Here is a 227,437-nt window from a genome sequence, read left to right as displayed (position 1 = left end):
CTGCGCTTGCATTTTCTCCCCAAGGTGCAACGCCGTGCAGACAATGGCGGTGCAGCAAATAGGCCTCGCCCGGCTTGGCCGGAAGTTCGATCCGAGGGCAGGTATCAAAAACCTCACGTCGCGCCGATTGATAGATTTCAGTTACGTCTGTGCATCCCAACTGCGCAGCGGGCACTCCGGCGACAGCACGTCTGAACGCCGCCCCCATGATCTTATGGCTCCCTTCCCACAGTACCATGGGAGAGGCATCAGCACTGGCCTCACTTAACGGGATACCCAATACCCAGGCGTGCGGCTCATCCACCTGACGTCGCCTGTTTGGCCCCATGGGTTTTAGTCCATCGACATGGGCCGCATCCCGATTGGCACGATAGCGCGCAGCAGCTTCACCCTCTCCTCGTCTCGGTCGCGGATAACCCGGATAGATGATCGAGACCTGCCCTTTGTGCAGATCAAGTCGTCCATAGTGACTCTCCACAAACTCGATCGCACTCCCGGACAAAGCAGCAGAGCCCGCCACCCTGCCCCGAGCGTCATTGTCCAATGCATCGACCCCGATGAACCAAGTACCCTCGCAATCATGCCACTCAGCATGTGCAGGATCAGACACCGATGTTTTTGCCGAAGGCAGAACCTGCTCTACCCAGTTTGATAGTACCGGGTCATGGGGGAATTTGATCCAACCCTTTTTGAGAAACTCGCTCACCAGCCCAGCGCCTTTCGCAACATGTTCAAAGCCACCAGCGTCAGGAACACCGCAAAAACCCGCTTGAGCGGTTTGGGGTCCATCGCATGTGCCAACTTAACACCCCACGGGGCGGTTATCATTGTCATCGCTACCACGATGCCAAACGCGATCAGGTTCACGGCTCCGATTGTCAACGGTGGACGATGTTCAGGAGCGATGTCCAGAAACAGAAAACCCAAAACCGAAGGGACCGCGATGATCACGCCAAAACCAGCGGCCGTGGCGACCGCGCGGTGGATCGGGGTGTTATACAGACTCATCAACGGCACACCGAAGCTGCCTCCGCCGATCCCCATCAGAACAGAGAGAAAACCAACCGAAGGGGACAGCGCAGCGCGCCGAAGACCTTTGGGCATAGCATCACCCAATCGCCATTCTGAGCGACCAAGCCCCAGATAAGCCCCGATCACCATTCCCAATATGCCAAACAAGGCCTGAAGCATTTCGGTATGCAGCGCTGATGCAACCAGAACCCCAAAAATCGCCCCGATCACAATTCCCGGACCCCAACTGCGCAGGATATCCCAGTCGACCGCACCCTTTTTGTTGTGGCTCATAACCGATCGGACCGACGTCACGATGATTGTCGCCAGCGAAGTCGCCAGACACATCTGCATCAACTGCGGCCCGCCATATCCTAGCGTCTGGAAGGCATAAAAAAAGGCGGGAACCAGAACAATACCACCTCCAACGCCAAGCAGTCCGGCCAGAACACCGGCCAAAGCCCCGATTGCAAGCAAAAGGCCCAGCATCTGGGCCAGCAACATCGTCTCGGGCATCATCCCCCCAATACCGGCTCAGGGCCGTATTAAACTGCTCTTTGCACCTGTTCCTGCGACATCACGCGATCAAGCGCCTGCAACAAAACCTCTGGTCCTGCATGATCCCGAACCGCACCCTCAGACAACATTCTGCGCCACGCACGTGCGCCGGGACGGCCCGCAAACAGGCCCAACATATGCCGGGTGATCTGGTGCAACCGACCACCGTCGGCAAGGTGTTGTTCGATATAGGGCACCATTTTTCCGACAACTTCAATCGGATCAGCAGCCTTCCCAGTCTGGAAAATCAACGGATCAGCCTTAGAGAGGATATTGGTCGGTTGATGATAAGCCGCACGGCCAATCATGACACCGTCTAGTCCCGCTTCCAAATGTTCGCGCGCCTGTTGCAATGAGGTGATGCCCCCATTGATCGAAACATGAAGATCAGGAAACGCAGACTTCATCCGATGTACCAGATCGTAGTCGAGTGGTGGAATGTCTCGATTTTCTTTTGGGCTTAGTCCCTGTAGCCAAGCTTTGCGTGCATGAATCGTCACCCTTTGGCACCCAGCCACCTGAATTCGTTCGAGGAATTCAGGCAAGACCTCTTCCGGCTCCTGCTCATCCACCCCGATCCGGCATTTGACCGTGACTTCGACATCGACTGCTTCGCGCATAGCCTCGACACACTCTGCCACTCGCCCAGAATCTTTCATGAGCACGGCACCAAAAGTCCCGGATTGCACCCGGTCCGAAGGACAACCGCAGTTCAGGTTTATCTCATCATACCCCGCATCAGCCCCCATCCTGGCCGCGTGCGCCAGTTCCTGCGGGTCCGAGCCCCCCAGTTGCAGCGCAACCGGATGCTCCTGAGGATGATACTCTAGCAAATGCAGCGCCCCACCCCGGACCAACGCCGGCGCGGTGACCATCTCAGTATAGAGCAACGTTTCCGAACTGAGCAGCCTGTGCAGATAGCGACAATGTCTATCCGTCCAGTCCATCATTGGAGCAACGCTCAATCGCGCACTCCGCCAAAGATTTGTTTTTACGTCAGGATTTGTCATCTTCAACTCTGGCGCGCTATTCGCAGGATGGTGTGGTTTTTCACTTTACTGTCGTCCCGAAGTACTCGTTGCACTGCAGGAAGCAAGTCGCTGATTACCAGCGAAACAACAGTACGATTGTCTCTCTCGCATATATGCCCATCAAAAGGGAAGTGGAACGGAGCAGCGCCGTGTGATCAATCAATAACAGCTCTGTTTGGTATCAGTCGCCTCCAAACCAATTGCGATGGTCCGAAGCCCTTCAAAGTCTGGGATTTGAGCCGGCAACTAATCCGTGGTCACACTTCTGGATCAGTTGGTGCGGTCGAGAAGACTCGAACTTCCACGGGAGTTACCCCACAGCGACCTCAACGCTGCGCGTCTACCAATTCCGCCACGACCGCACTGTTTGTGACTTGGTAGAGCGGCGTATAGACGTTGAACGCAGGGATGTGAAGAGGCAAAAACACACAGGTTTGAAATCCCCGACACAACCCATATCTCTAGCCTCAATAGACTGCCACACCTACCCCTTCAGGAGTTCCAGATGACATCGCCCGATTCCCGTCCCGTAGTTCAGATCGACATCGTCTCGGACGTCGTGTGCCCGTGGTGTATCGTTGGATTTCGCCAGTTGGATCAGGCGTTACAGCAGCAAAATGTACTGGCTCAACTCAGATGGCACCCATTCGAGCTCAACCCCACCATGGGATCCGAAGGCCAGAACCTACGCGAACATATAATGGAGAAGTACGGTTCGACCGAAGAACAGAGCCAGCAAGCGCGCGATCGCCTGACCTCGCTCGGCTCGGAACTCGGATTCGATTTCAATTTCACGGACGAAAGCCGCATGGTGAATACCTTTGCTGCCCACCAATTGTTAGACTGGGCGGAAACGCAGGGACGACAGCATCCGTTGAAACTGGCCTTGTTCAAAGCGTATTTCAGCGACCAAAAGGATGTGTCGGACGTGGACGTACTGGCAAACGTTGTTGCCTCCGTTGGTTTGGACGAGGCCGCCGCCAAAGCAGTGCTTGAGTCGCAGGCCCATGCAGCCTCGGTCAGAGAGAAGCAACAGTTTTGGACCAGTCGCGGTATATCGGGCGTACCTTCAATGGTTTTTGGCGGAAAGTATCTGCTAACAGGTGCTCAGGGCACCGAGACCTACGCCCAAGTTCTGCAGCGATGCCTTGCCGAGGCCGCTTGACCCCTTTCGCAACCATCGCATGCGCGATATGAGCCGCCTATGGAATGGAAGATCTCTGACGGGCTGACCGATTATCAAGAGGCCGTTGCCTTCATGGAGGCGCGGGTGGCTGCGATTTCTGCGGGTGAGGCTGACGAATGCATCTGGCTGCTTGAACATCCCCCGCTGTACACCGCGGGCACTTCGGCGCGCCGAGAAGACTTAACCGATCCGGATCGCTTCCCCGTGTATGAAAGCAAGCGCGGTGGTGAATATACCTATCACGGCCCGGGCCAGCGCGTCGTCTATGTCATGCTCGACGTCGGCAAACGGGGGCACGACGTGCGCCGGTTCGTGAAGCAACTGGAAACCTGGGTGATCTCAGCTCTGGCGGAATTCAATGTCCAAGGTGAAATACGCGAAGGGCGCGTTGGCGTTTGGGTTCAGCGCAAAGACAAACCACTGACGGTTACCGGCCAACCCGCGGAAGACAAGATAGCCGCAATTGGTATCCGCCTGCGCAAGTGGGTCAGCTTTCATGGTATCTCAATTAACGTTGAACCCGATCTTGATCATTTCACAGGTATCGTGCCGTGTGGCATTCGGGAGTACGGTGTCACATCACTCGTCGATCTTGGGCTGCCATTGACCATGCCGGATCTGGACGTGGCATTGAGAAAGACGTTTTCAGAGATTTTCGACCCGGCAACGGCCTGAGAGTCTGACGTCAACGAATCGAATTTTGACGCTAGGTAAGCAACAGTGCCAAATCTGACGAGGCTCTGTTTCCCAAAATGCCCGAAGTTTTCCGAAAATTTACACGATTTAGTGTAAAATTTAGAGAAACTTCATCTGCCCTCAATACATCTGTCTCTGTTACGAGTAACATGAACCTACCGTTCTAGAGTGAGTGGTGTGTTAAACCGGTGATCCCGGGCTTGCCCGCGAAATCCGATAAGTGTTTGGTTACGAGTCTGCCGTTCCGACCCCATAATCGGAACGGCAATTCCTTTTTAAGACCCCTTAATCTTCCTGATGCCCGAACCGTAGCGAGCCAACACAGGCGCTTTCTGAACGTTCGACTTCGAGTGTGACATGTCCAATGGCGAAATCTTCACTCAGTGAGCGTTTTACTTCGCTACGGATTGCCTCTGCCCGATGCCAGGCCTCATCAGCGATAACCAGATGTGCAGTCAGCGCGGGCTGCCGTTCCTGCATGCTCCACAGGTGCACATGATGCACTTCGCTTACCCCATCTGTTTCTTCGATTGAGGTTGCGACCGTTTCGGGCTCCAGCTCAGGCGGTGCACCCAACATCAGCACGCGGACAGTTTCACCAATTTCAGATTTGACGTGCCAGAGGATGTAGACCGAAATCATGATGGTCACCGCGGGATCAACCCAGATCCAGTTGAACAGAATGACAGCTGTGCCCGCGATGATGACCGCAACCGAGCCCAAAGCATCAGCCACATTATGCAGGAAAGCAGCGCGTATGTTCATGCTCTCCTTGGCCATCGTGTAGGTCAGAACAGCGGTAATCACATCGACGATGAGCGCTATGGCGGCGATCCAGACAACGATCCAGCCATTGACGGGCTCGGGTTCAAAGAACCGCATTACCCCTTCGTACATCAGATAGACCGACAGAACGACAAGCGTTGTGTAGTTGACCAATGCCGCAACCACTTCGGCACGGCCATAGCCGAAACTCATTCGCGGGTCAGCAGGGCGACGGGCAATTTTGCGAGCAAAGAACGCAATGACCAGCGCGATCGCATCGGAAAGGTTGTGCAACGCATCTGCAATCAGCGCCAATGAGCCGGACAGGACCCCTCCAATAATCTGGGCAAGGGTCAGAAACATGTTCACAGCAATGGCCCATGCAACGCGCGCATCCCCTGCCGACGGATCGATGTGATTGTGCGAATGATGGCCATGCCCGGAATGCGAGTGTTGATGAGCCATGTTTTGTGCGTCCCTTGTTCTGGTTCGACACACAATGTAATTCCTCTAGTCACTAGAGGTTCAAGGGGACTTGGAAAAAAATGTTCTCAATTGGTGACTTGTCGCGCAAGACCGGAGTGAAAGTGCCAACGATCCGGTTCTATGAAGACAAGGGTTTGCTACAACGACCCGAGAGAACTGCGGGCAATCAAAGGCGCTATGACGAAACTGCCCTGAAGCGGTTGCAGTTCATCAAACACACACGTGATCTGGGCCTGCCGCTGACAGATATCGAAGCGCTGCTGTCGCTCGAAGGTGCAAAGGGCGCAGATCTGAACCGCGCCCATGACATTGCCGAAAGGCAACTGGCTGATCTGCGTGATCGGATCGCTCGTCTCAGCCGACTTGAAACTGAGTTGGCCCGTATCACCGCCGCCTGTGATGGCAGACACGATCATGTCTGCGAGGTAATGCATGCGTTCGGCGACCACGAAACCTGCTCGGGGTCGCACTGAACTGCTGCTCTGATCAACCCAGCGCTGCTTTGATCTTATCGGCTTGTGCGGCGATGACCTCGAAATCGCCCATGTTTCCGGGCGGGCGCATAGATACACCTTCGTAGCGCGGCAGAACGTGGAAATGCAGGTGAAACACTTCCTGCCCTCCGGCGGCCTCGTTGAACTGCTGGATAGTGACGCCATCAGCTTCAAAGGCCTTCATTGCCGCCTGCGACAGCTTTTGAACCGTCTTCATTACCGACGCCAGTTGCTCGGGCGATGCATCCAGGACATTGCGACACGGGGTTTTGGGGATCACCAGCAAATGTCCATCAGAACGTGGCATGATATCCATGAAGGCCAGCGTCTCGTCATCCTCGTAAACACGGGTCGACGGAATTTCCCCACGCAGGATTTTTGCAAAGATGTTTTCGGGATCATAGCTCATGTCGCACCTTCTTCGTTGCCGCTGTTCATGTTCTTGCGACCCATGCGGCAGAGGTCAAGCAAACATGTTCAACCGATTGATTTCTGACAACTGAAATTCAGATTCGACAAGACTTACCGTGCGCTGGCTGGCAATCTAGCCTGCAATGGAGGCCAACTGGATCATAATTTCCGACCTCATACTTCGTGGTATGGCAATCGGCGCAATGGTCGCGACCGCATTGGTCCTGATTTCGCGCTCGCGTTCGCGCGGCACATCTTCGGTGGCAGCGTTGGGATTGTGCACCGTTTGCTATCTGTTGATTTCAGCTCCCACGATCATGCCAAACGCTTTGCAACCCTTACTGGTCGCAGGCGCTACGCTTTTGCCGCTGGCGCTGACCTGGATGGCGACGATCCAGCTGACAGACGACGCATCTCAGCGCAGGCCCGTGTTAGTTCTGGCCCTGCTGACTGTCGTCACAGCCGCACTCATCCCATTTTGGCCTGCGATGACACTCATCCGCGGAATTTTGGCTATCGCCTTGTATCTGGGCCTCATCATCTTGGCCTTGGCAACTGACAGTGACGATCTGGTCATCGATCGCAGACGGTTCCGGCGCGGCTTTCTAGCAGCAATGGGCGCACTGGGGCTGATCGTCTCGGTGGTCGAAGCCAGCGGATTGGACGCCAACCTGCCCAATTGGATCTACCCACTGCAAGCCTCGGCCATCCTTGTACTGGCCCTGCTATTCGCGATTTGGGCGCTTGAGCCAGTTGCAGATGAACCCATCAAACGAACAGGGCTCAAATCAAGGGCCGACCTCACCGAGCGAGTTGAACAGGCCATGCGCCGCGGTATCTGGCAGCGCGAAGGACTGACCATTGGTGCTTTCGCTGAAGAACTTGGTGTTCCCGAGCATCAATTGCGTGCCACGATCAACGGCGAAATGGGACATCGCAATTTCTCGACCTTCATAAACGTTGCTCGGATAAAAGCTGCGAAGGCCCTTATGGACGATCCCTCTCGGGGTCGAACAACGATTCTTGAGATTGCTCACGAAGTGGGCTTTGCCTCGCTCGGTCCCTTCAACAAAGCGTTTCGCGCGCAGACAGGCTCCAGCCCCCGCGAGTATCGCAACCGCGACTGATCGTTTCTGAAAAAACAGGTTCATTTCGAAAATCTCTCACCGATTTCGCAATCGATGAGACCCTTGGCAATCCTGACCGCACCATTTTCAGCATCCTGACAACCAAGGAGAGCGAAAATGGCCGAGTTCCACCTGACCGACCTGATCATCGGCACCCTAACCCATGACACATTGCGTTACGCTTTTGGTGCCGGAGGGACATATCTGATCATCAACATGTGGTTGGCACGCAGGTTACGAAATCGAAAAATTCGCGAGCAAATCCCCAGATGGCCTCAAATCAGACGAGAGCTTCTGATCAGCGCCCGAACAATTCTGATCTTTGCCACGACCGGCATTCTCATCGGATTAGCCCACGCAACAGGTTTTGCACCCATTTACGATCAAATCGACGACTATGGTGTGGCCTATCTTATAGGTTCATTGCTCCTGATCATTATCGCCCATGACGCATGGTTCTATTGGACGCATCGCCTGCTTCATCACCGGCGCCTGTTCAGGCTTATGCATCGCACGCATCACCGATCACATAATCCCACGCCATTCACCTCTTATTCTTTCGACACCTCGGAAGCTGTCATCAATGCAGTCTTTCTGCCGATCTTTGTCGTGCTGATCCCAATGCATCCGCTGGCTTTGCTCGCCTTTGTCTTTCACATGATGCTACGCAATGCGCTGGGTCATTGCGGATACGAGGTCTTTCCGGCGCGTTCTGACGGGAAGCCCCTGTTCGACTGGCTGACCAGTGTGACCCATCACGATCTGCATCATGCCAACGGGCGCTACAACATGGGACTGTATTTCACATGGTGGGATCGGTTGATGGGTACCGAACACCCTCGCTACCATCAGGAGTTCGCAAGAGTCGCCCCTCGCCCCAGCGTACGACCCGGTGATATTATGCCAATCCTTCTGTTGTCTTGCATGTTCGTCCTGGCAAGCGCCTCGGCCAAGGCAGCCGAGTTGCGAGGAACGTATTCAGCTCCTTACCTCGGAGCTGTTGTCCGCTTCGAATCCTGCCCAAATGACTCCACACTAACTTGTGGTCGGCTGCTCTGGGGATGGGATGTGACCATCTGGCGACATATCCAACCCGGTGATCTGATGATTACGGGCCTCAAACCAGACACAGCCGGATGGTCCCAAGGGCGCTTGCAGCATCCTGAAACGGGATTGACCTTTCGCGGCGATATCCATCAGATGGCCGATGGTCGGCTGCGCCTCAGAGGATGCGCCGGACCGATCTGCGCAAGCCAGATCTGGGTCCCGCTCCGACAGCTCAAGAACACCCTCGCAGACCTTCAATAACACGGGATTCAGCCCGTCCCCTTCAAGAGGGTGCGGCTATTTATCTTGATCCAGATCAAACTCGGCCATTGAAGGTCACCCCTTCGCATTCTAAAACCAGCAGGAATCCCGCGCGCTGGAGAGGTCTGGCTGCGCGGTGCAGTTGCAACAGGAGGCACCTAAATGGCAGACGCAGCCATTCATGGTCACGAGCATGAAGACAATCGCGGTTTCTTTACCCGCTGGTTCATGTCGACCAACCACAAGGACATCGGGATTCTCTACCTGATCTTTTCGGCACTGGCCGGTCTGATCTCGGTTCTGATGACCGTCTACATGCGGCTCGAGCTGATGCACCCGGGCGTTCAGTACATGTGTCTGGAAGGCTTCATGGCCGACCCATGTACCCCTAACGGACACCTGTGGAACGTTATGATCACCTACCATGGTGTTCTGATGATGTTCTTCGTTGTCATCCCAGCCCTGTTCGGCGGATTTGGCAACTATTTCATGCCGTTGCAGATCGGCGCGCCGGATATGGCGTTCCCGCGGATGAACAACCTGTCCTTCTGGCTGTACGTCGCCGGTACCTCGCTGGGCGTGGCTTCGCTGCTGAGCCCCGGTGGTAACGACCAGCTTGGTTCGGGCGTGGGCTGGGTTCTGTACCCGCCGCTGTCGACGACCGAAGGCGGCATGTCCATGGACCTTGCGATCTTCGCCGTGCACGTATCGGGCGCCTCCTCGATCCTCGGCGCGATCAACATGATCACCACCTTCCTGAACATGCGTGCCCCGGGCATGACCCTGTTCAAGGTGCCGCTGTTCAGCTGGTCGATCTTCGTCACCTCGTGGCTGATTCTTCTGTCTCTGCCGGTTCTGGCAGGCGCGATCACCATGTTGCTGATGGATCGCAACTTTGGCTTCACCTTCTTTGATCCTGCCGGTGGCGGTGACCCGATCCTGTATCAGCACATCCTGTGGTTCTTCGGCCACCCGGAAGTGTACATCGTGATCCTGCCCGGCTTCGGCATCATCAGCCACGTAATCGCGACCTTCGCACGTAAGCCGATCTTCGGTTACCTTCCGATGGTTTGGGCGATCATCGCGATTGGTGTTCTGGGCTTCGTCGTTTGGGCGCACCACATGTACACCGTTGGCATGTCGCTGCGTCAGCAGGCCTACTTCATGCTGGCCACGATGGTCATTGCGGTTCCGACAGGCGTTAAGGTCTTCTCGTGGATCGCGACCATGTGGGGCGGATCGATCGAATTCAAGACACCGATGCTATTTGCCTTCGGATTCCTCTTCCTGTTCACCGTTGGCGGTGTAACCGGTGTGGTTCTCTCGCAGGCGGGTATCGACCGTGCCTATCACGACACCTACTACGTGGTTGCTCACTTCCACTACGTGATGTCACTGGGTGCCGTATTTGCGATCTTCGCGGGTATCTACTTCTACTTCGGCAAGATGACGGGTCGTCAATATTCGGAGTTCTGGGGCAAGGTTCACTTCTGGCTGTTCTTCATCGGCGCCAACCTGACCTTCTTCCCGCAACACTTCCTGGGTCGTCAGGGCATGCCCCGCCGCTATATCGACTACCCCGAAGCGTTCGCTCAGTGGAACTTTGTGTCGTCGATCGGTGCATTCGTCTCTTTCGCTTCGTTCCTGCTGTTCTTTGGTATCGTGATCTACGCCCTGCTGCGTGGCGCGCGGATCACCCAGAACAACTACTGGAATGAGTACGCGGATACGCTGGAATGGACCCTGCCCTCGCCGCCGCCCGAACACACGTTCGAGCAGCTGCCAAAGCAGGAAGACTGGGACAAAGGCCACGCGCACTGATCCGGTCAGAAGAAATCAGAAAGCCCCGCCCAGTGCGGGGCTTTTTTTTTGCGCAACGAAAGGGCAATCGGGGAATTTCCGTGACAACAAAACAGTGCTCGACTAATTTTCCTCAGTAAATCAATTACCTTTCGATTGTCAGGCGACTGGTGAATATCCAGACCTTGTCTGACACGTCCCGAGCCATTTAAGCAGAGGATAGTGCGCAATGCTTTTGCACGACGGCATCAAGTTTCAGCAAATGGTCAAGGGATCCATTGGCTTTATCTGCCTCGTTTTGGTCTGGATATTTCTCGTCGTGCTGGTTGACGAACTGACCCCCATCGAAGTCATCAACAACCCAAGTCCGCCGGTCACCATGCTGGGCCTCGCGGTCGCCTTCTTTCTGGGTTTCAAAAACACATCTGCCTACGCCCGCTGGATCGAAGCCCGAAGCGTCTGGGGCGACATCGTAAACGGAAGTCGCGATTGGGGGTACACCATAGGCAATCTTGTCCAGTCTGACGGCACTCCTCTCGATGCAAACATCCGACAAGATCTGATTGATCGGCATATCGCATGGCTGAACATGCTCGCATACCAGCTTCGGCAATCATCACCCAGCGGCCGGACACGTCGTCCCTGGCTGTTCGGCCATAAACCCATCTCAGACCGTGCTGACCTACATCAGAATCGGGACAGCTGGCGCGATTATCAAATCGCAACCGACCTGCCGCTGCTTGAAGGAAAGAACAACAAAGCTGCTTATCTCTTGTTCTTACAAAGCCAACAACTGGCAGCGTTGGCGAGCGAGAAGAAAATCGACTCCTACTGGCACATCGCGCTGCTCGAACGGATCGCACATTTTTCCACGTCGCAGGGCCGCAGTGAGCGCATCAAGAATACACCATTCCCCAGACAGGTTGCCGAGGTTGGCCGCATCTTCAGCTGGATATTCATTTTCCTGCTCCCTCTGGCGTTCAACGACGAACGTTCGTTTTTTGCCAGTGCGGATGCCCCCCTTCTTCAAACGGTGATTTCTGACTGGTTGACTTTCGCCCCGGTCGGAGCGTTGGTGTGCTGGATTTTCTTTGTAACCGAGCGGGTAAGTGCCTCGATGGAGGACCCGTTTGAAGGCGATGTAACAGATGTTCCGATTTCGACAATCTGCCGGAATATCGAGATCGACCTGCGCCAGATGATGGCCACGGACGAGGCGCCAGCCCCGCTCAAGCCAATAGACAAAGTACTGTTCTGATTCAGGTTTTACTGCTCAAAACAAAGGGATGATCGAAAAATCAGTCGATTTAGGGTATCCTGTGTCATGAAACTCTGAATCCGGAGCGTTCTGATGCCTGAAATCGACTTTTGGTTTTCCATTGGCAGTACTTACAGTTTCCTGACCGTGATGCGTCTGGATGAGTGGTGCCGCGAACACGAGACTACCGTCAACTGGCGTCCATTCAATGTGCGTACGGTGATGGCCGATCAGCAAAACACCCCTTTTGCGGGAAAGCCTATTAAATCAGCTTATATGTGGCGCGACATCGAACGCAGAGCAGCCAAGTATCACATCCATGCAAATCTACCGGCCCCCTACCCGATCTCAGATCTGGCGCTGTCCAATCAGGTCGCGCTGCTTGGCATGCGTGAAGGCTGGGGTAAGGACTTTACCCAAACGCTCTATCGCATCTGGTTCGAAGAAGGGATCGAAGCTGGCGGTGAGAACGCTGTGTCCGAGGCCCTGTTCCGATGCCAACAGGATCCCCGTCTGATGTTGTCGCGCGCGCGCAGCCCCGAGATCGAGGAAGCACTGGAATCTGAAACGGCGAAAGCAACAGATCTGGGCGTATTTGGTGCGCCCAGTTTCGTTGTGCGTGGTGAGGTGTTCTGGGGTGACGACCGCCTCGACGACGCATTCTCGTGGTCGCGTGTGGGCCATGTTGTTTAGCGAATCCCCATCGACTCCGGCTTTCATTGCGTTATTTCTTACCCATGCCCTACCGATGGAACCAAACCTCTGACACCGAACAGGAACTGCGCCTATGGCCGCATAATTCGCTGCCCCCGCGTGGTGCCATGATCGTTGTTCTGGCAGTATTTCTGTTCGGGCTCATCCCGTTGTTGGCGGTTCTGGGTTCCGTCCTGCTTTGGGGTCTGCTTCCGTTTCTGCTTCTGACGGTTTTGGGGCTGTGGCTGGCCTTCGAAATGAATTACCGGGCGCGAAGTATGTTCGAGGTGCTGACCTTGACCGGCACAAAGGCCCGGCTTGTGCATCACAGCCCGCGCTCAGGTCAGAAGGAATGGAGCTGTAACAGGTATTGGGCACGTCCCGAGATACACAAAAAAGGTGGGCCGGTACCAAACTATGTCACGCTGGTCGGCGACGGGCGAGAAGTAGAAATCGGCGCCTTCCTGTCAGAGGAAGAGCGTATCGCGCTATATGATGATCTGTTGAATCGATTGAAGGGACCTGCCGCAGCTTAGCCACGGCAGGTTCTGAAACCTAGCAGTTTCCGTTGGCAGAAGCGCAAAGATGGTCTTTGACCATCGGGCCAACTTTGCCGAAATCCATCTGGCCGGTGTAGCGCGATTTAAGCTCGCCCATTACCTTACCCATGTCACGGATCGACCCCGCACCAGTGGCAGTGATTGCTGTTTGGATGGCCTGCGCGACCTCATCATCGTCCAGCTGTTTGGGCAGGAATTCTTCGATGACCTCAACCTCGCGCAATTCACGTTCGGCCAAATCCAGGCGCCCGCCTTCTTCGTAGGTGCGTGCGCTTTCTTTTCTCTGCTTGATCATTTTTCCAAGAATTTCAAGAACATCCGAGTCCCCGCACCCCTTGGCTTCTTCGTTGTCCGACCCGCGCGTAGCGATGTCGCGGTCCTTGATTGCCGCATTGATCAACCGCAGCGTCGACAGACGCTCGGCTGCTTTGTCTTTCATTGCTTGCTTCAGGGCGGTGTTCACCCGTGATCGCATATCCATATGGTTTGTCCATCCCCATGGCAAAGGAACCCTGAACATATCTAAACAAAAAGCGTGATACAACAGCAGAGCAATATGGCTAAGTTATTGAAAAGTAACAATAGCCCAAAAATTGATCAGACTTGACCCAGCGGCCTAACCCCCTTAGGAATGCGCCGATTTACCCAGCAGGAGAGTCGCGCCATGGCACATACCGCCACGCCCAAGCCCACCGCATGTCTGGCACTGGCCGACGGAACCCTGTTTTATGGCATCGGTTTTGGGGCAACCGGCCAGACGGTGGCTGAACTCTGCTTCAACACCGCGATGACCGGGTATCAGGAAATCATGACTGATCCGTCTTACGCCGGGCAGATCGTGACCTTTACTTTCCCGCACATTGGCAACGTTGGTGTGAACCCCGAAGATGACGAGACCGGTGACCCTGTAGCAGCCGGGATGGTCGTCAAATGGGATCCAACCGAACCATCGAACTGGCGCTCTGCCGAAGAACTCAAAGGATGGTTGGCGCGGCGTGGTCGCATCGCAATCGGCGGCGTTGACACCCGCCGCCTGACACGGGCCATTCGTCAGCAGGGTGCTCCGCACGTTGCACTGGCCCACGATCCTGAAGGCAACTTCGATATTGAAGCCCTGGTTGCGGCTGCGCGCGGCTTTGCCGGTCTTGAAGGAATGGACTTGGCCAAGGATGTTACCTGCGCCCAAAGCTACCGCTGGGATGAAATGCGTTGGGCATGGCCTGATGGATACCAGCGTCAGGAAGCACCGGTGCACAAAGTTGTCGCGCTGGACTTCGGGGCCAAGCGCAATATCCTGCGCTGTCTCGCCTCAGCCGGATGTGATGTGACTGTGTTGCCCGCCTCGGCAACCGCGGCCGAAGTTCTGGCTCATGAGCCTGACGGGGTTTTCCTCTCCAACGGCCCTGGCGATCCAGCAGCCACAGGTGAATATGCAGTGCCAATGATCAAAGAGGTTCTGGATTCGACAGACCTTCCGGTCTTCGGCATTTGTCTGGGCCACCAGATGCTGGCCCTCGCCCTTGGTGGTCAGACCATCAAGATGAACCACGGACACCACGGTGCGAACCACCCGGTCAAAGACCTGGACACCGGCAAGGTTGAGATCACCTCGATGAACCACGGCTTTGCAGTTGACGCCGAGTCCCTGCCCGAAGGTGTGATCGAAACTCACCGCTCGCTTTTTGATGGCTCAAACTGTGGTATCCGCATGACCGACCGCCCTGTGTATTCGGTCCAGTATCACCCCGAAGCGTCGCCCGGCCCTCAGGACAGTTTCTATCTGTTCGAGCGTTTTGCAGCAGCCATGGCAGATCGCAAGGCACAAGCCTGATTGCTTCTGGTTGCCAGCGGGCGACCGTTAACTGCAAATTAACCGTGATTTAGCAACCCTGACGCCACTATTGGCGACGGGGTTTGAAATGGTTGAACTGAATCTTCAGGGTCTTGCACCCGCAACACCCGTCCCCGGCACGAGACAGCGTAAACCGCTTGGCGCATGTTTGGTCGGCCGTGGCGTTATCAATCAAACGCAGTTACAGTGGGCCCTGAACCAGCAAACAAACCAGAACGCGCGTCTGGGCGAAATATTGTTGAGCGAGGGCTGGATAGACCGCCAGAACGTACTGCAAGCTCTGTCCGATCAAAATGGGTTGCAGATTGCAGATCTCAAAGCTTCACCGCCATCTGCCGATCTGTTCGCCATCCGGCCTGCAGAATTCTGGGTGTCTCACGGCGTTGCACCGTGGATGCGGATCGGACCAATCCTTCAGATCGCGACTGCCCGTCCTGATCAATTCGAACAAGTCGCAAATGAACTTAGCGATTGCGGACACACCGTGGTTCCGGTTCTGGCGTCCGCTGAGCAAATCAATGCTGCTATCGCTGCACAATTCTCTTCGACACTCGCCGAGGCAGCAGAGAACCGCGTCGATGCCGTGCACAGCTGCCGCAATTGGACTGCCCGTTCACGAGTCGGGCCCGTTGCACTGCTGCTGGCTACATTCGCCGTGTTTCTCGCCTATCCGCCAATTGGACTGACCTTTTTCTTTTGGGCGGCTGTTTCAACGCTGATCTTGTTTCTGACAATCAGGATATTCGGATTGAGTGCCTATCTGCTCAACCTCAAAACCCTTTCCACTTCTCAAAAAGCGACACAGACCCGAATGCCGGTCGTATCGATGATGGTACCTTTATACAAAGAGCGGGAAATCGCGGATGCACTGATTGTCCGACTTGGGCGCCTGACTTATCCCAAAGCTCTTCTGGACGTCATTCTGGTGCTCGAAGAACATGATGATGTTACCCGAACAGCTTTGAAAAACGTAGATCTGCCTTCGTGGATTCGTGTCCTAGAAGTACCCGAGTTGGGGAATCTAACTACGAAACCCCGCGCAATGAACTATGCCTTGGATTTCTGCCGAGGCGACATTATCGGGGTTTGGGACGCCGAGGATGCGCCACAACCCGATCAAATTGAAACTGTCGTTCGACATTTTGAGCAGGCAGCAGATGACGTGGTCTGTCTGCAAGGTGTTCTGGACTACTATAACCCCCGAACAAACTGGCGATCCCGTTGTTTTACAATTGAATACAGTGGCTGGTTTCGCGTTATCCTGCCGGGAATTGCGAAACTGGGTTTGGTCGTCCCATTGGGCGGAACAACATTCTTTTTCCGTCGCGACAAACTGCTGGAGCTGGGCGGTTGGGACGCCCACAATGTAACGGAAGACGCCGATCTGGGCGTTCGCCTGAGCCGTGCGGGTTACAGAACCGAAATCGTCGAGACCACGACCTATGAAGAGGCTAACTTTCGCGCCTGGCCCTGGGTTAAACAGCGCTCACGCTGGCTGAAAGGGTTCATGGTCACCTATCTTGTGCACATGCGCGCACCGTTACGTTTCCTGAACGAGCTTGGGCCGCTGAGATTCATGGGCGTACAAGCATTCTTTCTGGGCACTGTCGGACAATTTCTACTTGCACCGGTTTTATGGATGTTTTGGCTGACATCGATGGGTCTGCCTCATCCCTTTCTCAACGTTGTATCGCCAGAAATTTTAAAGGCCTGCGTCTATCTCTTTCTGGCGGCCGAAGCCACCAACATCATAGTTGGTGCATTAGGCGTCAACGCAGGTGGCAGGCGCTTTCTGATCCCGTGGGTTCCGACGTTGATTCTCTATTATCCGCTCGGAGTTCTGGCTGCCTACAAGGCCCTGTGGGAACTCGCGGCCAAGCCTTTTTTCTGGGACAAGACCCAACATGGTCAGGCCCACGAAGAGGCGGCCATGACCTGACGCAGACTATTTCTCGCGACGCACTGCATCCTGCTTCAGGCGGGTCATGAAAGCGATCGAGATATGGTCTTTCAACGCCCGTTCCGCTGCGTCTTCATCCCGCGCCACAATGGCCTCAACGATGCCTTTATGCTCACTTTGTGCGATCTCACCACGACCCTGTACTGCCAATGATGTAGTGGCCATCAACGCCATCGTTCGATGCACCAGATCAAGTTGCTGGACCAGATAACGGTTGTGCGATGCCAGATGAATCTGCTCGTGGAACCGGCGATTGGCCCGGGACAGCGCGGTGGGATCATCTACCAGGGCATCATCCGCAGCGACCATGTCCTGCAGGACCTTGACCTCTTCTTCGGTCGCATGTCGGGCAGCAAGGCGGGCAGCCAAACCCTCCAGCTCACGCCGAACCACATACAGTTCTGCCATCTGATTATGATCCAGCGAAGCCACAATCAGAGAGCGTCCGTCCCGCTCAAGCAAAGATTGCGTCTCCAACCGCTGCAACGCCTCACGGATCGGGGTACGCGACACACCAAAACGTTCAGCAAGCTCGCTTTCCACAAGCCGATCACCCGGTTTGTAGACGCCAACGTCGATGGCCTCCAGAATCAGGCTGTACGCATCTGTATGAGATTGTCGGGACTGGCTCATTTGATTTGTTTCTCCTCGTTCGGACATGTCTATCCGTCTGATGGCCTCGCAATCAAGTGCGCCATTGAAAACTGCGCCACCACGCCCTAAACCCAAGCCATGGTCAAACCTGCCTTTTCTCATGTCACGCAATGGGTGTTCGACCTCGACAACACCCTCTACCCGCCACATATGCGCCTGTTCGATCAGATCGAGGTGCTCATGACCGATTATGTCGTTCAGGCCATCGGTGTTGATCGGGCAGAGGCCGACAGATTGCGGTCTCACTATTGGCGGCAATATGGAACAACATTGGCCGGCTTGATGGCCGAGCACGATCTGGATCCGGACCCGTATCTTCATGCCGTTCATCAGGTCGACATGAGCCATATGGACCCCGACCATGAGCTTGCTGCGCATATCCGATCCCTCCCGGGTCGCCGCATTGTCTATACCAATGGCAGCGCGCCATATGCCGAACGGGTGCTCGCCGCGCGCGGGCTGACCGGATTGTTCGATGCGATCTACGGGGTTGAACATGCCGGATACAGGCCAAAGCCCGAGCAAGCGGCGTTTGAAACGATCTTTGCAAAAGATGGGATCAAGGCCGAAAATGCAGCCATGTTCGAGGATGATCCACGCAATCTGGCGGCACCTCATGCTATGGGAATGCGCACCGTTCATGTCGCGCCTGACCCGCACGAGGCTGAGCATATTCATCACCACACGGACGACCTGACAGGGTTCCTCGCGCGTCTTGTCTGAGCTTCGCAAACTGCGACGATCTGCTCATTACGCAGGTGCAGCATCGCACCTATATGCGCGGCAGATGTGAACAGAACGGAGACCCCGATGAGCGCGATCGAAATGCCCCGCCGCCTGCCCGTCTGGCAGCGCCTGCTTTATGCAATTCCTCTGTTTGGCTGGATGGCGCGTGATGTCGCCGACGGAGAACCCGAAGACCTGGGCTATACCGCTGCAGCGATCTTCAGCATGTGGGGCTGCTCTGCGCTTCTGTTTGGCCTGCCTGGCCTCTACCTTCCGGCGCTCGCGATGGTCCCGGTCATGTTCCTGATCCTCATCCTGATTTCACGCGGCTGATAAACGGGACAGGATGTCACTTGGCCTCTGGCACAGATCAGCACTAGGTTCTGCTCAGAACGGAGTAATGTGCCATGACTGACAGCTGTGACATCCTGATTTCTGGTGGCGGAATCGCCGGTTTGACCGCAGCGGCGGCCTTTGGCGCAGCAGGTTTTGACGTAATCTGTGTTGATCCGGCTCCTCCGATTACCGAACGCGACGTCGACGGTTCGGACCTGCGAACAACGGCTTTTCTACAACCCGCTCATGGCTTGCTGGAACAGTGCGGATTGTGGAGCCGGTTGGATGAATATGCGGCCCCTCTGCAAATCATGCGTATCGTCGATGCGGGCGGTGACGAGCCGGAACCGCGTGTCGTAAGGGATTTCAACGCAGCAGACATCTCGGACCAGCCATTCGGCTGGAACCTCCCCAATTGGCTACTAAGACGCGAAATGGTGGCGCGGCTGGCAGAGCTGCCCAATGTCGATTTCCGCCCGGGCACCGGTACAACCAGCTTGTTTACCCGCACCGCGGAAGCGCGCGTAGGCCTGAGCGATGGCAGTCGTGTTCGTTGCAAGCTGGTGATTGCTGCGGATGGTCGAACCTCTCCGATGCGTGAGGCTGCCGGTATCAATGTCTATACCACGCGATATGGCCAAAAGGCGCTGGCCTTTGCGGTCACCCATCCAATCGCGCACGAGAATGTCTCGACCGAGATCCATCGGTCCGGCGGGCCTTTCACGCTGGTTCCCCTGCCCGATTGGCAGGGTCAGCCTTCTTCGGCGATTGTCTGGATGGAGCGGGGACCGCGCGCGGTAGAATTGCTGAATCTGGACACCGACGCATTCGAGGCGGCAATGACAGAACGATCCTGCGGTTTGTTCGGGCCACTCAAGCTCGCGTCACGCCGCACAATCTGGCCGATCATCAGCCAATCGGCTGAACGTCTGTCCGGAGAACGTATCGCACTGATGGCCGAAGCGGCTCATGTCGTGCCCCCGATCGGCGCGCAGGGATTGAACATGTCGCTGGGCGATCTGCGCTGCTTGCTGGACCTTGCTCAAAGCAGACCTGATGGGTTGGGCGACGTGCAGATGCTAGAGGCTTACCACAAGGCGCGCCACACCGAGATCGAATTGCGTGTGAAAGGTATCGACCTGCTGAACCGGGCGTCCATGATGGAAACGCGCGCCCTGCGGGACGCGCGTGCGATGGGTCTGAATGCGCTTTACTCTCTTGCGCCGGTTCGCAAGACGCTGATGCAAATGGGTCTTGGCGTTCGCTAAGGCCCAATTTCAGTTTAAAGAACCTGATCCAGCACCCGTCTCAGGCGAGCAATTGTGGCATCAACATCATAGAGTTTATCAAGTCCGAACAGCCCGAGCCGGAAGGTACTGAACCCTTCGGGCTCATCACACTGAAGCGGCACGCCAGCTGCGATCTGCATCCCCAGTGCGGCAAACTTCTTACCGTTCTGAATTTCAGGATCTGATGTGTAGCTGACAACCACACCGGGTGCGCCAAATCCATCTGCTGCGACTGACATGATGCCCTTGTCCCGCAGCATTTGCCGCACACCATTGCCCAAGGCCCACTGCGCTTCACGCAGTTTCTCAAATCCGTACTCGCGGGTTTCGGCCATGGTGTCTCGGAACGCACGCAGTGCATCCGTGGGCATCGTCGCATGGTAGGCGTGGCCACCATTCTCATAAGCCTGCATGATCTGCCGCCATTTTTTCAGATCAATGGCAAAGCTGTCGGACGTGGTTTCATCCAGCCGTGCCTCGGCACGCTCGGACAGCATCACTAGCCCAGCGCAAGGCGAAGCGCTCCAGCCTTTCTGGGGTGCCGAGATCAGAACATCGACGCCCGTGGCTTTCATATCGATCCAGGCACAACCTGACGCAATGCAATCCAGTACCATCAGTGCGCCAACCTCATGCGCGGCTTCGGCCATGGCCGTCACATATTCGTCCGGTAGGATCACACCGGCTGCGGTCTCGACATGCGGGGCAAAAACGATATCCGGGCGCTGATCGCGGATAGTGGCAACTACCTCCTCGATCGGCGCGGGCGCAAAGGGAGAAGGGCTTGCATTACCGGTCTCGCGAGCCTTGAGGACTGTGGTGGAGGCGGTCAATGAACCCGACTCGATAATCTGACTCCATCGATATGAAAACCAGCCATTACGAACCACCAGAACATTCGCCCCGCGGGCAAACTGACGGGCCACTGCTTCCATACCGTAGGTGCCACCCCCGGGAATCACCGCGATACCATCTGCGTTGTAAACATCCTTCAGCATCGAGGAGATATCACGCATCACCTGCTGAAAAGCTGAAGACATGTGATTGAGCGAGCGATCCGTGAAAACGACCGAAAACTCCTCGAGACCATCAGGGTCAACAGTACTCAAAAGTGCGGGCATTGTGCGTCCTTTCCTAAGCTTTGTGCAATTTCTGGACGCTTGAGTCGCTTTGGTAAAGCACCAATGCGACCTCTTGTGCTGACGTGACGGAAACCGTGCAAAGATTGACGATCCTGTTCACCATCAATGGGGAAATCTGAAGAAATGACGCCAATTAGTGTCACCCTCTCTTTACACCATGGCGCGATTCTGAACAGATACGCACACTTTGAACAAGAAAGGACGTGCTCGCCCGTGCCTGCACAAAAACGGATTAGTTTCCAGGTCGTTCGCGACGAAGTAAAACGGCGGATTGAAACCCGGATCTGGCCTCAGGGCTCTTTGTTGCCCACCGAAACTCAACTGGCAGAAGAGTTCAATTGCGCCCGCGCGACTGTCAATCGCGCCCTGCGGGAACTGGCCGAACAAGGATTCGTCGAACGTAAGCGCAAAAGCGGAACGCGCGTTAAAAAAGCCCCCAGCAAGCAGGCAAAGCTCGAGATTTCTCTGACCCGCCAAACGGTAGAGAATCAGAACGCTACATATCGCTATTCGCTGGTCGAGCGGAACGTGGTTCCGAGCCCTGGTTGGCTGAGTTCACAGCTCAGCGTTTCCCCCGATTCGCGCGTACTGCACGTCATCTGTATGCATTATGCCGACAATCGTCCCTTTCAGCTTGAAGAGCGTTGGATCAACATCGACGCCGTTCCGGATGTGGAACATGCAGACCTGCAGGAAACCGGACCGCATGAATGGCTGTTGGATGCGGCACCGTTTACCGAAGCGGAAATTGCCTTCTGTGCAATCTCGGCGGATAGCCGACTGGCTGAATACATGGGCACGACCGCTGGTACGTCCATGATTCAGCTTGAGCGGACGACATGGAAAGATGGTCAGCCGATGACGTTTGCGCGCATGACGCACCACCCTGGCTTTTGCATCCGTACAAAGTACTGATCCAGTCAACCGATCGGTCCCGGCAAACGCTCTTCACTTAACAGAACGTTTGCCTCGACGTCACCCGCACCCGGCAGGGTCATGATGCGCCGACGTAATACACGTTCGAAATCTGACAGATCACGCGCAACGACCCGCAATCTATAGTCATACAAACCCAAGACATGCTCGACTGTTTGTACCTCGGGGATCGCGCTTACGGCGCGTTCAAAATCCTCAAGGCTAACCTGCCCTTTCCGAGCGAGTTTAACCCCCAGAAAAACAGTGACACCAAATCCCAGCGCTTCAGCATTCAGCCGCAGCCTGCGCCCCTTGATCACACCCGCATCCTGCAGGCGCTTGATACGTCGCCAGGTTGCTGGTTGTGACATTCCCAGCTTGCGCCCCAAAGCACCTGCGCTAAGCGTTGCATCCTGTACCAATGCACGCAAAAGCTCGCGGTCGGTTTCATCCAGTTCGATCATACCGGCAAAACCTCATCCCTTTTGACCCGCGCGATGTGCATCAACGCCTCGATATCCGCGATATGTGGCAGGGTCAGAATACGATCCCGGTAAACCTGCTGATAATGAGACATATCTCGGGCCAGAACCGACAGCCGAACATCCACGCGCCCCAGAAACGTCTGTATCTCGATCACTTCAGATACTTCTCGGGCGGCTACAGTAAACTCGTCAAAGGCACGAGGCTGAGTTTTGTCCAGCGTAACCCGCAGTGAAACCTCTACTGCGTAACCCAATGCCGACCAGTCGATCACAGCCTCCTGCCCCTCGATCACACCACTTGCCTGCATTTTTTCGATACGGCGCCAGCATACCCCTGGACTGATCCGGCATCGCTCAGCCAGTTCAGCCGTCGACAGGCTTGGATCAGCCTGAAAATGGCGCAGGATCCGACGATCGACATCATCAAGCATGATTTTTGTGACTTTTTCCCGTTTCAAGAATGATGATTTTGATTTTACATGCATAGCCACCTTCGTGGCTATCGCCAATACCAAATTGGCTGGTTAAAAGCACAGCAATCGAAACAGAAAGGACCAGCGAAATGCGCGTCTATTACGATCGCGATTGCGACATCAACCTGATCAAAGACAAAAAAGTTGCCATTCTGGGCTATGGTTCGCAAGGCCATGCGCATGCGCTGAACCTGCGCGACTCGGGCGCCAAGAACCTTGTCATCGCTCTGCGTGAAGGTTCCCCTTCGGCCAAGAAAGCCGAAGCCGAAGGTCTGCAAGTTATGGGTATCGCCGAAGCCGCAGCATGGTGTGACGTGATCATGTTCACCATGCCCGACGAACTTCAGGCCGAAACCTACAAAAAGTACGTCCACGACAACATCAAGCCCGGTGCCGCAATTGCATTCGCCCACGGCCTGAACGTCCACTTCGGCCTGATCGAGCCGAAAGAAGGCGTCGATGTCATCATGATGGCACCCAAGGGCCCCGGCCACACCGTGCGCGGCGAATACACCAAAGGCGGCGGCGTGCCCTGCCTGGTAGCCGTCGACAACGATGCAACCGGCAAAGCGCTGGAAATCGGCCTGTCCTATTGCTCGGCCATCGGTGGCGGTCGCTCGGGCATCATTGAAACCAACTTCCGTGAAGAGTGTGAAACCGACCTGTTCGGTGAGCAGGCCGTTCTGTGTGGTGGTCTGGTCGAACTGATCCGCTGCGGCTTTGAGACTCTGGTCGAAGCAGGCTACGCGCCTGAAATGGCCTATTTCGAGTGCCTGCACGAAGTGAAGCTGATCGTTGACCTGATCTATGAAGGCGGCATTGCCAACATGGATTACTCGATCTCGAACACCGCCGAGTACGGCCAGTACGTCACCGGCCCGCGCATCCTGAAATACGACGAAACCAAAGCGCGTATGAAAGAAGTACTGAACGACATCCAGCAGGGTAAATTCGTTCGCGACTTCATGCTGGAAAACGCTGTTGGCCAGCCGACCATCAAAGCGTCGCGCCGCGCCAATGACGAGCACATGATCGAAGAAACCGGTGCGAAACTGCGTGGCATGATGCCCTGGATCTCGGCCGGTAAAATGGTCGACAAAGAAAAGAACTAAGTCTGATATTTCTCAGCATCGGGCGGCCTATCTGGCCGCCCTTTTTGTCAGGTTCAGCCAGGTGAGCTACGAACCGCAACACATTACAAACATGCCTTTATCGGTAAATTGGCCGCATCACAGCGCAAGTATAGCAAACCTTTGAGCAACCACGTGATCAACGCAGGCCGATTGAGCAGAGGAACGAATGGTAAAGCAGCCGGATTCTCGTGACTGGAGTGGCGTCGCAGCCCTTGGCCTCATCTGGGGTGGAACCTTCATGGTCGTTGCGATTGCTTTGGAAGGTTATGGGCCAATTACGGTGGCAACTGCGCGGACCACTTTGGGGGCGTTGACGCTGCTTGTGCTGATGATGCTCACGGGCCGCAAGCTCCCAACCCCCAGCCCCGCCTTATGGGGTGCCATCGTGGTGATTGGCATATTGTCTACCGCCCTGCCCTTTGTGCTGCTGAGCTGGGGTCAACAATATGTACCATCGGCCTTTGCTGGCCTGTCGATGGCCGCTATTCCGCTTATGGTTCTGCCGCTTGCACATTTCTTTTCAGACGAACCCCTGAATGCCCGCAGGCTCTTTGGTGTGACACTTGGGTTTTCCGGCGCCCTTGTCCTGATCGGTCCCGGCCTTGCACAACTTGGCGATGGTGCCGAGCCGTTGGCGCAACTTGCCTGTATCAGCGCTGCTTTCTGCTACTCGTTGGCCTCCATCTTCACACGGCGCTGTCCACCGGTTGACCCAATCGTTCTGGCAGCACTTACGCTGGTCGTCGGAGCGCTCATTCTGCTGCCCATCATGCTAGTGACCGAAGGCATTCCGGATTGGCAGGGAACGCGTTCCGGTCTTGCGATCATCGTACTCGGGCTAGTGCCGACAGCATTTGCCACACTTCTGCGCGTATCCATCATCCGCAGTGCCGGTTCGGTATTTCTGACGCTCGTGAACTATCAGGTGCCAATCTGGTCAATGGTGTTTGGAGCATGGATTCTGTCCGAGGCCCTGCCTTTGCGCTTTTACATCGCGCTTGCTCTGATCCTGACCGGAATGGCGATCAGCCAATGGTTTAGCCTCAGAAAAATGCTGATCGGGCGTTAGCCTGCGACCGCTTCGACCTCGGAAACGATTCCGTCGACAACCTGCTGCAACAGCGTATCGTCTTCGCACTCTGCCATCACACGGATTAACGGTTCTGTACCCGATTTCCGGATCAGCAACCGGCCCTGTCCGTTCAACCTCTTCTCGGCATCGGCAATTGCAGCCTTAACGCTGGCATCCTCCAGTGGGGTTTGCCCTTCGCCATAGCGCACGTTCTTCAGAAGCTGTGGAACAGTCTCGAATTGTTGCGACAATTCAGATGCTTTGCGCCCGGAATGCACCATTTCGGCAAGAAAATGCAGACCCGCCATCAACCCGTCACCTGTCGTTGCGTAGTCCGACATGACGATATGCCCGGATTGCTCACCACCCAGATTAAAGCCACCTTCACGCATCCGCTCGACAACATATCTGTCGCCAACAGCAGTGCGTTCCAGGCGCAGGCCCTGCGCTTCCAGATGTCGTTCCAGACCAAGGTTCGACATGACCGTTGCAACCAAAGCACCACCTTTCAGCGCGCCTTCCTTTGACCAGGCCGAGGCAAGCAGCGCCATCAACTGATCGCCATCGGCGACCTGCCCGGTTTCATCGACCACAACAACACGGTCAGCATCGCCATCCAGGCAGATGCCAACGTCTGCGCCATGCGCGACAACCGTTTCTGCAGCAATACGTGGTTGGGTCGAACCACAGCCAAGATTGATGTTTTTACCGTCGGGTGACGTGCCAATCGGTATTACATCGGCACCTAGTTCCCACAGCACTTCGGGGGCTGTTCGGTGCGCTGCACCATTGGCGCAGTCGATTACCACTTTCAGCCCATCCAGCCGCAGATTACGGGGAAGCGAGGATTTGACCCGCTCACCATAACGGAACCGGGCATCATCAACCCGACGCGCGCGGCCAATGTTCTGCGCCTGAGCAGGGCTGACCCCCTCCTCAATCAGTTTCTCAATCTCAAGCTCCGCCTGATCAGAGAGCTTGAACCCGTCAGGCCCAAAGAACTTTATACCGTTATCTTCGGCGGGATTGTGACTGGCTGAGATCATCACCCCAAGATCTGCCCGCATCGAGCGGGTCATCAATCCAACGGCCGGGGTGGGAACAGGACCAAGAAGCAGCACGTTCATCCCTGTCGACGTCAGTCCTGCAGTCAGAGCGTTTTCAAGCATATAGCCGGATAGTCGCGTATCCTTTCCGATCACGACCCGGTGCACGCCGCGTGAATCCCGGCGAAAATACCGCCCGACCGCGGCCCCGATGCGCAACGCCATTTCTGCCGTCATCGGATAGGTGTTGGCGGTGCCTCGCACCCCGTCAGTTCCGAACAGCTTGCGCATACCTGTACTCCAAATATTCCTGCCTGCGACCGGATTACCGGACGGCGGCCCACAGGCGCAAGGCCTGAGAGGTTTCGGCCACGTCATGGACCCGAATGATCTGCACACCTTGCGACAATCCAGCCAATGCTATGGCGATTGATCCCGGAGCGCGCGCATCCTTGCGCGGTTCCTGCCCGATGTTGCCAATGAACCCTTTGCGCGAGACGCCTAACAGTATTGGGCAACCCAGCCCATGAAACAGGCTCAGGTTTCGTAGCAATGTCAGGTTGTGCTCTTCTGTCTTGCCAAAACCGATACCAGGATCGGCCACGATCAGTTCGCGGCTGAGGCCGAGATTTTCCAGATGAGCGATTTGACCTTCAAGGAAATCATACACATCCAACAAGACGTTATCGTATTGTGGATCATCCTGCATCGTAGCCGGATCACCCTGCATGTGCATGACACAAACAGGAGCACCGATACGCGCGCAGAGAGGTGCAAGCTCTGCATCGAAAGTGAATCCCGATACATCATTGACCAGCCCGGCACCTGCTTGCCAAGCGGCCTCGGCAACTTTGGATTTACGGGTATCAATGGAAATCAGTGCGTCGGTTTCCGCCTTTATCGCCTGAATAAGTGGGCGCGTACGCTCGATTTCTTCATCCTCGGGGATAAAATCCGCCCCCGGCCGCGTCGATTCACCGCCAATGTCGAGGATCGTCGCCCCATGTGACACCATCTTCACGGCGGCCGAGCGTGCAGCGTCCACGGAGTTATGCACCCCGCCGTCTGAGAAACTGTCAGGCGTCGCATTCAGGATGCCCATGATCTGCGACTGCGCCATATCCAGCCCCGCTATGGCTGGACGAGATCGGGTGAGACGCTCCAGGATATCTGCAGGGACATCTGCAGCCTCGACGATCTCGGCGGGTCCACCGCGCGCCAGCTTTTCGGCGTGGGTAAACCAAAGCGCTTGTCCGGCAAGGTGCTTTGCTCCGACAGGCTTTGTCGGACCGTGTTGAACCAGAGGTCGAAAGTACTCGGTCACAGTTGCTTCTGCTCGATTGAAACAGATCGAAGCGGAGTTTTTGGTGCTTCGGGCAATTCACCACCGATTACAAGCATTTCACTGGCTTCAAACGTTGCTGCGAACCATGCAGCAAGCGCAACTGCATCAGATGGCGCGGCCGACGGACCGTCAACAGCATCCAGAACGATCTTGGAAGGCGCCCAGACACAAATCTGTCCATTCTTCATCGCCCAATCCAGTTCGGTCCGGGTGGAAACCACCACACAGCGATGGTCCCGTGCCGCCAGAACCCAAGCGTTCTGTTCGATTGCCAGCAGATCAATCCGCCGCTGGGTCATGGCATGTCCAGTTTGAGGCACAGCCAGATCAGCAGCTCCGACGCACAGGATCAACGGGCGTTGGCGGTTCTCAAGCTGATCGATCCAGCCGGTCAGATTGTCCGATGTAATCGCTTCGTTCGACAGGAATGCAAGTCGTGGATGGGGACGTTCTTCTTCCACAACGTCGTGATGAACAGCGTCTTTGCCACGTACTATTTCTACTCCCAGCGCACCGGGGCCACGATCGAGTTTTTCAATGCGTACAAAAGCTCTTACAGCCTGAGGCTCAAGCAGAATGCGCTCAGCCACGCGGTCAGCCAAAGTTTCCAGCAGATTGAGACGCTCCGCCGACAACTCATAGGCAATCGCTTCGGTCACGCGGTCGTAGGACAGGATGCGATCCACATCATCGTCAATCGGATCGGTTATTGGCCGTACTTCAACCACGATATTAAAGCAGATGCGCTGCGTTGTTCCGCGCTCGGCCTGAAAAGCGCCGATCTCAACCTCAACGATATGATCACGCAGCGAGATGCGATCCAGCGGACCGCGCGGCGCGGTCGCTTCGGACCGTTCAGACGGGTGCGCAAAGGCTAGGCGGATTTCAGAACTCATGGTGCGCGCCTTTTCGGGCTCAGTGGACAAGTTTGCCCAAATTATACGATGCGCGCGCCTATAGCACCCAAACAAACGCCATTCCAGCCGTCGAATGCGGCGTCAGCTCACCTTGTACCAGCTCATCATACCAGATGCAGCGTGCCCCAGCATATGGCAATGCAGCAGCCAATCGCCCGGATTATCCGCAACCAGCGCGATTTGTCGGGTTTGCCCTCGGTCGACCAGCACTGTGTCGCGCCACGGCCCCAATGATCCGTCCCCCAAGACCAGCCGGAAGTGATGACCGTGCAGGTGCATTGCATGCGGAAACACCGTTTCATTGACGAATTCAATTCTGTGGACGCTGCCCAGCCGCGCATCAAGAAACGGGTCAGAGGGACGTTCTGCATATCCGTTCAGCGCCCAGAACCGCCCGAGTTGCGCCAGTTCCCGCCCGGACAGCTCTGCATCTCCGATCCTGGCACTCTCCAGCCATCGCATCGCCCCACCCTGCAGCACCATTCGATGCACTGGTGCCTGATCTATGTCCTTCAACTCAGGCAGCGGGTTCAGAGGGAGCGGGTCGATCCGCGGTCTGATCTGATCTCTGTTTTGTTCTCCAATGGTGAACCGAGCCAGACCAAACGCACCGTCCCGCTCAAAGCTGACCAAACTTGCTGTGCCCTGAGGTTCCGCGACGACATCAACAATCAGGTCTGCACGCTGCGCCGGAGCCAGCGGAAACGCCTCGGTTACAGGTAGTGGCGCCTCAAGAGGCATTCCGTCCAAAGCTACGATCCAGCCGGACAAACCCTCTAGCCCGACATCGAAAATCCGCGCGTTAGAGCTGTTGATCAGACGCAACCTCAGGCGTTCATGGCGCTTCACCTCAAACATCGGGTCAAACTGTCCGTTGACCGACACAAGATTGCCGAGACGCCCGGCGTGGCTAAGATCATGACCGTTGTCAAAATCATCGACAATCAAGGCCGTCTCAGGATCCAGACGCCAGTCGTCCAGCATCAGCGTCAGGTCCTGATCCACATCGGGCTTGTCTGCCTCGTCTACGATCAACGGACCACTAAGGCCGCGGGCAACTTGCTCCATTGATTGGTTATGCGCGTGATACCAATAGGTTCCGGCATCCGGCACAACGAAGTCATAGTCAAACGAACCACCCGTCGGAACAACGTCCTGCGTCAGGCCCGGCACCCCATCCATTGCGTTATCGATACGGATGCCATGCCAATGAACCGACGTTGGCTGCGGTAGCTGATTTAGCAATCTGCGCCGTACCCGCGAACCCTGTGGGACCCGGATCGGGGCACCGGGAACTGTACCACCGAAACTCCAGACCTGAGTCTCAGGGAAGCCTTGAGGGGCGATACGCTGTATTGCTTCGCGCGCCTCCAGAACCTGTGGAGTGGCGCGGGCGGCAATGGGCATTAGCGAAAGAGCCGCCGCCGATTGCAGGATTTGTCTGCGGGTAAATTTCATTACGGGCCTCCTGGCCCGCAATATAGGACTTAGATTACCCCGCGCCATCAAGGTTCCAGCGCGGGTGCGTCAATCAGTTGCTCGCTGTCCGGTAGTTGTGGCGATAGAAGATGTGAACGCCGATCCGAGCAGTTTCCTTGTAGACACGCGACCATGAAGGGCGCACTGCCTTGGTATGGTAGTGCGTCGCCCCTTCGGTCAGCTCTTTGGCAACACCGTCGATGGCAGCGCGGGCAACCTTGGCTACGCGTTCATACGCCTGCTTTTCGTGAATCACTTCCTTGTGCCCATCACAGGTATAGGTGAACTGGCACTGGTATTTCTTGCCGGTTCCCTGACGGATGACACCGCAGAGTGAATTCGGAAAGCGACCGCTTTCAACCCGGTTCAGGATTACTTCGGCCACGGCAAACTGACCACGAACGCTCTCGCCGCGCGCTTCGAAGTACAGGGCCTCGGCCAGGCATTTCCAGTTTTCATCACCGGTTGCCTTAGGCTGTTTGTCCAGCCAGTCGTTGGAATACGATATCTGAACGGGCTCAACCACCTTTCGTGGCTTGAACAAGTTCAGGTAGTCACGGAAGCTCTGTCCCGGCAATTCGCTTCGGGCAACCAGTTCTCGCTTCGCACTATTCGTTGCTTCCCTCTCAGCGAAGGACGCACTCGGCAGCACGGTTGCTGCCGATACGGCAACAGCCATTATGTAACGTAGCATCAGATAACCTCGCACAGGCACTTCACGCGCCATACCCTCCCCCGGCGGGCGCGACGAGGCTAATACCCCAGACAGGGGCAAACGTCTAGTTCTGATGAAAAAGCAAGAAAAATCTTGCCCGCGGGGCCAAATAAATTTGACCACAGGTCCATCCCAAACCCACTAATCCTTGGGCTTTAGGCCTCTGTCAACCCCCAAGTTTGGACGAAATCGCCAGTTGAGCGGCAGCCAGCCGAGCGACGGGCACACGGAACGGAGAACACGACACATAGTCAAACCCCAGATCCCGGCAAATGGCGATTGATTCGGGGTTACCGCCATGTTCACCACAGACTGAAAGTGTAACATCCGGCTGTGCCGCACGTCCGCGCTCGGACCCTAATTTCAATAATTCGCCGACCCCATCAGGGTCCAGAACGTGGAACGGATCCTCTGTGAATACACCCTGCTGCACATAAGCTGACATGAAACGGCCCGCATCATCACGGGACAGCCCATAGGTCATCTGGGTCAGGTCATTGGTCCCAAAGCTTAAAAACGCTGTATTGGGTGAAATTTCTTCAGCGCGCAAACACGCACGCGGTGTCTCGACCATCACGCCCAGCCGGTACTCGAACTCCTGCCCCTGCTCGGCGGCCACCGCGGCGGCTACGGAATCGATGCGGGATTTGACCAGTTCAACCTCACGTTTGGCAGATACCAGCGGGATCATGACTTCGGGCACCACAGGGGCGCCATTTTTGCTGGCTTCTAGCGTTGCCTCGAAGATCGCGCGCGCCTGCATGTCATAAATTTCAGGCACGGTGACCCCAAGCCGGACGCCGCGCAAGCCAAGCATCGGGTTGTACTCGGTCATCGCCGCAACTCGTCGCTCAACATCCGAGACCGGCAGATCAAGTGCTTCGGCCAGTTCACGCTGGCCGCCGCGTGTGGTGGGCAGGAATTCGTGAAGGGGTGGGTCGAACAGACGGATGCAGACAGGCTGCCCTTCCATGATCCGAAACAGCTGAACAAAGTCATCACGCTGCATCGGCAACAAACGCTCCAACACAGCTGCACGTCCTGACGAAGTCTGCGCAAAGATCATCTCGCGCATCACGATCAGGCGACCGGGATCAAAGAACATATGCTCGGTCCGACACAGCCCGATCCCTTGGGCCTGGAAATTTCGCGCGGTTTGCGCATCGGCAGGCGTATCTGCATTTGCGCGGATTGCAATGTCACGCTCGGCATCCGCCCAAGCCATCAGGGTCTGAAAACAATCATCCAGAGCGGCTTCCAGCATTGCTGGTTGTCCAGCCAGCACCTGCCCCGAGCTTCCGTCGATTGTCAGGATGTCACCGGTCTTGAATACGCGCCCATCCGGCGCGGTCAGCAACTTTTTCTTGGTCTGGAACCGCATGTCCGAGGCACCGACTATGCATGGCAACCCCAAGCCGCGCCCGATCACGGCCGCATGGCTGGTCATGCCACCCTTTTCCGTCAGAACAGCTACGGCCGCATGCATGCCACGCACATCTTCCGGCGACGTCTCGCGACGCACAAGTACACAAGGCTCCCCACGCGATGCACTGGCCTGAGCTTCGGCGGCGGTGAAAACGATACGCCCTGTCGCAGCCCCTGGGCTAGCGGCAATCCCGGTGGTCAACACGTCCCGGGTTGTTTCGGGATGGACCTGTCGGTGCAGTAGTTCATTCAGCGAATGTGGGTCGATGCGCATAACCGCTTCTTGCGGCGGGATGATGCCGTCTTCGGCCAGACGCACGGCGATCCGCATGGCAGCCCGTGCACTACGCTGCACGCGTACACCATCCAGAATGTGGATGTCGCCATTGTCGATGACAAATTCGACCTGCATTTCCTCGCGCAGCTTCTCGCGCATCAATGCCGCATGGACCTTCAGGTGCGCAAAACCTTCGGGCGCAACCTCTTCCAGCGACCGTCCACGCGGGTCTTTCTCAAGATAGAGCGCGGCGACCCCCTCGCCCAAGGCATCACGGCCCTGGCTTTGGCTCAAATAGCGACCGGTGATCTGCTGGGTGCCGGTCGTCGAATCCACCAGTTGCAGAACGCCCGATCCGCACTCGCCCTGTCCGACGCCCGGGATCATTTCCTGAATGACCAATCCCAGCCCCGCATCAGCAGGTGCGCCCTTGGCTTGACGCAACAAGCGGGCCGAGGTTCCGTCCCATGCGCGCGCCATCGACCGCAGGACGCCGATCAGCTGCTCGCCGCGGTCCTGCGGAAAGGCTTCGTCTGTCTCATCCTCATAAGCGCGCAGCGACTGGCGCAATCCTTCGCGACCGTCTGCTTCGATATCATCGAACACATCCGCATCCAGCCGCGCCACATGAATTGCATAGCTCTGAACAAACCGCAGATAGAGCGCCGCCGCAGCCTCGGCCCCCATCTTGTCAGACAGATCGACATAGCGGGCGTCGTTCATACCGATGTTAAGAACGGCTCCGGGGCCGCCCCAATCCGGATCTTCCGAGCTAGGCCGGACACATAGCAGCGCCGCGGCATCGAACTGCTCAAGGACCGCATCAATGTCGGGCATGTCCCCCTCGGCCAGCCGATGCACCGCATCGAAGGACAACGCCACGGTTCGTGGCACCGGCAAATCCAGCCGAACCAGGCGTTGCAGGCATTTCGCCCGGCCACCATGGGTGTTGGCGGCGACGGGCGCGTCGGGAGTGATAAGCGTGGTATGCGGATTATTCTGCACTGCGGCACCTTTTGGTTTCACCGCAGCATAAGCGCCTTTGCCCCTCGCGCAAGGGCGTTATGGGCGCGCTATCATGCGCGCCCACATGTTTAACCTTCGATCTTGGTCAGATCGGCCACGCTGGAACAGACCTGACGGATCTGGCTCAGCAGGTTCAGGCGGTTACGGCGCAGGATGTCATTGTCGGTGTTGACCTGAACATCCTCAAAGAACGCATCCACCGGGCCGCGCAAGCTTGCCATTGCGGACATTGCAGTCGGGAAATCTTCGGCCTTCAGGGCCGGATCGATCTTGGCCTGCGCCGCATCCAGCGCTGCGAACAGAGCCTTCTCGCTATCGGTTTCCGCAAACTTGATATCCGCACCATACGAGTACTCGACCCCGTCCTTTTCCTCGGCTTGGGTGAGGATATTGTTGGCGCGCTTGAAGCCCTGCACGAGGTTCTCGCCATCTTCAGTCGCGATCACTGCATTCAGGGCGCGGGCGCGTTTGACCAGCAGGTTGAGGTCGTCATTGCCCTCCATCGCGATACAGGCGTCGATGATGTCGTGCCGGATGCCCTCATCGCGCAGGAAGACCTTGAGGCGGTCGTGGAAGAAGGAGAGCAATTCCGAAGGCAAGCCAAATGGATCTTCAACCAAAATTGCATCAGCTTGGTCATCGCTGGCAATTCTCGCGCCGTTCCCCAATTCCTCAGAAAGCTCTGCTATTGGTTCGCTGGAAATTGGGCCATCCAAAACCATGTGGAAATGAAGGGCGCCCGCGATGTGAACAATGAGTTTGACGGACAGCTCATTCTCTAGAACCAAACGAATGATGCCCAGAGCAGCGCGTCGCAAAGCATATGGATCTTTCGACCCGGTTGGCTTCTCATCAATCGCCCAGAACCCGGTCAGCGTGTCCAGCTTGTCCGCTAGCGCCACAGTCACCGAGAGAGGTGCAGTCGGAACGTCATCAGACGGGCCCAACGGCGAGTAGTGCTCTTGCGCTACGGTGGCCACTGCGGCGTCTTCGCCTGCGGCCTCAACATAGTAGCGGCCCATAAGCCCCTGAAGTTCGGGGAATTCATAGACCATCTCGGAGCTCAGGTCGGCCTTGGCTAGACGGGCGGCTTTCTCTGCGACAACCGGTTCGGCACCCGCAATCGGAGCCAGTTCGCGTGCTAGTGCTGCAATACGTTCAATCCGCTCGGCTTGAGTACCCAGCTTGTTGTGAAAGGTCACATTCTCCAGCGCGCGGGTCCATTGGGCGATGTCCGTTTTGGCGACACGCAGGTCGTTCTCCCAAAAGAATTTGGCATCCGCCAGACGGGCCGAAAGCACCTTCTGGTTCCCCGCCAGAATGGTCGCGCCATTGTCGGTGGTTTCGCGGTTGGCGACGGTGACGAAACGCTCGATCCGGCCGGTTTTCGGATTCCGGATCGAAAAGAACTTCTGATGCTCTTTCATCGAGGTTTGCAGAACCTCGGGCGGTAGTTCAAGGAATTCGTCGTCGATCTGCCCCATCAGGACCACCGGCCATTCGACCAGCCCGGCAACCTCGGCCAGCAACCCTTTGTCCTCGACCACTTCCAGACCGGCAGCAAAGGCCATGTTCTGGGCATCGTTCCAGATATGTTCGGCCCGCTCTTCGGGTGACAAAACAACAAAGGCGCGTTTCAGCTTGGCGGAATAATCCTCAAACGAGGTCACAGAAAACCGGCCCGGAGCCATAAAGCGATGGCCCTCGGTCGTATCGCCCGATTTGATCCCTTCGACCTCCATCGGCACCACCTGGGCGCCGGCCTCATCGGACAGAATACATAGGATCGAGTGCAACGGGCGCACCCAGCGCATCCCGCCACTGCCCCAACGCATGGATTTAGGCCACGGAAAGTTCCGGATCGTGGCCTCAAGCACCTCGGCCACGATATCTGCCGCCGGACGGCCGGGCTTTTCAATGGTGGCGAAATAGACAGCGCCTTTGGGCGTGTCGCGTTCTTCCAGCTGGTCGCGGGTCAGACCTGCGCCGCGCAGGAACCCTTCGATGGCCTTATCCGGCGCGCCAACCTTGGGGCCTTTTCGCTCTTCTCGGATTGTCGGGCTTTCCGCCAGCAACCCTTCGACCGCCAGCGTCAGACGGCGCGGTGTGGTCAGTGCTGCAGCCCCAGCATAGGTCAGACCGGCCTCGACCAGACCATCGGTTATCCGCTTTTTCAGATCCTCACCCGCACGGCTTTGCATGCGCGCGGGGATTTCCTCGGAAAACAGTTCGATCAGCAGGTCGGGCATTTTCGGTCCTTAGAAATTTACAATCGTCTGAATGACGATGGCATTGGCGATATCCACAAAGAATGCGGATACAAGGGGGAGCACGATAAAGGCAATAGGCGACGGACCATATCGCTTGGTTACAGCGGTCATATTGGCAATTGCCGTGGGTGTGGCGCCCAGCGCAAAGCCCCCGAATCCGGCAGCCAGCACCGCGGCACGGTAATTTCCGCCCATCAGCGGGAACAGAACCCAGATTACAAAGGCAACCGCAAATAGCGTCTGCGCGGCCATGATGACCGCGATCGCCATGCCAAGCTCGGCAATCGTCCACAACTGCAGGCTCATCAGCGACATCGCGAGAAAAGCGCCCAGCGCAAATTCAGAGATCAGCGCCAAAGACGGGGTGCGCGACACCGGAGGGGCCGAAGGTGCAATCGCGCTCCGCAGGTTCGAGATCACGATCCCCATGATCAAGCAAGGGACAAACAATGGCAGTTTCAGGCCCGCCGCCTGAATTGCCTCACCCAAAACAAAGCCCGATATGATCGCAAGGTTCAGATACAGCAGAACCCGCATGATCGTCAGATGATCAATATCGTTGGGTTGTTCAGTGGTTTCCTTTGGCAAACCGACGGTATGTTCCTCATCCGGGCGTTCCGGGCTCAGGTCACGACCCTCGATCAGCAAGCGACCAATCGGACCACCAACCAAAGCGGCCAGCACGAGGCCTAACGTGGCGACCGCCACACCAAGCTCGGTTGCGCCATCAAGACCAGTGGCTTGTGCAACATCGGGGGCCCAGGCAATCGCCGTACCGTGCCCCCCAATCAGTGCAGCCGAGCCGAACAGAACGCCAGACTGGGCCGGGTATCCAAAGAACAATGCCCCCGCCGCACCAATCAGGTTCTGGAATACAATCGTGACCAAAGTCAGAAGCAGGAGGATCAGCAAAGGCTTACCACCCGCGATCAGGTCTGACAGCCGGGCGTTGAGACCGATCCCGGCAAAGAACAGCACCAGCAGGAAATCCCGGGTATCCAATTCAAATGAAAGTTCTACGCCAAACAGAAGATACAGCAACAGCACCACAAGCGATGCCAACAGCCCGCCAGTGACAGGCTCGGGGATATTGAAGCTGCGCAGGGTCGCGACGCGGGCATTGATCTCGGCGCCCAGAAGATAGACGGCGAAGCCCAGCGTTGCGGTCAGAAAGTCTGGGATCTCAAGCGTGTATCCCATGTTGCTCCCTCAATTCTGCGGTCTGGGCGGACATTCCTCGCCAACGACAGTGCCATCATAGGCTTTCTCGCCGCAATTGTTCAGTGAATGCCAGATGTAACCTTTGCCATCCTCTGTCACTGCTACGATCCGATCAACACCGTAGTGGATGTTCTTGGTGCCGATAAAGGCGCTCGCCTTTCCGGATTTCAGTGCATCCGCAAGGGAAACGGCATCGTAACAATCAAACCAACCCGGCGCAGTCAGTGGTTCCGGCTTCTCTGCGGGCATGAATGCTTCGGCCAACTGATCCGGTCTCAGATCGGTTTCGAAACATGCACGGAACCGGATCGGAGAGCTGTCGGCATCAATCGCCTGAAACTGGCTGTATTCGATGGGTTCGGCCTGCTCGGTCGTCGCAGACAGCAACACCACGTCCTCACCAGGCTTGGGTTCGACCTCATAGTAAAACCCATAAACCTGCAGGTAATACATGCCAACACCAGCGGTGACGGCGCACACCACAAGAATGATTGCCAACAGTTTTCCTGTCATCAGTCTGCTCTCCTGCTCATGCCGCCTCTTTCAAGATCGTTGAAAATAGGACAGGTTTAAAGCCAATACAGTTGGTTACGAGGCTCTTTGAATGGATACGACCCTTGCCGTGGGATTTTTTGGCGCGCTGTTCGCGATCATGAACCCGATTACAAATCTGCCGGTGTTTCTGAGCGTGACAGATGGTCTTTCGGTTTCGGACCAAAGAAAGGTCGCTGTAAAAACATCGCTTTACTGCCTGATCCTCGGCAGTGCCTTTGCGGCCATCGGCAGTCAGGCTCTTGGCCTGTTTGGTATCAGCGTTGACGATCTGCGTGTTGCGGGCGGCCTGGTGGTTCTCATGATCGGGTTGAACATGCTGAACGGTGGCGAAAGCAGCTCGCATCACGGCACCGAAAGCGAAAAGCAATCCTACCCTGCCCCCGAAACCGTCGCCTTCTACCCGCTGGCCTTTCCGATCCTCGTGGGTCCGGGCACGATCACAACTCTGATCCTTTATGCCCATCATATATCCGGGCCGGCTGATGCGATTGCCTTTGCCGTCGTCTTTCTGGGTGTAGTGTTCTTGTTGCTGGCAACCTTCTGGAACGCCTCCACGATTGCGCAACGCTTGTCCGAGAACGCACGTGTGATCATGAGCCGCTTCATGGGCATGATCCTGTCGGCCATCGCAATCAGCATGATCGCGGACGGCCTCAAGGCATTGCTTCCGGGGCTTGCCTGAATGGCCCATCAGGCCACGTGCCCAGCGGCCTCTGTCTGAACAAACGCATCCGCGCATTGCTTGGCCAGTGCGCGGACGCGCCCGATATAAGCCTGCCGCTCGGTCACCGAGATCACTCCGCGCGCGTCCAGCAGGTTGAAGATATGGCTCGCCTTGATGCACTGGTCATAGGCGGGATGCGCCATGATGATGCGTTTGCCGGTCTTGGGATCGTCATGCTCCTGCGCCAGGATGGCCGCACACTCGGCTTCAGCTTCTTCGAAGTGACGCAACAGAACCTCGGTGTTGGCCACGTCAAAGTTCCAGCGGGCGTATTCCTCTTCGGTCTGCTTGAAGATGTCGCCATAGGTCAGCGGGCTGGGCGATTGCGGATCATTGAATGGCATGTCCATTACATGATCGATACCCAGCACATACATCGCCAGACGCTCGAGACCATAGGTCAGTTCACCAGAGACAGGTGCACAATCATGGCCACCAACCTGCTGGAAATATGTAAACTGGCTGACTTCCATCCCGTCACACCAAACCTCCCAGCCCAGACCCCAGGCACCCAATGTCGGGCTTTCCCAGTCATCCTCGACAAAGCGGATATCGTGCAGTTCCATATCGATGCCGATGGCCTGCAATGAACCCAGATACAACTCCTGAAGATCCGGCGGACTGGGTTTGATCAGCACCTGATACTGGTAGTAGTGTTGCAACCGGTTCGGGTTTTCGCCATAACGCCCATCCGTCGGACGGCGTGAGGGCTGAACATAGGCTGCTGCCCATGCTTTTGACCCCAAAGCACGCAGTGTCGTCGCCGGGTGGAACGTACCAGCACCAACTTCCATGTCATAAGGCTGAAGGATCGCGCAACCCTTCGACGCCCAATAGGTCTGAAGCCGCAGGATAATCTCCTGAAATGAACGTGGTGCGCTGGACGTATCGGTCATGACATTCCCTTTGGACGCGTCAGCGCCCGGTTCCGGTCGGTTTTGCCCTTCCTATGCAAGGGGCCAAGGGGCGTCAACGGGCCAATGGCACGATGCTGTCACTGCGCGGCCACACCAGAAATTCCCCGTATTCCAACCATGGCGTTCAGCACATTAAATCGCGTAATCTGCGCCAAAGATAAAACACTGCATAACACGGGCAGAAAATGACACGCGCATTAACGGCAATTCTATTCCTTTTTCTCTTCGGCCTTCGGGCTGCTTTCGCGCAACAGGATCAGGGCGTCTGGCTCCAGGTCGAGGCGCAACCCTCGCTGCGCGAGGCGCAGGATCGCGCACAAGCGTATTCCAGCACCCTGCCCGACGTGAACGGCTTTCGCCTGAACAGTGGCTGGTATGCGATTGTAATCGGGCCCTATCTGCGTGACGACGCCGAACAGGTTTTGCGCGTTTACCGGGCCGAAGGTCAGATCCCTGCTGACAGCTTCATCGCATTTTCCAATTCGCTGGGACAGCAGTTCTGGCCGATCGGTGCCAACATCCTGGACCGAGGGGCGATAACGCCACCCGTTCAACCTGAAACTCAGCCTGAGCAACCTCAGGCCGCACTGTCACAGGAATCAGACGAAACCCGTTCTGAGGCTCTGCAGGGTGAGCGGCTGCTGACTGCGCAAGAACGCAAGGATCTTCAGACCGCCCTGCAGGCTGCAGGCTTCTACAACTCCACAATCGACGGTGCATTTGGACAGGGAACGCGCCGCTCCATGGGGGATTGGCAGCGCTTCAACGGTTATGAGCCGACTGGCGTTCTGACGACACTGCAGCGCAAGACGCTGATGGACGATTACAACGCTCCGTTGATCAGCGCTGGTATGGAGCGCCACTCTGATACTCAAGCAGGCATCGAACTGGATCTGCCATTGGGCTTGGTTGCCTTTGATCGGTATGAGGCACCTTTTGTTCACTTCAAACCAACCACCGATTTCAACGCCCAGGCACTGTTGATCAGCCAGGAAGGCAGCAAATCGACATTGCGCGCGCTTTATGAGGTTATGCAGTCCCTGAAAATCGTCCCGCTGGATGGTCCTCGCGAGCTGCGTGGTGACAGCTTCACCCTGGAAGGGCGCGGAAACGGTATTGTCTCGTATACTCAGGCCGCACTGAAGGATGGTAAGATCAAAGGCTTTACGCTGGTTTGGCCCGAAGGAGACGAAGCCCGCCGTGCACGCGTTCTGGCAGCCATGAGGTCCAGTCTAAGCACCACCGATGCCGTGTTGGATGCCAGCGCCGGAGCGGATGCCGAGCAGCGCATCGATCTTGTTTCAGGCTTGCAAATTCGCAAGCCCCGCCTGTCCCGCTCGGGCTTTTTTGCTGACGCGAATGGTGCGGTTCTGACCGTTGCCGAAGCTGCCAACAGCTGCACCCGTGTAACACTGGACGGCGATCAGGAGCTGCAGGTGGCCTGGACAGATGCCGATCTTGGCATTTCGGTTCTGCGCCCCATTCGGACGCTCGCTCCGATGAGTGTCGCAGAATTCAGTGCCAGCCAGCCTCGCATTCAGTCCGAGGTCGCTGTTTCGGGGTATTCGTACGAAGGTGCGCTGGGCGCTCCGACGCTGACATACGGACAGGTTGCCGATATCCGGGGCCTGAATGGTGAGGAAGGCGTGAAACGCCTGTCTCTGGTTGCTCAGCCCGGCGATGCTGGCGGGCCAGTGTTTGACGGCAGCGGCAATGTTGTCGGCATGCTGCTGCCCACCGCTTCGGAAGGTCGTACCCTGCCCGACACGGTCAGTCTGGCGGCCGGAGCAGATCGTCTGAACGAGGTTCTGACCAAGGCAGGTGTCTCGGGTCAGTCGGGACAGGAAACAGCACAGATTTCGCCGAACGAACTGAGCCGTCGCGCCACTCGTATGACCGTACTGGTTCACTGCTGGGATTAAGCAGTTAGCGACTCCCAACAAAAAACGGCGCCGCAAGTGATTGCGGCGCCGTTTCTTTTTCGGAGAAGTTCAAAGCACGTCTGGCGTCACCCGAATAAGGGTGGGTACTGGCGCATCGAAAGCCGCGCGGACAGCTGCTTGCATTTCTTCAAGACTATTAGGATTGGCAGATCGCGCGCCATATGCCTCGGCCAGTCGGCAAAAGTCAGGATTGCGCGCGACGACCGCATTCGGGGCGATCTGACCCCGCACCATGCTGTCTTCGATCTCTTTCAGCTTGCCATTGTCCCAAAGGATGATGGGCAAAGATAAGCCCAACTCAACTGCGGCACCCAGCTCCTGCATCGTGTACTGGAAACCATAGTCACCCGCGATTACGGCTGTCGGTTTGCCACGGCGGGCCACCGCTCCTCCAATACCAGCGGGCAGCGCATAGCCCAGTGTCCCAAACCCGGTTGGGTGATGCCAGTGATAGGGAAGTGATACATCCCAAATCTCTTTGGCGACATAGGCAAACTGGGTCATGTCCGAATAGATCATGGTCTCGGCAGGCATCGCCTCGCGCAGCGCATCTGCGACCGGCACAATGCCGGGTCGTTCGGCATCAACCTCTGACCGCCACCGCGCGCGGGCTACAGCCACTTCCTCATGGGTCCAGCCTGTGGCAGGTTTCGCGTTTTCGGTAGCTGCCCACAATGCGTGAGCAAAGCTTTCACCATCGACCTGCAATTTGACAGATGCACGGTGATGATCCGACAACACCTCGGGATCCAGATCTACACGTACCAGATTAGCAGTGTGGCCAAGGTCACGACGCCACAAGTCGACCTCGCCCAGTTCCGCTCCAACAGCGATTACAAGATCTGCCGACGCAATCACGTCAGCGCTCCCCGGGCGCGGCAACATTGCACCAAAATCCAACGCATAGCCGGTGCCCACCAGACCCCGCCCGGCATAGGTGGTGAAACATGCAGCGCCAAGCTGGTTCAAGATCTGACGCCATAGGTTGGAACGACAGCCGCCGCCCAGAATAAACAATGGACGCTTTGCGATGTTCAGCAGCGACATGACAGACGAAATGTCCGGTGGTGACGCCTTGGTGCGCAGCGCGGGTTGGTTCGGGAATGGGGCAGGATCAGCGCTTGCTTCCAACTGCACAATAGGCACCTGAATGTGTTTGGGCCGAGGGCGACAAAGTTCGAATTCTTCAAAGGCGCGTTCGATCAGACCATAGGCGGATTGAGCATCGTTCGCCTGAACGGACCAGTCAGTTACGGTTTCCGCAGCCGCGCGCTGATCCTTCATCTGGTGCAACTGCCCGCGCTGCGCCTGTGTTTCGTCAAGACATGAAGACAGGACCAACACAGGAACCGAGTCAGTATAGGCCTGTCCCATCGGTGTCATCGTGTTGCACAATCCGGGTCCGGTGATCACATAAGCGACGCCGGGCTTGCCTGTCGCTCGGGCATATCCATCTGCCATGAACCCCGCACCCTGTTCGTGCCGCGCAAGAACATGCGTAATCCCAGCCTCCTCGATACCGCGATACATTTCCTGATTGTGCACACCGGGAATGCCAAAGATCACATCAACGCCGCGATCCTTCAGCATGTGCGAGATTTGCGCACCAAGGGGTCTTTTCATCAGCCTCTCCAGAATTGAACGGTAAAGATTGCATAAACGGCCAGCAGCTCAAGACGGCCTACCAGCATTCCGATTGTCAGCAGCCACTTTGCAGTGTCATTGAGATTGGCAAAGTTGCCTGCCGGACCAATCTGATCACCCAGACCCGGCCCCACATTGGCCAAAGCGGTCGCGGCACCAGATACCGATGTAATGAAATCCAGTCCCGTCAGCGCCAATGCCCAGGACAGGATGCCCATCGATAGCGCGAAGAACATAAAGAAGCTCATGACTGAGGTCAGAACGTCAGGCCCGATTGTACGACCATCATACTGGGGCAGAAAAACACCATGTGGCGAACGGATTCTGCGGATCTGCGTTTTGATCGAGGCAAACAGCAACTGATACCGGAAGACCTTGATGGAACAGGCAGTCGATCCCGCACATCCACCGATCAATCCGATCAAAAAGAACAACATAATCGGAAAGCTGCCCCATCCCATATAGTCGACACTGGCATATCCGGTGCCAGAGATGATCGAGGTAATGTTGAACAAGGATTCTCGGAAAGCCTGTTCCCAATGGTGCGGGAAAACCGATGTCAGGAACACTGACATGATCACGACCAGTACGACAATCGTCGCCAGAAAGGCGCGTATCTGGCTGTCCTGCCAGAGGGAGTTGGTGTTGCCATTAGCGAACTGCACATAGCGAACAAAAGGCAATGCAGCCAGGATCATAAAGATCGAAGCAGCGTATTCAGCGGGGCCAGAAAAAGTCCCGAACGAGGCATCGTAGTTGGAAAACCCACCCGTCGAAACGGTTGTAAACGCGTGCACCAGTGCATCGAAAAAGCTCATCCCCAGCCCGGCATAAACCAGCACGCAAACAAAGGTGAGAAAAACGTAGATCATCGATATCTGACCAGCGATCTCCTGCGCACGTGGCAGGATTTTCCCCATGGTTTCAAATCCTTCCGAGCGGAAGATCTGCATCCCCCCCACCCGAAGCTCGGGCAGAAAAACCATGGCGACAACGATGATCCCGATACCGCCCAACCACTGCAGGATACCTCGCCACAACAACAATCCGCGCGGTAGGCTATCCAGCCCGGAAATGACGGTTGAGCCGGTTGTGGTCAGACCCGACATCGCTTCAAAATAGGCGTCGACGAACCTCAGCTCAGTTTCGCCGAATATGAAAGGGATCGATCCGAACACAGGCAATGCCACCCAAACGCCCGAGGTCAGCAAAAAGGTCTGACGGATCGTCAGACCTTCGCCCACGCCGTTGGAACAGCTGATGGCAAGCACCGTACCTGTCAGCAGGGTAATCACCGCACTTTCAAAGAATACATGCCATTCGCCACGGCCCTCGATCAGGTCCGCGAGCATAGGTAGCAGCATGGTCGCCCCAAGAATGGCGACCAGCAGGCCAATCACATATCCAACCGGGCGAAGGTCCATCATGACGGGCAGCGTTGGCCCGCCTTCCCGATCATGTCAAGCAGATGATCGGGGATTACTCTTCGCTTTTGTCAGATGTCCCCGGCATCACCGGTGGTTTTGAAGGCGCACGGGTTCTGCGGGCGGCTGGCTTGACCGTAGACGTTGTCGCCACGGCAGGCGCTTTTGCGGCCTGTTTGGGCGTGGAAGTTGCGGTTTTGCGAGCACGAGCGACGGGTTTGGCGACTTTTGGTTTCGGCTCGACCGCAGGTGTTTCTGTGACAGGCTTTGGCGTGACCTCGGGTTTCGGAGCGCTCGTTGCCTGAACCACCGCAGGTTTCGGCGCGTTGGCAGCGGGTTTCTCTTGGACCGAAGCAGCTTTGGGTGCTGTGTTTGCTCTGGCAGCGGGCCTTGCTGCAGCACGTCCGCCCGTGGCGCGTGGTTTTGCTGGTGGCTTGGTCTGCACGCGCGGTTTAGGTTTCGGTGTCGCGATCGTTTCTGCCTCCGTACCAGTGACCTCAGCAGCTTTCGCCTTGGGTGCGACTGGTTTCGCGGGCTTGGCAGTGGCGGCCGGTTGTACAGCCTTTTTAGCTGCTGGCTTGGCACGCTTTGGCGCAGGCGTCGGTGCCGACGCGGCCTCGTGCAGGGCATTAATCGGAGCCATCGGGATTTCAAAGGCCGAGTGAGCCATGATCTGCATGATTTTCATCTGGTTGGCCATTGCATAGCCGGCCAACCGAAAAGCTGCGGCTTGAAACTCAAGCTGCTGGGTAATCGGGTTCATTACTTATTTCTCCTGTGAATGCCATGCAGCCAGGAAAAGAGTGTGAAGCGCCCTGCCCGCTCCGATTTCTCGGGCGGCGACTTTGGTATTGCAGTCCAAGGCGTCGCACGTCTCGGCTTCCTTTCGGGGCAGCACACCATATCAGGCGCTGGCATGCCGCAGCTGCATTCAGCAGCAGCCTAACCCGAAGCACATCGCAATTGCAGCATTATTCGCTGCAATGCGGCAATAAAGCGCCGATTTGGAGATATGGTGCCCAATTGATCCGCTAGTACGCGCAATCACCCAACATGGAACAGGGTGGTGAACAGCCTTGGGTCCAGACTTGCAGAGGCAAAAGTTGGACCTTCTGTCAGGATCGAAACAGCATCGTGGCTATGCAGACTTTCCTGATGGCTTGCGATAACTCGGAAATCCCCGACATGATGATCGGCCAGCAGTTCGGCACAGAAAAGGCGCGCGGCATCTTCTACAAAGATCGGATTGGCGGCGTTCAGTTCGGCAAAGGCCTGCTCGTCCTCACGCTTGACCATGACCTGAGTTTCGGTCGGTACGGCACGACGGCACAATGCGATCAGATCTTCAAACCATAGACAATCAGCGTCGCAGTCTACCACAACCGATATACGAGCAACCGACCGCTGCGAGTGCGGCGTCGCCAATTGGCCGCGCATCGAACGTGCATGCTCGCTGAGTTCCAACGAACATGGGCAGGTTGACGAATAAACATAGTCCAGATGCATGATCTTCTGGCGCACACCGTTCTGTTCAACCAGTTCCAGCGCGATATCGTAATACTGATAGCCTTCCAGCCCGGATCGCAGGCTTTTCACCCGGTCAGGATAGGAAAAGCGCATCTGAATCCGAGCATCAAAACTGTCCAGATCAGTCATGTAGTCGCTCAGCGCCGCTTCCATAACCTCAAAGCTGAAAGTGCGTTCGGCATGTTTGTAGAATGAACGCATGATCCGGGACATGTTGATGCCCTTCTTTTCAGCCTCCAGACTCACAGTGCCGGTAATCGAGGTCTCAAGCGTCAGATCTTCACCATGCTTACGGTGAAAACGGATCGGCAGTCGGAAGTTGGAAATACCGACATGCTGAATCTGCTGCTTGGCCCCGCGGATCAAGCTGGACGGACCATTCTGCAGATCCGGCAGTGTATCCCGATAAGCTTCGGAGATTTCAAAACCCTCGGGATATTCACGCGACAGCGAAGGATAGTTCACCGGCGCCAAGCCAGGCACCAGACGCGACACGGCCGGATCAAGCTGACTAATCTCAGCAGCAGATGCAGACTCCGCCCAATGGCGCAGCACCTTAAGTGCAGCGGCTGCTTCGTCGCGATCAGGTGTCTCGTCAATGTCGCGCGAGTGAATATTCATAGGCTGCGGTTCCTCGGTTGGTCGCCGGAATATATACGACTGCAGTTGTTTTTCCAGTCTAGCCTTGTACGTGCGAGTTAGCAGGCCGGATCAATAAAGAGTAGAGCAAAATCGTCACTTTCCGAGCGAATGCGCCACGTAACTAACAGTCAAGGACAGGATCGGTGGATACCCAAAGTCTGGCAATTAAACCTTGTCGCAAACGGAACAGTATCGAACGCGCTCAGATTCTAGCATTTCTGAAAACACAAGCATCGCTGTCAACAAGGGGATAACTATGCGCGATATTCTCGACCTCGACCGATTTCCCATCGACCGCCCAGGTAGTGCTGAGTGGAACAATCTTGTCGAAAACTGCCGCAATGACCTTGAGCAAGATGGTATGTTCAATCTTGACGGCTTGATGCGCGGCCAGATCGCGGCGCAAGCCGTTTCCGATATGGCACCCCGGTTCGAGAGCGAAGCGTTTCTGCATGAGCGTCGTCATAATATCTATTTCAAAAAGATCGCCGATCTTCCCGAAGGCCATCCTGACCTGCAGGAATTTCAAACTTCCAACCGGACGCTTTGCGCCGATCAGATCGATGGTTCCGCCTTGTTGCGTCTGTATGAATGGCCCGAATTTGCGCAGTTTCTGGCCGCGACGATGGGGAAACCCGCCCTGCATGTGATGGACGACCCGCTGGCGCGTGTGAACGTCATGTCATATCAGGAAGGGCAAGCACTGAACTGGCATTTCGACCGATCAGAGTTCACCACGACGATGTTGCTGCAGGCCCCGGATCAGGGAGGAGGCTTTGAGTACCGCACAGATCTGCGCAGTGATACTGACCCCAACTATGACGGTGTTGCACAACTGCTGAGCGGTGGTGACGATCAGAGCAAGATCATAACGCTTAGCCCGGGCACGCTAAACGTGTTCAAGGGAAAGAACACCGCCCACCGGGTAACCCCGGTTGGTGGCGACAAAGCCCGCGTAATCGCTGTCTTTTCTTATTACGAAAACCCCGGCGTCACCTTTACCGAAGCCGAGCGGATCGGTTTTTACGGACGCGCCTGAGGCAAATTCCCCCTGCAGCGAGTAAGCGCTGCAGGGTTGTCATTTAGTTCTGCGAAGCTTCCAGCGCTTGTTGGATGTCAGCCAGAAGATCCCCGGCATCTTCCAGACCAATCGAAAGACGGATCAGACCGGGTGTAATCCCCAGTTCGTCTTTCTGCTCATCACTCAGCCGCTGATGCGTAGTCGTGGCAGGATGAGTCGCGATAGATTTGGCATCCCCCAGGTTGTTCGAAATCACCGGAATGTTCATCGCATTCAGGAACGCAAAGGCCGCAGATTTTCCGCCCTTGATATCCAGCGACAAAACCGTGCCGCCCTTACCGCCCAACTGCGACTGGACCAGAGCATTTTGCGCATGCGTCTTGAGCCCCGGATACAGGGTACGCTCCAGCGCAGGATGGCCTTCCAATGCTTCGGCGATCTGCTGCGCAGTCTCAGCCTGGGCGTTGACGCGCAATGCGATGGTTTCCAGCCCCTTGAGCATGATCCATGCATTAAACGGGCTCAGCGCGCCACCTGTATGCTTCAGATACGGCTCAACAGTTCCGCGGATAAACTCCTTAGTTCCGATAATGACACCGCCCAGCGCACGTCCCTGACCGTCAATATGCTTGGTTGCGGAATAGACCACCACGTCTGCGCCCTGCTCAATCGCGCGGGAGAATACGGGCGTCGAGAATACATTGTCCACAACAACAGTCGCACCAACCGCATGCGCCAGCTTGGATACGGCAGCGATATCAATCACTTCCAGAGTGGGGTTCGACATCGACTCGAAGAAGACAGCTTTGGTATCCGGACGAATGGCCGCCTGCCACTGCTCAAGATCAGTGCCATCAACAAAGGTGACCTCAACCCCATAGCGGGCCAGGATGTTTTCGAGAATATAAAGACAGGAACCGAACAATGCCTTGGCCGAAACAACGTGATCGCCCGCCTTCAGCATGGAAGTCAGTGCACCATTGACCGCCGCCATACCCGATGCCGTGGCAAACGCATCCTCTCCGCCTTCCAGCGCAGCAATGCGCTGTTCGAACATCGAAACAGTGGGGTTGCCGTAACGGGCATAGATGAACTCGTCCGGGCCACATTCCAGAAAACGTGCCTCGGCCTGTTCAGCGTTGTCGTAGACAAAACCCTGCGTCAGGAAAATCGCCTCGCTCACCTCGTTGTACTGGCTGCGGCGAACGCCTCCATGGACGGCTTGGGTGCGTTTGTTCCAGTTCTCGCTCATCTCATTCCTTTCAGCCTCCGGCAGAGGCAAACAAAAAACCCCAGACGCGGCCAAGCGAAAGGGGTCTTTCATCCTGACCTTTTAGCGGTGTTGTTTAGCGTGGCCCGCAATCCGGTAACAAATCGCCACGAAGCTTCTGCGACGCAAATACGCCGGGCGTCCTTAGCAGTCAAGCCCGGCCGCAACCCTGTCACGCTTTCGTAACTCCCCCTTGCCGATTGCAGAGAAAACCGCATGATCCTTTCAATCTGAGGAGGCACTATGATCGATCTGTATTTCTGGCCCACGCCGAATGGCTGGAAAGTATCCATCGCATTGGAAGAGATGGAGCTTGCCTACACCACGCATCTGATCAACATCGGCAAGGGCGATCAGTTCGACCCCGACTTTCTTAAAATCGCACCAAACAACCGAATGCCCGCCATTGTTGATCCGGATGGCCCTGACGGGGCACCGATTTCGGTGTTCGAAAGCGGCGCAATTCTGATGTATCTCGCCCGCAAGACAGGGCGTTTTTACGGCAAGACCGAACGCGACCGCATCGCGGTCGAGGAATGGCTGATGTGGCAGATGGGCGGCGTCGGCCCGATGGCCGGTCAGGCACATCATTTTCTGAAATACGCACCTCAGCTGGATCCGCCACAGGACCTGCCCTACCCCAAAGACCGCTACCGTTCCGAGGTTGCCCGACTCTATGGGGTGCTGGATCGCCGACTGGCCGAAAACGAATATGTCGCCGGAGATTTCTATTCGATTGCCGACATGTCGATCTGGGGCTGGGCCAGCCTTTGGGAGGGCCAGCAACAGGTGCTAGAGGACAAACCGCATTTCACCCGCTGGCTGGAAACAGTAAGCGCCCGCCCCGGAGTGCAGGCCGGCCGTGCACTCCACGCCGATCTGCGCGGCGATCATCGGGACAAACAGGCGCAAGGGGTTTTGTTCAAGCGATAGATCATCTCGTACGTTACGACCTCTCAGCAGGCCCGCATCAGGGGACTGTATGGGTTGCCGGAACACGGCGATGTCTCACCAATGTTGCCTGATCTTTGCTGATCTGCGTTAAAATGTGCCTGACCTCAGCGCTTTACCGTCAGGAGCACCAGATGACCGGCCCTATTGAACCCAGAATCGACAGCGTCTCGGTTCCGCTCCCAAAAGACGCGGACCTTCCTTCGGAAGTGCTGCAGCGGCTGGAAAAACTGCCACCGCTGAACAATCTGAGAATGTTCGCGAATGTTCCCCAGTGTTTCGAACATATCACCGATCTGATTAACGCGCTTTTCAATCAGGGAACCATCGACCCAACGCTGCGCGAATACATGTATCTGCGTATCGCCATCAAATACGGCCTTTATTACGAATACCGCCATAACCTCGGCTTTGCGAGGCAGCTTGGAATGAGCAAGGTTGAAATCGACGCCCTGCATGTGGACGGGAAGGTCGATGGGCTTGATGAGATAGGCAACCTCGTATGCGCTGCGGCCGAGGAAATCACCGAAAACCTGAGAACCAGGGATGAAACGCTGCGCGCGCTGCTCGCGCATTTCGGCCGTGAGCAAACCAGCGAGATCATCTTGCTGGTGTCATGGTTCAACCTGCTGATCCGATACGTAGAGGCCACGCGGGTTCCCTGCGAGCAGGACATGGAAAATCTGACGTCGGGCGGGGGACCGTTGCGACTGGATTAGTTGCTACAGATCGGTGTTCGCGCCACACCCCTTTGTACCAGAAGGTCCAGCCTGTCTGAGATATTCCCAATCTCTTCCGCGACCACATGGGGTACTAACTGCGCCTGTTGCATCTGACCCGTAGTATTCATAGGCCATTCAAAGATCTCTGTGCGACGGCGTTACGCGTACTTCAAATAGAAACAAACTGGTTGGTCAGCAGATCCGCACGGCCCGATATGTCATGCGTTATACCGCGTGAAACCAGCGATCAGCATAAGAACAAAGGCAAATATACATCAATAAAGTCCACTCGCGGCATGCCGAGTCGCAAATGAGGCTGGAAAGACCTAAATGCCTTCACTAAGGAAGAATGCGACAAGCGAAAGAGGAAGACGCACGCAATGGCAAAGATCACCTATGTCGAGCATGGCGGTACCGAACATACAGTCGACGTCGCCAACGGCCTGACCGTTATGGAAGGTGCCCGTGACAATAACATCCCCGGCATCGAGGCCGACTGCGGCGGCGCCTGCGCGTGCTCGACCTGCCATGTTTACATCCACCCGGACTGGGTCGAGAAAATCCCGGCCAAGGATGACATGGAAGAGGACATGCTCGACTTTGCCTATGAGCCCGACCCGGCCCGCTCGCGCCTGACCTGCCAGATCAAGGTCACTGACGCGCTGGACGGCCTCGTCGTACAGATGCCTGAAAAGCAGATCTGATGCATTCCAAAGTGCCGCGCCTGCCCGTACACCTGAGGCTACGGCAGGTCCGCGGCGCTTTATTGGTGTTTTATCTGTGTCTGGCGGGGGCGAGCTTCGCCACCGCCGCTGACACCATAACCTCAGCCCGTTTTATGGAGCCAACTACACGCTATGCGCACGCGGTTCTAGGCGACGACATCGAGTATGGCGCGCTTGAAATCACGGTGACAAATTCAGCACCACAAGGGCTCTTGATCCAGCCAGTCTACAAACGCTCGGTTATAACCATAAAATTGCCGCTTGATCGCGTCTTCGAAGACCTCGAACCGCGCATCGCTGATGTGAACTTTGATGGCTTAGCTGAGGTTATCGTCGTCGAATCCAGCGTCCACACTGGCGCACAACTTGCAGTCTATGACTCATACGGGAATAAGATCGCCGCCACCCCCCATATCGGCACCCGGTTCCGCTGGCTTGCTCCGATCGGGGCCGCCGACTTGGACGGGGATGGTCATGTTGAGATTGCCTATATAGACCGCCCGCACCTGGCCAAAACCCTTCGTATCTGGCGCTACGCTAACGGTGATCTCCATGAGGTCACTTCCCTGACAGGTCTCACCAATCACCGCATTGGCGAAAACTTCATCACCGGTGGTTTGCGAAACTGTGATGCGGGGCCAGAGCTTGTCGTTGTCGATTCCGACTGGCGCAACATCATCGGAGTTCGTTTCGACAAGGATTGGGTGCAGAGAACCCTCGCGCCATTTTCATCCTCGGCCATGAAGCAGGTCCTGAACTGTTCGTCAGGGCGCTGAAGCAACCCGCAATTGCGGGTTGCTAAGCCCAAGGCCTTTGATCTTGCATCTTTGATGCAGGGTCAGGGCGCGGGAGCGCTCGGATCAGAGAGCTCGCCACCCGATATCGCGACGGAAGAACCCTTGTGGCCAGTCGATCCCATCGACCATCGCATAAGCCCGATCCCGCGCTTCCTGCAGGGTGTCTCCACGCGCTGTAACGTTCAGAACGCGCCCGCCAGAGGCCAGAATCTGGCCCTCGGCAGATTTCGTTCCGGCGTGGAACACCATGTTGCTGCTGTCTTCAGGCATTGCATCCAGACCGTTGATAACGGTCCCTTTTTCGTATGAGCCCGGGTATCCCTTTGCCGCCACCACGATCGTCATGGCATGGTCGTCTGCCCAATTCACCTGTGTCTCACTCAGACGACCTTCCGCAGCAGCCTGCATCAGGTCCATTACTTGCGCCCCCAGACGCATCATCAGGACCTGGCATTCCGGATCCCCAAAGCGGACGTTGTATTCTACCAGTTTCGGCTGTCCGTCTTTGATCATCAGCCCTGCGTAAAGGACGCCTTGAAACGGCGTTCCACGACGTTTCATTTCTGCGATGGTCGGACGCACGATCTGATCCATGGCTTTGGCTTCGATCTCAGCGCTCAGAACAGGCGCAGGGGAATAGGCCCCCATTCCACCAGTGTTCAAACCGGTGTCGCCTTCTCCAACGCGCTTATGGTCCTGTGCGGTGCCGATGGACAGAATATCCTCGCCGTCGCACAAAACGAACAGTGAGGCCTCTTCACCCTCCATGAATTCTTCGATGACAACCTCGGCTCCCGCGCCGCCAAAGGCACCGCCAAACATGTCATCAATGGCGTCCAGCGCGGTTTGTTCATCCATCGCGACGATCACGCCTTTGCCGGCGGCAAGGCCATCCGCCTTGACCACAATCGGCGCGCCCTGCTCGCGAATATAGGCCTTTGCGGGCTCCGCTTCGGTGAAGCGCGCATAAGCCGCAGTCGGGGCACCTGATGCATCACAAATTTCCTTGGTGAAACTTTTCGAGGCCTCCAGCCGTGCCGCTTCGGCCGAGGGGCCAAAAACCAGCACACCCGCTTCGCGCAACCGGTCGGCGACACCTGCTGCCAGCGGGGCCTCGGGGCCGACGATCACGAAATCAATCGCATTTTCTTCGGCAAAGCTGACGACCGCTCCGCCGTTTTCGATATCCAGTGCCGCGCAATCTGCGATCTGAGCTATTCCGGCATTTCCCGGCGCCACGATCAGACGGTCACATTTGGGGTTCTGCATCACCGCCCAAGCTAGACTGTGCTCGCGTCCACCGCTGCCGAGAATGAGGATATTCATTGGGGTCGTCTCCGATCTGCTTGGCCTCGCCTGCGCGGCGTTCTAAGCTGGGTGGGCTGACGAAACAAGGCGCTGAAATGTCCGACCTGCTTGATGACCCCGTTCCGGGTCAAAACACCCCTGAATATACCGTCTCGGAAATCTCGGGCGAAGTGAAAAAGACCCTCGAAGGATCGTTTGGGCGAATCCGTGTACGCGGCGAGGTCGGTCGCGTGTTCAAAGCCCGGTCCGGGCATCTGTACTACGACGTCAAAGATGACCGCAGCGTTCTGGCCTGCACCACATGGAAAGGCCAGATTGCCGGACTGTCAGTTGTTCCCGAAGAGGGGCTTGAGGTTGTCGTCACCGGTCGCCTCACCGCCTTTGGCGCACAGTCGAAATACAACCTCAACGTCGACGAGGTTGCCGTCGCCGGACAGGGCGCGCTGATGGCTCTGCTGGAAAAACGCAAGAAACAGCTGGAGGCCGAAGGCCTGTTCGCGCCCGAGCGTAAGAAACAACTGCCATATCTGCCTCAGATCATCGGTGTGGTAACTTCACCCTCGGGCGCGGTGATCCGCGACATCCTGCATCGCCTGCGGGACCGGTTTCCGCGCAAAGTTCTGATCTGGCCGGTCGCTGTTCAAGGTGCGAACTGTGCCCCCGAAGTTGCGCGAGCCATCGAGGGGTTCAACAAACTCACACCCGGGGGCGCCCTGCCCCGTCCTGATCTGATCATCGTTGCCCGTGGCGGCGGTTCAATCGAAGACCTATGGGGTTTCAACGAAGAAGTCGTGGCCCGGGCGACAGCCGCCTCAGAAATCCCGCTCATTTCGGCTGTGGGGCATGAGACGGATACGACGCTGATCGACTTTGTCTCCGACCGCCGCGCGCCTACCCCAACCGCAGCGGCGGAACTGGCGGTTCCTGTCCGCATGGAATTGCTGGCGTGGACCGGTGAACAGGGCGCGCGCCTGTCCCGCGCGGCAACCGATGCCGTTCAGCGCCGGTCACAGCGCCTGCGGGACTTGTCGCGCGCACTGCCAAGGGCAGAAACGCTGCTGGATACGCCCCGGCAACGGCTTGATCAGGTTTCGGAGCGTTTACCGAATGCCTTGATACGCGGAGTACAGAACCGCCGCGTCAAACTACTGGATACATCAGCACACCTGCGCCCTTCGACCCTACGCGGATTGGTCGAAACGCGCCGCGACCGCTGGCATAACCTGTCTTCCCGTCTCTCATTGCGCCCGATCCAGCGAGAGCTTGAGACCCGGCGAGACTCTCTGAACCGGCTGACAGAGAGCTTGAATACGGCACAGGCAACGCGGCTGGATCGGTTGCGCCAGCAACTCGACGCGACAGACCGCCTGCGGGAAACGCTCAGCTACAAGGCAACGCTGGACCGAGGATATGCGGTCGTACGGGCCGAGGGTGATGTCGTCACGACCAAGTCTCAGGCATCGAAACATGCGGTACTAGAAATCGAGTTTGCCGATGGTCGTCTCAAAACTGGCGGGGCAACAAAATCCCCTATCAAGAAGGCCAAACCAGACGCTCCTGATCAGGGTTCCTTATTTTGATGTTTGCCGACGATCCGGGCCAGATACACCTTTCATGGCCCTGATCTGTCACATACCACCCGATGTTATCGCTCAGACGCCGACGTCGGGCCCATAGCAGATCATCTCTTCGCCTATGTCATCGGCTTCGTACAGCTCTGTCGCATTCGGATCGCCTTCGAACTGGGCAATCAGGCCGCCTCTCGACTTGGTAAACACCCAGCATTGCGGGTCCAGCCGGTCTTCATAAACAAAGCAAATCTGTTCCTCGCGCTCGTACCAGACCCCTTCCTTGCAGTCGCCGTCCAGAAATGACCAGATCACCCTGCGGTTTGGCAAATAACGCTCCACCCCATAGGTCACGCCATCGAACCCATAAAACAGGGTTTTTCCCTGCGTATAGGCATCGAACTCGGCCCCGGACAGTGGCGCTTGCGCAGAGACTGCCTGCGCGGAAAAAGTCAGAAGAATCACGAAACGCTTAAGCATGTCCGCATACTGTCAGAAGCGATCCGCATGTGCCATTCACCCTTTACCGATCTTCAGGTTTATCAAGGTAACTCCACGTCACTATTGAGTAATTTTTGTCTTCGGGGCGACACTGAGAGATAAACCCAAGAAAGACACGTTCCGGGGGCAAGACATGACAATGATCCTGATATTGGTCGCGGCTCTATGCGCACTGGCCTACCTGCCGATGACCGTGCAACCTGCCAGCAGTTTGCGAACCTTGCTAAAAACCGCATCTGTTGCGGTGCTCGCGCTTCTTGCCCTGCTGTACGCGGCCCCATGGTTGCTAATCCTTGCGTTGGCGCTTTGTGCGATTGGTGACGCCCTGCTGTCGCGAGAAACCGATGATACGTTCATGGCAGGTATCGGAGCGTTTGCAGCAGGCCATCTGGCCTATATCGCCCTGTTTTTGACCCACCCGGCCAGCAATGCAGAGTTGATTTTCGACCACCCTGCGATTTTCTGGTCGCTGATCATCCTTGGCATCATCATGGCCACCTTGCTGACACCGCGTGCCGGGGATCTGAAAATCCCGGTTCTGGCCTATATCCCGATCATACTGGGGATGGGCGTGACAGTACTGGCTCTGCCTGAATCCGGTGCTTTGCGATGGGCACTGCCCGCCGCCCTGGCCTTCATCGCCTCAGATCTGATCCTCGCGACCGAGAAATTTCTACTGCCCAAAGATCACCCGGCCCTGAAGCTGACACCCTATCTGGTGTGGCCGCTCTATTGGGGGGCGCAAGCAGGCTTTTACTTTGCCTTCTCGTGACCCTTTGCAACTGGCGTAAATCCGCATTAGGTGAGGGTAACACCTGCGGAGACCCAGAATGGCGTTTTTTTCCAAGCTCAAGGACCGGCTTTTTAAATCTTCATCCCGCCTCGAACAGGGGCTGGAGGCCATTGTGGAAGATGGCGGCGAGGAATCCCCAACGCCCGATCCAATAATTCCGGAGCCCGAGCCGGAACCACAACCCGTTCCGGAAGTACCCGAACCAGCCCCCGCGCCGCAACCGGTCGAGACGCCCTCGCCTCAGCCGGTTGACCCGACACCTGCTCCTCCTCCCCCGGAAGTACCCGAGGCAACCCAGTCCAAAGGTATTTTAGGCCGCCTGTTCAACCGCGATGATCGTCCCGTGGTCCGTCGTACGCTGGACGATGACATGCTGGAACAGCTTGAGGAGTTGCTGATTGCATCGGACATGGGCGTGGACACAGCCTTGCGCGTCACCGCCAACATGGCCGAGGGGCGTTATGGCCGTAAACTCTCGACCGAAGAGATCAAACAGCTGCTGGCTCAGGAAGTGGCCCGCGTGATGGATCCGGTGGCAAAGCCATTGCCCATCTATCCCAAGCGCCCACAGGTTGTTTTGGTCGTCGGCGTCAACGGGTCTGGTAAGACCACAACCATCGGCAAACTCGCCAGCCAGTTCAAATCGGCTGGCAAGAAGGTCGTAATCGCGGCTGGCGATACCTTCCGTGCCGCGGCTGTCGAACAATTGCAGGTCTGGGGCGATCGCGCCGGTGTTCCCGTTCTGACGGCACCAGAAGGGTCTGACCCAGCGTCGCTGGCCTTTGATGCGCTGACCAAAGCGCAGGAAGAAGGGGCTGACCTGCTGATGATCGACACTGCAGGCCGCCTGCAAAACCGGGCCGATCTGATGGAGGAACTGGCCAAGATCGTCCGCGTCATCCGCAAAAAGGATGAAACTGCGCCTCACAACACGTTGCTGGTTCTGGACGCGACAACTGGTCAGAACGCGCTGAGTCAGGTCGAAACCTTCCGCAATCTCGCCGATGTGTCGGGACTGGTGATGACCAAACTGGACGGAACGGCCAAAGGTGGTGTTCTTGTCGCGCTGGCGGATAAATTCGGCCTGCCGATCCATGCTATTGGCGTTGGTGAACAGATCGATGATCTTGCCCCGTTTGATCCCGAAGAATTCGCCGCTGCGCTGACAGGTCTCGAAACACGCTAAATTCTCAGCATCATTGATATTTCGAAGGGTGCAGAGGCACATCGCCTCGCTCTCTCTTTCCTGCGAAAGGCCATATTGTGAGCGAATGGCTCATTTCACTTGAGGGGACTGAGGCAGGCCACAGACTGGCCCTTGGCCTTGCCCTTATGGCTGCCTTTCTGCACGCGGTGTTCGGTGCGCTGCAAAAGGGGCGGCACGATCCGTGGCTTTCGCGTGGTGCAATCGACGCATCATATTGTTTGATGGCCGCACCCTTCGCCTTTTTTGTGGTCCCATGGCCCGAGCCCTACATGTGGCCTATTTTTGCGACCGTCTGGCTGATCCACATCTTCTACAAAACCCTTCAGGCTATGGCCTACACCAAGGGTTCATACACTGTGGTCTACCCCGTCGTTCGCGGCACTGGCCCCTTGTTTACCGTCATCGGAGCCTATTTGCTGTTTGGAGAGATCTTCTCGGGCATTCAATGGCTCGGGGTGGCGGTCCTGCTGTCAGGAATCTTCGGACTGGCAGCCTATAACTTCCGTTTTCTCGAAACCAATCGCGAAACACTTGGGATTGCGCTCGCGCTGGCCCTCGCAACCGGTCTGTTTGTGGCGCTTTACACCACCTATGACGCATACGGAATCCGCGCCACTGCCGATCCGTTCACCTTTCTGGCATGGTTCTTCATGATCGACGGGGCAACAATGCCGATCTATGCCTTCCTCAGATGGCGCGCCATGATCAATCGCCCTGCTATCGGTCCTTTGATGTTGCGGGGGCTTGTAGGCGGGATCATCGCCCCCATGTCATTCGGAGCGATTATGCTGGCGACACGGCTCGACAAGGTGGGTGAAGCGGCGGTGTTACGTGAGACATCCACTGTGTTTGCGGCCTTGATTGGTTGGCTTGCACTCAAGGAAACAGTGGGACCACGGCGCATCGCGCTCATGGCATTGATTGCATTGGGCGCCGTAATAGTTGAAATGGGCGGATAAACAGCAGGACGGAATCATGACTGGCAAGAAAGAGATCAACCCGTTTCTCAAACAGGTACTGGAGCTGGGGCCACCGCTGGCCTTCTTCTTCATCTACCTGCGCCTGCGGGATGACAGCTTTCTGATCGGCGGTACCGAGTATTCCGGCTTTATCGTCGCGACCATCATATTCGTTCCTCTGATGCTGGCGGCGATGGGAATACTTTGGTTCCTGACCGGCAAGCTCAGCCGGATGCAGATTTTCACCGCGTTCATGGTCATCTTCTTCGGAGGTCTGACCGCGTGGTTCAATGACGAGCGTTTCTTCAAAATGAAGACCACGCTGGTTTATGGCTTCTTCTCCCTCATCATGGGCATTGGGCTATTGCAGGGGAAATCCTACCTTGCCTATGTGTTGGATGAGGTGCTGCCCATGCGCGATGAGGGCTGGATGATCCTGACCCGTCGCCTGTGCGCCTGTTTCGCCGTACTGGCCGTTGCAAATGAAGTGGTCTGGCGCACACTTTCGACAGATCTCTGGGTTAAAATCGAAACCTTCGGCTTTCCAATCGCATTAATGGTTTTCCTGATGCTCCAGATCAGCATGTTGCAGAGCTACATGGAAGAAGCCGATCGCCCGCAGAAAAAATGACTGCAGCCTCTCAATAAGAAACTTTCTGTGAAAAACTTAGTATTTACGGGATCGAAACGTCAAAAAGCCGAATAAACTCCTTGGCTTGGCGCGAAAGCTGTGTGAGGCTGGTGCCCACCCACCACTCACAACCAGAGAACCGTGCCACCAATGACGGCCTTTCCGAATAGCGGATTTCTTTCTGAAGCTTCCGATGGTCTGCGCGAAATGCTCGCAGCCCAAGCCTCCGATATCACCCTGGATCAGGGACAACTGCTTTTTGAGCAAGGGGATGAAGGCGATGCACTTTACGCCCTGATCGAAGGCATGCTCGAAGTTTCATTTTTGGCCATGAGCGGCCGTAAACTCGCGCTTAGTCTGATGCGACCGGGTGAGGTGTTTGGTGAGATCGCCTTATTCGACAATGGCCCTCGCACAGCGACTATTACAGCGGCCGTTCCATCGCGTGTCCTGAGGGTCAGACGCGATGATGTTATGAACCAAATTCGCAAACAGCCCGATCTGGCTGTCGATATGATCCGGCTGGCCGGTCTGCGTATGCGGTGGATGGGTGCACAGCTGAACGAGCAAGTGTTCCTGCCGATGCCGATCCGTCTGGCCCGCAAACTGCTGCATCTGGCCAGTCAGCAGGATTCTCCAAGCGAACGCATTACCCTGTCGCAAAGCGAACTGGCCGAGTTCGTCGGGGCCACACGCGAAGCCGTGTCCAAGACGATCTCGAACTGGAGACGCAGCAATGTGGTCGAGGCATCGCGCGGCGGCCTGGTCATTCAGGACTTCGACGCGCTACGGCAACTGGCTGAATCTGACCTCATCTAACCATATCTGAATCGGTGTGATCCGCTTCACATACAGTGCCTCCAGCTTAGACTAGTTTGACAATGGTTACCGTAGGGGGCCAGCGTATCATCCCCGATATCTGTCCACTGGCCTCTCCCTGTACCAGAGCCATATGCCTCCCCGGCATATGGCTCTTTTATTTTCGGCAGCGCAGAATCAAAAAAAGGCCGGGGCGATGCCCCGGCCTTGGTATTTCTCAGGCAACCCAGCCTATTCCTGTTGAAGGCTCAGCGCGACAAAGCGCGGGTCACCACCGCGACGCACAAGCAGCAGCAATGACTTGCGCCCCGCCTCACGCGCCTCTTCCATACGCGCATCAAGGTCGTCGATCGAAGTCACCTTTTGCTGACCCGCTTCGGTGATCAGGTCACCGGCACGCAGGCCTTTGGCATATGCCTCAGACGCTTCATCCACATCGGTGACAACCAGGCCCTCTGCCTCGGCATCCAGGCTCAGATCCTCGCGCAATGTATCTGTCAGAGGCGAAATCGTCAGACCAAGCACATCCGTGTTTTCTTCTGCCGGTGCATCAGATTCTTCCTCGTCCTCACCATTCTCAGCCCGTTCCGCATCTTCGCGGCGGCCGAGCGTCACTAGAACGGTCTGCGTACCACCATCACGGTGCACGACGACACGTACAGACTTGCCAACGGTGGTCTCACCAACCTGCCGTACAAGGCCACGTGTATCCTTCACCTCGACGCCGTCAAAGCTGAGAATAACATCACCCGCCAGCAGTCCGGCTTCTTTGGCAGGGCCTTCCGGTACATCGCTGATCAGTGCGCCACCGGGTTCATCCAGCCCCATCGCCTCGGCCATGTCTTCTGTCACATCCTGAATACGAACACCCAGCCAACCGCGACGGGTTTCGCCAAATTCGCGCAGTTGGTCCACCACTTTGACAACTACGTTGGACGCCATCGAGAATCCGATCCCGATCGAGCCACCGTTAGGAGACAGAATCGCCGTGTTCACACCGATAACTTCACCATCCATATTGAACAGCGGGCCACCCGAGTTACCTCGGTTGATCGCAGCGTCAGTCTGGATGTAGTCGTCATACGACCCGCTCAGGGCACGATTACGTGCCGAGACAATCCCCGCAGAGACTGAGAACCCCTGCCCCAATGGGTTGCCCATCGCAATAACCCAGTCACCCACACGTGCGGTGTCACTGTTGCCGAACTGAACGTATTTCAGCGGACTTGATGCTTCGACCTTCAGCAACGCAATATCGGTCTTTTCATCTGTCCCGATCACTTTGGCAGGCAGTTCCTTTACGGGCTGACCATCGCCGGGGAAAAACTCGACCAGGATTTCATCCGCTTCGGCAATGACGTGGTTGTTCGTAACGATGTATCCATCTTCGGAGATCACGAAACCTGAACCAAGGGCATTGCTACGACGCGGACGATTCTCATCTTCTCCGTTGCGGTCTTGAAACTCGCGAAAAAAATCTTCGAACGGAGAGCCTTCGGGCACGATCCCCTGTGGTCCCGTCTGACCTTCGATCAGCGTCGAGGTCGTAATGTTGACCACCGCCGGGCTGATCTTTTCCGCCAATGGCGCAAGGCTCTCACCCCGCGCCTGTGCCGCCGCAGTCTGCGCCAGTACCAGAAGCATTCCGGCAAACAACAGCCACATCAGCCGCATCTTAATAAAAACCTCATCCCGCCGGAGGGAAATACTGCGTGCTTTTGCCTGCACCTGGGGTCTCCTTGTCGATATGCATTATCCAGCCACCCCGCAGGGGCAACCGCACTTGATATCCAATGTAGTCAGTTTGTTCTCGCCCGCAACTCGGGATCGGGGGGAATTCACCGGCAAGTGAAATCAATCGATCAAAACCCCAGCTGATAAGCACCCCAAAGCAGAATGAACCCACTCACGACACATAGCAGGCCTGCAAGTCGTCGCGCGGATTCCGGCAGCGTGCGTAAAACTTCCAACATACGCTCAATAAGCGAAGGGGCCAGCGCATAGGCCAGCCCCTCGACAATCAACACCAGCCCTAAGGCCAGCAGAACCATACCCATTACTGGGTCGCCTGCCCGGTAGGCGATTTCAGGTAGTTAAAGAATTCCGAATCCGGGCTCAGAATCATCGAGCTGTTGCCACCCTGCAGCGCGTTTTCATAGGCGCTTAGCGAACGGTAGAATTCAAAGAACTCAGGATCCGCACCATAGGCTTCGGCAAAGATCGCGTTGCGTTCAGCATCAGCCTCACCGCGAATGATCTCGGCTTCGCGGTTGGCATCCGAGACCAGTTCAACCACGGTCCGGTCGGCCTGCGCGCGGATGCGCTGCGCGGCTTCCTTACCACGGGCGCGTTCGTCAGTTGCTTCGCGTTCCCGCTCGGCCTTCATCCTGTCGAAGGTTGCCTCGAGGTTGGCCTGCGGCAGATCGGTTGCCTTCAGGCGCACGTCGATCACGTTGACACCCAGCGCGCGCGCTTCGGCAATCGCGCTGTTGCGGATCCGCAGCATCAGGGCCGCACGGTCCGAACTGAGGATGTCACGCGACGAGACCGAACCCAGAACTTCACGAGTTTCAGCGCGCAGGATACGATCAAGACGGTCCTCAGCCACAGGAATGCCACCGACACCAACCGCCTGACGGAACTGATTCAGGTCCGAGATGCGGTAGCGGGCAAAAGCATCGACCACCAGACGACGATCATCCAGAGGCGTAACCTCCAGCGGCTGAACGTCGATGGACAGGATACGGTCGTCATAGCGCACGACTTCTTGAATCAAAGGAATCTTGAACGCCAGACCGGGCTCTTCTTTGACCGCAACGACACGACCAAATTGCAGCACCAGCGCGCGTTCACGTTCGTCTACGATAAAGATCGAGGACAGGCCAACAACGCCAAGGATCACGACCAGAATGAGAATAATAGGTGACTTACGCATCAGTTGCTCTCCCCGGCCTGATTGCGGCGCAATTCGTTCAGTGGCAGATACGGCACGACGCCCTGCCCCGAACCGGTCGAGTTTTCGTCCAGAATGATCTTGTCGACATCACCCAGAACCTGCTCCATCCGCTCCAGATACAGACGTTTGCGGGTCACGTCGGGGGCCTTGGAGTATTCTTCCAAAACCGCGCTGAAGCGGCTGGCTTCACCTTGTGCGCTATTGATCTGCTGGGCGCGGTACGCCTCGGCCTCTTCCAATACCTGCGCAGCTTCACCACGTGCCTGCGCAAGCGCCTGGTTGGCATAGGCATCCGCGATATTCTGTTCGCGGTCACGCTCCTGCGCGGCGGCCTGAACGTCGCGGAACGCAGCAATCACGTCCTGAGGCGGGTCGGCTTTGTCAAAGTTGACGCGGACGATGTTGATGCCGGAATCATAGCTGTCCATCGTAGACTGGATCAGTTCCTGCAGCCGGTCCGCAATCACACCGCGATCCCGGTTCAGGATCGGTGCCAGTTCGCTTTGCGCAATGATCTCACGCATGGCCGATTCAGAAACCGCGCGGATTGTTTGGCGTGGGTCACGTAGGTTGAACAGGAACTTGGCCGGATCGTTGATGTTCCAGACAACCTGATAATCAATATCGACAACATTTTCGTCGCCAGTCAGCATAAGGCCATCATCGCTACCGCGCGTGCCACCCATATCTTCGGTCTGTTCGCGTGTTACCGGGATGACTTCTGCAGTGACAACAGGCCAAGGGGCAAAGTTCAGACCAGGATTACCGACTGAAGAAAACTCGCCCAGAAACAGCTCGACCGACTGTTCTTCGGGTTTCACGGTATAGAAGCTTGCTGCGGCCCAAAGACCAGCCGCTACCAGCAGGCCAATTGCGACCGTGCCTTTGGTAAACGCAGGCCCGCCGCCGCCAGAGCCCTGGCCACCGCCCTGGCCCGAGCCTCCGCGACCGCCCATAAGGACGCGCAGTTGCTCCTGACCCTTTTTCATCAGTTCATCGATTTCGGGAATCTGCGGGCCATCGCCTTCGGGTGGGCGACGCCCATCTCCGTTGTTACCCCTGTTTCCTCCGCCGCCGGAAGAGCCTCCGCCCCCCCAGGGGCCACCGCTGTTGCCCGCCATGTGTTTCAATTCCTTCGTTTTGGCCCGTGTGATCACGGTTTCCCTTGTAACCTGTGTACGCGCGCTTGCAAATCAAGCGGTGCGTACAGGTTGCCGCATTGTAACCAGTTCTTCGGCCATCACGGGATGAACCGCAACCGTACGGTCGAAATCTTCTTTGGTTGCACCCATTTTTACTGCGATTCCGGCCAACTGGATCATTTCTCCCGCACCCGGTGCCACAATATGGCATCCCAATACCTTCCTTGTAGCCTGGCTGATGATCAGTTTCATCAACACGCGCTGCGTGCCACCGGCAAACGATTTCTGCATCGGCTTGAACGAAGTCGCATAGACTTCGATCGGTTCCTGCTCGGCCGCTTCTTCCTCGCTCAGGCCCACGGTGCCCATTTCGGGCTGCGTGAAAATCGCTGTCGGGATCAGTTCATGGTCCACCGGTGTCGGATTGCCTTTGAAAACAGTTTCGACAAACGCCATCCCTTCGCGGATCGCCACCGGCGTCAGGTTTACACGGTCGGTGACGTCGCCAATCGCATAGATCGAAGGCACAGCAGTCTGACTGTATTCGTCCACCACGATTTCGCCCTTCCGTCCGCGCTCGACACCAAGCCCTTCGAGTCCAAGGTCGTCAGCATTGGGTGCACGGCCTGTGGCATACATCACCACATCAAACAGCTGTTCTGAGCCATTCGTGGCTTTTACCCAGATTTTGTCGCCCTGTTTCTTCATCTCAAGCACATTAGTGCCCAGATGAACATCAACGCCATTCTGACACATCTCTTCGCAGATAAGGCCCCGCGCCTCGTCGTCGAAACCGCGCAGGATTTGCGCACCACGATAGAACTGGGTCGTCTTGACGCCCATGCCATTCATGATCCCGGCAAACTCGCAAGCGATATAGCCGCCACCGACGATCAGCATCGTCTCTGGCAGTTTGTCCAGATGGAAGATCTCGTTCGAAGTAATGGCCAGTTCAGATCCCGGGAACTCAGGCACAACCGGTCGTCCACCCGTCGCGACCAGGATATGTTTCGCGCTCTTGCGCGTCCCGTCAGCCAGTTCCACCGTATGCGGATCCACGAGTCGCGCGCGCTGGTCGAATGTCTCAACACCGTTGTTCTTGAGGATATTGCGATAGATCCCCTCCAGCCGGTCCAGCTCAGCATAAAGCTTGCCGCGGAAGATATCCCAATTGAACGCGCCGGGTTTGATATCCCAGCCATAGGCCTGCGCATCCTCGACCATGTCTGCGTATTCGCTGGCGAAAACCATCAGCTTTTTCGGAACGCAGCCCCGGATAACGCAGGTCCCGCCATAACGATCCTCTTCGGCGAGCGCCACTTTGGCGCCGTTTTCACCGGCAGCCACACGCGCCGCCCGGACCCCGCCCGAGCCTCCGCCGATGACGAACAGATCATAGTCAAAGCTCATGTTGAGTTCCTTTATTCAGCCTGACCGAAATTTCCTGACTATCTGGGCCTGAAACAGAAATCTTCCAACCCTATAAACTCGGAAAAAACGAATACTTTATCGACACCTGCACAGAATTTGCGACTTTCATCTGAAACCAATGCTGCTCTTGTCTATACCGTCGCATCGGGCATGTGTCGCCCGACGCCGCTTCTGTCGCATGGCAGCCAGATCACCCAGCCTCAATCCGCAAGATCTGAAAACAGGTTCTCGCCGTCATCGCCCAGTTCGTCGACCTCAACGGTGCCTTCATTGATGTCGCGCAGCTCGACCCGGCCATCGCCATGACCGATCACAACTTTGTCACAGATGTCGATGAACAGTCCATTTTCGACCACTCCCGGCACCTGATTCAAAACCAGCGCCAACTGTCTTGGGTTGCCGATGCGCTGCAGATGCAGATCCAGAATGTGGTTCCCCTCATCTGTGATCTTGGGGGCCTCTCCATTCATCCGCAACGTGACAGAGGTACCCAGAACATCCATCGTGTCCAGCGCTTCTTCGATGAGTGTGCGGGTGGTCTGCCAGCCAAACGGGATCACCTCGACCGGCAACGGGAATGCGCCCAGTGCCTCGACCTCCTTGCCCGCGTCGGCGATCACAACCATCTGGTCACTGGCAGTGGCAACGATTTTTTCCTGCAGCAGCGCCGCACCACCACCTTTGATCAGGCTCAGCTCACCGTCGAACTCGTCTGCCCCGTCAATTGTCAGATCCAGCCAGCCCGCCTGATCCAGCGAGACGACCTCGATGCCAACCTCGCGCGCCAGTTGCGCGGTGGCAGTCGAGGTCGGAACACCTTTTATCTTCAGGCCCTCGTCGCGAACGCGTTCGCCCAGACGACGCACCAGCCATGCGGCGGTCGATCCGGTTCCCAAACCGACGCGCATTCCGTCCTGAACCATTTCAGCTGCGCGACGCGCAGCGACATACTTGGCATTGTCGATGGGTGACAGTTTTCCGGTCATTGCAGCTTCCCCTCAAGTCTTAGCCGGACTTATACGGAAAGCCCTGCTCAACTGCGAGACCCAATTCGCATCACGCCCCCGCAAAACATGTCGCTGAAATACGCGTTTCCTATTGGAAACGTCGCAATCGAGTCTTCCCGCACCGCGGCTCTGCTATAATTAGGCATGATGGAAAAGCCGTACCTGCTCCACTACGCCCCCGACAACGCTTCGCTGGTGATCCGGCTGGTGTTGGAAGAGATGGGTCTGCCTTATGAAACCGCGCTGGTTAACCGCCGCCGGAACGAACAGGATGGAGCAGTTTACAGGGCCCTCAACCCCAATGGTCTGATACCGGTACTCGAAACGCCTCAGGGCCCAATTTTCGAAACTGCGGCCATATTGCTGTGGCTCTCCGACCAACATGGCCAGATGGCACCTGACCCGAATGATCCCGACCGGGCTGCCTTTCTCAAATGGTTGTTTTTTGCATCAAACACGCTGCATGCCGATTTGCGCATCCTATTCTATGCGGAAAAGTACATCGATCCGGCAGAGGCCGGCACTTTGCGCGCAGGCATCCAGCCCAGGCTGCGACAACATCTGAAACTGCTGGATGCTGAGGCGCAAAATGCCCCCGACTGGCTGCGCGGTGATCAACCCTCTGTTCTGAGCTACTATCTGGCCTGCATGATGCGCTGGATGGCGCTTTACCCTGCCAAGATCGACCGCAGCTGGTATCAACTGGCTGACACACCTTATCTGCAAAAAATCCTGATGCAGATGGAAACCCGACCTGCAACCCGCGCGGCTATTGCCGCCGAAGGACTGGGCGTCACGCCCTTTACGTCTCCGACTTACGCCAACCCTCCAGAAGGCTCAGCTACCTGACATGTTCCTCTCTGTCTTCGATATGTTCAAAGTGGGCATCGGCCCCTCCTCTTCGCACACCATGGGACCAATGGTTGCAGCCGCGCGTTTTCTTGATCTGATGCGCGCCTCTCCGTTTGACTTCGCAGGACTGCGGGGATCGCTGCATGGGTCTTTGGCCTTTACCGGTGTCGGGCACGCCACCGACCGGGCCACCATTCTGGGATTGGCCGGCTTTGTCCCGGACAACTACGACAATGACAAGGCCGAGGCTGCGCTGGCGGAAATCGCGGCGACGCACACGGTCACACCCGATGGATTGCCGACACTGAAATTCGATCCGAAAACAGATCTGATCTTTGACTATGACCAAAACCTGCCCGGCCACGCCAACGGCATGATCCTGATGGCAACCGACGCGCAAGGCGATGTGATCCTGCGGCAGGTCTATTACTCCGTCGGCGGCGGATTTGTATTGACCGAAGAAGAACTGGCCGAAGGCAAAGATACCAACGACGGCCCAGTTGTACCCTACCCGTTTCACTCGGCTGCCGAGATGCTGGAAATGGCGCACTCAAGCGGCAAGAGCATCGCCGCGATGAAGCGCGAGAACGAGATTGCGCGCGGCTGTGCCGATAGCTTCGCCAAAGGGTCGGCGCGACTTTGGGAAGTCATGAACAATTGTATCGAGCGCGGCCTGACCACCGACGGCATCCTGCCCGGTGGCCTGAATGTACGCCGCCGCGCCAAGGGTATCTATGACGCGCTGCAAGCCGAGCGCGGCATGAACCTGAACGCGCCGCACACCATCAATGACTGGATGAGCGTCTACGCGATGGCCGTGAACGAAGAAAACGCTGCAGGCGGTCAGGTGGTCACCGCGCCCACCAATGGCGCTGCAGGGACTTTGCCTGCGGTACTTCGGTACTATCTGGATCACGTACCCGGTGCCTCGGAAAGCCATATCGAGGATTTTCTGCTGACTGCCGCCGCGATTGGCGGACTGGTCAAGTACAACGCCTCAATCTCCGGCGCCGAAGCCGGGTGTCAGGCCGAGGTTGGCAGCGCCTCGGCAATGGCCGCAGCAGGCCTGTGCGCAGTGATGGGTGGCACGCCCGAGCAAGTTGAGAACGCAGCCGAGATTGCGCTGGAACATCATTTGGGCATGACCTGCGATCCTGTTGCAGGTCTGGTTCAGGTTCCCTGTATCGAGCGCAACGGGCTTGCCGCAATCAAGGCAGTTTCTGCAGCCTCGCTTGCGCTGCGTGGGGATGGCAAACACTTCGTGCCGCTGGATGCGGTGATCGAAACCATGCGCCAGACCGGACATGACATGCATGAAAAGTACAAAGAGACTTCTCTGGGTGGCCTTGCCGTAAACGTGCCCAATTGCTGACCTGACAGTTTGCCCTTTCACACGGGCACGGCTTGACCTAGCGTGCCCGTCATGACCCAGGATCGTCCCGTCTTTGGCATCTTTCTGATGCTTGGTTTTTGTGTACTTGCACCGCTTGGTGATGCAATGGCCAAACTGCTGGGCGAAACAACCCCACTGGGTCTGCTGGTTCTGGTCCGCTTTGCTGTTCAGGCGATCATCCTGATCCCGCTGGTCGCTGTGACGGGTCGTCCCTGGCGAATGAGTGGACGTATACTGAGGTTAACACTGATCCGCACGATCCTGCACATCGCGGGGATTGCCGCCATGTTCAGTGCGCTGCAATATCTGCCATTGGCCGATGCGGTCGCGATCGCCTTCGTCATGCCTTTCATCATGCTGCTGCTGGGCAGCTATGTGTTGGGTGAGGAAGTCGGTGCCCGGCGTCTGATCGCCTGCATCGTTGGTTTCATTGGCACCCTGCTGGTTATCCAACCCAGCTTTGCCGAAGTCGGTGCACCCGCTTTGCTGCCGCTCGTGGTCGCGGTGGTGTTTTCGTTTTTCATGCTGGTCACACGGAAGATCGCGAAAGAAACCGATCCGATCGCACTCCAGGCGGTTTCGGGCTCTTTCGCGACAGTGATGCTTCTTCCGCTTCTCCTGATCGGGACAGGGGCCGACATATGGGAGCTTTCTTTGATCGTACCCGCAGGCGAAACCCACTGGCTGCTAATCGCGATCGGCGTGTTGGGAACGGTCGCTCATCTGCTTATGACATGGTCGCTACGCTATGCGCCTTCCGCCACGCTCGCACCGATGCAATATCTCGAGATTCCCGTGGCAACGCTGATCGGATGGATGATCTTTCACGATCTGCCTGATGGCCTTGCGGCGATCGGGATTCTGATCACCATCTGCGCCGGGCTCTATGTCATCCTGCGTGAGCGCGCCAACGCCCGGTCCGCTCCGACTGAAACGCCAGCATGACCTGATCCAAAGCCGTTCGCGGCACCATGACCAGCAGGCCCGGACCATCCACCTCAAGCTCAACATCCGACATGGCCCGGTTCGAGGTCCCAACACGCCCATCCGGTTCCAGAACCAGCCCATCGATAGGCCATTCCAAACCTTTACTTCGCCCCGTTACACGCTGAAACGGAAACAATGAAACTGTCTGCCCCGGCTCAATGGACATCGTGATATGTGGGGGTGCATGAAACGCGACCTCATGCTCGCCTAGCAAGATACAGCGGTGATCGGGAAGCCGGACCAACGCATTAAGTACGGCAAGCTGATGATCCAGACGCCCCCCCAGAAACCCGACACCTAAAACAAGAGGCGCTTCAATGCTGCGCAGTGCTTTGTCAAAGTCGGTGCTATCTTGTTCACGTATCGGAAACAAACGCTCTTCAGGGATCTGCTCGCGATACTTCCTCTCCAGCGAATCGAAGTCTCCGATTACCGCGTCCGGCATCCGACCCGATTCGATAACGGCGGCGGCTCCACCATCCGCTGCGACCACCTGATTGACGCGGCTTAGCACCAAATTCAGGTCATCAGGACCGATTTGTCCCCCTCCGATCAGTGCTATTGGCCTCTGAGAACATACAATCGGGCTATTTTTTACAAGATTGACCATTTTTCCCGGTTTTGGACACATTGAGACCACAAAATGATAGGTTCATCTAGACAGTTCCGAGCCGACTCTGCGCCCAGCGTCGCGCGGATTGGCTCTGTAGTTTGTAAAGGACGTGCGTCTGATGGTACAGAATAACAAGGTATTGACCGTTTCCTACGGAACCTTCTCGTGCACTTTGGAAGGTTTTGATGATTCATTTGAAACGATGAAAGCGATTGCAGAGTATTTTCGCGATCTCGCAGCGGATGATCGCTACTTTGGATCGGAACCCCCGCAGCCAGACGCAGAAATGCTGACCCGCATCGCCCAGCGCGACGCTTCGCGCCGTGTCGAGGCCAGCCAGAATGAAACCGGCTTGCTATTGCGCGCAACCGAAGAAGCGCCCGCCGCCGAACCACAGCCGGTCGCGCCGGTAATCGCAGCCGAACAACCACAACCCCAGCCACAGCAGACGCCTGACAGCACCCCCGATCTGACTGTTGTGGACACGGCGCCCTCCACAAGCGCTGACACATTCTTTGCCGAGGCCGAACCCGTAGAACCCGTTCAGCCCGCTGCCGCCGACAGCATCGCTGCCAAGCTGCAGCGCATCCGCGCGGTTGTTTCGCATGCGGACGAAGGCTCGACAGCGTATTCCGAGGATGAAGACAACGGATACCTGACCCCAGCCCAGCCAAAGGTTGACGCAATTTCGGCGGCATTCGAGTCGGGCGCCCTGAGCCCCGAGGATCTGGACGACACTACAACGGGCGAAGCCCCGCAAGCTGCTCCTGAAGCGCCTGAACCGGTCATTGAACCCGAAGCGACCCTCGAAATCGAGGAAACCATTGCCGAAGCAGAGGTTCAGGAAGAACTGGCCGAGGCTGATCAACCCACTGACGTTCTGTTCTCGGATCTCGACGAAGCGCCCGAGGCCGAAGAAGAACAGGATGAAATCGTCAACATTCTCGATGTCGATGAATCTGATGAAGACGATGTAACTGAAAGCGACGAGAACAGCACTCTGCAGTTGGAGCAGTCCGACATCGTGTTCGAAACGCATGATGGTATCCTGACCGCAGAGGACGAACACAATCTGCTGAACGAGATTTCGGAAGTCGAAGCAGAGATGGATGCCCGTACCGGCCATAAACTGTCCGAAGAATCCGGCATTGATCAGGATGTTTCAAGACTGATGGACAAGGCCGACGCACGGATGGACGACCCTGCGACCAACGATCAGCGAGAAACCTATTCGCACCTGCGGACAGCAGTTGCTGCCACCGAAGCAGAGCGCGACGAGGCGGGTGAAGATGCTGCCGCTGCCGGCGACGCCGACTATCGCGGCGATCTGGCGTCAGTCGTCAGCCCCCGTCGCCCTGCCGAGATAGAAGTCACAAGCCTGCGCCCTGAAACCGATAATGCGGCGCCCCTCAAACTGGTGGCTGAGCAACGCATCGATACGCAGGACACGGATGCAGGGCCAATTACGCCGCGCCGTGTCACAGCCGCTCAAGAGGACGAAGAGACATCAGAAGAAGGCGGCTTTGCCTCGTTTGCACAGGAACAAGGCGCTCAATCCCTTCCCGATCTGCTCGAAGCGGCTGCGGCCTATCTGTCCTTCATCGAAGGTCAGGAACAATTCTCGCGCCCGCAACTGATGAACAAGGTCCGCTCGTTGAAGCAGGATGAGTTCAATCGTGAAGAGAGCCTACGCTCCTTCGGTCAGTTGCTGCGTGACGGCAAGATCGAAAAGGCTGGTGGCGGTCGTTTCGCGGCCTCGAACCAGATTGGTTTCCGTCCGAACGACAAACGCGCGGCCGGGTAAGGCACAAACAGAAAATGGTAACGGCCGAAGAGTTTCTCCGGCCGTTCTTTTTTTACCTATTACCACTAAAGTCAGAAGTTGAATGCCAGTGCGACGTAAGGACCGGTCAACGTCAGATCGATAACATTTTGTCCGCCTTCGAAATCAACGCTCAGGTGGCGGTATCCGCCAACAACATGGGTCGTGTCAGTCCATTGCCAGCCTGCCTGGATCAATGCCTCCCACTGAAATTTTGACCCAACGCCAAACCCGCCAACATTCCCCATCGCGGAAAAGTTCCACCGATCATTGATCGCTCGGTGGTATCGCGCGCCGATCAGCGGATCGGTCCAGCTCTGATCCGTGCTGGCTGTAAATCGAGCAACAGTCGTTGAAAGATCAAGGTCCCAATGGCGCAATGCTGCCATCGCCTCGACGCGTGATTGGCTGTCCTGAAACACCGTATAGCTGGCGCCCAGAGACATCATGATGCCATCGAGTTCCCAATTCGCCAGATCGTTGAATGGGCCAATCGGAACGTTATCTCCGAGATTGAGATAGTTGAACTCTCCACCAATCGCCCATCGTCCCTTTCGCGCCTCACCGGCAATAAGGAACGCGCTGTTCAGAATATCAAAGATAGACTTACTGCCATCGACCGGGGGATTGGGTCCAATGTCCAGAGACGTTCTGAATTCCGGCCCCCAAAGATAGGGTGCTACCACAAAATCCCAATCGTTGGCCTGCACAGGCTCTGGGGCAATCCCCGATATGGCAATCGCAAATGCCCCCGCAACCGCTTGTTTCATGTTTCACCTGCAAGCCAAAATATCACCAAAACACATTCGATTCAGTGAGTTTGTCATGCAGGTGATTTTCGATCAACAGCCGGGGCTAGTTTGAATCCTGATCTGGGTCTTCTTTGCCGACACCACGAAAGACGAACTTGAACGGCAGTGCCCACAAGACGCCAAGTACGATGTAGACCAGAAGTTCGACCCAGATTGGTGGACGGTCGAGCCAGTTCACCACCGTCACCACCGCCACAATGTAAAGCGGCAGCCCAATCACAAGGATCACCAGCGACCAGCGCCGGCGAGCCTTGTAGCTTAGACCAGATTTCTGTTCACCACTCATCAATCTGCAAACGGATCAGTCACCAGAATGGTGTCATCCCGCTCCGGGCTGGTGGACAGAAGTGCAACCGGGCATTCGATGAGCTCTTCGACCCGACGTACATACTTGATCGCATTGGCAGGCAGTTCGGCCCAGCTGCGTGCACCCTCGGTGGATTCGCTCCAGCCTGGCATTTCCTCGTAGATCGGCGTACAGCGCGCCTGCTGATCAGCTGCGGTTGGCAGATAATCCAAACGTTCGCCGTCCAGATCATAGCCCACGCAGATCTTCAGGGTTTCAAACCCGTCCAGAACGTCCAGCTTCGTCAGCGAGATGCCGTTAACACCGCTGGTCGCGCAGGTCTGGCGCACCAGGCAGGCATCGAACCAGCCACAGCGGCGCTTACGGCCAGTCACGGTTCCAAACTCATGTCCACGAGTACCCAGACGCATGCCGTCGTCGTCATCCAGCTCGGTCGGGAACGGCCCCTCACCGACGCGGGTGGTATATGCTTTGACGATCCCCAGAACGAAATCGACCGAGCCCGGGCCGATGCCAACACCAGTCGCAGCTTGTCCAGCAATCACGTTGGATGAGGTCACGAACGGATAGGTACCGAAATCGATGTCCAACAATGCACCCTGCGCGCCTTCGAACAGGATTCGCTTGCCAGCTTTGCGTTTTTCGTTGAGCACTTTCCAGACAGGCGCAGCGAACGGCAAAATCTGCGGGGCGATCTCTTTCAACTGAGCAATCAGTGCATCGCGATCAACCGGCTCGATCCCCAAACCCTTGCGCAGTGGGTCATGGTGCTGCAACGCGCGATCAACACGTGCTTCCAGCGTTGCATGGTCAGCAAGATCGGCAACACGCACCGAACGGCGGCCTACCTTGTCTTCGTATGCCGGGCCAATACCGCGACCTGTGGTGCCGATTTTGGTGCCTTTGCTGGCGGCCTCTTCACGAGCGCGATCGAGTTCACCGTGGATCGGCAGAATCAACGGGGTGTTTTCCGCAATCATCAGTGTTTCGGGCGTGATCTCGACACCCTGTTCGCGGATCGATGCGATTTCGCCAACCAGATGCCACGGGTCCAGAACAACACCGTTGCCAATCACACTCAGCTTGCCGCCGCGCACAACGCCGGATGGAAGCGCGTTCAGCTTGTAAACCTCGCCGTCAATGACCAGCGTATGCCCTGCATTATGTCCGCCCTGAAAACGCGCGATCACATCCGCCCGCTCGCTGAGCCAGTCGACGATCTTGCCTTTTCCTTCGTCACCCCACTGGGCGCCGACAACAACCACATTGGCCATATCCGGTCCTTTTGCGCTGAGTTATCAAACTCGGCTCGTATAGCGGGGGGAAAGCGGCAGGGAAACCGGTAATTCGACGCAGTTGAACCTATCGGAGGCTCAGACAGGTGCCAATCGCACCGGCTGGCCGTGCGGGGTCGTCAGATAGGCATCTTCCCAAGCATTTTTCATCGTATCCACATCCGCGGGTGCCGCCTCGCCCTGCTCGGCCAGCAGTGATTCCAATGTTTCCAGCCAGGCATGGAAGTAGTCATCACCACCATCCAGTTCGCGATCCAGGCCATGACGCTTAAGAGTCTGCGAAAACCGTGCCGCCCAATCCGACCAGTCAAACCGACCGGCTTCGTTCAATGCCACAGTCACGGCAAATACCTGCGCATGCCATGGCTCGACAAAGACAGGTTCAGGGGCGGAATGCGTCAGACAGTCACTCATGCGGGTTCCAGATAGCTTTGCCACAGATCCAGCACGACCTCATCCTGTGGATGTTCCGGGTTCGCCCACAGTTCTGAGGCGGGAAATGCCACGGCATAAAGGGGTTCAGGTGCCTCACCCAACCGGTGCGCGCTCGAGTCGGGCAGTACATGTGTTCCATGTACCATCAGAATGCGGCCCCTCGCTCCGGCTGCATAAATGGGTAACCGCGTGTGTCCACCGTCAACAAGACGGTTCGCAGCCGGGCGCGCAGTGACGACCTCCTGCCCGATTTCGAATTCCACAGGCACGTTCGAAGGCCGATCAGCGGGACCGCCACTGGCCAATACACCTGCTACCGCTTCCGCCTTCAATGCCCGATTGGCCAGAACATGCTCGCCAGTATCAGACTCACTTCGCAAGTCCTCTTCGGTCAACACACCGCTTTCAACCAACAGGTCGGCGAGAGCTGAAATCCACTTCTCGTAGTAGGAAAACCGCGTGTAGTCCTTGGGTGACAACCTCTCGCGGGCATGGCGTGAGATATCAATGTTCCACTGCCCCAGCGATCCGGCGGCAAGCGTTACTGCCAGAGCCCGCGCGTGCCAGTCTTCGGCAAACACCGGGGCATCCTCGGATTCGGGATTAACCGGACCGTCACCGAACCGACCGCCCATATCATGTACGCGCGTCATGATGGCACCTTGGGCAGACCGGTTCCGATCATGCTGTCCCGCGTGACAAGGGCAGCAAGCTCTTCCTCACTCAACCCTTCGCTCCCTTTCGGCTGCATCGGCAGAACAAGGTACCGCACCTCTGCTGTCGAATCCCAAACGCGCACCGATGTATCAGCGGGCAACGTGACCCCGAATTCGGCCAGCACCTTGCGCGGCTCACGCACAGCGCGGGCGCGGTAGGCATCGGATTTGTACCAGCCCGGTGGAATTCCCAGCAGTGGCCATGGGTAACAACTGCACAGGGTACAAACGACCATATTGTGCTGCCCAGGCGTATTCTCGACCACAACCATGTGCTCACCCTGACGACCGTAGTATCCCAATTCAGCCACCACCGATGTTGCATCATTGAGCAAAGAAGCTTTGAATTCAGGATCTGCCCAAGCCTTGGCGACGACTCGCGCGCCGTTCTGGGGACCAATCTTGTTTTGATAGGTATCGATGATCTCATCCAGCGCCACGGGATCGATCAATCCCTTGCGAGTCAGAATCGTCTCAAGCGCTTTGACGCGGAGCGCGGGTTCAGGTGGCAAAAGGGCGTGCGGGTGGTCGTGATCATCATGTGGCATGGCCGCAGCCTGCGCGAGGCAAAGCCCTGCTGTCCAGTCCCTTTGCCGTGATCTGAAACATCACCGATCTTGATGCCAACTCCTCCCTTGCCCCCGCTGGCAAACTTGCATAGATACCACGCGATACACGTCACGCCGCACAGGAAGACCATGGAAAACGTCGTTCTCATCATCCACCTCCTCTTGGCCCTTGGCCTGATTGCCGTTGTTCTGATGCAGCGGTCCGAAGGCGGTGGCCTTGGCATGGGCGGCGGTGGCGGCGGTGCCATGACCGGTCGCGCAGCTGCAACCGCGCTGGGTAAACTGACCTGGATTTTGGCTGCGTGCTTTATCGTGACCTCGATCACGCTGACCATTCTGGCCGCTCAGAAGTCTTCGGGCAGCTCGGTCATCGATCGTCTGGGCGTTCCGGCACCTGCGGCGACCGAAGAAAGCACACCGGCGGTTCCGTCGGCGGATGATCTGCTGCCTCCGACGCAGGGCGACAACGCGCCGCTGATTCCGCAGGCCGACTGATCCACTAGACCTAGAAACCTGAAAGAGAACTGCAACAGCATCTTGCGGTTCTCTTGCGCTATTGGCGCGAATCCTTTATATGTGAAGTCCCGTGATGCAGCGGTTTTTCGGAACCGTCGGGCAGCTGATTTTGACGTCTCACGGGAGCAGCCGAAAACATGGCGCGTTTTATTTTCATCACTGGTGGTGTGGTTTCGTCCTTGGGCAAAGGACTGGCTTCGGCGGCTTTGGGCTCGCTGCTGCAGGCCCGGGGATATTCGGTGCGTCTGCGCAAGCTCGACCCGTATCTGAACGTCGATCCGGGCACTATGTCGCCGTTCGAACATGGCGAAGTGTTCGTCACCGATGATGGCGCGGAAACCGATCTGGATCTTGGTCACTATGAGCGTTTCACAGGCGTTGCAGCGCGCAAAACCGACTCGGTCAGTTCAGGCCGGATCTATTCCAACGTACTCGAGAAAGAACGCCGTGGTGATTACCTTGGCAAAACCATTCAGGTGATCCCGCACGTCACCAACGAGATCAAGGATTTCATCTCCATTGGCGAAGATGAGGTTGATTTCATGCTGTGCGAAATCGGTGGCACCGTTGGCGACATCGAAGGACTGCCGTTTTTCGAAGCAATCCGTCAGTTCAGCCAGGATAAACCGCGTGGTCAGTGTATCTTTATGCACCTCACACTGCTGCCCTACATCAAGGCCTCTGGCGAGCTGAAAACCAAGCCGACCCAGCACTCGGTGAAAGAGCTGCGTTCGATTGGTCTGGCCCCCGATATTCTTGTTTGCCGCTCCGAAGGGCCTATCCCGACCAAAGAGCGTGAAAAACTGGCCCTGTTCTGCAACGTCCGCCCTGACAGCGTTATTGCCGCGCAGGACCTGAGCACAATCTACGACGCTCCGCTGGCGTATCACCGCGAAGGTCTGGATCAGGCGGTTCTGGATGCGTTCCAGATCAGCCCGGCACCGAAACCCGATCTGGCGAAGTGGGAAGATGTCAGCGATCGCATCCACAACGCTGAAGGCGAAGTGAAGGTTGCTATCGTCGGTAAATACACCCAGCTGGAAGACGCCTATAAGTCGATCGCCGAAGCCCTGACCCATGGTGGCATGGCCAACCGCGTTAAGGTCAAGGTCGAATGGGTCGATGCCGAGATTTTCGACAAGGAAGATGCGGCCCCGCATCTGGAGGGTTATCACGCAATCCTCGTCCCCGGCGGATTCGGAGAGCGCGGCACTGAAGGCAAGATCAAAGCTGCGCAATACGCGCGCGAGCACAAGGTGCCTTATCTGGGCATTTGTCTTGGCATGCAGATGGCCGTCATCGAAGCTGCCCGCAATGTTGCGGGCATCAAAGAGGCCGGTTCCGAAGAATTCGATCACGAAGCAGGCAAAAAGCGTTTTGAGCCAGTGGTTTATCACCTCAAAGAATGGGTGCAGGGGAACCACAAGGTCGAACGCAAAGTTGGCGACGACAAGGGCGGTACCATGCGCCTGGGCGCTTATGATGCTGTTCTGGGCGAAGGCTCGAAGGTTGCTGAAGTCTATGGCAGCACCAATATCGAAGAGCGCCACCGTCACCGCTATGAGGTGGACATCAAATACCGCGAGAAACTCGAAGAGGCTGGTCTGAAGTTCTCGGGCATGTCTCCGGATGGTCGCCTGCCCGAGATAGTCGAATGGTCGGATCACCCATGGTTCATCGGGGTGCAATACCATCCCGAACTGAAATCCAAGCCCTTTGATCCTCATCCTCTGTTCCGCGAGTTCGTGCGCGCAGCCAAGGAAACCTCGCGTCTGGTCTGACGCTTCTGCACACCTCTTTTGGTTGCCTTGCTCTTCGTTCCGGGTCAGTTTGGCCCGGAGCAAATTACGGAGCCGAGCCTGTGACCAAAGGATATTGGGTTGCCCATGTCGACGTGGACGACATGGATACGTACAAAAAGTACATCACCGCCAATGCTGAACCCTTCGCTGAGTACGGCGCGCGCTTTCTTGTGCGCGGTGGCGATCGCGTCGTCAAAGAGGGCGCATCAAGGTCACGGACGGTGGTGATCGAATTTCCCAGCTACGAACAGGCATTAGCCTGCTATGAAAGCGATGCCTATCAGAAGGCAAAAGCCCTGCGGGACCCTGTGTCGATGGGCGATCTTGTGATCATTCAGGGCTATGACGGGTAGTCTCTGCTTGGCGGACCACAAAATATGGAATAACCTGTGCCCATGCTGAAGAAGTTCTTTCAGGCGTTTCGCCCGCCGCAACAAACCACCCTACCAGATCCGGATGCCGAGCTTGCCCTGGGTGCTCTTTTGGTGCGCGTTGCGCAGGCCGATCGGGATTACAAGGTCGAGGAAATCAGCCTGATCGACCGGATTCTCGCCCGGCTTTATCAGCACAACGCGATTGAAGCCGCCAAAGTCCGCGCAACCTGCGAAAAGTTGCATGCTGCGGCGCCGGAAACCGATACATTTGGCAAACTGATCCGCGAAACCACTGATCTGCAGGAACGCCTGGCAGCGCTTGAGGCGTTGTGGGAGGTTGTTCTGGCCGATGGCAACTCGGACGAAGGTGAGATCAAGATCGTCGAAGAAGCCCGCGCTGCCATGGGACTCAGCTTTAACGACAGTCGCGATGCACGCGAACGGGTGCAAAGTCGCTTGGAAGCCAGCTAACCTGCGTCTATATCTTTCTGCATGTTCAGTGATTTCCTGTCCCGGCTCACACAGCCGCAGCCCGACCCGCTTGCCGATGATGATGCTCGCCTGGCCTTGACGGCCCTGCTGGTACGCATTGCGCGATCCGACAATGACTATGCCGATACCGAGATGGCCCGGATCGACCGCATATCGGCCGAACGTTATGGCCTGTCGCCGTTCGAGGCTGCAGGTTTGCGCGCCCGCGCCGAAGATCTGGAGGCCCAGGCCCCCGACACTGTCCGCTTCACCCGCGCAATTAAAGAGGCTGTCCCTTATGACCATCGCCTTGGCGTGGTCGAGGCGCTCTGGTCCGTGGCGCTGGCCGATGGCGAACGCTCGGAAGACGAAGATTCGCTGATCCGATTAGCTGTCAGTCTGCTGGGCATCAGTGACGTGGATTCGGCACTCGCCCGTCAGAAGGCTGCAAAATCGTGACCGCAATGCTGGGCATGTATGACATGCCAGCACTTCAGCCAGCCAATGACCGATTCTGGACTTTGATTCGTGCCCATCTGGGCGAAGGCCCGGAGCACCTGACCAGAGATCGCGATTTCTGGGACATCTGGAAAGATCCGAAACTGGTTTTTGCACAAACCTGCGGCATGCCCTACAGGACACGGCTGCACGGTGAGGTTCAACTGGTGGGGACACCGGATTACGGCTTGCCCGGTTGCCCACCCGGCCACTACTGCTCGGTTTTTGTTGCACGGGTCGATGATGACCGCGATCTTGAAGGACTCGTCGCCGGGACCTTTGCGTATAACGAAGCGCTGTCGCAATCAGGCTGGGCCGCACCGGTTGTTCATTTGGCAGACCTTGGGCTGACACCCAATTCCCTTCTGGAAACGGGCGGCCACGCTCTGTCGGCGCAGGCGGTGGCTGAAGGTCGCGCTGATCTTGCCTCGCTGGATGCACTGACCTGGACACTGCTCACCGAACATACGGATCTGGGCGACAAGCTGCGTCAGGTCACAACAACCAAACCGACACCCGTGCTACCCTATATCACCTCAAACGGACAGGATGCAGGCCGCATTGGACAAGCAGTTCAGGCAGCGATCGACAGCCTGACACCAGAAGACCGGCAAGTGCTTCACATCCATGGGTTGATCGATATCGCAGCCGAGGACTATCTCGCCGTTCCCAATCCGCCAACGCCGCAGGCAATTCGCACACAAACCTGACCATTTTGACCAAAACCTCTGGTCATTTCGGCGGTTTCGGGTCTTGAACTTGTCATTTGCGCATTGCATTGGTCAGTTTTTTAAGCCCTAGTACCGCACCAACGACGCCAACAACATCTGGACTACCCGTGACAGAATCCGCTCCCGTCATCGAGATCAAAAACCTTCACAAAAGCTTCGGTCATCTCGAAGTGTTGAAAGGAGTGGACATTACCGCGCATCGGGGCGACGTCGTCTCTCTGATCGGCTCATCCGGGTCCGGAAAATCCACTCTGCTGCGCTGCTGCAACCTGTTGGAAGACAGCCAGCAAGGCGAAATCCTGTTCAAGGGTGAACCTGTCCGCTGGTCTGGTGATCACCACCACCGCCGCCCGGCCGACCCAAAACAGGTACTGCGCATCCGTACAAACCTGTCGATGGTGTTCCAGCAGTTCAATCTGTGGGCGCATATGACCATCCTTCAAAACGTGATGGAGGCACCCGTCACCGTTCTTGGCCGCGACAAGGCCGAGGTTGAGGACAGCGCTCGCAAGTATCTTGAAAAGGTTGGCATCGGTGACAAATGCGATGTTTACCCGGCTCAGCTGTCGGGTGGCCAGCAACAGCGCGCGGCAATCGCCCGCGGTCTTTGCATGGAGCCAGAAGCACTTCTGTTTGACGAGCCAACCTCGGCGCTCGACCCTGAACTGGAGCAGGAAGTGATCAAGGTGATCAAGGATCTGGCCGCTGAAGGCCGAACCATGATCATCGTGACACATGACATGAAAATGGCGGCTGATATCTCAAGCCACGTCGTGTTCCTGCATCAGGGCCTGATCGAAGAAGAAGGCACACCCGAGGATATCTTTACAGCCCCTGAATCCGCACGGCTTCAGGGTTTTCTCTCCGCCACCAAGGCGGCATAACTTCAGAACAGAACCAAACTGGGGAGTAACCAATGAAAAACCTGATTCTGACCACAGCAGCACTGGCGCTGACCGCCGGTATCGCAATGGCCGACACTGTCCGCATGGGTACCGAAGGCGCTTACCCTCCGTACAACTTCATCAACGATGCGGGTGAGATCGATGGCTTCGAGCGTGAAGTTGGTGACGAGCTGTGCAAGCGCGCCGGTCTGGAATGCGAGTGGGTCAAGAACGACTGGGATTCGATCATTCCGAACCTGGTTTCGGGCAACTACGACACCATCATCGCCGGCATGTCGATAACTGACGAGCGTGATGAAGTCATCGACTTTACCCAGAACTACTTCCCGCCAGCAGCTTCGGCATATGCAGCAGCTTCGGACGGTGTCGATCTGAGCGGTGGCATTGTCGCAGCACAGACAGCGACCATTCAGGCAGGCCACATTGCGCAAAGCGGCGCAACACTGGTTGAATTCGCAACTCCGGAAGAAACCATCGCGGCTGTCCGTAACGGCGAAGCCGATGCGGTATTCGCAGACAAAGACTTCCTGGTTCCGATCGTTGAAGAATCGAGTGGCGAGCTGGTTTTCGTAGGTGATGATGTACCACTGGGCGGTGGCATTGGCCTGGGCCTGCGTGAATCGGATGGCGAACTGCGCGGCAAGTTCGACGAAGCGATCACCTCGATGAAAGCTGACGGCACACTGAACGAGCTGATCGTTAAGTGGTTTGGCGAAGGTGTTCCCACCTACAACGCTGACGGCTCGGTCGTTACCAACTAAGCCCTCCGTCTAAATGATCCGGCGCCGACTGGGCGCCGGATCACCCTGACCATCCGTCAGGCCTGACGTTCGAAAGACGCTTCATGTTTTCCTATTGCGCTGACCCCGACACGCTCGGCACGTTCCGCTGGTTCTCCTGCTATCTGACCAACGGCGTGCACTGGTCGTTCTACCTGTCGTTCGTCAAGGTTCTGGCTTTGCTGGCTGTAACCGCGCCCGTTGCGCTCAGCTTTGGGTTTGCCGGTGCGATGGCCGCCCGCTCGCATTTCCTGCCGCTCAGCTGGCTCGGCAAAGGTTACATCGCAATCGTCCGGGGCGTTCCTGACATTGCCTTCTTTCTGTTCTTCGTCATCGCATTGGATCAGGCGTTCGAATGGACGCGGCACAAGATTCTATGCCCCGAATGGACCGATCCCATTCGTCAGGGCAACGATTTCCTTGTCTGTCAGGCCGCAAAACTACCGCTGGGCACTGCTCCGGAATGGGTTCACGAAACCTATGGCTTTTTCCTCGCGGTCATCACTTTCTCTATCGTGTTCGGCGCTTTTGCAGCGAACGTCTTGTTTGGAGGCATGCGCGCTGTTCCGCACGCGCAGCTGGAGACAGCCGAAGCTTATGGAATGACGCGTCGCCAAACGTTCTGGCGCATCCTGGTTCCACAAATGTGGGTCTATGCCCTGCCCGGCCTGTCCAATCTGTGGATGGTTCTGATCAAGGCAACACCGTTGCTGTTCCTGCTGGGTATCGAAGATATCGTCTATTGGGCCCGCGAATTGGGTGGCACCAAGACATCCAAGTTTACCGCCTACCCGCATGGTGACTGGCGCATGTGGTACTTCCTGTTCCTGCTGATCTTCTACCTTGGAATGACCCGCGTCTCGGAAATCGGGCTCGAGCGTCTGATGCGCAAGCTGTCCCACGGCCAGGCCACATCCGGTGGCGAGCTACTGCGCAAGGAGACCACCCAATGAGCTGCTTGCAAACCATTCAGGACTACGGCCTGCGTTCAATCGGACTTGGCGAACGCCTGTTGCCCCGCAGCGACTTTACCCTGTGCGAGCAGTTCACACTGATCGGCTCCGGCATGATCTGGAACGTCTATTTCGGGATCATGGCACTGGCGACCGGATTCTTTTTCGCCACAGCACTGGCGGTCGGCAAGGCATCGCCCAACAAGTGGCTGCGCAAACCGGCCGAGTGGTTCATCTTCATTTTCAGGGGCTCACCGCTCTTTATCCAATTTTTCTTCGCTTATTTCTTCTTCCTGTCGTTGAAGAAATCCTATCCGATGTTCGATGCGTTTACATCGGCATGGCTGGGTGCGCTGATCGTGCTGTTCCTGAACACGGCCGCCTATTCGGGCGAAATTTTCTATGGCGCCCTGCGCTCAATCCCCAAAGGCGATATCGAAGCTGCGGATGCCTACGGCATGTCCGGCTGGTCGCGGTTCCGCCGGATTGTCTGGCCGACCATGCTGCGGCTGGCTTGGCCTGCCTACACCAACGAGGCCATTTTCCTGTTCCACGCCACTACACTGGTATTCTTCTCGGCATTCCCGGCCTGGCAACAGCGCGGTGATGCGCTCTACTATGCCAGCTATTTTGCGGACAAAACGTTCAACCCGTTCATCCCCTACCCGATCCTCGCCTTCTATTTCATCCTGCTGACGCTGGTGATCGTCGGAGGTTTCGGTCTGGTCAACAAACGACTGAACCGACACCTACCCGCCGCCAGGAAAACCAAGATGCGCTTCCGTCTGAATCTGGCGCGCTAAGCGCCGGGTTCTGACATCTGGTCCGGCTGGATCATCTCACGCAAAAAAACCTTCAGCGCGGCCGCAATCAAACTTCGGCTAACAGGATGCGGGTCAGTTCTTCGGGCATATCGATCATGACATAGTGCCCGCATTCTACCGAAACAGCCCGCCATTCGGTCTCCTGACTGGCTTTTTCAAAATATGGGCGGCCAATCCCCGGGGTCCAGCCGATTGCATAAACATAGATGCGCCTGGCCACTTTCTCCCAGTTGCCCACCAGTCGAATGGGCTGCTCAAAGCTCCGGAAGGGATGGGCAACGTTGCGCCTGTCGACCCACGCACGGTCATCAGCATTTACGGAAAATGCCTCAGCCGGTCCCGGCGCTGCGCGACCATCCATTGAACCATCCCGCAAGCCGGATGCCGCTTCGGCAGGCAGACAGTCCAACGTGTTCTGACCATCGTCAGGCACCAACGCATCAAGATAGACCAAAGAGCGGATTTTTTCAGGCGCATGGTCAGCAACTCCGGTGACAACCATTCCACCATAACTGTGACCACACAGAATGATATCGGATAATTCTTCCCACTCAATCACCGCAAGGACATCCGTGATGTGTGTATCAAGATCGATGTCTTTGCTGAACAGATGCGACCGCTCTCCAAGACCCGTTAGTGTTGGCGTGAACACATCATGTCCGGCCTCGCGCAAGAGCTTTGCGACGCGCCTCCAACACCAACCGCCCTGCCAGGCGCCGTGAACCAGAACAAATGTTGCCATACCCTAAACTGCTGCCTCGAACTGATGGATCCAAGTCTACTGTAGGTGAAGCGTCGGCAATTGGTCCAAAGGAATGTGGGCAGGCAAGATTGATCTACAGCCGTTGCCCTATCTACGCAGCGGTCCCCGACCAAGCAGTGTTTCAGCTATACCCACGCAACAGGATCCAACCTGAACAGCTTTGACAATTGCTCATAAACTTCCGGGTTTTCATGCTTGAGGGCTTGCGGCCGCTCGAAAAACACTTCGACCGAAACGGCAAAGAATTCTTCATGACCCTCGGCGCCGTACGGATCGATCACCGTTCTACGCCCGCTCTCAACCGCATGAACATGGGCCTCAAAGGCCGTCAGAAAGACGCGCTCCCACTCGGCAAAGGTCTGACCTTCAGCCAGCAATGGAACACCATTCGTACCCCCAGACAGATCGTCGATCTGGTGGGCGAACTCATGAAACACGACATTGTGCCCGTCATGGTCATCTCTGGCACCCTGCTTACTGTGGGCCCATGACAGGATTACCGGTCCGCGATCCCAGCTTTCACCAGTGCGCACAATCTCCTGCTCAGTCACCACGTAACCGCTGTGCCTGCGTTGCTGGGATTTGAAAGCGTTCGGATAAATCAGGATTGTTGTGAGGTTGTCATACCACATGTCACTGTTAACGACGAGGATGCAGGCCTGCGCAGCAATGGACAACTGCATTTCTTCGGTCACTTCCAGATCATCGCAGCCAATGAAATCGACCTGATCCAAAAACAGGTTCACCTTACCTTGCAGCCTGTCACGCAAATCCGGAGGTAGCCGTCTTACAATCGGCACCATTGCCTCGATGACCGCACGCTGATGTTCCGACAGAGGCGTTGCAAGAAGTGTGGCACGCGCCTGTTTCCGGGACCAGAAATAGTAGCCCATCCCCCCTGCAACCAGCAGCAGAATTGCAAAGAAAATCAACATGGCACAACATCCCAAAATTTTGTCAGCGTATGACACCCGAATGTCATCCGGAACTCAACATAGGTGTTCTTGGTTCTGAACGACACCATTCCGGTAGCTGAAAATTCACAGCGGCTTGCCGAATTAGCCCTGAGACGTTCAGCCATTTGTCGGGAAAGTTCATCCTGATGCGCCTGGCTGTTAGGGCAGATCTCTGCTTATAGTTTGGCAAGTGAATGCACCAAGAGCGTTTGGTACAAATCAAACACTCCCCCGGCGATTCTACGTGCGAAACCAATCAATCCTGTTTTTCAGACGTCAGCTCAAAACGGCATGCAGTAATTTGATCAAATTCCGTGACATCGTATTTCTCCTCGGCTACACCTTGCGAGAGCAAGACCAATGGAGTTCCCAATGGACCTGAGTACGCTGCACACCTTTCGCGTCGCCGCTTGTGACCTCAACGGTCAGATGCGAGGCAAGCGTGTACCCTCTTCTTATGCTGCAAAACTCGACAAGGGTGCAGTCCGGATGCCGTTCTCAGCACTCAATGTGGATCTCTGGGGCGCTGATATAGATGGCAGTCCGCTGGTATTTGAATCTGGCGATGCCGATGGTGTTTTGCTTCCGACAGAGCGCGGTCCGGTACCGATGCCTTGGCTTGATACACCAACGGCGCTGGTTCCGATGTGTCTTTACGACGACGATGGTAAGCCGTTTGCCGGTGACCCGCGCCACGCATTGGCAACGGTTTTGACCGAATACTCAGAGCGAGGCTGGTCTGTTATCGCAGCTACCGAGCTTGAATTTACATTGTTGGATGCGTCCGGTTCATCACCAATGCCACCAATCAACCCGCTGACGGGCCGTCGCCTTTCAGACGAGGCTGTATTGTCCATGGCCGAACTGGACGCGTTCGATGCGTTTTTCAACGACCTTTACGATGGCTGTGCGGACATGGGAATTCCGGCCCAGACCGCCATCTCGGAAAGTGGGATTGGCCAGTTCGAGATCAACCTGAATCATCAGGACGCGATGCGCTGCGCAGATGATACGTGGCTTTTCAAGGCTTTGACCCGCGGGCTTGCGCGCAAACATGGGTTCTCGGCAACCTTCATGGCCAAACCCTATTCCGAAGATGCAGGCAACGGGATGCATGTGCATTTTTCGGTTGTGGATGAGAAAGGCCTCAATGTTTTCGATAATGGCGGTTCGGAGGGTACCGAGGTTTTGCGCTCAGCCGTTGCCGGTTGTCTTGCGGCAATGCCCGGCAGCACCTTGATCTTTGCGCCCCATGGCAACTCTTACACCCGCCTCATCCCGGGTGCACACGCCCCGACCGGTGCCAGCTGGGCCTATGAAAACCGAACGGCCGCCATCCGGATTCCCGGTGGCGCGCCAGCGGCACGCCGGATCGAACATCGCGTCGCGGGCGGGGATATCAATCCCTATCTCATGTTGGCCGCTGTACTGGGGGCCGCCCTCAATGGCATCAAAGATGGGTTACAGGCGCCCGAGTCAATCTCGGGCAATGCCTATGAGATCGACGGCCTTCCCCAACTGGCCGGAGATTGGCAATCGGCCATTGCGGGTTTTGAAACCGATCCGCAAGTCGCGCGCATCTTCCATGCCGATCTAATCCGCTTTATGGCGATGACCAAGCGGCAGGAAATCACCCGCTTTGCAGACCGCCCGGCCGAGGAGCACTGGCTCAGTTATCTCGAGGCCGTATGACCCTCTTGCCCGTTGTCTGAGACTCGGCTAGATTAAATTTGATCAAATTTGGTGACCCATGAAAATCGGCATCCTTCAAACCGGCCACTCACCTGACGAGTTGACCGATAAGTTCGGCGAATATGACGAAATGTTCCGTACGCTTCTGGACGGTAACGGCTTTGAATACGAAACGTTTTCGGTTGTAGATCAGAAGTTTCCGCAAAGTGTTGATGATGCGGACGGCTGGATCATCACCGGCTCTCGTCACGGTGCATACGAAGACCATCCCTGGATACCCCCACTCGAGAATCTGATCCGCGACATTCAGAAAAGCGGTAAACCTCTGATCGGCGTGTGTTTTGGCCATCAGATCATCGCCCAAGCCCTTGGCGGGACGGTTGAGAAATTCAAGGGTGGCTGGGCAGTCGGTCGAACTGAATATGATTTCGACGGTCACAAGGTATCCCTGAACGCATGGCATCAGGATCAGGTCGTCGAACTGCCCGATGGCGCGCAGGTGCTGGGTACCAACGATTTTTGCAAGAACGCGATACTCTCCTACGGTGATACGATCTGGACCGTGCAGGCGCACCCGGAATTTTCGAATGGTTTTGTCGAGGGATTGATGCAGACGCGCGGCAAAGGCGTCGTACCCGATGACCTGATGCAGGATGCCGCAAGCCGACAAGATGCCTCGAACAGCAACCCGGAAATCGCACGATACATGGCGGATTTCTTAAAGAAAGCGAGGGCCTGATGGCCGATTGGACGGATAACCTGCCGCAGGCGGCACAGGACTATATCGATGGTCATCGCCTTGATGAGGTCGAGTGCATTATTTCGGACCTGCCCGGCATCGCACGAGGCAAGGCAGTTCCCGCATCAAAATTCGCACGGCAGTCTTATTTCCACCTGCCCGACAGCATCTTTTACCAGACCATAACCGGAGGTTGGGGAGAAGCGGCAGGCGAGGACGGGTTCATCGAACGCGACATGATCCTGAAGCCGGATTTCTCAACCGTGTCAGCCGCCCCCTGGACAGGCGACTGGACATTGCAGGTGATCCACGATGCTTACGACCGCGAGGGGGAGCCGATCCCCTACAGCCCGCGCAACGTGCTGAAGCGGGTTGTGCAACTGTATCGAGACAAGGGCTGGAACCCTATCGTCGCGCCGGAAATGGAGTTCTTTCTGGTTGCCCGCAATGTCGACCCTGCGCAGGGCATCGAGCCCATGATGGGCCGCTCCGGTCGTCCGGCAGCAGCACGTCAGGCCTATTCGATGACGGCCGTGGATGAGTTCGGGCCGGTGATCGATGACATCTACGATTTTGCCGAACATCAGGGTTTTGAGATCGATGGCATCACGCAGGAAGGCGGTGCCGGACAGCTTGAGATCAATCTACGCCATGGTGATCCGGTGAAGCTGGCCGATGAGGTTTTCTACTTCAAACGGCTGATCCGAGAAGCTGCGCTTCGCCACAATTGCTTCGCCACCTTCATGGCAAAACCGATCGAAGATGAGCCGGGATCGGCGATGCATATTCATCACTCGATCACGGATACTGAATCCGGGCAGAACATCTTCTCGGGTCCTCAGGGTGGTGAGACTGACGCGTTCTATCATTTCATCGCTGGTCTGCAGACCCATCTGCCCGCAGGTCTTGCTGTGATGGCGCCCTATGTGAACTCCTATCGTCGTTATGTGAAAGACCATGCCGCGCCAATCAATCTGGAATGGGCGCGCGACAATCGCACTACCGGTATTCGCGTTCCCTTGTCGGGGCCTGAAAGCCGCCGGATTGAAAACCGCATCGCCGGTATGGATTGCAACCCGTATCTGGGAATCGCGGTTTCACTTGCTTGCGGCTATCTGGGACTGACACATCAGGAACGTCCGCGCCGACAGTTTTATGGCGACGCCTATGAGGGCGACGGTGACATTCCGCAAGTCATGGGCGAAGCGCTGGATCTGTTTGATGGAGCCGAAGCCCTGCACGAGGTTCTCGGACCGGAGTTTGCGCGTGTTTATGGCATAGTCAAACGGGCAGAATACGAGGAGTTTTTGCAGGTAATTTCCCCGTGGGAGCGTGAGCACCTGCTTCTGAACGTCTGACGAGGGCGCTGAATGAACCTGCTTTACAGCAATGATACGCGCGGCGCTTATCCACCCAGTTGGTACGCCGCTACCGCACATGGTGCCGAAGAAACCGCTCCACTGAATGGGCAGGTAAAAGCCGACGTTTGTATTGTTGGTGGCGGATATACCGGATTGTCGGCTGCTCTGCATTTGGCCGAGGCAGGATACGATGTGGTGCTTCTTGAGGCTCATCGTGTGGGCTTTGGCGCTTCGGGAAGAAATGGCGGACAACTGGGCAGTGCCCAGCGCATGGAACAGGAAGACCTGGAGCGGCTTGTCGGAGACGCAGATGCAGCCAAGCTCTGGGATTTGGCCGAGGATGCCAAGACACTGGTCAAAGAGCTGATCGGGAAACACCAGATCGAGTGCGATCTGAAGCCCGGCATCGCGACTTTGGGTTTCACCGATACCGAGCGAGACGAATTACACGAGCATGCTGCGCACTTGTCGGGCAAGTATGGCTATGACCAAATACAGCAACTGGATAAGGCGGCCGGGCATGATTTGTGCCCCTCTCCGGCTTATTCTGGTGGCTTTCTGGATATGGGTGCCGCGCATCTGCACCCGTTGAATTACGCGCTCGGGTTGGCACGGGCTGCTATCAAAGCCGGAGCACGTCTTCATGAAGGGACGGAGGTTCTGGCGGTTGACGAGGGGCAGCAGGTCACTATCCGAACAGAAAATGGTCAGGTGACTGCGGAACATGCGATACTCGCCTGTAACGGATATCTGGGTGATCTGAACCGGCAGGTTGCTGCACGCGTTATGCCGATAAACAATTTCATTGCTGCAACAGAGCCCTTGGGGGCTGATGTTCAACAGGTTCTGACCAAGGATGTAGCAGTCGCCGATACCAAGTTTGTCGTGAACTATTTCCGGCTGAGCGCCGATGGACGTCTGCTATTTGGGGGCGGTGAAAGCTATGGCTATCGGTTCCCGGCTGATATCGCAGCCAAGGTCCGCAAACCCATGGTCGAGATTTTCCCGCACCTGCGCGATGTGAAAATTGACTATGCTTGGGGTGGAACGCTGGCGATCACTATGCGGCGCATGCCGTATCTGACGCGGCTCGCCCCCAACATCCTGTCCGCTTCGGGCTATTCCGGTCACGGGGTTGGCACCGCCACCCATGCCGGTCAACTGATGGCAATGGCTATTCAAGGCCAATCCGAAGGGTTCGACACGATGAGCAAAGTCCCGTCGCTGCCTTTCCCGGGCGGCCCTGCTCTGCGTAGCCCCCTATTGGTGTTGGCAATGACCTGGTACGCAATGCGCGACCGGTTGGGACTGTGACTTTCTAAACGCAACAATTTGGTGAAATTTCGCCGACAGAGCGAATGAGAGCTTGGCTTGCCCGCATCCTGACTTTATCTTTACAAAAGATAGAATTCGGGAATTCCAAATATGACGCTTCCACCCAACGTTCATGACGCCGAACCCATCCCAGCAGCAGCACGAGAAGCCATCGATGCATTGATGCAGTCGGGGGACTTGTTCCGCTACACCGCACCGCAGGATGCACCTGTCGCCCTGCTCGAGGCTGAGTTTGCGGAATTGCTGGGCTCCAAGTACGCGCTGGCTGTTTCCTCATGCTCAGCCGCGCTATTCCTGTCGCTCAAAGCTCTGGACCTGCCACGGGATGCGCGGGTTTTGATCCCCGGCTTTACCTTTGCCGCTGTACCATCATCGGTGGTTCACGCAGACTGCATTCCGGTTCTTTGTGAGGTTGGTGAGAACTATCGCATCGACATGGCAGACTTTGCAGTCAAACTTGATGACGTGCAGGCTGTAATCATCAGCCACATGCGCGGCCACACGTCCGACATGGACGCCATTATGGACCTGTGCAATGCGCGGGGCATTCCGGTTATTGAAGACGCCGCACATTCGCTGGGCACAACCTGGCATGGTCGCAATATCGGTACGATTGGCAAGGTGGGATGCTTCTCGTTCCAGTCCTACAAGATGATCAATGCAGGCGAAGGTGGCATCCTGATAACTGATGATGCCGATCTGGTCGCTCGTGCCGTCATCATGTCGGGCGCATATGAACACAACTGGAAAAAACACAAAGGTCCGCGGGGTGATAACTCACCGGAATTGGAACAGGCCTTTGCCCGCTGGCAGAACCAACTTCCCCTGTATAACCTGCGCTTGAGCAACCTGAGCGCGGCCGTCATCCGCCCGCAAATCCCCGAGCTTGCGCGCCGTGTACGCGATGGCCTGGCGAACCACGATTATGTGGCCGAACGCCTCAACACGTCACCCTACATCAATGTCCCTGCCCCACTGAAACCCGAGCGTCGCGCGCCGGATTCGATTCAGTTCAATCTGGTCGGGTTGGATGAGGCTGAAACACGCGCCTTTGCTGCCGCGGCAGATGCGCGTGGTGTCAAGGTTCAGGTATTTGGCCTGAGTGAAGACAACGCCCGTGCCTTCTGGAACTGGCAGTTTTTGCCTGAAAAGTTCGACCTGCCCCAGACACGCGATATGTTGATGAAAGCATGCGACGTGCGTCTGCCTGTACGTCTGACGCGGGAAGAGCTGGATGTCATCGCCGATATCCTGCTGGCTTCGGTCGCAGAGGTAGCTGACGCGGTCCCGGCCTACGGCACCTGACGTTTAGTCGTCGCCTAACTGAAACAAGTCAGGTGACAAGAACAGCGCATCAATCCCCTCAGGGGTTGGTGCAATGCGAGACAGGATGCCGACCACCTGTAGTCCCGTCTCTGTCTGCGCCAGTAGCGGCGCGCCAGAATCTCCCATCATCACTGGACAATTCGCTAGCATTAACCCGCCCCTATATAGGCGCGGATTGCAATTGTTTGTCCGGCTTAGCACATGCGGACGAAGACCCGGATAGCCAGCGACAAAGGCAGCGCCCTGCCCAGCCATTGCGACGCCCATGAATCCGACCTTTTGACCAATAGGCTCATTCAGTTCCAGAACAGCCCAATCCAATTCAGCACGGCTTATGAAACTGCCGTCCACTCCCTGCTCAGGGGCCAAACGAAATTTTGTGACCGACGACACGGCAGCTGCCTTGCCACGCTGATACCCGGCGGCGAAACGAATGCTCGACGGGGGTAACCAACGCTTGCGGGCGCTGTTGTAAAGGCAATGCGCTGCAGTCAGGACCAATCGTTCAGATACAAGGACGCCAGTACAATGTGAACGCTGATTTCTACCCGCAAAGTTGACGCGCCCGATCGCCCGCCAAGGGTCTTGAGACGCATCTAAAACTTCCCGGGCACGGATATCACTGCAGCCCAGAGCCGTATCTTGGCCCAATGTGCAAATTGGCTCCCAGGTTTCTGAAAACTGCCCCTGCGCGAACACTCCTCCTGCCCAGAGCAATGCACCAAGCAGGATGAGCCATCGCATCCATATCTCCGATCAGCTCAGCTTTGAGAGCTTCTGCTGCAACTCGGCCAGTTGTTTCTTGATGTCGTCGAGGTCTTCCTTTGCCTCTGGCTTGGCCTCTTCTTCGCTATCAGGTCCAGACCAGTTGCCGGACAACCCACCGGTCATCGCTTTCAAAAACGCTTTTTGCTGCGCCTGCATCGCATCAAAGCCCGGAATGCCACTCATGGGATTCATGGCATTCATGTTTTCCATCATCTTGGTCTGGCTTTCGCGCAACATCTCGAACGAGCTTTGCAGGAATTGAGGCATCATGCCACCGCCAGGGATCATGTAGCTGCGTACCAGATCGTTCAGGACGTTGACCGGCAGAACGTTTTCGCCTCGGCTTTCGTGTTCAGCAATGATCTGAAGCAAATACTGACGTGTCAGATCATCACCGGTCTTCAGGTCTATGATCTGCACTTCGCGCCCGTCGCGAATGAACCCGGCAATATCCTCAAGCGTAACGTAATCGCTGGTCTCTGTATTATACAGCCGACGACTGGCGTAACGCTTTATCAATAGCGGTTTTTCTTGTTCTGACACCGGTTACCCTCCCCAAGGATGATGCGTTGCAGCAGAGGTTATGCGACTGCAGAACAAAAAGAAAGGGCAGGTCAAGCGACCTGCCCTCTTGCGATTACACCGATTGGGAGGAATGGGTGCTTGTCGCGGACTTACCTTACTTGGCAGCCGATGCTTTTTTCGCAGCAGCGGTTACGTCGTTGGTAGCTTTCTTGACAGCTGCAGTTGCGTCTTCTGCAGCTTCTTTGCCGGCAGCCATCAGCAGTTCGATGGATTCGGACTGAACTTTCTTTGCGATTTCTGCGAATGCAGCCATGTTCTCGGCAGCAACTTCGGCAGACGCGCTGGCGAAATCAGTTGCGGCTTTGGCATAGTCGGCAGGCTCGGCTTTTGCTTTCGACATCTCGGTCAGCTTGGCCAGGGTTTCCTTGGTCCATTTGTTCGAGATTTCTGCCGACTTCTCAGCTGCTTCCAGAGCAACACCCGACAGTTTCTCGTTCAGAGAAGCAGTCGATTTGAATGCATCTTCCAGAGCAGATGTGTCTACCGGGAATGCGCCCATCATGTCTTTCATGATCGCGGTAAAGTCTTGGGTCTTTGCCATTGTCATAATCCTTTTTGCCGAACCGAGCCCACCCCGGTTTTCATCAGCTTGAAGGCAATATGATTGCCGCATTGCAGCATTTCAAGTTTTTTCTTGCTGCAGCGCAGAATATTTTTAGTTTCAGTGTAAAATCAGGCGCTTGCTTTGACCACAACATAGGTACCTGGAGCAGGCCCCAATGACGGGTGGCTCGAATCGCCAGGTTCGCGAGCTGGCACTTGCTTGCCTGAACGCTTCTTCAGCCAAGCCTCCCACATCGGCCACCACGACCCTTCATTGAAGGTCGCATCTTTTAACCATGTGTCAGCGTCTGCCTTCAGATCCGCGTTTGTATAGTGCCCATACTTCTTCTTGCTTGGGGGATTGACGATCCCCGCAATGTGACCAGATTCCGACACGACAAATGTCTTGGAACGCGACCCCATTTTCTGCACACCGCTATAACAGTCTTTCCAGGCCGCGATATGGTCAGTCTGGCATGTGATGGCCATCAGCGGCACATCAACCTCGGACACTTTCAATGTGTGCCCCATCAACTCGAACCCGTCGGTGGCGAATTCATTGCGCTGACAAAGTCCCCGCAGATACTGCACGGCCATTTTAGCCGGCAGGTTGGCACCATCTCCGTTCCAATACAGCAGATCAAAAGCCGGAGGTGTTTCGCCCATCATGTAGCTGCGGATCGCGGGGCCATATATCAGGTCTCGTGATCTCAGGAATGAGAAGGTGCGCGCCATGATCCAAGATCTCAGCAGGCCCTCCTTGTTCACTTCCTCTTCGATCCCGTCGATGAAATCATTCTGCAGGAAAGGTGTGAACTCTCCCTGATCCGAGAAGTCCGTCAGCGCCGTAAAAAAGGTTGCCGACTTAACGGATTTGTCTCCCCGTTGTTTGAGCAGTGACAGTGTGAGGCTGAGAGTGGTGCCCGCGATACAATACCCGACAGCGTTAACCTGCTTGACCTTGCAGATCTTCTTGACCTCATCAATCGCTGTCAGAAAACCGTCCTGAATGTAGTCCTCCATCCCGGTATCGGCATAGGATTCATCAGGGTTGACCCAACTAACGACAAACAGAGTGTACCCTTGCTCGGTCACCCATTTGATCAGACTGTTCTGCGCCTTGAGATCCAGAATGTAGAATTTGTTGATCCACGGCGGGAACAACACGATCGGGGTCTCATGCACCGTATCGGTTGCTGGCTTGTACTGTATCAGCTCCATCATTCGGTTGCGGTAAACCACATCGCCCGGAGTGGTCGCGATATTACCGCCAATCTGGAATGCGCTTTCATCCGCCAGCTTGACCACAAGCTCTCCATCATTGGCTTCGAGATCGGAAACCAGGTTTTCCAACCCCTGGATCAGCGACTGCCCTTCGGTTTCAACCGCTTTTTCCAGTGCATCCGGATTTGTCGCCAGAAAATTGGTCGGCGACATCATATCAACGATCTGCTGCGAAAAGTACTTCAGCCGCTGCCTGTCCTTGGCATCCAGATCTTCAACCGAGGCAACAGCGTGTGCGATAGCCTCGGCATTGGTCTGGTACTGCTGCCTGACCAGCCGGAAATAGGGGTTTGTCTCCCACAGTGGGTTCGAGAAGCGCTTATCACGGGGTAATTCCGCGTGCTCTTCAACCTCGGCACCGGTTAAAGCTTGCTGCGCCTCAGCAAAGTTCAGAACCGATTTGCCCCAGTATTCTATCTGCTGTTCCAATAACTTGGCAGGATTTTGCCAAGCCTCGGCCCAGTAAGCTGTTGCTGCTCGTGCAAAAAGCTCTTGATTCGGACCATCCAGCGCGGGGGTGTGTGGCTTTTTTGTCGCCATGACTTCGATCAGGCGCTTCGACAGCTGCTCGACCTTTTCCATATTTTCCTTAATACGTTCAATATGTTCGTCGGTCATTTCGGGTGCTTGGCCTTCACTTGTTGTCATTTTAACAATTCCCCCCTAACCTCGCTGCTATGCAGAATAACGTCGTGGGTGCTGGGGGGCAAAGCGGCGAATGGTCCGAACTCTCAGGCTGACACTCAGGAGGCCCCGTTTCATGCGCTATATGATGACCTACGACCTCATGGAAACCATGCGCAACACCAATCAGTGGCTGGGTGCTACGGCCAGTGCGATGGCGTCGTATCCGTTGTTTTCCATGGTCCCCAATCCCGCGTTCAGCTGGATGGCTGCATGGGGTGAGGTCACCGAGCGTACATTCCAGCGCATGATCGTGAAGCCCGACTGGGGCATTCGTACGTTTACATGCGAAGATGGCAAGGATCATCTTGTTGATGTCACCACAGTTATTGAGCGTCCCTTTGGAGACTTGATCCACTTTCGCGTGAATGGGCGCGAAGAGCAACCACGCAAAGTTCTTGTGGTTGCACCGATGTCGGGCCACTATGCGACGCTGCTTCGGTCGACGGTCAAAAGCCTGCTGGTCAATTGCGAGGTATATGTCACCGACTGGCATAATGCGCGCGATATCCCGGTTTCCGAAGGCAAGTTCGATGTCGAGGACTACACGCTCTACCTTGTCGATTTTATGAAGGAACTCGGCCCGGACACGCATGTTGTTGCGGTTTGCCAGCCTGTTCCCCTGACCTTGGCCGCAACCGCGTATCTGGCTGAAGTCGATCCAAAAGCACAACCCAGCACGCTGACCCTGATTGGCGGGCCGGTCGATCCGGACGCAACCCCTACCGAGGTCACCGACTTTGGCCGTCGGGTTACCATGGGCCAGCTGGAAGAAACCATGATCCAGCGGGTCGGCTTCAAATACAAAGGTGTGGGCCGGATGGTATATCCGGGTCTGCTGCAACTGGCCTCTTTCATGTCAATGAATGCCGAACGTCACAGCAAAGCGTTCTCGGACCAGATCCAACGCGTGGTTCGTGACGAGGCCACCGAGCATGACGCTCATAACCGTTTCTACGACGAATACCTTGCTGTGATGGACATGACGGCCGAGTTCTATCTGTCGACCGTCGAGCGTATCTTCAAAAACCGCGAGATTGCGCGGAACGAGTTTGTCGTGGCAGGTCACAAAGTGGATATCGGGAAAATCACCGACGTCGCCGTCAAAACGGTTGAAGGTGCGAATGACGATATTTCGGCCCCGGGACAGTGCATTGCCGCATTGGAACTTTGCACCGGTTTGCCTGACAGCAAAAAGGCGAGCCATGTTGAGCCCGGCGCTGGCCACTATGGCATTTTCGCTGGCCGCAGCTGGCGCGACAATATCCGCCCTCTGGTCATCGACTTCATGAATGACAATCAGCGCAAGCCCAAATCCAAGCGGCGCGCTGCCAATAAGAACAGCGCAGCCTAAGCCATGGCGCATAGCACCGAACCGCCGCTTTCGTTTTCATGTGATTGCGGTGGTTTGCGTGGCCAGATTACCGGCCCCGGTGTAACAGCGGGAACCCATTGCGCCTGTTTCTGTCATGATTGCCGCGCAGCACAGCTTTACTTCAATCAACCAGATCCCGTACCGGGACCAGTGGATGTTTTCCAGATGAGCCCTGAGGAGGTTCAATTCACTGAAGGCGCAGAAAACCTAGCGCTTATGCAGCTTAGCCCCAACGGTATGTTTCGTTGGTACGCAAAATGCTGCAATGCACCGCTGGCGACGACGCCAGGAACTCCAAAATTTCCGTTCGCCAGCTTTATCGTGAAACGGATTGCAGACACTGACCGTCTGGGGCCTGTCACCACTCGCGGATTTGTGCCGCGACCAAATGGAAAGCAAAAACACGAAAAGCTGCAATATGCGGCATTCGGATTGTCCAAACGGTTACTGAAGTCCTGGCTCACAGGCAGCTGGCGACAAACCCCGTTCTTCAACCTCACAACTGGCGAGCCTGCCGTAGCCCCTCATGTTATTACGCTCGAAGAACGCGCAGGTCTTTACGACTAGAACATCTTGAGTGGCGATTGCAGCCAACGTGCAAGCGCTTCGTTCACGGTTTCGGGCGTTTCCAAAGTTGGCAGATGTCCGGCATCGTCGATGACTTGCAGCTCTGCACCTGGGATCAAATCAGCCATAAACGCATGTTTTCGAACCGGAGTCAGTGTGTCATGCGCCCCGCACAATACAAGTGTCGGGGCTTTGATCTTGCGCAGTGTTCCTTGCTGATCAGGGCGGCGTTGCAGCGCCCGCATCTGACGTACGAACAATTCGGGCCCCAGTTCCATGGCCGTTTTCAACAAATCATTCAGGATGGGAATTCGTTGTGGACCGGGGGCCAGCGTGTCAGAGCCTACAACCTTGCGCATAACCTCTTCCAGTCGTCCTGCCTGTGCACCCACAATCAGGTCTTCGCGTGCCGCAGCGATTTGTGGTGTATCCGACTGAGCATCTGTTGCCATCAAACACAGCCGGGTTATGCGGTCTGGCGCTCGACGGATCAATTCCAGCGCAACGACACCGCCCATGCTAAGGCCGGCCAAGGCAAACCTGTGAGGAAGTTGGTCCAATAATCCCGAAGCGATTTCTTCGATCCGGTCACCCGCAGAAACAGGCGCAACAGTGACTGCCCTGTCACGCGAAAGCGCTTCTGTCTGGGCACGAAACAGCCGAGCATCACACATTAAACCAGGCAACAAAACCAGCGGCTCGATCACGCGGGGCCTCCATCTTCTCGGAGCTCCGAGGGTTCTCAATTTCTATCAGGATGGGAGTTTCCCCTCCGGCAATCAAGCAAAAGTTCAGGGGTATTGAATGCCCCGGAACTGAGGAAAATCCGCATAGCGCGACTGTCGGGAGGTCAGGCTTTCCTCTGGCTCTTCCCCAACGCGCAACAGGCTACCACGCGGGGCTATATAGCTGTCGATCCGACGTAGGGGCCTGGGTCTCCACACCAGATTGAATGCGCACAGTTTTGGGAAAAACCAGATCTCTGAGTAATCCAGATGGTCGTGCATCCACCACGCCAGGTCGCGCCAATCCCGGCCATCGGCGTATTGATCCGCAAACCAAGGAACGACGATGGATGCACCGGCAATACGGGCGTCGCCTTCACCCAGATCCCAGATATGACACTCAAGCGGATTATCGTTGCGAGCGCAATTCAGCTTATTTTCGTTTCCGAACTGATTGAGCGATGGCGAACGATAACCTGATCTCACTGCAATCCGGCCAAAGGTCTCTTCCAAAGGATCCAGCAACGTCTCGCAAAAGGCGCGACCAGTCTCGATCGCAAGATCGGGATTTTCAGGGAGATTCTGCTTCTGATGAAAATTTGCTATTTCAGAGTACAGAAAGTCCCGCATGAAAAAATGCCGGGACAAGCGTATGCGGCCAAGGTTCTCGAGGCTCCACATACTGCCCGGCTTACGCATCTTCAGTACCCGTTCCAGCGAAAGGCGCCATCTGGCCCGAGCTTCGAAAACGGATTGAACGCGATTTCCCAGATCGTTCCATCAGGTGCACGGAAGTACCCATGATGCCCACCCCAGAAAACATCTGAGGCCTGTTTGAGTACCTCTGCCCCAGAGGTTTCGGCCTTACTCAGCACTTGCGCGACGTCTTCTTTTGTCCGGCAATTATAACTGAGAGTTAGCGCGCCCTGCCCTAGAGTGCCAACATCGATCCCGATTTCATCGGCCAATGCCGATAACGGGTATAGGCCCAATGTCTGACCGATCAGATCAAATGCAATCACACCATCCGGGCTATCAACTCTCTGCCAGCCCAGTTGTTCATAAAACCCGGCTGCAGTTTCGGGATCATCGACACCAACGGTAATCAGGCTGACACGTTGCTCCATCACTCGACTCCCTGCTCTTTCAACCAGGCCAGTATGCCTGCAACAGCGGCGTCGGTTTGCCTCGGGGACATAAGGCGCCCGGCGATCACATGTGAAGACGGATCATCCTCTGGCCCCATTGTGACCAACTCCACGGCGACAGGCGCGCCCCATGCCGCGGCCACATTGTGGGTCAGATCGGGTCGTACAACCTGATCATCGTCCGAAAACCAAAACAGCGCCGGAACCTGCGCATCAGAGAAATCGAGCGCATAAACTGTTTCGACCAAGGCGGTCATGGGAACCACTGCCTCCCACGGATAAACCGACGACCAATACTTGTTCTTTTCCGGATCAGGGCCGGAAACATCACGGACTTCGCCCATCAAAAGGGGCAGCCAGTCTCTCGCCCAGGGCAATCCCGGTATCCATGCCCCCGGCGCGTTGACGCCAAAGTTCGGGGAAACAAAGACCATTCCGGCGATATTCTCGCTAAGCTCTGGGTTCAGAGCGGCAGCTGCGACCAAAGTTCCACCTGTCGATGTCGAGATAACGACGACTTTTTCACCTACTGCTCGCGCTGCGGCCAATCCTTCTGCCAAATCCTGCATCCAGCCCGACGCGGTTCCTTCGGCCATAGCCTCGCCAACCCGGCCATGCCCTTGCAACCGGGTATAGACGAGATTTGCACCCAAAGCGTCCGCCACCAGATCAGGAACGGGGCGGATTTCCTCGGAAGTGGCCGAGAAACCGTGTACATAGAGGACGGAAACCGGTGTGCGTTGCTCTTTGAACCCATCCTGCCAGATGACCCGTTTTTCGACGCCGGGTGTGATGTCGTCGAACCCGGATTCGACGCTTTCAAAGTAAACCTGAACCCCTTCCCCAAATTTTCGAGGATCGAAAGTTGGGTTCAAATTCACCTCTTCCCGAGGTCCGAACCAATAGATCAGTCCACCAACGACGATCAGCGCCAGCAACAGGCGTCCAAGGAATTGACCGAAACGCCGCATTATTGTTCTCCCATCACTTCAAGAACGGCGTTTTCGATCAGCCTCAGGCATGGGCCGTCAGAAAACCGGTGATCGGCATCTTTGACAAGCAGCAGCCGCATATCCGCGCCGTTAGCATGTTCCAGCAAACGCATTGCGGTTTCAGTCGATACGGCCGTATCTGCGGTTCCCTGAAGAAACCGGACAGGAAATGGTAATTCCAGTGCGTTCCGCAGAACCAGGTTCCGACGTCCGTCTTCGATCATGCGTTTTGTGATGATGTAGGGTTCCATGTAATCCGACGGCAGTTCGACATGACCCACAGTATCCAGAGCAGCCTTCTGTTCATCTGAGAATGAAGCCCAATAACCATCTTCTGTGAAATCCGGCGCAGCGGCGATTGTCACCATTCCCGCGATGCGTTCAGGCATGGCTCGTGCCAACAGAAGGGCCTGCCATCCCCCCATTGAAGACCCCACAACGATAAGCGGTCCGTCAGTCAATGAAGCAACCGCTGCCAGCGTATCCTCATGCCAGTCACCGATGCAGCCATCTGTAAACGCATTCGAACTTTCGCCATGACCCGAGTAGTCAAAGCGCAGATAGCCTTGTCCGCGCGTCTGCGCCCATGCCTCAAGATGCACCGCCTTGGTGCCCTCCATATCCGACTTGAGCCCGCCCAGAAAAACAATGGTCGGTCCTGCGCCCTCGGTCTTATGATACGCCAGTCGCCGACCCTGCGCTGTTTCCAGAAAATCCGTCGCTGCCATGAAATCCTCTTTCTCTTTGAGGAACATCATGCACGGCAGCCCGATGGTCGCAATTCCCGATTTCCACCATCCCGCGGCGTCAGTTCAGATAGCGTTCGACACTTGACAGGTTTTGCTGCACCTGCCACATGAGCCAAACACACATAACCCGCAACCGGGCGTTCAGTGGGCGCCAAACCGACGAGGAGAGCCGATATGGCCCTGGACTCACAGTCAGTCTCCCTTACTTTTCCCGATGGCAATTCCCGATCCTATGACGCAGGTGTTACGCCCGCGCAGGTCGCTGCCGACATCTCGACCTCACTGGCCAAAAAGGCCATTTCGGCCACGGTGAATGGCAAGCACTGGGACTTGCAATGGCCCATTGAATCGGACGCGCAGATCGCCATCCACACCATGAAGGATGAGGAACAGGCGAATGAACTGATCCGCCACGATCTGGCGCACGTGATGGCGCGTGCGGTTCAGGAAATCTGGCCCGCAACCAAGGTCACCATCGGCCCTGTTATCGAAAATGGCTGGTATTACGACTTTGATCGGGAAGAGCCGTTTACGCCCGAAGATCTCGGCCTCATCGAAAAAAAGATGAAAGAGATCATCAACAAGCGTGATCCTGTCACAACCGAGATCTGGGACCGCCAGCGCGCGATCGAATTCTATAAGGCCAATAATGAGCCCTACAAAGTCGAGCTGATCGAAGCAATTCCGGGTGATGAGCCGCTTCGGATGTACTGGCACGGTCACTGGCAGGACCTTTGCCGCGGTCCGCACCTGCAGCATACCGGGCAACTGCCGGGCGACGCCTTCAAGCTGATGAGCATTGCTGGCGCCTATTGGCGTGGCGACAGCTCGCGCCCGATGTTGCAGCGTATCTACGGCGTGGCCTTTACCGGCAAGGAAAAGCTGAAAGCCCACCTTCATATGCTGGAAGAGGCCGCCAAGCGCGATCATCGCAAGCTGGGCCGCGAGATGGACCTGTTCCACATGCAGGAAGAGGCCCCCGGTCAGATTTTCTGGCATCCGAATGGGTGGAAAATCTACACCACCCTGCAGGACTACATGCGCCGGATGCAGGAGCGCGACGGCTATGTCGAGGTGAACACCCCTCAGGTCGTCGACCGCAAATTGTGGGAAGCCTCGGGTCACTGGGACAAGTATCAAGAGAACATGTTCATCGTCGAAGTGGACGAGGAGCATGCGCGCGAGAAAGCGATCAACGCGCTGAAGCCGATGAACTGCCCCTGCCACGTGCAGGTGTTCAATCAGGGCCTGAAGTCTTATCGCGACCTGCCCCTGCGCATGGCGGAATTCGGTTCTTGTAACCGCTATGAACCCTCGGGTGCCCTGCACGGGATCATGCGGGTACGCGGCTTTACCCAGGATGATGGCCACATCTTCTGTGCAGAGGAACAGATCGAATCCGAAACCGCCAAGTTCATCGCCTTTTTGTCCAAGGTCTACGCAGATCTGGGTTTCCACAACTGGACCATCAAGCTTTCCACCCGTCCAGAGAAACGCATCGGGTCGGACGAAAGCTGGGATCTGGTCGAAAAAGCTCTGGGAGATGCCTGTAAAGCCGCTGGATATGACTATGAGACTCTCGAAGGTGAAGGCGCATTCTATGGTCCAAAGCTGGAGTTTACCCTGACCGACGCAATCGGCCGGGACTGGCAGTGCGGCACCCTGCAGGTTGACCCCAACCTGCCCGAGCGTCTGGACGCCAGCTTTATCGGCGCCGATGGCGCCAAACACCGTCCGTTCATGCTGCACCGGGCAACGCTTGGCTCGTTCGAACGTTTCATCGGCATCCTGATCGAAGAACATGCTGGCAAGTTGCCTTTCTGGCTGGCTCCGCGTCAGGTTGTGGTCGCCTCGATCACGTCAGACGCCGATGAATATGTGATGGAAGTGGTTGAAACTCTCAAAGCTGCAGGCGTTCGCGCCGAGGCGGATATCCGCAACGAGAAGATCAACTACAAAGTCCGCGAGCATTCGGTCGGAAAGGTGCCGGTCATTCTGGCGGTCGGCCATCGCGAAGTTGAAGAACGCACCGTAAGTGTGCGTCGTCTCGGAGAAAAACAGACACAGGTTCAGGCACTTGATGCTGTAACAAATGAGCTGAGCACGGCAGCAACTCCGCCGGACCTTCTGTAACATTCGGCGACAAATCGCCCGAAATCCGGCCCCAAAAACGGGGCCGGATTGAAACAAATTACATTTTTCAATTCAAAAACAATTTGTTAAGCTTCAAGAGGGCATTACGCTCTTTGACGGGGTTGTGAGACACGGGCTCGTGAATTCACCTACCCCGATTAAGCTACTACCTTTGTCATTGTCACAAGCAGACATACGCAGTCATTAAAAGGATTACCGAGATGTCGAACACCGCAAAAACCCTGGTTATCGCAACTGCCGTTGCAGCAGCCGTATCGGGCGCAGCTACAACCGCAAGCGCACAAGCCAAAGAGAAATGCTATGGCGTGTCAAAAGCCGGTCAGAACGACTGCGCCGCTGGCCCCGGCACCACATGCGCCGGCACCTCGACGGTAGATTATCAGGGCAATGCATGGACTCTTGTTGATGCAGGCACCTGCGCAGATATTGAACTGCCTGCCGAAGCAAATGGCACACCGCGCAAAGGTTCATTGGAGCCGCTAGAACGCGACCTGCCGGCATAAGAGCCAGGATATGAACGAGAGGGCGGGCTATCAGATATCGCCCGCCCTCTTTGTTGCAATCGGGAAACTCGCAAATGTTGGATGATGCACTCAGGTCAAACCGTCTGCCCGCAGCACCGGGTGTTGGCTATAAACCGCAGCACTTCACGCAGATTCTTGAACATGCCAAACCGGTTGCATGGCTGGAAATTCATGCCGAAAACTACATGGGTGATGGCGGGCGTCCGCTGGCCCAGTTACGCCACCTGTCAGAACAGTTCCCGATCTCAGTTCACGGTGTAGGTTTGTCGATCGGCGGCGAAGGTTCGCTGGACTCCGATCACCTCACCCGCCTTAAACATCTCGTGGAATGGCTCAACCCAGCCAGTTTTTCCGAGCATCTGGCATGGTCCACCCATGACGCGCATTTTCTGAACGACCTGCTGCCCCTGCCCTATACGGATATGACGCTCGCCCGTGTTTGCGAACACATCGATCAGGTTCAAAACACAATCGGGCGGCAGATGCTGCTGGAGAATCCCTCCAGCTATCTGGCATTCGAAGAAAGTACCTGGTCCGAGCCTGATTTCCTGCGAGAGATCTCGCAGCGCACCGGGTGCGGTTTGTTGCTGGACGTCAACAACGTGTTTGTTTCTGCCACGAATCTGGACTACTCACCGCAGGAATACATCAACGAGTATCCGCTTGAAAAAGTCGGTGAGATTCATCTCGGCGGGCACGATGAAGACGAAGATGATCATGGGCATCCGTTGCTGATCGACAGTCACGGTCGCGAAGTGGTCGATCCGGTCTGGGTGTTGCTGGATTACGTGTTGGACCGGTCTGGCCCAAAGCCTGTTTTGATCGAATGGGATACGGATGTGCCTGACTGGCCCGTGCTGCGCGACGAAGCCGTTCGCGCACAGGCAGCGCTGGATCGGGTGCCGGCATGAGCGTTTCGCAGACGGAGTTTCGAGCGGCCCTTCTGGATGCAGCGAAACCCGTTCCTGACGGTCTGCTGGATGCGTCAGCGCAACCTGCGGGTCGTCGATTCAGCGTTTATCGCAACAACGTGGCCGTTTCCCTGACCGAAGCGATGCATCAGGCCTTTCCGGTCATCACCAAGCTGCTGGGGCCGCAGAACATGGATGGGCTGGCGGGCCTGTTCCTGCGTCAACACCCACCGTCATCGCCACTGATGATGTTCTATGGTGAGGAGTTTCCGGAGTTTCTATCGGGGATGGAACAGCTCTCGCATCTGGGATACCTGCCCGACGTTGCACGGCTTGAGTTGGCTATACGTGAATCCTATCACGCCGCGGATAGTCAACCGATTGACGCCGACGCACTTGCAGTATCACCTGAAGATCTGATGCAGGCGAAATTGGGATTTGCCCCATCGATGCGCGTGCTGAAATCGGCTTGGCCAGTGCATGCAATCTGGCGCTTCAACAACGATCCTGATGCCCCACAGCCCGAGCCTGGCGCACAGGACGTGTTGGTCACTCGCCCGGAATACGACCCAACACCACAGCTTTTACCCCCCGGTGGCGCAGATTGGATTTCCGGAATTCAGTCAGGACAAACCATTGGCGAAGCTTTTGAAATCACCACTGCCGAGATCCCCGACTTTGACCTCGGAACCACTCTGGCCCTGCTGTTGCAGGGTGCCGCAATAACTTCTGTGACTATCGAAAGGCTGGACACATGACTGCCCTGATCTCTTTTCACAACAGCGCACTCGGAAAGTTGGATCATGCTTCCAACTGGCTGACGCCGACACTGGCGCGGCTGGTGTTTGTCGCGGTCTTGTTGGTCTACTACTGGAATTCCGCCACTCTTAAGATCGACGGCTCGATCTTTTCGCCTTCGGCTGGCGCATTTGGTCAGATCTTTCCAAAAGCAGCAGAGGCGGTTCTGTACGACGTGTCTCAGATGACCTTGTATCAGCGTATTGTCATTTTCCTCGGCACAGTGGCCGAGTTTGTTTTGCCTGCACTACTGCTGGTCGGTTTGCTGACACGACTGGCAGCTGTAGGCATGATTGGCTTTGTCTGGGTTCAGACGCTGGTCGATGTCAATGGACATGGCATCAAGCTGGGTAGCCTGTTCGACAACGCAATCACTCTGATGGATCAGCGTGTCATGTGGACCTTCCTGTTCCTCGTGATCGCGATCAATGGCGCAGGTCCAATCTCGCTGGACCGGCTTCTGCGCCTCAAATGATCTAGAAATGTGCCTTGGGTTCGTCAGGTTTTCCTGCGGCGATCCCAAGGACCCCGGCCACGCCGGCAAATGCGATCGGGAACATGGTAAACACACCAAATCCGAACGCGTAGTACATCCCTGCAGCCGACACCAATAACAAAATGCCCGCGATCAATGCGCGGGCGTGCGCCATTGCGCCCCCGGCGATGGCAAGCAGCGGGGCGATTATTGATGCCGCCTGAATCAGCTCGGGATCCTTGACCTGCTCGGCCACGCCTTCAATCTCACCAAAGTGCTTAATGGCTTCGACATAACCATATCCGAAAAAGCCAACGATCATGCCGACTAGGCCGGCGATGACGCCCAAAATCATGGTCGCATTACGCATTCAGTGTCTCCGCTGCTAAGACCAACCAGATAAGCACTCTGCTACGCGACACCAAGTCCCGCACGTGTCTCAGGGGTCCAGCCAAGAAACAACTCTCCGTCCCGGTCGATCAATGGGCGTTTCATCAGAGCCGGGTGATCTTTCACAAGTTCAAGCACGGGGCGAGAGCGCTCTTCTTCGGCCAAACCACGCCAGGTTGTCGAGCGTGTGTTGAGCAAAGCTTCGCCGAAGCGCTCATAAGCTTGCGACAGCACAGAATCAGGAACTCCCTGCGTCCTGACGTCGATCAATTCCACATCTTGAAGTGATTTCAATGCCTTACGGCATGTATCGCAGTTTTTGAGCCCGTAAAGGTCCATATTCTCATTTCTCTCGCTTGTGCAATAAAATCGGGCAAAACTATGAGCTTACCCCAGTTATTCTTGATTTTTTACTTCACCGTGCAATGTTGAAAAAGGCGAAACACGCAATTCTGACTGTATCGCGTTAGCGAAACCGTCATGCGTTGCGATTACGTCAGCCTCTGCCCCGGCAATTATTTTGGGGCGACTTGAAAGTAGAAGGAGACACGGGAAATGCCAACCGGCACCGTGAAGTGGTTTAATACGACCAAAGGCTATGGTTTTATTGCTCCTGATGAAGGGGGCAAAGATGTGTTTGTTCATATCTCGGCCGTAGAACGATCCGGTCTGACCGGACTCGCTGACAATCAGAAAGTCTCGTACGAGTTGCAGGACGGACGTGACGGCCGCCAGATGGCGGCAGATTTGAAGCCGCTTTAATGCGATCCCGCTTCGGTGGGTAAATCAAAGAAGGTTAACGGCCAATTATCGGCCGTTAACCACACATCAGGCAACTGCGCTACCCTCGTGCCGGATCCGTTTTGGCATGAGTGGTCCAGTTTTCGCCCATTGCAACGATGCAGGATGTTCCAGTGGCGTAGGTCATGACCAGCGTCCAGTCGCCTCGTTCGCTGGTCCAGACTTCCATAATCTGTTCAGGCCCGCGGATACCGGATGCCATTTGCTGTGACCCAAACTGGCGGGAGAGCTTTTCGTGCATTCGGCCCGTCGGCTCGCAAATCACTTCGGCGATGGGGGATTTTGCATGAACAGGCGCTACAAGAAGCATGCTCAGGCAAAATGCTCGGCTGAAAACAGAACTGGTCATGGAACCAATGTAACAGTTCCACGACAAATGTATAGACAATCGATATGCGTTTTGCCTGATTAGCCTTCGCGGATGACGGCTTCGAACTCACGCCATTCGCGTGCCGTCATACCCGAGTTTTCCTGCGTGACAGCTTCACCTTTCAGCATACGACGCAGCGCCTCGACCATTTGCGCCGACAGATTGACCGCGCCAAGGCGATAATCTTCAAACGCTTTGTAAGCAAATGGTACCCAGTCAGCCACGATCCGGCACATGGTCTCAGCATAAATCCGGATTTCGTACTGCGCGTGCGGATCAGCCCGCAAACGCAAGAAGTGAAACAGGTTGTGCAGATCAACCTTCCAATACCACTGCGTATATACATTGGCGGGCAGGTTCATGCGTGCCAGTTCACGGGCAAGGCCCTGCTGGCCGTCCTGGCTGATCATGGCCTCATAGTTGTCGTAGCAACGAGTGCTGTCAGCTTTGAGGATTTCCAGAACGCGCGCGGCTTCTTCACCCTCAAGGGCTGATCCCCTGCCCTGATTGTTCACCTCAGACTGTGCGGCGACGTGTTCGGGTGCCGGGATATAGAATTCACGGTCAAGGATCGAATACCGCGCGGAGTATTCGTTCACATTGGCAGTACGGTGCCGGATCCACTGGCGCGCGACAAATACCGGAAGTTTGACGTGCAGCTTGACCTCGCACATCTCAAACGGCGTCGAATGCCAATGGCGCATGAGGTAGCGGATCAGCCCTTCGTCGTTCTGAACCGACTTGGTGCCCTTACCGTAGGAAACACGCGCGGCTTGGCAGATAGCGGCATCATCTCCCATGTAGTCGATTACACGAACGAAACCGTGATCCAGTACCTGGTGCGCCGTATACAGGTGCTCTTCCATGCCCGAGGCCACCACGCGGCGTGTTGATTGCGATTGCGCGCGTTGCGCCTCGATCTCGGCCAGTTGGTCGGAAGACAGCGGCATGAAAACATCCTCTCCTGTAATGAGTCGCCCACCACTATATCTCGGCCTCACCACCACCGGAACCGCGATATCAAGGGGTTTGGGTTCATTTTCACACAAATATGTGGATAAGCAATTCTTCGTGTCCCCCTCGACACGCCAAGTCAGCGCGCTAATCTGCGCTCAAACACGAATAACGAAAGGAAAGCCGCGATGGGCCTGACCTATCTTCACACCATGGTCCGCGTGAAGGATCTGGAGAAATCCATAGCGTTTTATGAGTTGCTGGGGCTGAAAGAAACGCGTCGTTATGAAAGTGAGGCCGCTCGGTTTACACTGGTTTTTCTCGCACCTCCCGGGCAAGAGGACGCGCCGATTGAATTGACCTACAACTGGGATGGCGACGATGCGCTGCCCAGTGACAGCCGACATTTCGGGCATCTGGCCTATGGCGTCGATAACATCTACGAGGTCTGTCAGCACCTTCAGGACAACGGTATCGTGATCAACCGACCACCGCGTGATGGGCGCATGGCCTTTGTCCGCTCACCTGACAATATCTCGGTCGAACTGCTGCAGAATGGTGAGGCGCTTGAACCTGCCGAACCCTGGGCAAGCATGGAAAGCACTGGTCACTGGTAATCCGCTGGCTGATATCACTGGGGCTGGCCTGTCTGGGCAGCCCTGTCTGGGCGGCCCAGTGCCGCCTCGCTTTGGCGCTTGCGATGGACATCTCGACCTCTGTCGATGCGACCGAAGATACTCTGCAACGTCAGGGGCTGGCGGCTGCGCTACTCGCACCCGAGGTTCAGGAAGCCTTCTTCTCTTCTCCAATGCCAGTTGCGCTTGCGGTGTATGAATGGAGCGGCCGAACGACTCAAAGAGTAATCCTGAGCTGGAAACTCATTGAGCGGCCCCCCGACCTGCTCGCCGCTTCGACACAAATCGCAAATTCAGTGCGTTCAGACAGCGGTTCCGCTACTGCGATGGGATACGCAATGGCGTTTGGTGCATCGCTGATGGAAGAGGCACCAAACTGCTTGTTCCAAACCATCGATGTATCTGGTGACGGCTCGAACAATGATGGTTACGGTCCCCGGATAGCCTACAAGCACTTTCCGTTTGAGAACATCATCGTCAACGGGCTTGTTATCAATGCAGCCGATTTTGAAGGTGAGCTGTATCTGATCCCGTTTTACGAAAACAACGTCCTGCACGGCCCCGGCGCATTTTTGGAGATCGCCTCCGGGTTTGAGGATTTCGAAAGAGCAATGCGGCGCAAGCTCGAACGCGAACTTCGACCACGGCTCGAGATCGGAGCACTGCATACGGGCGTTCTCGAGTGAACCGTTTACTGCCCATCCTGCTATGCTTGCTTGCCAGCCCGCTGACGGCCCAGTGCAGGCAAGCGTTGGCATTGGGACTAGACGTTTCGGGTTCGGTTGATAGCAGGGAATACCGGTTGCAGCTTGACGGGCTGGCCGCAGCGCTCCGCCAATCCGAGGTTGAGCAACTCATATTGTCTAATCCTGCCGCGCCTGTTCGTCTGTTCATCTACGAATGGAGTGAAACAGTGCATCAAAGGGTATTGGTGGATTGGACGGAAATTCGCGCAGCCTCAGACTTACAGAGGATAAGTCAACGTCTGGCAAACACCGACCGATCCTCGGCCCCGCAGGGCACCGCGGTTGGATCGGCGATGCTTTTTGGGGCTCAGCAACTGAACAATCAGTCAGCCTGCTGGAAACGAACCCTAGATTTGTCCGGAGACGGCAAACACAATCTCGGCCCGCATCCACGCGAAGTCAAAGGCATGCTGAGCAGCTCGGGCATCACCATCAACGGCTTGGTCATCGGTGCCGACGACCCCAGCAGTGGCGACAAACGCTATGTTCAGATCGGAGAGCTGTCCGCATACTATAACGCCTGGGTCATTCTTGGGCCGGACGCTTTCGTCGAGGTCGCGTTAGGCTTTGAAGCTTACGAAGACGCTATGGCCCGCAAATTGATCCGTGAATTGGAAGGGCTGACCTTATCCATGGCAACACCGCCCAATTCGCCTTGACTAATAGATGTAGCGGATCTGATCCGTCCAATAGCGTTCGACACGGCGAAGCGAACTCGTGATATCCTCGATGCCTTCGACGCCAATGACACCGCGACTTTGCAGGCCCTCTGCATGTCGGGCAAACAACTCTGAAACGATATCCCGGATCTCTCGTCCACGCGGCGTGAGCCGGACCCGGACCGAGCGGCGGTCAATTTCACACCGCTGATGGTGCATGTAGCCCATTTCGACCAGCTTCTTCAGATTGTAGCTCACGTTACTGCCCTGATAGTAGCCACGGCTTTTCAGTTCGCCGGCAGTAACCTCGTGGTCCCCGATATTGAATAACAAGAGTGCCTGCACTGCATTGATTTCCAACACACCAACGCGCTCAAATTCATCCTTGATGACGTCCAGCAGCAATCGATGCAGGCGCTCGACCAGCGCCAACGCTTCAAGATAGCTGGTCATGAACACTTTGGCCCCCGGCGCGGAGACCTGCACTTCCATACTCATCCGATCCTCCGATTCACTCGCGCTGTTCGGGGTAGGATGGCGCCAATTTCCGAAAAATCGGTTAAGCTAGTTTTTCTTTATTTTTGAAAGGTCTGGGCGATATCTGCGATCAATACAGAAAATGCTTCTGGCGGCTCAACTTGGCCCGTAACCCACTGGTACAGATCCTGATCGTTCTCATGCAGCAATGCGTCATAGTTATCCAGACCCGCCTGATCCATTGAGGGCAGATTGCGGTCAGCATAGGCGGATAGGATCAGATCCATTTCCTTGATCCCGCGCCGCATCGAGCGCATCTTCATGCGCTTTATTCTTACATCGCGAGGCTCGGTCACTGACCTTGCTCCAACATCAGACGAACCTTCTTCTCCAGTCGAGCAGCGCGTTCTGCACTGGCCCGCATTTCCCCGCGAATAGCGCGCAGTTCAGCAACGATACCGGACAATTCCAGATTTCCCTGATCGGGTTCACCGGGGGCATCCATTCCCTCGCCCTCGCCAGTCAAAAGCCACATGATCGAGACATTCACCATACCCGCCATCATCGACAGCCGGTTTGCTCGTGGCTCGGACAGATCGTTTTCCCACGCTGCAATCGTGGTCTTTTTAACCCCGATACGACGCGCCAGATCGGCTTGTGTCATACCCGCCGCCTCGCGTGCGCCTGCCAGTCGATCCCCGAAGGTTGCAGCGTCCGGTCCGAACCAGTCGTTTTCATCACTCATCGGGGTCTCCAATTCTCTTTTTCATATCGCTTGATCGTCATTCGGGCGCACCCTATGACAGACGGGTTGAACATACAAACCGAGGCCGCCCATGAGTTTCCTGTCTGCGACACTGTCGCGCGTCAAACCCTCGCCCACCATCGCAATGACAGCAAAAGCAGCTGAGTTAAAGGCAGCTGGCCGCGACGTCATTGGCCTGAGCGCAGGTGAGCCGGATTTTGATACGCCTCAGAACATTAAGGATGCAGCGGTCGCGGCGATCGCGGCGGGAAAAACCAAATACACCGCACCGGACGGAATTCCTGAGCTGAAGCAGGCTGCTTGCGCCAAGATGAAGCGCGACCACGGCCTGGATTACACTCCCGCACAGATTTCGGTCGGTACAGGCGGCAAGCAGACACTCTACAATGCGTTGATGGCGACGATGAATGAAGGGGATGAGGTAGTCATCCCTGCGCCCTACTGGGTCAGCTATCCGGACATGGTTCTGCTTGCAGGTGGCACGCCCGTGATCGCCGAGACCTCTTTGCAGACCAATTTCAAACTGACCGCTGATCAGCTTGAAGCAGCGATCACGCCCAAAACGAAGTGGTTTATCTTCAATTCACCGTCGAACCCGACCGGTGCGGGCTACAGCCGGGAGGAATTGAAGGAACTGACCGACGTTCTGATGCGCCACCCTCATGTCTGGATCATGTCCGACGACATGTATGAACACCTCGCCTATGACGGATTCGAGTTCTGCACCCCTGCCGAAATTGAACCGGCTTTGTATGACCGCACACTCACCTGCAATGGCGTATCGAAAGCCTATGCCATGACCGGCTGGCGGATCGGCTACGCGGCAGGTCCAGTAGAGATCATCGCGGCTATGCGCAAAATACAGTCGCAGTCCACGTCGAACCCCTGTTCGGTCAGCCAGTGGGCAGCGGTTGAAGCGCTGAATGGCACTCAGGAATTTCTGGCGCCGAACAACGAAATGTTCAAACGGCGCCGCGATCTTGTCGTGAGTATGCTGAATGAAATTGACGGCATATCCTGCCCTACTCCTGAAGGTGCATTCTATGTTTATCCGTCTATTGCCGGGCTGATTGGCAAGACGACACCCGCAGGTACAGTTATCGAGAATGACGAGGTCTTTGCTACAGCCCTGCTGGAGGAGGCAGATGTCGCCGTTGTCTTCGGTGCAGCTTTCGGCCTGTCGCCGAATTTCCGGGTTAGCTACGCGACCTCGGACGAAGCACTCAAAGAAGCCTGCACGCGCATCCAACGTTTCTGTGCTGCACTGACCTGATCGGAGGCGAACCCATGTCGACAGAGCTGCCTGAATACTATTTTCGAGTACGCGAAAACGGCGCAGTGGTTTTTCGTATCGACACCGAAAACCGCCAGCGCCGCATCGAGATGGATCAGATCGCAGTCATCAACATCCGCAATGGCGAAGTCAAACCGCACGGACAGCGTACACTGTCCGAGGCGGACAAAGCCGAGATCGCAAGATGGATGGAAAACCGCAAAGCCCTGCTGGAGCAGCGGGAAATCGATGATATCCACAGGGCGGTGGATTACCTGAACCTGACCACCCAATGGGCACAGTCAAAGGCGACCGAAGAACAATTGGAAGACGTTACCGACCGTCTATTGATGGCAATGCACGATCTGCGGTCGGTTTTAGTACGGAAAAAGGCAGACCGGCTTAGCAAGGACTAAGCCGGTCTTCATTATTCAGCTGGCACGCCCACTTCCCGAACAGAGCGCAGCCAGAAACGCGCCATCAAAAGTACAGCGGCACAGGCAAGGCCCAGCACGAGGCCCAGCCAAACGCCGATCCCATCCATACCCTGCATGAAGCCAAAATAGTACGAGGCCGGGATACCAACCACCCAGTAGCTGAGCGCCGCGATGACCATGGGAATCTTTGCGTCCTGCAAACCGCGCAGCAGACCCAGCGCGATGACCTGCGCCCCATCGACAAGCTGGAACAAAGCCGCCATCGCCAACAGCCCGGTGCCGATTGCCAGTATCTGAGGCCTTTGCGGATCATCCGCCTCCATGAACAGCGAAATTAACTGTTCGGCACAGGTGAGGAACAAAAGGATTGTGATCGCTGACATCACAAGGGACATGCCTGTCACCGCAATTGCACCTTTCTCGAGATGCGCCCGGTCGCGGCGGCCCAATGCGTTACCCGCACGGATGGTAGCCACATTTGATAGCCCCAGATGAACCATGAATGTGGCAGAAGCCAGATTGAGTGCGATACCATGCGCCGCAAGTGGTACCTGACCCAGCCAGCCCATCATGACCGCGGAAGTCGCAAACAAGGTCACCTCGGCAAGAGTGGTCAGACCGATCGGAACGCCCAGCTTAAGCACGCTCCAGAACATTTCCCAATCCGGGCGCCAGAAACGTTGGAAAAGGCTGTGCTCGGGCAGCACGCGAACGGCATATATCACAACCGCGATCAGTGAGACGAGCTGCGTCACGACTGAGGCAATCGCTGCACCGATCACACCCATCTCAGGCGCGCCCCAGTTGCCGAAAATCAGCGCATAGTTCGTGACGCCGTTCACTACCGCGGCAACCACGGTAATCCACAGAACGATCTGCGTCCGCTCCAGCGCAGCCAGGTAGGATTTCAGTACCATCACAATCAACGCCGGAAACAAGCCCCAGCCAGCAACGCGTAAATATTGTGAAGCTGTTTCAGCCACCTGCGGCTCCTGCTTCAGGGCAATCAAGATTGGGTACGACCACCACAACATCGGCATCATGAGCGTCGCATAAATCAGAGATAGCCACAGACCCATGCGGGTCGAGCGACGGATGCTGGTCTCATCCTCTTCCGCAGCCGCAGTGGCCACCATCGGCATCACTGCCCAGCCGAAGCCGGCGCCAAAGAGGAACAGAACAAAGTAGTAGCTGCTTGCCAGAGTGACTGAAGCCAGCGCCTCGACCCCGTACCAGCCGAGCATGACCGTATCGGTTAGGCCGATAGCAAACTGCGCCAGGTGCCCGCCTATCAGCGGCAAGCCGAGGATCGCGATAGCCTTGAAGTGGTCGGGATATGTCATCACTTTGCTCATCCCGCCAGCCTTATGCCCGGCCCGGTTTTGGGGCAAGAGCGGATTAAAGAAATTTCAAAGTGAGACACCGGTGATAGACTGGAACGAGTTGCAGGAGCCATCCATGTCCGAACCGTTTGCCAACCTTGTTTCAGACACCCGCGTCTTTCTCAGTGAACTGTCCGCAAACAATAACCGGGATTGGTTTGTCGATCACAAATCCCGCTATGAAGCTGATCTGAAAGGCCCTGCGCTGGGTTTGCTGGATGCGTTCTCACAACAGATCAGTGGATGCACCGGCACAAAATTGTTCCGCCCCCAAAGAGATGTGCGGTTTTCCAAGGATAAAACGCCGTACCACACGCATCTGCACATGGCTTGGTGGCTCCCAGTTAAATCGTCACTGCAAGTCGGTTTCTTTTTCGGGATTTCACCCAGCTACACACGAATCGGCGGCGGTGCGATGGAGTTTGATAAATCTGGTCTCACAGCTTGGCGAGATGCAGTCGGCGGCACAACCGGCGACACGCTGGCAACTGTGCTAACCGACCTTGCCAATCAAGGATTTGAACAGTCTGAGCCGGAACTTAAACGCGTTCCGGCCCCGTTTGAGAAGGATCATCCACATGGTGATTTGTTGCGGTGCAAATCAGTCACCCTTTGGCGAGACCTGCCCGAGGGTGACATTACGAAACCGATCACCGCATTGACGAACACCTATCAGTCCCTCGAAGGGTTTCTGGAGATGTTGCAGACGGATATCTGACGGCTCAGTTGCCTTGTGCTTCAGGATGAAGCGTTGTGCCCAGAATGTGCTCGGAACGCTGAATCACATGGTGCGCTTGCCCGACAATCAATGGATCCGGTTCTCCTACAATCCTGTGATCCTTATCAGGGTAGTCCAATGTAGAAAGGAAGTGGCGCATACAATTCAGGCGCGCGCGTTTCTTGTCATTCGATTTCACGATGGTCCAGGGCGCATCGGCCGTGTCAGTATAGAAGAACATCGCCTCTTTCGCCTCGGTGTAATCGTCCCATTTGTTCAGGCTGGCTTTGTCGATCGGTGAAAGCTTCCACTGTTTCAGCGGATCAGTCTCGCGGCTCTTAAAGCGTCGCTGCTGCTCAGTTTGTGTGACCGAGAACCAATATTTGTAAAGCTGAATGCCTGACCGAACGAGCATCCGCTCCAACTCGGGCGTCTGACGCATGAACTCAAGATACTCGTTGGGCGAACAGAACCCCATCACCCGCTCGACACCGGCGCGATTGTACCAGGAGCGGTCGTAGAACACCATTTCCCCAACTGTGGGCAGTTCCTGAATGTACCGCTGATAGTACCATTGACCTTTTTCTTCCCAGGTTGGCTTGTTCAGCGCTACAACTCTCGCCTGACGTGGGTTCAAGTGCTCCATGAAACGTTTGATCGTTCCACCCTTGCCTGCAGCATCGCGCCCCTCAAACAACAGAACGAACCGCTGACCCGTCTCCTGCGCCCATAGCTGAACTTTTAGAAGCTCTGCCTGCAGCTGCGCCTTCTGTTCTTCATAGACCGAGCGCGCCATTTTCTTACCATAAGGGTACTTACCGCTCTCAAACGCCTGACGGATTTTCTCCGGGCTGGGTACGGCAACATCGGTTTGAGAGCTCGATACAACTTTGATCGGGGTTGGTTCTTGGTTGGTCTGGGCCACTGCTTCCATTCACTTGTCTCCTCGGTTTCATTGTTCTGAGCAAGGGGCTAGCAGTTTCGATCCAATCGCGCTTTGATTGGGGTCAAATAGATGACTTTAAGTGTAACCAATGCCTCTGATATCTCACCTGAAAGGGCGTCAGGATGAAATCCAGCGCAATAAAACTGAACGATCAGCCTTTTTACATCAGAAGCTGGGGACAGACGGGCAACCCTGCCCTGCTCATGCTCCACGGTTTCCCCGAGTTTGGCGGTGCCTGGGGTGATCTTGCCCCACATCTGGCTTCGCATTTTCACTGCATAGCACCGGATCAGCGCGGCTATGGGCAAAGCTGGGCACCCAAAGGCGTCGAAAACTATACCCTTTCACGGCTTGTGTCAGACATGGTCGCTCTGATCGAGACTATCGATGCTCCAGTCATGGTGATGGGACACGACTGGGGCGCTTCAGTCGCTTACGGGCTGGCGATGTTCCGGCCAGATTTGGTAAGCCAACTGATCATTGCGAATGGCGTCCATCCTGTGCCGTTCCAGCGCGCGATGGCAGCAGGAGGCGCACAGTCCAGTGCATCGCAATACATCAACCAACTCAGGGCACCCGATGCCGCGGAACATTTATCGGCCGACAACTTCGCCAAACTGGAACGATTCTTTCGTTATGGGATGGGCCTTGATTGGCTATCCGAAGAACGAATGGAGGAGTATCGGGTTGAATGGGCACGCCCCGGACGTCTGGAGGCGATGCTGAACTGGTATCGCGCCTCACCCCTTCTGGTGGCAGAGCCGGGAAACCCGCTCACGGATTTGCCCGAACTACCGGTTGATCGGCTCAAGGTCGCCTGCCCTCATCTGCTGATCTGGGGTGAAGACGACAAGGCACTGCTGCCAGAGTCGACCGAAGGGCTCGAAGAATTTGCGGCCGATCTGACACGTGTTTCAGTTCCGAATACGGATCATTGGCTTCTCCACCAAAAACCCGAGATTGTCGCAAAAACCATATTGGATTGGCTTAACGCACGCTGATTGCAGAAGATCAGCTATGCCCCCAGTCATCTGGATTCCCTGAATTGTTTGGTGACAAGCCCAGCACGTCTCCTTCGGTTGAACAGCCCAGACCCAGAACCGTTCGGTTTGCATAAGAAAAATAGGCGCAGACCTGATTAATCTCCAGAATTTCACCGTCATCCCAGCCCGCATCCCGAAGCGCTACAATGTCATTCTCGACAATTCCGGCGGGTGTTTCCGTTAGCTTCTGTGCATAGCGCATCGCCGCAATCTGCGCCCCATCCAACGGAGCAGAGCCCGGGTTCCGCGCCTCAATCGCCGCACGGATTGCATTGCCCTTGGCTTCATCGCCCAACAACCGCTGCAACCCCTGAAAATGATGTTCTACGCAGTAAGCGCAGCTATTCAGCGAACTGACCCAGACCCCAAGCGTTTCCAGAAACCACTTGGGAACCTTGTTACCTGAATGATGAAGCACGTTCTTATACAATGCCATGTGACCTTCCATCGAATGCGGTCGCAGCGAGTGCGCCATCATGATGTTGTCCACATTGTTGTCAGGGCCGGTCACCCGTTCGTACAGTTTCTTCAGTTTACCGGTCGCCTCTTCGAACGGTACAGTCCTGATCCAGCTCATTTTTCCTGTCCCTCCCTCTCCGGCGGTCAGATGAGCGCAACCCGAGGCAATATGCAACCCGAGCTGTCAGGATAGTTTTTCCACAACACCTCGCGTCCCCCTTCCCCCGACACACATCACCTGCCATAATGGGGGAAACCTAAAAACAAGAGCAGCACCCATGCCCGACGACCTGTTGACGCCCAGCGCCACCGCTACATATGACGCCTCTTCAATCGAGGTGCTTGAAGGTCTGGAACCGGTCCGCAAACGCCCCGGTATGTATATCGGCGGCACAGACGAGCGTGCGCTGCATCACATGGTCGCCGAGATCCTCGATAACTCAATGGACGAAGCGGTCGCCGGCCATGCCAACCGGATCGAGGTTGAGCTGCATGCCGACTACGCCCTGACGGTGCGCGACAACGGGCGCGGCATTCCAATCGATCCACACCCAAAGTTCCCGGACAAATCGGCGCTTGAGGTGATCCTTTGTACCCTACACGCAGGGGGCAAATTCTCAGGCAAAGCGTATCAGACCTCGGGCGGTCTGCACGGCGTGGGTGCGTCCGTTGTCAACGCCCTGTCAGATTCGATGGTCGTTCAGGTGGCTCGCGACAAGCAACTGTTCGAACAACGGTTCTCGCGCGGTATCCCTCTGGGTCCTGTCGAAAAGGTGGGCGCTGCCCCCAACCGGCGCGGCACCATGGTGACTTTCCACGCGGATGAGGAAATCTTTGGCCATCACCGGTTCAAACCTGCGCGGCTGTTCAAATCCATCCGTTCTAAGGCCTACCTGTTCTCAGGCGTCGAAATCCGCTGGAAATCCCACATCGACGACGGCGAAACCCCGACCGAGGCGACATTCCACTTCCCCGGCGGCCTGTCGGATTACCTGAAGGAGACGATGAACGGCTCCTCCACCTATGCCGAGCAGCCTTTTGCCGGAACCGTGGATTTTCAGGAAAAGTTCAACACTCCCGGCAAGGTCGAATGGGCGATCAACTGGACGCCCTCGCGCGACGGGTTCATTCAATCCTACTGTAACACCGTCCCCACCCCAGAAGGCGGCACCCACGTCGCGGGCTTCTGGGCTGCGGTTCTCAAAGGGATCAAAGCCTATGGCGAGTTGATCAACAACAAGAAGGCCGCGCAGATCACCCGTGATGACCTGATGACCGGCGGCTGTGCTCTGGTCTCGTGTTTCATCAGTGAACCGGAATTTGTGGGCCAGACCAAAGACCGTCTGGCCACGGTCGAGGCACAGCGGCTGGTCGAGAATTCGGTCCGCGACCACTTCGATAACTGGCTGGCCGCGGACACGAAATCCGCCGGCGCCATTCTGGACTTCCTCATCCTGCGGGCTGAGGAACGCCTGCGCCGACGGGCCGAGAAGGAAACACAACGCAAGTCCGCCACTAAAAAACTTCGTCTCCCCGGCAAGCTGGTGGACTGTTCTAGTTCAACACGCGACGGCACGGAATTATTCATCGTCGAGGGCGACTCGGCGGGTGGTTCCGCCAAAATGGGTCGGGACCGCAAGACACAGGCCCTGCTGCCCCTGCGTGGCAAGATCCTGAACGTACTGGGCGCGGCCAGTTCGAAACTGGGCACCAATGCCGAGATCAACGACCTGACCCAAGCGCTGGGCGTGGGGCTTGGCACCAAGTTCAACGTCGACGATCTGCGCTATGACAAGATCATCATCATGACCGACGCGGATGTGGACGGGGCGCATATCGCTTCTCTGCTGATGACGTTCTTCTTCACCCAGATGCGCCCGATGATCGACGCGGGCCACCTGTATCTGGCCTGCCCGCCCCTCTACCGCCTGACCCAAGGCGCCAAGCGAGTCTACTGCCTGGATGAGGCCGAGCGGGACGAGTGGCTTGAGAAAGGTCTGGGCGGCAAGGGCAAGATTGACGTTTCCCGCTTCAAGGGTCTGGGCGAAATGGACGCCAAGGACCTGAAAGAGACCACTATGGACCCCAAATCCCGGAAATTGATCCGGGTCACTATCGACGAGGACGAACCCGGCGAAACCGGGGATCTGGTCGAGCGCCTAATGGGCAAGAAACCCGAACTGCGATTCCAGTACATTCAGGAGAACGCGCGGTTTGTGGAGGAGTTGGATGTTTGAAAAGGGTCACCTTTGAATCCAAACAAACCCAAAGCAATTTGGAACGACAAGAGTATCAACATACGGTTGTTTGGATTCTGCACCGTGTTGGAATTGATCTAGTAGCGTTTTCTTTGTCGCCAAAGTGCACGAAAGCTGAGCTACAGCAAATCAAGGTCGCAACGGCATTGATTATTTCTGCCTGTTCGACGGCCGAGGCAGCAGCGAAGTTCAATGAAGAACTCTCTATCCTTACAAAGCACTCACTTCTTTTAGCACGGACTTTCTACGAAACATGCTTGAACGCTGCTTATACATTGTCGGACGCAGGCCAGATAGCTGAAAGAGCTGAATTGTATTCAGCATATCGTTTGTTCAAAGACCAAACCCAAGTTCTAAAGACTGAATCCAAAACAGAGGTGCTCCACTTTTCACCGCGAATTGGAAGGGATGATGCATTCGTAAAACGTGCAATCGAGTACTTTGAAAAAGGTGATGGCAAAAAGAGCAAGAAGTGCTTCCAAGATGATAGAAGCGGCATGATTGCTAAGGTTGGCGACGTTTCTAAGTCGGCTCAAATTCTGTTTCATGGAGCAGAAACAGCCGGTTATCAATTTGCTTCCGAAATATCGCACGGTTCTCTCTACGCACATCAAAAGTCAAACGAAAGTCATGACTACGGTTGGGATCCGGAGCAAATATCATTTCTTACCACGAACTTGATAATTCATAGCAGCGAAGCTCTCGCTAGAGTTATTGCCGAAAAGTTCCCCAATATTGGAAATGCGACACACCTAATTTCTGCAGCTGGCCTATATTATCAGGCCGAGGCACAAGAGCTGTCATCAGAACTTTCGGATTTCTACGCGAAATAAGTGATCAACGAGCGTAAGATTGGTGCTCGCACCCATCAAGTTCCGCGCGTCCAGATGGGCGTAAACAACCATCCTCCCTGATCATAAGACTCGCGCTCGCCTATGTGGACGGGTCCGGCGCGTGCATGATGCCTCGCAGCATGTCTTGGATGTATGGCATGAGCCATCTACCCACCCTTAGGCCGGGCTTCAGCCCGGCACACCGCAACCCTCTTGCCTAACCCGTTGATCTCGTTCACACTTACCCTCAACCCGTCATCCAAGAACGATTTATGAGGCGTGAGCGTCAAAACCATTTGAACGACTTCAGATTTCCAACGGGAGGACAGAAATGAAGAAACTTTGGTTCGGTCTGGCTCTATCAGCCCTGGCATCGCCGGTGCTGGCACAACAGACACTCAGCACAGCATCCCCTATTCCGGACGGTGCCGAGACCCGGTTCTGCTATTACGAGGGCATGGCCTATTCACTGGACTCCTTCATCCTCGTGACCGGTGACAATACCGTCACATCGACCATCACCACACGCGAGGAACGCCTGCTGCGCTGTGTACGCGGTGATGATGGCGGCATGCACTGGAAGCCTCAGAGCACCTTTCAGGTCAGCAAGTAACGCGGCGCGTAGGTGGGCGGTCTAGCCCACCTTTTCCTCCAGCCAATCCACGATCTGCGCGGCGGGGTTTTCCCAACCGGGCTCCATGAACAGGAAATGCGCGTGATCTTCGACGGGCATGAAGGTCGCGCGGTCGCCGTACAGCTTCGCCAAAGCCCGGCAGGTATCAGGGTTCACGGCCCGGTCCTCGGTGCCTGAGACGATCAGCACCGGGCAGTCGACCTTATCGATATCCACCTTCATCGCGTGGTGATCATCGAACATCCAGAAGAACATCTCAAACATCACCCGACCGCTTTCGGCCCCCAACTGGTCAAACACCGCATGCTGCTGCGCCTCTGGCATCTTGTTCAGCGCGAAGGGGGCCATCAGGTCGAAATCGACTCGCATCGGCTGTTTCCAGAACGCCCCACCCTCCATCAACGCACGCGGGATGGCACGTTCGTCGTCGGTTTCCGGTAATGTGCCCCACGGCGCGTTGGGGTTGATCAGAACAATTGCACTAGCCAACCCGCGTGAGGCGACCTGCTGCGCCACAACGCCTGCAATGGCGTGGCCCAGGATGACCGGCTTGCTGTCCAGACCCTGCACAAAATCAGCAATGTCATTGGCATAATCCATCACGCTGGTATCGGTGAGGCCCGGATCAGGTTCGGCCTGGGGATCCCCGCCGTGGTAACGCAAAGCGGGCGTATGCACCGTCCAGCCCCGATCGCGGAAAAAGGCCGCATAATCCCTCATACACCAGGGTCCTGCGAAGGCGCCGTGGATCAGTACAATCTCTTTCGTCATCAAAATCTCCCTCTCCTTGATGCAGTATGAACATCCCGTAAGACGTTACAACTGCGCGTGATCGCTGTTGCGTGATGGTTGGGACCACTTAAACTCAGGCCCATGAGTTTTGTGACCGACAACCAACTGCCGCTGCTGATCCTGTTCTTTCTGTTGGGGCTGATCGGAACCGCGTTCCTGTTTCGCAAGCCAGCGGGTCACAGGGCGTGGAAGCTGGCCGATCTGGTCTGGGTCGTGCTGGGCGGCATTGGTGCGCTGGTGGCGGTTCTGGCGGGGCTTTATACCTCTGACAGCTCGCGTCTGGACCGGCAGATCGACGTGGCCTATGCGGCGACGCTGGCGTTTGATCGCGATGCAGCGCGGTTCAGGTTGCGGTTTTGCGATCCCGCCTTTGATCCCGATACGGCGGTGCTGTGTGAAAAGGTCGAATTCCTGTCAGCCTCAACCGCAAGCAATGCTGATTTACCTTTGTTCATCGCCGTGACGAATGAAGTCGCACCGCTGCAGGGGCTGCATTTCCTGTTCGGACGTCAGGCCAAAGATGAAATGGACGACATGCGGGACATGGCCGCCACAGCGGATGCGTTCGATATCGAACAATTTCTGGTTTTTACATCGTTGGATGAAGCTACTCAGGCAGCCATCGACAACATGCGACGCAAGGTGCCCGCGATTGCCGGGGACTACCTTATTCTCGCACAAAGCTATGATGATCTAGTCGAGCAGGTCGGCAAGCTGAAGGATGAATGGGAGTATCTGCAGGATAACGCGCACATTCTGGTATTGCAGATCGTGGCGCTATGTCTTGTCAGCTTTGCTGCGCCATTCCGTCTTGGGAAATCGGTTGTCGAGCTGCGCGCGAGCCTTATCGCCGATACGCCTGAGCCAACAGTTCAGGATCCGCCCCCAGAAAATACCGGGTCAATGTCCACAGATTCCGAGCCCCTCGCCGAACCCAGCCCTGACGAATATAGCGTTCCGCGCTCGTGAAGGCGCGCGAGGATAGAAGCGTGACACGAGGTAGTGCGCGTATCAGTGCGACATCCTCCATCAATGGCTGATCCGGAAACCCACCCGCTGAGATATATGTCTGGCGTGGGACCAGAAGCCCCTGATCGCCATAAGGCAGCCCGAACAGGCGCGTGCGGATATTGGCCCATCCGGCCACCCAGCGTGCGCCAAGTCCTTTTGCACGAAACAACAACCGAAAGGTAGCTGGTCGCCTTGTTTGCAACTGAGTTTCAACCTCGGTGCTCCACCCGGTTTCCAATACCGTGTCTGCGTGCAGAACCAGCAGCCAGTCGCCCTTCGCCTGCTCACACCCACGGCGTAACTGCGCGCCACGAGAAGGTGCGCCCGAGACAATTCTGGCGCCCGCCTCCTCAGCGATTTGCAGCGTCTGGTCTGTCGACCCACCATCCGTGACAACCAGCTCACGGATCAGGCCGGCATGCAGCCCTTCCATTAAAGCCTCTAACGTGGGCACAAGAGTCTCTCCGGCGTTCAGAGTTGGAATTACGATACTGATCGGAGCGGACACGGCTTGTAACCTCTGGTCATGGCGGTGTGATCTCCTATATCACGGGGCTGATGGAATTGACGAGGACCAGCCCATGCCCACCCGCCGCATTTTGCGCCTGACCGGCAAGGATGTTGACAGCTTTCTGCAAGGGCTGGTCACCAACAACATCGACCAGCTACAGAACGGGCTGGTCTATGCCGCGATACTGACGCCTCAGGGCAAGTATCTTGCTGACTTCTTTCTGAAGCGTGACGGCAGTTCGGTGCTTCTGGATGTTGCTGACGATCTGGCTGATGGCCTAGCCAAACGGTTGACTATGTACAAGCTACGCGCAGATGTTGCGATCGAAAACACAGACCTCCAAGTTCAACGCGGAACCGGGACAGCACCGGATGGCGCCCTGCCCGACCCACGCCACCCGGATCTTGGCTGGCGGAATTACACAACACAGACCGAGGGCGACGACGGTACGGACTGGAATTCGATCCGGGTGGCGCACTGTATTCCTGAGACAGGTGTGGAGCTGACAGCAGACACATATATCCTTGAAGCTGGATTTGAGGCACTCAATGGTGTCGACTTTAAAAAGGGCTGTTACGTCGGACAGGAGGTGACTGCCCGAATGAAGCACAAGACCGAGCTGCGCAAAGGCCTGTGTGTGGTTTCCATCGAAGGTAGCGCCCCGGTTGGTACTGAAATTCTATCCGATGGAAAAGCAGCCGGCGTTCTGTACACACAATCCGGTGGCAAAGCGATTGCCTATCTCAGGTTCGGACGCGCCAGTGGCGACATGCGAGCCGGAGACGCGGTCGTCAGACTAAACGATTGACGTTTAAGTCCTGTTGCAGCTGCGGCACGTCTTTGTCGCGCTAATCGATTGTGCAATTGCCCATCCTTGCCAGCAGGTTAACACTGCTATCAGGTGTATGACCGGGCAAATGCATGTTGCAGCTATATTCGGCCATCTGGCGCGTTAGCGCGGGGCGGCAAATTGTACTGATAGTTCTATCACTCGCGGTTGCGGCGCTCGCTGCTGCTCCGCTCGAGTTTCAGCGCGACATCGTCAATCACCTGACCGCCAAAGATCCCAAACCTGACTACCTGCTTTTGCTTGGTGCCGGGATGATGGCGGTCATTATGCTAAGCCTCGCCCTGAAATGGGTGCTGGGCTATCGCGCAGGTACACTGGGCGAGGACATCATACGCCTTATCCGGCAACGGTTGCTGGCTCGAACAGTTGATGTCGACAAAGCCGGTGAGAACCTGCGCAAAGGCACCATGACAACTGCAATCTCGGCTGAGGCGGAAGAGCTTGGGAAATTTGCTGGCGGAGCTTTCGCGGATCCTGTGGTTCAGGTCGGAACGCTGATCAGCGTGATAGGCTACATATCATCCACACAACCCGGGCTTGGGCTGATTGCCCTGTCGATGATCGTGCCTCAGATTATCATCGTTCTGGTTTCACAACGCAAAGTGAACATCTTTGTGGCTGAGCGGGTCCGCATTCTTCGCAGCGCCACAGATCATCTGACAACAGAACAGATCAACGCGATCACCAATGAAGTCTACGCCCAGTTTGATAAGATATTTGAAACACGGCGACGAATGTTCATCTGGAAGCTGTCAGCAAAGTTCCTTCTTAGCGTGATTAACGGCGCCGGAACCGTAGGCGTCCTGATGCTGGGCGGTTGGCTGGTGTTGAAGGGCGAAACAGATGTGGGCACCGTTGTAGCGGCAACCAGCGGCTTAACACGCATTCAGGGTCCGACCTCTTTCCTGATTGCATTTTACAGGCAAGTCAGCGCCAACCGCATAAAATATGAGTTGTTGCTGGAGTTATTCGGGCCTGACCGAGAACGGTATCGCCACGCAAATCCGAACCGATAAGAAAAAGGCCGTTCAGCAACTGCTGATACGGCCAATTCCTCAATAGTATTTAACGCGACGTTACGCGCGCTCAGAATATTCCATGGTTTCGGTGTTCACGATGATCATCTCGTCCTGACCAATGAACGGAGGAACCATAACCTTTACGCCATTGTCCAACAGAGCGGGTTTGAACGAGTTCGCAGCAGTCTGGCCTTTCACGACTGGTTCAGTCTCGACGATCTTGCAGGTCACCTTCTGTGGCAGGGTCGCGTTCAGCGCTTCGCTTTCATAAAACTCAACGACAATGGTCATGCCATCCTGCAGGAACGGGCGACGCTCGCCCAGCAAATCTGCTGGCAATTCAATCTGTTCGTAGGTTTCGGCATCCATAAAGACCAGCATACCGTCGTTTTCATAAAGGAACTGCTGATCCTTCTGCTCAAGGCGCACACGCTCGACTTTGTCGGCAGAGCGGAAGCGTTCGTTCAGTTTCGAGCCATTGCGCAGGTTGCGCAGCTCGACCTGAGCAAAGGCCCCACCCTTGCCAGGTTTCACATGATCGACCTTGACCGCAGCCCATAGCCCATCGTTATGCTCAAGCACATTGCCGGGGCGAATTTCGTTCCCATTGATCTTGGGCATTACATAATTCCTTCACAAACGGTTGATGCGTCAGTTGACGTCCCTATATCTGGCGGGACCACACCTGACAAGACGACGACACCTAGTGCTGCACGTGCAGCAAGCCATGCAAATGACGCAACGCAACTATGCATTTTAAGTGTATCCGAATCGCATCTAATAGGTCATAAGAACCGTCACGCCGAAAATGCAAGAGCAAGAACAACAAGGAAAACGAGATGAGAGATTTCGTTGACGGCACCGCCTTTAACAATGAACAAGGCAACCGTGCCCGGAAACTTTTTGCGGCTGTCGTACTGGCCGCGCTCGACGACGCCATCGCCGACGACAAGAAGTATGGCAATGGACCTGAACAAATTGCTCGCTGGGCTCGCTCGCGCGATGGCCGCGAGGTACTGACCTGTGCCGGCATCGACCCCAACGAACGTGTTGTAGGTGGTCTGATGGAATTCGTAGGTCGCGGTGTTCGTACTTCGGTTGCCCTGTCGCGCGAAGAAAGCGAACGGCGCAACGCCGCTCAGCAGGCAGAAGCAGCCTAAAGCCTGTTTCTGTTTTTCAAAAAGGCGCGCCCGCTGTTGCGGCGCGCTTTTTTGATGCCCGGATGATTGCAGCATTGTCGGTTTTGGAATGCCTGCGTGCCATTCCGGACTTTTCTCCATCACTGATTTCAGGTCATGTGCTGCCATCCACAGGAGGCACCCAATGGTACGCGCAATCATGATTCAGGGCACCGGCAGCAATGTCGGGAAATCGGTTCTGGTGGCCGGGCTAGCCCGTGCTTTTTCGCGTCGCGGCCTGCGCGTTGCCCCCTTCAAACCGCAGAACATGTCCAACAATGCAGCGGTTACAGAAAACGGCGGCGAGATTGGACGGGCGCAAGCGCTACAGGCCCGCGCTGCCAACCGCCCTACGCACACCGATATGAATCCGATCCTGTTGAAGCCCGAGACGGACACAGGTGCCCAGATCATTGTACAAGGGCAACGTGCCGGTACGATGAAGGCCGGAGACTATCGGAAAGACAAATCCAAACTACTTGGCGCTGCACTGCAGAGCTTTGACAGGCTTTGTAGTGACGCAGACCTTGTTCTGATCGAAGGGGCCGGCAGTCCTGCAGAGACCAATCTGCGCAACGGGGACATCGCCAATATGGGGTTCGCTTGCGCGGCCGGAGTACCTGTCGTTCTGGTTGGAGATATCCATCGAGGCGGCGTCATCGCCCAGATCGTGGGTACTCAGGCAGTTCTGGACCAGAATGACCTTTCGATGATCCGCGGCTTTGCCGTCAATCGGTTCAAAGGTGATGTAAGCCTTTTTGACGAAGGTCGGGATGATATCGCGACACGAACTGGTTGGGCGTGCCTGGGCGTTGTTCCGTGGTTCCATGACGCCTGGAAACTGCCCGCAGAAGACATGATGGACATCCGTTCTCACACAGGCGGAAAATGCAAGGTAGTCGTTCCTCAACTGGAGCGCATGGCCAATTTTGATGATCTTGATCCTCTGTCAGCCGAGCCAGACATTAGTGTTGAAATTGTGCCCGCAGGCCGTGCACTGCCCGGTGACGCCAATCTGGTGCTGCTACCCGGCAGTAAATCCACGATTGGGGATTTGGCTTACTTCCGAAAACAGGGTTGGGACATCGACCTGTATGCGCATGTGCGTCGTGGTGGCCACGTGTTGGGCCTGTGCGGAGGTTACCAGATACTGGGGAAGACGATCTCGGACCCGGATGGCGTGGATGGGCGCCCAGGTACTGTCGACGGTCTTGGTTTATTGGATGTCAGCACCGTCATGGCTGGGCAGAAACGCGTAACATTAACCAAGGCCAAAGCACTGGAAGGCGGAGCGCCGGTAAGTGGCTACGAAATTCATATGGGCCGGACCGAAGGCCCAGACTGCACACGCTCATGGTTGGAGATTGATGGCAGGCCCGAAGGTGCAGCCAGCGCGAATGGGCGCATTCGCGGCAGCTACCTGCACGGGATATTCTCCTCGGATTCTTTCCGTGCCAGTTATCTGAAGCAACTGGGAGTGAGTTCAAACAACGCCTATGAAGACGGGGTTGATCAAACGCTTGATGACCTTGCTGACCATCTCGAGACGCATATGGATCTGGATCTGTTGCTTTCTTTGGCCGAGACACCTCAGCGTAGCTAGCAGTTACTCCAGATCCTGCTCGGCCAGAGCACGGTTGATTTCGCGCCTTACCATTTTGCGAACGTTACGCGTGATACGTTCACCCAATGCGCCCTGCAATTCCTGCCGGACGACTTGCGCGACTAAATCCTGCAGAGCTGCCTCGTCTATAAGCCGAGCATCAATCTCTGAAACTTCATCCATTTCTTCTGCAACCGACTGAGCATTCAAGCTTGGATCTCGGATAAATGTGACCGGTACATCAACTTCTTCCGTCACAAACTCTGGGTCTTCAGCTGCGTCCAGCTCTTCGGCGGCATCATCTTCGTCTTCAAATGCCTCGGAAGATTCGACCTCTTCGCTCCAATTCATGGATGTCGTACGTGTTCCTGAATAGGCGTCGTCGCTTTCGCCATCCGGCTCCCACTGATCTTCGGTGCGGGCAATCGCAGCTTCCAGCGCTTCGATCTTAGCACTCAGGCTGTCTGCAAGATCAGCAGATTCTCCATTAGCTTCGGTCGATTGATCCGAAGCAGGATGAGCATTCTCAAGGTTCTCGGAAACTTCAGCGCCCTCGCCCGGCTGAACGATGTCACAGGGCCGTAGTCTCATCGGTTGTGAAAGATCATTGGCAGGTTGAAGCTTAGCCTCATCCGTTTGCATTATCGCATCGGCCGAATATTCAGCCTCAAGCTTCAGCGGAGCCTCTGCGCTTGCAACCTTTGGATGATCGCCAACTCGCAGGGCATCGGTCAAAACCAAACGCCCGGGTTTGCGTGGAGCCGAAGCCTTAACCAGATCGGGAACCTTTCGGCCCTCTTCGCTGACCAGACGTTTGACCGAGGACAGGACGTCCTCGACCCCTGCTTTTATCGTGTTATCTGACATTGTTCTCTACCGCTCTAGCCCTTGGACCAAGTGTAGCTAAACAATTCTGACCTCACAACAGGTAGTAACGCCGCTTATTCGCGACGCAACGCTTTGAGGACACGATCCAGATCACGGCTTTGCTTGCTGACCTGAGCTGGAGCTTTCTTGACCAGATTATAGTAGAGGGTCGGATCATAGATTTGAACAGCGAGCCCCAGACGCTCTGCAGTCAGAAGCCCCTGCGCCTGCAACAGCTGATAAGCAGCCAGCGAACGCTCGGTACGGGACGCAACCTGCGCGAGCTGAGCGTCCAGCAAATCCTGCTGCGCAGTCAGTACGTCCAGCGTGGTCCGTGCACCCAAGGTTGCTTCTTCCCGAATTCCGTCAAAAGCGACCTGCGAGGCGCGCACTCGTTCGTTCGAAGCAGTCAGGCTTGCGGTCGCCGTTTCAAAGCGCACATAGGCATCCGTCACGCCCTGTGTGATGTTTTTCTGAACATTCAACAGATTGGCCCGTGATGCATCACGCGTAGCCATGGCACGCCGAACAGCAGCAGCCAAACGACCACCAGCATAGATAGGCTGGTTGAAGGTCAGCGAGACAGTTGCGTCATTGATGTAGTCATCACTGTCATAGGTTTCAGTAATACCCGCATCAGCGTTCAGGCTGACATTTGGCCCCAACCCTGCGCGCTGTTGCTGAACGATCAAATCCAGCGCGCGAACCTGATGCTGGGCGGACAGAATGGAAGGATGGTTGCGCTGCGCGAGGTTTTGAGCCTCTGCCGCCGAGCGAGGCAGGTTTGGCAGGCTGGGCTGACCAGCCGTGCGGCCAGGAAGTTTGCCAACCGCGTTCACATACTCTGCCTGTGCGGTGCTGAGCGCACCCTTGGCATCGGCCAGATCGGCACGCGAACTGGCCAGCTGCGATTCTGACAGCGCAACGTCAGTCCGCGTAACCTCACCAACCTCAAAACGATCCTGAGTGGCGCGCAATTCTTCGCTGGACAGATCGACGTTGTTTTGACGGATCTGGACAGTTTCTTCTTCAAGCAAAACCCGCAAGTAAGCGGTCGCAGCGCGGAAAAGAACCTGCTGCTCGATATCGATCAGAGACTGGCGGGTCGACAGAACCGTTTCCTGTGCCGACTGTTTGCCCAAAACGGATGCGCCGCCATCATAGATCAGCTGGCTAAGCGTCAATCCGGAAAAGAAGTTTGATGGCTCAGTCGTGGTTACCACGGTACCAACACGACGTTTCGTGTAATCCCGGCTGACACGAACCGTCCAGTTGATGATTGGACGCAATGCCGACAATGCAATTGCGACATCTTCATCCGCTGCACGCAGCAAAGCACGGTTTTGCTCCAGCAGGCCACTAGTGTTGTAAGCCCCAATAAACGCATCTGTCAGATTGTCGGCCCAAACCGATCGCACCGGCATTGCGCTCAGAGCAAGACCAGCTGTCAATGCGAGAGCCTTGACCAGCTTACCTCTAGCCATTCCACGCATACCCAATTCCTCTCAAATCAAAATAACCCTGCCTCGCAGGTAGTTTGCGCCTTTGTTTTCAACTAATCAAGGCAGCAGAAAAATCTGCTGAATGACTATAGCGAAAATGCACTCTCGGCGGAAAATGCCGGTAGTACCGGCGCACTTGCATTGAAGGCGTCTCGCCAGGTTACCCGGTCAGCTGTCTTCCGACCAATCCTCACGGTACCTAACCGGCCTTCCATGAACACGCATGCGATGCGGCCATTATCCTTCAGCTGATCAAGCAGCGCATCTGGCAAGCGCTCGACACCGCCCTGAATGATAATGACATCATATGGCCCGTGTTCTGCAGCTCCCTGCTCGAGCGGACCGGTATGAATAATCGCATTGTCAGCTTCAGCTTCCATCAGGTTGCTTTGCGCTTCCGTGGCGCGGGTCTCATCCTCTTCGACACCAACAACCAGTTGAGCCATCCGGGCCGCGACGGCAGTTGAATATCCAAGCGCAGGGGCGATATCCAACACCACCTCATCGTTGGAAATGTTCAGCGCGTCCAGCATTTTGGCCAGGGTACGCGGTTCCAGCAGACAACTCCCATCGCCCAGTTCAATCAAATCGCCGACATAAGCCGCTTCCCGATGTGAGCCCGGAACGAACTTCTCACGCTCAACAGCCAGCATCGCATCGATAATGGGAAACTTTGTAACATCCGAAGGTCGAATCTGTGTATCAACCATTGTAAGACGTCGGGCTGCGAAATCTGTCATGTGATCGCTCATTCTTTTTCCCTGATTGATCGGCTTGTGCCACATTCGTCACCCTCCGGCAACGTCTCAAGTACTGAAATTTCAAAAGCAACTTTCAGCGGTCGACGCTGTTCTCGGCCCCGAATCTGCCAAACGTCCGTCTATTTTGCGCCGACCCACTGGACGTCTGTATCGAAAGCTGTTAGAACGCCTGTCACACCACGGCAAGTATTTGATTTTACTTGAAAAGGCGAGTTGGCGGAGTGGTGACGCAGCGGATTGCAAATCCGTGTACACCGGTTCGATTCCGGTACTCGCCTCCATGAAAATACTGTAAATAATTGTATTTATTTCCTTTTTTCAAAGGATGTTCAAAATTATTGCCCAAATACCCGCCCAAATTTTGAAGCTTTTTAGCTTATTGGCAATCTTTTAGCCTGAACGTTTAGGTTTAAGTTGATTTGACTAATTCGACATTTTTTTTGACGTCCAGACAGCTAAGAATGCCGCTGCGGCTTAGCGCGCTCCGACGGAATTGGAGAGCGTTACAAAGCCGTTGATTGTCGGATTGCTTAATTGTCGCCTACTTTTGATACAATGCATCGGCGTCTACCTAGACCAATGTCTATCGCCCGTATTCGACTTCTATGACTTAAAATTCGGGGTGATTGAGCGAAGCCAGTGCTCATTCTCTCTAGCTAAGTTCAAAATCGCGCGCCATAATCTTTGCAAAACAATGCGCTAGCATTTCAACTCAGTTTATTTGTTCGGCTTATCGGCGTACATGTGCTGTCGGCTCTGCTCCCAATCAATCAACCGCGTAGATCCGCGGCGAAAAAGCGAATTATGGACAAAAAGACACAGAAGATCCTCAATTACTGGCGTGTTTCGTTAGCTGACAGTGCTTTAGGGGACGGTAAGTTCACCCAACGGGACCGAAAACGGTTCATCGAGGTACCCGGGGAGACGGTCCGTTCGGGAACACTGCCGGATGCGATCCTGGACAGGGTCTTTGGGAGCCAAAAGTCGGCCAAGAACGTTGCCGTGAGATTTTGGCCGCTCGTTATGGCTCGAAAGTCCTCGCACGGGGCAGCGCGTGTCGACGGCTTACCGGAGATCGTTGCACCAGTTGTGACGGAGGCAACAGTGGACCGTGATGGCCAGATCACCCCATTGCGCAACGCGCTGGCGCGAGATGTCCTTTCACCACTTCCATCCGGAGAATTTTCAATCGGTAGTGTTGACGACCTCGATGATTTTCTGACCGAGACACCCTTGCCTGACATGATCGACGAAAACGCGTGGCAAGAATACCTCGGGCACTGTCGTCAAATGGTGGACGCTGTGGCAGAGGGCTGGCCGAATGGCGACGAAGACTACCAGTCTATGGGCTTCGGTTTTCTCGAGTTGGCAGAAGATGCCAGTGCCACAATCCGCAACATCGTAGATCTTTACGACAAGTTGCTTAGTGAGAAGCCAGATGCGCCTCTATTGAGGCAGGTCGCTGCACCGAGCAAATCGAAATCTCCTCCGGACCCTAAGGTTGAGAGTGAATTCAGTCGCCGCTTAGGCCACTCTAATCCACGTTTTCCTCTTTCTGAGCATCAGCGTCAGGTATTGGCCTACCTTGACGCCATGTCTCCTGCGGAAGTTATCGCCGTGAATGGACCGCCAGGCACGGGCAAGACGACAATGCTGCTTTCGGCGGTGGCTAGTCTCTGGATCAAAGCTGCCCTCAAAGGTAAGGAACCACCGATCATCGTTGCTGCGTCCACCAACAATCAGGCGGTGACAAACATCATTGATGCCTTTGGAAAAGACTTCGCCAAGGGAGAAGGTCCATTTGCCGGACGATGGCTACCAGATATCTGGAGTTTCGGAATATTCCTTCCATCGCACTCTCGTAAGTTGGAAGCAGCAAAGAAGTACCAAACAGAAGATTTTCAAACAGCCTGCGAAAGTGTCGAGTATTTCTCACGAGCCAAGGAAGGGTATCTTCAAAAAGCAAAGCTCGCATTTTCCGATCTGTCAGAAGTTAACGTAGAGCTCGTTGTCGAAACCATTCAGAATGAAATGGCAAAAGAGGCTCAAGAGCTTTCAGAACTGGACGAGGCTGCCAAGACGCTCAAAGAGGCAAAGCAAGCGGTAGAAGCGGTTCTCGGTGAGAACCCTGAAGAAGCAGAAGAGAGGCTAACTGAGGCGGTAGCAGAGGCGCAACACAACGAGGAACGGATCAAAGCCGCAAAAAATGCCTTGGAAAAGCATCTAACAACTGAGTCTACAGTAACGGCGATCTTAGGTTTTCTGCCAGCCATCAAAAGAAAACGGGTGTTATCGGCTCAACAGGCGATCCGCGAGTTCATGCCGGACTCCAATGGGTTCAATCGTGTTGCGGACATTGAAGCCCATGTCACTGAAAACCTTCGTTCCGTCGAACAATTGGCAAAACAGGCCGAGCAGGACCTAGAAAATGCTCGTCGTCTTCGTTTCGCATACGCGAATGCTCAGAACCGCTGGCATCGCGCAAAATGCTCTGTTGGCGACGCCGAGGATGACCTGGACTTAGAACGCGCCGCAGATTTGAGCATTCGCTTTAGACTCTTTCTGCTCGCGACCCACTATTGGGAAGGGCGTTGGTTGCTGTCTATGGAAGAAGACCTCGCGGGCATCGCAGGCTCCTCAAACAAGAGAGGGAAGACGACGCTCGTTCCTCGCTGGCATAGACGCATGATGCTAACACCTTGTGCTGTTGCCACATTTGCCAGTTTGCCGGGAAAACTAACTTACAGTCGCAAAACCGGAGGTAAATGGGCGAAAGACTATTTGTATAACTTTATTGACTTGTTGATTGTGGATGAGGCTGGGCAAGTCTTGCCGGAAGTCTCCGGGGCGAGCTTTTCCCTGGCTAAACGTGCTCTTGTGATTGGAGACACCCAGCAGATTGAACCCATCTCATCCGTGCCGAAGCCGGTAGATGTCGGGAACCTACGAGAAGTTGGGTTGCTCCAAAACGAAGAAGATTGGAGTGAGTTATCGGCGAGAGGTTTATGCACCACGTCCGGCAGCGCCATGAGGATTGCGCAGGAAGCTTGCAAGGTTTCACCATATGCCGAACTTGAGAAGGGCCTTTACCTCTTTGAACATCGGCGCTGCTATGACGAGATCATAGGCTACAGCAACGCACTTTGCTACAAAGGCAAACTGCGTCCTCTTCGAGGTCCAGTTCCCAATGACGCCAAGTTGCCTGGTTTGGGATATTTGCACGTAGATGGACGAGCAATTCGACTGGGAAGTAGTCGCGCAAACTTGCTTGAGGCTCGGACGATAGCTGCATGGCTGGATGCCAATAGATCGGAATTGGAAAGCCGCTACCAAGCACGTCTTGAGCAAATTGTTGGCGTCGTGACGCCATTTGGCCGACAAGTGCGTGAAATTCGGACAGCCTGTGCGAACAGAGGCATCTCCGTCGATTTGCGCGATGGCATGACAATCGGTACGGTTCATTCACTACAGGGCGCAGAGCGACCTGTGGTTATCTTCTCCCCTGTCTACTCGAAACATGCAGACGGCAATTTCATCGACGCCTCGGCCAGCATGCTCAATGTTACGGTGTCCCGCGCCAAAGACAGTTGTCTTGTCTTCGGAGACATGGACGTTCTGGCAACTGCTTCTCCGGGATCACCTCGTTCGATGCTTGGTGATTTCCTGTTCAGCTCAACGGAGAATGCACTTGAGTTTGAAACGGAGCCCAGGAGCGATCTGCAGAATGATAGTGGCGAGCTCCAGATGCTTCGCGATGCTACTGAGCACGACGCGTTCTTGATTGATGCCCTCGCTGGGAATGGGCGCCGATACTCAATCGTCAGTCCATGGATCATTACACGTACCATGGAGAACGTCGGCTTCCTAACTGCTTTCGCGAAGGCGATTAGTCGGGGTGCCAAGGTGGATGTATTCTCAGATCCCCTTCTAAACTCCAATACGACAAATGAAGGTCAAACCCAGATGTCATTGGCCAAGGAAACTCTTTCCAAGATTGGCGTTCGACTTCACGAAGTGCCTAGGTTGCATAGTAAGATCGTAGCAGTTGACAGCGATTTGCTTGCAATCGGGTCTTACAACTGGCTTAGCGCCGATCGACACGGAAAGTACGCGCGACATGAGACTTCATTTGTCTACAGAGGCCAACATTTGGAGACGGAGATTAACACGATTTTTCGGAGCCTAGGCACCCGAGAGAAATGATTGCGCACAACCGATAGGGTCCATTATGTTAACCGAGCAAGGTATATCGACGAACCTTTGAGTCTCCACAAAGAGCCGATAGCGTATAGCCACAGCCGAAACGATTGGCTGACCAAGTCGGAATTTGTGCTCAAAAAGTAGGAAGTATGACTTTTAGACTAGAACGCATTGAGGCAACTCAAAGAAAACGCACCGCCGATTCCGATCAACGAGAGGGACGGCTAGCTGGTCGGCCAGCTAGTGATCCCATAACCTTCGAACTAGCTCCCCCGGAAGCGGCAAAATTTGACGGTAACTGGTTTTCTGTCGTCATTGGAAAGAACGGTGTGGGGAAGAGCCGAATACTTGCCTCGATAGCCGAGGCCTTTTCAGTCGAGGCCGGCGAATTTTCAAGGTCCCGAAACGACAGCATGGACTTGGATATTTCGTATTTTACCAACGGTGAGCACTACAGGCTGAACTCGAACCAGAAAGGTACAAACCGGAACGGAAAAGGCTATCCTGAAAGCCTTTTCTCACCTTCGGGGCCCTCCAGAGTGATCTGCAGTACTATGACACCTTTCGACAAGTTTAGGTTGTCCAAAGATGTTATTAGAGACCGGATGCCTTCAGTAAGCGAGAAAGAGCAGCTCAGCGGCGAGACTTACTATTGCTACACTGGATTTCGGGATAGCAATGGAAGAACCAACTTTAGGTCCTCAGTTTTCCGATCTTTGAAGGGCATATTCTTGCGTAGCGATCAGTCGCTAGATCGGCTTCAAAAGTTGCAGGACGTATTTTTCTTCTTAGGGTACGATCCAGAGATCGAGCTACACTTCAATCTAAACTCACAATCGAGGTATTTCTCGCTCATTGAGGAAATAAGGTCCGGAAACGTTTCTGATGAAACTCTAAAGCAGTTTGCGTTTGGTTCCCGACCCTCAAAAATCCAACTTCTTTTCGAACGGGAGCCCAATGCTACTGAACTGATACAGGATGCTCTGTTTCATGTACTGAATTATTGGGAAGGGCCACGGGGAGGATCGTTTCGCGTATCAGTCAATGCTAGTGCTGAGGAAAGAGCACTTCTGTCGAGTGCGTTTCTGTTAAGAGACCTTCGTCTCATTACGTTCCGTGACGTGATGCTGAATCGCACGAACGACCAAAGCGTGATCAACATTTTGGACGCAAGCTCAGGCGAAATATCGATAGTTGCTGGTATGCTAGGGGTTGCTTCCAACATCGAAGACAATTCTCTAATTTTGATAGATGAACCAGAGATTAGCCTGCATCCTGAATGGCAAGAACAGTACATTGAGCTCCTTAGGAGCACGTTCTCTCCTTTTTCGGGTTGCCACTTCGTGATCGCCACTCACTCGCCGATTATACTCTCCGACATCGGTAGCGAAGGAAGCCATGTGGTCAGCCTTTCTGACAACGAAATTTCGAAACAGGATGCTGAGCTCTACGCCGGTGCATCGGTTGATCAGTTGTTGGTCACCGCGTTCGGCGTGGCGAGTAGTGAAAATCTTTTCCTTAAACAAGAAACGATCAAAACACTGAACCACTTAGTGCGGGGTTCTACTTCAGATGAGACTTTGTTTGATAGGCTAAGGTTTCTTAGGAGCGCTAGGGCGACAATTGGTGACGGAACTGAGCTAGCAAAGCTAATTGATGACTTGTTAGAGACTGCCTCAGATCTCGGTAAATTCGAATGAAGAAATCGGATGTATATTCTGGTGATACCTTAGCGCTCGTCGATAGTTTCGATGCAAAGGCAAGCGCTGATCAATTGCCCAACTACTGGGAAGATGAACTAGTAAAGCCCGTACGTCGAAAAGCCAAAGCATACTTTATAAGAAAGCAAAAGAGATGCTGTTGTTACTGCCAACAAAAGATTTCCTCGGAGAACTTCAAAGTTTGGGATGTTGAGCACGTGCTCCCTAGAAGCTCAAATCCTGCCTTTATGTTTGAACCGGAAAACCTGGCTGTGTCTTGTCCGGATTGTAATACGGCAAAAAGTAACAAAAAAGTATCCAAATCAGAGGTCTACAAGAGATTTCCGAGATCTCCCAATTCATATAACATCGTGCACCCACACTTTGATAATTATGAAGACAACATCCACGTCGTTGGATTCATCTACTCCCCAAAGACTCCCAAGGGGAAAGAGACTATCATTACGTGTGATCTACTTCGGTTTGCGGAGCGCTATATCGATTGGGAGAATCCCGCACAGGTGTCTGAATTAGATGCCGATCTTTCCAAGATAGCGGCAGACAAAGAGAAGCTGAAAAAGCTTCTGATAATTGCGGCAGCGCTTTGAGCTCTTTGTCTCGTTTTGGTGCGGCGATGGGACAAACTGCACCAAGTGTGTCCACTACCAGCGTAGCGAGCGGAGATCGGATAAGCGCCCTTATTTTAATTTGTGCTGGTTAGCGCTTTGCATTGGCCATCGGCGCTACGGCTAGGCTCGGTTTTGCTGTTGTAAATTAGCGAAGTGAGGCAACGACTCATTCTAGGGGCTTGCCCATCCAGCCTCGTATCGCGACCAGTTCCTCAATCTCTCCTTTCTCTTGGGCCAGCTTTTCTAGTTCTTCAACAGCGGCCTGCAATGTTCGCCCTGATTGGACATCTTCTCGACCTTGTCGCCGATTCTCCAGCCAGGCCTGCAATTGCGACCGACGCGAGTCAGTGAGCACGCCTGGCGCATTCAGGAAGACTAACCGCCGCGCCAGTTCGCGGTATCTGTTGTCCTCAAGGGCTTCGGCGATCTTCGCTCGTTCGGGCCAATCCGCTTTGTGGAACGCCTGCATTCGGTTTTCGTCAGCTCGGCTTGGGAAGCCCTGATACATTCTGCCCTCGACGACCTGGGTGGACTCGAAGGGTGGGTAGCGCTGCTCCAATGCCTTGCCCACCCGCGCAGCAAACTGACCGTCAGCGGACACCACAGCGGCCCGGCGGATGATCTCATCCATCGGTAGGCTAATAGCGGCTGGCAGGTCTGGCGCTAGGGTTATGTCAACCAATGCTGGCATTTTGTTTGAATAGATGGTGCGGAGCGCTCGGTTGGGTCCCTTCGTCTCTTCAAATAATTCATCATCGCTCATGTCCACGACTTCCGCCGGGTCTCGACGCAGATCAAACACAGCCTGCATGGTTGGATTCTTCGGGTGGTGCCCGCAGCCGACAACGGCACGAATAGTAGGAACCCCCATATGATACTCAACGAAGCACTTTGGCTCACCAGTGCCCAGACGGGCCCTCACTTCGCCCTTGTCCACCAGGGGTAACAATGAATTCCAAACGTCCGGCGCGCGGTCGCGGATCAACTGCGCGATGTAAATGGTGGCTTCCACATCTGCTAAAGCGTCATGGGCGTTTTGATGGGCAAAACCGTTGGCCGGTGCCAGTGTGTCGAGACGCAGGGTTGGCTTGCCGTTTGCGCTAATGGGTACGGCCATAGCATTGGGTGCCAATGCTGCCGTGGCCTGGGCCAGGCGCAGCACATCCGCCCGTTGGTTACCGTTGGTATTGGTCAGGTAAACCGGCTTTAGAGTTTGGTAGAAGGCCTGGCGAAGCAAGGGCTCGTCGAAAGCGAGGGTGTTGTACCCGGTGAAGATCGCAGGAGACCATGCGCGCAGCTTCTCTGCGATCTGCAGCATCATTTCGTAGTGCGATGGCAGGTTGGGATCAGTCAGCATTGACGGTGTGACACGTGTGGCGAGCAAAGCTCCCGGCGCAGGGATAACATGAGGCAGGATTCGGCAACGGATTTCGAAACGATCGAGTTCGTTCAGGTCGCCATCCGTACGGATAGCTGCAAACTGCAGAATTTGGTCGAAGGTAGTATCCGTTCCAGTAGTTTCGGTATCGTAGAAGACAAAGCTCATGCAAACACTCTAGCTGGTCGAAGCCAAACAAACATATCCAAAGCTATTTGACTAACTTCAAGAAAGGAATGCGGACGTTATCTGCTCGTGCGAGGGATTCCCGGCAGTCTGCAGGACTGGAAATTCAGCCAAGGTTCCAGTGGAGCTTGCCAGCCCTGCACTCAGGGCAGGTTTTCCACGTTTTCGAGATCCGATTTCTTCATGGACAATCTATCGAAGCAGACAATCAAGAGGCACAGTATAGATGAAACATACTTTCTTGCTGGTTGAGTAGGTACTCGAGTAGCTTCGGCTCCATGTATTGGAAAGAAATAACACAGGCCTTGAATAATCTGACGATTGAACATGTCGGAACTTTCCTAGGTTTAAAGCTTCCGGCGAAAGGGATGACAAGATGCCCTCTCCCCGATCATGACGACAAAACACCTTCCTTTGAAGTACGACACCAAGGTCGACGTTGGGTCTGTTATGCCTGTGACCAATCTGGTGGAACAATTGACCTTGTCATGGCGTGCCTGCAGATGGAGTTTTTGGAAGCAAAACAGTGGCTAACAGACAAAAGCGGAATACTTAGGGACAGGGGGTCGTCGCCAGAACTTAGGAAAAATAGTAACCGACGCCATACGTCCTACCATGGAAATGGTACAGCTACCGAAGAAAGCACTCCAGATTTCGAGGTTTACAGGGCTTTACTGGCACGTGCGCCGTTGCATACATCTGGGCTAGAGTATTTGAAGGGGCGCAAAATATCGGAAAAGCTAATTGAACAGTTTTCGATAGGTCAAATGCCTACTACAAGTTTAGCTCAAGATCTGGTTGAGGAGTTTGGATTTGAACGAATAAGAGCTAGTGGGCTCTTGACCAAAAAATCCACACGGGAGAAATTTTGGGCAATCTTTCCTCCAACTGCTATTCTGTTTCCATTTTTTGAGAGTGAAGAAATTACATATTTTCAAACCCGGAGTATTGTCGATGCTGACAAAACTAACCGTTGGCGCAACCTGAATCACCGACGTAGGCGTATCTACAATTTCGATGCCCTGAGGAACCAGAATGTCAGACGGGTAGCAATCTGCGAAGGAGTTCTCGACACCCTTTCTTCTATTCAAATGGGTTGCGAGGCGATCGGTTTAATCGGTGTTTCGGCCTCTCTTTCTAAAGACGACGTAATATCCTTGCGTGGAAAGCAAGTAGATCTGTTCTTAGACTGGGATGCGGCTGGTGAAGCGCGAGCGTCTAAGCTTAGAAAAGAACTTGCAAGGTTTGGTGTGGCCGGGACACGCAGGTCCGCTCCTAGAAGTGGTGCGACAGATGTGAATGCACTTCTGTGTGAAGGAAAGACAAAGATATGAGTGTCCTAGAACGGCTGCTGCAACCAGAAAACCTGAACTATGCATGGACCAAAACAAAAGCACTAATTCGGGCGGCTGATGGCTTTGTTGACAGTGCAGAAGTAGCCGCATTCGAAATCGACTTGGAGCAAAGTTTACTAAAGATACACCGCCAGTTTGAACGCGGATCGTACAAGCTAAAAAAGTTACGTCCGTTACCTCGCCCCAAAAAGATCTCTGAAGAAAGGCCTGACGACCGCCAATATTATCACATTGCGATTGAAGACCAAGTCGCGTGGATTGCCGTTGTAAACGCATTAGGACCGGAATTAGACCGGATGATGGAACCTTGGAGTTATGGCAACAGGCTGTATCGACCGGCTTGGTACGAGCCAGACGAAGCTGGGCAGTCAAAGCTAGAAATTGGACCGTATAGACACGCAAGCGGTCACCTTTACCGGAGGTTTCAACATAGTTGGCCGCTGTTCCGTCGACACGTCACGCTGACCGCGAGGATGATGGTTCGGAAATCAAAGCTCAATCGGGATGAAATGGACATAGCGGACCAATTGGCGGAGGCGACAGCAGAACGCGAAAATTTAGTCTACTTTAGGAAAAACTGGTGGAGTAATGACCCCGCTTCAAGTGAAAAGAGCGAGCTCTTTCATGCCTCAATTGACCTTGAGAAATTCTACCCGAACTTGAAGATGGATGCCGTTCTAAAGGGCTTGAACTTGGCTGGGGCGCTCAATGATCCGACGTTGAGCAACCTACTCAATTCGATGCTGAACTTTAAGCTCGACATGTCTGGAATGACGAGCCAATCACTCAAAAATGTAAAACCGGAATTCAACGTAAGGCGTTTTCACGGCCTCCCTACTGGACTGTTTGTATCGGGATTTCTTGCAAATGCCGCCATGCTACCAATTGACAGTGCCGTCGCCGACAGACTCCGTCAATGCAAAGACGTTGCTCACTTTCGCTTTGTGGATGATCACACAATCATCGCGTTTGATTTCAACACGCTATGCGATTGGATTGATTGGTATGAAGAACTGCTCAGCAGTGCTGGCATCGGAGCGACAGTTAATGTGGAGAAGTATGATCCACCTGAGCTAGCCGCGTGGATGGGGAAGCGAAGAAAGGGAAAAACCGCAGAGCAATCGGCCGAAGAGTACAAAAAGGCAATACAGGAAACTCGCTTGGATGGAAAAAACCCGACGAAATTGATGACCAAGACGCTGGCGCAAGTCTCCGCCATTGCCACGACTGACATTCACATTCTGGACGACGATGATCTAGATGAGCGCCTCACAATGCTTGAGTGGCTCCTGCTCGCCGATATCCCAGAGCGTGAGATTCGCCCTGATACAAGAGCTTCGTTTGCAGCGGGGCAGATTGCATCTTTAGTGCCCGTACTTGTTCAAGAGGTTGACGGCGTTGTTGGCGTGGCTAGGCAGCTAGCCGAGCATCAAAGTCGCAAGCCGGACCCGAAAAGGTCAACAGAAGAGGACCTTGAACAATACAATTCGAAATTGGGCAAGTTGAAGGACCAATTCGCAAGTTTGACGACAGGACAGGAGGTCTGGGAAAATAAGTTGCTCAAGCGGTGTTTCCTGCTGCTGCTCCAGTCGCTGCGAGAGCATCCTGGAAAAGCTCGCCTCTTTTTTCGTATCCATCAGTATTGCCAATCCACGGGTTACAGGGGCATCAACGAGATTTCAGACTGGCTAAAGGAGACGCGTGCTGAGCAACGAGAGACCTGGGCAGATTACTACACGGCATTGTCTTTGCAGATAATGGGCAAAGCAGTGTTAGCGTCTGCTGCCCGGCTTTTAGCCTGCGATAGTTTGAGATCTGAAACAAAGGCAGCCGAAAGTTACCTCGAAGACATTGCAAGCCTCGACATTGGTGTGTTTGTTCTGCCTGTAGACCGCGAGACATGGTTCCATGCTGTTGGTCGGCGCGAGTTCGGAGTCGCTCTCTTACAGGTTGCTGAACTGCTAACTCAGAATGGGTACCAGGACCTTGCCAGGGATTTAGGATCTCTTTCGCAGAAGTTTGTGCCAGTACGTCCTGCTAGTCCTGCCAAGACTTGGCTTGAGGCAACGGGTTGGTCTGCAGGCGTGTGGGCTCACCTTGCTGAGAACATTGTCGGCACCCATTCGCATCCTTCGTCCGCGTGGCTCGCTGTTTCTAGAAGTTTTGACTTCAGTGAGAAACTAGATCTCAGTTCTGCCCGCCGCTTTCCTGAAGCATTTCCTGACGACGCTTGGAAAGAACTGCTTTCTTCTTCTGAGGCGTTGCCACAGGATGACTCAGGTTGGTTACGTCAGGTCATTGAAGGAAATGCAGAGAGATATCTAGAGGCAAAGCAAAGTTCAAAGAATGCGTTTTCTCGCACAATACGATCCATGGATGCGGCAAAAACGCAATATATATCTCTCACAGAATGGACAGGAAAACTCAAGGAATTAAGTCCCTTCGACCCGAGACGAAGCGAATGGACCGCCCTCGAGATTGTCAGACGGTTGCTTGATGATGCCAAGGAAGCTGGTCACGACCTCAGTAAACTCGATCGCTTGCACCCCGCTAACGTTTTAATACCGCACCAATGGTTCGTTGTGCGGAACGAGAAAAATGGGAGTTCGAAGTTAGGTTGGGAAGAATGGCGGAACTTTATAGGTGACGTAAAGAACGGTAAGATAGTAGTGCAGCCACTCAAAGCCAGCCTACTGGATTACCGGTTCGCCAACGATTTTCGATCAGGCATTCCGTCTACGCAGCTCGAACGGTGGTTCACGGCTGTAGGACGTATTCTTCTCGGTCTATTGCGAGAAGACCACAGCGCACCACGAATGTGGAATCTTCGAGGCAACGAGCGAGTTTACCCACTTCCAAGATCTCGGATTTACAGTGAACTCGCAGTTTCTTCAGCGACCACACAGTTGCTAGATGCCTGCCTTGCTGCGCGGCCCGCAGAGACTAGAAACATCGCACTGCGGCCCGATTTGTTCGCCTTGGATGATGGAGAACCCGTTAGAGATGTAGCCTTTGATCCTGACCAAATAAATGATTTGGATGACCTGATGGAGAGTGTGAAATTCGCTCAAGGCGTTCTCCAAGAAAATCAGCTTTCGGTCTCCTCAAACCGACCGAGACAACTTATCCCTTTCAAACTGCAAGACTTCGCCGCGGGAACAGAAAATGCCGAGGCTAATGACCCAATGGGAGGCGAGAATGTTGAGTGAGCATCTTCATGTCGGTGTAATCCAGACGTCGCTAAAGGCCGAAGCTGCTTGGGTCGATAATTCTGACGGAAACTGGCAGAACTGTCTAAAAATGGCTCACTATGAGGAGCTGCGTGCCAAGAGGGAAATCAGACATTTTCTCGCCTCTTTGAGCGCCCAAGGGGCACTTCGGGAGAGGGTTAAAGATAGCTCATCTCAAGAAACCCAAAACTGTGATTCTTCTCCTGATATCATACTCTTGCCTGAATTGGCTGTACCGCTAGGTTTTGAGAAACAACTTAGGAGGGCAGCGGAACAGCTTGAGGCGATCATTATTGCTGGTATGGACTATAGGATTGTTGACGGTGCGACTGAACCGATGGTGCTGAACGAAGCCTTGGTGATTGTTCCGCGTCGTATGAATGGGAGGCAAGTTTCCCGACAAACCAGCGTTCGCAGAGTTGGCAAAACGTATCCCGCACCCGCTGAAGACAAAAAACTAAAGAGGATTGTGGGTGGGCCAGTTTCCTTTAAATCTCACCCAACTGTTTGGATATTTGAGAGTAACGACCTTGGAAAATTTGGTGTCGCAATTTGCTACGATTTCATGGATTTGGACAGAGTAGTTATGTACCGCAACAAAATCCAAACGCTATTCATCTTGGCTTACAATCGTGACACCACCTCATTTGATCATATGGCCGAAGCGCTTTCCAGAACTCTGTTTTGCAATGTTGTTGTCTGCAATTGTGGGCAATTTGGTGGATCACTTGCGGTAAGTCCATTTCGAGAGCCCTATCGACGGCTAATATACCGTCATAGTGGTCAGGAGCTGTCAAACGCGCAGATAGTGAGACTGCCATTATGGGCCCTAAGCGACGGTCAGAAGGGTAATGTCCAACCAGAACTTAAAAGCCTTCCACCTGGTTTCGAAGAACACAAAGAGGTTACGCCAAAAAGTGTGACCATATGACGTGATGTTACTTGCGCGGTCGTGGCCCGATTTTCACGAATTGAAGGGCGGCGCTGTTGTCCTGGTACATTCTAGCACATTTCTGGCCGCGTCGGCTGGTATCAACCACAAAGATTTACATCCCCAAGGTAAGATTAATGGTGTTAATTGAGAATGTCATAGAGAACCCAATTTTCACTCACATGGTGTCGTTTTCCCTCGGCGCTCTAGGTTCATACGTTGTTTGGTGGATCTTGAATCATAAGTGGCTTCCAAGCGTGAGGTTTGGTGAAGAAATTTGTCGTTATAGTGTTGGAAGCGACAAAGCGTTGTACGTCTGCGCTTTCGAAAATTCCGGGCGGCGTGACATGATTGATGTTGAAGTCGTCACAAGACTTGGCGTTAAGAAATTTAATGATTCAGAAAGTTGGATCTATTTCAGCCTCAAGTCGAATGCTTCTCAGATTCCTGTCATTGAGCCTGGTCGCCGTTCTTTGGTGAGGATTTTCGATCAACGTCAACCTCTAGTTTACATAGATGAACCCCCTCCATCTCTTCGCGACAAAATTGAAACTTGCAAAAATCTTGAGGAATTGCTGTCACTTAGTCCAATTTCGGAAGTCCGCCTTCATGTTTTTGGCTACGATAGTTTCAGCGGGGTGCGTCACCACTTTGCGTCGCCAACGTATTCAAAGAACGATTTGCGTTCAGGCCGATTTAAGGGTCTTGTTGTGGTCAAAGCTTAATGTCGAGTGGCTTAGGTCACTGTATTTCGCGCGAACGGGCAATGCATCTCTCAAAACACATGGCGCTGATCTATGGAAGTTGAAAGCGAAGAATGGTGCCTCAAGAGGGCCTCGAACCCCCAACCTTGTCCTTACGAAGGACCTGCTCTACCAGCTGAGCTATTGAAGCTTTCAGGCCCTACTATGATCCTACTAGCTCTATGTATCTGACGATAACCCTTTGTTTTCAATGATAGTTATCGCGGGGACCAGCTAATTTCGAATGACGTGCTTTACGAGCTGAGCTACAACGGCGTTCCGGACCTTACTATGGCCCACCAGCTCTTCTCCTTTGCCGCGAACCCGTTGGCTTCGCATGTCATTCTCGCGAGGACGAACCTCCGGTTCTGCTCCATCGGGTCTTCCTCGCCGGATAGAGTCCTCAAGCGTCTGTAGCACCAAGTTTCTCAAAACAAGTATTGGGAAATTCAAAACTAGGCTTTTTGCCAAAGTATGAGCCGGGTCGAGTCGGGATAATGCCAGGAAGGATAGTCCGGCACTGTTACCCGTAGACCAAAATTCGCGCAGGCCTGCTCTATTTCTTTCTCATCTATATGGTTGGCAATACTACCCCACACAGCGGGCTTGCCGTCCATATTCCAAAGCGAAGTCTTGTGGTCTGCGGGTAAGTTAAGTGGGAACTTAACGCTCGCTCCCTTTTGATATTCAGGATGGGTACGTCCAAGAAGGCGGCCCCACCAGCTGGTTCCGCCAGCCTGTTTCAATCCAAGCGGCCGCGCCCAGATTTCACGCATTTGCTCTCCGATTTGAAGTGCCGATTCAGGGTCAGTTTCATTGAGCCGTGCAGCAAGATCCATGTAATTCTTCGGCATTGAGCCTTGATCTAGTTTGCTCATTTTTCACCTCTGATTTTTTCTGATTTTCTGGCAGACATCGCGTGTCAAAACCGAACCTATCGCCAACAACAAGAACTCAATCCTCTGAAAAATATATATTCTTTTCCAACATGGGGAGCGAACTACCCGCATGAATCCAGACACCGGGAAGGACCCGCGCATATCTTCGTCATGCTACGAACCTGCCTCTCCTTTCCGGGCCAGAAATTCTGCCAAATTTCGAGGCAGGCCCCCATCATATTCCATTATAGCAGCACGTTCCTCGAAAAGGTCTTCCGGCAGCGGGAGTGGTTTGCATGCGGGAGGAACTCTTTGCGGCATCTGCGGCATCTGCGGCAAATTCCTTGTCGACTTCTTAGAGTTCGATTTCCTGTCGTTTCTCGGATCTCCCGCGGGGAAGATCTCCTCCATGTTTTCAAAACAAGCCCTGACGAGATCATATCTTGCATCGCTCATGTCTCACTACCGAAACGCACAATGCGCCAGTAAGTTCTGCTGTTTGCCCCGTCGATAACCTGCTTACCCTTTACGCGAACAAGCCAACCATGCGCCTCAAGCCTTTGGATGCACCGTGACAACGTGTTACCATCGCGGAGATGGCCAGGCCCCTTTTTCATAAGCGTCCGCTTGTCGACAAACTCCCCACCCCAGTTGTTGTGAAGCCAACGGCGTATCGTTTCAGCATCGCACAGATCCTGCTCAGGTCGACCTGTGTCGGTGATCCGCTGCATCTCCGATAGGTACCACTCCATCATTGCAACACCATTCACCATAGCTTGCGCAGCGACCTCGTCGGCTCCCTCGTTTGAAAAAATACTTTGGATGCCAGCGATGCGGGCCGCCATTTCGGGCGCTTTGGCCGCAAAGCCAGACATGTATTCGAATGCCCCGCCCTCTCCCGAGGCGCCTTCAACCCGGTTGTAAAAGACCTCCAGCAAATTGCGGGCCTCATCTGAAAGTTTAAGGCGTCGTGGATTTAGTTCAGCGCGTGTATCAGGGTGCAACGGAAGTTCGAGACCCAACAGCTGGGTCACCCGCGCATCAAAATTCGCCAACAGCAACTTCGCCAACTCCAGAAGCTCTTCGTGTGCAACGCCTTTTCGGATCATTCGAGATCCAATCTTGCTGCTTGGCCACGCGACGAGAACACGAGAGAGGAGGCCTTGATCTTTCATCGTCGGGTCGCCAACCACGCTCTGCGCCACTCCAGGCTGGATCATCAAATGAAGCGACACGCGTTTCCCGCAAAGCCAGACGGGTTCTGCCGACGCCCTGCTTTTGCTTAGGGGTGCCCCGTCCCAAAGTTTAGAGAAACCAGCGGCAGTCTTAAGGGCGTTCTCGCGTTTCATGCTGTGGCCACCAAAAAACTGCCCACCCTCGTCTGTCATTACAGCTACCGAAGGATGGCCGTTCTCCAACTGTCGGAAAAGTCCTTCAATCGTTGGATCGCTAATCCTGATCGCGGGAAACAGCGGAGGTTCCGGCGGGAGGTCCAGGTCTTCACCATCGAGATCAGACTCAATTACCTCAGAGTCTTTCGAGGAAGAGCGTCTACGACTTTTTTGATACTCGAGCTTTTCAGCTTCGTATTTCCTCTTTTCTCGGGTGTAGATGCGCACGCGTTCCTGATCAATCCGACCGATTGCGGCCGTAGCCAATGAATCGCAGGCGGACTTGCGTTCTCCTGACTGAGCTACCGTCAGTGCGAAGCAGCTGATAGGGACATATCCTTGAAGAGTTTCCACATCCGCAAACGCTTGCGTGGCAACGCTGGCAACCGTCAAAACACTTTGCATTGCAATAGCGTCTGGCGCTTGAGTAAGCATTGCTATGGCCTTGGCAGGGTCTGCCAGAGGACCAAGCGCCTGCCAAGGAACAGGTTCCGCGTCTCTCAACTCCCCAAACAGAGGCGTTGGGTCCATTTCTTGCGCGGGGGCATAGCTTTCCCGTTTGCTGAACTTTGCAGTTAGCATTCCTAATCTCCAATTTTTCGATAACAGAGCTTCTTCGCTCAGATTTTCTTAATAGGGGTCGGCGCCAAAGCTAGTGGCAGAGCCAGCGCGAATTGAGAGTCAAAGTCTAGCACTTAGCAACTCATACCCTGCCCATTGCCTACCATTAGGCGGCTTCTGCAAGGCTGGTCTCCCAGGTCTCAATTGAGGAGAGCTTCCAACGCGTGCACCCGGGCGACAAGCTGACAGCGCGCGGAAAGCCTGGGTTTGATCTGTGCCAGCGCCACACTGTCTGCCGGGTGACATTGAAGCGAACGGCTAGATCAGTGTCAGAAAGAAACGTTTCGTTCATTGGTTTCACCTTTTGTTACTGCTGAAACCAACATGTCTACGAAGTGCGGTACCCGCAAAGTAAATGAATTGACGGCCAGTTTTTTTACCGAAGCCTCAGGCGAGCTCGATACAAGTTCTCAAAGCGTTTTGCTCTGCTGTCCTGGTGAGCAAAGCCTTCTTTGAAAGCCATCTGACGCGCGGCCTCTGGGATACTGATTCCCCGAACCACCATGACACGCATTTCATCTAGAACTCCAGCGTCCTTGCGCCATTTCGGCCGGATTTCTACTTTTCTGCCCAATTTTTTCTTTACCTCAGCCGGCTCCAGCACTGCTAGTAGATCAGAGATCTCCGGCAGAGGTTTCGACATAATATCCGCTGTTTCAAAAAACTTCTGGAAGCGCCGTTGCTGATCCAGGTCGGGGCTTTCCATGCCGGCACGTAAGTTACTCCATCGCTCGGCAAACTCGAGAAATTTGACAGGAATTTTGATGCCGTCGGAGTTCAGAAGCCCCGACAGCGGCCCTTCTTCCAGCTCTTTACGCAAGCGTGTTCTCTTGTCCTGATACTCGCCTTTGGCCTTCAGGCGATCGATCTCTCGTAATGCCGCGCGCTTTGCTTCAATTTCCAGGCTTTCGGTCTTTTTGTCTGTTGTTACCGGACCGAGCGTCTCTTCTATATCCAATTCGTCCATCGTGGCAATGTAGTATTCCTCAGTCTCGAGGAGCTCGTTGAGACCCAAGTACTTCAAATGTTCTGCCCGCGTCATTGCCTTGCCTCTTTAGTGTTTTCCCAGCAAAAAAAGCCCCCATGCCTCCATCATAGCCCGACGTTTTTCCAACTGATCGGAGCGATCATAGGCTTGTTGGACCTTGTTCCCCACTTTGTGTGCGAGCGCGATTTCTGCCATATCTCCATCGAACTGGGTGCGTTCTGCCACCCATGTGCGAAACGTCGACCGCAACCCATGTGGAACAGCGGGCTTGTCGCTGCGCGCATCGATAAAGCCCCTGTCGCCTTCTCGTTCATCAGCGGCATGGATTTTCCGCATCACCGCCGCAAGAGACGCATCGGAGAAAGCCCCGCCGCGCGGGGCCCAGAACACCAGCGGGTTATCTGCAGCGCGTGGCAAAGCCTGCAAGATCTTTAGCGTTTGAGGTGTCAGAGGCACGCGATGCGGTCGGCCGGACGGGGGGATCTTGGAGGACTGCCGACCGGGCTGGATGATCCACAGCCCGCGATCTAAGTCAACTTCATCCCAAGTCGCAAAACGAACGGCGCCAGTACGCGCAGCCGTTAAGACCTGGAATTCTAACGCACGCGCACTGATCCCAGACCGCGCCTTCAAGGCGGCAAACCATCGCTCTGCATCATCAAGTTTTAGGGCTGGGTAGTTTCGCCCGCCGGTTAGCTTGGTTGGGGCTGGCAAAACCATGTCGAGATTGCCGCGCCACCTGGCGGGATTTTCTCCGCTGCGGTGCCCGGCCACCGTCGCGTAATCCAACACCCGCTCGATCCTTTGCCTGACTTTCGAAGCGGTCTCGGTCTTGTTCATCCAGATCGGCCGGAGTGTCTCCAACACGTCCTGCAAAGTAATGTCGGTGACTGCCATATCCCCGAGGGTCGGGATTGCATGCCTTTCCAGCGAAGCGCGCCACTGTTTGCGATGTAGGGCGCTGTTAAATTCGACGGTTTTCTCTTCCGCGTAAGTTGCAGCTGCCTGCTGAAATGTCAAAAGCTTGCGTCGCGCGGCTTGCCGCTCTGCAATGGGATCGATGCCCTGCCTCAGCATATCCCGCGCTTCGCGCGCATATTCGCGGGCCTTTGCTAAAGGAACGTCCGGATAAGGCCCTAAGCCGGCCTCCCGACGTCGCCCATTGTGGCGGTAGCGAAACACCCAGGACCGTGCACCGGTACCTGTCACTTGCAGTGCAAGCCCGGCAACGCCGCCCACAGCATGCACGCCAGTTTGGGAAAGACGTTTGACCTCAAGGGGCCCCAGCTCCTTAGCCCGTTTCGGCAAAGATCTGCCCTTTGTTCAAACAGGGAATCGAACTTGGCATGAAAAAACCTACCCCTCTCCTACCCATCCAAAAACATGTGACACAGTGTTATTTCATGCGACAAGTGCGGACAAGGGATTTCCGACAACTATTTGAAAATAAATCCAAATGAGACAGTTTGTGACAGCGGTATTCAAGTGATACTCGCCTCCACTTAACCTCAAGAAACTCAACGCATTAGTATGGGTGTTTCGGCTACTTGGTTTGAGCTTCCCTTTTTGGTTGCGAGCTGCAGGTGGTTCCAGAGTGATTCAAGCCGCATCGCTTTCATTTTGCCTTCGGCAAGCACCCTGTGTTCGAACTTGAATGCGTTAGAGGAAGTCGTGCGCTTTAGATATGGTAAGCCAGAATTCTTGGCGCCTGCAGTAATTTAAGTGCTCGCCCTAATGGAAATCCCGACTAGGGAAGAGACGCTTGGCCTGTTCACGGGGGTGACGTGCCCGTGGTGGCGCACGATTGGCACGCGGTGCATCATCGGCATGAGGTTGAGTTATACCAATCGCATCGTCCATCGGATGCCCCAGTTCTGACAGCTTGTGCGACATGTCCCTGATATCCTGCGCGATCAGGTGTACAACAATGCCTTCACGCTGCAGATATCCGGTCACCTGCAAAAGCCGTCCCCCCATAACGATGCGGCGAAACTGCTCATACACCTTGGGCCAGACCACCACATTGCTGACGCCGGTTTCATCCTCAAGTGTCAGAAAGATCACCCCCGAGGCCGTACCGGGTCGCTGGCGGGTGATGACCAGTCCGCACACGCTATAACGCCCGAGCGGTATCTTGTGCAGAGAGTTGTGGGCGATAAGCCCCGGCATGGATGGACGCAGAAGTTCCATTGGATGCGCGCGCAGGGTCAGGCGAGTCGAGACATAATCTTCGACGACCTCTTCCCCCAAATGCATCATCGGTAAATTCACATCGGCTTCTGAGATACTTTCTCCGTCAATCGGGTCGTTAAACAGCGGCAGTGGTTGCTGGCTCCGGATGGATTTGACATGCCAGAGCGCCTCGCGCCGGGTCAGCCCCATATCAGCGAACGTATCGGCTTCGGCCAAGCGCGCCAGAGTCGCAGGGATCAGCCCTGCCCGCAGCCAGAGGCTTTGCGGGTCGTGGTATCCGTTGCCCCGGGCTGCCACGATCCAGCCGGCCTCCTCTTCTTTGAACCCTTTGATCTGGCGAAACCCCAACCGCAACGCCAACCCACCATCCGTACGACGCTCCAAAATGTTGTCCCACTGACTGCTGTTTACGCAGATCGGGCGCACTTCGACCCCATGTTCGCGCGCATCCCGCACAATCTGGGCCGGCGCATAAAACCCCATCGGTTGGGAGTTCAGCAGAGCACAGGCAAATACCGCCGGATGGTGACATTTCAGCCAGGCCGAAACATAGGCCAGCATTGCAAAGGCAGCGGCATGGCTTTCCGGAAAACCATAATCGGCAAAGCCTTCAATCTGTGAAAAACAGCGCTCGGCAAAATCCATATCGTAGCCGTTGGCAAGCATTCCTGCGATGAACTTATCCCGAAACGTACCTATGGTTCCCATTCTGCGAAAAGAGGCGAGAGACCGGCGCAGACGGTCTGCTTCCTCTGGCGTAAATCCTGCGGCGACCACTGCGATCTGCATCGCCTGTTCCTGAAACAACGGAACACCAAGAGTTTTGGCCATAACTTCCCGCAATTCTTCCGAGGGATAGCTGACCTCTTCCAATCCCTGGCGACGCTTGATGTAGGGCTGCACCATCCCCCCCTGAATCGGGCCGGGTCGAACGATAGCGACTTCAATCACCAGATCGTAAAAGATACGTGGGCGCATTCGGGGCAGAAAATTCATCTGCGCCCGGCTTTCCACCTGAAACACACCGATGGCATCAGCCCGACAAAGCATGTCATAGGTGGCTTCATCCCCTTGTGGAACCGAAGCGATGGTAAGTGATTGCCCCTCGTGCTGCTGCAGCAGACCGAATGCCTTCCTCACGCAACTAAGCATTCCCAGGCCGAGCACATCGACCTTGAGGATGCCAAGCGCGTCGATGTCATCCTTGTCCCATTCGATGACCGTACGGTCCTCCATCGCCGCGTTCTCGATCGGGCACATCTCGTCCAACCGTCCCTTGGTGATAACAAAACCGCCGACATGCTGTGACAGGTGACGGGGGAACCCGATGACTTCACCGATCAGGCGAATGGTTTGCATCAGGCGCCGGTCACCGGGATCAAGGCCCAGTTCGCGTATCCGTTCGGGATCGACCCCGCCATTGGTCATGCCCCAGATCTGGCCCGACAATCCGGCGGTCACATCCTGTGACAACCCCATCACCTTGCCCACTTCGCGAATGGCAGCCCGGGAACGGAAATGGATGACCGTGGCACACAACCCCGCCCGGTGGCGGCCATATTTTTCATATATCCACTGGATCACCTCTTCGCGCCGTTCATGTTCAAAATCCACGTCGATATCCGGCGGCTCTCCCCGGTATTTTGACACAAAGCGTTCAAACACCATGGTGATCTGATCGGGGCTGACATCAGTGATACCCAAGAGGTAACAGAGGATCGAATTTGCGGCGGAGCCTCTCCCCTGACACAGGATGCCCTCTGATCGGGCGAACTGTACAATGTCATGCACAGTCAGGAAGTAAGCCGGAAAGCCCAGATCGCGGACCAGTTCCAGCTCCTTTTTCATGAGGTTCAGGGCCTTATCCGGCGCGCCACCGGGATAGCGCCGTTTCAACCCATCATGAGCCAGCCGTTCCAGCCGCTCCTGCGGTTGCTCGCCCAGACCGATTTCGTCGGGATATTCATAGGACAATTCACCCAGATCAAAACTGCACTTGTCGGCGATCTCCAGCGTGCGACGCAGGGTGCCGGGATGGTCGCGAAAAAGGCGCGCCATATCAGCTGCCCCTTTCAGCCGCCGTTCGGCGTTAGGCAGGGCGCGTGTGCCTATATCGTCAATGGTGATGCCTTCGCGCATACAGGTCAGAACATCTGCCAGTTGCTTGCGGCTGGCATGGTGCATAAGCACGTCGCCCACCGCGACCATGGGGGCCGAGGTCCGCTGAGCCAGCCGCGCACAAGCAGCAATATAGGCCTGATCACTGCCGTCATAACGTGGTGCCGCCCCCAGAAAGACGTGGTTGGGAAACCGTCGTCGTACTTTTTGGATGTCCCGGGTGGCATCCATTAACTCACCTTGCGGCAAAGCAACCAGGATCATGCCTTTGCAGGCCTCAAGCATATCCCTGAGATCCAGATGACACTCCCCTTTTTGGGCGCGCCGTTTGCCCAATGTCAGCAGACGGGTCAGTCGTTGATACGCTGCCCGATCACGCGGCAGCGCCACCCAATCGACCGAACTGTCCTGCAAAACCAGACGGCAACCGACAATCAGTCGCGGCACATGAACCGTCCCGGGATTGGCAATAGGCTGCGGAATGCCAACCTCCTGCCTTGAACAGGAATCGACCCGGTGTTGGGACCGGATTTTGATCGCCTCTTCCGCCTCACGCTTCAGTTCTTTCAGTGCAGTCCAGGCCCGCACTACGCCAGCCAGAGAATTCCGGTCGGTGATAGCGAGTGCAGCCAAACCCAGCGTCGCAGCGCGCGTAACCAGTTCTTCGGGGTGCGAAGCACCGGTCAAAAAGGTGAAGTTGGTCGTCACGCAAAGTTCGGCATATCCCAAACGATCCGTGTGAGGACTGAGCATGTCCTGATGAAACGCCTCAACCGGGCGATGTGTGCGGTTCACCTCGGTCATGCGAACTCTCCCTGCACAAACCAGCCCGGATTTTGCGGGGTATAAAACAGCCAGAGCCGCCATCCCTGCCGTGTCTGAACCCGCCAGTAATCACGAACTCCCGAACGCCAGTTCTCATCCTCCAGCCACCATTCAGGGGCGATGCGTTCCGGTCCCGTGGCACGCTCGATTGAAAGCGCCATACGCCGCCAGCGAAACCTCTGCGGCGGACGTGATCCCGCCCCGGCAATCGACTCGGGCGGGAAAAGACGCAAAGGCCGTGGGCGCAAAGCCACCCATGCGCCGCCCGGCTCGGAATAGGCTGCCGGGGCCAGAATAGAGCTGCGCTCGGGGATATGACTGTCCGCAGGCAGGTACCGGTGAACGTTCTCCAGCCCGATGCGGTTTCCGATCCGGGTAATCAGATCATACACCTGATCCACACGCCCCGCTGAAACGTGGCTGATCTGCTGTACCGGCTGCGCCTCGACCTGTGTGGCCTCAATCCGCATCCGGTCGATACCAAAACCGGCATCGACCTCTCCAATCCCGCGTTCAAAAAGTGGGAGTATCCGGTTCGGATCACGCAACGGTCGGGCCAGACGCAATTCGACTGTCTGGCTGTCGTGATCCACACGATCAAGTGTCAGGCAAAGCCGACGCGCGCCGACCTCCTGTGCCTTAAGCTTCGCACAGAGCTGTTCCAGCAGCCGCTCGACCCCCGCCCTGACATCCGACACCAGCCCAATCGGTTCCGGCAAGGTCAGACGCACGCCATACCGTGGTGGATCAGCCAATGGCGAAATCTCTTCAGGCTGCGCCCCAAGCGCCTGATCCAGACGCATCAGCAGTTCCGGCCCCAAACGCCGGGCCAGCGGCGCACGTGATGTTGCTGCAAGATCCGAAATCCTGCGCAGTCCCAGCCGTTGCAAAGCAACCGACGTATCCTCCTGCAGCCGCAATGCCGCCACGGGCAACGCCCCTATCGCATTCAGGGTATCACCCCGGGCGGCCACGCCCTCTTGGTAATGTGCCAATGCCCAAGCCGCGCCCCGCGTATCGGCCAGTCCGATCCGCACCGACAGCCCGACCCGTGCCAGTCGCCTGCGCATATCCGCCAGCATCATGGGTTCCCCGCCAAACAGATGCGCGGAACCGGTCACATCCAGAACCAGCCCATCCCGCCCCTCCAGCCCCACCCAGGGGCAATAGCGCGTCGCCCAGCGCCGCAGGATATGCAGGAACTGCACATCGCCCTGCAGATCGGCAGGCTGGCTTTGCAGGTCAGGACAAAACGCACGGGCATCCGCATAAGGCATGCCGCTGTGCAGGCCCTGACGCTCAGCTTCGCCATTCAGACAATAGATGCGGTTGGCATTGTTCTGCTTGAGGGTAAGGGCGAACGGCCCCTGAACCGGATTCGCCCTGAGAACCCGGTCGCTGGGCAACCGGAAGAACCATAGCGAAGCAACGCGTTTTTGCACCCCTCTGAGCATACCTGACACCAAATGTTCTGTATTTGTTCTAAATAATCTTTCACCTTTACCATGTCGAGTCATATGGGTGAAATACCCAGCTAAATGACCAAGGGTTCCGGCTGAACCACTGACCGTCAGAATTGAGGTGCGACATGGACTACTCCCGCCATACCAGTGGCAGACACGACGAAATTATCGAGTTTTTCGGAGCTGTTTTCGCAGCCTCCGAAGGTGATGAGGAAGGTCAACTGATCGCAGGGCTGGTGAAAGACATTCTGGCAAAGACCAAACCTGGTGACATGTATGTCTTCACTGCCACAAATGGTGGCACTCTTACCGGGTGCATAATTTTTACCCGCCTCGAGTATGAGCAGGATGACCGCACCGTATTCATGTTGTCCCCTGTGGCCGTTGCAACAGGCCAGCAAGGGAAAGGCGTTGGACAAAAGCTCCTGACGTTCGGGCTGAGCGATCTGCGCGGGCGCGGCGTTGATGTGGTGATCACCTATGGCGATCCGAACTACTATTCCAAAGTTGGTTTTGAACAGATTACCGAGCAGCAGGCCCAGCCACCCATGAAGCTTCAATATCCGCATGGGTGGCTGGCACAGTCTCTTTCGGATCAGGATCTTGCGCCTTTGAAAGGGCCACCACAATGCGCCGAAGCGTTCAAAAACCCGGCTTATTGGTAGAACCCTCTCGACTATCATCCGATCACTAAATCGTAAGGCCGAAGCGCCCAGACCTATGTTGATCTATGCGCTCTAGCGCCCCTGGGGACCACTTCGTACCCCGGTTCTTCCGGCTCATCATCCAGCATTTCGGTCGGGAAACCCGGTGCGCGAATATCCAGTCCGGTGGCATCTTCCAGTCGTCTGATGATATTGGGCGACAGCTCGCGGTCACCATACCGGGCAATTCCGTCCTCGAAAATCTTGATCATCACCGGGTTCATCTCCAACGGCACCCCCGCACGATCTGCGACTTCCTGAAACAGCCCGATATCCTTTTTCACAAGATCCATTGTAAACGAGATATCACGTGATCCATTCAGGATGACCTGACTTTCGGTTTCATGCACAAATGAGGTTCCTGATGAGATCTTGATCGCCTCATAGGTCGTATTCAGATCCATCCCTGCAGCCTTGGCAGTGACCAGGGCTTCGGCACAGGTGATCAGGTTGGCGGTGGCCAGATAGTTGGTCAGCACCTTCAGAACCGAAGCAGACCCCAGGTCACCGGTATGCAGAATGCGGCGCCCCATGGTTGTCAGAAAGGGCAAAATCCGTTCAAATGTTGCGCGGTCACATCCGGCAAAAATCGAAATATTGCCCGTAGCTGCACGATGGCATCCCCCGGAAACAGGGCAATCTACTGCGGCGCCACCGCGTTCGATCACCATGGCACCCAACCGTTTCACCTCGGCCTCATCAGTGGTGGACATCTCCATCCAGATCTTGCCCGGACCAACCTCTGGCAGCATTTCCTGCATCACGGCATCCGATGCCGCAGGGGATGGCAAGCAGGTGATAACCGCATCACAATCCCGCATCAGTTGCGCCGGACCTTCAGCAGCCTTGGCACCCTGCGCAACAAATTCAGCAACCAGATCCGGGTTCAGATCATGAACTGTCAAATCAACCCCGTTACGCAGCAACGAACCCGAGAGCTTACCCCCCACATTCCCCAGACCGATAAATCCAACCTTCATTGCGAATCCTCCCTGTGGGCTATGCCCGAACCGTTTTCACGCGGAGTATTCACCTTGATAACCCACAAATGAAACGAATAATAATCGATCTTATGGGCAAAAATTTTTGGTGATAAATGGATCGTTTACCAAACCCTTCCTGGCTGCGTAGTTTCGAAGCTGCCGCTCGGCATCTGAATTTCACCGCAACCGCGCAAGAACTGGGTCTGACACAAACCGCGGTATCCCTGCATATCCGCTCATTGGAAGCCGAGTTGGGCCAACCTCTTTTCACTCGACAGGCAAGACGACTGGAATTGACCGAGCTTGGCCAATCCTATGCTTTGACCGTTCGGCGCGCTCTGTCTGACATAACCCTTTCGACCAACAGTTTGTTTGGCCCAGCGTCTCAGCAGACGCTGACCATTCGCGCGGCAATTTCAACCATGACTTATTGGCTGGCTGCCGAACTACCTGAATTCACCAGCCAACATCCCGATATCCCTGTGCGATTGGTGACTCACATCTGGAATGACACCATGGGTTCTAGCGATGTGGATATCGATATTCGGCTGGGCTATGGCGACTGGCCGGGGCTCAGGGCAGAGAAGCTTTCGGATGAATGCCTTGTTCCGGTTTGCAGATCCGGCACCACAGCGCCAAGCAAGGCAGAGTTCCGTGAAAGTCCTCTGATCCATATCCTTGGGTATGAAGACAACTGGGCGCGATACTTTGAGGCACATGGCATTCACCAGCCTGAACTTCAGTCTCAGTATTCGGCAGATACCACGGTCACCGCGTTGCAACTTGTGATGGCGGGGGCAGGCTACGCCACAATCCTTGAACGCTTTGCCCGGAATGCGATTGCGCAGGGTGCGCCCTTGCAGATCGCCGGACCACCGATTCCCTTTGCTCAGTCCCATTACCTGATCCGCTCAGATGGCGCGCCCCGCCCGACGGCCTCTGCCCGCCTCTTTGAGACCTGGTTGCAAGAACGGATCAAAGCGGATGCCGCTGACTGACCACTGCAAGTCGCTTTTCCATCCCGGTGATCTGAGAGCGCCTCCATTCGCTTGACAACGCCCCTTTGCTTGCCGCATGTCCCTTTCGTTGGTGTCTGTGCAAGCAGATGAAAAGGGAATGCATCAGCGGTATGGAATGCCGTCAAATGCAGCCGCCCCCGCGACCGTGACCGGAGAAGGTGCCCAAAGCCACTGGCCTGCAGGCCGGGAAGGCAGGACACCTGCCAGAGGATACCTCTGACATCCGCAAGCCGGGAGACCTGCCAACGCCCGAAGACCAGACCGGACGGGGTGTTCCGGTGTCGGGCCAAGGCCCGCGCATACCCCGTCCCCCGAAAACCGTGAAGGGGGGATGAGAGACGTGACCGAGACGACACCAGTTGAACTGCTGGTCTGCACCACCTGCCGGCGTGGCCTTCCTGTCGAGGAAGATGACCAGCGCCCCGGCACATTATTGCATAAAGCGCTGACCGAGGCCGAGCTGCCAGATGGCATTGATCTTAAGGCCGTTGAATGCCTTTCGAACTGCGATCAGGGGTGTTCGATCGTACTGCGTGGCGGACCATCCCGCTGGACCTTTGTGTATGAGAACCTCAACGAAACCGACCACGTCGAGACCATCGTCGAAGGCGTCACCAAATATCTCGCCACCGAAGACGGCCTTGTGAAATGGCGTGAGCGCCCTGAACATTTCCGCAAAAACTGTGCGGCCCGCATTCCCCCGATTGGAGCCCTGAAATGAGCAACCTCGAAAAACTTCCCGTTACTGTAATCACCGGCTTTCTGGGCTCGGGCAAAACCACACTGGTCAAGCACCTGATGCAGAACCCGCAGGGCAAACGTCTGGCCGTTGTTGTCAATGAATTCGGTGACGTTGGCGTCGATGGCGACATCCTGAAATCCTGCGCCATTCCCGATTGCCCGGCGGAAAACATCATGGAACTGGCCAATGGCTGCATCTGCTGCACCGTGGCCGATGATTTCATCCCCACCATCCAGGCGCTGATGGCGCTGGAACCGCGCCCCGATCACATCCTGATCGAAACCTCCGGCCTCGCCCTGCCCAAGCCGCTGCTGAAAGCGTTCGACTGGCCCGATATTCGCTCGAAAATCACCGTCGACGGCGTGATCGCTCTGGCCGATGCCGAGGCCGTCGCGGCCGGTCGGTTTGCTCCGAACGTTGAGGCGGTGGACGCCCAGCGCCTAGCCGATGACTCGATCGACCACGAAACGCCGCTGTCTGAGGTGTTTGAGGATCAGATTTCCTGCGCGGATATCGTCCTGCTGACCAAGCCCGATCTGGCTGGCCGCGAAGGTGTGGCGAAGGCCAAAGAAATCATCGCCGCCGAAGCTCCGCGTCCCCTCCCCGTCGTCGAAGTTGCCGAAGGTGCTGTCGACGTGCGAGTCGTGCTGGGTCTTGAAGCCGCAGCCGAAGATGACATGGAGGCTCGCCCGTCGCATCACGACGGCCATCACGACCACGAGCATGACGATTTCGAAAGCATCATTGTCGAGTTGCCAGAACAGACCGACCCGGTTCAACTGGTCGCCAATATCGAACGTCTAGCGAACGAGCTGAACATCCTGCGTGTCAAAGGCTATGCTGCCGTTCAGGGCAAACCGATGCGTCTGCTGGTGCAGGCTGTAGGTGCGCGTGTGCGTCACCAATACGACCGACCATGGGAACCCGGCGAGGAGCGCCGCTCGCGTCTGGTCGTGATTGCCGAGCATGACGACATCAAAGAGGCTGCGATCCGCGATATCCTCGTAGGTGTAGCCGAGGCTGCCGAGTAAGCTATGCATGTCGTCTTCCGCGAAAGCCACGGGTTAGAAGAAACCGAAACCCCGACCGATCTGGGCCAGAGCCCAGCGGATCTGGTGGTGCTGTCCTTCTCGGACAGCGACCTTGGCGCTTTCGCGGCAGGCTGGCATCGCGGTGGCGGTGCCGAGGGGCGGATGCCGACGATGCGGCTGGCCAACCTGACCGCACTGAAACACCCCTTGTCAGTTGATACCTATGTTGAACAGACGCTGGAGGGCGCGAAGGGCATCCTGATCCGATTGATCGGCGGCGTGCCGTATTGGTCCTACGGGTTGCAGCAAGTTCTGGCGCTGGTACAATCCAAAGGCATCGCGCTGGCTGTGTTGCCTGCTGACGGGCGTGAAGATACGCGGTTGGACGACTATTCAACGCTACCAGTTTCGACGCTGCGCCGACTCGCGCATCTGTGTGACACCGGTGGAGAAGTGGCCGCGCAAGCTGCGCTGGCCCAGATGGCACTGGCCGCGGGGCTTTATGCCGGGCCGGTGATGGGTGCAAAAACCCTGCCAGAATGCGGAGCTTGGTGCCCCGATCGCGGCGTTATCCCGGTAAACAAGGCCTTCTCGGGCGGGGCGAAGCGCATCCTTGTGAGCTTCTATCGGGCCTATCTGACCTCGGCGGACACTGCGCCGATCGCAGCCTTGATCCGCAGCTTACGAGACCGTGGTCTGGACGCGGTTGGGCTGTTCGCGCCATCTTTGAAAGCGCCCGCAGCCGCCGATTGGCTGCGTGAACAGGTTGTTGCCCTGAACCCATCCGCAATCATCAATGCCACTTCATTCTCGGGCAAAGGCGCGTCGGGGACATCTCCCTTGGACGCTGCTAATGTGCCAGTGTTTCAGGTTGCTCTGGCGACCTCGCGCCGCAAAGCATGGGCTGAGGCGGAACGCGGTCTTTCGCCTGCCGACCTCGCCATGCACGTGGTATTGCCCGAAGTGGATGGACGTATCTCGGCCGGTATCGCCTCTTTCAAAGAGCCCGGCAAACACGACCCGCACCTTGAGTATTCTCGCTTTGCCCATCGGGCTGAACCTGAACGGATCGAAGCGATCATCGACCGTGTAACTGGTTGGTTGAACCTGAATGACCGGCCCAAAGCAGATCAAGTGCCCGCTCTGGTGCTGTCCACCTATCCCGGCAAGGACTGGCAGATGGCCCATGCGGTGGGCCTTGATGCACTGGCCTCGGCCGAGGCGATGCTGGCCGATTTGCAGGATGAAGGCTATGACACTGCACCCGCAGAGCCGATTGCCGAAACTCTGCTGGACGCCCGCATTTCGTGGCCGCTGCAGGATTACCTCACCGCACTTGCCCAGTTGCCCGAGCAATTACGTTCAGATCTGAAAACCGTCTGGGGCAACCCTGAAGATGACCCGGTATTCACCGAAGGCGCGTTTCACTTCACTGCAGTGCGCCGAGGCAAAGCGCTGGTCGCGCTTCAACCCGAACGCGGCACGCCTGAATTGCGCGATGACGATTACCATGACTTGTCGCGCACCCCGCGCCACAGCTATGTCGCGTTCTATCTGTGGCTGCGCAAAAGCCTTGGTGCCGATGCGCTCATCCATATCGGTGCACATGGCACGCTTGAATGGCTGCCGGGCAAATCGGTCGCCTTGTCCGACAAATGCTGGCCCGAGGTTTTGATCCGCGATCTGCCGGTGATCTACCCGTTCATCGTCAATGACCCCGGCGAGGCCGCGCAGGCCAAGCGCCGCATCGGGGCTGTCACGCTGGGTCATATCCCGCCTCCGATGAAGGAAAGCGGCACGCCGGATCGGATGGTTCGGCTTGAATCGCTGCTGGATGAGTTCTCGAACGCAGACGGGCTAGACCCCAAACGTCGCGACCGCTTGCAGGAAGATATCCGCGACGAAGCGCAAACCATCGGACTTGAAAGTGACCTGGGCCTCGATCAAGCCACCTGCACTGCCGAGGCAATCACCCGCATCGACCGTTTTGTCTGCGACATCAAGGAAAGCCAGTTTGGCGACGGTTTGCACATCTTTGGCCGGGTACCTGAGGTGGCGAGCAATTTTGACCCTGCCCCCTCAGCCCACGCCGAACGCAGTGCCCTGATCGATGCACTGGCCGGGAAACGGATCGAGGCCGGACCGTCGGGCTCACCCTATCGCGGACGCTCGGATGTGCTGCCCACTGGGCGGAACCTATACACAACTGACCCGCGTTCGGTTCCGACCCGTGCCGCATACACCCAAGGCGTGAAACTGGCCGAGGAACTGGTGCGCCGGCATCTGCAGGAAGAAGGCGATTATCCCAAAGGGTTGATCGTCGACCTGTGGGGTTCTGCCACGATGCGCACAGCTGGCGAGGAATTCGCCATGGCTTTGCACCTGTTGGGCGTGAAACCGGTCTGGGACAAGGGGTCTGAGCGGGTTTCCGGCATCGAGGTGCTGCCGATTACCGACCTCAGCCGCCCGCGTTTGGATGTCACTCTGCGTGTATCGGGCCTGTTCCGTGACGTGTTCCCAACGCTCTCGGCGCTTTATGGTCAGGCCGTTCGCGCTTTGTGCGAACGTGACGAAGCGCCCGACTGGAACCCCTATGCGGGGCAGGTTCCGGCAGCCCGCGTCTATGGCCCGGCGCCGGGCAGCTATGGCCTGAACATGACTCATCTGTCCGAAACCTACACCGATGAGGCGCGCGAACAGGCCGGGCAGGCCTGGCTGGACGCCAGTTCATTCGCGCTGGAAGGCGAGCATATCGCACAGGACAAGGACGGAATTACCCAGCGGGTCGCCAACGCCGACAGTTTCGTCCACCTGCAAGACTTGACTGAAACCGACCTTCTGTTGGCCAATGACTATGCCACCCATGAGGCCGGGTTTGCCGCTGCCAAGCAGATCACTGGTGGCACTGCGCAGCTGTATCATCTGGACAATACCAACCCCGAAAATCCACGTGCGCGTACTCTGCCCGAGGAAATCAGCCGTGTGGTCCATGCCCGTGCAGCAAATCCCGCCTGGATAGGCGGTATGCAAAGGCACGGGTTCCGTGGTGCGGCCGAGATAGCGGCCACGCTGGATCACATGGCCTCGTTCGCGCATCTTTCCGGCACAGTCGCGCCGCATCTGTTCGACCTGTACCACGACGCCACTCTTGGCGACGCAGAGGTCGATGCCTTCCTGCAAGAGGCCAACCCTCAGGCGCATCAGGCCATGCAGGATCGGTTCCGTGCGCTGCTGGAGGCCGGGCTTTGGAATACGCGGCGGAACTCAATCCGCGCTGATCTGGAGGGGCTGGGATGAGTGCCCGCTCCCCAAAACCTGTAGTCCAGGGTTGGTGCCCCGGCGCACACCGACCGATGATGTCAGGTGACGGGCTGGTGGTGCGGGTGCGTCCCCGGCTGGCGCGGCTTAGTGCAGCTCAAACGCTGGGGCTTTGTGAATTGGCAGAGCGGTTCGGCAATGGCACCATCGACCTGACTAACCGCGCCAACCTGCAACTTAGGGGCGTCGCCGAGGCGGATCATCGATCACTGTTGGCCGAGCTGGCAGCGCTGGACCTGCTGGATGCTGAGCCGGGAATTGAAGTGCGGCGCAACATTCTGGTCTCGCCGCTCTATCAAGCCGAAGATCTGACCGCTCGATTGGCACACGAATTGATCGAAAGGCTGGGAGAACTCCCCGCCCTGCCCGCAAAGTTCGGCTTTGCCATCGATACAGGGCCCAAGCGACAGCTGGCCGGAGATTCGGCTGATATTCGACTGGAGCTTGGAGAGGCTGGATTGATCCTGCGCGCTGACGGTTGCGAAACGGGCCGTTCCGTGACCGAGGCTGAGGCAATAGACCGATTGATCGAACTCGCTGTGTGGTTCTCGGCGCATTTCACTCCCGAAACCCGCCGCATGGAACGCCTGATCTCATCCCGGCAGCTGCCGACTGAGTGGCTTGGTGATCACCCTTGCGCAATTGGTGAGCCGTTAGAGCCAGGCACATATCTACTTGGCCCCGTCTATGGCGCGCCGTTCGGCCAATTGCCCGCGAAACAGCTGTCTGATCTGATCGGCAAATCTGGTGCGGTAGCCATGCGCGTTACACCTTGGCGTATGTTCCTGCTGGAAGATGGGGCCGCGATATCTGCACCCGATTTCGTTACAGACGGCACTGACCCGCTGATGACTACCGACGCCTGCCCCGGCGCGCCACTCTGCCCACAGGCGGAAGTTGAGACCAGAGGCATCGCACGCGAGCTGGCGCAGCGTGTCAGCGGCAGCCTGCATGTCTCGGGCTGCACGAAAGGATGTGCCCGTATGGGACCTGCGGATATCACACTGGTTGGTAGCGCAGGACGATTTGATCTTGTCAAACAGGGCCGCGCGGGGGATGAGCCCATCCAGCGCGGGCTAACCCCCGAAACACTTATGACCATGGACCTGACCTGATGCCCTATGAATACGAAACCGATGGCGCGGCGATCTACAAAGAGAGCTTTGCCACCATCCGGTCCGAAGCCGATCTGGCTCGGTTTGACGCCGACGAGGAGCAGGTTGCCGTTCGCATGATCCACGCGGCCGGCATGGTCGGGTTGGAAGAATTCGTGCATTTTTCGCCTGACTTCGTCTCGACTGCCCGCACCGCGCTGGAAAACGGCGCGCCGATCCTGTGCGACGCCCGTATGGTCAGCGAAGGCGTGACCCGGTTCCGCCTGCCCGCTGACAACGAAGTTGTCTGCACTCTGCATGACGAACGCGTACGTCCGCTGGCTGCTGAGATGAACAACACCCGCTCGGCTGCGGCGCTGGAGCTTTGGCGTCCAAAACTGGAAGGTGCGCTGGTCGCGATCGGCAACGCGCCAACCGCGTTGTTCCATCTTCTGAACATGCTTGAAGACCCTGACTGCCCTCGCCCGGCGGCCATCATCGGTTGCCCGGTGGGATTTGTCGGCGCAGTAGAATCCAAAGACGCCCTGTGGGAAGCACAACCTGTGCCCTCGTGCATCGTCAAAGGTCGGTTGGGAGGCAGCGCCATCACTGTTGCAGCAGTCAACGCCATCGCGAGCCGCGCCGAATGAACATGGGCAAGATATACGGCGTGGGTCTCGGCCCCGGCGATCCGGATCTAATGAGTGTCCGAGCCGATCGACTGTTGCGAAATGCCAAACATGTGGCGTTCTTCCGCAAACCGGGCCGCAGCGGTCAGGCACGCAATATCGTAAACGGGATGATCCCCGGCGATGCGATTGAATTTCCTATGGAATATCCGGTCACGACCGAGATCCCTCTGTCTGATCCTCGCTATAATCAACTGCTTGCCGAGTTTTACGAAGCGTGCACTGCGCATCTGAAAGCTCTGTCTGATCAGGGTGAAGATGTCGTTGTTCTGTGCGAAGGCGACCCATTCTTCTACGGCTCGTTCATGCATCTTTATTCCCGTCTGCGCGAACAAGCTCCGGTCGAGGTTGTTCCTGCAATCACCGGCATGTCTGGTGCATGGACTGCAACCGGAGATCCGATCACCTGGGGAGATGATGTGCTGACCGTTCTGGTTGGCACGCTGCCCGAGGAAGAGCTGACCAGACGTATGGCACAGACAGACGCGCTGGTGGTGATGAAGATCGGCCGCAACATCGACAAGATCAAACGCTCATTGCAGGCCTCTGGATTATACGACCGTGCCTGGATCGTTGAATATGCGCAGATGCCAAACCAAAGGGTTTGTAAGCTTTCAGAGAATTGTGAAGGACTCACGCCCTATTTCTCGATCATCATCGTGCATGGGCAGGGACGACGGCCATGAGCGGATGGGTCAAGATTGCAGGCCTTGGTCCGGGTGACGAAGCACTTGTGACGCCAGAGGTTTCTGCGGCGCTCGCCGACGCTACGGATGTGGTTGGTTATATTCCTTACGTTGCGCGTGTGGCAGAACGCGAAGGACTGACCCTGCACGCAAGTGACAACCGGGTCGAGATTGACCGGTCTCAGCACGCTTTGCAAATGGCTGCGGAAGGTAAGCGCGTCGTTGTGGTCTCCTCGGGGGATCCGGGTGTTTTTGCGATGGCAGCGGCGGTATTCGAAGCGCTGGAGAATGGTCCGGACGAATGGCGTAAAATCCAAATTGATGTCCTTCCCGGCATCACCGCGATGCTCGCGGCCTCAGCCCGGGCCGGTGCTCCGATGGGCCATGATTTCTGCGCGATCAATCTGAGTGACAACCTCAAGCCGTGGTCACTGATCGAAAAGCGTCTGCGCCTTGCAGCGCAGGCCGATTTCTCGATGGCGTTCTACAACCCGCGCTCGAAGTCCCGCCCAGAGGGTTTTGTAAAGACGCTGGAAATCCTGCGCGAAGAATGCGAGCCGGAGCGGCTGATCCTGTTTGCGCGCGCCGTCTCTCGTGCTGATGAGGCAATCCGTATCTCGACATTGGCCGACGCAACACCTGACATGGCTGACATGCAGACCGTTGTGATTGTAGGTTCCTCCCGCACCCGCGTCATCGAAAGGGATGGCACCCCGATCGTTTACACCCCGAGGTTCACCCCGGAATGAGACAGCCAGTCCAGAACCTGTGCGACACTCGACAATTCCGTCCGCTGCGGCAGGGCGGGACGGTCGATCATAAGCACCGGCACGCCCAGCGCTCGCGCGGCATCCAGCTTGGCGCGCGCACCGGTGCCGCCTGCGTTCTTGGACACAACCAGCTCAGTTCCGTGCCGCTTCATCAGCGCAAGATCATCGTCCAGCGAAAATGGTCCACGCGACACCACAACCTCGCAATTCGGCAGCAGCAATTCATTTGGTTCATCAACCAACCGCAGCAGGTAGTGATGCTGCGGTTGGGCGGCAAAGTCCTCAAGGTGCATACGACCAACCGCCAAAAACACGCGTTTGGCAGCACCGTTCAGTGCAGCGACTGCAGCATCGATACTGGCAACGCGCTGCCATTGGTCCCCCTCCTGCTCAGCCCAGGCTGCACGCGTCAGGGCGGCCAGGCTCACACCAGCTTCACTGCAGGCCCTATAGGCGTTGTGGCTCATCTGGGCTGCGAAGGGATGCGTCGCGTCAACGACATGGCTGATCCCATGATCACGTATATAGCGCGCCAACCCCTCGGCACCGCCAAATCCACCAACGCGGACCGGCACGGGTTGCGGACGCGGATTGTCTACCCTGCCCGCATAAGAATAGGTTGCTTTGATACCTTTTTCAGCCACCGCCTTGGACAACGCATTGGCCTCGGTGGTGCCACCAAGGATCAGGAGGTGGGACATGACTGATACTCCGTGGCTGACCGTTCTGGGGTTGGGTGAAGATGGACTGGATGGCCTGTCGCCCGCAAGCCGTCAAGTGCTGGAACGCGCCGAAGTCATCATGGGTCCACCCCGGCATCTATCATTGATCCCTGAATCAAATGCTGAGCGCATCGAATGGCCGGTTCCGTTTTCTGACGGCCTGCCATTACTGAGCAAACAGAGAGGGCGCAGGACGGTCGTTTTGGCATCGGGCGATCCGTTCTGGTTCGGTGCAGGCTCAGTCATTGCGCGCCACTTCGAGCCGGGAGAATGGACGGCACTTCCTGGTCAATCGACCTTTTCACTGGCCGCCGCAAGGCTTGGCTGGCCTTTGGAAGGCACGCTGACATTTGGATTGCATGCCGCCCCTCTGACTCGTTTGCGACCCCATCTGGCCCCCGGTCTGCGTGTGATTGTCTTGCTTCGCAACGGGGCTGCTGTTGCCGAGCTTGCGACATATCTGAACGAAACCGGATTTGCCGATACTTCGCTTCACGTAATGGAAGCGCTTGGCGGGCCGCGCGAACGCTCTCAGAGTATTTCGTTGACCGAAGCACTGCTCGGATCGTTTGAACATCCCGTCTGCGTTGGCCTTGAAGTTGCAGGCACCGGCCGTGCATTCCCCAAGGCTTCGGGAAAGCCGGATAATATATTCGAAACCGACGGTCAGATCACCAAACGTCCAATACGCGCCCTGACCCTTTCGGCTTTGGCTCCACAGCGGGGCGAGCATCTTTGGGATATCGGGGGCGGTACCGGATCAATCAGCATTGAATGGCTGATGTGCGACCCTACCCTGACCGCAACTTCGATTGAACCGCGCGAAGACCGCGCCGAACGCATTCGCAGAAACGCCGATACGTTGGGTCAGGATCGTCTCATCGTCGTGCACGGCACCGCACCGGACGGGTTGTCGGGGCTGCCCCGGCCCGATGTCGTTTTCATAGGCGGTGGTCTCAGCGAAGAGCTTCTGAACTGGTTACAATCCAACCTTTTTACAGGCACGCGGCTGGTCGCCAATGCGGTTACACTTGAAAGCGAGGCTTTGCTGGCCAACTGGCACGAAAAGCTTGGCGGTGAATTGCTGCGCATCGAGCTGGCGCAGGCGTCAGCGCTTGGTCCCCGGCGTGGTTGGAAATCAGCCTACCCGGTTGTGCAGTGGAGCGTGACGTTATGATCGTCGCAGGGCTTGGGTTTTCCTCAAACGCCACCGCAGAGAGCCTGCAGGCGGCATTCAATCTCGCCACTGCCGATCATGCTGTGGAAGCTCTCGCAACAGTCGCGGACAAAGAAGGGCACGAAGCACTGACTGCCTTTGCCGAATCGACCGCCCTGCCCCTGCATTTCATAGCTGCTGCCGATCTGGCGGGTCAGCGCACACTCACCTGCTCGAACCGCAGTCGTGCCACCTATGGCACTGGCAGCGTGGCCGAAGCATCCGCTCTTGCCGCAGCCGGACCCGGTGCGCGGCTACTCTCACCCAGACAGATTTCGGACGATCGCCTTGCGACATGCGCGATCGCTATCGGAGGACAGATATGACCGTTCATTTCATCGGTGCCGGACCAGGTGCCGCCGACCTGCTGACCCTGCGCGGACGCGATATCATCGCATCCTGCCCAGTATGCCTCTATGCGGGCTCATTGGTGCCAGAGGAGATTCTGGGCCATTGCCCAGAAGGTGCAAAGATCGTGAACACCGCGCCAATGGATCTGGATCAGATCGTGGCCGAAATCAAAGCAGCTCACGAAGCCGGACAGGACGTGGCGAGGTTGCATTCAGGCGACCTGTCGGTCTGGTCGGCCATGGGTGAACAGATTCGTCGGCTCAAGACCGAAGGCATTCCGGTTAGCGTAACACCCGGCGTGCCATCTTTTGCCGCCGCTGCCGCATCTCTTGGAACCGAACTGACCCTTCCCGGGCTTGCTCAATCTGTCGTCCTGACCCGCACTCCCGGGCGTGCGTCGTCGATGCCCGAGGGTGAAACGCTGGAAAACTTTGCCCGCACCGGCGCAACATTGGCCATTCACCTGTCGATCGGCAATCTGGACAAGGTGATTTCAGATCTGGTGCCTGCCTATGGGGCTGACTGTCCAGTGGCCGTTGTCTATCGCGCCAGTTGGCCGGATGAGCAGATTATCCGCGCCACCCTGGCAACCCTGAAAGATGCGCTGGACGAGAGCATCTCTCGCACAGCATTGATCATGGTAGGCCCAGCACTGGCCGGTGAAGGTTTTGACGAAAGCTGTCTGTATTCCAAAACCTATGACCGCCGCTATCGCCCGCAGAGCGCGGAAAGCCCGTGGTCGAGCTGGAGCCATGGTGATGACTAATCCTCCCGGAATTCTGATTTCGGCACCATCCTCAGGCACCGGAAAAACCACAGTCATGCTGGGTCTTTTGCGCGCTCTGGCCGAAGATGGACTGACGGTACAACCGTTCAAAAGCGGCCCGGATTACATCGATCCCGCTTTTCACAGAGCGGCGACTGGCCGGGACTCGTTCAACCTGGATAGCTGGGCGATGGGTGCGCCTTTGCTTAACGCGATCTCGGCGCAGTCAGAGGGCGCAGATATTGTCGTGGCCGAAGGTTCCATGGGACTGTTTGATGGGGTCGCCAAGCCCGGCGAACTGGGCCATGGGTCCAGCGCTGAAACAGCCCAGCGCATGGGCTGGCCTGTCGTATTGGTGCTGGATGTTGGTGGTCAGGCGCAATCCGCGGCAGCCACGGCGCTGGGGTTCCGAATGTATAATCCGGACCTTCCTTTTGCCGGTGTGATCCTAAACCGTTGCGCGAGCCCGCGGCATGAACGCCTGACACGTCTGGGTATGGAGCGTGCGGGTCTGCCGGTGTTGGGTGTGTTGCCGCGTCGGGGTGATCTAACTTTGCCAGAGCGGCACCTTGGATTGATACAAGCGGTCGAGCACCCTGATCTGGAAAGCGCGATTGCCGGATACGCGGCCTTTCTGCGTGAACATGTGGATCTGGATGCGATCAGGGAGGCTGCCTCCTCAGGCCCCAATGGGCCATCTCCGACCGCGCTGCCGCGCCCCCCGGCCCAAAGGATTGCGCTGGCCAAGGACGAAGCATTTTCCTTTACCTATCCGCACCTTCTCAAAGGTTGGCGTGCTGCGGGTGCTGAAATCCTGCCATTCTCGCCGTTGGCCAATGAAGCGCCTGCCGACGATGCAGATCTTGTCTGGCTTCCAGGAGGTTATCCTGAGTTGCATGCCGGCACTCTGGCAGTCGCTGACACTTTCCAGACTGGTCTACGCAAGCACGCGGAAACCCGTCCAGTACATGGTGAATGCGGTGGATACATGGCTTTGGGGGACGTGCTGATCGACAAGGAAGGTACGCCACACAAAATGGCGGGACTACTCGGTCTTGTGACCTCCTATGAGAAGCGCAAATTCAACCTCGGGTATCGCAAAGCCGAGTTGTTGGCAAAGATGCCCGGTTTCGCGGTTGGTACAGCGCTTCGCGGGCACGAGTTCCATTATTCGTCTATTGTCGAACAGCCCGATGCCCCTCTTGCGCGAGTCTTTGACGCAGAAGGTGCGGAAGGACCGCAGACAGGATCAGTTCGGGGCAACGTCACCGGCACATTCTTTCATCTGATCGCAGAGGCCTCAGCATGAGCGGTTTCGTTTCGTTCATTGGCTCAGGCCCCGGAGATCCGGAACTACTGACGCTCAAGGCCGTTGACCGGATGCAAAAGGCCGATGCGGTTTTGTTCGACGATCTCAGTAGCGGACCTATTCTTACCCACGCCCGCGAGGACGCAGATTTGGTGGGTGTAGGAAAGCGTGCTGGTCGCCCCTCACCCAAGCAGGATCATGTGAGCCGTCTGCTGGTCGACTATGCACAAACCGGTGCCCATGTCGTTCGCCTGAAATCAGGTGACGGAGGTATGTTCGGTCGGCTTGAAGAAGAACTGGTCGCGCTGAAGGCGGCGGGGATCGAGTATGAAATCATCCCCGGAATTCCATCTGCCGTCGCCGCCGCGGCAGCCGCAGGCATTCCGCTGACCCGCCGCCTGACAGCTCGCCGTGTACAATTTGTCACCGGCCACGATGTCAGCGGCAAACTGCCCGAAGATTTGAACCTGCCGGCGTTGGCGGATTCGGGGGCGACCACAGTTGTTTTCATGGGCAAACGCACTTTCCCGCTACTTGTTGAGGCGCTGCAAGCACATGGTCTGCCTTTGGACACGCCCGCGCTGATGGCAGAATCTGTCTCGACACCCGATCAGTCGCTGCACCGCTCGACCATCGGAGCGTTGTCGGAACGGCTGCAGTCTGAAATCGGAACAGCCCCGGCACTGATACTCTATGGACCGCTGGCGGAGTTCGATAATGTATGAACTGAGCCTGATAGGGATCGGTACAGGCAATCCGGATCACGTGACATTTCAGGGTGCCGAGGCTATTCGTGCAGCTGATCTGATCCTGATCCCGCGCAAGGGTGAGAACAAGGCAGATCTTGCCGGCGTACGTGAGAAGATCATTTCTCAAGTCACTGAAGCGGCTCCGCAAATCGCCTATTTCGACATCCCCACGCGTAGGGCCGATGATGGCTATCTACGTGGGGTGGATGAATGGCATGATGCAATAGCACTGCGCTGGCAGGAAGCGATCGCATCCCATCCTGATGCACAATACGTGGCCCTACTAATCTGGGGCGATCCCTCACTTTATGACAGCTCGCTGCGAATCGCTGCGCGTCTCTCACCGCAACCGATCAAACGGGTGATTCCCGGTATCACGGCCCTGCAGGCCCTGACCGCAGCACATGGGATTCCGATCAACGATATCGGCGCACCTTATGTCGTTACAACCGGTCGCCGTATCCGGGACGAGGGTTGGCCTGAGGCTGCTTCAACCGTCGCAGTGATGCTGGACGGCGAATGTTCGTTCCAGAGCCTTGATATGGCAAATTATGACATCTGGTGGGGCGCTTACGTCGGTATGGAAGAAGAAATCCTGATCAACGGAAACTTGTCCGAAGTTTGTGATGAGATTCTCTCAACTCGTGCACAGGCAAGGGCTGATCATGGCTGGATCATGGACATCTACGTTCTGAAAAAGCGTGTGAATTGACGCAAAACGTCGCAAATGGCGATTGCGCAAACCTGTGCTTCGCGGCTAAATGACCGGGTCTGGTCCTGCCGGAGACATCCGGATGCTAAGAGGGAATGTGGTGCGACTTCGTCTGAGGTCAAAGCCAAAGCCGCCCCCGCGACTGTAAGCGGTGAGCCCCTGTTCAACCAGCCACTCCCGAATTCGGGGGGAAGGCGAACAGAGGCACCGACCCGCGAGCCAGGAGACCTGCCAGGCGAACGTAGAAACACCAGCCGTCGGGTGCGACGGCACTGGAGGACAAGAAATGACGACACAAACTCAAACAGCATCTGCTGCAAAGACAGGCTTTCTGCCGGTAATGTTCGCAGTGGTTCTGGGCCTGGGTATCATCACCCTGACCGGCCATGTTCAGGCATCTGGCTTGCATGACGCGGCACATGACGTGCGCCACGCAACCGGTTTCCCCTGCCACTAAGCAGATGTTCAGTCGCATTTTGACCAGCGCGTTGTTCGCTGGTGCTGCAGCGGGGCTGATTGCCGCCTTGCTGCAGCTTGTATTTGTGCAACCCGTTCTGTTGCACGCCGAGCTCTATGAGTCCGGTGAACTGGTGCATTTCGGCGGAGAAGCTGTCACGGCCCATCCCGAGCTACCGGGCATGTTCTCTGAGCTGACACGCGACGCGCTGAGCGTCATCTTCACCATGCTCACCTATACCGGTTACGCACTGGTTCTGGTTGCCCTTATGTCTGTGGCCGAAGGTCAGGGTCACAAGATCGATGGTCGCACAGGTGTTCTGTGGGGTCTGGCGGGCTTTATCGCGGTTCACTTTGCACCCGGCTTTAGCCTGGCACCCGAAGTTCCTGGCGTTGCTGCTGCAGATGTTTACGCACGGCAAGTCTGGTGGTTCGCCACCGTCGCGGCTGCGGCGGTTGCCATGTGGCTGATTGCGTTTGGTGGCAACATCATCAGCTACGTGATTGCGGCAGCGTTGCTCGTTGCTCCACATCTGATCGGCGCACCCGAACCGGATGTCTTCACCGGACCGGTCCCAACCGAAATCGGTGCTCTGTTTGCCGCACGTGCCTTTGGCATCGGCCTTGTCGCATGGGTTCTGGTTGGCGCATTTGCCGGTTACTTCTGGCAAAGCGAAGGCAAACGCGCCGAAGCGGCAGCCTGATACCCCAATATGTCATCCCGCCGGGCCCCGCCCGGCGGGTTCTTTTTTGGCTCAAGGAACAGAAATGGCACGTTCACTTGCCCTCTTTGCAATTGGTCTGGTCTTCGGCGGAGGCGCTGGTTTCGTTCTCGCCGCGGCCAATGGCGTCACATTTGACGGCCACGACCATGCGGACCCCAATCAACATGGCGGTTCTCATGCCGAAGCCATGGCGCATGATCACTCGACCGCCATCAACCTGCCTGCCGGTCAGGATGCGCCCGGTCTGGAAATTGCGGTAACGCAGGACCCAATGGCCGGATGGAACCTGCACGTCATGCCTCAGAACTTTCGGTTTGCGCCCGAAAACGCCTCTGCTGCGGACAATCCCGGTGAAGGTCACGCGCATGTCTATGTGAATGGCACGAAACTCGCCCGCCTTTATGGCAACTGGATGCACATCTCCGATCTGCCCAAGGGCGAGGTTGAGATTAAGGTATCGCTGAATGCCAACAGCCACAGCCCGCTGATGGTCGAAGATGTGCCGGTCAGTGCTTCGGTAACTGTACAGGTGGACTAAAGCGCCGGAATACGCGCCCGCAAACACAAGCGAAGCCGTCCGCATGGTCGGGCGTCTTCGATCCAGCCAGCGGGGCTGTCCAGATACGCTCGACAAGTCGCAGCAATATCATCCGCATCTGCAACGATATCGATACCCGAAAAAACATATGACGCCATGCCTTCGCCCTGCAGGCCGATCGACGTTGGTTCGCTACATCCACTGAAACAGGCGTGTTCTGCGATTTCGATCTCCGCCGTAAGATCGATGCCAGTCAATGCCGCTTGTACGGCTTGCCGTTCGGCATCACGATCGCGCGTGCCGGAACAACTGGTGCAAATTAATAGCCGGGTCTGCGCCAAATACGTTTCACCTTAATCTTGAGTTCCGCTGTTTCTGAAGCTTTCAGCGCTGTGACACAAGCCCGTGGTCGCGATGAGCGCACGAGAATGTGAGTGCACCGGAAAGTGATATCTGGCATCAATCTCACACTCAAACCCTTGGAGGTTGCTTGATGAAATCGCTATGGTCTGTGCTTTGTCTGTTGGCTCTGCCCGCATGGGCTGAGTTTACGGAACCACTTTCTGGCTGGGCTGTCTATCTGACCGACAAGAGTTATCAGGAGCTCGTAGACGATACAAAGAGCGCAGTGAAAGAAAACGGTCTCATCGTGGTAACGCAGGCCGGACCGACCAAAGCGGCCGCTGCCCGCGGGATTACGATCCCCGGAAATCGCGTGATTGGCGTTTTCAACAATGACTATGCAGTTCGCGTTCTCGAGACTTCGACAGCGGCTATGATCGAAGCCCCGATCCGGTTCTATGTAACCGAGAATGAAGATGGCACAGCCACCCTGTCCTACAAGACACCCAGCTTTATTTTTGCCCCATATGTCTATGAGGGTGGTGAGCCTTTGGCCGACATTGCCGAAGAATTGGACGATAAGTTTCAGGCCATTGCTGAAAGCGCAGTCAAATAGTCACACTGACGTGATGCGCCTTGCGTCCCGGAGCGTCCTCCGCAATCTGCTGCGTAACACGAATTTCGGAGCATGACTGATGCAGGACCTGTCCCCCCGCGCTGCTGATCTTTTGGCCCAAAGGCTGTATGAGGCCGGTTGCCGTCACGCATTTGGTATGCCCGGCGGTGAGGTACTGACACTGGTCGATGCGCTCGAACAGGCTGGAATCACCTTCCATCTGACCAAGCACGAAAACGCTGCGGGATTCATGGCCGAGGCCGTGCATCACCGCGATGGCGCACCCGCCATTCTGGTGGCAACACTTGGTCCGGGGGCGATGAACGGCATCAATGTGGTTGCAAATGCGCTGCAGGACCGGGTGCCGATGATTGTACTGACAGGTTGCGTCGATGCAGATGAGGCGCTGACCTACACGCATCAGGTCATGGATCACAGTCAGGTCTACCGGTCCATAACCAAGGGGACCTTTCTGCTGACCGCAGAAGGTGCTGACATCATCGCAGACAAAGCCGTATCACTGGCCAATCAACCCCGCCCCGGCCCCGTGCACATTGATGTGCCGATCTCGGTCGCTGACACCCGCGTCAGCAACAGCAAACGCCGCCGACTGGCAAAACCCGCTGCCGTTGCGCCGGAGGGTGATTGTCTGGAAAAAGCCCGCCGTTGGGTGGCCAATGCAGAACGACCCCTCGCCATCATCGGTCTGGATGTTCTGTATGATGACTCCCGCAGTGTCGTATGTGCGTTTCTAGAACATTTCGGGATTCCCTTTGTGACCACTTACAAGGCCAAGGGGATCGTGCCCGAGGATAACCCGCTATGCCTAGGGGGCGCAGGGTTATCTCCGTTGGCCGATAAGCACTTGGTGCCTCTGGTTGAACAAGCCGACCTGATCCTCTGCCTGGGATACGATCCAATCGAGATGCGCCCCGGTTGGCGCGAGATCTGGGATCCCGAAGACAAACGCGTGATTGATATCTCTGCGGTGGTGAATGATCACTACATGCATCAGGCGGGTCTGAACCTGGTTGCTGACACCGCCGCCACACTCGAAGCCATCGCAAAAGGCAACCCGGCACGAGCGACATGGCCTGATGGAGAGCCGGAGCAGGTTAAAGAAGCGCTTAGCAAGGCTTTTCCAAGCGACGACGAATGGGGCCCTGCCGCGGTAATAGCCGAGACAAGAGATGTACTGCCCAAGGAAACGCTTGCCACCGCCGATAGCGGTGCACACCGCATCCTGCTCAGCCAGATGTGGCAGTGCCACGAGGCGCGCGGGCTGACCCAATCGTCGGCCCTGTGCACGATGGGTTGTGCCGTTCCGATGGCAATTGGCCTCAAACTGGCCGAGCCGGAGCGCCCGGTCATCAGCTTTTCAGGGGATGCGGGATTCCTGATGGTGGCCGGTGAGCTATCCACTGCCGCTGAGATGGGCGGGAATCCCATCTTCCTGGTTTTCGTCGACGCCAGCCTCGCGCTGATCGAATTGAAACAACGACAGCGTCAAATGGGCAACCGCGGAGTAGATTTTGACCGTCACGATTTTGCCGCCATGGGACGCGCGTTCGGCGGGTATGGTCATACCGTCCGAAACCGTGAGGAACTGCGAACGGCATTGGATGCGGCTGTGAAAGCCGATCGTTTCACCGTCATCGCGGCAGAGATTGACCGTGGAGGGTATGATGGCCGGATCTGAGGGGCCACTGAAGGGCGTCAAGGTTCTAGACTTATCCCGCATTCTAGCCGGTCCTACCTGCACACAATTGCTGGGTGATCTGGGTGCCAGCGTGATCAAAATTGAAAACCCGGCCACGGGCGGCGATGACACTCGCCAATGGGGTCCGCCTTATGTCGAGGATACCGACGGTAATCGTTCGGACCTTAGTGCCTATTTCATGGCCGCCAACCGCAACAAGAAATCCGTCGCGATTGACATCACGACCTCTGAGGGACAATCGGAAATTCGTCGATTGGCCTCGCACGCCGATATCCTGATCGAGAATTTCAAACCCGGCGGGTTGGCAAAATACGGTCTGGACTACGAGACCTTGTCAAAAGATCTACCGGGGCTCGTCTACTGTTCGATCTCAGGCTACGGACAAACCGGCCCCAACTCGGCCAAGCCGGGGTATGATCTCATGGCGCAGGGCTACGGCGGCATCATGTCACTGACCGGCGAGCCAGAAGGCGCACCTATGAAAGTAGGAGTTGGCATCGCGGATGTGATGTGCGGGATGTATGCCAGTGTTGGGATTCTGGCAGCCTTGCGCCACCGCGACCTGACCGGTGAAGGGCAACAGATCGATCTGGCCCTTGTCGATGCTCAGATTGCATGGCTCATCAACGAAGGCGTCAACTACCTGACATCTGGAAGCGTACCGCAGCGACGCGGGAACGGTCATCCGAACATCGTCCCTTACGACGTTTACGAAACTGCAGATGGGCACGTGATTTTGGCAGTCGGAAATGACAGCCAGTTCCGGCGTTTTTGTGGGTACATCGGGCTTCCGGAACTGGCCGACGACCCTCGCTTCGCCACCAATCCAGCACGACTGGAGAACCGGGACGCACTTAACGCCGTGCTGCGTCCGGCGATGCAAAAGGTTGATACGAGCTCGGCAATCAATGCGCTGGAGGAATTGAAAGTTCCCGTTGGACCGGTGCAGTCGCTGGATCAGGTTTTTGGCACCGAACAGGTTGCTGCAAGACAGATGCAGATCGCCATGCAGGCTGATCCGGGTGAGGTTCAACTGATCGGAAATCCACTCAAACTCTCACGCACGCCTGTAACATATCGCACTGCACCACCTGTGTTTGGTGCCGATACTCGGGCCGTTCTGGATGCCGAAAACCCATTTGAGGATTGAAACACTCTGATCATCTAGGCGGCATGTTGCTGAAACATGCCCTTGAATCGGCGGTTTTTTTCGCTTTTTACGCACACAGCTTTTCACCAATTCGAGAGCAGGGTCGATACTGTTACGACCCGCCCGCAGACTCTGATAAATCGAACAGTGTCAAATATCGCAAGCAGATTGGACCCAAGTATGAAACAAGACGTTTTTGGACAAATGAACACTCTGACCAAGCCCGAGAGCGTCGAGGCCTGGGATGGTGTTCTGCTTGGGTTCATGGCGCATGCGGCAATCACACCCCAACATTTGGGCAAAGTATTGGAGCTGGAACCTGATTTCGCATTAGGTCACGCGATCAAGGGGCTGTTCATGGTCTTGCTGGGTCGGCGCGAAATGCTGCCGGTCGCGGCAGACGCACTTACAGCCGCCAATACCGCAATGGAGCGTCAGCCCGTTTCTGCCCGCGAAAAACTGTATGTTGAGGCTTTGGCACTTTATCTTGCCGACCTTCCCTCGCAGGCCGTGCAAAAATTCGAAGAGATACTAAGGTCACATCCGCAAGATACGCTTGCGATGAAACTAAGCCATGCGACCCGTTTCGTTCTGGGGGATTCGCAAGGTATGCGTCGCTCGATCGAGCGGGTGCTGCCCACCTACGAACCCGACCACGCGGGCCGTGGCTATCTACTGGGTTGCCACTCATTCGCGCTGGAAGAGACCGGTGCCTACGAAAAGGCCGAAATCGCCGGGCGTCAGGCTCTTTGGATGGTTTCAGATGATGCCTGGGGCCTGCACGCAGTCGCGCATGTGCACGAAATGACGGGTAATGCGCAACTCGGCCTCGACTGGCTGGCAGGACGTGAAGCCGCCTGGGCGCACTGCAACAACTTCCGCTATCACGTTTGGTGGCACAAGGCGCTGATGCATCTGGATCTTGGTCAGGTTGATCGGGTGATCGAACTTTACGATCAAAGCATCCGCAAAGACAAAACCGACGATTATCGCGATATTTCAAATGCCACATCGCTGCTGTCCCGACTTGAGCTGGAGGGCGTAAATGTCGGTGATCGTTGGGAAGAACTGGCCGACCTCAGCGCCGCTCGGACCGAAGATGGTTGCCTGATCTTTGCCGATTTGCATTACCTGCTGGCGCTGACCGGAGACAATCGCTCGGATGCGACCGGAAAAATGCTGCAGCGTATTCAGAAAGACGCTGGTCGCAACCATGGGGATACCCCCGTTCGCATGTCCGATCCGGGTGTCGCAGCCGCCAAGGGCCTTGAAGCATTTGGCGACGGGCAATACGGAGCCGCGTTCGACTTTTTGTCAAGCGCGCGCGGCTCGATGCAACTGGCGGGTGGAAGCCATGCCCAACGCGATGTATTTGAACGTATTACTATCGACTCCGGTCTTCGAGCAGGCCAATTGGATGCGGTTGAACGCATTCTGGATGACCGGCGCGCCAAGCGTGCCGGAGGCGAGGACAACTATGCACTGGCACGCCGCGCCCTGATTGATGCGGCGCGTGACAGCGGCGACGCACAAAGCGTCCCAGCCGAATAATAACAACAAGACGACCAAGAAGGACTGAAGACCCGTATGGCGACAGCATCGCCCGCTTCTGATTTTGCACCGGTTGCGGCTCAGGCCGCAGCCCCTACCCGCACGCGCGATCCGCGTCTGGATTTCTATCGCGGTATCGCGATGTTCATCATCCTGATCGCCCATATCCCTAACGATCCCTGGGCCAGGTGGATTCCAGCCCGTTTTGGTTTCTCTGACGCGACAGAAATCTTCGTTTTCTGCTCGGGTATGGCATCTGCCATCGCCTTTGGTGGCGCCTTCCTGCGCAAGGGCTGGTGGCTGGGAACTGCGCGCGTAACCTTCCGTATCTGGCAAGTCTACTGGGCCCATATTGGCCTGTTCTTCTTTGTTGCCATGTCAATGGCTGCACTGGACCTCTCGGGGGTGTTCGAAAAAAGCTATGTTTCATCTCTGAATCTGCAGCATTTTTTCAACGACCCGATGCCGCAACTGGTGGGTATTTTCACACTCACTTATGTCCCGAACTACTTTGACATTCTGCCGATGTACCTGGTGGTTCTGGCGATGATGCCGTTGTTCATGGGGCTGTCGAGAATTGGTTTCTGGGCTGTCGCTGTCACATCAGTCGCAATCTGGCTGATTGCGCAGACAGGTGTGTTGGCATTGCCTGCCGAACCTTGGTCCCAGCGCCAATGGTTCTTTAACCCATTCGGTTGGCAACTGCTGTTTTTCACAGGCTTTGCATTTATGCGCGGCTGGATCCCGGCCCCACCGGTTTCTAAAACACTGATCTGGGCAGCGGCCTTGTTTCTGGTCCTGTCAGCCCCGTTCGGGTCATGGAAAGTTTTCCTTTGGGTACAGGCGGCCGCACCTGATCTTGCTACCGAGATCCGCAAAATCTGGCCTCTGACTGCAGAGCTTCGCGATAAGACGGATTTCGGTCTGTTCAGGTACATGCACTTCCTGTCACTGGCCTATCTGGGCTGGGTCGCAGCGGGCGAGCATGGACATCGCCTGATCGCGACGGGTCACAGCGCTGGCGCACGTGTCTGGCAATTGGTTCTGAAACTGATCACTAAAGTCGGGCAGCAATCTCTTGCCGTCTTCGTATTTTCCATGGCAGCCGCACGACTTATCGGCGTAGCCCTGGATCAGACTGGGCGGGATTTTGCCAGTGTTTTCGCAGCCAACATGATTGGCTTTGCCATGATCATCGGCGTGGCCTATGTGGCCGCTTGGTTTAAGTCACATCCTTGGAAGACTAAAAAATGAATTTAACACGTCGCGCATTTCTCGCGTCGAGTTCGGCGCTTTTCCTTGCCCCGGCCACCTTTGCAACTGGTGGTGAGGTGCCCTTTGACCGCAATGATGTCATCGCACTGGCCCGTGATCTTGCCAGCCGGCCGTTCGAAGAACGCGCTATGGTTCCGACAGAATGGCAGGAGCTGACTTATCAGCAATACCGCTCGATCCGGTTCAGACTGGACAGGGCCCTGTGGTATGAGACCGAGACGCCATTCAACATCGATTTCTTCACGCCGGGTCTGTACTTCCCGCGTACAGTTCAGGTTTCGACCGTTGAAAACGGCATGACCAAACCGGTCGAATTCGATCTGGCCATGTTCGACAAATCCGAAGATGTACCACAACTGCCGGTGGATGAAACACTGGGCTTTTCCGGTCTGCGCCTGCGCACCGAAATGCACCGCCCTGGCAAAACCGACGAATTCTGCGTCTGGCAAGGCGCCAGCTACTTCCGCGCAATCGGCCTGCACGAAGTCTACGGGCTGTCGGCTCGCGGTCTGGCCCTGAAAACCGGCGATCCAGACGGTGAAGAATTCCCCGAATTCATTCGCTTTTGGCTGGAACGCCCGGAACCGGGGCAGCGTAACATGATTGTACATGCGCTGATGGACAGCCCAAGCGTAACCGGTGCCTATCGGTTCGACGTCACCGCCGGTGCTGATTGCGTTATGGATATCGAAGCCACTTTGTTTCCGCGTGAGGAACTGCCCCATGTGGGAATTGCCCCCGGCACGTCGATGTTCCTTTACGATCAGACCAACCACAGCCGATTTGATGATTTCCGCCCCGCTGTGCACGACAGCGACGGATTGCTGATCAGCAATGGCGCAGGTGAGGTGATCTGGCGCCCGCTGGCAAACCCGACACGATTGCAGATTTCGTCCTTTGTCGACACCAATCCGCTGGGGTTTGGCCTGATGCAGCGCAAGCGCGAATTCTCGGATTATGCCGACCTTGAGGCGCTTTATCACAAGCGCCCAAGCCTGTGGGTAGAGCCCAAGGGTGATTGGGGAAAGGGCAGTGTCACACTGGTTGAAATTCCGGCAGACCAAGAGATCTATGACAACATCGTTGCCTATTGGCGTCCGGCAGAACCCTATGCAGCTGGTTCGCAGGTCGATATGTCTTATCGTTTGATCTGGGGCGAAGAACCCCAGCGCACTGCGATGCCTCGGGTCATCAATACCGCGATGGGCGAGAACACCTTTGGCGAAGGTCGTCTTGCCGTCATCGACTTTGAGGCCAGCGAATTGTTCGAAGACCCCGAAGCGATGACAATCTTCGTCGATTCACCACACGCCGAAACGTCTGATGGCGTATTGCAACGCAATCCGGACACCGGAGGTCTGCGGCTGGCATTCTCATTCGAGCCCGGCGATCGGGATCATGTGGAACTACGCGCACAACTGAGACTTGGGAAACAGCCGGCTTCAGAGGTCTGGCTGTACAGATGGACCTCATGAGCCAAGACCTGCATATCATGCCACCTGAGGCACCCTTGCAGATGCCTGCACAGAATTTCAGTGCAGGTTTTAGGGATGCTCAGGCACCATCCAATCATGGAAAGGCGTCTGCTGGGTTCTGGCGTGCACTGGCTTTTTCACCAGCCATGGTGGCAACGCTGGCCCTGTTGTGGGTCATGAGCGACTGGTTCGGAGCCCAGGGTATAAATGTAATCGAGGCGGTCCTGCTCGCGTTGATCTCATTCAATTTCTTCTGGATTTCCTTCACGGTCTGCACAGTTTTGCTGGGAATGGTGTCCCTGTCCCGGCAAGAACAACCCCTCCGGCAGGGACGCTCGCAACCCTTGAAGGTCGCGTTGCTCATGCCGGTCTACAACGAAGTCCCCTGGTTTGTGCTGGGCAATGCTCGAACGATGCTTGAGGAACTGCGCGCCCGCGGTGGCCAGCACCAATACGCGATGTTCATCCTGTCCGATACACGCGACCCTGAAATTGCCGCACAGGAACAGGCCAGTATCGAAGCACTGCGTACGTCTCTGGCACCGGATCTGGAACTCTATTATCGCCGTCGCGAACAGAATACCGATCGCAAGGTTGGCAACATCGCCGATTGGGTCAGCCGTTGGGGTGCGGACTGGGATGCAATGCTGGTTCTGGACGCGGACAGCCTGATGACCGGGCGCGCCATTGCCCGCCTGACTGATGCACTTGCGCGCGACCCCGGTGCCGGGCTGATCCAAAGTTATCCTCAGCTGATCGGTGCCCAGTCAGTATTTGCGCGGATGCAGCAGTTTGCCAATGGTGTTTACGGCATCGCATTTGCAGAAGGTCTCGCCCGCTGGTGCGGTCAGGAAGGCAACTATTGGGGCCACAACGCCATTATCCGAACCAAGGCATTTGCTAACTGTGCGGGGCTGCCCAAGCTGCGCTCGTTCAGCGGGCAGGAAAAGCTGATCATGAGTCACGACTTTGTCGAGGCCGGATTGATGCGCCGCGCCGGATGGGGCGTACGGTTCCTGCCGCGCATTCGCGGCTCGTACGAAGAAACGCCACCAACGCTTATCGACCATGCGATGCGAGATCGTCGCTGGTGTCAAGGCAATCTGCAGCATTTGAAATTGCTGGGCTCTGCCGGTTTCCGTGCAGTGTCACGCTTTCACATGTTCCACGGAGCGGTCGGCTATCTCATGTCCCCGCTGTGGTTTGCGCTTTTGGTGATGTGGGCGCTGATTGGTCAGGGCAAAGAAGCTTCGGTTCTGCATTATTTCAGCCCCGACAATCCGTTGTTCCCGCAATGGCCGGAGATGACCGAGACGCGTCATGTCCTGATCATTCTGGTCATGTACGCCATGCTGCTGGCTCCAAAGGTACTGGGCGTCGTCGCCCTGCCCCTCAGCGGCGTGAGATATGCTGATTTCGGCGGCGGGCGACGCTTCTTTACCTCGTTCCTTGCCGAGGTGGTCCTGTCGATCCTCTACGCCCCAATTCTGATGGTACAGCAGATGATCGCTGTATTCCGTACTGCCTTGGGCATTCAAAAGGGCTGGTCCCCACAGGCGCGCGATGGTGGGACCTATGGCCTGCGGACACTTATTCTTTGCCACACGCTTGAAACCATCAGTGGTGTTGCGTTGAGCGCTGGAATCATGGCCGGGTTGGTTTCTGTCTGGTTGGCACCGATTGCCATCAGTCTCGCGCTGGCTATCCCACTTTCCGCATTAAGTGGCGTGTCAGCAGGCACCGCGCGTCGCATGGTTGGCATGCGTGAAGACTTCCACGAGCCTGCGATTACACGACTGGCGCGCCGTCATCGTGATGAGCTTAAAAAGGTGATCGAGGGCAAGGGTGTGATGACCCCGGCAGAGTAATTAACTGCCGGGTAAGCCTTCGTACCAATCCAGCATCATGTCAGCCCAGCCCTTTGGAACCGTGTGTCCACCGGGGAAAAGGGCAAACTCCAGCGCGCTGCCCTCGGCGCACCGGGTCCATTTCCGTCGCATGAATTGATCGGTTGTGCCAAATGCGTCCGGGCGATTGTCGACGCATTCGTTAGCTGCACGCCAGATTTCGAGCCCCGCAAAAATATCGCCCTGTTGGAAACGGCCGCCACCCAGAAAGCGTCCCTCCAACGGGACAACATTATCCGTCCATCCATGCGTGTGAAAAAGACGCACCGGACCGTCGCAAGCCTCCGGGTGGGGTCGCCAGAAGCCACCAGAAACAGGGGCATAGGCAGAAAACGTATCCGGAGCGGCGCAAGCCAGATAGTTCACCATGAACCCGCCAGCCGAGAACCCGCCTAAAACAATCCGATCGCTATCAACCCCAAACCGTTCGGCTGCGTCCTGCACGACTTCGGTCAGGAACGCGGTCTCGTCGCGCCCTTCCCAGCCGGGGAAGAAATTCCAGCTTTTACGGCCATTGCGCAGCGCGCCTTCGGGTGCCATCACCGCATATCCGCGTGCCAGCAAAGGTTCGACCATACCGCGATTGTTCATCGTCCCGGTCCCGCTTCCGCCATATCCGTGCAGGAATACAACCATCGGAGGGTTCTCTGTGTCCGGCAGTTCGATGAAGTAACCCCCGGATGCGGTCTCGCACATGTCTTCAGGGGCTCCGCAATCGGCCATTGCTGTCTGTCCGAAAAACACAAAAGGCAATGCCAGCCAGTGCTTTCTGCTCATCACGTATCCTCTTTGTATGCCCCGACCGGCAATCCAGTCCGCACCCAACCCGGGCCAGCAACGGACCCCAGCATTCCTTCGGGCACGTCAATGATGTTGGTAAAACCGGCCTCGGTCAGCCGATTGCTCATTCTAGCAGACCGGACACCGCGTGCGCATATCAAGGCAATTTTGGTGTTTCGGTCACCATCACTCAACTGATCCAGGACCTGTTCAAAGTCTTCACGACGCATATCAACCGGATACGCCCCCTCACCGATACCTGTCGCAGCCCATTCGCGTGGCGTTCGGATATCGATCAACAGGATCTCACCCTTGCTGGCTTGATTGTGCGCATCGGCAACAGTGATCTGTCCGCCTGTATAATCAGGCGGGATCAACCGGTATTCGCGTATGGCGAACCCTGCAGCGATGACCGCTCCGCCGCCTATCAAAACCCAACGCCTTGTTCGATTTACGTTTGCAGTCACGCTGCACACTCCTACAAATCACGTAGGTTCTAACATAGACCTGTTCTTTGCGCTGCCACTGGATGGCAGTTTCGGATCAAGTTCTTGTCATGTGAACCAAAGATCAAGAGGAGCATGTAAATCCCTTAGAACCCCATCGAAAACTTACAATAGCTGGACAGCCGAAGAATTATCCTTACAAAATCAATACCACTTTGACCGCCCAGCCCCGGAGTATCGCACTTGTCCCTATTCCTTATCGCGGCCCTTCCTTTTCTCGGAGCTGTCTTTCCCGCCCTGCTTATCCGCGCAGGACGAAATGCCGCTTCATCAGCGGCAGGATTGACGACTTTCCTGGCTTTGGCAGGATTGTTGATCCACATCCCGACAGTGATGGGTGGTAGTGTGGTAACTGCTCGGTTCGACTGGATTCCCGGCCTTGGCCTGAATGCCAATTTCATGCTGGATGGGCTGGGCTTTCTGTTCGCATTGCTGATCCTTGGCATAGGTCTTTTGATCATTCTTTACGCACGTTTCTATCTGTCGCGCGAAGATCCGATGGGGCAATTCTATACCTATTTGCTGCTGTTTCAGGGCGCGATGGTTGGCATCGTTCTAAGCGATAACATATTGTTGTTGCTTGTATTTTGGGAGCTCACATCCCTGAGCTCGTTCCTGTTGATCGGATACTGGAAACATCTGCCCGTTGGACGGCAGGGTGCACGCATGGCGCTGGCCGTGACGGGCTCTGGCGGGCTGGCAATGATTGCGGGCATGCTGATCCTTGGCAATATCGTGGGTTCCTATGACCTGAGCGTCATTTTGCAGAACCGCGACCTTATCCAATCTTCGCCGTATTACCTGCCTGCGTTGATCCTTATCCTGCTTGGATGTTTTACCAAGTCAGCGCAGTTCCCATTCCACTTCTGGCTGCCGCATGCGATGGCCGCTCCGACGCCGGTCTCGGCCTACCTGCACTCGGCGACGATGGTTAAGGCCGGTTTGTTCCTGATGGCGCGCATGTGGCCCGTTTTGGCCGGAACTGACGCCTGGTTCTATATTGTTTCCACAACTGGACTGATCACCATGCTGATCGGCGCGGTGATCGCGCTGTTCAAAGATGATCTCAAAGCGCTACTGGCATTTTCTACCGTGTCCCATCTGGGACTTGTGACCATGTTGCTTGGCTTTGGCACCAAGATTGCCGTGGTCGCTGCTATTTTCCACATCATCAACCACGCAACATTCAAGGCTGCGTTGTTCATGACAGCAGGCATCGTGGATCACGAAACCGGGACACGAGACATCAAGCGACTGGGGGGACTGCGTCACCTGATGCCGATTACATTTACCATCGGCATCATCGCGGCGCTGTCTATGGCCGGTCTGCCTCCGCTCAACGGGTTCCTGTCAAAGGAGATGATGCTCGAGGAAACGGTTCACACGACCTGGCTGAACTCTCACTATCTGGTGCCTGGGCTGGCGCTGCTGGCCGCCCTGTTTTCGGCTGCCTATTCGTTCCGTTTCGTTGGCCACGTCTTTCTCGGGCCAGAACGCGATGATTATCCGCATCATCCGCACGATCCTCCGGTCGGGTTGTGGCTGGCACCAGCGTTCCTTGTCGTTCTGGTCGTGCTGATCGGGCTTTACTCGAACGCGATTGTTGGCCCTCTTGTCGCCGTAGTTTCCAGTGCCGTTATCGGCGGTGAGAAGCTTCCCTACTACTCACTGAAGCTCTGGCATGGCTTTACGCCTGCATTGTACATGTCGGTCGTCGCAACTTTGGGAGGTTTGTTCCTTCTGTCGTTGCATCGCCGCGGTGAACAGCTATGGAATGCTCTGCCGCGTCCCGAGGCGAAAACTATCTTCGACGCAGTGATCGGAGTGCTGACGGGGCTCAGCCGCTGGGTCACAGATGAGCTGCACAATGGTGTCATCAGCCGCTATGCCATCATCATGATCGCCTTCACTGTCGGGCTGGGCTACTATGCCTATTCCACAGGTACGATCGGGATCGAAACACGCGTACCGTTGCCAGCGCCCATCATTCCGATCATCGGCTGGGTTTGTCTTGTCGGTGCGACGCTTGCGATCATGTGGTTCCACCGCAATCGCCTTCTGTCACTGGTCCTCATCGGTGTTGTTGGCCTCATCGTTTCGATGGCTTTCAACTATCTCTCGGCCCCAGATCTGGCGCTGACCCAGATTTCGGTTGAGGTGGTGACAATGATCTTGCTTTTGCTGTCCCTGAACTTTCTGCCAACAGAAACACCGTGGGACAGCACCGCACCGCGCCGTTGGCGTGACGCCGTTATCTCTGTAATCGCAGGTGTCGGTACAGGCGGGTTGATCTATGCACTCATGCTTCGCGATTTTGCCTTTCCGACTATCTCGGATTTCCATCTTGCAAACTCGTACAAGGGTGGCGGCGGAACCAACGTGGTCAATGTGATTTTGGTTGATTTCCGTGGCTTTGACACCTTCGGAGAGATCATTGTTCTGGGTATCGCCGCATTGATCATCTTTGCCCTTACAGAGGCCGTTTTGGGCACGAATGTTCGCAGCTACCTGCTGAACCGCAAACCTCACTGGCCGCAATCGGGCGACTCGCACCCGCTTATGATGGTGGTTGTGACACGTGTGATGATGCCGATCGCGCTGATGGTCGGGGCCTATATTTTCTTCCGCGGTCACAACCAGCCGGGCGGCGGGTTCATCGCCGGTCTGGTCGTCGCGATCGCGTTCCTGATGCAATACATGGCTAGCGGCTATACTTGGGCTATCGAGCGACAAAGGTTCTATTACCATGGCACCATCGGTTGGGGCGTGCTGATCGCCGCCGCTACTGGCCTTGGAGCATGGTTCAACGAGCGTCCCTTCCTGACCAGCGATTTCGGCTACATCAACTGGCCACCACTGGAAGAGTTCGAGTGGGCAACCGCGATGCTGTTCGACACCGGGGTTTTCCTGGCGGTTCTGGGTGCTGTCATGTTGGCGCTCGACAGTCTGTCCCGCTTTGCGTGGCAGCCGGGCATGGCGCAGGAATATCCGATGGATATCAACCCGCTGCGGGATGATCTGCTTGAAGAAGAACAAGAAAAGAAGGAGCAGGCCTGATGGAAGCGCTGGTAGCCTCTGCCGTTGGTGTTCTGACCGCCGCCGGGATTTTTCTGATCCTGCGGCGCAGAACCTTTCCCGTGATCCTGGGTCTCTCGCTGCTGACCTATGCCGTCAATGTTTTTCTGTTTGCGACCGGTCGGCTGGCTCTGAATGCTCCCGCTGTTCTGAACAAATACGAAGATGTGCCCTACACTGACCCACTGCCTCAAGCGCTGGTACTGACAGCCATCGTTATCTCGTTTGGCATGACAGCTGTGATCGTGATGATCGCGCTCAGCGCATATCTGTCGTCCAAGGATGACCATATCGATATGACCGCGCAGGACAGCGTGGATGGCGCAGGAGAAGACGCATGAACCATTGGATCGTTGCGCCGATCGTCCTGCCCGCAATTCTGGCGCCCTTTATCATCATGGTCCTGCGGTTCCATCTGGATCTGCAACGCATCTTCTCGGTTGCCGGTGTCGTTGGCCTATTGGGGATCGCACTGACGATCACCGCACAGGCGTCAGGTGGCGACATTCAGGTCTATGAACTCGGTGACTGGCCTGCCCCTTTTGGTATCGTTCTCGTGCTGGACCGGATGTCGGCGATGATGGTGTTGCTGACCGCGCTGCTGGCTTTGCCTATAGTTCTTTACGCCATTGCATCCGGCTGGGATGACAGGGGCAAACATTTCCATGCCCTGTTTCATTTCCAGCTCATGGGCGTCTGTGGGGCCTTCCTGACTGGTGATGCCTTCAACCTCTTCGTCTTCTTCGAAGTTCTGCTGATCGCATCCTATGGCCTGATGACCCATGGCGGCGGTTCGGTAAGGCTGAAAGCTGGGGTGCAGTACGTTGCCTATAACCTTCTTGGCTCAACACTGTTCCTGTTTGCACTGGGGACCATCTATGCCGTGACCGGGACGCTCAATATGGCGGATCTGGCTGTTCGCGTGGCCGAGATCCCACCCGAGGACACCGCTTTGCTGCGTGTCGGTGCGGTTCTCTTGCTTCTGGTTTTCTGTATTAAAGCCGCTGTTCTGCCATTGCACTTCTGGCTGCCGGCCAGCTACGCAAACGCGCCTCTGCCGGTGGCGGCATTATTCGCGATCATGACCAAGGTCGGGGCCTATTCGATCCTCAGGGTCTATACGCTGGCCTTTGGTCCGGACGTCGCTGTCACTGACGGGTTGATAGGAGAGTGGTTGCAACCTGCCGCGATGCTGACTCTGGCAATCGGAACAATCGGTATTCTGGGTTCACGCCATATCGCACGAATGGTGGCCTTTTGCGCAATCGCGTCGATGGGAACCCTACTGATCGCCATATCGCTGTTCACGCCCGATGCCACGGCCGCAGCGTTGTACTACATCTTCCATTCGACACTCGCGACCGCACTGCTGTTTCTTGTGGCTGATATGGTCATGGAACGACAGGGGGGTGCTATCGCACCAAAACCTCCCATGCCGCAAAGCGGTCTGATCTCTGCATTGTTCTTTGTCGGAGCAATTGCTCTGGCCGGTATGCCGCCATTATCCGGATTCATCGGCAAGCTGTTGGTACTGGACGCATCCCGCGACGCTCCGGACGCCAGTATCATCTGGGCGGTGGTCCTGATCGGCTCATTCGTGACCATCGTGGGTCTTGCACGAGCGGGTTCGCTGATTTTCTGGAAGAGCCACGATGCTCAGCACAATACCGAACATGATCCGGAAAATGACGAAGAGATTCCCTATCTACCCGCCCCTGAACCACAACCGGGGCTGGCATTCACATCGGTGTTCGGAGCTGTTCTTGGTCTTGTCCTGCTGACATTGTTCGCCGGACCCGCTTTGGAATACACAAGTAAGACGGCTGAGCAGTTGTTCACGCCTGAACAGTACATCTCGGCCGTTTTGGGAAGGGAAGAATAATGAAGCTGCTGCATCGAATTTTCCCCCACCCGCATCTGACCATTCTGCTGACCTTGGTGTGGATGCTGTTGGCGAATTCGCCGTCACTGAATTCTCTGGTTTTCGGCCTGATACTCGGGATCATCATTCCGTTCATCACGCAACCTTACTGGCCAGATCGCCCCAAATTGCGCAACTGGCCGATGGTGGTTGAATATATCCTGGTGGTACTGTGGGATATCGTCATGGCCAACATCACGGTTGCCCGGATTATCCTTTTCAAACGCGACGCCGATCGTCAGCCAAACTGGATTTGCATCCCGCTGGAACTGCGCACGCCCGAGGCGATCACTGTTCTGGCAGGCACCATCACCATGACGCCCGGCACTGTCAGTTGTGATCTGTCGGCCCAGGGGCATAACCTGCTGGTGCACTGCCTTGACGCCCCCGACCCTGAGGCAGTACGCGACCAGATCAAACAACGTTATGAACGCCGCCTGAAGGAGATTTTCGAATGATCGAATACGCCATCTACTTCGCCTTCGCCTGTTTCGGAGCTGCGATCATGATGTGTCTGTGGCGGATCATTACCGCAGACGGTGTCGGCACCCGTGTTCTGGCACTGGACACAATGGTCATCAACACCATTGCGCTTATGATCCTCTACGGCATCCAGCTTGGTAGTGAGATATTCTTCGAAGCGGCCATGATCATCGCGATGTTGGGTTTTGTTTCAACCGTTGCCTACGCGCGCTTCATGCTGCGTGGCAACATCATCGAGTGAGGGCGATATGGAATACATCTTCGAATTTCTGATCGCCTTTTTCCTGATCGTTTCAGGCATTTTTGGCTTTGTCGGGTCCTTCGGCATGATCAAGTTGAAAGACCCGATGTCACGTCTGCATGCCCCCACCAAAGCAACCACACTTGGCGTTGGCGGCGTGTTGATCGCATCAATCCTGCATTCGTTTCTGATCGAACAACATCTGTCGCTGCACGAGCTGCTGATCACGCTGTTTCTGTTCCTGACCGCCCCGATCACAGCCCTGTTCATTGCCAAATGGCACATTCATCGCCATGAAAAGCCACAGGATCTGCCGGGCGCGGGCGAGGATGAGCTCTGGGCCACCCACGCGGTCGAGCAGGTCGAAGACGTCCCTGATCACAGTACGAACTAATACCTATGCATACACCTCCGCTGCCCCTGACCCGCGATCTGGTTTTGATTGGCGGAGGACACACTCACGCGCTGGTGCTGCGCAAATGGGGCATGAACCCCTTGCCGGGCGCACGGGTTACAGTGATCAATCCTGGCCCGACGGCGCCATATTCCGGAATGCTGCCGGGATATGTCGCGGGCCACTACGAGCGGTGGGAACTGGATATCGATCTGGTCAAGCTTGCACGGTTTGCTGGCGCACGCGTTATTCTGGGTGCAGTCGAAGGCATTGATACAGACATGCGTGTGGTTCGCGTGGCGGGTCGTCCACCTGTTGCGTTTGATGTTGCTTCGGTCAACGTGGGTATCACCTCTTATATGCCCGCGATGCCAGGTTTTGCCGAATTTGCCGTTCCCGCCAAACCGCTTGGCCCTTTTGCAGCCAGATGGGCAGAATACCTGAATGGCCCAGGTGCCGCATCTGTCGCTGTCATAGGTGGCGGGGTGGCCGGTGTGGAGCTTGTCATGGCAATGGCGCACGCTCTGCGTGAACGCGGTCGTAAGGCACAAGTCACCTTGATCGACAGTGCAACCGCACTCGCGGCAACCGGGGCCAAGGCCGCAGCCACGATAAGGCAATCACTGGACGCGCTTGGTGTCGAACTCATCGAACAGACAGGTATTAGCCGCGTTGCTGAGGATCACATCGCGCTTGAAGATGGCAGGCAGATACCAGCGACATTTGTAACCGGCGCAGCGGGTGCCCGTCCCTATGACTGGATTGAACAAACTGGGCTTGAACTGGAGAGCGGTTTTATCAGGGTGAACCCCTATCTGCAGTCGAGCGATCCCATGATTTTCGCGGCTGGAGATTGTGCGCATCTGTCAGAAAACCCGCGTCCCAAGGCAGGTGTCTATGCCGTGCGTGAAGCCCCAATCCTGCTCAACAATTTGCGCGCTGCGCTGGGGTCAGGCCATATGCGTCGCTATGGGCCGCAAAAAGATTATCTGAAACTGATCTCCCTGGGTGGCAAATCCGCGCTGGCCGAGCGTCTGGGCACATCCTTTAGTGGCCCGGTTATGTGGAAATGGAAAAACCACATTGATCAGAAATTCATGAACAAGTTTCGTGATTTACCTGAGATGCCCGCTCCGCCCCTGCCCCGGAATCACGCAGCCGGAGTGCGTGAAGCGTTGGGGGACAAACCAATGTGTGGCGGTTGTGGCGCAAAGGTAGGTCGCAATGCGCTGCGCTCAGCCCTGAATACGCTGCCCACGCCAGAACGGTCCGACATCACCCCCTTACCGGGCGACGATGCAGCGCTGGTTCAAACCGGAGGGGTGCGTCAGGTCATCAGTTCTGACCACTTGCGCAGTTTTACAAATGATCCGGTCCTGATGACCAAGATAGCTGCGGTTCATGCCTTGGGCGATATCTGGGCAATGGGTGCGAAACCGCAAGTTGCAACGGCGACCATCATTCTACCACGCATGTCGCCTAAGCTGCAGCAACGTACAATGGCGGAGATCATGACCGCTGCAGATGAGGTCATGCGGCATGCGGGTGCCGGGATCGTGGGCGGTCATAGCTCAATGGGTGATGAAACGACCATCGGTTTCACGGTGACTGGCTTAGCCGACACCGATCCGATCACCCTCTCCGGCGGACGTCCGGGAGATGTGCTTATCCTGACCAAACCATTAGGTACCGGTGTCCTGATGGCAGCAGAGATGGCGGGTCAGGCTAATGGTGCATGGGTTGCGAAGGCCCTTCGTCTGATGGCTCAGCCGCAAGGCGAAGCCTCTCAAATATTGTCCGGTGCTCACGCGATGACCGACGTCACTGGTTTCGGTCTGGCGGGGCACCTGCAGGGGATATGTGAGACCTCAGAATGCGGGGCTGTGATTGATCTCGATGCGGTGCCTGTGATGGATGGCGCATCGGAGCTAGCGGAAAGCGGAATCCAATCAACGATTTTTAACGACAATCGCGCAATCGCGCCTGAGTTGCCGACCGGTAACAAAGCGGACCTTCTGTTCGATCCACAAACTGCTGGCGGATTGCTCGCCGCAGTATCTGCCGATCAGGCGGATACTATTTGCCAAGAATTGCAAGAAGCGGGTTACCCCGCGGTAAACATTGGCAAACTCACCGAAACACCGGGCCTTTCGCTTCAAATTTGATCAATGGCGGCTTCAATCTGAAAGGCTGCCCGCTTTAATCCGGCATCATCCAGTGAACCCACCTCGATCTGGGCGAGTATGTCGACCTTCTGAGCCCTTCGGGACTTTGTATAGGCCGGGTCGTAGTGCTGCTCCATCAAAGACTTTGTGAGTGCGCGTTTGTCACCGGCTTTGATCAATTCGAGCCAGCCATCCACGATCTCGTGACCTCTGTGAAAACGCAGCGGGCTCAGACGATCACGCAGTCGATCCGCATCAGACAGGATGTCGTCATATGCCTCGGTCAAATAGGCCGTCCGAGCCTGAATCGGAGCATTCACCTGAATTCGCGGTGCTGCCCGCAAGGCGTTCCACAGACTGGGTGGAAGGATCAGATTGCCGATCTTCGAGGATTCCGCCTCGACCAGAACGGGTCGATTTAGATCCAGTGCGCAAAAGGCTCCTGCCAGCGCAGATTCAAATGCCTTTTGACTGGGTTGTCCTCCGGGCATCTCGCCCAACAAGGATCCGCGGTGATTGGCAAGGCCTTCCAAATCTACAACCTGAACGCCCTGGCCCTGTAGATGCGCCAGAAGTTCGGTTTTGGCCGTACCGGTGTAGCCATCCAGTGCAACCAACCGAAACGGTAGCGGATCGTCATAGAGGTAACTGTTAACAAGACGACGATAGGTGCGATACCCGCCATCGATTACCTCCGCCCGCCAACCAATCTGTTGCAGCATCCACGTAAACGATCCGGATCTCTGCCCACCGCGCCAGCAATAGACCAGAGGCCGCCACCCACCTTCGTGATGGCTTAGGCTGTTCTCGATATGGTTCGCAGCATTGCGAAATACCAAAGCCGCACCAAGCTTGCGCGCTAAAAACGGGCTTTCCTGTACATAGATCGTTCCCACCCGCGCGCGTTCGTCATCGTCCAGGACCGGCAGGTTGATAGCTCCGGGCAGGTGATCTTCAGCAAACTCGGCCGGGCTGCGCACATCGATCACAGTATCGAATGCGTGGGCATAAAGTTCCGGCAGATTTGAGATTTTCAGAGCCATGTCAGGGGTCTACCCCGGGCATGTTCGAAAGAAAAGGCGGTGATAGACACTGCCAGTGTTTGACAAGCGTCATACAAGAAACGGCCGCGCTAAGGTAAAGCGCGACCGTCATTCTCAAAAAGAACCTTACTTCTGCTTGATGCGCCCGTCCACATAAGGCTGGTATGGCGCGTTCTCGGCCAGATACTCGGCTGTTACATCGGCAAGATCAGGACCATAGTCATAGGCGTTCTTGTCGTCACCCGAGAACATCTTGTAGCCATCGCCACCGTTCCGAACATAGTTGTTGGTGACCACCAGGTAAGTCGCGGCCGGATCGATCGGTACAAACCCATCCCCGCTTGCGACCATCACTTCGCCAATGCGGCCTTCGTTGGGCGCAACCGAAGGATCCCATGTGAACGTCATGCCAGCTACCTGCGGGAAACGACCTTTGATCTCTTCGACCTGGCTGACGCCATTCTCAAGCGCATCAATGACGCCCTGCCCGCTGATTTCGAAGGTCGAGAGGGTATTCTGGAAAGGCAGAACCGTCAGAACTTCGCCCATGGTCACATCACCGGAATCGATCGATGCGCGCAAACCACCGGAATTTGCGATCGCGATCTGAGCACCCTGATCAGCAACCCTGGCCAGCATCGCGTCGGCAACCAGATTTCCCATCTCGCATTCCTGCACACGGCAAACGGAACGGTCTCCTTCAATCGGAGCCGCAGCATTGGCCACGACGCGCTGCTTCATCTCTTCGATCGGAGCACCCATCTCTGCAACTCGGGCAGCGATATCCGCATCCGGTTCAACTGACGCATCCAACAGAATTGGCTCACCTTCGGCTGAGATAAGGTTGCCGTCATCATCAAAGGTCAGAGTGATCTCACCCAGGTACTTTGAATACGCATAAGCTTGCACAACGGGCACATCGCCAACCATCATTGGATAAGGTCCGGCCGCGTCTTCATCCGTGTTAGACAGCAACGTGTGGGAGTGTCCCCCAATCACGAGATCAAGCCCGGGTACTTTTTCCGCGATCTCAAGATCCTTGGCCAAACCCACGTGATTGAGCGCGATGATGATGTTTACGCCCTCTTCCTGCAGGGCGGCTACATCTGCGGACAGGCTATCGATTTCATCCTGAAACACCACATCCTTGCCGGGGCTCGAGGTGTCGACCGTGTCAGTTGCCAATGCCGAAATGATACCAATCTTCTGACCGCCGACATCAAGGACAACGTGATTTTGCACCTTGTCCTTCAATTCGGCTGACGATGACAGATCAAGGTTGCCCGAAATCACCGGGAAGCTTACGGCATCTATAAATGCCTCCAAACCTGCCGGACCATCATCGAATTCGTGGTTACCCACGGCCATGACATCATAGCCGATGGCTTCCATGAACTCTGCTTCTGCGGCGCCTTTATAGGTTGTATAAAAAAGTGAGCCCTGAAATGGGTCGCCAGCATCCAGCAGCAGGACATTTTCGTCCGCCATGGCATCACGTTTTGAATCCACCATGGTCTTGAGCCGGGCTACACCGCCAAAGCACTTTCCTTCGGCTTCGCCCTCGGCGTCACAAGTGGAATCGTATTTGTTGATGGATTCGATCCGGCTGTGAATATCGTTGGTATGCAAGATGGTCAGTTTAAATTCCGCAGCCGCCATGCCTGCGGTCAGGCCCAACACGGCTGCAGATGCCAATAAGCGGGTGAACATATTGAAACTCCCTGTAGTTGATTGAGGGGATCGTGCGATGTGGGCGGCAAAGAGTCAAAGGGGGAAATCCGGCTTGATTCCGCCCGCGGTGCGGGGCATCAGGTCCATATGCTGATTTACAAGATATTCAGGGCCGACGAATGGGCCAAGCTGCAGGCAGATGGTGCATCTAATGGTGCTCCGATCGACATCGCTGACGGTTATGTACACTTCTCGACAGCTGAACAGGCCGAGGAAACCGCAGCCAAACACTTTGCCGGTGTAGGCGATCTGACACTGTTGGCATGCGATGCCGATGCCATGGGCGATGACCTGAAATGGGAGGTTTCGCGCGGTGACGCGTTGTTCCCGCATCTCTATCGCCAAATCCGCATGAGTGACGTTGTGTGGTCACGCCCGCTCCCGTTTGATGGTGAAAAGCATCAATTCCCGGAGGAAATGGAATGACAGAGTTTGTCGATCCGGAACGGGAGCAATTCGAAGCGTTCAAAGGTCTGGATCGCGATCAGCCGATCGAAATGCTGAACCTCGTGAAATTTCGCGATATTGCAGAATACCCATCGGATCACGAGCTTGCCAATGCCCGGCTTACCAGCGCACAGGCTTATCGCAACTACGGCGCGGAAACTGCACCGATCATCAAACGTTTAGGGGCTTCGATTGTTTGGAGGGGCGCGTTCCAGACGACGCTGATCGGTCCCGCAGATGAAAGCTGGGACGAGGTGTTCATTGCCCGGTACCCCAGTGCGCATGCGTTTCTGGAGATGGTGACCGATCCAATCTATCGCGCCGCCGTGGTTCATCGGCAGGCAGCCGTGAAAACATCCCGGCTTATCCGCTGTGCGCCGAACGAAAGTGGAAGTTCATTCGGATGAAACTGACCGAGAAAATCGGGCTCGCCGCCCTGCATCAATTTGATCCAGAAACGGCCCATGGCCTTTCAATCAAAGCCCTGAAATCAGGACTGGCCCCTGCCCCCGGTCCGATCACGTCGCCTCGACTACAAACCGAACTTGCCGGACTAAAGCTGCCAAACCCCGTCGGTCTGGCCGCTGGGTTTGATAAGAACGGAGAGGTTCTTACACCGCTTTCCCGTGCCGGGTTCGGCTTTATCGAGGTGGGTGCGGTCACCCCGCGCCCGCAACCGGGAAACCCAAAACCACGCCTGTTCCGTCTGACCGAAGACAAAGCGGCCATCAATCGCTTTGGCTTTAACAACGAGGGAATGGAGGTCATGGCCCGGCGCCTGGCCGACCGCCCAAAGAATGCGGTTATCGGCCTGAACCTTGGCGCCAACAAAGACAGTGACGATCGCCCCGGGGATTTCTCCAAGGTGCTGGCCCATTGCGCCGAGTATCTGGATTTTGCCACGGTTAACGTCTCTTCCCCGAACACCGAAAAGCTGCGCGATCTGCAAGGCAAAGCCGCGCTAAGTGCGTTGCTGGGGGGCGTGATCGAGACCAGAGACACGCTGGCGCGCCCCATGCCAGTCTTCCTCAAGATCGCCCCGGACCTGGCCGAAGCCGAACTTGAAGATATCGCGGCTGTCGCTCGGGAAACCGGGGTGGACGCCGTCATAGCAACCAATACGACCCTGTCCCGTGATGGGCTGCTCAGCACCCACAAGGATGAGATGGGGGGGCTATCCGGTGCTCCCTTGTTCGAGAAATCGACGCGTGTTCTGGCACAGCTCAGCCAATTGACCGACAGCACTATCCCACTGATCGGTGTGGGGGGTATCAGCTCAGCCGAACAAGCCTATGCCAAGATTTGTGCAGGCGCCTCGGCGGTGCAGTTCTACACCGCGATGGTGTATGGCGGTATCTCACTGGCTGCAGATATCGCGCATGGGTTGGATGACTTGTTGGCCCGGGACGGTTTTGACAGTGTATCTCAGGCTGTTGGAAGCAAGCGAAAGGACTGGTTGTGATCGAGTATTGGCATAATCCGCGTTGCTCAAAGTCCCGCGCCGGGCTGGCGTTGCTGGAAGAAAACGGCGCAGAGATCACTGTGAGAAAATACCTTGAGGATGCGCCTTCGGTCGACGAACTGCGTTCTGCTCAGTCCCGGCTTGGCCTCGCTGCCATCGAGATGATGCGCACGGTTGAAAAGCAGTTCAAGGAACTGGGTCTGACCAAGACAAGTTCAGAGGATGACTTGTTTCAGGCCATGGCTGAAAACCCGATTCTGATCGAACGGCCGCTGGGAATATCCGGCGACAAAGCTGCAATTGGTCGTCCGCCTGAGAACCTGCTTACCCTGCTTTAAGCCACCTGTGCCTCAAGCTTTGGATACCGCCAGCCCAGCGTGATGCCGCGCGCGATGTTCAGGACCATCAGCGCGGCCCATAGCCCGTGGTTTCCTAAGGTTGGGACCAATATGAACAAGGCTACGATGTAAATCGCAACAGATTGGATCATCGCGTTTCGCATCGCGCGCGTCCATGTCGCGCCGATATAAATACCGTCAAACATCCAACTGGCGACACCAATGATTGGAGCAATTGCCGCCCAGAACAAGAACTCTCGCCCGGCGATGCGCACATCAGGTGAGGTCGACATGAGATCTATCAATGCGGGACCTGCAACGAAGAACACCAAACCCAGTCCTACAGCTCCGCCAACGCCCCACTGAGATGCCATGATCGATGCGCGCCGAACTTGATGACGGTCTTTTGCACCAACTGCTCCACCCACTAGGGCTTCGGCAGAGAAGGCAAAGCCGTCCAGCGCAAAGGCAGTAATCTCAAGAAATTGCAGAAGCACCTGATTGGCGGCCAGATTGACATCCCCTAAATCGGAGCCGACGAAGAGGAATGTTGTAAATGCACCGGTCAGCAGAACCGAGCGCACCATGATATCGCCGTTCACCTGCATCATTCTGCGCAATCGAGCCGCATCAAAGATACGCGGCCAGTCTCGCCACTGATTGCCACCGAATGCGTCCGCGCACAGCCACAGACCCAGCGCCAAACCAGTCCATTCAGCAATCAGAGTGGCCGTTGCGACACCTTCAACCCCCCATCCCAAGCCCAGCACGAACCACAGGTCGAGAATGATGTTCAAACCATTCATCCAGATCTGCAGGACAAACACGCCTTTCGTGCGCTCGACCGCAATTAGCCAGCCAGTGACTGCATAAAGCGCAATGGTGGCAGGTGCCCCCCAGATACGAATCTGCAAATAGTCTCGCGTCAGCGATTCGACCTCGGGACTGGCCGGTGACAAAGCAAAGGCGCCCGCGAATACAAACACTTGCGTGATGATAAAGAACAAGCCGGCTGCTGTACCCAACAGCAGACCCCGCATCAATAGCGCCCCGGTCTCTGCTGTATCTCCTGCCCCGCGCGCCTGCGCAGCAAGACCGGTGGTTCCCATCCGCAGAAACCCGAAGACCCAATAGATCGTGGACAGAATAACAGCCCCGATACCGACCGCGCCAATAGGGGCGGCCTGACCCATTTGCCCGACAACACCTGTATCCACAGCCCCGAGTATCGGAACTGTGGCATTCGACAGGACAATGGGTGCAGCTATCTTCAGCACCCGCCTGTGCGTGATGGGCGCCGAGGCTTCGTTCATGTTCAACCTTTGTCGGACGGAGGCTGCGGCATCAGAAAATGTCCAGTTCCCTGCGCAAAGAGCTTGGCATGATTGTCCTGCCAGGCTTCGACCCGAACCGAGGCATAGCGGCGACCGGATCGGCTGACGAATGCACGTGCATAGGCATCGCGCGGCAATCCCGATCGCAGGTAATCGACGGTGAAGTCGATGGTCTTTGGAAAGCGGATGTTCTCATTCGTTATGATATCGTCAGCATCGATTTCACCGCTTTCGATCCGTGGAAACATATGTTCCCAACTGAGCGTTATGACGGCAGTTACCTCCAGAAAGGCAGCAGTCACACCACCATGGATGGCTGGCAGAAAAGGATTGCCGATCAGTTTTTCGTCAAAATTCAAAACACCGGTCAGTTCATCACCCCGGCGATCGAACCCGATATTGAGGAACCGCATGTATGGCACACCCTCGACGAGGGCGCGGAGCGCTGCATCACGTCTTTGCTTGACCACCTGCATGGGTTCGGGACGGGAGCGGGCCATCTTACTTGCCCTCCACGGTGAATGATCCCGTTGCTGTTGCAACAGGGCGTTCCTGATCGTCATCCATCGCAGTAGCCCGCACGAAGGCAACATTGCGCGTGATGTGATAGCAGCTGGCCCGGGTGATAAGCATCTGCCCCGGCGTTGCAGCACGCATGTAATCAATGCGCAGGTCGATGGTTGCGGTTCCACCGGGCGCCGAAGGGTGGCTCATCACTGCTGCTCCGCAACAGGTATCCAGCATGGCCGAAACCGCACCGCCGTGAATCACGCCTGTACGCGGATCTCCGATCAGATCCTCGTTATAGGGCATGGTGATCTCAGCCTCGCCTGAGCCGATATGCGTCAAAGTAAGGCCCAAGGCCCGCGCATGCGGGATTGCCTCGATGAACTGGCGGGCCAGAACTGTCTTGTCGACCATAGGTTTGCGTCCTTCTGAGTTAATCCCTTTATGAGCCTCAGTTGACGCAAAGGGCAAGCCTGCCTGTTGCGCTCGCTTTCATGACACCATAGGTTGCTGGCAAGGAGAACAGGGATGTCCGACAACCGTTTGTCATTCAAAGAGATGTGCGCTGAGTTCGATGTGACTCCGCGCACCCTGCGCTACTATGAGTATATCGAGCTGCTACAGCCGGATCGCGAGGGACGATCCCGTTTTTATGGCGCTCGAGAACGCGCACGCATGAAACTGATCATGCGCGGTCGCAGATTCGGATTTCCGCTGGAAGAGATTCGCCAGTGGTTACTGATCTATGAAGATCAGGGAAACCAGGCCCAAATGGCGACCTTCGTCGAGATGGCTGATCGTCAGATGGAAGAACTGCGCCAACAACGGCAGCAACTGGACGAAGCCATGGACGAACTGACTCGCCTGCGGGATCAGACGGCAAAATCGCTGCGCTAGGCGCCTCCACCTAACGGCGCAGTACCTCTAATGATCGTAAGCTTTTTTGGCTCGCGGGTCATCCGTGAGCTAAGTTTCGTTGTACGTTTGAAGCCCGATGCGACCTTTACGTAACGGCAACAAAATTACCGAAATCCAACTTTACGCGACCGGATGTTACGTCAATTTATTTGTGACGTAGCGTCTGCATTACGTAAACGTCACTCTCATGTTGTAAAGCGAGCATCAACTGCGCAACTCATATCTCATGACGCCAGTGACCGAGAGTATGACCTATGACTGAAGATCTGATGACCATCCGCGAGATGTGCGAGGCATATGATGTCACGCCACGAACCTTGCGGTTCTACGAGGCCAAAGAGCTTCTGTTCCCGATCCGTGAGGGCCAGAAACGCCTGTTCACGAAACGAGATCGCGCCAGGCTCAAACTGATCCTGCGCGGCAAACGCTTTGGTTTCAGCCTCGAGGAAATCCGGCAGCTTCTGGATTTGTACCACGTGGACGATCAGCAACTGACCCAGATGACCCGCACGTATGAAATCGCCTGCGAACGTCTGGCTGATATGGAATCACGTCGCGAAGAGCTGACTCAGGCCATCGACGATCTGAAGGAACAGTTGCGCTGGGGCGAGAAAGTTATCGCCTCGATGAAACAGGAAAAGAAGGCCGCCGAGTAATACCCTCGCCTGCCTGCCACCCGGACATCTGAATTAAGGGAGCTTCACATGCCCGTTTACAACGCGCCAACAAAAGATACGCAGTTCATTCTGCACGATGTTCTAAAAGTCTCGGAATCCGATATTCCGGGCTACAGCGAACTTGAGACCGAATTTACCGGCGCAGTTCTGGAAGAAGCAGGCAAAGTTGCCTCCAATGTTCTGCACCCATTGAACGTTGTTGGAGACACCGAAGGGTGTCGTCTGGAAAACGGTATCGTATACACCCCCACCGGTTTCAAAGACGCCTTCGAGCAGATGAAGGAAGGTGGCTGGACTGGCCTCGACATGCCGGAAGAGTATGGCGGCCAGAACATGCCCTATGTGTTGGGTACTGCTGTTGGCGAGATGTTCTCGGGCGCAAACCAGGCGTTTGTGATGTATCAGGGCCTGACGCACGGCGCGGCGTCGGCAATTCTAGCCCACGGAACCGACGAGCAGAAAAACAAGTACCTGCCCAACATGGTCAGCTGTGAATGGACTGGGACCATGAACCTGACCGAACCGCATTGCGGCACCGATCTGGGCCTGATGCGCACCAAGGCGGAACCGCAGGGTGACGGCAGCTACAAAATTTCCGGTCAGAAGATCTTTATCTCGGCTGGCGATCACGACATGGCTGACAACATCATCCATCTGGTTCTGGCGAAAATCCCCGGTGGCCCTGAAGGCATCAAAGGCGTGTCGCTGTTTATCGTTCCCAAGTTCATCGTCAACGAAGACGGTACACCAGGCGAGCGCAACGGTGTCTCTGTCGGCAAGATCGAAGAGAAGATGGGCATCCACGGCAACTCGACCTGCGTCATGAACTATGACGAAGCGACCGGTTGGCTGCTGGGCGACGAGCACAAGGGTATGCGCGCGATGTTCACGATGATGAACGAAGCGCGTCTGGGTGTGGGTATGCAAGGCCTGTCTCAGGCCGAAGCTGCGTACCAGAACGCTGTCGAATATGCCAAAGACCGCCTGCAGGGCCGCGACGTAACAGGTGTGAAGAACCCGGACGGCCCGGCCGATCCACTGATCGTTCACCCCGACATCCGCCGTAACCTGATGGATCAGAAAAGCTTCACCGAAGGCGCCCGCGCGTTCATCCTGTGGGGCGCGACCATGATCGACAAGGCGCACCGCTCGGGTGACAAGGACGCGGACGGGCTGATCTCGCTGCTGACCCCGGTCATCAAAGGCTTCTTGACGGATGAAGGCTACGATATGACCGTGCAGGCACAGCAGGTCTATGGCGGCCACGGCTACATCGAAGAATGGGGCATGTCGCAATACACCCGCGACGCCCGCATCGCGATGATCTACGAAGGTGCAAACGGCGTTCAGGCGCTGGACCTTGTCGGCCGTAAACTGGCACAGGATGGCGGCAAGCATGTCATGGCCTTCTTCGAAATGATCAAATCCTTCTGCAAGGAAAACGGTGGCAAGGACGAAGCCTATGACAAAGCGTTCATCGAACCGCTGAAAGCAGCGTCCAAAGACCTGCAATCCGCTGGCATGTACTTCATGCAGGAAGGCATGAAGAACCCGAACAACGCTCTGTCCGGTTCTTATGACTTCATGCACATGTTCGGCCATGTCTGCCTGGGCCTGATGTGGGCTCAGATGGCTAAAGCCGCTCAGGAAGCGCTGGACGGTGGTGCCTCAGACAAAGAGTTCTACGAGACCAAGATCAACACCGGCCGTTTCTACATGGCGCGTCGCCTGCCCGCGACTGCAATGCATCTTTCGCGCATTCAGACCGGCGCGGACACGGTCATGGCTCTGGACGCCGCGAACTTCTGATCACAGTCTGGGTCCGGGTAACATTGCCCGGACCCAGCTTACCGGAGGAACCACATGCCAAAACGTTTTCGCCTGACCCGCCGCTTTCCCGTTGCGATGACTGAAGACGGATATCGCAAGCTCAAGGCATTTTCGCGTGAGGCAGGTCTGGATGAAGGCGAGGCACTGTCTTTTCTGTTCGAGAATTTCAACAGCGTGATTGATGAGGAGAACCTGACCCACCGCCTGCGCATTTTCAATTCCGAGCTTGAAGCGCGGAAACGCTAACCACGCCAACCACCTGTTTCAAGTGGGCGTGTTTTCAGAAAGACAGACCAAAGGCATTCTGCCTGATGGTTGGTCTTTCTCGAAATACGCAAATGACGACTTCGCACCATGCGCCTTGGGAGGGGCGATCGCATGACCATCAAACTTCATTGCTTCGGAGAAAGTGGAAACAGCTACAAGGCTGCGTTGGCCTTGGAAATGTCCGGACTGGAGTGGGAGCCGGTCTTTGTTGATTTCTTCAAAGGTGTCACCCGTACGCCCGAGTTTCGCGCCGAAGTGAATGAGATGGGCGAAGCACCTGTCCTGATCGACGGTGATTTCCGCACCAGCCAATCCGGTGCCATTCAGGCCTATGTGACCGAGAAGTCGGGCAAGTTTGGCGGTAAGGACCGGGAGGAGAATTACGACATTCTGCGCTGGGTGCTGTGGGATAATCACAAGCTCAGCTCGATGGCCGGCCTGACCCGTTTCCTGATCAATTTCCTCCCGGAACAGCACCGCAACCCCGATGTGATCGCTTTCAATCAGGGGCGACTGAAGGCGGCCTATCAGGTGCTGAACGATCATCTGGACGGTCGCGACTGGATTGTCGGCAATGGTGTCACCAACGCCGACATCAGCTGTTGCGGCTATCTCTATTACCCCGAACCATTCGGCTTTAACCGCGCCGACTGGCCCCATATCGACGCCTGGCTAACTCGCCTGTCCGAGCAGCCCGGTTGGAAACACCCCTATGACCTGATGCCCGGCAACCCGTCGGATCGAGCTTGAGGAGAAGACCCATGACCGAAGCTTATATTTATGATGCCCTGCGCACCCCGCGCGGCAAGGGCCGTAAGGATGGCAGCCTGCACGAGGTAACCTCGGTGCGCCTGTCCGCCCTGACCCTGAACGCGATGAAAGAGCGTAACAACCTCGAAGGCCACGCCGTTGAGGACGTTATCTGGGGCAACGTCACCCAAGTGATGGAGCAAGGCGGCTGTCTGGCGCGCTCGGCTGTTCTGGCCTCGGACCTGGATGAATCGATCCCTGGTCTGGCGATCAACCGTTTCTGCGCATCCGGCATGGAGGCCGTGAATCTGGCGGCAAACCAGGTCAAAGGCGGCGCGGGCGACGCTTACATCGCTGGCGGTGTCGAGATGATGGGCCGTGTGGCCATGGGCAGCGACGGTGCGGCGATTGCCGTTGACCCTTCGCTGGCGATGGAGACCTATTTCGTTCCGCAGGGTATCTCAGCCGACATTATTGCGACTGAGTACGGTTTCTCCCGTGATGACGCTGACGCGCTGGCGGTTGAATCGCAAAAGCGCGCCGCAGAGGCATGGGCCGACAACCGTTTCGAAAAGTCGGTCATCACCGTCAAGGACCAGAATGGCCTGACCATTCTGGATCGCGACGAGTACATGCGCCCCGGCACCGACATGCAGAGCCTCGGAGCCCTGAACCCGTCCTTCCAGATGATGGGTGAGCAGATGCCCGGCTTCGACAAGGTCGCGATGCTGAAATACCCGCATCTTGAGCGCGTGAACCACATCCACCACGCCGGCAACAGCTCGGGCATCGTGGATGGTGCGGCGGCTGTTCTGATCGGCAACAAGGAATTCGGTGAGAAATACGGCCTCAAGCCGCGCGCCCGGATCAAAGCGACCGCCAAGATTGGTACCGACCCGACCATCATGCTAACCGGCCCGGTTCCTGTGACCGAGAAAATTCTGGCCGACAACGGTATGAAGATCAGCGATCTGGACCTGTTCGAAGTGAACGAAGCCTTCGCGTCGGTCGTGTTGCGCTTCCAGCAGGCATTCGACGTCGATCCGGCGCTGGTAAACGTCAACGGCGGCTCGATCGCGATGGGTCACCCGCTGGGTGCGACCGGTGCGATGATCATCGGCACGCTGCTGGATGAGCTGGAGCGTCAGGACAAGGAAACCGGTCTGGCCACGCTCTGCATCGCGTCCGGCATGGGTGCAGCAACCATTATCGAGCGGGTCTGATGCCCAAGCTGGATCTCTCTCAGATCCCGTTCAAGGGAGGCTCGTCCTATCCCGGCAAGCTGGCCGAGGCGACCGCAGGTCGTTTCGTGCAGCGTGTGGGTGATGCAGGCGGGCTGTCCCAATACGGGGTCAACATCGTGCGGTTGGAACCGCAAGGCATGTCTTCGCTGCGCCATTACCACATGGAGCAGGACGAATTTGCCATCATGCTCAGCGGCACCTGCGTGCTGATCGATGACGATGGTGAGCATGAGATGCAGCCCGGCGATTGCGCCGCTTGGCCCGCAGGTGAGGCCAACGGCCACCACCTTGTGAACAAAACCGATGCGCCCGCGACCTTTTTGGTAGTGGGCACACGGACCCCGACCGAGACCGGCTATTACAGCGACATAGACATGATGGTGAAGGATGATGAGAACGGATTCTCCTTCACCCGCAAGGATGGCAGCCCGCTGACGGCTGACCAGATTGGAGATGACAATGACTGATTTCACTCTGACGAAGGACGCGGACGGCGTCGCCATTATTACCTGGGACGTGCCCGGGAAAACCATGAACGTGATGTCCTTTGACGGGCTGGCGCAGTTGAGCGATCAGATCGATCAGGCGCTGGCTGATGACGAGGTCAAAGGCATCATCATTACCTCGGGCAAGGAAGGTTCCTTCGCCGGAGGCATGGACCTGAATCTGCTGGCGGTGATGAAAGAACAGGCGGGTGACAACCCAGCTAAAGGTCTGTTCGAGGGCACGATGCAAATGCACGCCCTGCTGCGGAAGATCGAACTGGCGGGCATGGATCCCAAGACCAAGAAAGGCGGCAAGCCGATTGCTACCGTTCTGCCCGGCACCGCTGCGGGCATCGGTATGGAGCTGCCCCTATCCACGCACCGCATCTTTGCAGCAGAAAACCCCAAGGCGAAGTACGGCCTGCCCGAAATCATGGTCGGCATTTTCCCCGGCGCAGGCGGCACCACGCGGATGGTCCGCAAGGTTGGCGCAATTGCGGCGGCTCCGCTGTTGTTAGAAGGCAAGATGCTGGACGTCAAGAAGGCCAAGGGCGCAGGTTACATCGACGAAATCGCAGCCGACCCGATGGCCGCGGCCAAGGAATGGGTGCTGAACGCCAAGGACGCAGACATCGTCAAGCCGTGGGATGCGAAGGGCTATAAGATGCCCGGCGGCGCGCCTTACCATCCTGCTGGCTTCATGAACTTCGTTGGTGCGTCCGCGATGGTGAACGGCAAGACCCAAGGTGCGTTCCCTGCTGCCAAAGCTCTGCTGAGCGCGGTCTATGAAGGTGCGCTTGTCGATTTCGACACCGCCCTGAAGATCGAAGCGCGTTGGTTCACCTCTGTTCTGATGAACCCCTCCTCGGGTGCGATGATCCGTTCGCTGTTCCTGAACAAGGAAGCGTTGGAGAAAGGTGCTGTACGTCCTGCAGGTGTTCCGGATCAGTCGGTCAAGAAGATCGGCGTTCTGGGCGCAGGCATGATGGGTGCTGGTATCGCGCTGGTGTCGGCGCAGGCCGGTATGGAAGTGGTTCTTGTGGACCGCGACCAGGAAGCTGCTGACAAGGGTAAGGCCTATACCGAGACCTATCTGGACAAGGGTATGAAGCGCGGCAAAGTCACGGCTGAGAAAAAAGAAGCCATGCTGGCCCGCATCACCGCGACCCCGGATCTGGACAACCTCAAAGGCTGTGACCTGATCATCGAAGCCGTCTTCGAGGACGTGGGCGTCAAGGCCGAGATGACCAAGAAGGTCGAGGCGATCATCCCCGAGGACTGCATCTTTGCCTCGAACACCTCGACCCTGCCGATCACCGATCTGGCCAAAGCATCCGTGCGTCCGGATCAGTTCATCGGCATCCACTTCTTCTCGCCGGTCGAGAAGATGTTCTTGGTCGAGATCATCAAAGGCAAGGAAACCGGTGATCGCGCAGTGGCCAAGGCGCTGGACTATGTACGTCAAATCCGAAAAACGCCGATCGTGGTCAACGATGCGCGTTTCTTCTACGCCAACCGCTGCATCATTCCTTACATCAACGAAGGTGTGCGGATGATTGCCGAGGGTGTGAACCCAGTGCTGATCGACAACGCGGCGCGTCAACTGGGCTTCCCTGTGGGACCAATTCAGCTGACCGATGAGACCTCGATTGATCTGGGTGCCAAGATCGCACGTGCGACCAAGGCAGCGATGGGCGACGCCTACCCGGAAAGCCCCTCGGACGATCTGATCTTCTGGATGGAAGAACAGGGCCGTCTGGGTCGCAAGGCAAACGCGGGCTTCTTCGACTATGACGAAAAAGGCAAGCGTGTCGAATACTGGAAGGGCCTGCAGGAGAAGTACCCGCATGCCGAAGACCAGCCTGACCTGATCGAGGTACAGGAACGTCTGATGTTCGCGCAGGTTCTGGAAGCGGTCCGCGCGCTGGAAGAAGGTGTTTTGGAAGACATCCGTGAAGGCGATGTGGGCGCGATCCTGGGCTGGGGTTTCGCGCCGTGGTCCGGTGGCCCACTGAGCTGGCTGGACATCATCGGCACGCCCTACGCGGCCGAGCGTTGTGACCAGTTGGCAGCACAGTATGGCGAACGTTTCGCCTGCCCGCCCCTGCTGCGTGAGATGGCGGAAAAAGGTCAGAGCTTTTACGGTCGTTTCAACCCTGAGGCAAAAGCCGCTTAACAAATTGATGCAGGCGCATGATACCATGCGCCTGCATCATTCTCGTGGTGTTTGGTTAGGTCTGCCATTCAGGCCGCAGAAACAAGGCGGGCAAGTTAGGCCGGCCAGGACGTCCCGGTCGCCTTATCCCCGAAGGGGGGCGGATCGGAAAAATCGGTTCCTGCGGGATGGGTGCAGGCAGCGCACCCAACGGGTTTGCAAGGGCAGATAGGTCGCCCTTTTGGGCAATCAGTTCGGTTAAAGCCGCAGCTTCTTCTTCCTCGGCGACGGGATAGCTTATCCGGTTTGGTCGTGGACGCATGCTAAAGCGACCGGACGAGCAGAAAGCCTGCAAGCCACCTTGAACAAAAATCACTTCATCTTCATCGAAGAACAGCGTGCGGACTTCGAATGTCGACCCCGGTGATTGTGAACTCAGCCTACATTTGCCGCTGAGCAATCTCGCTGGAACGACCGAAAAACCACCAGCTTCGGAGTCGATCTTGCTTAGATCCAAGGCGACCCCCTGTTCCGGCATCAACCAAACTGGTCGTCCGTTGTAGGCCGCCTGCGCAGGCACATAGATCGGCAGGTATTCTGCGCGGGTTTCCTCTTCCGGTATGACAACCCGGTCGACTGAGACACGTCTTACTTCCCTAAAACCATGATCCAACGTGCGAACAAGATCGCCAACCACAATCTGCTCTACCAGCTTCCAACCACTGGTGGTCGCGATCTTTGTACCATGCAGAAATCCACCTCGACGGGCGATGACAGCCTTTTGCGAACTTGTTTGATCAACACTGTCAGGCTGCTCTGAAAAACTACGAATACTCACTACTTCTAACACGTGCCTCACCCCCTTTTGGCACTTACAAACGATTACAAAGTGCTAGCACGGGAATGAGCGGAGTGACTTATTTTTGACATATTTGCGCCTGATTTGGGCCTGTATCAGGGGTATTGAACACTCATATGGACACATTCAATCTCGTATATCTTTGTTTATTTCCATATTGGAAACCAGATATGTGCAGGTAATTTAGGCCTACATCCGAATCTTCGGGTATCTACCGCGCGGTCCATTTCGACGAATTTGTATCGTTGGCTGCAAAAGTAACGGGGAATTCTCGCTCCCAATCCGAAGTGCAGACCTGCTGCAACGCGAGCCCGGGATATTCCGAACGGATGTAGGTATGACAGATTGGCTTTGTTTGGACGGCACGATAAATGCCAACAAAACGATAGTCTGCGGCCTATCCCTCCTGAGGTTCAGCAGATGTGCGCCCTGCCCTCCAACCCAACAGAACACCAGCGGTGGCGATCAATCCAATTCCGGTAACCTGCATGACCCCGATCGTTTGCCCCATAGCGACCCATGCGAACATCGGGCCAAAGATCATAACCGAGTACTCGAAAACCGCCACGTAGGAAGGTTCGCCAAGCTGATAGGCCTTGATCAGCATAAACACTGCAATTGTCGAACCAACGGCCTGAATCATGACCCAGGGCAAGGCCAGATCCATCGGCCACACCCAGCCACGTGTCACAAACCCGTCCGGCCCTTCAGGGGAAACTGCTGGAAAAAGCGTAAAGAACGCCAGCCCAATCGCACCGGCCAACCCAAGTGTCATGATCATGGCGGCCAACAAGGCCACCGTACTTTCGTTGGCGCAATGTGCGCGCGTCACGATCGCACTCAGCGCATAGAAAAAGCCACCTGCCACGGGCAACAACGTCAAAACATCAAAATCCCCAGGATCAGGTTGCAGCACACACAGAATGCCCGCAAACCCAACCATCACCGCCAGAATGCGCCAGGGGCCGATCTGTTGTTTTAACATCAGTGCAGAAATCAAAAGAACGAATATGGGTGAGGTAAACAACCCCGCCAGCGCTTGTGCGATTGGCATCAATGCCAACGAACTAAAATAGAACAGCATCGCTATAGTAATCAAAACGCTTCGTATCACGACGATGCCAAAGCGCTGAGGCCGCAGAGTGCCAAGACCCAATAGCGACAACCCGGCTATCAGGGGCAGCATCAACATGGCCCGGCTCATATGGAATTGCCACAGGCCGATGGACTCGGCCAACCTGATTACAAAGTTATCGATGACACCGATGATGGCCATCGATGAAACCATCAGCACAGAGGCCAACATCGGCGAAGAGTGACTGTCAGTCTGCATTCTTTGTCTCAAACAAATGTGGCCGTTTATCGGGCCAACAAATCCACGCTTCACGCTATCCAGCACATTTGCGAAACTCAGCGCAACAAGTTTGCGCCCCATGAACACGACATGCTAAGCTTTGATCAAACAAGAACGAGCAGTAACCAGTTCAATGACGGCACTTAAACAGTACCAGCGGATCGAAGCCACCGGTCTGTGGCGCCCCTCGCCTGATGATCAAAGGCGCGAGGTTGTGGTCTCGATTGGCGAAGCGACCCTTACAATCTCGGATTTCAATGATCGTGCTCTGACCCACTGGTCTCTTGCTGCTTTGGAGCGACAGAATCCGGGCACCTACCCCGCGATATTCAATCCGGACGGCGATCCCGGAGAAACTCTGGAGCTCGCCGAAACCGAGACGACCATGATCGAAGCGATCGATCGCCTGCAACGTGCGATCGACAGGGCCCGCCCGCACCCCGGGCGCTTGCGTTGGCTGAGTGTCGGAGGGGTTGTTGCAGCCGTTGCAGCCGTACTGCTGCTGTGGCTTCCGGGTGCACTGCAAAGCCACGTGGTATCGGTAGTGCCTGAAATCAAACGACAGGATATCGGCAACACGATCCTGCAGCGTATCGAGCGAGTATCGGGGAAGGCCTGCGCTTCTGACGATGCTCAGGGTTCTTTGGACAAACTTGCCCAACGCACCGGTGTGCGCCAGATCATCATCCTGCCAGCCGGAGTTAAAGACAGCATGAGCCTGCCGGGTGGCACCGTGTTGCTCAACCGGTCATTGGTCGAAGATCATGAGGATCCGGCGGTCGCCGCTGGTTACGTCATCGCTGAACGAGCGCGTGCCGAACAAATCGATCCGCTTGACGATTTGCTCGATCACACCGGACCTTCGGCGGCATTCAGGTTGCTGACAACAGGCCAGCTCACACCGACAATTGTGGACACATATACTGAACAGGTTTTGGCAGAGCCACGTCCGGAAATTTCGGATGAGGACCTTCTCGCAGTTTTTGCGCAGGCGGCATTGCCCTCGACACCCTACGCATACGCGCGTGATATTACTGGCGAAACCGTTCTGGGACTGATCGAGGCCGACCCTATGGCGGGTCGGACGCTCGAACAGGTTCTGCCGGACCGTGATTGGGTCCAGCTGCAAAACATTTGTGGCGACTAGAAACGACTACTTGGTACCGAACATGCGGTCACCCGCATCGCCCAGACCAGGCATGATATAGCCTTTGGAATTCAACTCGCGATCCAGAGCTGCCGTGACAATTTTCACATCAGGATGCGCTTCTTTCATGCGCGCGACACCTTCAGGCGCGGCGAGCAGGCACAGGAAGCGGATGTCCTTGGCACCTGCCTCTTTCAACAGATCAATCGCCGCAGCCGAGCTGTTGCCGGTTGCCAGCATGGGATCTACTGCGATGACCAAACGATCTTTCAGCCCTTCGGGTGCTTTGAAGTAATACTGCACAGGCTTCAGTGTTTCTTCGTCGCGGTAGAGCCCAACAAAACCGACTCGCGCTGACGGAATCAGCTCCAGCACACCATCCAGCATCCCGTTGCCCGCACGCAGGATCGACACCAGCGCCAGTTTCTTACCCGCGAGGATTGGCGCATCCATCTCCTCCATCGGTGTTTCGATGTGGCGCGTGGTCTGAGGCATTTCACGCGTAACCTCATAAGCCAGCAGCAAGGTAATCTCGCGCAGCAGCTGCCTGAACACAGCGGTCGAAGTTCCCTTGTCCCGCATGAGCGTCAGTTTGTGCTGTACCAGCGGGTGATCAACGACAGTCAGATGTTCGCTCATGACTTCTCCAGTCTCTTTTTAACCCGTTCGCGGGTCTCTTCGTTGCAAAAGGCCGCGTTCAGGGCCGTATCGTTCAGCGCGGCAAAGTCTTCGGCAGTCCAGCCGAATGCTTCGCTCAGCATCTCATATTCACGCCGCATCGTCGTATGAAAAAACGGCGGATCGTCTGTAGAGACGGTGACCTTAACCCCGGCATCGCGAAGACGCGCAATAGGATGCGCTCCAAAGTCGGGGAACAACCCCAGCACAACGTTCGATCCCGGGCATACCTCCAAGGTTACATCCCGATCGACAAGCTCATGCACCAGATCCGGATCTTCCATGGCCCGGACGCCATGACCGATCCGCTCGACTCCCAGATCGCGTACAGCATCACGCACGCTTTCGGGGCCACCAAATTCTCCGGCATGCGTCGTCAGGCGCAAACCGGCTTCACGCGCACATTCAAAGGCCCATTTGTAGTCGCCCTGTCGTCCGACGGATTCGTTTCCCCCCATACCAAAGCCAGTGATCCAGTCACCTGCAGTTTCGGCTGCGCATATCGCGCTTTGTCTGGACTGCTCTGGACCGAAATGGCGAACACAGGTGACGACGCCGCGCAGAGTAATGTCAAACTTGCGTTCAGCTTCATCCGCAGCATCCTGAATCGCATTCAGATAATCCCGCCATGCATGCAGATCGCCACCGCCGCAAAAGTCAGGGCTAAGGAAGGTTTCGGAATAAACAACCCCGTTTGCGGCGCTTTCTTCCAGAATTGCCAGCGTCAGACGGCGAAAATCCTCGGGCGTTTTCAACACTTCGCAAGCAGCCTCATAGACGCTCAGAAAGTGTGCGAAATCACGGAAATCATAGCTGCCATCAGGTTTAAAGATACCGCTCAGGTCAATACGCTTTTCATGCGCAAGCTGTCGGATAAAGGCTGGCGGCGCTGCACCTTCGTGATGCAGATGAAGCTCGATCTTGGGAACGTCAGCGACGGTCATAGAAAATTCCTTCCCGGTCCTTGTGCCGGTATGTTCAGATGGTGGGCAAGGCTGGCGGCGACGTCGGCAAAGTCAACCTGGCCAATCTGGCCAGCCCCATGCCCAGCAATCAGGACTGGCACCTGTTCGCGCGTGTGATCCGTTCCGATCCAGCTTGGGTCGTTGCCATGATCTGCGGTCAATAGCATCAGATCACCCGGTCGCAATTTTTGCAGGATCAAGCCGATCTCACGATCGAACCACTCCAATGCGCGGGCGTATCCGCTGATATCGCGGCGGTGGCCGTAAAGGCTGTCAAACTCTACAAAATTGGCGAATGTCAGGCTGCCCTCTTCGGCCTCATCCACCAGATTGGACAGATGGACCATCAATTCGGCATCCGATCCCTTACGCAGCGTATCGATCCCCTGCATCGAAAAGATATCGCCGATCTTCCCCACAGCATGAACCCTGTGCCCGGCATCCTGCACCCAGTTGGTCAGAACCGGCGCAGGAGGGAGGATCGCAAAGTCCTTGCGGTTGGTTGTGCGGGTGAACCCTTGCTCCGGCGATCCGGTAAACGGGCGGGCAATGACCCGACCCACTTTCATTTCGTGCAGGCGCGGTGCAAGTGACTTGCACATGTCCAGCAGGCGTTCGAGGCCAAAGCTCTCTTCATGCGCGGCAATCTGAAACACACTGTCAGCTGAGGTATAGCAGATCGGCCATCCGGTGCGCATATGCTCTGCACCCAACTCAGCGATAATCGCTGTGCCTGAGGCATGGCAGTTTCCCAAAATTCCCTCGGCCCCCGCTGCCCGAGCTGCAGCGAGGCTCAGATCATCAGGAAATGCAGGAACGGTGTCCGGAAAGTAATTCCAATCCCACGGCACCGGCAATCCAGCCAGTTCCCAATGTCCCGAAGGCGTATCCTTACCTGGCGAATGCTCGCGCGCGCAGCCCCAAGTGCCCGTGGACTGAGTGTTCAAACCTGGTGTTACTGCACCTGACGCCAATCGCACAGCCGCGCTCAGACCCAGACTATCAAGATTTGGCAAATGCAATGCGCCTAACCGACCATCTTCGGCCCGACCATCAGCACAGGCCTGCGCGATATGAGCCAGCGTGTTTGCGCCAATGTCCGGGATGTCGCCATTGAAAAACTGATCGGCATCCGGTGCACCGCCGATACCAACTGAATCCATGACAACAAGAAATGCACGGGTCACGCGGTTATCCTCTCATGGATGAGGCTTGGTGCTTCGGCTGGATCTGAACCAATCGTTACGGCCCGTACTATCGTCTCTGCGGCTTTCTTCGCTGCGTCTTCTCTTGCTGCGTGCACCACGGCAAGGGGAGCGCCTCTGGAGACATGATCCCCTAGACGCGAAATGCCAGAGATACCGACAGCTGGATCAATCACGTCGCTTTCCACCTGACGCCCACCGCCCAGCGCCACAACCGCAAGACCCAATGCCTCGCCATCAATCGCAGTGATGTAGCCATTGTCCTGAGCAGGTACTTCGAGAATGACGCTTGCCTCAGGTAGATAGCGCGACCAATCCTCGACAAACCCCAACGGCGCACCAACCGCCGCCATCATCCGGCCAAAGCGTTCGGCAGCCCGACCATCGCGGATCACATCGGCGATCTTCTCACGACCTTCCTCAGCTGTCGCGACAACACCAGCATCGGCCAGCAAAACGCCACCCAACTCGGCTGAAATCTCAGCTAAGGGCGTGTCATGCCCCGCCGTCAGGACTTTCATAACCTCCGAAACCTCCAGGGCATTGCCCAGAGAAGAGGCCAGCGGCTGGTCCATATCGGTGATCACCGCCGAAGTCTTGCAGCCGGCAGCATTTGCAGTCTCGCTCAAAGCAGTTGCCAGCTTGCGCGCATCTTCAATGCTTTTCATGAAAGCACCGCTGCCAACCTTTACGTCAAGAACCAGAGCATCCGGGCTGGCGGCCAGCTTCTTTGACAGGATCGATGCAGTGATCAGGTCGAGGCTTTCCACCGTCGCCGTAACATCCCTGATCGCATATAGCCGTTTATCAGCGGGCGCGATCTGCGCGGTGGCTCCAACGATCGCAGCGCCGGTTTCTTTCAGGATCTGAGCCAAACGATCCTGCCCAATCTGGGTACTAACACCGGGAATGGCTTCAAGTTTATCGAGCGTACCTCCGGTGTGGCCAAGACCACGGCCCGAGATCATCGGCACAAAAGACCCGCATTCCGCAAGCGCAGGCGCCAGGATCAGGCTCACGCAATCCCCGACCCCTCCGGTTGAGTGCTTGTCGATTACCGGACCATCCAGATCCCACGTCAACACATCACCGCTGTCACGCATTGCCAGCGTAAGTGCGGCACGGCCTTGCGCGCCCAAACCACCCATACAGACCGCCATGGCAAAAGCCCCGGCCTGAGCATCACTTACGACACCATCGGCAAGCCCTTGAGCAAACCAGGACAGTTCCTCGGCAGTCGGCACCTCATGACGGCGCAGTTTTGCGATGATCGATCGGGCGTCCATCAGGTCGGGCCTTACATAAAGGAGGCGTCGAAAGCGCCGGGTAGCAGATCGGCGATCGTTGTCTTGGTTTCGACGCCATCAACGGTTGCCATTGTAACAACCACATCGCCCTTGCCGAACTCGGCCAGTTTCTGGCGACATCCACCGCATGGGGGAACAGGTTGGGGGCTGGACGCCACCACATATACCTCAGTCAGTTCTTTTTCCCCGGCAGCGACCATGGCGGCAATTGCACCCGCCTCGGCGCAGGTTCCTTCGGGATAGGCCACGTTTTCAACGTTACAGCCTGAATAGACAGTTCCTGAACCAGATCGTACAGCCGCGCCAACTTTGAAGTTTGAATACGGCGCATGGGCGTTCTCGCGCACTTTCAAGGCGGCATCTTTGAGTGACATGGCGATTCCCCATTTTTTGATCATCTGGTCAGAAGTTCATACCCTAAATGAAAGCACCCGGGGATTTGAAGCCCCCGGGTGCCGTTTTACGCAGCGGTTTTCAGCCTAATCCAGCGTCGTGTTGAATGTTCCCGGCAATGTAACCTCAAGCAGTTCGATGTCATCAGTCGGATCAGACAGCCGGGTTCGCATTCCCGGTGGAATGACAAAGGCATCCCCCTGCTCAAGCCGATAGGGATCACGATCGTCCCCCTCAAGCGTCACTTCGCCATTCATGACGAAGGTAAAGTGGATATCTGTGTCATGGCTGGCCCAAACCGGATCACCCTGCCCCCGCCGGACCACCTGAACTCCGGCGACGCCCTTGGTATTCTCTGCAATCGTAGTGTCCCGGCAGATGTAACCCGGCAATCGGAACGGAACCCATTCGGCGTCTTTTGCCTGATTATAGACGAACCGTTGCCCGTCCCATTCCCGATCAGGCCGAAAGTGCGGTGTAGGCAATTCCATTTCATGATCGATCTCGGTCACGTGTTCAGCCGGTACGCCGATCTCGATTACCTGAACATTATCAGACGCCTCTAGCACGCGGTGCCGGATTTCGGGCGGCTGGATAAAGCAATCTCCAGCAGTTAACCGCATCTTCTGGCCCTGATCCTCGTAGACCACGTCCACCCAACCGTGAATGCAGAAGATCAGCTGAAATCCGACTTTGTGAAAATGAACCATGTCTGGGACCGGCCCACCATCGGGAATGCGGATGTGGCTGGCGATGATGGACCCGCCAAGCCGGTCCGGCACCAGATCCCGATAGTGCATTCCTGCACGTCCGATAATCCAGGGGGCCTGATCCTTTAGGCGCCTGACCACATAGGAATGAACTGTTTCAGGCATGACCAGTGGTGGGTTTCGCTCTTCAATCTCGATTCGTGTCCCGTTCGGGGCAACAAGACTGCGCTTTCCATCCGCAAAGCCATCCGGGTTTTCGGTCAGGATACGCAAGGTGCCCGGTCCTTCAGGGGCATCCTTCTCAATCCTCAGTCGCAAGCCATGACCGGAAAAGACCGCAGTACTGGGATCATCAGCCGGATAAATCATGTCCATCCGCATTCCCAACACCTTGGTGTAAAACGGAATGTCATCTCGTAATTCTTTGGTTGGAATGCGGAATTCGGCTATGGTGTCGGTCATGCTATTCTCCTCTGCGGCGACAGTGTATGCGGGCAATTGTTTTTGCAAGACACTGCCTGAAAACATGCGGTTTCAATTCAATGTTTCCCCCGCGTCAGAAATAGTTTAGCACTAAACTAAATTTTGAACGGGAAGGTTTGCAATGTCCGATACACCCAGTCTGCGCCAGGCGGCACTTGAATATCACGCGCATCCGAAACCCGGTAAGCTGGAAATCAAAGCCACCAAACCGATGGCAAACGGACGTGATCTGGCCCGCGCCTATTCGCCCGGCGTGGCCGAGGCCAGCCTGGAAATCAAAAGCGATCCTTCCAACGCCGAACTCTATACGTCGCGCGGCAATCTGGTGGCTGTGGTTTCGAACGGAACAGCCGTCCTTGGCCTTGGCAATATCGGTGCGCTGGCGTCAAAGCCGGTAATGGAAGGCAAGGCTGTTCTGTTCAAGAAGTTTGCGGGCATCGACTGCTTTGATATCGAGGTGAACCAACCCGATCCTGAAAAACTGGCGGATATCGTCTGCGCGCTGGAACCCACATTTGGCGCCATCAATCTCGAAGACATCAAGGCACCAGACTGCTTTACCGTAGAGAAACTGTGTCGCGAACGGATGAATATTCCTGTTTTCCACGACGATCAGCATGGCACCGCCATTGTGGTCGGGGCAGCAGCTAAAAACGCCCTGCACGTTGCAGGAAAAAGCTTTGAGGATATCAAAGTCGTTTCAACTGGTGGCGGCGCAGCCGGGATCGCATGCCTGAACATGCTGGTAAAGCTTGGTGTGAAGCGTGAAAACATCTGGCTCTGCGATATTCACGGGCTTGTTTATGAAGGCCGTGCCAAGGACATGAACCCTCACAAAGATCAATTCGCGCAAAAGTCCGATCTGCGCACACTGGATGACGTAGTCGGCGGCGCTGATCTGTTTCTGGGTCTTTCAGGCCCAAACGTACTGAAGCCCGAAATGGTTGAGAAGATGGCCGATCGGCCAATTATCTTTGCACTGGCCAACCCAACGCCCGAAATCCTGCCACAAGCTGCACGAGAGGTCGCACCGAATGCGATTATCGCAACGGGACGCAGTGACTTCCCTAACCAGGTCAACAACGTCCTTTGCTTTCCTTTCATCTTTCGGGGTGCGCTGGATGTTGGTGCAACCGAGATCAATGACGAGATGCAAATCGCTTGCGTCGACGGCATCGCCGAGATGGCTCGCGCGACAACCAGCGCCGAGGCAGCTGCAGCTTACAAAGGTGAACAGCTCACCTTTGGCCCGGACTATCTGATCCCAAAGCCGTTTGATCCACGCCTGGTTGGCGTCGTTTCTTCAGCTGTCGCAAAGGCAGCGATGGACAGCGGTGTGGCCAAACGACCGATTACTGACCTCGAGGCCTATAAAGAACGCCTTAATCAAACGGTGTTTAAATCAGCCCTGCTGATGCGCCCGGTTTTCGAAGCGGCCGCTGTCGCCTCGCGCCGGATCGTATTTGCCGAAGGCGAAGACGAGCGCGTCCTTCGGGCTGCACAGGCCATACTCGAAGAGACCACGGAAACGCCTATTCTAATTGGTCGGCCCGAGGTTATCGAAGCACGCTGCGAAAAGCTGGGGCTGGTGGTTCGGCCCGGACAAGATTTTCAGATCGTCAACCCGCACAATGACCCGCGGTACTACGACTACTGGAACTCGTACCACAAGCTGATGGAGCGCCGTGGTGTGACACCTGATTTGGCCAAGGCAATCATGCGCACGAACAACACCGCCATTGCTGCTATAATGGTCCATAGGGGTGAAGCCGACAGCATGATTTGCGGTACCTTTGGCGAATACCGTTGGCATCTGAACTACGTCGAACAGGTACTGGACGATGGTGATCTGCGTCCACATGGGGCGTTGTCGCTGATGATCCTTGAAGATGGCCCTCTGTTCATTGCCGACACCCACGTTCGACAGCTTCCCACGCCCGAAGAGTTGGCTGAGATTACTCTTGGCGCGGCTCGTCATGTGCGCCGCTTTGGCCTTGAGCCCAAGATTGCCTTCTGCTCACAATCGCAATTTGGCAACCAAGCCGAGGGGTCGGGAAAGCGCCTGCGTGAAGCGATCTCAATTCTGGACAGCAAACCTCGCGATTTCATGTATGAGGGCGAGATGAATCTGGATGTCGCTTTGGACCCGGAACTGCGGGAACGTATTTTTCCAAATTCTCGCCTGAAGGGCCCGGCGAACGTCCTGATCTTTGCCCATGCGGACGCAGCAAGCGGCGTTCGCAACATCCTTAAGATGAAAGCAGACGGCATCGAAGTTGGTCCGATCCTGATGGGTATGGGTAACAAGGCACATATCGTAACCCCTTCAATCACTGCGCGCGGCCTTTTGAACATGGCAGCAATTGCAGGAACGCCGGTCGCACACTACGGTTAAACTCGGCGGCGACAGGCGTGGCCGCCCTTTGCGTAAGGGGAGGTCACATGAAGGGACATTGTCACTGCAAGGCCGTTCGTTGGGAAAGCGAGGCCGAGATCACATGGAGTTGCTATTGCCATTGCGCTGATTGTCGGCGCAATTGTGCTTCGCCCGTAACTGCCTTTTTTGGCTTGCCACACGAAGCCGTCAAATGGTCAGGGAATGCCCCCAACATTTATCGGTCTTCGGATGACGTCGAACGTTTGTTTTGCGGTGCCTGCGGCACACAAATGGCCTATCGCAATGCACGTGATAAGGTGAACATACACCTTTACACTGCAACGTTGGACGATCCTGATACACTGCCACCACGCTTTCATGTGTTTCACTCGGATCACCTGCATTGGCTGAACATCCAGGACACGCTGCCACGTTACTCTAAATCGGCTGAGTGAATCGAATCTCGCTCAAAGGAGTATTTGCACCTTATGTTATTCAAATTTGCAAAATCATATGAAGATTGCCTCAAATTCCTGCCAACCATGGTATTTTGCAAAAATTTGCAACCCAGATTTTCTTATTCTGCAAATATTTCGCGATAAACTGACGCGTCGTCATTCGAGTTGCTTGCCCGATGTCGATTGGATGCCTAACACGATGCGCAGAGAATTTGGGAGGAGAGAGCCATGGCGTTTCAGGACGTATATGAGAGCTGGAAAAGCGACCCTGAGGCATTCTGGATGGAGGCTGCCAAGGGTATCGACTGGATCGAAAAGCCGTCCAAAGCCCTGTTCGATGAAAACGCCCCGCTTTACGAATGGTTCTGCGACGCCAAGGTGAACACCTGCTGGAATGCTGTCGACCGTCACGTCGAAAACGGACGCGGCGAACAGACGGCAATTATTTACGACAGCCCCATCACCCATACCAAGCGCGAAATTTCTTATGTTGAACTGCGCAATCGCGTTGCCACGCTCGCCGGTGCTTTGCGCGCCAAGGGGATCGAGAAAGGTGACCGGGTCATCATTTACATGCCGATGATCCCCGAGGCGCTTGAGGCGATGCTCGCCTGTGCCCGTCTGGGCGCTGTGCATTCGGTGGTGTTTGGCGGCTTTGCCAGCAACGAATTGGCAGTTCGGATAGATGACGCAAAACCCAAGGCGATCATTGCCGCCTCGTGCGGGATGGAGCCCGGACGTGTGGTTCACTACAAACCCCTGCTCGACGGGGCCATCGATATGGCCAGTCACAAGCCCGATTTCTGTGTAATCTTCCAGCGCGAACAGGAAGTCGCGCAGTTGATCCAAGGGCGTGACGTGAACTGGCACGGCTTTCAGTACGGTGTCGAGCCTGCCGAATGCGTTCCCGTATCAGGCAATGACCCGGCCTATATCCTCTATACCTCCGGTACGACAGGTGCCCCCAAAGGCGTTGTTCGCCCCACGGCGGGCCACCTCGTTGCGCTGAATTGGTCAATGAAGAACATCTATAACGTCGACCCGGGTGATGTGTTCTGGGCCGCATCAGATGTTGGCTGGGTCGTTGGCCATTCCTACATTTGCTACGCCCCTTTGATCCACGGCAACACAACCATTGTGTTCGAAGGCAAGCCCGTGGGCACGCCGGATGCCGGCACGTTCTGGCGTGTGATTTCCGAACATAAGGTCAAAAGCTTCTTCACAGCACCCACGGCTATCCGAGCCGTAAAGCGCGAAGACCCCAAAGGGGAATTGCTGTCAAAGTATGATCTCTCTCAGTTGAAAGCGTTGTTTCTGGCAGGTGAACGCGCAGACCCGGACACCATCGTATGGGCACAGGATGCACTGAAAGTTCCGGTCATCGACCATTGGTGGCAGACCGAAACCGGCTGGACGATTGCTGGAAACCCGCTGGGGATCGAAGAATTGCCAATAAAGCTCGGCTCACCAGCCAAGCCGATGCCCGGTTACGATGTGCAAATCCTTGACGAGGGTGGACACCCAATGAAGCCGGGCGAGTTGGGTGCAATTGCGATAAAGCTGCCATTGCCCCCCGGGACATTGCCGACACTTTGGAATGCAGAGGATCGTTTCAAGAAATCATATCTGGAGCATTTCCCGGGATACTACGAAACCGGCGATGCTGGCATGATTGATGAAGACGGGTATCTCTACATCATGGCGCGTACCGATGATGTGATCAACGTCGCGGGTCACCGCCTGTCGACCGGCGCCATGGAAGAGGTTCTGGCCGCCCATCCAGACGTCGCCGAATGTGCGGTAATCGGAGTTTCGGATCAGCTCAAAGGGCAGATGCCCGTTGGTTTCCTCTGCCTGAACGCCGGATCTGATCGGGATCACCCGGATGTCGTACAGGACGTCGTAAAAATGGTTCGGGACAAGATTGGGCCTGTCGCAGCATTCAAACTGGCTGTTGTTGTTGATCGACTGCCCAAGACACGTTCGGGCAAGATCCTGCGGGGAACTATGGTTTCGATCGCAGACGGCAAGGATTACAAGATGCCAGCTACAATCGACGATCCAGCCATTCTGGATGAGATTTCGGTTGCTCTGAAATCCATCGGGTACGCCCAGTAATCGAACTCGGGGCGGTTACCCGCCGCCCCAATTGCGCAGCAGGGTTGCAACGCCCCGCAGACCTCCTACTGTGCCCCTAAACGGGAGGGCACATGGAACAGAGTGACATCTGGCGTCTCAGCGCCACGGAACTGACCGCGTTGACGCGAAACGGTGATCTAAGCGCTGAGGAGACAGTTCAAAGCTCGCTCGACCGCATGCACGAAGTCAATCCAGCCCTCAACGCAGTGGTCGAGGATTTGGGGTCCGAAGCTTTAGAACGCGCGCGTGCCCTGGACAACTCCAGAGCGCAAGGCGAGCCTACAGGTCCTCTTCACGGCGTGCCAGTAACCATCAAAATCAACGTCGATCAAAAAGGCCACGCCACCACCAACGGTGTGATTGCGCTTAAGGATGTGATCGCACCAGACGACGCTCCGATCGTCGCCAATCTGCAAAACGCAGGGGCCATTGTGATCGGGCGCACGAACACGCCAGAATTCTCGTTTCGCGCCGACACCGACAATCCGCTTCACGGCCGTACGTACAACCCCTGGGGAGATCACATATCACCCGGCGGTTCGTCTGGTGGTGCAGGTGCCGCCGTGATGGCGGGGATCGGAGCGCTTGCTCATGGAAACGACATTGGCGGCAGCCTGAGGTTTCCAGCCGCCGCGAACGGCGCCGTAACCGTCAAACCCGGGCTGGGCCGTGTCCCGGCCTGGAATCCGAGCCAGAAAGCCGAACGCGGATTGCTTGCACAATCCATGTCGGTACAGGGGCTGATCACACGTTCCGCAGCCGACCTGCATCTGTCCATGCCGAGCCTGATCGCCGCAGACCCACGCGACCCGTTTCATGTGCCCATGCCTTGGCGAGGTGAGACAGTGAAGGAGCCGATCAAGGTTGCATTCACCAAAAACACATTCGGGTATGCCCTGCATCCCGAAGTCGAAAAAGCGTTGGACACGGCGCGCGAGGCGTTGGTTGATGCGGGCTATCACGTCGAGGAAATTGACCCACCCGATGTATTCGAGTGCGGCCGTAATGGGTATCGCGCGTTGATGGGTGAAGTCCTGACCATGATGAAGGGTGATATCGAAGCTGCCGGATCGCAAACGATCCGCGATATCTTTGACGTATACTTTCAGGAGTTCCCACCCATTCTGGAAACTGACCTGCTGCGGATGATGGCGCAACGAAGCTACTATGCCCGTGAGTGGTCATTGTTCCTGCAGGACTACCCTTTAGTATTGTCCCCCTTCCTGCCGCAGCCTTTCTTTAGACCGGACAGAGATACCGAGGGGGCAGAAGGTGTGCATGAAGTGCTTGGGTGCGCAGTCTATTCCTACGCGATGAACTTCCTTGGGCTGCCTGCAGCATGCGTTCCATCACGCTTGGCGGATTTGCCCCAGGGTCAGCAGCCCATAAACGTTCAAATCGCAGCTCAGCGATGGCGCGAGGACTTGGCTGTCGATGCCGCTTTGGTGATCGAAGAACGCGTAGGCCAAATGGCACCGGTGCTTTGGAACAAAATGGACAAGACTGAGTAAACCGCCAGTCCAGATTTCCAGATAAAGACGCTAAACAAAATTGACCCCGGGTTTTTGTACCCGGGGTCCGCATAATAAAATATGCCCAGATTAGATAACGAGCGTAGCACCACCCACCCTCGCCAGCGCGAAAACTGCGCAATCATCCGAAAACGCCGTTTGGTGGCCACTCACTCCCACCTTGGCGTGTTCTCCGGGCAAGATCACGGTAACTCATTGTTAAGCCTGCGCATGTGAACCAGTTCACATAACGAATGCGATTTCCCGCATTTCTGAGAAAATTATGTGAATTGTTCTGATATTAGGCGCTCTTCAAGCCCATGCCCCGGGTCAAACAGTATTCGATGCTGAACCGAAGAATCTGAGCGAATCTCAACCCAGTCGATATCGGGAAATGATATCGAATCGGCATCTGCCATGACCGGGCGTTTGTCAGCCTCAAGTACATCAAAGCGCACTTGCGCTATTTTGGGCAGCAAAGCACCGCGCCAGCGTCTGGGGCGAAATGCAGCAATGGCAGTCAATGCCAGAACGTCTGAACCGATCGGCAGAATCGGTCCATGCGCAGAATAGTTGTAGGCTGTTGAGCCCGCTGGGGTGGACAGTAGCGCACCGTCACAAACCAACTCGGCCAGCCGTACGCGGCCATCGACACTGATCTTCAAACGTGCAGCTTGCGGCCCTGCTCGCAGTAGCGAAACCTCGTTGATCGCAAGCGCTTGGTGCGTTTTTCCGGATTGATCCATGGCTGTCATGGCCAGCGGATTGATAACTTCTTCCTCAGCAGCGTTCAGTCGCTCGATCAGATCGGCTTGCCCATACTCGTTCATCAGAAAGCCGATGGTTCCGCGGTTCATGCCGTAGACGGGTATATTCAGATGCTGCGTATTGTGCAGCGTGTGCAGCATGAAGCCATCACCACCCAGTGCCACGATGACATCTGCGTCCCTTGGTGCTGCATTACCATACAGCGCCACCAAGCTTTCCCGCGCGGATTGGGCCACTTCGACTTCGCTGGCGAGGAAGGCGATTCTCTTAGTCATGTTTTGCGTTTCCGGTGCTGCGCATTTGGTTCCGAAACAAACATACCTTTCCCCGATAGGCCAGACTTGACGCCGCAGCGGGCCAATTCGTCGCTTTACAGCCTTTCTCGGATGTGCCGTTTCCGATAGGAAATCCGCAAGAATCTTACCCAGCCATGTGGAGCGCCCATGAACGCCAATCTTCGTGACACCGGATTTTTCACCCAGTCCTTGTCTGACCGTGACCCTGAGCTTTTTGGCTCGATCACGTCCGAGCTGGGCCGTCAGCGCGACGAGATCGAGCTGATTGCGTCCGAAAACA

At 56.0% G+C, this 227,437-nt stretch carries 221 protein-coding genes, 3 tRNA genes, 3 pseudogenes and 3 riboswitches (1 of these 230 cut by a window edge); of the genes and pseudogenes, 132 read left to right on the top strand and 95 right to left on the bottom strand.

Annotation, left to right across the window (positions count from 1 at the left end; translation table 11 throughout):
* The 4 genes from ACR0IO_RS05945 to ACR0IO_RS05930 all read right to left on the bottom strand — a co-directional run.
* A protein-coding gene (locus ACR0IO_RS05945) for a hypothetical protein (RefSeq protein ID WP_480740845.1) crosses the window boundary here: on the bottom strand, positions 1–709 show its 5' portion. The gene continues 77 nt to the left of window position 1, outside the view; 709 of the gene's 786 nt are visible here — the first part of the coding sequence; the start codon lies at positions 707–709; its stop codon lies beyond the left edge, outside the window.
* Positions 703–1,527: a sulfite exporter TauE/SafE family protein gene (locus ACR0IO_RS05940; RefSeq protein WP_480740091.1), complete on the bottom strand. Its 825-nt coding sequence runs from the start codon at positions 1,525–1,527 to the stop codon at positions 703–705. The genes ACR0IO_RS05945 and ACR0IO_RS05940 overlap by 7 nt, the downstream gene beginning before the upstream one ends.
* A gap of 29 nt (positions 1,528–1,556) precedes the next feature.
* Positions 1,557–2,579 (bottom strand): tRNA dihydrouridine(20/20a) synthase DusA, encoded by a 1,023-nt coding sequence (gene dusA, locus ACR0IO_RS05935; protein WP_480740089.1) that lies wholly within the window; start codon positions 2,577–2,579, stop codon positions 1,557–1,559.
* Between the two features lie 296 nt (positions 2,580–2,875).
* Positions 2,876–2,962: transfer RNA gene (locus tag ACR0IO_RS05930), tRNA-Leu, on the bottom strand.
* A 143-nt stretch (positions 2,963–3,105) separates the two neighbouring features.
* On the opposite strand from ACR0IO_RS05930, the gene ACR0IO_RS05925 reads away from it, so the two are divergent.
* Complete coding sequence (locus ACR0IO_RS05925; protein WP_480740087.1) at positions 3,106–3,765, top strand: DsbA family oxidoreductase; 660 nt, start codon at positions 3,106–3,108, stop codon at positions 3,763–3,765.
* Between the two features lie 3 nt (positions 3,766–3,768).
* Positions 3,769–4,461, top strand: a pseudogene (gene lipB, locus ACR0IO_RS05920) (lipoyl(octanoyl) transferase LipB); the annotation flags it as partial.
* A gap of 306 nt (positions 4,462–4,767) precedes the next feature.
* On the opposite strand, the gene ACR0IO_RS05915 reads toward lipB, so the two are convergent.
* Positions 4,768–5,712 (bottom strand): cation diffusion facilitator family transporter, encoded by a 945-nt coding sequence (locus tag ACR0IO_RS05915; protein WP_480740085.1) that lies wholly within the window; start codon positions 5,710–5,712, stop codon positions 4,768–4,770.
* Between the two features lie 80 nt (positions 5,713–5,792).
* Between ACR0IO_RS05915 and ACR0IO_RS05910 the strand changes: the two genes are divergently transcribed.
* On the top strand, positions 5,793–6,206 hold the full coding sequence (locus tag ACR0IO_RS05910; protein ID WP_480740083.1) for a MerR family transcriptional regulator: 414 nt from the start codon (positions 5,793–5,795) through the stop codon (positions 6,204–6,206).
* 13 nt (positions 6,207–6,219) lie between these two features.
* Here ACR0IO_RS05910 and ACR0IO_RS05905 read toward each other — a convergent pair whose 3' ends face one another.
* Positions 6,220–6,636 (bottom strand): HIT family protein, encoded by a 417-nt coding sequence (locus tag ACR0IO_RS05905; RefSeq protein WP_480740081.1) that lies wholly within the window; start codon positions 6,634–6,636, stop codon positions 6,220–6,222.
* Between the two features lie 190 nt (positions 6,637–6,826).
* Between ACR0IO_RS05905 and ACR0IO_RS05900 the strand changes: the two genes are divergently transcribed.
* From ACR0IO_RS05900 to ACR0IO_RS05875, 6 genes are all read left to right on the top strand, one after another.
* Entirely contained in the window at positions 6,827–7,765 is a 939-nt protein-coding gene (locus ACR0IO_RS05900) for a helix-turn-helix domain-containing protein (RefSeq protein ID WP_480740079.1), read from the top strand.
* 117 nt (positions 7,766–7,882) lie between these two features.
* Positions 7,883–9,073 (top strand): sterol desaturase family protein, encoded by a 1,191-nt coding sequence (locus ACR0IO_RS05895; RefSeq protein ID WP_480740078.1) that lies wholly within the window; start codon positions 7,883–7,885, stop codon positions 9,071–9,073.
* A gap of 162 nt (positions 9,074–9,235) precedes the next feature.
* Positions 9,236–10,894: a cytochrome c oxidase subunit I gene (ctaD, locus tag ACR0IO_RS05890; protein WP_155151342.1), complete on the top strand. Its 1,659-nt coding sequence runs from the start codon at positions 9,236–9,238 to the stop codon at positions 10,892–10,894.
* Between the two features lie 208 nt (positions 10,895–11,102).
* Positions 11,103–12,131 carry a bestrophin family protein gene (locus tag ACR0IO_RS05885; protein WP_480740076.1) on the top strand — a complete coding sequence of 343 codons (1,029 nt, stop codon included), beginning with the start codon at positions 11,103–11,105 and terminating at the stop codon, positions 12,129–12,131.
* A gap of 93 nt (positions 12,132–12,224) precedes the next feature.
* Positions 12,225–12,824, top strand: coding sequence for a DsbA family protein (locus ACR0IO_RS05880; protein ID WP_480740074.1), 600 nt, complete (start codon positions 12,225–12,227; stop codon positions 12,822–12,824).
* A gap of 44 nt (positions 12,825–12,868) precedes the next feature.
* On the top strand, positions 12,869–13,360 hold the full coding sequence (locus tag ACR0IO_RS05875) for a DUF2244 domain-containing protein (protein WP_480740072.1): 492 nt from the start codon (positions 12,869–12,871) through the stop codon (positions 13,358–13,360).
* A gap of 19 nt (positions 13,361–13,379) precedes the next feature.
* Here the strand turns inward: ACR0IO_RS05875 and ACR0IO_RS05870 are convergent, their stop codons facing one another.
* On the bottom strand, positions 13,380–13,865 hold the full coding sequence (locus ACR0IO_RS05870; protein WP_155151353.1) for a GatB/YqeY domain-containing protein: 486 nt from the start codon (positions 13,863–13,865) through the stop codon (positions 13,380–13,382).
* A gap of 183 nt (positions 13,866–14,048) precedes the next feature.
* Here ACR0IO_RS05870 and carA point away from each other — a divergent pair, with 183 nt between their 5' ends.
* Entirely contained in the window at positions 14,049–15,215 is a 1,167-nt protein-coding gene (carA, locus tag ACR0IO_RS05865) for a glutamine-hydrolyzing carbamoyl-phosphate synthase small subunit (protein WP_480740070.1), read from the top strand.
* Between the two features lie 88 nt (positions 15,216–15,303).
* The gene (locus tag ACR0IO_RS05860; RefSeq protein WP_480740068.1) at positions 15,304–17,175 is read left to right on the top strand and encodes a glycosyltransferase family 2 protein; all 1,872 of its coding nucleotides are present in this window, start codon (positions 15,304–15,306) and stop codon (positions 17,173–17,175) included.
* 6 nt (positions 17,176–17,181) lie between these two features.
* On the opposite strand, the gene ACR0IO_RS05855 is transcribed toward ACR0IO_RS05860, so the two are convergent.
* Positions 17,182–17,829, bottom strand: coding sequence for a GntR family transcriptional regulator (locus ACR0IO_RS05855; protein WP_155151360.1), 648 nt, complete (start codon positions 17,827–17,829; stop codon positions 17,182–17,184).
* Between the two features lie 99 nt (positions 17,830–17,928).
* On the opposite strand from ACR0IO_RS05855, the gene ACR0IO_RS05850 reads away from it, so the two are divergent.
* The 3 genes from ACR0IO_RS05850 to ACR0IO_RS05840 all read left to right on the top strand — a co-directional run bounded on the left by ACR0IO_RS05850 (position 17,929) and on the right by ACR0IO_RS05840 (position 20,180).
* Entirely contained in the window at positions 17,929–18,573 is a 645-nt protein-coding gene (locus ACR0IO_RS05850) for a pyrimidine 5'-nucleotidase (protein WP_155151363.1), read from the top strand.
* Positions 18,574–18,660: 87 nt separating this feature from the next.
* Entirely contained in the window at positions 18,661–18,909 is a 249-nt protein-coding gene (locus ACR0IO_RS05845; RefSeq protein WP_480740067.1) for a hypothetical protein, read from the top strand.
* Positions 18,910–18,983: 74 nt separating this feature from the next.
* Positions 18,984–20,180 (top strand): UbiH/UbiF family hydroxylase, encoded by a 1,197-nt coding sequence (locus tag ACR0IO_RS05840; protein WP_480740065.1) that lies wholly within the window; start codon positions 18,984–18,986, stop codon positions 20,178–20,180.
* A 14-nt stretch (positions 20,181–20,194) separates the two neighbouring features.
* Here the strand turns inward: ACR0IO_RS05840 and ACR0IO_RS05835 are convergent, their stop codons facing one another.
* Entirely contained in the window at positions 20,195–21,322 is a 1,128-nt protein-coding gene (locus ACR0IO_RS05835) for an aminotransferase class V-fold PLP-dependent enzyme (RefSeq protein WP_480740063.1), read from the bottom strand.
* Between the two features lie 234 nt (positions 21,323–21,556).
* On the opposite strand from ACR0IO_RS05835, the gene ACR0IO_RS05830 reads away from it, so the two are divergent.
* Positions 21,557–22,258, top strand: a complete 702-nt coding sequence (locus ACR0IO_RS05830) for a GntR family transcriptional regulator (RefSeq protein ID WP_480740060.1) — start codon at positions 21,557–21,559, stop codon at positions 22,256–22,258.
* Between the two features lie 5 nt (positions 22,259–22,263).
* Here ACR0IO_RS05830 and ACR0IO_RS05825 read toward each other — a convergent pair whose 3' ends face one another.
* Positions 22,264–22,722 (bottom strand): Lrp/AsnC family transcriptional regulator, encoded by a 459-nt coding sequence (locus ACR0IO_RS05825; RefSeq protein ID WP_480740058.1) that lies wholly within the window; start codon positions 22,720–22,722, stop codon positions 22,264–22,266.
* Positions 22,719–23,174: an Lrp/AsnC family transcriptional regulator gene (locus ACR0IO_RS05820; protein WP_480740055.1), complete on the bottom strand. Its 456-nt coding sequence runs from the start codon at positions 23,172–23,174 to the stop codon at positions 22,719–22,721. Before ACR0IO_RS05820 ends, ACR0IO_RS05825 begins: the two co-directional genes overlap by 4 nt.
* Positions 23,175–23,305: 131 nt before the next feature.
* On the opposite strand from ACR0IO_RS05820, the gene ilvC reads away from it, so the two are divergent.
* Together ilvC and ACR0IO_RS05810 are read left to right on the top strand one after the other, a co-directional pair.
* Positions 23,306–24,328 (top strand): ketol-acid reductoisomerase, encoded by a 1,023-nt coding sequence (gene ilvC / locus ACR0IO_RS05815; RefSeq protein ID WP_155151382.1) that lies wholly within the window; start codon positions 23,306–23,308, stop codon positions 24,326–24,328.
* Between the two features lie 187 nt (positions 24,329–24,515).
* Positions 24,516–25,418, top strand: coding sequence for a DMT family transporter (locus tag ACR0IO_RS05810; RefSeq protein ID WP_480740054.1), 903 nt, complete (start codon positions 24,516–24,518; stop codon positions 25,416–25,418).
* Here the strand turns inward: ACR0IO_RS05810 and glmM are convergent.
* The 9 genes from glmM to ACR0IO_RS05765 all read right to left on the bottom strand — a co-directional run bounded on the left by glmM (position 25,415) and on the right by ACR0IO_RS05765 (position 37,655).
* Entirely contained in the window at positions 25,415–26,758 is a 1,344-nt protein-coding gene (glmM, locus tag ACR0IO_RS05805) for a phosphoglucosamine mutase (protein ID WP_480740053.1), read from the bottom strand. The genes ACR0IO_RS05810 and glmM overlap by 4 nt on opposite strands.
* A gap of 34 nt (positions 26,759–26,792) precedes the next feature.
* Positions 26,793–27,791, bottom strand: a complete 999-nt coding sequence (gene folP / locus ACR0IO_RS05800) for a dihydropteroate synthase (protein WP_480740050.1) — start codon at positions 27,789–27,791, stop codon at positions 26,793–26,795.
* Positions 27,788–28,708: a dihydroneopterin aldolase gene (locus ACR0IO_RS05795; protein ID WP_480740049.1), complete on the bottom strand. Its 921-nt coding sequence runs from the start codon at positions 28,706–28,708 to the stop codon at positions 27,788–27,790. Before ACR0IO_RS05795 ends, folP begins: the two co-directional genes overlap by 4 nt.
* 102 nt (positions 28,709–28,810) lie before the next feature.
* Positions 28,811–30,187, bottom strand: a complete 1,377-nt coding sequence (locus tag ACR0IO_RS05790) for a multicopper oxidase family protein (protein WP_480740047.1) — start codon at positions 30,185–30,187, stop codon at positions 28,811–28,813.
* A 73-nt stretch (positions 30,188–30,260) separates the two neighbouring features.
* Positions 30,261–30,935, bottom strand: coding sequence for a cell wall hydrolase (locus tag ACR0IO_RS05785; RefSeq protein WP_480740044.1), 675 nt, complete (start codon positions 30,933–30,935; stop codon positions 30,261–30,263).
* A gap of 154 nt (positions 30,936–31,089) precedes the next feature.
* The gene (locus ACR0IO_RS05780; protein ID WP_480740042.1) at positions 31,090–33,651 is read right to left on the bottom strand and encodes a putative PEP-binding protein; all 2,562 of its coding nucleotides are present in this window, start codon (positions 33,649–33,651) and stop codon (positions 31,090–31,092) included.
* Between the two features lie 68 nt (positions 33,652–33,719).
* Entirely contained in the window at positions 33,720–35,900 is a 2,181-nt protein-coding gene (glyS, locus tag ACR0IO_RS05775; protein WP_480740039.1) for a glycine--tRNA ligase subunit beta, read from the bottom strand.
* Positions 35,901–35,909: 9 nt separating this feature from the next.
* Positions 35,910–37,121, bottom strand: coding sequence for a sodium/glutamate symporter (gene gltS / locus ACR0IO_RS05770; protein ID WP_480740037.1), 1,212 nt, complete (start codon positions 37,119–37,121; stop codon positions 35,910–35,912).
* A 9-nt stretch (positions 37,122–37,130) separates the two neighbouring features.
* Positions 37,131–37,655 (bottom strand): DUF6446 family protein, encoded by a 525-nt coding sequence (locus ACR0IO_RS05765; protein ID WP_480740036.1) that lies wholly within the window; start codon positions 37,653–37,655, stop codon positions 37,131–37,133.
* A 91-nt stretch (positions 37,656–37,746) separates the two neighbouring features.
* Between ACR0IO_RS05765 and ACR0IO_RS05760 the strand changes: the two genes are divergently transcribed.
* Positions 37,747–38,379, top strand: coding sequence for a MarC family protein (locus ACR0IO_RS05760; RefSeq protein ID WP_480740034.1), 633 nt, complete (start codon positions 37,747–37,749; stop codon positions 38,377–38,379).
* Positions 38,380–38,387: 8 nt separating this feature from the next.
* On the opposite strand, the gene ACR0IO_RS05755 is transcribed toward ACR0IO_RS05760, so the two are convergent.
* Positions 38,388–39,317 (bottom strand): glycine--tRNA ligase subunit alpha, encoded by a 930-nt coding sequence (locus ACR0IO_RS05755; RefSeq protein ID WP_155151404.1) that lies wholly within the window; start codon positions 39,315–39,317, stop codon positions 38,388–38,390.
* Positions 39,318–39,523: 206 nt separating this feature from the next.
* Between ACR0IO_RS05755 and ACR0IO_RS05750 the strand changes: the two genes are divergently transcribed.
* Positions 39,524–41,260: a serine protease gene (locus ACR0IO_RS05750; protein ID WP_480740033.1), complete on the top strand. Its 1,737-nt coding sequence runs from the start codon at positions 39,524–39,526 to the stop codon at positions 41,258–41,260.
* A gap of 69 nt (positions 41,261–41,329) precedes the next feature.
* On the opposite strand, the gene ACR0IO_RS05745 is transcribed toward ACR0IO_RS05750, so the two are convergent.
* From ACR0IO_RS05745 to ACR0IO_RS05735, 3 genes are read right to left on the bottom strand one after another with little or no spacing between them, the layout of a single operon-like run.
* Complete coding sequence (locus tag ACR0IO_RS05745; protein ID WP_480740031.1) at positions 41,330–42,904, bottom strand: thiamine pyrophosphate-binding protein; 1,575 nt, start codon at positions 42,902–42,904, stop codon at positions 41,330–41,332.
* The gene (locus ACR0IO_RS05740; RefSeq protein ID WP_170335103.1) at positions 42,904–44,352 is read right to left on the bottom strand and encodes a TrkH family potassium uptake protein; all 1,449 of its coding nucleotides are present in this window, start codon (positions 44,350–44,352) and stop codon (positions 42,904–42,906) included. The genes ACR0IO_RS05745 and ACR0IO_RS05740 overlap by 1 nt, the downstream gene beginning before the upstream one ends.
* A gap of 52 nt (positions 44,353–44,404) precedes the next feature.
* Positions 44,405–45,112: a hypothetical protein gene (locus ACR0IO_RS05735; RefSeq protein WP_480740029.1), complete on the bottom strand. Its 708-nt coding sequence runs from the start codon at positions 45,110–45,112 to the stop codon at positions 44,405–44,407.
* Positions 45,113–45,154: 42 nt separating this feature from the next.
* Here ACR0IO_RS05735 and ACR0IO_RS05730 point away from each other — a divergent pair, with 42 nt between their 5' ends.
* Positions 45,155–45,295: a hypothetical protein gene (locus ACR0IO_RS05730; RefSeq protein ID WP_480740028.1), complete on the top strand. Its 141-nt coding sequence runs from the start codon at positions 45,155–45,157 to the stop codon at positions 45,293–45,295.
* Positions 45,296–45,393: 98 nt separating this feature from the next.
* On the opposite strand, the gene folE2 is transcribed toward ACR0IO_RS05730, so the two are convergent.
* On the bottom strand, positions 45,394–46,497 hold the full coding sequence (gene folE2, locus ACR0IO_RS05725; protein WP_480740027.1) for a GTP cyclohydrolase FolE2: 1,104 nt from the start codon (positions 46,495–46,497) through the stop codon (positions 45,394–45,396).
* Between the two features lie 277 nt (positions 46,498–46,774).
* Here folE2 and ACR0IO_RS05720 point away from each other — a divergent pair, with 277 nt between their 5' ends.
* Positions 46,775–47,557 carry a HalD/BesD family halogenase gene (locus ACR0IO_RS05720; RefSeq protein WP_480740026.1) on the top strand — a complete coding sequence of 261 codons (783 nt, stop codon included), beginning with the start codon at positions 46,775–46,777 and terminating at the stop codon, positions 47,555–47,557.
* Between the two features lie 43 nt (positions 47,558–47,600).
* Here ACR0IO_RS05720 and metZ read toward each other — a convergent pair whose 3' ends face one another.
* Complete coding sequence (metZ, locus tag ACR0IO_RS05715) at positions 47,601–48,791, bottom strand: O-succinylhomoserine sulfhydrylase (RefSeq protein ID WP_480740024.1); 1,191 nt, start codon at positions 48,789–48,791, stop codon at positions 47,601–47,603.
* 61 nt (positions 48,792–48,852) lie between these two features.
* Positions 48,853–48,930: riboswitch (SAM riboswitch) on the bottom strand.
* Positions 48,931–49,052: 122 nt separating this feature from the next.
* On the opposite strand from metZ, the gene ACR0IO_RS05710 reads away from it, so the two are divergent.
* From ACR0IO_RS05710 to ACR0IO_RS05695, 4 genes are all read left to right on the top strand, one after another.
* Positions 49,053–49,742 (top strand): glutathione S-transferase N-terminal domain-containing protein, encoded by a 690-nt coding sequence (locus ACR0IO_RS05710; protein WP_480740021.1) that lies wholly within the window; start codon positions 49,053–49,055, stop codon positions 49,740–49,742.
* Between the two features lie 152 nt (positions 49,743–49,894).
* Positions 49,895–50,479 (top strand): carboxymuconolactone decarboxylase family protein, encoded by a 585-nt coding sequence (locus ACR0IO_RS05705; RefSeq protein WP_170335118.1) that lies wholly within the window; start codon positions 49,895–49,897, stop codon positions 50,477–50,479.
* A 383-nt stretch (positions 50,480–50,862) separates the two neighbouring features.
* Positions 50,863–51,186 (top strand): 2Fe-2S iron-sulfur cluster-binding protein, encoded by a 324-nt coding sequence (locus tag ACR0IO_RS05700; RefSeq protein ID WP_155151432.1) that lies wholly within the window; start codon positions 50,863–50,865, stop codon positions 51,184–51,186.
* Positions 51,186–51,983, top strand: coding sequence for an FG-GAP repeat domain-containing protein (locus tag ACR0IO_RS05695; protein WP_480740019.1), 798 nt, complete (start codon positions 51,186–51,188; stop codon positions 51,981–51,983). The genes ACR0IO_RS05700 and ACR0IO_RS05695 overlap by 1 nt, the downstream gene beginning before the upstream one ends.
* Positions 51,984–52,067: 84 nt before the next feature.
* Here the strand turns inward: ACR0IO_RS05695 and purD are convergent, their stop codons facing one another.
* Positions 52,068–53,330 carry a phosphoribosylamine--glycine ligase gene (purD, locus tag ACR0IO_RS05690; RefSeq protein ID WP_480740017.1) on the bottom strand — a complete coding sequence of 421 codons (1,263 nt, stop codon included), beginning with the start codon at positions 53,328–53,330 and terminating at the stop codon, positions 52,068–52,070.
* Positions 53,331–53,407: 77 nt separating this feature from the next.
* Here purD and xseA point away from each other — a divergent pair, with 77 nt between their 5' ends.
* Positions 53,408–54,892, top strand: a complete 1,485-nt coding sequence (gene xseA, locus ACR0IO_RS05685) for an exodeoxyribonuclease VII large subunit (protein ID WP_480740015.1) — start codon at positions 53,408–53,410, stop codon at positions 54,890–54,892.
* A gap of 72 nt (positions 54,893–54,964) precedes the next feature.
* On the opposite strand, the gene ACR0IO_RS05680 is transcribed toward xseA, so the two are convergent.
* Positions 54,965–55,360 (bottom strand): hypothetical protein, encoded by a 396-nt coding sequence (locus ACR0IO_RS05680; protein WP_480740012.1) that lies wholly within the window; start codon positions 55,358–55,360, stop codon positions 54,965–54,967.
* A gap of 154 nt (positions 55,361–55,514) precedes the next feature.
* Here ACR0IO_RS05680 and ACR0IO_RS05675 point away from each other — a divergent pair, with 154 nt between their 5' ends.
* From ACR0IO_RS05675 to ACR0IO_RS05655, 5 genes are all read left to right on the top strand, one after another.
* The gene (locus ACR0IO_RS05675) at positions 55,515–56,153 is read left to right on the top strand and encodes a lysoplasmalogenase (protein ID WP_480740010.1); all 639 of its coding nucleotides are present in this window, start codon (positions 55,515–55,517) and stop codon (positions 56,151–56,153) included.
* A gap of 58 nt (positions 56,154–56,211) precedes the next feature.
* Entirely contained in the window at positions 56,212–57,360 is a 1,149-nt protein-coding gene (ftsY, locus tag ACR0IO_RS05670) for a signal recognition particle-docking protein FtsY (protein ID WP_480740008.1), read from the top strand.
* Positions 57,361–57,437: 77 nt separating this feature from the next.
* Positions 57,438–58,340, top strand: a complete 903-nt coding sequence (locus tag ACR0IO_RS05665; protein ID WP_209016433.1) for an EamA family transporter — start codon at positions 57,438–57,440, stop codon at positions 58,338–58,340.
* Positions 58,341–58,356: 16 nt separating this feature from the next.
* On the top strand, positions 58,357–58,971 hold the full coding sequence (locus tag ACR0IO_RS05660) for an inner membrane-spanning protein YciB (RefSeq protein WP_480740007.1): 615 nt from the start codon (positions 58,357–58,359) through the stop codon (positions 58,969–58,971).
* Positions 58,972–59,121: 150 nt separating this feature from the next.
* The gene (locus ACR0IO_RS05655) at positions 59,122–59,790 is read left to right on the top strand and encodes a Crp/Fnr family transcriptional regulator (RefSeq protein ID WP_480740005.1); all 669 of its coding nucleotides are present in this window, start codon (positions 59,122–59,124) and stop codon (positions 59,788–59,790) included.
* 231 nt (positions 59,791–60,021) lie between these two features.
* Here the strand turns inward: ACR0IO_RS05655 and ACR0IO_RS05650 are convergent, their stop codons facing one another.
* The 6 genes from ACR0IO_RS05650 to rpiA form a co-directional block, all read right to left on the bottom strand.
* Positions 60,022–61,464, bottom strand: coding sequence for a Do family serine endopeptidase (locus ACR0IO_RS05650; RefSeq protein ID WP_155151913.1), 1,443 nt, complete (start codon positions 61,462–61,464; stop codon positions 60,022–60,024).
* A gap of 188 nt (positions 61,465–61,652) precedes the next feature.
* On the bottom strand, positions 61,653–61,847 hold the full coding sequence (locus tag ACR0IO_RS05645) for a DUF2065 domain-containing protein (protein ID WP_155151456.1): 195 nt from the start codon (positions 61,845–61,847) through the stop codon (positions 61,653–61,655).
* Positions 61,847–62,725, bottom strand: coding sequence for a protease modulator HflC (gene hflC, locus ACR0IO_RS05640; protein ID WP_155151458.1), 879 nt, complete (start codon positions 62,723–62,725; stop codon positions 61,847–61,849). Before hflC ends, ACR0IO_RS05645 begins: the two co-directional genes overlap by 1 nt.
* A complete protein-coding gene (hflK, locus tag ACR0IO_RS05635) occupies positions 62,725–63,867 on the bottom strand; it encodes an FtsH protease activity modulator HflK (RefSeq protein ID WP_480740003.1) in 1,143 nt (380 codons plus the stop codon). The genes hflC and hflK overlap by 1 nt, the downstream gene beginning before the upstream one ends.
* Positions 63,868–63,939: 72 nt before the next feature.
* On the bottom strand, positions 63,940–65,298 hold the full coding sequence (gene gor / locus ACR0IO_RS05630; protein WP_480740001.1) for a glutathione-disulfide reductase: 1,359 nt from the start codon (positions 65,296–65,298) through the stop codon (positions 63,940–63,942).
* Positions 65,299–65,519: 221 nt separating this feature from the next.
* Complete coding sequence (gene rpiA / locus ACR0IO_RS05625; protein ID WP_155151470.1) at positions 65,520–66,305, bottom strand: ribose-5-phosphate isomerase RpiA; 786 nt, start codon at positions 66,303–66,305, stop codon at positions 65,520–65,522.
* Positions 66,306–66,473: 168 nt separating this feature from the next.
* Here rpiA and ACR0IO_RS05620 point away from each other — a divergent pair, with 168 nt between their 5' ends.
* Genes ACR0IO_RS05620 through ACR0IO_RS05610 form a run of 3 tightly spaced genes read left to right on the top strand, consistent with a single transcriptional unit; the run spans position 66,474 to position 69,516 of the window.
* The gene (locus ACR0IO_RS05620; protein WP_480739999.1) at positions 66,474–67,175 is read left to right on the top strand and encodes a glutathione S-transferase family protein; all 702 of its coding nucleotides are present in this window, start codon (positions 66,474–66,476) and stop codon (positions 67,173–67,175) included.
* 1 nt (position 67,176) lies between these two features.
* Positions 67,177–68,550, top strand: coding sequence for an L-serine ammonia-lyase (locus tag ACR0IO_RS05615; RefSeq protein WP_480739997.1), 1,374 nt, complete (start codon positions 67,177–67,179; stop codon positions 68,548–68,550).
* Positions 68,551–68,601: 51 nt separating this feature from the next.
* Entirely contained in the window at positions 68,602–69,516 is a 915-nt protein-coding gene (locus ACR0IO_RS05610; protein ID WP_170335141.1) for a DMT family transporter, read from the top strand.
* Here ACR0IO_RS05610 and ACR0IO_RS05605 read toward each other — a convergent pair.
* Positions 69,461–70,168, bottom strand: a complete 708-nt coding sequence (locus tag ACR0IO_RS05605; RefSeq protein ID WP_480739994.1) for a thiamine diphosphokinase — start codon at positions 70,166–70,168, stop codon at positions 69,461–69,463. The genes ACR0IO_RS05610 and ACR0IO_RS05605 overlap by 56 nt on opposite strands.
* Before the next feature lie 121 nt (positions 70,169–70,289).
* Here ACR0IO_RS05605 and ACR0IO_RS05600 point away from each other — a divergent pair, with 121 nt between their 5' ends.
* Entirely contained in the window at positions 70,290–71,975 is a 1,686-nt protein-coding gene (locus ACR0IO_RS05600; protein WP_480739992.1) for a hypothetical protein, read from the top strand.
* Positions 71,976–72,046: 71 nt separating this feature from the next.
* Here ACR0IO_RS05600 and ACR0IO_RS05595 read toward each other — a convergent pair whose 3' ends face one another.
* The 6 genes from ACR0IO_RS05595 to nthA all read right to left on the bottom strand — a co-directional run bounded on the left by ACR0IO_RS05595 (position 72,047) and on the right by nthA (position 76,106).
* A complete protein-coding gene (locus ACR0IO_RS05595; RefSeq protein ID WP_480739990.1) occupies positions 72,047–72,763 on the bottom strand; it encodes a hypothetical protein in 717 nt (238 codons plus the stop codon).
* Between the two features lie 85 nt (positions 72,764–72,848).
* Positions 72,849–73,091, bottom strand: a complete 243-nt coding sequence (locus tag ACR0IO_RS05590) for a DUF2842 domain-containing protein (RefSeq protein WP_155151488.1) — start codon at positions 73,089–73,091, stop codon at positions 72,849–72,851.
* On the bottom strand, positions 73,091–74,386 hold the full coding sequence (locus ACR0IO_RS05585; RefSeq protein WP_155151491.1) for an adenylosuccinate synthase: 1,296 nt from the start codon (positions 74,384–74,386) through the stop codon (positions 73,091–73,093). Before ACR0IO_RS05585 ends, ACR0IO_RS05590 begins: the two co-directional genes overlap by 1 nt.
* 99 nt (positions 74,387–74,485) lie before the next feature.
* A complete protein-coding gene (locus ACR0IO_RS05580) occupies positions 74,486–74,821 on the bottom strand; it encodes a nitrile hydratase accessory protein (protein WP_480739988.1) in 336 nt (111 codons plus the stop codon).
* Complete coding sequence (gene nthB / locus ACR0IO_RS05575; protein ID WP_480739987.1) at positions 74,818–75,495, bottom strand: nitrile hydratase subunit beta; 678 nt, start codon at positions 75,493–75,495, stop codon at positions 74,818–74,820. Before nthB ends, ACR0IO_RS05580 begins: the two co-directional genes overlap by 4 nt.
* Positions 75,492–76,106 carry a nitrile hydratase subunit alpha gene (gene nthA / locus ACR0IO_RS05570; RefSeq protein ID WP_480739984.1) on the bottom strand — a complete coding sequence of 205 codons (615 nt, stop codon included), beginning with the start codon at positions 76,104–76,106 and terminating at the stop codon, positions 75,492–75,494. The genes nthB and nthA overlap by 4 nt, the downstream gene beginning before the upstream one ends.
* A 150-nt stretch (positions 76,107–76,256) precedes the next feature.
* Here nthA and secG point away from each other — a divergent pair, with 150 nt between their 5' ends.
* From secG to ACR0IO_RS05520, 10 genes are all read left to right on the top strand, one after another.
* A complete protein-coding gene (secG, locus tag ACR0IO_RS05565; protein ID WP_155151502.1) occupies positions 76,257–76,622 on the top strand; it encodes a preprotein translocase subunit SecG in 366 nt (121 codons plus the stop codon).
* 158 nt (positions 76,623–76,780) lie between these two features.
* Complete coding sequence (locus ACR0IO_RS05560; protein WP_155151505.1) at positions 76,781–78,424, top strand: CTP synthase; 1,644 nt, start codon at positions 76,781–76,783, stop codon at positions 78,422–78,424.
* 80 nt (positions 78,425–78,504) lie between these two features.
* Entirely contained in the window at positions 78,505–78,798 is a 294-nt protein-coding gene (locus tag ACR0IO_RS05555; protein ID WP_170335157.1) for a DUF1330 domain-containing protein, read from the top strand.
* A 42-nt stretch (positions 78,799–78,840) separates the two neighbouring features.
* Positions 78,841–79,290, top strand: coding sequence for a tellurite resistance TerB family protein (locus tag ACR0IO_RS05550; protein WP_170335159.1), 450 nt, complete (start codon positions 78,841–78,843; stop codon positions 79,288–79,290).
* Positions 79,291–79,311: 21 nt separating this feature from the next.
* Positions 79,312–79,749 (top strand): tellurite resistance TerB family protein, encoded by a 438-nt coding sequence (locus tag ACR0IO_RS05545; RefSeq protein ID WP_155151512.1) that lies wholly within the window; start codon positions 79,312–79,314, stop codon positions 79,747–79,749.
* The gene (locus tag ACR0IO_RS05540) at positions 79,746–80,498 is read left to right on the top strand and encodes a phosphate/phosphite/phosphonate ABC transporter substrate-binding protein (RefSeq protein WP_480739980.1); all 753 of its coding nucleotides are present in this window, start codon (positions 79,746–79,748) and stop codon (positions 80,496–80,498) included. The genes ACR0IO_RS05545 and ACR0IO_RS05540 overlap by 4 nt, the downstream gene beginning before the upstream one ends.
* Before the next feature lie 128 nt (positions 80,499–80,626).
* On the top strand, positions 80,627–81,403 hold the full coding sequence (locus tag ACR0IO_RS05535) for an ABC transporter ATP-binding protein (protein WP_170335161.1): 777 nt from the start codon (positions 80,627–80,629) through the stop codon (positions 81,401–81,403).
* Between the two features lie 32 nt (positions 81,404–81,435).
* Positions 81,436–82,185, top strand: a complete 750-nt coding sequence (locus ACR0IO_RS05530) for a transporter substrate-binding domain-containing protein (RefSeq protein WP_155151515.1) — start codon at positions 81,436–81,438, stop codon at positions 82,183–82,185.
* Between the two features lie 83 nt (positions 82,186–82,268).
* On the top strand, positions 82,269–83,156 hold the full coding sequence (locus ACR0IO_RS05525; protein WP_155151517.1) for an ABC transporter permease: 888 nt from the start codon (positions 82,269–82,271) through the stop codon (positions 83,154–83,156).
* Complete coding sequence (locus ACR0IO_RS05520; RefSeq protein ID WP_155151520.1) at positions 83,153–83,959, top strand: ABC transporter permease; 807 nt, start codon at positions 83,153–83,155, stop codon at positions 83,957–83,959. The genes ACR0IO_RS05525 and ACR0IO_RS05520 overlap by 4 nt, the downstream gene beginning before the upstream one ends.
* 67 nt (positions 83,960–84,026) lie before the next feature.
* Here the strand turns inward: ACR0IO_RS05520 and ACR0IO_RS05515 are convergent, their stop codons facing one another.
* Together ACR0IO_RS05515 and ACR0IO_RS05510 are read right to left on the bottom strand one after the other, a co-directional pair.
* Complete coding sequence (locus tag ACR0IO_RS05515) at positions 84,027–84,722, bottom strand: alpha/beta fold hydrolase (RefSeq protein ID WP_480739975.1); 696 nt, start codon at positions 84,720–84,722, stop codon at positions 84,027–84,029.
* Positions 84,723–84,868: 146 nt separating this feature from the next.
* Positions 84,869–85,678 carry a M90 family metallopeptidase gene (locus ACR0IO_RS05510; protein WP_480739973.1) on the bottom strand — a complete coding sequence of 270 codons (810 nt, stop codon included), beginning with the start codon at positions 85,676–85,678 and terminating at the stop codon, positions 84,869–84,871.
* A 393-nt stretch (positions 85,679–86,071) separates the two neighbouring features.
* On the opposite strand from ACR0IO_RS05510, the gene ACR0IO_RS05505 reads away from it, so the two are divergent.
* The 5 genes from ACR0IO_RS05505 (at position 86,072) to ACR0IO_RS05485 (ending at position 92,131) form a co-directional block, all read left to right on the top strand.
* The gene (locus ACR0IO_RS05505) at positions 86,072–87,391 is read left to right on the top strand and encodes a glutamine synthetase family protein (protein WP_480739971.1); all 1,320 of its coding nucleotides are present in this window, start codon (positions 86,072–86,074) and stop codon (positions 87,389–87,391) included.
* 58 nt (positions 87,392–87,449) lie between these two features.
* The gene (locus tag ACR0IO_RS05500; protein ID WP_480739969.1) at positions 87,450–88,130 is read left to right on the top strand and encodes a type 1 glutamine amidotransferase; all 681 of its coding nucleotides are present in this window, start codon (positions 87,450–87,452) and stop codon (positions 88,128–88,130) included.
* Positions 88,130–89,488 carry a glutamine synthetase family protein gene (locus tag ACR0IO_RS05495; RefSeq protein ID WP_480739967.1) on the top strand — a complete coding sequence of 453 codons (1,359 nt, stop codon included), beginning with the start codon at positions 88,130–88,132 and terminating at the stop codon, positions 89,486–89,488. Before ACR0IO_RS05500 ends, ACR0IO_RS05495 begins: the two co-directional genes overlap by 1 nt.
* A 12-nt stretch (positions 89,489–89,500) precedes the next feature.
* Positions 89,501–90,805 carry an NAD(P)/FAD-dependent oxidoreductase gene (locus ACR0IO_RS05490; protein ID WP_480739964.1) on the top strand — a complete coding sequence of 435 codons (1,305 nt, stop codon included), beginning with the start codon at positions 89,501–89,503 and terminating at the stop codon, positions 90,803–90,805.
* A gap of 111 nt (positions 90,806–90,916) precedes the next feature.
* Entirely contained in the window at positions 90,917–92,131 is a 1,215-nt protein-coding gene (locus ACR0IO_RS05485) for a DegT/DnrJ/EryC1/StrS family aminotransferase (RefSeq protein WP_480739963.1), read from the top strand.
* A gap of 3 nt (positions 92,132–92,134) precedes the next feature.
* Here ACR0IO_RS05485 and ACR0IO_RS05480 read toward each other — a convergent pair whose 3' ends face one another.
* From ACR0IO_RS05480 to ACR0IO_RS05465, 4 genes are all read right to left on the bottom strand, one after another.
* Positions 92,135–92,896, bottom strand: a complete 762-nt coding sequence (locus tag ACR0IO_RS05480) for a trypsin-like serine peptidase (RefSeq protein ID WP_480739960.1) — start codon at positions 92,894–92,896, stop codon at positions 92,135–92,137.
* A gap of 12 nt (positions 92,897–92,908) precedes the next feature.
* A complete protein-coding gene (gene phaR, locus ACR0IO_RS05475; RefSeq protein ID WP_170335186.1) occupies positions 92,909–93,463 on the bottom strand; it encodes a polyhydroxyalkanoate synthesis repressor PhaR in 555 nt (184 codons plus the stop codon).
* A gap of 136 nt (positions 93,464–93,599) precedes the next feature.
* Positions 93,600–94,046 (bottom strand): phasin family protein, encoded by a 447-nt coding sequence (locus ACR0IO_RS05470; protein WP_155151549.1) that lies wholly within the window; start codon positions 94,044–94,046, stop codon positions 93,600–93,602.
* A gap of 131 nt (positions 94,047–94,177) precedes the next feature.
* On the bottom strand, positions 94,178–95,980 hold the full coding sequence (locus ACR0IO_RS05465) for a PHA/PHB synthase family protein (RefSeq protein ID WP_480739954.1): 1,803 nt from the start codon (positions 95,978–95,980) through the stop codon (positions 94,178–94,180).
* Positions 95,981–96,092: 112 nt separating this feature from the next.
* Between ACR0IO_RS05465 and phaZ the strand changes: the two genes are divergently transcribed.
* Both phaZ and ACR0IO_RS05455 read left to right on the top strand, forming a co-directional pair.
* Positions 96,093–97,370 (top strand): polyhydroxyalkanoate depolymerase, encoded by a 1,278-nt coding sequence (phaZ, locus tag ACR0IO_RS05460; RefSeq protein WP_480739952.1) that lies wholly within the window; start codon positions 96,093–96,095, stop codon positions 97,368–97,370.
* A 3-nt stretch (positions 97,371–97,373) separates the two neighbouring features.
* Complete coding sequence (locus ACR0IO_RS05455; protein ID WP_480739951.1) at positions 97,374–97,958, top strand: DUF6151 family protein; 585 nt, start codon at positions 97,374–97,376, stop codon at positions 97,956–97,958.
* On the opposite strand, the gene ACR0IO_RS05450 is transcribed toward ACR0IO_RS05455, so the two are convergent.
* From ACR0IO_RS05450 to ACR0IO_RS05430, 5 genes are all read right to left on the bottom strand, one after another.
* Positions 97,955–98,665, bottom strand: a complete 711-nt coding sequence (locus tag ACR0IO_RS05450) for an alpha/beta fold hydrolase (protein WP_170335191.1) — start codon at positions 98,663–98,665, stop codon at positions 97,955–97,957. The genes ACR0IO_RS05455 and ACR0IO_RS05450 overlap by 4 nt on opposite strands.
* An 84-nt stretch (positions 98,666–98,749) precedes the next feature.
* Complete coding sequence (locus tag ACR0IO_RS05445) at positions 98,750–99,364, bottom strand: hypothetical protein (protein WP_480740842.1); 615 nt, start codon at positions 99,362–99,364, stop codon at positions 98,750–98,752.
* 20 nt (positions 99,365–99,384) lie between these two features.
* Positions 99,385–99,810 (bottom strand): VOC family protein, encoded by a 426-nt coding sequence (locus ACR0IO_RS05440; RefSeq protein WP_480739948.1) that lies wholly within the window; start codon positions 99,808–99,810, stop codon positions 99,385–99,387.
* Positions 99,810–100,802: an alpha/beta hydrolase gene (locus ACR0IO_RS05435; protein WP_480739947.1), complete on the bottom strand. Its 993-nt coding sequence runs from the start codon at positions 100,800–100,802 to the stop codon at positions 99,810–99,812. Before ACR0IO_RS05435 ends, ACR0IO_RS05440 begins: the two co-directional genes overlap by 1 nt.
* Entirely contained in the window at positions 100,802–101,551 is a 750-nt protein-coding gene (locus tag ACR0IO_RS05430; RefSeq protein ID WP_480740840.1) for an alpha/beta fold hydrolase, read from the bottom strand. Before ACR0IO_RS05430 ends, ACR0IO_RS05435 begins: the two co-directional genes overlap by 1 nt.
* A gap of 195 nt (positions 101,552–101,746) precedes the next feature.
* Between ACR0IO_RS05430 and thrS the strand changes: the two genes are divergently transcribed.
* The 5 genes from thrS (at position 101,747) to ACR0IO_RS05405 (ending at position 106,434) form a co-directional block, all read left to right on the top strand.
* Positions 101,747–103,705, top strand: coding sequence for a threonine--tRNA ligase (thrS, locus tag ACR0IO_RS05425; RefSeq protein WP_480739945.1), 1,959 nt, complete (start codon positions 101,747–101,749; stop codon positions 103,703–103,705).
* A 221-nt stretch (positions 103,706–103,926) separates the two neighbouring features.
* Positions 103,927–104,229: a BufA1 family periplasmic bufferin-type metallophore gene (locus tag ACR0IO_RS05420; protein WP_155151572.1), complete on the top strand. Its 303-nt coding sequence runs from the start codon at positions 103,927–103,929 to the stop codon at positions 104,227–104,229.
* Positions 104,230–104,303: 74 nt separating this feature from the next.
* Positions 104,304–105,161, top strand: a complete 858-nt coding sequence (gene bufB, locus ACR0IO_RS05415) for an MNIO family bufferin maturase (RefSeq protein ID WP_480739944.1) — start codon at positions 104,304–104,306, stop codon at positions 105,159–105,161.
* Positions 105,158–105,919 (top strand): HvfC/BufC N-terminal domain-containing protein, encoded by a 762-nt coding sequence (locus ACR0IO_RS05410; protein WP_480739942.1) that lies wholly within the window; start codon positions 105,158–105,160, stop codon positions 105,917–105,919. The genes bufB and ACR0IO_RS05410 overlap by 4 nt, the downstream gene beginning before the upstream one ends.
* Positions 105,916–106,434, top strand: coding sequence for a hypothetical protein (locus tag ACR0IO_RS05405; protein WP_480739941.1), 519 nt, complete (start codon positions 105,916–105,918; stop codon positions 106,432–106,434). Before ACR0IO_RS05410 ends, ACR0IO_RS05405 begins: the two co-directional genes overlap by 4 nt.
* 1 nt (position 106,435) lies before the next feature.
* On the opposite strand, the gene ACR0IO_RS05400 is transcribed toward ACR0IO_RS05405, so the two are convergent.
* Both ACR0IO_RS05400 and ACR0IO_RS05395 read right to left on the bottom strand, forming a co-directional pair.
* Complete coding sequence (locus tag ACR0IO_RS05400) at positions 106,436–106,804, bottom strand: hypothetical protein (protein WP_155151584.1); 369 nt, start codon at positions 106,802–106,804, stop codon at positions 106,436–106,438.
* Positions 106,805–106,845: 41 nt separating this feature from the next.
* On the bottom strand, positions 106,846–107,163 hold the full coding sequence (locus ACR0IO_RS05395; RefSeq protein ID WP_480739939.1) for an ArsC/Spx/MgsR family protein: 318 nt from the start codon (positions 107,161–107,163) through the stop codon (positions 106,846–106,848).
* Between the two features lie 216 nt (positions 107,164–107,379).
* Between ACR0IO_RS05395 and ACR0IO_RS05390 the strand changes: the two genes are divergently transcribed.
* On the top strand, positions 107,380–107,586 hold the full coding sequence (locus ACR0IO_RS05390; protein WP_008758035.1) for a cold-shock protein: 207 nt from the start codon (positions 107,380–107,382) through the stop codon (positions 107,584–107,586).
* 79 nt (positions 107,587–107,665) lie between these two features.
* On the opposite strand, the gene ACR0IO_RS05385 is transcribed toward ACR0IO_RS05390, so the two are convergent.
* Positions 107,666–107,974 carry a hypothetical protein gene (locus ACR0IO_RS05385; RefSeq protein ID WP_480739937.1) on the bottom strand — a complete coding sequence of 103 codons (309 nt, stop codon included), beginning with the start codon at positions 107,972–107,974 and terminating at the stop codon, positions 107,666–107,668.
* Between the two features lie 59 nt (positions 107,975–108,033).
* Entirely contained in the window at positions 108,034–108,945 is a 912-nt protein-coding gene (thyX, locus tag ACR0IO_RS05380; RefSeq protein WP_155151590.1) for an FAD-dependent thymidylate synthase, read from the bottom strand.
* Positions 108,946–109,137: 192 nt separating this feature from the next.
* Between thyX and ACR0IO_RS05375 the strand changes: the two genes are divergently transcribed.
* The 3 genes from ACR0IO_RS05375 to ACR0IO_RS05365 are packed head-to-tail and all read left to right on the top strand — an operon-like array spanning position 109,138 to position 110,989.
* A complete protein-coding gene (locus ACR0IO_RS05375; RefSeq protein WP_155151593.1) occupies positions 109,138–109,566 on the top strand; it encodes a VOC family protein in 429 nt (142 codons plus the stop codon).
* Positions 109,560–110,270 carry a DUF1194 domain-containing protein gene (locus ACR0IO_RS05370; protein WP_480740838.1) on the top strand — a complete coding sequence of 237 codons (711 nt, stop codon included), beginning with the start codon at positions 109,560–109,562 and terminating at the stop codon, positions 110,268–110,270. Before ACR0IO_RS05375 ends, ACR0IO_RS05370 begins: the two co-directional genes overlap by 7 nt.
* Positions 110,267–110,989, top strand: coding sequence for a DUF1194 domain-containing protein (locus ACR0IO_RS05365; protein WP_480739934.1), 723 nt, complete (start codon positions 110,267–110,269; stop codon positions 110,987–110,989). Before ACR0IO_RS05370 ends, ACR0IO_RS05365 begins: the two co-directional genes overlap by 4 nt.
* Here the strand turns inward: ACR0IO_RS05365 and ACR0IO_RS05360 are convergent, their stop codons facing one another.
* The 3 genes from ACR0IO_RS05360 to ACR0IO_RS05350 all read right to left on the bottom strand — a co-directional run bounded on the left by ACR0IO_RS05360 (position 110,990) and on the right by ACR0IO_RS05350 (position 112,211).
* Positions 110,990–111,487 (bottom strand): MarR family winged helix-turn-helix transcriptional regulator, encoded by a 498-nt coding sequence (locus ACR0IO_RS05360; RefSeq protein WP_209016443.1) that lies wholly within the window; start codon positions 111,485–111,487, stop codon positions 110,990–110,992.
* 77 nt (positions 111,488–111,564) lie between these two features.
* Complete coding sequence (locus tag ACR0IO_RS05355; protein WP_367646972.1) at positions 111,565–111,822, bottom strand: succinate dehydrogenase assembly factor 2; 258 nt, start codon at positions 111,820–111,822, stop codon at positions 111,565–111,567.
* Positions 111,819–112,211 (bottom strand): helix-turn-helix domain-containing protein, encoded by a 393-nt coding sequence (locus tag ACR0IO_RS05350; RefSeq protein ID WP_155151597.1) that lies wholly within the window; start codon positions 112,209–112,211, stop codon positions 111,819–111,821. Before ACR0IO_RS05350 ends, ACR0IO_RS05355 begins: the two co-directional genes overlap by 4 nt.
* Before the next feature lie 91 nt (positions 112,212–112,302).
* On the opposite strand from ACR0IO_RS05350, the gene ACR0IO_RS05345 reads away from it, so the two are divergent.
* Both ACR0IO_RS05345 and ACR0IO_RS05340 read left to right on the top strand, forming a co-directional pair.
* The gene (locus ACR0IO_RS05345) at positions 112,303–113,505 is read left to right on the top strand and encodes a pyridoxal phosphate-dependent aminotransferase (protein WP_480739931.1); all 1,203 of its coding nucleotides are present in this window, start codon (positions 112,303–112,305) and stop codon (positions 113,503–113,505) included.
* A gap of 14 nt (positions 113,506–113,519) precedes the next feature.
* Entirely contained in the window at positions 113,520–113,921 is a 402-nt protein-coding gene (locus ACR0IO_RS05340; RefSeq protein ID WP_170335215.1) for a hypothetical protein, read from the top strand.
* A gap of 11 nt (positions 113,922–113,932) precedes the next feature.
* On the opposite strand, the gene ACR0IO_RS05335 is transcribed toward ACR0IO_RS05340, so the two are convergent.
* Positions 113,933–115,297, bottom strand: coding sequence for an MATE family efflux transporter (locus tag ACR0IO_RS05335; RefSeq protein ID WP_480739928.1), 1,365 nt, complete (start codon positions 115,295–115,297; stop codon positions 113,933–113,935).
* Positions 115,298–115,400: 103 nt separating this feature from the next.
* Between ACR0IO_RS05335 and ACR0IO_RS05330 the strand changes: the two genes are divergently transcribed.
* Positions 115,401–116,042, top strand: coding sequence for a TIGR02453 family protein (locus tag ACR0IO_RS05330; RefSeq protein ID WP_480739925.1), 642 nt, complete (start codon positions 115,401–115,403; stop codon positions 116,040–116,042).
* A 4-nt stretch (positions 116,043–116,046) separates the two neighbouring features.
* Here the strand turns inward: ACR0IO_RS05330 and ppk2 are convergent, their stop codons facing one another.
* Complete coding sequence (gene ppk2, locus ACR0IO_RS05325; protein WP_480739923.1) at positions 116,047–116,976, bottom strand: polyphosphate kinase 2; 930 nt, start codon at positions 116,974–116,976, stop codon at positions 116,047–116,049.
* 134 nt (positions 116,977–117,110) lie between these two features.
* On the opposite strand from ppk2, the gene ACR0IO_RS05320 reads away from it, so the two are divergent.
* Complete coding sequence (locus ACR0IO_RS05320; RefSeq protein ID WP_480739921.1) at positions 117,111–117,989, top strand: alpha/beta fold hydrolase; 879 nt, start codon at positions 117,111–117,113, stop codon at positions 117,987–117,989.
* A 10-nt stretch (positions 117,990–117,999) separates the two neighbouring features.
* Here the strand turns inward: ACR0IO_RS05320 and ACR0IO_RS05315 are convergent, their stop codons facing one another.
* Positions 118,000–118,608 carry a carboxymuconolactone decarboxylase family protein gene (locus ACR0IO_RS05315; protein WP_480739919.1) on the bottom strand — a complete coding sequence of 203 codons (609 nt, stop codon included), beginning with the start codon at positions 118,606–118,608 and terminating at the stop codon, positions 118,000–118,002.
* Positions 118,609–118,768: 160 nt separating this feature from the next.
* Here ACR0IO_RS05315 and parE point away from each other — a divergent pair, with 160 nt between their 5' ends.
* The 3 genes from parE (at position 118,769) to ACR0IO_RS05300 (ending at position 122,194) form a co-directional block, all read left to right on the top strand.
* Complete coding sequence (gene parE / locus ACR0IO_RS05310) at positions 118,769–120,727, top strand: DNA topoisomerase IV subunit B (RefSeq protein ID WP_480739916.1); 1,959 nt, start codon at positions 118,769–118,771, stop codon at positions 120,725–120,727.
* Positions 120,724–121,581, top strand: a complete 858-nt coding sequence (locus ACR0IO_RS05305; protein ID WP_480739914.1) for a DUF5677 domain-containing protein — start codon at positions 120,724–120,726, stop codon at positions 121,579–121,581. The genes parE and ACR0IO_RS05305 overlap by 4 nt, the downstream gene beginning before the upstream one ends.
* Before the next feature lie 331 nt (positions 121,582–121,912).
* On the top strand, positions 121,913–122,194 hold the full coding sequence (locus ACR0IO_RS05300) for a hypothetical protein (RefSeq protein ID WP_155151624.1): 282 nt from the start codon (positions 121,913–121,915) through the stop codon (positions 122,192–122,194).
* A gap of 21 nt (positions 122,195–122,215) precedes the next feature.
* Here ACR0IO_RS05300 and ACR0IO_RS05295 read toward each other — a convergent pair whose 3' ends face one another.
* Positions 122,216–122,986, bottom strand: a complete 771-nt coding sequence (locus ACR0IO_RS05295) for an alpha/beta hydrolase (protein ID WP_480739912.1) — start codon at positions 122,984–122,986, stop codon at positions 122,216–122,218.
* Between the two features lie 102 nt (positions 122,987–123,088).
* Between ACR0IO_RS05295 and ACR0IO_RS05290 the strand changes: the two are divergent.
* Positions 123,089–123,844 (top strand): annotated as a pseudogene (locus ACR0IO_RS05290) (hypothetical protein); the annotation flags it as partial.
* A 7-nt stretch (positions 123,845–123,851) separates the two neighbouring features.
* Here the strand turns inward: ACR0IO_RS05290 and ACR0IO_RS05285 are convergent.
* Entirely contained in the window at positions 123,852–124,526 is a 675-nt protein-coding gene (locus ACR0IO_RS05285) for a TIGR04283 family arsenosugar biosynthesis glycosyltransferase (RefSeq protein WP_480739910.1), read from the bottom strand.
* A gap of 73 nt (positions 124,527–124,599) precedes the next feature.
* Here ACR0IO_RS05285 and ygfZ point away from each other — a divergent pair, with 73 nt between their 5' ends.
* Positions 124,600–125,337 carry a CAF17-like 4Fe-4S cluster assembly/insertion protein YgfZ gene (ygfZ, locus tag ACR0IO_RS05280; RefSeq protein ID WP_480739907.1) on the top strand — a complete coding sequence of 246 codons (738 nt, stop codon included), beginning with the start codon at positions 124,600–124,602 and terminating at the stop codon, positions 125,335–125,337.
* Positions 125,338–125,450: 113 nt separating this feature from the next.
* Positions 125,451–126,395, top strand: a complete 945-nt coding sequence (locus tag ACR0IO_RS05275) for an ABC transporter transmembrane domain-containing protein (protein ID WP_155151633.1) — start codon at positions 125,451–125,453, stop codon at positions 126,393–126,395.
* A gap of 60 nt (positions 126,396–126,455) precedes the next feature.
* On the opposite strand, the gene efp is transcribed toward ACR0IO_RS05275, so the two are convergent.
* A complete protein-coding gene (gene efp / locus ACR0IO_RS05270; RefSeq protein ID WP_155151636.1) occupies positions 126,456–127,019 on the bottom strand; it encodes an elongation factor P in 564 nt (187 codons plus the stop codon).
* 218 nt (positions 127,020–127,237) lie between these two features.
* Here efp and ACR0IO_RS05265 point away from each other — a divergent pair, with 218 nt between their 5' ends.
* Positions 127,238–127,558, top strand: coding sequence for a DUF6280 family protein (locus tag ACR0IO_RS05265; protein WP_155151640.1), 321 nt, complete (start codon positions 127,238–127,240; stop codon positions 127,556–127,558).
* A 163-nt stretch (positions 127,559–127,721) separates the two neighbouring features.
* Complete coding sequence (locus ACR0IO_RS05260) at positions 127,722–129,179, top strand: cobyric acid synthase (RefSeq protein ID WP_480739904.1); 1,458 nt, start codon at positions 127,722–127,724, stop codon at positions 129,177–129,179.
* A 3-nt stretch (positions 129,180–129,182) separates the two neighbouring features.
* Here ACR0IO_RS05260 and ACR0IO_RS05255 read toward each other — a convergent pair whose 3' ends face one another.
* The 3 genes from ACR0IO_RS05255 to ACR0IO_RS05245 all read right to left on the bottom strand — a co-directional run bounded on the left by ACR0IO_RS05255 (position 129,183) and on the right by ACR0IO_RS05245 (position 132,288).
* On the bottom strand, positions 129,183–130,046 hold the full coding sequence (locus ACR0IO_RS05255; protein WP_480739901.1) for a hypothetical protein: 864 nt from the start codon (positions 130,044–130,046) through the stop codon (positions 129,183–129,185).
* 74 nt (positions 130,047–130,120) lie between these two features.
* Positions 130,121–131,539, bottom strand: coding sequence for a TolC family outer membrane protein (locus ACR0IO_RS05250; RefSeq protein WP_155151647.1), 1,419 nt, complete (start codon positions 131,537–131,539; stop codon positions 130,121–130,123).
* A gap of 95 nt (positions 131,540–131,634) precedes the next feature.
* Positions 131,635–132,288: a protein-L-isoaspartate O-methyltransferase family protein gene (locus ACR0IO_RS05245; protein ID WP_480739899.1), complete on the bottom strand. Its 654-nt coding sequence runs from the start codon at positions 132,286–132,288 to the stop codon at positions 131,635–131,637.
* Between the two features lie 228 nt (positions 132,289–132,516).
* Between ACR0IO_RS05245 and ACR0IO_RS05240 the strand changes: the two genes are divergently transcribed.
* The 4 genes from ACR0IO_RS05240 (at position 132,517) to ACR0IO_RS05225 (ending at position 138,817) form a co-directional block, all read left to right on the top strand.
* Positions 132,517–132,590 (top strand) — tRNA-Cys (locus tag ACR0IO_RS05240).
* Positions 132,591–133,113: 523 nt separating this feature from the next.
* The gene (locus ACR0IO_RS05235) at positions 133,114–136,512 is read left to right on the top strand and encodes an AAA domain-containing protein (protein ID WP_480739897.1); all 3,399 of its coding nucleotides are present in this window, start codon (positions 133,114–133,116) and stop codon (positions 136,510–136,512) included.
* A 104-nt stretch (positions 136,513–136,616) separates the two neighbouring features.
* Complete coding sequence (locus ACR0IO_RS05230; RefSeq protein WP_480739896.1) at positions 136,617–138,209, top strand: AAA family ATPase; 1,593 nt, start codon at positions 136,617–136,619, stop codon at positions 138,207–138,209.
* Complete coding sequence (locus tag ACR0IO_RS05225; protein WP_480739895.1) at positions 138,206–138,817, top strand: HNH endonuclease; 612 nt, start codon at positions 138,206–138,208, stop codon at positions 138,815–138,817. The genes ACR0IO_RS05230 and ACR0IO_RS05225 overlap by 4 nt, the downstream gene beginning before the upstream one ends.
* A 187-nt stretch (positions 138,818–139,004) precedes the next feature.
* Here ACR0IO_RS05225 and ACR0IO_RS05220 read toward each other — a convergent pair whose 3' ends face one another.
* Entirely contained in the window at positions 139,005–140,384 is a 1,380-nt protein-coding gene (locus tag ACR0IO_RS05220) for an exonuclease domain-containing protein (protein WP_480739892.1), read from the bottom strand.
* A 296-nt stretch (positions 140,385–140,680) separates the two neighbouring features.
* Between ACR0IO_RS05220 and ACR0IO_RS05215 the strand changes: the two genes are divergently transcribed.
* The 4 genes from ACR0IO_RS05215 to ACR0IO_RS05200 all read left to right on the top strand — a co-directional run bounded on the left by ACR0IO_RS05215 (position 140,681) and on the right by ACR0IO_RS05200 (position 146,643).
* The gene (locus ACR0IO_RS05215; protein ID WP_480739891.1) at positions 140,681–141,736 is read left to right on the top strand and encodes a CHC2 zinc finger domain-containing protein; all 1,056 of its coding nucleotides are present in this window, start codon (positions 140,681–140,683) and stop codon (positions 141,734–141,736) included.
* Positions 141,733–144,966 carry an RNA-directed DNA polymerase gene (locus ACR0IO_RS05210; RefSeq protein ID WP_480739889.1) on the top strand — a complete coding sequence of 1,078 codons (3,234 nt, stop codon included), beginning with the start codon at positions 141,733–141,735 and terminating at the stop codon, positions 144,964–144,966. The genes ACR0IO_RS05215 and ACR0IO_RS05210 overlap by 4 nt, the downstream gene beginning before the upstream one ends.
* Entirely contained in the window at positions 144,956–145,918 is a 963-nt protein-coding gene (locus ACR0IO_RS05205) for a nitrilase-related carbon-nitrogen hydrolase (protein WP_480739887.1), read from the top strand. The genes ACR0IO_RS05210 and ACR0IO_RS05205 overlap by 11 nt, the downstream gene beginning before the upstream one ends.
* 182 nt (positions 145,919–146,100) lie before the next feature.
* Positions 146,101–146,643, top strand: coding sequence for a hypothetical protein (locus ACR0IO_RS05200; RefSeq protein ID WP_480739885.1), 543 nt, complete (start codon positions 146,101–146,103; stop codon positions 146,641–146,643).
* A 93-nt stretch (positions 146,644–146,736) separates the two neighbouring features.
* Here ACR0IO_RS05200 and ACR0IO_RS05195 read toward each other — a convergent pair.
* The 5 genes from ACR0IO_RS05195 to ACR0IO_RS05175 all read right to left on the bottom strand — a co-directional run bounded on the left by ACR0IO_RS05195 (position 146,737) and on the right by ACR0IO_RS05175 (position 151,847).
* Positions 146,737–146,812: transfer RNA gene (locus ACR0IO_RS05195), tRNA-Thr, on the bottom strand.
* A 304-nt stretch (positions 146,813–147,116) separates the two neighbouring features.
* Positions 147,117–147,539 carry a hypothetical protein gene (locus tag ACR0IO_RS05190; protein WP_480739883.1) on the bottom strand — a complete coding sequence of 141 codons (423 nt, stop codon included), beginning with the start codon at positions 147,537–147,539 and terminating at the stop codon, positions 147,117–147,119.
* Positions 147,540–147,991: 452 nt separating this feature from the next.
* Complete coding sequence (locus ACR0IO_RS05185) at positions 147,992–149,512, bottom strand: YfjI family protein (protein ID WP_480739881.1); 1,521 nt, start codon at positions 149,510–149,512, stop codon at positions 147,992–147,994.
* 415 nt (positions 149,513–149,927) lie between these two features.
* On the bottom strand, positions 149,928–150,593 hold the full coding sequence (locus ACR0IO_RS05180; RefSeq protein ID WP_480739879.1) for a hypothetical protein: 666 nt from the start codon (positions 150,591–150,593) through the stop codon (positions 149,928–149,930).
* A gap of 12 nt (positions 150,594–150,605) precedes the next feature.
* On the bottom strand, positions 150,606–151,847 hold the full coding sequence (locus ACR0IO_RS05175; RefSeq protein ID WP_480739878.1) for a tyrosine-type recombinase/integrase: 1,242 nt from the start codon (positions 151,845–151,847) through the stop codon (positions 150,606–150,608).
* 90 nt (positions 151,848–151,937) lie between these two features.
* Between ACR0IO_RS05175 and ACR0IO_RS05170 the strand changes: the two genes are divergently transcribed.
* Positions 151,938–152,045: a TraR/DksA C4-type zinc finger protein gene (locus tag ACR0IO_RS05170; protein WP_480740835.1), complete on the top strand. Its 108-nt coding sequence runs from the start codon at positions 151,938–151,940 to the stop codon at positions 152,043–152,045.
* Positions 152,046–152,270: 225 nt separating this feature from the next.
* Here ACR0IO_RS05170 and ACR0IO_RS05165 read toward each other — a convergent pair whose 3' ends face one another.
* Together ACR0IO_RS05165 and ACR0IO_RS05160 are read right to left on the bottom strand one after the other, a co-directional pair.
* On the bottom strand, positions 152,271–155,654 hold the full coding sequence (locus ACR0IO_RS05165; RefSeq protein WP_480739877.1) for an error-prone DNA polymerase: 3,384 nt from the start codon (positions 155,652–155,654) through the stop codon (positions 152,271–152,273).
* Positions 155,651–157,129 carry a Y-family DNA polymerase gene (locus ACR0IO_RS05160; protein ID WP_480739876.1) on the bottom strand — a complete coding sequence of 493 codons (1,479 nt, stop codon included), beginning with the start codon at positions 157,127–157,129 and terminating at the stop codon, positions 155,651–155,653. Before ACR0IO_RS05160 ends, ACR0IO_RS05165 begins: the two co-directional genes overlap by 4 nt.
* A gap of 134 nt (positions 157,130–157,263) precedes the next feature.
* On the opposite strand from ACR0IO_RS05160, the gene ACR0IO_RS05155 reads away from it, so the two are divergent.
* Positions 157,264–157,803 (top strand): GNAT family N-acetyltransferase, encoded by a 540-nt coding sequence (locus ACR0IO_RS05155; protein ID WP_480739875.1) that lies wholly within the window; start codon positions 157,264–157,266, stop codon positions 157,801–157,803.
* Positions 157,804–157,856: 53 nt separating this feature from the next.
* Here the strand turns inward: ACR0IO_RS05155 and ACR0IO_RS05150 are convergent, their stop codons facing one another.
* Positions 157,857–158,822 carry an NAD(P)-dependent oxidoreductase gene (locus tag ACR0IO_RS05150; protein ID WP_480739874.1) on the bottom strand — a complete coding sequence of 322 codons (966 nt, stop codon included), beginning with the start codon at positions 158,820–158,822 and terminating at the stop codon, positions 157,857–157,859.
* A gap of 116 nt (positions 158,823–158,938) precedes the next feature.
* On the opposite strand from ACR0IO_RS05150, the gene ACR0IO_RS05145 reads away from it, so the two are divergent.
* The 8 genes from ACR0IO_RS05145 (at position 158,939) to cobJ (ending at position 168,153) form a co-directional block, all read left to right on the top strand.
* A complete protein-coding gene (locus ACR0IO_RS05145; protein ID WP_480739873.1) occupies positions 158,939–159,823 on the top strand; it encodes a LysR substrate-binding domain-containing protein in 885 nt (294 codons plus the stop codon).
* Between the two features lie 72 nt (positions 159,824–159,895).
* Positions 159,896–160,105, top strand: a riboswitch (cobalamin riboswitch).
* Between the two features lie 70 nt (positions 160,106–160,175).
* Positions 160,176–160,565: a DUF1636 family protein gene (locus tag ACR0IO_RS05140; RefSeq protein ID WP_480739872.1), complete on the top strand. Its 390-nt coding sequence runs from the start codon at positions 160,176–160,178 to the stop codon at positions 160,563–160,565.
* On the top strand, positions 160,562–161,617 hold the full coding sequence (cobW, locus tag ACR0IO_RS05135) for a cobalamin biosynthesis protein CobW (RefSeq protein WP_480739871.1): 1,056 nt from the start codon (positions 160,562–160,564) through the stop codon (positions 161,615–161,617). The genes ACR0IO_RS05140 and cobW overlap by 4 nt, the downstream gene beginning before the upstream one ends.
* A gap of 3 nt (positions 161,618–161,620) precedes the next feature.
* A complete protein-coding gene (cobN, locus tag ACR0IO_RS05130) occupies positions 161,621–164,914 on the top strand; it encodes a cobaltochelatase subunit CobN (RefSeq protein ID WP_480739870.1) in 3,294 nt (1,097 codons plus the stop codon).
* Positions 164,911–166,050, top strand: coding sequence for a precorrin-3B synthase (cobG, locus tag ACR0IO_RS05125; RefSeq protein WP_480739869.1), 1,140 nt, complete (start codon positions 164,911–164,913; stop codon positions 166,048–166,050). Before cobN ends, cobG begins: the two co-directional genes overlap by 4 nt.
* Positions 166,050–166,679: a precorrin-8X methylmutase gene (locus ACR0IO_RS05120; RefSeq protein ID WP_155151673.1), complete on the top strand. Its 630-nt coding sequence runs from the start codon at positions 166,050–166,052 to the stop codon at positions 166,677–166,679. The genes cobG and ACR0IO_RS05120 overlap by 1 nt, the downstream gene beginning before the upstream one ends.
* The gene (locus ACR0IO_RS05115) at positions 166,676–167,404 is read left to right on the top strand and encodes a precorrin-2 C(20)-methyltransferase (protein WP_480739867.1); all 729 of its coding nucleotides are present in this window, start codon (positions 166,676–166,678) and stop codon (positions 167,402–167,404) included. Before ACR0IO_RS05120 ends, ACR0IO_RS05115 begins: the two co-directional genes overlap by 4 nt.
* Complete coding sequence (gene cobJ, locus ACR0IO_RS05110; RefSeq protein WP_170335261.1) at positions 167,401–168,153, top strand: precorrin-3B C(17)-methyltransferase; 753 nt, start codon at positions 167,401–167,403, stop codon at positions 168,151–168,153. The genes ACR0IO_RS05115 and cobJ overlap by 4 nt, the downstream gene beginning before the upstream one ends.
* On the opposite strand, the gene ACR0IO_RS05105 is transcribed toward cobJ, so the two are convergent.
* Positions 168,126–168,875: a cobalt-precorrin-6A reductase gene (locus ACR0IO_RS05105; protein ID WP_480739864.1), complete on the bottom strand. Its 750-nt coding sequence runs from the start codon at positions 168,873–168,875 to the stop codon at positions 168,126–168,128. The two genes, cobJ and ACR0IO_RS05105, sit on opposite strands and share 28 nt — an antisense overlap.
* Between ACR0IO_RS05105 and cbiE the strand changes: the two genes are divergently transcribed.
* The 9 genes from cbiE to ACR0IO_RS05060 all read left to right on the top strand — a co-directional run bounded on the left by cbiE (position 168,874) and on the right by ACR0IO_RS05060 (position 175,718).
* Entirely contained in the window at positions 168,874–170,073 is a 1,200-nt protein-coding gene (gene cbiE, locus ACR0IO_RS05100; RefSeq protein ID WP_480739862.1) for a precorrin-6y C5,15-methyltransferase (decarboxylating) subunit CbiE, read from the top strand. The two genes, ACR0IO_RS05105 and cbiE, sit on opposite strands and share 2 nt — an antisense overlap.
* Positions 170,070–170,438 (top strand): cobalamin biosynthesis protein, encoded by a 369-nt coding sequence (locus ACR0IO_RS05095; RefSeq protein WP_480740833.1) that lies wholly within the window; start codon positions 170,070–170,072, stop codon positions 170,436–170,438. Before cbiE ends, ACR0IO_RS05095 begins: the two co-directional genes overlap by 4 nt.
* Entirely contained in the window at positions 170,435–171,229 is a 795-nt protein-coding gene (cobM, locus tag ACR0IO_RS05090; RefSeq protein ID WP_480739860.1) for a precorrin-4 C(11)-methyltransferase, read from the top strand. Before ACR0IO_RS05095 ends, cobM begins: the two co-directional genes overlap by 4 nt.
* Complete coding sequence (locus tag ACR0IO_RS05085; RefSeq protein ID WP_480740832.1) at positions 171,216–172,538, top strand: cobyrinic acid a,c-diamide synthase CobB; 1,323 nt, start codon at positions 171,216–171,218, stop codon at positions 172,536–172,538. Before cobM ends, ACR0IO_RS05085 begins: the two co-directional genes overlap by 14 nt.
* Positions 172,535–173,263 (top strand): uroporphyrinogen-III C-methyltransferase, encoded by a 729-nt coding sequence (cobA, locus tag ACR0IO_RS05080; protein WP_480739859.1) that lies wholly within the window; start codon positions 172,535–172,537, stop codon positions 173,261–173,263. The genes ACR0IO_RS05085 and cobA overlap by 4 nt, the downstream gene beginning before the upstream one ends.
* Positions 173,256–173,999, top strand: a complete 744-nt coding sequence (gene cobF / locus ACR0IO_RS05075) for a precorrin-6A synthase (deacetylating) (RefSeq protein WP_480739858.1) — start codon at positions 173,256–173,258, stop codon at positions 173,997–173,999. Before cobA ends, cobF begins: the two co-directional genes overlap by 8 nt.
* Positions 174,000–174,043: 44 nt before the next feature.
* A riboswitch (cobalamin riboswitch) is annotated at positions 174,044–174,249 on the top strand.
* A 36-nt stretch (positions 174,250–174,285) separates the two neighbouring features.
* Positions 174,286–174,456 carry a CbtB domain-containing protein gene (locus ACR0IO_RS05070; RefSeq protein ID WP_155151693.1) on the top strand — a complete coding sequence of 57 codons (171 nt, stop codon included), beginning with the start codon at positions 174,286–174,288 and terminating at the stop codon, positions 174,454–174,456.
* 4 nt (positions 174,457–174,460) lie between these two features.
* A complete protein-coding gene (locus ACR0IO_RS05065; RefSeq protein ID WP_480739855.1) occupies positions 174,461–175,159 on the top strand; it encodes a CbtA family protein in 699 nt (232 codons plus the stop codon).
* Positions 175,160–175,223: 64 nt separating this feature from the next.
* Positions 175,224–175,718, top strand: a complete 495-nt coding sequence (locus ACR0IO_RS05060) for a hypothetical protein (RefSeq protein ID WP_480739854.1) — start codon at positions 175,224–175,226, stop codon at positions 175,716–175,718.
* On the opposite strand, the gene ACR0IO_RS05055 is transcribed toward ACR0IO_RS05060, so the two are convergent.
* Positions 175,715–176,059, bottom strand: coding sequence for a DUF1636 family protein (locus ACR0IO_RS05055; protein WP_480739852.1), 345 nt, complete (start codon positions 176,057–176,059; stop codon positions 175,715–175,717). The two genes, ACR0IO_RS05060 and ACR0IO_RS05055, sit on opposite strands and share 4 nt — an antisense overlap.
* A gap of 152 nt (positions 176,060–176,211) precedes the next feature.
* Here ACR0IO_RS05055 and ACR0IO_RS05050 point away from each other — a divergent pair, with 152 nt between their 5' ends.
* The 7 genes from ACR0IO_RS05050 to mdoH all read left to right on the top strand — a co-directional run bounded on the left by ACR0IO_RS05050 (position 176,212) and on the right by mdoH (position 185,715).
* The gene (locus ACR0IO_RS05050; protein ID WP_480739851.1) at positions 176,212–176,676 is read left to right on the top strand and encodes a DUF302 domain-containing protein; all 465 of its coding nucleotides are present in this window, start codon (positions 176,212–176,214) and stop codon (positions 176,674–176,676) included.
* Positions 176,677–176,755: 79 nt separating this feature from the next.
* Positions 176,756–178,375: a thiamine pyrophosphate-binding protein gene (locus ACR0IO_RS05045; RefSeq protein WP_480739850.1), complete on the top strand. Its 1,620-nt coding sequence runs from the start codon at positions 176,756–176,758 to the stop codon at positions 178,373–178,375.
* Complete coding sequence (locus tag ACR0IO_RS05040) at positions 178,362–179,546, top strand: CaiB/BaiF CoA transferase family protein (RefSeq protein WP_480739848.1); 1,185 nt, start codon at positions 178,362–178,364, stop codon at positions 179,544–179,546. Before ACR0IO_RS05045 ends, ACR0IO_RS05040 begins: the two co-directional genes overlap by 14 nt.
* Positions 179,547–179,726: 180 nt before the next feature.
* The gene (locus ACR0IO_RS05035) at positions 179,727–181,097 is read left to right on the top strand and encodes a tetratricopeptide repeat protein (RefSeq protein ID WP_170335284.1); all 1,371 of its coding nucleotides are present in this window, start codon (positions 179,727–179,729) and stop codon (positions 181,095–181,097) included.
* A gap of 36 nt (positions 181,098–181,133) precedes the next feature.
* On the top strand, positions 181,134–182,351 hold the full coding sequence (locus ACR0IO_RS05030; RefSeq protein ID WP_480739846.1) for an OpgC family protein: 1,218 nt from the start codon (positions 181,134–181,136) through the stop codon (positions 182,349–182,351).
* A complete protein-coding gene (locus ACR0IO_RS05025; protein WP_480739843.1) occupies positions 182,348–183,847 on the top strand; it encodes an OpgD/OpgG family glucan biosynthesis protein in 1,500 nt (499 codons plus the stop codon). The genes ACR0IO_RS05030 and ACR0IO_RS05025 overlap by 4 nt, the downstream gene beginning before the upstream one ends.
* A complete protein-coding gene (gene mdoH, locus ACR0IO_RS05020) occupies positions 183,844–185,715 on the top strand; it encodes a glucans biosynthesis glucosyltransferase MdoH (protein ID WP_480740830.1) in 1,872 nt (623 codons plus the stop codon). The genes ACR0IO_RS05025 and mdoH overlap by 4 nt, the downstream gene beginning before the upstream one ends.
* On the opposite strand, the gene ACR0IO_RS05015 is transcribed toward mdoH, so the two are convergent.
* Together ACR0IO_RS05015 and ACR0IO_RS05010 are read right to left on the bottom strand one after the other, a co-directional pair.
* On the bottom strand, positions 185,716–186,531 hold the full coding sequence (locus tag ACR0IO_RS05015; protein WP_170335288.1) for a CE1 family esterase: 816 nt from the start codon (positions 186,529–186,531) through the stop codon (positions 185,716–185,718).
* On the bottom strand, positions 186,531–187,001 hold the full coding sequence (locus ACR0IO_RS05010) for a rhodanese-like domain-containing protein (protein WP_480739841.1): 471 nt from the start codon (positions 186,999–187,001) through the stop codon (positions 186,531–186,533). Before ACR0IO_RS05010 ends, ACR0IO_RS05015 begins: the two co-directional genes overlap by 1 nt.
* Before the next feature lie 222 nt (positions 187,002–187,223).
* On the opposite strand from ACR0IO_RS05010, the gene ACR0IO_RS05005 reads away from it, so the two are divergent.
* Genes ACR0IO_RS05005 through selD form a run of 7 tightly spaced genes read left to right on the top strand, consistent with a single transcriptional unit; the run spans position 187,224 to position 195,319 of the window.
* A complete protein-coding gene (locus tag ACR0IO_RS05005; RefSeq protein ID WP_480739839.1) occupies positions 187,224–190,097 on the top strand; it encodes a monovalent cation/H+ antiporter subunit A in 2,874 nt (957 codons plus the stop codon).
* Entirely contained in the window at positions 190,097–190,456 is a 360-nt protein-coding gene (locus tag ACR0IO_RS05000; protein WP_155151734.1) for a Na+/H+ antiporter subunit C, read from the top strand. Before ACR0IO_RS05005 ends, ACR0IO_RS05000 begins: the two co-directional genes overlap by 1 nt.
* Entirely contained in the window at positions 190,453–191,997 is a 1,545-nt protein-coding gene (locus ACR0IO_RS04995; RefSeq protein ID WP_155151737.1) for a monovalent cation/H+ antiporter subunit D, read from the top strand. Before ACR0IO_RS05000 ends, ACR0IO_RS04995 begins: the two co-directional genes overlap by 4 nt.
* Positions 191,997–192,494, top strand: a complete 498-nt coding sequence (locus tag ACR0IO_RS04990) for a Na+/H+ antiporter subunit E (protein WP_170335292.1) — start codon at positions 191,997–191,999, stop codon at positions 192,492–192,494. Before ACR0IO_RS04995 ends, ACR0IO_RS04990 begins: the two co-directional genes overlap by 1 nt.
* Positions 192,491–192,760: a K+/H+ antiporter subunit F gene (locus tag ACR0IO_RS04985; protein WP_155151743.1), complete on the top strand. Its 270-nt coding sequence runs from the start codon at positions 192,491–192,493 to the stop codon at positions 192,758–192,760. The genes ACR0IO_RS04990 and ACR0IO_RS04985 overlap by 4 nt, the downstream gene beginning before the upstream one ends.
* A 7-nt stretch (positions 192,761–192,767) precedes the next feature.
* Entirely contained in the window at positions 192,768–193,154 is a 387-nt protein-coding gene (locus ACR0IO_RS04980; protein ID WP_155151747.1) for a Na+/H+ antiporter subunit G, read from the top strand.
* A gap of 5 nt (positions 193,155–193,159) precedes the next feature.
* Entirely contained in the window at positions 193,160–195,319 is a 2,160-nt protein-coding gene (gene selD / locus ACR0IO_RS04975; RefSeq protein ID WP_480739834.1) for a selenide, water dikinase SelD, read from the top strand.
* Here selD and mnmH read toward each other — a convergent pair.
* Positions 195,310–196,362 carry a tRNA 2-selenouridine(34) synthase MnmH gene (mnmH, locus tag ACR0IO_RS04970; protein WP_480739831.1) on the bottom strand — a complete coding sequence of 351 codons (1,053 nt, stop codon included), beginning with the start codon at positions 196,360–196,362 and terminating at the stop codon, positions 195,310–195,312. The genes selD and mnmH overlap by 10 nt on opposite strands.
* A gap of 126 nt (positions 196,363–196,488) precedes the next feature.
* On the bottom strand, positions 196,489–198,072 hold the full coding sequence (locus ACR0IO_RS04965) for a bifunctional metallophosphatase/5'-nucleotidase (RefSeq protein ID WP_155151758.1): 1,584 nt from the start codon (positions 198,070–198,072) through the stop codon (positions 196,489–196,491).
* Positions 198,073–198,180: 108 nt separating this feature from the next.
* Here ACR0IO_RS04965 and ACR0IO_RS04960 point away from each other — a divergent pair, with 108 nt between their 5' ends.
* The 4 genes from ACR0IO_RS04960 to arsC are packed head-to-tail and all read left to right on the top strand — an operon-like array spanning position 198,181 to position 200,340.
* Complete coding sequence (locus tag ACR0IO_RS04960; protein ID WP_480739829.1) at positions 198,181–198,519, top strand: DUF952 domain-containing protein; 339 nt, start codon at positions 198,181–198,183, stop codon at positions 198,517–198,519.
* Positions 198,516–198,947, top strand: a complete 432-nt coding sequence (locus tag ACR0IO_RS04955; protein WP_480739827.1) for a DUF1330 domain-containing protein — start codon at positions 198,516–198,518, stop codon at positions 198,945–198,947. Before ACR0IO_RS04960 ends, ACR0IO_RS04955 begins: the two co-directional genes overlap by 4 nt.
* Entirely contained in the window at positions 198,944–200,002 is a 1,059-nt protein-coding gene (locus tag ACR0IO_RS04950) for a quinone-dependent dihydroorotate dehydrogenase (protein ID WP_480739825.1), read from the top strand. Before ACR0IO_RS04955 ends, ACR0IO_RS04950 begins: the two co-directional genes overlap by 4 nt.
* Positions 199,999–200,340, top strand: coding sequence for an arsenate reductase (glutaredoxin) (arsC, locus tag ACR0IO_RS04945; RefSeq protein WP_480739823.1), 342 nt, complete (start codon positions 199,999–200,001; stop codon positions 200,338–200,340). The genes ACR0IO_RS04950 and arsC overlap by 4 nt, the downstream gene beginning before the upstream one ends.
* Here the strand turns inward: arsC and ACR0IO_RS04940 are convergent.
* Genes ACR0IO_RS04940 through ACR0IO_RS04930 form a run of 3 tightly spaced genes read right to left on the bottom strand, consistent with a single transcriptional unit; the run spans position 200,337 to position 202,595 of the window.
* Positions 200,337–201,653, bottom strand: a complete 1,317-nt coding sequence (locus ACR0IO_RS04940) for an MATE family efflux transporter (RefSeq protein ID WP_155151769.1) — start codon at positions 201,651–201,653, stop codon at positions 200,337–200,339. The two genes, arsC and ACR0IO_RS04940, sit on opposite strands and share 4 nt — an antisense overlap.
* Before the next feature lie 2 nt (positions 201,654–201,655).
* Positions 201,656–202,174, bottom strand: coding sequence for a PaaI family thioesterase (locus ACR0IO_RS04935; RefSeq protein WP_170335300.1), 519 nt, complete (start codon positions 202,172–202,174; stop codon positions 201,656–201,658).
* A gap of 1 nt (position 202,175) precedes the next feature.
* The gene (locus tag ACR0IO_RS04930) at positions 202,176–202,595 is read right to left on the bottom strand and encodes a PaaI family thioesterase (protein WP_155151774.1); all 420 of its coding nucleotides are present in this window, start codon (positions 202,593–202,595) and stop codon (positions 202,176–202,178) included.
* Between the two features lie 114 nt (positions 202,596–202,709).
* Here ACR0IO_RS04930 and ACR0IO_RS04925 point away from each other — a divergent pair, with 114 nt between their 5' ends.
* The 8 genes from ACR0IO_RS04925 to ACR0IO_RS04890 all read left to right on the top strand — a co-directional run bounded on the left by ACR0IO_RS04925 (position 202,710) and on the right by ACR0IO_RS04890 (position 210,528).
* Positions 202,710–203,078, top strand: coding sequence for a MerR family transcriptional regulator (locus ACR0IO_RS04925; RefSeq protein ID WP_155151776.1), 369 nt, complete (start codon positions 202,710–202,712; stop codon positions 203,076–203,078).
* Between the two features lie 275 nt (positions 203,079–203,353).
* Positions 203,354–203,755, top strand: a complete 402-nt coding sequence (locus ACR0IO_RS04920; RefSeq protein ID WP_155151779.1) for a MerR family transcriptional regulator — start codon at positions 203,354–203,356, stop codon at positions 203,753–203,755.
* Between the two features lie 48 nt (positions 203,756–203,803).
* Entirely contained in the window at positions 203,804–205,585 is a 1,782-nt protein-coding gene (locus ACR0IO_RS04915) for an acyl-CoA dehydrogenase C-terminal domain-containing protein (RefSeq protein ID WP_480739819.1), read from the top strand.
* Between the two features lie 54 nt (positions 205,586–205,639).
* The gene (locus tag ACR0IO_RS04910; RefSeq protein WP_155151783.1) at positions 205,640–205,852 is read left to right on the top strand and encodes a hypothetical protein; all 213 of its coding nucleotides are present in this window, start codon (positions 205,640–205,642) and stop codon (positions 205,850–205,852) included.
* A gap of 132 nt (positions 205,853–205,984) precedes the next feature.
* The gene (locus tag ACR0IO_RS04905) at positions 205,985–206,623 is read left to right on the top strand and encodes a glutathione S-transferase family protein (RefSeq protein ID WP_480739817.1); all 639 of its coding nucleotides are present in this window, start codon (positions 205,985–205,987) and stop codon (positions 206,621–206,623) included.
* 11 nt (positions 206,624–206,634) lie between these two features.
* Entirely contained in the window at positions 206,635–207,846 is a 1,212-nt protein-coding gene (locus ACR0IO_RS04900; RefSeq protein WP_480739815.1) for an acetyl-CoA C-acetyltransferase, read from the top strand.
* Positions 207,846–208,334, top strand: a complete 489-nt coding sequence (locus ACR0IO_RS04895) for a cupin domain-containing protein (RefSeq protein WP_155151793.1) — start codon at positions 207,846–207,848, stop codon at positions 208,332–208,334. The genes ACR0IO_RS04900 and ACR0IO_RS04895 overlap by 1 nt, the downstream gene beginning before the upstream one ends.
* Positions 208,327–210,528, top strand: a complete 2,202-nt coding sequence (locus tag ACR0IO_RS04890; protein WP_480739813.1) for a 3-hydroxyacyl-CoA dehydrogenase NAD-binding domain-containing protein — start codon at positions 208,327–208,329, stop codon at positions 210,526–210,528. Before ACR0IO_RS04895 ends, ACR0IO_RS04890 begins: the two co-directional genes overlap by 8 nt.
* Positions 210,529–210,583: 55 nt before the next feature.
* Here the strand turns inward: ACR0IO_RS04890 and ACR0IO_RS04885 are convergent, their stop codons facing one another.
* Both ACR0IO_RS04885 and ACR0IO_RS04880 read right to left on the bottom strand, forming a co-directional pair.
* Positions 210,584–211,345, bottom strand: a complete 762-nt coding sequence (locus tag ACR0IO_RS04885; protein ID WP_480739811.1) for a Hint domain-containing protein — start codon at positions 211,343–211,345, stop codon at positions 210,584–210,586.
* Positions 211,346–211,763: 418 nt separating this feature from the next.
* Positions 211,764–212,801: a DMT family transporter gene (locus ACR0IO_RS04880; protein ID WP_480739809.1), complete on the bottom strand. Its 1,038-nt coding sequence runs from the start codon at positions 212,799–212,801 to the stop codon at positions 211,764–211,766.
* Between the two features lie 52 nt (positions 212,802–212,853).
* Here ACR0IO_RS04880 and ACR0IO_RS04875 point away from each other — a divergent pair, with 52 nt between their 5' ends.
* Positions 212,854–213,867 (top strand): hypothetical protein, encoded by a 1,014-nt coding sequence (locus tag ACR0IO_RS04875; protein WP_480739807.1) that lies wholly within the window; start codon positions 212,854–212,856, stop codon positions 213,865–213,867.
* A 6-nt stretch (positions 213,868–213,873) separates the two neighbouring features.
* Here ACR0IO_RS04875 and upp read toward each other — a convergent pair whose 3' ends face one another.
* The 6 genes from upp to ACR0IO_RS04845 all read right to left on the bottom strand — a co-directional run bounded on the left by upp (position 213,874) and on the right by ACR0IO_RS04845 (position 219,587).
* Complete coding sequence (upp, locus tag ACR0IO_RS04870; RefSeq protein WP_155151805.1) at positions 213,874–214,506, bottom strand: uracil phosphoribosyltransferase; 633 nt, start codon at positions 214,504–214,506, stop codon at positions 213,874–213,876.
* The gene (locus tag ACR0IO_RS04865) at positions 214,503–215,489 is read right to left on the bottom strand and encodes an adenosine deaminase (protein ID WP_480739806.1); all 987 of its coding nucleotides are present in this window, start codon (positions 215,487–215,489) and stop codon (positions 214,503–214,505) included. The genes upp and ACR0IO_RS04865 overlap by 4 nt, the downstream gene beginning before the upstream one ends.
* A complete protein-coding gene (locus ACR0IO_RS04860) occupies positions 215,486–216,697 on the bottom strand; it encodes a phosphopentomutase (RefSeq protein WP_480739805.1) in 1,212 nt (403 codons plus the stop codon). Before ACR0IO_RS04860 ends, ACR0IO_RS04865 begins: the two co-directional genes overlap by 4 nt.
* Positions 216,694–218,001, bottom strand: coding sequence for a thymidine phosphorylase (locus ACR0IO_RS04855; protein WP_480739803.1), 1,308 nt, complete (start codon positions 217,999–218,001; stop codon positions 216,694–216,696). Before ACR0IO_RS04855 ends, ACR0IO_RS04860 begins: the two co-directional genes overlap by 4 nt.
* Before the next feature lie 11 nt (positions 218,002–218,012).
* The gene (locus tag ACR0IO_RS04850; protein WP_480739802.1) at positions 218,013–218,396 is read right to left on the bottom strand and encodes a cytidine deaminase; all 384 of its coding nucleotides are present in this window, start codon (positions 218,394–218,396) and stop codon (positions 218,013–218,015) included.
* Positions 218,397–218,501: 105 nt separating this feature from the next.
* Complete coding sequence (locus ACR0IO_RS04845; protein WP_480739800.1) at positions 218,502–219,587, bottom strand: cupin domain-containing protein; 1,086 nt, start codon at positions 219,585–219,587, stop codon at positions 218,502–218,504.
* A gap of 142 nt (positions 219,588–219,729) precedes the next feature.
* On the opposite strand from ACR0IO_RS04845, the gene ACR0IO_RS04840 reads away from it, so the two are divergent.
* The 4 genes from ACR0IO_RS04840 to ACR0IO_RS04825 all read left to right on the top strand — a co-directional run bounded on the left by ACR0IO_RS04840 (position 219,730) and on the right by ACR0IO_RS04825 (position 226,093).
* The gene (locus ACR0IO_RS04840) at positions 219,730–222,003 is read left to right on the top strand and encodes an NADP-dependent malic enzyme (protein WP_480739798.1); all 2,274 of its coding nucleotides are present in this window, start codon (positions 219,730–219,732) and stop codon (positions 222,001–222,003) included.
* A 47-nt stretch (positions 222,004–222,050) separates the two neighbouring features.
* On the top strand, positions 222,051–222,440 hold the full coding sequence (locus ACR0IO_RS04835) for a GFA family protein (RefSeq protein WP_480739797.1): 390 nt from the start codon (positions 222,051–222,053) through the stop codon (positions 222,438–222,440).
* A gap of 231 nt (positions 222,441–222,671) precedes the next feature.
* On the top strand, positions 222,672–224,561 hold the full coding sequence (gene prpE / locus ACR0IO_RS04830; RefSeq protein ID WP_480739796.1) for a propionate-CoA ligase PrpE: 1,890 nt from the start codon (positions 222,672–222,674) through the stop codon (positions 224,559–224,561).
* A 92-nt stretch (positions 224,562–224,653) separates the two neighbouring features.
* Complete coding sequence (locus ACR0IO_RS04825; protein ID WP_480739794.1) at positions 224,654–226,093, top strand: amidase family protein; 1,440 nt, start codon at positions 224,654–224,656, stop codon at positions 226,091–226,093.
* A gap of 281 nt (positions 226,094–226,374) precedes the next feature.
* Here the strand turns inward: ACR0IO_RS04825 and ACR0IO_RS04820 are convergent, their stop codons facing one another.
* The gene (locus ACR0IO_RS04820) at positions 226,375–227,136 is read right to left on the bottom strand and encodes an NAD kinase (RefSeq protein WP_155151829.1); all 762 of its coding nucleotides are present in this window, start codon (positions 227,134–227,136) and stop codon (positions 226,375–226,377) included.
* A gap of 168 nt (positions 227,137–227,304) precedes the next feature.
* Between ACR0IO_RS04820 and glyA the strand changes: the two are divergent.
* A pseudogene (gene glyA / locus ACR0IO_RS04815) lies at positions 227,305–227,437 on the top strand (serine hydroxymethyltransferase); the annotation flags it as partial.

The sequence above is a fragment of the Ruegeria sp. CE12 genome (genome assembly GCF_056537525.1).
Note: the sequence above shows the minus strand (reverse complement) of the source record. Positions and strands in the feature narration are given on the sequence as shown.

Coding starts and splice junctions, on each gene's coding strand:
- ACR0IO_RS05940 (WP_480740091.1), bottom strand. CDS start 1,527: ATGCCCGAGACGATGTTGCTGGCCCAGATGCTGGGCCTTTTGCTTGCA.
- dusA (WP_480740089.1), bottom strand. CDS start 2,579: ATGACAAATCCTGACGTAAAAACAAATCTTTGGCGGAGTGCGCGATTG.
- ACR0IO_RS05925 (WP_480740087.1), top strand. CDS start 3,106: ATGACATCGCCCGATTCCCGTCCCGTAGTTCAGATCGACATCGTCTCG.
- ACR0IO_RS05915 (WP_480740085.1), bottom strand. CDS start 5,712: ATGGCTCATCAACACTCGCATTCCGGGCATGGCCATCATTCGCACAAT.
- ACR0IO_RS05910 (WP_480740083.1), top strand. CDS start 5,793: ATGTTCTCAATTGGTGACTTGTCGCGCAAGACCGGAGTGAAAGTGCCA.
- ACR0IO_RS05905 (WP_480740081.1), bottom strand. CDS start 6,636: ATGAGCTATGATCCCGAAAACATCTTTGCAAAAATCCTGCGTGGGGAA.
- ACR0IO_RS05900 (WP_480740079.1), top strand. CDS start 6,827: ATGGCAATCGGCGCAATGGTCGCGACCGCATTGGTCCTGATTTCGCGC.
- ACR0IO_RS05895 (WP_480740078.1), top strand. CDS start 7,883: ATGGCCGAGTTCCACCTGACCGACCTGATCATCGGCACCCTAACCCAT.
- ctaD (WP_155151342.1), top strand. CDS start 9,236: ATGGCAGACGCAGCCATTCATGGTCACGAGCATGAAGACAATCGCGGT.
- ACR0IO_RS05885 (WP_480740076.1), top strand. CDS start 11,103: ATGCTTTTGCACGACGGCATCAAGTTTCAGCAAATGGTCAAGGGATCC.
- ACR0IO_RS05880 (WP_480740074.1), top strand. CDS start 12,225: ATGCCTGAAATCGACTTTTGGTTTTCCATTGGCAGTACTTACAGTTTC.
- ACR0IO_RS05875 (WP_480740072.1), top strand. CDS start 12,869: ATGCCCTACCGATGGAACCAAACCTCTGACACCGAACAGGAACTGCGC.
- ACR0IO_RS05870 (WP_155151353.1), bottom strand. CDS start 13,865: ATGGATATGCGATCACGGGTGAACACCGCCCTGAAGCAAGCAATGAAA.
- carA (WP_480740070.1), top strand. CDS start 14,049: ATGGCACATACCGCCACGCCCAAGCCCACCGCATGTCTGGCACTGGCC.
- ACR0IO_RS05860 (WP_480740068.1), top strand. CDS start 15,304: ATGGTTGAACTGAATCTTCAGGGTCTTGCACCCGCAACACCCGTCCCC.
- ACR0IO_RS05855 (WP_155151360.1), bottom strand. CDS start 17,829: ATGAGCCAGTCCCGACAATCTCATACAGATGCGTACAGCCTGATTCTG.
- ACR0IO_RS05850 (WP_155151363.1), top strand. CDS start 17,929: ATGGTCAAACCTGCCTTTTCTCATGTCACGCAATGGGTGTTCGACCTC.
- ACR0IO_RS05845 (WP_480740067.1), top strand. CDS start 18,661: ATGAGCGCGATCGAAATGCCCCGCCGCCTGCCCGTCTGGCAGCGCCTG.
- ACR0IO_RS05840 (WP_480740065.1), top strand. CDS start 18,984: ATGACTGACAGCTGTGACATCCTGATTTCTGGTGGCGGAATCGCCGGT.
- ACR0IO_RS05835 (WP_480740063.1), bottom strand. CDS start 21,322: ATGCCCGCACTTTTGAGTACTGTTGACCCTGATGGTCTCGAGGAGTTT.
- ACR0IO_RS05825 (WP_480740058.1), bottom strand. CDS start 22,722: ATGATCGAACTGGATGAAACCGACCGCGAGCTTTTGCGTGCATTGGTA.
- ACR0IO_RS05820 (WP_480740055.1), bottom strand. CDS start 23,174: ATGCTTGATGATGTCGATCGTCGGATCCTGCGCCATTTTCAGGCTGAT.
- ilvC (WP_155151382.1), top strand. CDS start 23,306: ATGCGCGTCTATTACGATCGCGATTGCGACATCAACCTGATCAAAGAC.
- ACR0IO_RS05810 (WP_480740054.1), top strand. CDS start 24,516: ATGGTAAAGCAGCCGGATTCTCGTGACTGGAGTGGCGTCGCAGCCCTT.
- glmM (WP_480740053.1), bottom strand. CDS start 26,758: ATGCGCAAGCTGTTCGGAACTGACGGGGTGCGAGGCACCGCCAACACC.
- ACR0IO_RS05795 (WP_480740049.1), bottom strand. CDS start 28,708: ATGAGTTCTGAAATCCGCCTAGCCTTTGCGCACCCGTCTGAACGGTCC.
- ACR0IO_RS05790 (WP_480740047.1), bottom strand. CDS start 30,187: ATGAAATTTACCCGCAGACAAATCCTGCAATCGGCGGCGGCTCTTTCG.
- ACR0IO_RS05785 (WP_480740044.1), bottom strand. CDS start 30,935: ATGGCGCGTGAAGTGCCTGTGCGAGGTTATCTGATGCTACGTTACATA.
- glyS (WP_480740039.1), bottom strand. CDS start 35,900: ATGCCCGACCTGCTGATCGAACTGTTTTCCGAGGAAATCCCCGCGCGC.
- gltS (WP_480740037.1), bottom strand. CDS start 37,121: ATGGGATACACGCTTGAGATCCCAGACTTTCTGACCGCAACGCTGGGC.
- ACR0IO_RS05765 (WP_480740036.1), bottom strand. CDS start 37,655: ATGACAGGAAAACTGTTGGCAATCATTCTTGTGGTGTGCGCCGTCACC.
- ACR0IO_RS05760 (WP_480740034.1), top strand. CDS start 37,747: ATGGATACGACCCTTGCCGTGGGATTTTTTGGCGCGCTGTTCGCGATC.
- ACR0IO_RS05755 (WP_155151404.1), bottom strand. CDS start 39,317: ATGACCGATACGTCCAGCGCACCACGTTCATTTCAGGAGATTATCCTG.
- ACR0IO_RS05750 (WP_480740033.1), top strand. CDS start 39,524: ATGACACGCGCATTAACGGCAATTCTATTCCTTTTTCTCTTCGGCCTT.
- ACR0IO_RS05745 (WP_480740031.1), bottom strand. CDS start 42,904: ATGAAAAGACCCCTTGGTGCGCAAATCTCGCACATGCTGAAGGATCGC.
- ACR0IO_RS05740 (WP_170335103.1), bottom strand. CDS start 44,352: ATGATGGACCTTCGCCCGGTTGGATATGTGATTGGCCTGCTGGTCGCC.
- ACR0IO_RS05735 (WP_480740029.1), bottom strand. CDS start 45,112: ATGAACCCGATTACCCAGCAGCTTGAGTTTCAAGCCGCAGCTTTTCGG.
- folE2 (WP_480740027.1), bottom strand. CDS start 46,497: ATGAATATTCACTCGCGCGACATTGACGAGACACCTGATCGCGACGAA.
- ACR0IO_RS05720 (WP_480740026.1), top strand. CDS start 46,775: ATGCGCGATATTCTCGACCTCGACCGATTTCCCATCGACCGCCCAGGT.
- metZ (WP_480740024.1), bottom strand. CDS start 48,791: ATGAGCGAGAACTGGAACAAACGCACCCAAGCCGTCCATGGAGGCGTT.
- ACR0IO_RS05710 (WP_480740021.1), top strand. CDS start 49,053: ATGATCGATCTGTATTTCTGGCCCACGCCGAATGGCTGGAAAGTATCC.
- ACR0IO_RS05705 (WP_170335118.1), top strand. CDS start 49,895: ATGACCGGCCCTATTGAACCCAGAATCGACAGCGTCTCGGTTCCGCTC.
- ACR0IO_RS05700 (WP_155151432.1), top strand. CDS start 50,863: ATGGCAAAGATCACCTATGTCGAGCATGGCGGTACCGAACATACAGTC.
- ACR0IO_RS05695 (WP_480740019.1), top strand. CDS start 51,186: ATGCATTCCAAAGTGCCGCGCCTGCCCGTACACCTGAGGCTACGGCAG.
- purD (WP_480740017.1), bottom strand. CDS start 53,330: ATGAATATCCTCATTCTCGGCAGCGGTGGACGCGAGCACAGTCTAGCT.
- xseA (WP_480740015.1), top strand. CDS start 53,408: ATGTCCGACCTGCTTGATGACCCCGTTCCGGGTCAAAACACCCCTGAA.
- ACR0IO_RS05680 (WP_480740012.1), bottom strand. CDS start 55,360: ATGCTTAAGCGTTTCGTGATTCTTCTGACTTTTTCCGCGCAGGCAGTC.
- ACR0IO_RS05675 (WP_480740010.1), top strand. CDS start 55,515: ATGACAATGATCCTGATATTGGTCGCGGCTCTATGCGCACTGGCCTAC.
- ftsY (WP_480740008.1), top strand. CDS start 56,212: ATGGCGTTTTTTTCCAAGCTCAAGGACCGGCTTTTTAAATCTTCATCC.
- ACR0IO_RS05660 (WP_480740007.1), top strand. CDS start 58,357: ATGACTGGCAAGAAAGAGATCAACCCGTTTCTCAAACAGGTACTGGAG.
- ACR0IO_RS05655 (WP_480740005.1), top strand. CDS start 59,122: ATGACGGCCTTTCCGAATAGCGGATTTCTTTCTGAAGCTTCCGATGGT.
- ACR0IO_RS05650 (WP_155151913.1), bottom strand. CDS start 61,464: ATGCGGCTGATGTGGCTGTTGTTTGCCGGAATGCTTCTGGTACTGGCG.
- ACR0IO_RS05645 (WP_155151456.1), bottom strand. CDS start 61,847: ATGGGTATGGTTCTGCTGGCCTTAGGGCTGGTGTTGATTGTCGAGGGG.
- hflC (WP_155151458.1), bottom strand. CDS start 62,725: ATGCGTAAGTCACCTATTATTCTCATTCTGGTCGTGATCCTTGGCGTT.
- hflK (WP_480740003.1), bottom strand. CDS start 63,867: ATGGCGGGCAACAGCGGTGGCCCCTGGGGGGGCGGAGGCTCTTCCGGC.
- gor (WP_480740001.1), bottom strand. CDS start 65,298: ATGAGCTTTGACTATGATCTGTTCGTCATCGGCGGAGGCTCGGGCGGG.
- rpiA (WP_155151470.1), bottom strand. CDS start 66,305: ATGACCGGAAAACTGTCACCCATCGACAATGCCAAGTATGTCGCTGCG.
- ACR0IO_RS05620 (WP_480739999.1), top strand. CDS start 66,474: ATGGAAAAGCCGTACCTGCTCCACTACGCCCCCGACAACGCTTCGCTG.
- ACR0IO_RS05615 (WP_480739997.1), top strand. CDS start 67,177: ATGTTCCTCTCTGTCTTCGATATGTTCAAAGTGGGCATCGGCCCCTCC.
- ACR0IO_RS05610 (WP_170335141.1), top strand. CDS start 68,602: ATGACCCAGGATCGTCCCGTCTTTGGCATCTTTCTGATGCTTGGTTTT.
- ACR0IO_RS05605 (WP_480739994.1), bottom strand. CDS start 70,168: ATGGTCAATCTTGTAAAAAATAGCCCGATTGTATGTTCTCAGAGGCCA.
- ACR0IO_RS05600 (WP_480739992.1), top strand. CDS start 70,290: ATGGTACAGAATAACAAGGTATTGACCGTTTCCTACGGAACCTTCTCG.
- ACR0IO_RS05595 (WP_480739990.1), bottom strand. CDS start 72,763: ATGAAACAAGCGGTTGCGGGGGCATTTGCGATTGCCATATCGGGGATT.
- ACR0IO_RS05590 (WP_155151488.1), bottom strand. CDS start 73,091: ATGAGTGGTGAACAGAAATCTGGTCTAAGCTACAAGGCTCGCCGGCGC.
- ACR0IO_RS05585 (WP_155151491.1), bottom strand. CDS start 74,386: ATGGCCAATGTGGTTGTTGTCGGCGCCCAGTGGGGTGACGAAGGAAAA.
- ACR0IO_RS05580 (WP_480739988.1), bottom strand. CDS start 74,821: ATGAGTGACTGTCTGACGCATTCCGCCCCTGAACCTGTCTTTGTCGAG.
- nthB (WP_480739987.1), bottom strand. CDS start 75,495: ATGACGCGCGTACATGATATGGGCGGTCGGTTCGGTGACGGTCCGGTT.
- nthA (WP_480739984.1), bottom strand. CDS start 76,106: ATGCCACATGATGATCACGACCACCCGCACGCCCTTTTGCCACCTGAA.
- secG (WP_155151502.1), top strand. CDS start 76,257: ATGGAAAACGTCGTTCTCATCATCCACCTCCTCTTGGCCCTTGGCCTG.
- ACR0IO_RS05560 (WP_155151505.1), top strand. CDS start 76,781: ATGGCGCGTTTTATTTTCATCACTGGTGGTGTGGTTTCGTCCTTGGGC.
- ACR0IO_RS05550 (WP_170335159.1), top strand. CDS start 78,841: ATGCTGAAGAAGTTCTTTCAGGCGTTTCGCCCGCCGCAACAAACCACC.
- ACR0IO_RS05545 (WP_155151512.1), top strand. CDS start 79,312: ATGTTCAGTGATTTCCTGTCCCGGCTCACACAGCCGCAGCCCGACCCG.
- ACR0IO_RS05530 (WP_155151515.1), top strand. CDS start 81,436: ATGAAAAACCTGATTCTGACCACAGCAGCACTGGCGCTGACCGCCGGT.
- ACR0IO_RS05525 (WP_155151517.1), top strand. CDS start 82,269: ATGTTTTCCTATTGCGCTGACCCCGACACGCTCGGCACGTTCCGCTGG.
- ACR0IO_RS05520 (WP_155151520.1), top strand. CDS start 83,153: ATGAGCTGCTTGCAAACCATTCAGGACTACGGCCTGCGTTCAATCGGA.
- ACR0IO_RS05515 (WP_480739975.1), bottom strand. CDS start 84,722: ATGGCAACATTTGTTCTGGTTCACGGCGCCTGGCAGGGCGGTTGGTGT.
- ACR0IO_RS05510 (WP_480739973.1), bottom strand. CDS start 85,678: ATGTTGATTTTCTTTGCAATTCTGCTGCTGGTTGCAGGGGGGATGGGC.
- ACR0IO_RS05505 (WP_480739971.1), top strand. CDS start 86,072: ATGGACCTGAGTACGCTGCACACCTTTCGCGTCGCCGCTTGTGACCTC.
- ACR0IO_RS05500 (WP_480739969.1), top strand. CDS start 87,450: ATGAAAATCGGCATCCTTCAAACCGGCCACTCACCTGACGAGTTGACC.
- ACR0IO_RS05495 (WP_480739967.1), top strand. CDS start 88,130: ATGGCCGATTGGACGGATAACCTGCCGCAGGCGGCACAGGACTATATC.
- ACR0IO_RS05490 (WP_480739964.1), top strand. CDS start 89,501: ATGAACCTGCTTTACAGCAATGATACGCGCGGCGCTTATCCACCCAGT.
- ACR0IO_RS05485 (WP_480739963.1), top strand. CDS start 90,917: ATGACGCTTCCACCCAACGTTCATGACGCCGAACCCATCCCAGCAGCA.
- ACR0IO_RS05480 (WP_480739960.1), bottom strand. CDS start 92,896: ATGCGATGGCTCATCCTGCTTGGTGCATTGCTCTGGGCAGGAGGAGTG.
- ACR0IO_RS05470 (WP_155151549.1), bottom strand. CDS start 94,046: ATGGCAAAGACCCAAGACTTTACCGCGATCATGAAAGACATGATGGGC.
- ACR0IO_RS05465 (WP_480739954.1), bottom strand. CDS start 95,980: ATGACAACAAGTGAAGGCCAAGCACCCGAAATGACCGACGAACATATT.
- phaZ (WP_480739952.1), top strand. CDS start 96,093: ATGCGCTATATGATGACCTACGACCTCATGGAAACCATGCGCAACACC.
- ACR0IO_RS05455 (WP_480739951.1), top strand. CDS start 97,374: ATGGCGCATAGCACCGAACCGCCGCTTTCGTTTTCATGTGATTGCGGT.
- ACR0IO_RS05445 (WP_480740842.1), bottom strand. CDS start 99,364: ATGTGGAGCCTCGAGAACCTTGGCCGCATACGCTTGTCCCGGCATTTT.
- ACR0IO_RS05440 (WP_480739948.1), bottom strand. CDS start 99,810: ATGGAGCAACGTGTCAGCCTGATTACCGTTGGTGTCGATGATCCCGAA.
- ACR0IO_RS05435 (WP_480739947.1), bottom strand. CDS start 100,802: ATGCGGCGTTTCGGTCAATTCCTTGGACGCCTGTTGCTGGCGCTGATC.
- ACR0IO_RS05430 (WP_480740840.1), bottom strand. CDS start 101,551: ATGGCAGCGACGGATTTTCTGGAAACAGCGCAGGGTCGGCGACTGGCG.
- thrS (WP_480739945.1), top strand. CDS start 101,747: ATGGCCCTGGACTCACAGTCAGTCTCCCTTACTTTTCCCGATGGCAAT.
- ACR0IO_RS05420 (WP_155151572.1), top strand. CDS start 103,927: ATGTCGAACACCGCAAAAACCCTGGTTATCGCAACTGCCGTTGCAGCA.
- bufB (WP_480739944.1), top strand. CDS start 104,304: ATGTTGGATGATGCACTCAGGTCAAACCGTCTGCCCGCAGCACCGGGT.
- ACR0IO_RS05410 (WP_480739942.1), top strand. CDS start 105,158: ATGAGCGTTTCGCAGACGGAGTTTCGAGCGGCCCTTCTGGATGCAGCG.
- ACR0IO_RS05405 (WP_480739941.1), top strand. CDS start 105,916: ATGACTGCCCTGATCTCTTTTCACAACAGCGCACTCGGAAAGTTGGAT.
- ACR0IO_RS05400 (WP_155151584.1), bottom strand. CDS start 106,804: ATGCGTAATGCGACCATGATTTTGGGCGTCATCGCCGGCCTAGTCGGC.
- ACR0IO_RS05395 (WP_480739939.1), bottom strand. CDS start 107,163: ATGGACCTTTACGGGCTCAAAAACTGCGATACATGCCGTAAGGCATTG.
- ACR0IO_RS05390 (WP_008758035.1), top strand. CDS start 107,380: ATGCCAACCGGCACCGTGAAGTGGTTTAATACGACCAAAGGCTATGGT.
- ACR0IO_RS05385 (WP_480739937.1), bottom strand. CDS start 107,974: ATGACCAGTTCTGTTTTCAGCCGAGCATTTTGCCTGAGCATGCTTCTT.
- thyX (WP_155151590.1), bottom strand. CDS start 108,945: ATGCCGCTGTCTTCCGACCAACTGGCCGAGATCGAGGCGCAACGCGCG.
- ACR0IO_RS05375 (WP_155151593.1), top strand. CDS start 109,138: ATGGGCCTGACCTATCTTCACACCATGGTCCGCGTGAAGGATCTGGAG.
- ACR0IO_RS05360 (WP_209016443.1), bottom strand. CDS start 111,487: ATGAGTATGGAAGTGCAGGTCTCCGCGCCGGGGGCCAAAGTGTTCATG.
- ACR0IO_RS05350 (WP_155151597.1), bottom strand. CDS start 112,211: ATGAGTGATGAAAACGACTGGTTCGGACCGGACGCTGCAACCTTCGGG.
- ACR0IO_RS05345 (WP_480739931.1), top strand. CDS start 112,303: ATGAGTTTCCTGTCTGCGACACTGTCGCGCGTCAAACCCTCGCCCACC.
- ACR0IO_RS05340 (WP_170335215.1), top strand. CDS start 113,520: ATGTCGACAGAGCTGCCTGAATACTATTTTCGAGTACGCGAAAACGGC.
- ACR0IO_RS05335 (WP_480739928.1), bottom strand. CDS start 115,297: ATGAGCAAAGTGATGACATATCCCGACCACTTCAAGGCTATCGCGATC.
- ACR0IO_RS05330 (WP_480739925.1), top strand. CDS start 115,401: ATGTCCGAACCGTTTGCCAACCTTGTTTCAGACACCCGCGTCTTTCTC.
- ppk2 (WP_480739923.1), bottom strand. CDS start 116,976: ATGGAAGCAGTGGCCCAGACCAACCAAGAACCAACCCCGATCAAAGTT.
- ACR0IO_RS05320 (WP_480739921.1), top strand. CDS start 117,111: ATGAAATCCAGCGCAATAAAACTGAACGATCAGCCTTTTTACATCAGA.
- ACR0IO_RS05315 (WP_480739919.1), bottom strand. CDS start 118,608: ATGAGCTGGATCAGGACTGTACCGTTCGAAGAGGCGACCGGTAAACTG.
- parE (WP_480739916.1), top strand. CDS start 118,769: ATGCCCGACGACCTGTTGACGCCCAGCGCCACCGCTACATATGACGCC.
- ACR0IO_RS05300 (WP_155151624.1), top strand. CDS start 121,913: ATGAAGAAACTTTGGTTCGGTCTGGCTCTATCAGCCCTGGCATCGCCG.
- ACR0IO_RS05295 (WP_480739912.1), bottom strand. CDS start 122,986: ATGACGAAAGAGATTGTACTGATCCACGGCGCCTTCGCAGGACCCTGG.
- ygfZ (WP_480739907.1), top strand. CDS start 124,600: ATGCCCACCCGCCGCATTTTGCGCCTGACCGGCAAGGATGTTGACAGC.
- ACR0IO_RS05275 (WP_155151633.1), top strand. CDS start 125,451: ATGTTGCAGCTATATTCGGCCATCTGGCGCGTTAGCGCGGGGCGGCAA.
- efp (WP_155151636.1), bottom strand. CDS start 127,019: ATGCCCAAGATCAATGGGAACGAAATTCGCCCCGGCAATGTGCTTGAG.
- ACR0IO_RS05265 (WP_155151640.1), top strand. CDS start 127,238: ATGAGAGATTTCGTTGACGGCACCGCCTTTAACAATGAACAAGGCAAC.
- ACR0IO_RS05260 (WP_480739904.1), top strand. CDS start 127,722: ATGGTACGCGCAATCATGATTCAGGGCACCGGCAGCAATGTCGGGAAA.
- ACR0IO_RS05255 (WP_480739901.1), bottom strand. CDS start 130,046: ATGTCAGATAACACGATAAAAGCAGGGGTCGAGGACGTCCTGTCCTCG.
- ACR0IO_RS05250 (WP_155151647.1), bottom strand. CDS start 131,539: ATGCGTGGAATGGCTAGAGGTAAGCTGGTCAAGGCTCTCGCATTGACA.
- ACR0IO_RS05245 (WP_480739899.1), bottom strand. CDS start 132,288: ATGACAGATTTCGCAGCCCGACGTCTTACAATGGTTGATACACAGATT.
- ACR0IO_RS05235 (WP_480739897.1), top strand. CDS start 133,114: ATGGACAAAAAGACACAGAAGATCCTCAATTACTGGCGTGTTTCGTTA.
- ACR0IO_RS05225 (WP_480739895.1), top strand. CDS start 138,206: ATGAAGAAATCGGATGTATATTCTGGTGATACCTTAGCGCTCGTCGAT.
- ACR0IO_RS05220 (WP_480739892.1), bottom strand. CDS start 140,384: ATGAGCTTTGTCTTCTACGATACCGAAACTACTGGAACGGATACTACC.
- ACR0IO_RS05215 (WP_480739891.1), top strand. CDS start 140,681: ATGTATTGGAAAGAAATAACACAGGCCTTGAATAATCTGACGATTGAA.
- ACR0IO_RS05210 (WP_480739889.1), top strand. CDS start 141,733: ATGAGTGTCCTAGAACGGCTGCTGCAACCAGAAAACCTGAACTATGCA.
- ACR0IO_RS05205 (WP_480739887.1), top strand. CDS start 144,956: ATGTTGAGTGAGCATCTTCATGTCGGTGTAATCCAGACGTCGCTAAAG.
- ACR0IO_RS05200 (WP_480739885.1), top strand. CDS start 146,101: ATGGTGTCGTTTTCCCTCGGCGCTCTAGGTTCATACGTTGTTTGGTGG.
- ACR0IO_RS05190 (WP_480739883.1), bottom strand. CDS start 147,539: ATGAGCAAACTAGATCAAGGCTCAATGCCGAAGAATTACATGGATCTT.
- ACR0IO_RS05185 (WP_480739881.1), bottom strand. CDS start 149,512: ATGCTAACTGCAAAGTTCAGCAAACGGGAAAGCTATGCCCCCGCGCAA.
- ACR0IO_RS05180 (WP_480739879.1), bottom strand. CDS start 150,593: ATGACGCGGGCAGAACATTTGAAGTACTTGGGTCTCAACGAGCTCCTC.
- ACR0IO_RS05165 (WP_480739877.1), bottom strand. CDS start 155,654: ATGACCGAGGTGAACCGCACACATCGCCCGGTTGAGGCGTTTCATCAG.
- ACR0IO_RS05160 (WP_480739876.1), bottom strand. CDS start 157,129: ATGCTCAGAGGGGTGCAAAAACGCGTTGCTTCGCTATGGTTCTTCCGG.
- ACR0IO_RS05155 (WP_480739875.1), top strand. CDS start 157,264: ATGGACTACTCCCGCCATACCAGTGGCAGACACGACGAAATTATCGAG.
- ACR0IO_RS05150 (WP_480739874.1), bottom strand. CDS start 158,822: ATGAAGGTTGGATTTATCGGTCTGGGGAATGTGGGGGGTAAGCTCTCG.
- ACR0IO_RS05145 (WP_480739873.1), top strand. CDS start 158,939: ATGGATCGTTTACCAAACCCTTCCTGGCTGCGTAGTTTCGAAGCTGCC.
- ACR0IO_RS05140 (WP_480739872.1), top strand. CDS start 160,176: ATGAGAGACGTGACCGAGACGACACCAGTTGAACTGCTGGTCTGCACC.
- cobW (WP_480739871.1), top strand. CDS start 160,562: ATGAGCAACCTCGAAAAACTTCCCGTTACTGTAATCACCGGCTTTCTG.
- cobN (WP_480739870.1), top strand. CDS start 161,621: ATGCATGTCGTCTTCCGCGAAAGCCACGGGTTAGAAGAAACCGAAACC.
- cobG (WP_480739869.1), top strand. CDS start 164,911: ATGAGTGCCCGCTCCCCAAAACCTGTAGTCCAGGGTTGGTGCCCCGGC.
- ACR0IO_RS05120 (WP_155151673.1), top strand. CDS start 166,050: ATGCCCTATGAATACGAAACCGATGGCGCGGCGATCTACAAAGAGAGC.
- ACR0IO_RS05115 (WP_480739867.1), top strand. CDS start 166,676: ATGAACATGGGCAAGATATACGGCGTGGGTCTCGGCCCCGGCGATCCG.
- cobJ (WP_170335261.1), top strand. CDS start 167,401: ATGAGCGGATGGGTCAAGATTGCAGGCCTTGGTCCGGGTGACGAAGCA.
- cbiE (WP_480739862.1), top strand. CDS start 168,874: ATGACTGATACTCCGTGGCTGACCGTTCTGGGGTTGGGTGAAGATGGA.
- ACR0IO_RS05105 (WP_480739864.1), bottom strand. CDS start 168,875: ATGTCCCACCTCCTGATCCTTGGTGGCACCACCGAGGCCAATGCGTTG.
- ACR0IO_RS05095 (WP_480740833.1), top strand. CDS start 170,070: ATGATCGTCGCAGGGCTTGGGTTTTCCTCAAACGCCACCGCAGAGAGC.
- cobM (WP_480739860.1), top strand. CDS start 170,435: ATGACCGTTCATTTCATCGGTGCCGGACCAGGTGCCGCCGACCTGCTG.
- ACR0IO_RS05085 (WP_480740832.1), top strand. CDS start 171,216: ATGGTGATGACTAATCCTCCCGGAATTCTGATTTCGGCACCATCCTCA.
- cobA (WP_480739859.1), top strand. CDS start 172,535: ATGAGCGGTTTCGTTTCGTTCATTGGCTCAGGCCCCGGAGATCCGGAA.
- cobF (WP_480739858.1), top strand. CDS start 173,256: ATGTATGAACTGAGCCTGATAGGGATCGGTACAGGCAATCCGGATCAC.
- ACR0IO_RS05070 (WP_155151693.1), top strand. CDS start 174,286: ATGACGACACAAACTCAAACAGCATCTGCTGCAAAGACAGGCTTTCTG.
- ACR0IO_RS05065 (WP_480739855.1), top strand. CDS start 174,461: ATGTTCAGTCGCATTTTGACCAGCGCGTTGTTCGCTGGTGCTGCAGCG.
- ACR0IO_RS05060 (WP_480739854.1), top strand. CDS start 175,224: ATGGCACGTTCACTTGCCCTCTTTGCAATTGGTCTGGTCTTCGGCGGA.
- ACR0IO_RS05050 (WP_480739851.1), top strand. CDS start 176,212: ATGAAATCGCTATGGTCTGTGCTTTGTCTGTTGGCTCTGCCCGCATGG.
- ACR0IO_RS05045 (WP_480739850.1), top strand. CDS start 176,756: ATGCAGGACCTGTCCCCCCGCGCTGCTGATCTTTTGGCCCAAAGGCTG.
- ACR0IO_RS05040 (WP_480739848.1), top strand. CDS start 178,362: ATGGCCGGATCTGAGGGGCCACTGAAGGGCGTCAAGGTTCTAGACTTA.
- ACR0IO_RS05035 (WP_170335284.1), top strand. CDS start 179,727: ATGAAACAAGACGTTTTTGGACAAATGAACACTCTGACCAAGCCCGAG.
- ACR0IO_RS05030 (WP_480739846.1), top strand. CDS start 181,134: ATGGCGACAGCATCGCCCGCTTCTGATTTTGCACCGGTTGCGGCTCAG.
- ACR0IO_RS05025 (WP_480739843.1), top strand. CDS start 182,348: ATGAATTTAACACGTCGCGCATTTCTCGCGTCGAGTTCGGCGCTTTTC.
- mdoH (WP_480740830.1), top strand. CDS start 183,844: ATGAGCCAAGACCTGCATATCATGCCACCTGAGGCACCCTTGCAGATG.
- ACR0IO_RS05015 (WP_170335288.1), bottom strand. CDS start 186,531: ATGAGCAGAAAGCACTGGCTGGCATTGCCTTTTGTGTTTTTCGGACAG.
- ACR0IO_RS05000 (WP_155151734.1), top strand. CDS start 190,097: ATGGAAGCGCTGGTAGCCTCTGCCGTTGGTGTTCTGACCGCCGCCGGG.
- ACR0IO_RS04995 (WP_155151737.1), top strand. CDS start 190,453: ATGAACCATTGGATCGTTGCGCCGATCGTCCTGCCCGCAATTCTGGCG.
- ACR0IO_RS04990 (WP_170335292.1), top strand. CDS start 191,997: ATGAAGCTGCTGCATCGAATTTTCCCCCACCCGCATCTGACCATTCTG.
- ACR0IO_RS04985 (WP_155151743.1), top strand. CDS start 192,491: ATGATCGAATACGCCATCTACTTCGCCTTCGCCTGTTTCGGAGCTGCG.
- ACR0IO_RS04980 (WP_155151747.1), top strand. CDS start 192,768: ATGGAATACATCTTCGAATTTCTGATCGCCTTTTTCCTGATCGTTTCA.
- selD (WP_480739834.1), top strand. CDS start 193,160: ATGCATACACCTCCGCTGCCCCTGACCCGCGATCTGGTTTTGATTGGC.
- mnmH (WP_480739831.1), bottom strand. CDS start 196,362: ATGGCTCTGAAAATCTCAAATCTGCCGGAACTTTATGCCCACGCATTC.
- ACR0IO_RS04965 (WP_155151758.1), bottom strand. CDS start 198,072: ATGTTCACCCGCTTATTGGCATCTGCAGCCGTGTTGGGCCTGACCGCA.
- ACR0IO_RS04960 (WP_480739829.1), top strand. CDS start 198,181: ATGCTGATTTACAAGATATTCAGGGCCGACGAATGGGCCAAGCTGCAG.
- ACR0IO_RS04955 (WP_480739827.1), top strand. CDS start 198,516: ATGACAGAGTTTGTCGATCCGGAACGGGAGCAATTCGAAGCGTTCAAA.
- ACR0IO_RS04950 (WP_480739825.1), top strand. CDS start 198,944: ATGAAACTGACCGAGAAAATCGGGCTCGCCGCCCTGCATCAATTTGAT.
- ACR0IO_RS04940 (WP_155151769.1), bottom strand. CDS start 201,653: ATGAACGAAGCCTCGGCGCCCATCACGCACAGGCGGGTGCTGAAGATA.
- ACR0IO_RS04935 (WP_170335300.1), bottom strand. CDS start 202,174: ATGGCCCGCTCCCGTCCCGAACCCATGCAGGTGGTCAAGCAAAGACGT.
- ACR0IO_RS04930 (WP_155151774.1), bottom strand. CDS start 202,595: ATGGTCGACAAGACAGTTCTGGCCCGCCAGTTCATCGAGGCAATCCCG.
- ACR0IO_RS04925 (WP_155151776.1), top strand. CDS start 202,710: ATGTCCGACAACCGTTTGTCATTCAAAGAGATGTGCGCTGAGTTCGAT.
- ACR0IO_RS04920 (WP_155151779.1), top strand. CDS start 203,354: ATGACTGAAGATCTGATGACCATCCGCGAGATGTGCGAGGCATATGAT.
- ACR0IO_RS04915 (WP_480739819.1), top strand. CDS start 203,804: ATGCCCGTTTACAACGCGCCAACAAAAGATACGCAGTTCATTCTGCAC.
- ACR0IO_RS04910 (WP_155151783.1), top strand. CDS start 205,640: ATGCCAAAACGTTTTCGCCTGACCCGCCGCTTTCCCGTTGCGATGACT.
- ACR0IO_RS04905 (WP_480739817.1), top strand. CDS start 205,985: ATGACCATCAAACTTCATTGCTTCGGAGAAAGTGGAAACAGCTACAAG.
- ACR0IO_RS04900 (WP_480739815.1), top strand. CDS start 206,635: ATGACCGAAGCTTATATTTATGATGCCCTGCGCACCCCGCGCGGCAAG.
- ACR0IO_RS04895 (WP_155151793.1), top strand. CDS start 207,846: ATGCCCAAGCTGGATCTCTCTCAGATCCCGTTCAAGGGAGGCTCGTCC.
- ACR0IO_RS04890 (WP_480739813.1), top strand. CDS start 208,327: ATGACTGATTTCACTCTGACGAAGGACGCGGACGGCGTCGCCATTATT.
- ACR0IO_RS04880 (WP_480739809.1), bottom strand. CDS start 212,801: ATGGGGCGCAAACTTGTTGCGCTGAGTTTCGCAAATGTGCTGGATAGC.
- ACR0IO_RS04875 (WP_480739807.1), top strand. CDS start 212,854: ATGACGGCACTTAAACAGTACCAGCGGATCGAAGCCACCGGTCTGTGG.
- upp (WP_155151805.1), bottom strand. CDS start 214,506: ATGAGCGAACATCTGACTGTCGTTGATCACCCGCTGGTACAGCACAAA.
- ACR0IO_RS04865 (WP_480739806.1), bottom strand. CDS start 215,489: ATGACCGTCGCTGACGTTCCCAAGATCGAGCTTCATCTGCATCACGAA.
- ACR0IO_RS04855 (WP_480739803.1), bottom strand. CDS start 218,001: ATGGACGCCCGATCGATCATCGCAAAACTGCGCCGTCATGAGGTGCCG.
- ACR0IO_RS04850 (WP_480739802.1), bottom strand. CDS start 218,396: ATGTCACTCAAAGATGCCGCCTTGAAAGTGCGCGAGAACGCCCATGCG.
- ACR0IO_RS04845 (WP_480739800.1), bottom strand. CDS start 219,587: ATGACCGACACCATAGCCGAATTCCGCATTCCAACCAAAGAATTACGA.
- ACR0IO_RS04840 (WP_480739798.1), top strand. CDS start 219,730: ATGTCCGATACACCCAGTCTGCGCCAGGCGGCACTTGAATATCACGCG.
- ACR0IO_RS04835 (WP_480739797.1), top strand. CDS start 222,051: ATGAAGGGACATTGTCACTGCAAGGCCGTTCGTTGGGAAAGCGAGGCC.
- prpE (WP_480739796.1), top strand. CDS start 222,672: ATGGCGTTTCAGGACGTATATGAGAGCTGGAAAAGCGACCCTGAGGCA.
- ACR0IO_RS04825 (WP_480739794.1), top strand. CDS start 224,654: ATGGAACAGAGTGACATCTGGCGTCTCAGCGCCACGGAACTGACCGCG.
- ACR0IO_RS04820 (WP_155151829.1), bottom strand. CDS start 227,136: ATGACTAAGAGAATCGCCTTCCTCGCCAGCGAAGTCGAAGTGGCCCAA.